Raw genomic sequence first — 230686 nt, 5'->3', positions numbered from 1 at the left:
TGAAGGTCGAGGCGCACATCGAGGACGCGCTCGCGAAGGGCGCCACCGTCGTGACGGGCGGCAAGCGCCATGCGCTCGGCCACGGCTTCTTCGAGCCGACCGTGCTGACGGGCGTCACGCCGGCGATGAAGGTTGCGAAGGACGAGACGTTCGGCCCGCTCGCGCCGCTGTTCAAGTTCAGCAGCGACGACGAGGTGATCCAGCTCGCGAACGACACCGAGTTCGGCCTGGCCGCTTACTTCTACAGCCGCGACATCGGCCGCGTGTGGAAGGTCGCCGAAGCGCTCGAATACGGGATGGTCGGCGTGAACACGGGCCTGATCTCGAACGAAGTCGCGCCGTTCGGCGGCGTGAAGCAGTCCGGCCTCGGCCGCGAAGGCTCGCACTACGGCATCGACGACTACGTCGTGATCAAGTACCTCTGCCTGGCCGTCTGACGGTTCGGGGCCTGCCGCTTCGGCGACAGGCCCTGGCCGCCCGGCCGGAACCGGGCGGCCCGACGCGGGCCGGCGCCTCTCCGTTGCGCCCGCGTCACCTTGATACGCGCGATGTCTCCCGGCTCCGCGGACGCGATTTCGATCGCGGCATCCGCCGAACGAATACTGTCCAAAACGGCCAGCGCATCCAGATCAACGTCGGTATAACGCCACGCAAGGCGTTCGAAGGCGCGCCTTTGGGCCGAACCAGCTTCTCGCGGGTCAGCCGGCGCCGCGCCAGCCGATTCGCGGGCGCGCGGCTGAAACCGCTGAAGCGGCGCAGGTAGCGCAACACCAGCCCGCGACTGGCGCGCTTGAGTCGGCGATGGTGCCGCCGGCCAGCACCGATGCGATCCATGTGCAGCGCGCTACGGGCATCGATTGCGGGCACAAATTCCAGCGTCTCGGTTCCGTCGAGTATGGCGCGTACCTATTCGATGGTGCGAATTCTTGTTTCATTCAAATCGATGATCATCCACAGATCATCAACCATCCCGACTAGCCTACAGCCCATCGGCAGTCGATCCCTTGCCGCGTCCGCTTCAGCCCAGGCTCATCGTCCCGTTGAAATGCGGAGGAAATGCTCCGTCCAGGCTCATCTTCCGCTGGACAGCGCTTTGGATTGCTAACATAAATCATACTCGTCCAATATACGAATCAATCGCTACCGGCGACCCTCCATAGCTCGTCCATACGACTGAGGAAACGACCAAGAGCCGACGAGCAGTCAGGAACGGCGACACGACGACAACGGGCGGCATCGTCATCGCCGTTACGTCTACGATGTCCAATCACGGCAAAAAGGTCGCCCTGGATGGCGACAAGGCGACATGCGGAAATTGCGAGGGGACGTTCCTGATAGCGGGCAGTGCGCAGCGCATGATTCACCGCGGGCGATGTGTTGCGCTGGAGGGTGACGCCGTACTCTGTCCATGCGGGCAAAACCGACTCATCGCGGGTAGCGACAGCTCGATTTTCTATGGCGGCGGCCACCATGCGGCGAACCCGTTCGTCACCCGTTCGACATACTCTCCCGCAAGACACGCGCCCGGGTCGGGCATCCATGACGATCAGTTCGTGATCCGCGACGTGCGGACAAAACAACTGTTAAGCAACGTGCGCTATTGGATCAAGGATCAATCCGGGAACGTGCTGGCGTCAGGCGTGAGTGACCGGAACGGATGTACCGTGCGCGTGCAGACCGAAGGCGCGCAGACATTGAAGCTTGTAATCGAGGATTGAGACGATGGGAAACCAAACTACCGTCGCCGAGACGACAACAAACACCATCGCTGGATCGCAGACATTCGCGGATGTTGACTTGCGACCGATTTGCGAAAACATGACCAACTCAGAATTCCGCAAGGTCTTTGCAGTGGCTCAAGGGCGAGCGGTTGACCGATTGACGATCCGCATTGCTGATTTGCAAAAGTGGTCGAAGGTCGATAAGGGTCGAGTATTCAGGTGGTTCTGTCGAAACGACGAGCGCACGCGTATGCACCTACTCACCGGCCTAACGAAAGTGCTTGCCGTGGTTCGAGCATTCAACGAAACCAATGTGGTTCGAAGCGGCAGCACTGACGATCTTGCGACGGGTTGCACGCCTCACCCACGAGGAATGACGAACGAAGCCGCCCACGTATGCGCGCCGGACACGGCAACACATACGATCGCGATCAGTGGGCGATTCTGCACGATGCGCCCGTGGACAGCGAACGCTGATTCGCACGTGTCAACCATCATTCACGAAGCCACCCATTTTCACGACACCATGTCGTCGACCGATGACCAATACACGATTACGCCCTTGCTCCCCGGTTGGGGACGATCAAACCCGGACTTGGCAATCAACAACGCCGACAGCATCGCGGGGTACGTCGTTGACATTGAATAAGTTCGTCACTGCCATCACGCTCGTGTTGAGCTGCGCACATACGGCGTTCGCGTGCGACGGTCCGTCGAACATGCCCGGTTGGGATTTTGATGTTCGATTCGACAACAATTCAAGCGACCTATCTACCTCCGAACTGGCGAAGCTTTCCGTATGGTCGAACGACATGCGCAATCGCTTCCCCATTATCGATGTGGTGTCAGTTGTCGGATTAGCCGAACCGACGGAACGAAGCGCGCAGAAGCTTGCGCATCGACGTGCAGCGAACGTTAAAGGCGCGTTAGATCAATTTTTGATTCGGGGCGAACGAAATTCGATGATCGCGCGAATCTACAAATTGCCGTTTCCCGCGAGCGAGTTTGACGACAACGGGCGGCGCGTCGAGATCACATTCGGCCCGGGATGCCCTAACCACTGTTGCCCGAACCTGAATCCCATCCCCAGGGCGCAATGACGTAGCACGACACCCCAACGCCGGCCCACGCAAAGCGGGCCGCCGTCCTCCTACCTCGAGCGTTCACTCCATCACCGAAACACGTTCACCGCCGCCACCAGCCGCGTCGCCTACTGCTTCAGGCTCTCCGACGGCCACCGTGCTCTGCTCGACCAGTGCCGCGTTCTGCTGCGTGATGTTGCACGGGTGCACGACCGCTTGGTCGACCTGCGCAACACCCGTGCTCTGCTCGGCCGCCGACGAGCCGATCTTCGCGATCAGGTCCGACACGCGCCTCACCTACGTGACGATGTCCTCCATCGTCTTGCCCGCGCCGTCGACGATCCGCGCGCCCGATTCGACTCGCTCGACGCACGCCCCGATCAGCGTCTTGATCTCCTTCGCCACGTTCGCGCTGCGCGAGCGCCCGCACCTCGCCCGCGAACAGTACGTGTTGCGCGATGCAGAGAGCGGGCGACCGCTCGCGAATGTCCGCTATCGGATTCGCCTATCGTCCGGAAAGATATTCACCGGCGTGACAGACGCGACAGGCCATACGCAACGCGTCACATCGGCGTATGTGGAATCGCTCAAGTTCGAGATTGCAAGGAGCGGAAATGCCGCATCCTGAAGATGACTACGTACTGGTACACGACACGGCCATGACGAACACAAGGCCCGGTTCCAAGGTGTATGTCGATATCAACACGAAGCCGATATGCCCGAACATGAGCAATGAAGAGTTCATAAAGATCGTGATGCGCGCTCGCGATGAAGCCGTCCGTCTGATTAATGCCCGCATTGCAGCACTAGTAAGATGGGACGCGAGCGAACAAGCGCGCGTCACCACCTATTTTGGACGTGCTAACGCGCAGATTCGCAACACGTTATCGGCCGGTCTTCCACGATTGTGCTCCACGATGCAAGAGTTAGTGCCGGAAAAAATTGTTCGATGGGACAGCGAAACCAGCAGGAATCTATCTTGCGCAGCCGTACCTGACAGCGGCCAAAATCGTGCCGCCGTTTGCAAGCCCGACTCCGATAAACGAATCATTGCCATCTACTCGTCATTTTGCAGCGACCCGTTTGGCGAGTTGTAGCATGAGGCACAGATAAAGGTGTTAATCCACGAATGCACCCACTTCACCGACACATTCGATTCAGATGACGCCATGTATGGAAACAGCGAATCTGGAATGAAAATTTTTGCAACGAACAACCCGGACCTTGCCATTAGTAATGCAGACAGCATTACCGGATACATAGCAACCCTTGACAAGACAATCGAATAATGAACAAAAATCCCCTCAAATCCAGCGTTGCTGTCTGCACGCTCACGCTGTCGTCTATGCTATCGAACGTAGCGATGGCATGCACGATAGGCGAGGAAGCGCGGTTGCAACTTCCATTCAATACAACCACACTTTCTAATGCAGACAGAGTGACGATAGCCGATAGCGTTATCGAGGCAAAAAAATGGCCGAATGTAAAAATTCAAGCAGTCGTAATTGCGGGCGCCTTCGTTTATGAGAAAAACATCGAAAAACTGAAGGATATACGCGGAGAAAACGTAAAAGAGTATTTGCAACAACTCGGCATCAGTGCCGATCAGATCCTTATCGACAAAAAGACATTTACCGATGAAATGATTACGCGACAACCGGACGGCACAATAAAAACCAATCAGATAATCGTGGAATTTACGCCAATTTGCAAAGGTAGCTGCGCATGGATGTGTGACGACCCTCGCGTAACGCCACACAGCAAACTCATCAATCGGTGACCACGGAACGCTCGCGCATATGGGTGTTCTCGTTCCAAAACGCCAACAGTGCCGCGCGTACGATATCGATGGCGACTAAATTCCTAACCGCCGCCGCGCTCGCGTTGTGCTGCGCACATGCAGCATTCGCGTGTGACGGTGCGTCGAACATGCCCGCTCATTACATCGATATTGTTTTCGATGCTGATTCGAGCGCGATTTCTCCGGCCGAACTGTCGAGGTTGTCGGCATGGTCGAGCGACATGCACAAGCGCTTTCCGATCATTGATACGGTATGGCTGATCGGACTGGCCGAGCAATCCGAACGTGACGCGCAACAGCTTGCAACGCGACGAGCGAAAAACGTGATGGCGGTCCTAGATCAGTTTTCGATCCGTGGCGAGAAAAGCGCCTTGGCAGGGAAAATTTTCAAGCCGGACGAGTTCGGTCAATCCGGGCGACGCGTCGAAGTGAACGTTAGTCCGGGATGCCCTAACCACTGTTGCCCGAACCTGAATCCCATACCCAGGGCGCAATGACGTAGCACGACGCACCCAAGCCGGCCCGCGCAATGCGGGCCGCCTTCCTCCTGCCTCGCACGTTTCCGCCATCACCGAAACGCATTCACCGCATCGACGAGCCGCGTCGCCTGCTGCTGCAGGCTCTCCGACGCAGCCGCGCTCTGCTCGACCAGCGCCGCGTTCTGCTGCGTGATGCTGTCGAGATGCACCACCGCCTGATCGACCTGCGTGACGCCCGAGCTCTGCTCGGCGGTCGACGCGCTGATCTCCGCGATCAGGTCCGACACGCGCTTCACCTGCGCGACGATGTCCTCCATCGTCCGGCCCGCGCCGTCGACCAACTGCGCGCCCGATGCAATGCGTCCGACGCTGTTCTCGATCAGCGTCTTGATCTCCTTCGCCGCATTCGCGCTGCGCTGCGCGAGCGCGCGCACCTCGCCCGCGACCACCGCGAAACCGCGCCCCTGGTCGCCCGCGCGCGCCGCCTCCACCGCCGCGTTCAGCGCGAGGATGTTGGTCTGGAACGCGATCCCGTCGATCACGCCGATGATGTCCGAGATCCGCCGCGAGCTCGCGCTGATGTCGTTCATCGTATTGACGACTTCGGACACCGCCTGCCCGCCCCGCACGGCCGCCTCGCTGGCCGAAACGGACAACTGGTTCGCCTGCTGCGCCGTCTGCGCGTTGCTGTCGACGGTCGCCGTCATCTGCGCCATCGACGCCGCCGTTTCCTGCACGCTCGACGCAGCCTGCTCGGTGCGCGCGCTCAGGTCGTTGTTGCCCTGCGCGATCTCGCTGCTCGCGCGCTGCACGTTGTGCACCTGCTCGCTGACGTCGTCCACCAGCCAGCGGAACATCAGCCCGAGCTGGTTGATCGTGCGCAGCGTCATGCCGATCTCGTCGATGCGGTTCATCCGCACGCCGCTCCGGCTTTCGCCGGTCGCGACGTTCAGCGCCTGGTCGCGCAACTGCTTCAGCGGGCGCACGATCTGCGCATCGAGCCACACGCCCGCCGCGGTAGCCAGCCCGGCCGTCACCGCCGCGAACGCCGCGAGCGGGACGCCCGTCAGGCCGCAGGCCCAGCCGGTGCCGACCACGGCCGGCGCCATCACGAGCAGCGCCGAATGGATCCGCCCGCGCACCGACATCGTCTGCAGCAGCGACGCGGCGCGGAAGATCCCCGTGCGAACCACCAGCCCCTTGAAGAAGCGCCGGCTGCCGGCCTTGCCTTCGCGGAACGCGCGATACAGCGCGTCGGCGGCCGCGACCTCGTCGCGCGGCGCCTTGGTACGCACCGACAAGTAGCCGTGCGGCCGGCCGTTGCGCATCACCGGCACCGCGTTCGCGCGCACCCAGTAGTGGTCGCCGTTCTTGCGGCGGTTCTTCACGAGCGCAGACCACGCCTCGCCGCCCTTGAGCGTCGCCCACATGTCGGCGAACGCCTCCTTCGGCATGTCCGGGTGGCGCACGAGGTTGTGCGGCTGGCCTTCGAGCTCTTCGCCCGCGTAGCCGCTGATCTGGATGAAAGTCGCGTTCGCGTACGTGATGATGCTGTCGGTGTCGGTGGTCGACATCAGCGTCGCGTCATCGGGGAATTCGAATTCGTGTTGGGTAATGGGCTGGTTATTGCGCATCAGCAGGGCTCCGAATGGCGGGTCTCGCGCCCGCTTCAGGATTGACGACTCGGGACCGTTCGCGTCCGGCTTCATCGCATGCGAATGGTCATGCCTCTGCTATTCGGCAAACTCTTCTAAAACCTTACCCCTTGCGTGTAAAAAATATGTCAAAAAAGAGTGCGCACTGATTTACGTCAACAAAATTGCTTTTCCGAGAAATGATCGACCCATTAATGAACAGTAAAAATCAAATAAATAGCAATACGATTATTTCTGTTTTCAAAACATGAAATTTCCCGGAATAGACGCGCAGGCATTTTCCGGCATCGAATGCCGGCATTCACGCGGCGGAGCGTGCCGGCGCCCCGCCGCGCCCGCCTCACTGGAACACGTTTACCGCATCGACGAGCCGCGTCGCCTGCTGCTTCAGGCTCTCCGACGCCGCCGCGCTCTGCTCGACCAGCGCCGCGTTCTGCTGCGTGATGTTGTCGAGATGGACGACGGCCTGGTCCACCTGCGCGACGCCCGTGCTCTGCTCGGCCGTCGACGAGCTGATTTCCGCGATCAGGTCCGACACGCGCTTCACCTGCGTGACGATGTCCTCCATCGTGCTGCCCGCGTCATCGACACGCCGCGCGCCGGACTCGACCCGCTCGACGCTCGCGTCGATCAGCGCCTTGATCTCCTTCGCCGCATTCGCGCTGCGCTGCGCGAGCGCGCGCACCTCGCCCGCGACCACCGCGAACCCGCGCCCCTGGTCGCCCGCGCGCGCCGCCTCCACTGCCGCGTTCAGCGCGAGGATGTTGGTCTGGAACGCAATCCCGTCGATCACGCCGATAATGTCGGCGATCTTGCGCGAGCTCTCGGTGATGTCGCTCATCGTCGTGACCACCTCGGACACCGCCTGCCCGCCCCGCACGGCCGCCTCGCTGGCCGAAACGGACAACTGGTTCGCCTGCTGCGCCGTCTGCGCGTTGCTGTCGACGGTCGCCGTCATCTGCGCCATCGATGCCGCCGTCTCCTGCACGCTCGACGCGGCCTGCTCCGTGCGCGCGCTCAGGTCGTTGTTGCCCTGCGCGATCTCGTTGCTCGCGCGCTGCACGTTGTGCACCTGTTCGCTGACGTCGTCCACCAGCCAGCGGAACATCAGCCCGAGCTGGTTGATCGTGCGCAGCGTCATGCCGATCTCGTCGACGCGGTTCATTCGCACGCCGCTCCGGCTTTCGCCGGTCGCGACGTTCAGCGCCTGGTCGCGCAACTGCCGCAGCGGGCGCGCGATCTGCATGTCGAGCCAGACGCCCGCGGCGACCGCCCCGCCCGCCGCGCCGACGGCGAATGCGGCCAGGCCGCCCCCCGTCAGGCCGCATGCCCAGCCCGCGGCGATCACCGCTGGCGCGAGCGTAAGCAGCGGCAAATGCAGCCGCCAGCTCACCGACAGCGTCTGGAACAGCGACGTGACGCGCGCGACGCCCGTGCGCACGATCAGCCCCTTGTAGAAGCGTCGATTGCCGGCCTTGCCTTCGCGGAAATCGCGATACAGCGCCTCGGCGGCCGCGATCTCGTCGCGCGTCGCCTTCGTGCGCACCGACATGTAGCCCTTCGGCTGGCCGTTGCGCATCACCGGCACCGCATTCGCGCGCACCCAGTAGTGGTCGCCGTTCTTGCGGCGGTTCTTCACGAGCGCCGTCCACGGCTCCCCGCCCTTGAGGGTCGCCCACATGTCGGCGAACGCCTCCTGCGGCATGTCCGGGTGCCGTACGAGATTGTGCGGCTGGCCTTCTATTTCGTCGCTGGAGAATCCGCTGACCTGGATAAAGGCCGCGTTCGCATAGGTGATGTAGCTGTTCGTGTCGGTGGTCGACATCAACGTCGCGTTATCGGGAAACTCGAATTCGCGTTGGGTGACGGGCTGGTTGTTGCGCATGGGTTAGGGCTCCGGTGGTCGGGTCTTGCGCCCGCTTCTGGATTGACGGATTTCGACCGGCGCCTCCCGGAATTCCGCAAGCCACCGATTCGATCCCTACGCTTTCGGCATCTTTTTCGAAAACATGATCCGTCTAAGGGTAAAACATGTACATCTAATGCGACTTCTTATCTCCATCAAACAAATCGTTCATGGATAAACGCCAGACCCAATCCGGACAAGGTTTCCAGCGCGGTCCGACGATGAATCCCGCAGCGTGTCCATGCATCGATTGATTCAATGAGAGTGCATCGATCGCAGTGTGAATATGTCTCGTTTCAGATCGGCGCATCGAATCAAATCCATGCGGCCCAAAACAAAACCGCCCGGCCTCGCGCGACAGGCGCGCGAGCCGGGCGGACGGGATGCGTGCGGCCGCGCCGCACGCGCGGCATCAGATGCGTTCGATCGCGAGCGCGATGCCCTGGCCGACGCCGATGCACATCGTGCACAGCGCATAGCGGCCCTTCGTGCGATGCAACTGGTACATCGCGGTGGTGACGAGCCGCGCGCCCGACGCGCCGAGCGGGTGGCCGAGCGCGATCGCGCCGCCGTTCGGGTTCACGCGCGGATCGTCGTCGGCGACGCCGAGCATCCGCAGCACCGCGAGCCCCTGCGACGCGAACGCCTCGTTCAGCTCGATCACGTCGAACTGGTCGATCGTCATGCCGAGCCGGGCGAGCAGCTTCTGCGTGGCCGGTGCCGGGCCGATGCCCATCACGCGCGGCGCGACGCCCGCCGTCGCCACGCCGAGCACGCGCGCGCGCGGCGTCAGGCCGAAGCGCTTCGCGCTCGCCTCGTTCGCGAGCAGCAGCGCACATGCGCCGTCGTTGACGCCCGACGCGTTGCCGGCCGTGACCGTGCCGTCCGGACGCACGACGCCCTTGAGCTTCGCGAGCGCCTCGAGCGACGTCTCGCGCGGATGCTCGTCGCGCGATACGACGAGCGGGTCGCCCTTCTTCTGCGGAATCGTGACGGGCACGATTTCCTGCGCCAGCGTGCCGTCCTGCTGCGCACGCGCGGCCTTCTGCTGGCTGCGCAGCGCGAACAGATCCTGGTCCGCGCGGCTGACGTTGTAGTCGGTCGCGACGTTCTCGCCCGTCTCCGGCATCGAGTCGACGCCGTGCAGCTGTTTCATCAGCGGATTGACGAAGCGCCAGCCGATCGTCGTATCGAAGATGTCGGCCTGGCGCGCGAACGCGGTGGCCGACTTGCCCATCACGAACGGCGCGCGGGTCATGCTCTCGACGCCGCCCGCGATCATCAGCCGCGCTTCACCGGACTTGATCGCGCGGGCGGCGGAGCCGACGGCGTCCATCCCGGAGCCGCACAGCCGGTTGATCGTCGAGCCCGGCACGTCGGTCGGCAGGCCGGCCAGCAGCGCGGACATGCGCGCGACGTTGCGGTTGTCCTCGCCGGCCTGGTTTGCGCAGCCGTAGATCACGTCGTCGATCGCGGCCCAGTCGACGTCGCGGTTGCGCTCGACCAGCGCCTTGAGCGGCACCGCGCCGAGATCGTCGGCGCGCACGCCGGACAATGCACCGCCGTAACGCCCGATCGGGGTGCGGATGGCATCACACAGGAAAGCTTCGGTCATCAAGTGTCTCCAGGAATCCAGGAAATGGAACGGGCACCCCCATTGCATTGCCCGCCGGGATGCGCTCTAATGTTCTATATACGAACATAAGATCGTGTATCGAACGTTCGAAGCATCATAGGGAGCGCGGGGACGACCTGTCAAGCGCCGGCGGCGGCCGCGTGGTTGGCGTGTCAGGCCCCATGCGCTATCTTCTCGGCTGCACGACATTCCGACAGCTCATGACTACCGAAGACATCCAGGCCAAACCCGGCGACTCCTACGTCCAGTCGTTCGCGCGCGGGCTCGCGGTGATCCGCGCGTTCGACGCGAACCGTCCCGAGCAGACCCTCACCGAGGTTGCGTCGGCGACCGGCCTCACGCGCGCGGGCGCGCGCCGGATTCTCCTCACGCTGCAGACGCTCGGCTACGTCGAGGCGGACGGCCGGCTGTTCCGGCTCACGCCGAAGATTCTCGAGCTCGGCTTCGCGTACCTGACGTCGATGCCGTTCTGGAATCTCGCGGAACCGGTGATGGAGCAGCTGTCCGCGCAGATCCACGAAAGCTGCTCGGCCGCGGTGCTCGACCGCACCGAGATCGTCTACGTGCTGCGCGTGCCGACGCACAAGATCATGACGATCAACCTGTCGATCGGCAGCCGGCTGCCCGCGTACTGCACGTCGATGGGCCGCGTGCTGCTGTCCGCGCTCGACGATGCGGCGCTCGACGCGACGCTCGCGCAAAGCGGCATCCGCGCGCACACGCAGCGCACCATCACGGATCTCGGCGAACTGAAGGCGACCATCGCGCAGGTGCGCCAGCAGGGCTGGGCCGTGGTCGACCAGGAACTCGAAGTGGGCCTGATGTCGATCTCCGCGCCGATCCGCAACCGGCGCGGGCAGATCATCGCGGCGATGAACGTGAGCGGCAATGCGCAGCGGCATACCGCAAAGCAGATGGTGAAGGAGTTTCTCGGGCCGCTGCAGCAGGCCGCGCAGACGGTGTCGGAGCTGGTGGCGCGGCGCGGGTGACGCGCGCGCGGGCGGCGGATGCCGGGCCCATCAGGCGGATGCCGGGGCCCCGTTCGGCGCCGGCGCCCACCGCGCACGAGCCGTCAATCGCCCGTGTCCCCCGCCGTCTCCCGCAGCATTGCGACCGCCGCCAGCGACACCAGCACGCACACCGCGACATACCCGGCCGGCGCGAACTTGCTGCCGGTGGTCTGCACGAGCCACGTCGCGACGAGCTGCGACGTGCCGCCGAAGATCGTCACCGCAAGCGCATACGCGATCGAGATCCCGGTCGCCCGCACGCGGCGCGGGAACGATTCGCACATCAGCGCGAATTCCGACGCGGACCCCATCGAGTAGAACAGCAGCATCAGCGCGGTCAGCGGCATGATGACCGACAGCGACGGGTGACGGTTCATCAGCCAGAACGCGGGGAACAGCAGCGCGACGAGCACGCCGCGGCCGACGAAGATCGGCAGGCGCCGGCTGCCGATCCTGTCCGACAGCCAGCCGAACAGCGGGCACGTGACCAGCATCACGCACCCCGACGCGACGCCGACGAACATCGACAGCTTCATCGGCAGCCCGAGCGTGTGGATCGCATAGGTCGGCATGTAGAAGGTCAGGATGTAGGTCGACACCGTGCCGCCCATCACCGTGAGCGTCAGCAGCAGCACCGTGCGCGCGTGCTGCGAGAACAGCTCGCGCAGCACGCCGCCGTCGATGCCGTGATGGCTGTCGCCGGGCGCATCGTCCGCGAGCCGCCGGCGCAGGAACATGCCGACCGGCGCGATCAGCACGCCGACGAAAAACGGAATCCGCCAGCCCCAGCTTTCGAGCGCGCCCTTCGCGAGCGTGTTCGACAGCAGCGCCGCGAAGCCCGAGCCCATCAGCGCGGCGCCGCCCTGCGTCGCGAGCTGCCAGCTCGCGCGGAACCCGCGCCGCGACACGCCGCCCTGTTCGAGCAGCGTCGAGGTCGCCGCGCCGAATTCGCCGCCCTGCGAGAAGCCCTGCATCAGCCGCGCGCAGACGACGATCAGCGGCGCGGCCACACCGATCTGCGCATACGTCGGCGCGATCGCGATCAGGCCCGTGCCGAGCGCCATCAGCATGATCGTCAGGTTCAGCGCGGCCTTGCGGCCGTGGCGATCCGCGTAGACGCCGAGCACGATGCTGCCGAGCGGCCGCGTGAAGAACCCGGCCGCGAACGTCGCGACCGACAGCAGCAGCGACGTCGTCGGGTCGCTCGACGGGAAATACAGCTTGCCGATCAGCACCGCGAAGAAGCCGTACACGGTGAAATCGAAAAACTCCAGCCAGTTGCCGATCACCGCCGCCGCGATCGCGCCGCGCCGGGTGACCGAAGGGGCGGCGGGTCGGGCGTCGGCCGCGATGGCGACGGACGCGGCGGCAGGCAATGCGAGAGGATCTTTCTGCATCGTTCAGGTTTCCGATCGAATCGGCCGGAAGCGCCGGCCGCGTGCTGCCGGCTTCAGCGGCCCAGATAACGCTCCACGAGGCGCGTCCAGAACGCCGCGCCGATCGGCAGGTTGCGATCGTTGAAGTCGTATTTCGGGTTGTGCACCATGCAGCCGTCCTCGCCCGCGCCGTTGCCGAGGCGCACGAACGAGCCCGGGCGCTGCTGCAGCATGAACGCGAAATCCTCGCTGCCCATCAGCAGGTCGGTCTGCTCGACGACGTTCGCGTCGCCCACCAGTTCGCGCGCGACCTGCGCGGCGAAATCGGTTTCCGTATCGGAATTGACGACGACCGGATAGCCTTCGATGTAGTCGACCTGCGCGGTGGCGCCATAGCTCGCGGCCTGCGATTCGGCGAGCTCGACGATGCGGCGCTTCAGCAGCGCGCGCACGTCGGGGCTGAACGATCGCACGCTCAGCTCGAGCCGCGCGCCGTGCGGGATCACGTTGTTCGCGGTGCCCGCGTGCATCGAGCCGACCGTGACGACCGCCGGCTGCGCGGGGTCGACGTTGCGCGCGACGATCGTCTGCAGCGCCATCACGATGCTCGCGGCGACGACCACCGGATCGACCGTGAGATGCGGCCGCGCCGCGTGCCCGCCGACGCCGTCGATCGAGATGATCGCCTTGTCGCCGGCCGACATGAACGGGCCGCGCCGCGTGAGAAACACGCCGGGAGCCGCGCCCGGATGGTTGTGCATGCCGAACACCGCGTCGCACGGAAAGCGCTCGAACAGGCCGTCGTCGATCATCTTCTTCGCGCCGCTGTCGACGCCATGCTCCTCGGCCGGCTGGAAATACAGCTGCACGGTGCCGGAGAAGTTGCGGGTTTTCGCGAGATGCTGCGCGGCGCCGAGCAGCATCGTCGTGTGGCCGTCGTGGCCGCATGCGTGCATCTTGCCGTGCGTCGCGCTCGCGTAAGGCAGGCCGGTCGCCTCGACGATCGGCAGCGCGTCCATGTCCGCGCGGATGCCGATGCTGCGCGCGGCGTCGCCCACCCGCAGCGTGCCGACCACGCCGGTCCGGCCGACGCCGCGCGTGACCTGCCAGCCCCATTGCGCGAGCTTGTCGGCGACGAGCGCGGCAGTCTCGACTTCCTCGTACGCGAGTTCCGGATGATGGTGGATGTGATGACGGATCTCGCGCAGCCCGGCGGCGGCGGGCAGCAGATCCTCGACTTCGGTGTAGCGGGTGTCGGTCATGAAGGGGCTCCGGCTCGTGTTCTGGTGTGGCGTCCGCGTCGGCGGGGCGACGAAAGCGAGCCACTATATCGAGCCAAATCCCGTTCAATAAGATGCTAAATTTTTCACCGCGATAAGAAATTTTAATCAGGGTTTTCCCGGCGAAGCGGCTCGATGCACGCGCTCCGGCGCCTGCGCTATCGCCCGTCCCAGCGCGCCTTGGCCCGCTTCAGCGCATACGTCGAGCCATAGCCCAGCTCCCGCGCCAGCGCCTTCGCGGACGAGCCCGCATGGCCGTGATATTCCAGCGCCCGCGCGCGCCGCACCTCGTCGCGCAACCGGCGATAGCTGACGCCCGCGCGCTCGAACTCTCGTTGCATGCCGCGATGCGACACGCCGATCAGGCCGGCCAGCTCCTCGGATTTCAGCACGCCGCCATACTCGTGCAGGCACTGCAATGCGCGGGTGACGATCCGGTCGGGCTTCCATGCGCGCAACTCGCGCTCCCGCTGCTCGCACAGGTTCCGCGCCACTTCGTATTCGATCTCGTGGTGGTAGAACAGCGGCGACGACAGATAGCGCCGGGGCATCACGATCGACGTGCTGGGCATGTCGAACAGCACCTCGCATCCGAGCAGCGCCTCATACCGTTCCGGGTGGCTCGGGCGCGGGAAATCGAAGGTGATCCGCTTGAACGCCGGCAGCGGCTGCACGAGGTCCGACACTTCCCGCACGGAGGCCCCGACGCACATCGCCGTGTTCAGGATCCGCAGGTCGGACCGATACGCATAGCCGCCGATCGTGATGACCGCATCGTCGTCGTACTCGTGCAGCACCGACTTGAAGTACGTGATGGCCAGCAGCGGATACGCGTAAGCGAGATTCAACGCGTCGCGCAAGGTCGGGCTCACGAGCATCGCGTGCCCGCGCGCGCCGTATGCGGTCACGGGAATGGCCTTCCCGATCGTGAGGCCGATCGACTCGTCCTCGGTGACGCGCAGCGCATTGGCGAGCACGATCAGCTCCTGCGCATGCGAGACGATCAGGTCCGGCTTGGTCAGGTCCGCGGTCGTGATGCCGGAGCCGTCCAGCAGCGCGTCGACCGAATGGCCGAGCTTCTCGAGCACGCGGACGGTGATGATGATGGTATGCAGGGGCGCCGGGCTTCGGCTCGCAAGGTCGGCCGCCAGCGGAGTCGCGCGCTGCATGGCTCAGCGCCGCAGGGCTTTCGTGAAGATCACTTGCACGCCGTACGCGTCGAGGTTGCCGCGCTGCCACCCGAGCCCCTGGTAGAAGCGATCCGCATTCGACCCGGGGTCCGTCACGAGCGTCACGGTCTGCACGCCCTGCGCCGCGAGCCAGTCGAGCGACTTCGTCAGCAGCGCCGCGCCGATGCCTCGGCGATGATAGTCGGGGCGCACGAACAGCCCGCTGATCATCGGCGTTTCCGCGACGATCGGCAGGCACACGCCCGCCGCGACGCCGCTGGCTTCGTCGACGCAGATCCACCCGCCGCCCTGGTTGATCTGCTCGACGAGCAGGCTCCGATCCAGCAAATGCACCTGATGCGGATGGATGCGGTTCTCCTTGACCGAAAAGCGGATGTCGTAGAAATCGCCGATATCCTGTTCCGTCAACGGGCGAATGGAAAGATCGTTCAGTTCGCGGCTTTTCAATTTATCTCCAAGCAGAGGCAGCAATTCACACACCGGCAATCAACAAAATCATTCACAATTCCAATATTTAAAACTGACCGAACCGGACTATATGGCAACTCGATCGGAATGCGCCGCGCATGGCGCATAAGGTGGTCATATTGGCGCAAAAGGTGCAAATCCGCCATCTCGATTCATTGCGCTTCCGGTAAGCTTTCGTTTGTCAACGTATACCAAAGAAGGTCGGATGCCATGGGGGAGGCGCGCATGCGCGAACATCGGATTACGCCGCCTGCACGGCATGCCGGTTGCTGGCCCGCGGCCATCCTGCTGATCGCCGGCATGCTCGCGCCGATTGCCGTGGTGCTGTATGTCTCCCTTTGCCGGCCGCTGGATTTCGGCGGCGTGGCGTGGGCGTCGCATTCGCTCGATGCCTATGTCGGCCTGATATTCGAACATGATTTCGACGGAAATACGGTATTTAGATCGGCCTATCCTGCGATCTTTTTACGCTCGTTTTTATTCGCATCGGCCACCACGCTCCTTTGCGTCCTGACCGGATTGCCGACCGCATTATTCATCGCCACCCAGAAAGCGTCCCGGCGCACGACTTTCCTGTTGCTGGTGATTGCGCCCTTCGCGATCAGCCTCGTCGTGCGTGCATATGGCTGGGTCATCCTGCTCGCGGACGGCGGCCTCGTGAACCAGGGGTTGAACGCGCTGCTCGATCGGCCGGGCGCGTCGGGCATCCTGTATTCGAACACCGCCACGATGATCGGGCTGGTGTCCATTTTCTTCCCCTTCATGGTGTTGCCGATCTACGCGACGCTGCGCGAGTTCGACTGGGAGATCGCCGAAGCGGCCGCCACGCTCGGCGCATCGCCCGCCGCCGTGCTGCGCCGGGTCGTGATCCCCGCCTGCATGCCGGGCGTCCGGGCCGGCATCGCGCTGGTGTTCGTGCCCGCGCTGGGCGCGTACGTCGTCCCGGACCTGCTCGGCGGCGCGAAGTCGATGATGGTCGGCAATCTCGTGCAACTGGCGTTCACGTCCGACCGCAACTGGCCGCTGGGCGCCGCCCTTTCCGTCGCATTGATCGGCCTCGTCGGGCTCGTCGCATGGTTCGCGCGCCGCGCGCCGCTGATCCCCGGGCGCGGCGCCGGCGGCCGCGACAGCCACGCCACTTACCCGGGCGTCGCATGGATCGCGCTGCCGATGCTGGCGTTTCTCTATGCGCCGATCCTCGCGCTCGTCGTCACCAGCTTTTATGCGGGGCCGTCCGCGCTGGTCTGGCAGGGATTCGCGATGGACGGCTACGCGCAGGTGCTGGCCGACGAGAACCTGCTGCGCGCCGCGTCGACGTCGTTCTGCCTCGCCGGCTTGACCGTCGCCATCGTGACCGTGGTGGCGGTGCCGGCCGCCATCGGCATCGGCGACGGCAGCGCGGGAATCGCGCGGCTGTTCGAGCAGGTGCTGAAGATCCCGCTCATCGTCCCGGAGATCGTGCTGGCCATCGCGACGCTGCTCGGGTTCGCCGCGCTGTCGATCGAGCTGAATTTCCTGACCGTGCTGTTCGCGCATGCGGTGTTCTGCCTGCCGGTCGCCTATCTGCCGATCAGGGCCAGCGTGCAGAAGATCGACCGGGATCTGCTCGATGCGGCCGCGACGCTGTCGGCCACGCCGTTCCAGACGTTCCGGAGCGTGACCTTGCCGCTCATCTGGCCGGGAATCATGACCGGCGCGATCCTGAGCTTCGTCACGTCGCTCGACGATTTCGTCACCACCTATTTCGTTGCCGGGGCCGGCGTGATCACGCTGCCGACCTACCTCTACGGCGCGCTGAAGGTCGGCGTGTCGCCGAAGATCAGCGCGATCTCCACGATCGTCATCGTCGCGTCCGCGCTGCTCGTGATCGCCGGCGCGGTGCTGAACCGGCGCCGGCAGCACCGCGACGGGAAGCGTGAGGCGATCGCGCCCGCCTTGATGACCACACCTGTACGACTAGCAAGGGGTATTGAGTGAAGAAACTGATTCTCGCCGCGGCCTGTTCGCTGTCCGTTGCCGCCCATGGTGCCGAACTGCATTTCGCGAACTGGCCGGACTATTTCCCGTCGTCGCTGCTGGCCAAGTTCCAGAAGGAGACGGGCATCAAGGCCACGCTCGACACCTACGACAGCGACGCCACCCTGCTGACCAAGCTCCAGGCGGGCGGCGGCAGCTACGACGTGGTGGTGGCCGGCGACTACTACGTGCCGGTGCTCGCGAACGGCGGCCTGCTGACGAAGCTCGACAAGTCGAAGCTGCCGAACCTCGCGAACGTCAAGCCGGAGTACCGGCACCCGACGTTCGACCCCGGCCGCGACTACGCGATGCCGTACACCATCGTGCTCACCGGGATTTCGTACGACAGCGCGCGTGTGCCCGGCGGCAAGCTCGACGACTCGTGGAAGTCGTTCTTCGAGCCCGCCGAGGCGCTGCGCGGCCAGGTTGCCGACCTCGATGTGCAGGAAGAACTCTACATGGCCGCGAGCTGGTATCTCGGCCAGAACGAATGCACCGAGAGCGCCGCCGATGCGAAGCGGGTGCTCGGCGTGCTGATGAAGCAGAAGCCGTACGTCAAGGTTTACAGCAACGACGGCACGGTCGACCGGATCGCGTCCCGGCAGGTGATCGTCGAGCAGAACTGGAACGGCGCGAGCGTGCGCGCGCAGAAGATCCTGCCGAGCGTCCGTTTCGCGTATCCGCGCGAAGGCGTGCGGCTGTTCATGGACAGCCTGCTGATACCGGCCAGGGCGAAAAACGTTTCGGAAGCCTATACGTTCATCAACTGGATGATGAAGCCGGAGAACATCGCGGTGGTGTCGAACGCGCTGAAGTACGACAACGCGATCTCGGGCGCCGAAAAGTTCATGGAGCCCGCGCTGCTCGCCAATCCCGCCGTCGTGACGCCCGCGGCGCTGAAAGGCCGCCTGAAGCCCTTCCAGATGTGTTCGGCGGCGGCCGTCACGCTGCGCAACAAGGTCTGGGCGAAGCTCAAGGAATGAGCGGCACGCGCTTCGCCCTGCAACAGCGGTCCGTTTTCATCTCGAGATTCCTCGGAGTCAGTCACCATGAAACATGATCACCAAGAATCCTATGGCGCGCTGAAGAACAAGCTTGGCGAACTCCAGGCGGCCATCGAAGAGGCGCGCAAGCGGGAAATCGAGTCGGTCCTCGCGTCGATACGAAAGACCATGATCGAATACGGCATCACGGAGCGCGACCTCTTTGGCGAACGCAGGCGGGCCGCCGGCCGCAACGGCCGGCTCGGCCGCCTCAAGCCCAAGTACCGGAATCCGGAGACGGGCGAGACCTGGGCCGGGCGCGGACGCCCGCCGCGATGGATTTCGGGCAAGCGCTACGACGCGTTCCTGATTCGACCCGACGCATAGTCCGGCGCGGCTCGCGCCGCCGCGCCGTCACGCCGCCTTGAGCGCCTCGGCGATGCGCTGCGGCGCCTTCGGCCGCGCATACAGGCGTTCGAGATACGCGCGCAATTGCGGGAACCCGTCGATCAGCTTCAGTTCGTTGGCCCAGTCGATCAGATAGGCCGTCACGCAGTCGGCGATCGTCAGCGCGTCGCCGACGATGAACCGGCGCCCTTCGAGATGGGCGTCGAGGATCGCGGCCATTGCGATGAAATCGTCCCGCGCCAGCGCGATATCGGCCGGCAGGCGCTTCTCCGGCGGGTAGAGCATCGTATGCCGCGTGATCCTCCATAGCGGCTGCTCGAGCTCCGTGACCGCGAACATCACCCAGCGATAGACCTGCGCCCGCCCGGCCAGGTCGACCGGCAGCAGCGCCTTCTCCGGGTACTTGTCCGCGAGATACAGCACGATCGCGGCCGACTCGGGAATCACGAGGTCGCCGTCCACCAGCACGGGCACCTTGCCTGCGGGGTTGAGGCGAAGGAATTCGGGCCGCTTGTGCTCGCCCTGGAGCAGGTTGACCGAGATGAACTCGAAATTCGCGTCGAGCTCCTTGAGCCCCCATAGCGCGCGCTGCGTGCGCGTTCCGGGGAATCCGTACAGTTTCATGGCGCACCCCCAATGTGTCGAACGCTCATGCGCCGGGAATCGGCAGCACCGGCATCACGTCGATCGACTCGCCCGGGAAGATCGTGAAATGCGGGTGGTTTTCGAACAGCCGGGCCGCGTCTTCGTGCGACGCGGCGCGCACGACCGTGAAGGCCGTCAGCGCATTGGACGCATCGACGATGCCTTGCTCGCCGATCGTCTTGGTCTTGCCGAGCGGCCCGCCGATCTCGAGGATCGACGCCCGATGCCGTTCGACCCACGCCTTCCATGCGGCGATGCCCTCCTGCTCCCGCGCATGCCGCTCCTGGTCCGTCATCGCGAGCCACGCCTTCATGCGCGGGCTGTTCTTGCTGCCGAGGAAAACGGCGAGAAACACCTGTCGATCGCTCATGACCCCTCCGTCCGGTGAAGGGCGCAACGGGGCGTCGCGCCCTGCCCTTGACACGATAGGTTGATATCAACACAATTGCAACATGTCACGAAAAGAAACCCTCCCTTTCGAATCGACGCTGATGGTGCGCGATTGCTGCCTGTGCCTGCACATGCAGCGGGCGGCACGCAATCTCGCACGCGTGTTCGACGACGCGCTGCGCCCGCTGGACCTGACGAACGGGCAGTTTTCGCTGCTGATGTCGCTGAACCGCCCCCACCCGCCGGCGATGAAGGACGTGTCGGCACTGCTGGCGATGGATCGCACCACGCTGACCGCGGCGCTCAAGCCGCTCGAACGGCGCGATCTGGTCGCCATCACGCAGGATCCCGACGACAGACGCAGCCGCCTGCTCAGCCTGACGCCGGCCGGCCATCGCCTGTTGGCCAAGGCGTTCCCGGTATGGCAGCAAGCGCACGCGGAGATCGAGAAGCCGTTTTCCACGGAGGAGGTCGACCGGCTGCGCGACCAGTTGCGCGCGCTTTCGTAACGCTTGCGACACAAAAGGCAGCCTGCCGGCGCCGATGCTACGATCGGGCTTTACGTCACGGAGCCGCCATGAACGCACTGGGCATCATCCCGGAATCGTCGAGCCGGACGGCCGGCAACCGGCCGCCGTTCATCCCGTCGTTCGGCTTCCATGAATGCCATCAATCGCGGCCGATCGACGCGCCGCCCGACCGCATCATCGACACCGTCGCGTCGCTGGACATGCGCACCGACCCGATCGTCAACACGCTGCTGACCGTGCGCGAATTCCCGTCGGCCGTGATCGGCGCGCTGCGCAACGAAGCCGCACGCCGCGAACGCGAGCCCTTCGGCCTCGACACGTTCACGCTGCTGCAGCGCGACGACCGCTCGCTGTCGCTCGGCCTCGTCGGCCGCTTCTGGCGCCCGGATTTCGACCTTCGAACCATCGCCGATGCCGACGCCTTCGTGCGCCACGCCGACCCGCGCGATGCGAAGCTCGTGCTGCGTTTCCAGGTGGCGGACTGCGGTCACGGCGCACATGCGTTGCGCACCGAAACCTTCGTGCATTGTCCGACCGCACGCACGCGGCTTCTATTCATGCCGTACTGGCTCGCGATCCGGCTGGCGAGCGGCTGGATCCGCCGCCGCACGCTGACGGCCGTGGAAGCGGCGCTCGCGTGACGGGAGAAACGCCGCGCGGGCCCGCGCGCCATGTCACCCCGCATCAGAACGGCTTGATCACGACCAGCCCGACGACGATACCCGTCGCGACAACGACTGCGCCCGCAGCCTGCCCAAGCCACGGTTTCGGCACGACGACGAGATCGTCGCGCGTCATGCGCCGCAGCGTGCCGGCCAGGATGCCGTGCAACGCCGACAGCGCGACCACGACGACGAGCTTCAACGACAGCCACGCATCGCCGAACCAGTGCCCGTGCAGCGCGAGCGCGATGCCGGTGATCCAGACGAGCGCAAGCGCCGGCGCCGTCACGACGCGATCCCAGCGCCGCACCGCGCGATGAACCGCGAGATTGACGATGCGCACGCACACGGACAGCATCAGCAGCCCGCCTGCGAACGTAACGACGGCCAGCACATGAGCGGCCTTGAGCAGCAGGTAGCTCATTGCGCCTCCCGCCTGCGCGCGATCCACCCGGCGCTCGCCAGCCCCGCGAACGGCACGAGCGCCGACAGTACGAGCCGCGCAACCTCCGCCCTGCGCCACAGCCCGCTCGACGCCGTGCCGACCACCGCCCACACGTACGTCACGAACGCGATGCCGTGGATCGGGCCCATGATCGACACCGCGGCTGGATAGCCGGCCAGATGCTTGAGCGGCACGGCGACGCACACCAGCGCGACGAGCGTGGCCGCCTCCAGCAACGACAGGTATTGCAGGTTCCGCAGCGCCGTGCGGTCGTCTTCTTTCATTGCGAGCCTCCATGTGGGTGCCGCCATTGTCGCGTGTGGAGCGGGCGCGAGCCATTGGCTAAAATGCCAGCTTCCAACGAATTCCGGCCACGGCCTCGAAGCCCATGCACACGCTCGCCGTTCTCGCGCTGCCCGACGTCGTCCCGTTCGATCTTGGCGTCGCGTGCGACACGTTCGCGCGCGCGCGCGTGCCCGACACGGCGGGCGCGTACCGTGTGCAGGTGTGCAGCGAGCAGGCGCGCGTCGCCGGCGACCTGTTCGAACTGCGGCCCGCGTTCCGCCTCGACGGGCTGGACGATGCCGATACGATCGTCGTCCCCGGCACGTCCACGCCGCTGGCGCCCACGTCGCGCCGCGTGCTCGCGGCGCTGCGCGCAGCAGCCGAGCGCGGCTGCCGGATCGCGTCGATCTGCACCGGCGCGTTCGTGCTCGCGGAGGCGGGGCTGCTCGACGGACTGCGCGCCACGACGCACTGGCTCGCGGCCGCGGAACTCGCGCGCCGCTATCCTCGCGTGTCGGTCGATCCGAACGTGCTGTTCGTTGACAACGGCCAGGTGCTGACGTCGGCCGGCGCGGCGGCGGGCATCGATCTGTGCCTGCACATGATCCAGGCCGACTATGGCGCAGCGGTCGCCGCCGACGCCGCCCGCTGCGCGGTGACGCCGCGCATGCGCGAAGGCGGGCAGGCGCAGTTCATCGCCCCTGAGCGTCGAACCGGCGGTTCGACCGGCGGCCCGGCCGGCGCCGAAGGGCTGCACGACCTGATCGACTGGCTGCACGCGAACCTGCACCGCCCGCTCACGCTCGACGCGATGGCGCGCCAGGCGTCGATGAGCGTGCGCACGCTGACGCGGCGCTTTCACGCGCAAACGGGCACGTCGCCGCTGCAATGGCTTCAGACCGCGCGCGTCCGGCATGCGCAGCAGCTGCTGGAAATCACCGAACGGTCGATCGAACATGTCGCGACGGAGGCCGGCTTCGGCTCGGTCACCGCCTTCCGCGAGCGCTTCGCGCGCATCGTCGGCACCTCGCCGCAGCGGTATCGGCAGGCGTTCCGGGCCCGGTCGGGCACGTAGCGCGCAATGAACATCCCGCTTGCGCGCGCACGCCGCCGCGCAACCTTCCCGCCCGATGCCGCACCCGGGCCTTCACGCGTTTCCGGACCCGACTCATGACCCGCATCCGCAGCCCCCTGAATATCGCGCAGCTCCAGGCCTTCGTGTCGGCCGCGCACCACCGGAGCCTGCGCGCCGCCGCGCGCGAGCTCGGCGTCACGCAGCCCGCGATCACGCACACCATCCGCGAGCTCGAAACGGCGCTCAGCGCGGAGCTGCTGGTGCGCAGCGTGCGCGGCGTCGAGCTGACCGCCTGCGGCCACGCGCTGCTGCCGCGCGCCGAGCAGCTGCTCGGCGACATGCGCCGCACCGTCGAGGCGGTCGAGCAGGTGAAGGGCGAAATGTCGGGGCGCGTCGCGCTCGGCACGATGCCGTCGATTGCGCTGACGGCGCTGCCGCACGCGGTGACGGCGTTCCGCCGGTCGATGCCGAACGTGAGCCTGCATCTGGAAGAAGTGACCGTGCCGGACGCGCTCGCGCAATTGCGCAACGGCACGCTCGACATCGCTGCAATGCACCATGTCCCGACGCTCGACCGCGAATTCACGCAGCGGCCGCTGTTCTCGACCGAATTCACCGTCGTGATGCGCGAAGGCCACCCGCTCGCACACGCGCGCCGGCTGGAGGAGTTGCTCGATGCCGAATGGATCGTCACGGTCGGCGCCGACCAGTTTCCGCACAGCGTGATGCTGACGATGTTCGACGCGCGCGGCCTGCCGCGGCCGAAACGCCTGCTGCGCTCGCCGATGTCGTTCGCGGTGACGCTCGGGCTCGTCGCGCGCTCGGACGTGATCGGCTGCTTCACGCGCCCGCTCGCGGCAATGGTCGCGCCGCTCGGCATCCGCACCGCCGAGCTCGACGAAACCCTGCCGCGCTTCGACCTGTCGATCCTCGCGCGGCGCGACCTGCTGCCGACGCCCGCCGTCAGCGAGTTCGTCGCGTGCCTGCAGCGGGCGGTCAACGAAACGCTGGGCTGAATCGTTCCTTTCCTTGAAACGGTCGCGCAAGCTTTACCGCGCCGCCGTCCGGCCCGTCCGGCGACTATCGGGGCATGTCCTAGGCGCACCGGCGGTATTTTGTCTTGATAATCTCCGCACGTCGCGCGCCCCTATCGGGCGGGCGAAACGGACTGTCCGACGCGAAGCCGCGCCGGGCCGAACGCTTACGGCGCGGCACAACCGCGCACCCATCGAACAAAACGAGGAGTCACCGAGTGAAAAAAATTCTTGCGGCTGTGACGGTTGCCCTGCTCGCCGTATCGGCCGGCAGCGCATACGCAAAGGACTGGACCACCGTGCGTTTCGGCGTCGACGCAAGCTACCCGCCTTTCGAATCGAAAGGCCCGGACGGCAAGGTCGTCGGCTTCGACGTGGACCTCGGCAACGAAATCTGCGCGCGCCTGAAGGCGAAGTGCGTGTGGATCGAAAATGACTTCGACGGCATGATTCCGGCGCTGAAGGCACGCAAGTTCGACGGCGTGCTGTCGTCGATGTCGATGACGCCGGCGCGCCAGGAGCAGATCGCGTTCTCGGCGAAGCTGTTCAACACGCCGACGCGCCTCGTCGCGAAGAAGGGTTCGTCGCTGATGCCGGACGCGAAGTCGGTGAAGGGCCACCGCATCGGCGTCGAGCAGGGCACGATCCAGGAAACGTACGCGAAGACCTACTGGGCGCCGGCCGGCGCGACGGTGGTGCCGTACCAGAACCAGGACCAGGTCTACGCCGACCTGATCGCGGGCCGCCTCGACGGCGCGCTGCAGGACGCGGTGCAGGCCGACATCGGCTTCCTGAAGACCGCGCGCGGCAAGGACTTCCAGTTCGCCGGCGGCGACATCGACGATCCGAAGACGCTCGGCAACGGCGCGGGCATCGGCCTGCGCAAGGAAGACACCGACCTGAAGGCGAAGATCGACAAGGCGATCGGCGACATGCGCAAGGACGGCACGTACGACAAGATCGCGAAGAAGTACTTCGATTTCGACGTCTACGGCAAGTAAGCCGCGCGCAATTTCCGCGCACGCAGACGGGCTCCGCGAGGAGCCCGTTTTTTTATGCACGCGCGCTGGGGGATGTGTTTTTTTTCCGCACCAAGCGGATGATTCGAAAGGAAAAAGCCGTCGATCCGGCACCGGTTTGATGGGTTCGCGACAGGCAACGTACAATCGATCTTCCACGCACACCGGATCATTCGCGGCTGCGCCGCACTCCCTCATCATGCAAACGCAGACCCATCCGCTGATTTCCCCCGCCGTCGGCACCGAACGCCAGATCACGAGCTTTCACTACGGCCCGCGCGGCGGCCAGAAGATCTACATCCAGTCGTCGCTGCACGCCGACGAGCTGCCCGGCATGCTGGTCGCCACGCTGCTGCGCCGCAAGATCGCCGCGCTCGAGAGCGCCGGCAAGCTGCGCGGCGAAATCGTGATCGTGCCGGTGCCGAACCCGATCGGCCTCGCGCAGCACGTGTTCGGCGATCACCTCGGCCGCTTCGAGCTCGGCTCGATGCAGAACTTCAACCGCAATTTCTACGATCTCGCGGCGCTCGTGCTGCCGCGCGTCGAATCGCGCCTGACGGGCGACGCGCAGCGCAACGTCGCGGTCGTGCGCGCCGCGATGCGCGAAGCGCTCGACGAGCAGGCGCCGCGCACCGAGCTCGAATCGCAGCGCCTCGCGCTGCAGAAGCTGTCGCACGACGCCGACATCGTGCTCGACCTGCACTGCGACAACGACGCGGTGATGCACCTGTATACGAACCCCGATCTGTGGCAGGACGTCGAGCCGCTCGCACGTTATCTCGATTCGCAGGCGTCGCTGCTCGCGCTAAACTCGGTCGGCAACCCGTTCGACGAGATCCACAGCTTCTGCTGGTCGGATCTGCGCGCGCGCTTCGGCGACCGCTTCCCGATTCCGAACGGCGCGATCTCGGTCACCGTCGAGCTGCGCAGCGAGCGCGACGTGTCGTACGAATTCGCGGAAAAGGATGCGCAGGCGATCGTCGAATACCTGACCGGGCGCGGCGTGATCGACGGCACGCCCGCGCCGCTGCCGCCGCTCGCGTATCCGGCGACGCCGCTCGCGGGCACCGATCCGCTCGTCGCGCCGGTGTCGGGCGTGATCGTGTTCCGCACGCCGGTCGGCGCGTGGATCGAGGCGGGGCAGGAAGTGGCCGACATCGTCGATCCGCTGACCGATCGCGTCGTCACGCTGAAGAGCAGCGTGTCGGGCGTGCTGTATGCGCGCCAGGTCGTGCGCTTCGCAACGGCCGGCATGGAAGTCGCGCGCATCGCCGGCGCGACGCCGATCCGCACCGGCTCGCTGCTGTCGGCCTGATCGGTTGGCCTGATCGGTCGGCCTGATCGGTTGGCCTGATCGGTCGGCCTGATCGGTTGGCCTGATCGGTCGGCCTGATCGGTCGGCCTGATCGGTCGGCCTGATCGGTTGGCCTGAACCGCGGCGCCGGCCGCCGGCTTTCCTGTCGACAAAAGCACATCGCCCGCTTGCGCGGGCGATGTCGTTTTCGCGGGAAGGCAGGTACGGTCAGAACGCCGGGATGATCGCGCCGCCAAACTTCGCGTCGATGAACTTGCGCACGTCGTTCGATTCATATGCCGCGACGAGCTTCTTCACCCACGGCTTGTCCTTGTCCTGCGCGCGCACCGCGATCAGGTTCGCATACGGCCCCTTCAGATCCTCGACCGCGATGGCATCCTTCTTCGGCGTCAGCCCCGCCTTCACCGCGTAGTCGGTGTTGATCGATGCGGCGTCGAGGTCCGGCAGCGCGCGCGGCAGCTGCGCGGCATCGAGCTCGACGAGCTTGATCTTCTTCGGGTTCTCGGCAACGTCGAGGGGCGTCGCGTTCACGCCGTTCGTGCCGGCGCCCGGCTTCAGCTTGATCACGCCGTATTTCTGCAGCAGCAGCAGCGCGCGGTTGCCGTTCGACGGGTCGTTCTGGATGCCGACCTTCGCCCCTACCGGCAAGTCCTTGAGCGACTTGAGCTTTTTCGAGTAGAAGCCCATCGGCATCGTGTACGTCAGCCCGGCGTTGACGATCTTGTAGCCGCGCTGCTTGATCTGGCTGTCGAGGAACGGCTGGTGCTGGAACCCGTTCGCGTCGAGATCGCCGGCGTCGAGCGCGGCGTTCGGCTGCACGTAGTCGTTGAATTCGACGATCTTGAGCGCGAGGCCGTCGCGCGCGGCCACTTTCGTCACTTCGGCCCAGATATCGGCGTCGGGGCCGCTCATCGTGCCGACCTTCAGTGTCTGCGGTTCCGCGTGCGCGCCGGGCGCCGCGAGCATCAGGGCCGCACCGAGGGCGGCAAGGCCGGTCAACCAGTTCGAGCGTCGCATGGGGGGTGTCCTCTGTCCCGTGTCGTTGTATGAACGCGCATCGTCGCATGGGGCCGGATCGCCTCCAACGAAGCTTATTTCATGACCATATTCCCGCACGGAATCAAACGTCAGCCGAAATCGGCATAACCGCCGCACGGGATTCGGGCATGATTTGGTGTCGCATCGGCGCCACACTCATTAAATATGACAAGAGCTGTCACATACATTACGTGACGTCCCGATAAAGTTGCGGCCGGTCCGTAAGAGCGCCGCCAGAGCGCCGGAACCGCAACTGGACACGCCATTTACTCGCTCGGAGAATCCTTTGAACAAGAAACTGTTGACCGCCGCCATCCTCGCAGCAACGGCCAGCGCGGCACACGCACAAAGCAGCGTCACGCTGTATGGCCTTATCGATGCAGGTGTCAGCTACGTGAACCACAGCGCCAAGACCGGGACGGTCCCGGGCAGCAAGCTGTTCAAGTTCGATGACGGCATTGCGCAAGGCAGCCGTTGGGGCCTGCGCGGCACGGAAGACCTCGGCGGTGGCCTGAAGGCGATCTTCGTGCTCGAAAACGGCTTCAACGTCGGCACCGGCGCAGCTGGCCAGGGCGGCGCGATGTTCGGCCGTCAGGCATACGTCGGCCTGAGCCAGGCTCAGTACGGCACGCTGACGTTCGGTCGCCAGTACTCGTTCTCGACCGACGTGCTCGGCGCGAACTACTCGACCGGCGGCAACACGGTTGCAGGCAACTACGCTTACCACGCCAACGACGTCGACCAGCTGACGTCGAGCCGCATCAACAACGCAGTGAAGTTCCAGAGCGCGAACTACGCAGGCTTCACGTTCGGCGCGTTGTACGGCTTCTCGAACTCGACGAATTTCGCCGGCGCAGCAGGCACGGGCGCCACGAACTCGGGCGGTTCGTCGCGTGCATACAGCTTCGGCCTGAACTACGCGAACGGCCCGTTCTCGGTCGGCGCCGCCTACACGGACATCCGCTTCCCGAGCCAGTCGGCCCCGGCAATCTCGACGACGATTGCGAACGTCAGCACGGGCAACGTCCGCGACCTGCGCACGTATGGCGTTGGCGGCCGCTACGTCTGGGGCCCGGCGACGGCATGGGCGCTGTGGACGCGCACGCAATTCTCCACGGTCTCGGGCACGGGCGGCACGTTCTACAACGCATATGAAGCCGGCCTGAAGTACGCACTCACGCCGGCCCTGTCGGCTGCTGCGGGCTACACGTACACGAACGCGACGCAAAACGGCGGTTCGGCTCACTGGAACCAGGGCAACCTCGCGCTCGACTACGCACTCAGCAAGCGTACCGACGTGTACGGCCTCGTGATCTACCAGAAGGCATCGGGCGACGGCGTGCAGGCACAGATCGGTTCCAACTCGTCGAGCTACTTCGGCACGTCGGGCACGAACTCGTCGAACCAAATCGCCGCTCGCGTCGGTATCCGCCACAAGTTCTAAAGCATCCGCTTAACACGCGGATCACGACGGCAAGAACGCCCCGCTCTCCGGCGGGGCGTTTTTTTATGGGCTTTTAAGTTTCGCTTAATTCTGGGTTGAGAGGATGCTCTCACCCCCCCTGTTGGCCGCCTGAGCATCGGCGGCTTTTTTTTTACACCGGCAACACGGCCGGCCACCACGAGACAGGATCGGAGGCTACGATGATCGAAGATACCGTTTTCAGCCATCTGCATGCGATTCTGACGCGCGAGCACTCGCTGCCCGTCCAGAGCTGCCGCGTGTCGGTCGAGATGCAGCGCCCGTGGGGGCGCCCGTACCGGCTCGTCGAATGGACGATGCATCTCGACGCGCCTGCACGACGCCAGATCGTGCCCGCCGAATGCACCGACGCGGAAATCGCCGAGCTGGTCGCGTCGCACGTGCCGGGCCGCCTGTACGGCGACGGCCGGCTGCAATTCTGATGCCATGCCGCCCCGTGCGGCACTCCGTCCCGTGCATCGCGGCCATGAAGTCTGCTACGCTGCGCGTTTTCGTCCACGCCACACACGATGGAAAACGCATTCAACGAACGCGGCGTGATGGTCACGCGCAACGGCCTGTCGGCCGCCGGGCAAGTCTTCCCGCTGCGTGACATTCGCCACGTCGACGTCGTCACCATTCCCAAGAACAAACTCGTCCCGTCGCTCATCTCGGTGATCGGCGCCGTGTCGGCTGCCGCGGGCGGCCTTTACGGTTCGAGCGCCGCGCTCGTCGTCGGCGTGATGCTGGCGGTGGTCGGCTACCTCGCGTGGCTGACGCAGGACGTGACCTACCGGCTCATCGTCGACATGCCCGACGGCAAGCGCGAGGCGCTGTCGAGCGTCGACGTCGAATTCGTCGAACGGGTCGCGCAAGTCGTGCGCAGCGCCCAGGCGGCCACCGCCGCGAGCTGATCTCCCCGGTTCCTTCCGCATCCCGGCGCGCGCGCTTTTCCGCAGTGCCGGCGACCGCCTAGTATGGAAAGATCGGCGCCCGGCGCCGCATCGACCGAGGAGGTCGGCATGAACGTTCAATCGCTGTCCGGCATGCTCCGCGCGCAGGAATTGCTGATCGTCTCGATGATTCGCGCGCTTCCCCTCGACGAACGCCGCGCGCTCGCCGAGATCTTCGCCGAGCAGATCGCGTTCGCCGAAGAAGCTCATCTCGAAGCCCGCGGCGACCGCGACACGCACGACGCATTCATCGCGCACGCGCGCAGCCTGCTGATCCGCGTCGAATCGCTGTCGTAGCGCGGCGTCGTTGCCTGCGGCGCGCGCGGGCGGCGGCATCGCACGCCTGACCGGCCCGGCATGCCCGATGCGCCGGGCCGTCGATCGCGCGCGCCGCAGGCCCCGCTCGCCGGTCGCCCCATCCAATCGTTCGCGTCACCCCGCCTCCCGCCGAAGCGCGTCGCCGCCATTGCGCGCATTCCAGCCTGCTCGTCGAATCTTGTATTGATAATAATTCTCATTTACACTTCGACAAGTTTCATCGCTTTCCTTTCATCAACCAGCCGTCCGCCCCATCGCGCGGACGGGCCAGCCAGGTGAACGCGTCACCCAGCCAGCCTCCGGGCTTGTTTCATCACTGGGAGACCACCTGTGCATTGCTCTACGTTGGCGCGGCGGCCGATTTGCGCCGCGTTGTTCGGCGCCGTCGGCCTGTCCGTCGCGCCGGCTTTCGCCGAATCCTTGCCGCAAGGCGCCACGCCGCCCCCTGCCGCCATTCTCGCCGCGTCGACGCGCGGCAATCCCGCGCTGCTCGACCCCGTCTCCGTCACGGCCACCCGCACCGCGACCGCGGCGAGCCGCACGGCCGCCTCCGTGTCGGTGATCACTGACGAGGACCTCGAGGAACAGCAGGCCGCGAACATCAAGGACGCGCTGCGCTACGAGCCGGGCGTCACCGTGCGCCGCACCGCCTATCGGCCCGGCGGCGCCGCGCAAGGCGGCGGCCGCGACGGCGATTCGAGCATCAACATCCGCGGCCTCGAAGGCAACCGCGTGCTGCTGATGGAAGACGGCATCCGCCTGCCGAACGCGTTCTCGTTCGGCCCGCTCGAAGCGGGCCGCGGCGACTACGCCGACCTCGACACGCTGAAGCGCATCGAGATCCTGCGCGGGCCCGCATCGGCGCTGTACGGCAGTGACGGCCTCACCGGCGCGGTGAACTTCATCACGAAGGATCCGCAAGACCTGCTGTCGATCTATCGGAAACCTTACTATTTCTCGTTCCGGCCGAGCTACGACTCGGCCGACCGCAGCATCGGCGCGACGGTGTCGGCCGCGGCCGGCAATGATCGCGTGCAGGGCATGATCATCGCCGATGGCCGGCGCGGCCACGAGATCGACACGCGCGGCGGCAACAACAGCGCGAGCACGCTGCGCACGACGTCGAATCCGCAGGACGTGTACTCGGAATCGCTGCTCGGCAAGCTGGTGCTGACGCCGACCTCGCGCGACACGATCAGGCTCACCGCGGAAACCGTGCAGCGGCGCATCAACACGAACGTGCTGTCCGCGATCAACCCGCCCCAGACGCTCGGCCTCACGACGCAGGACCGCCTCGAACGCAACCGCTTCAGCGTCGACTACGACTTCCGCGACGACACGCTCCGCTGGTTCCAGACCGCGCATGCGCAGTTCTACTACCAGGAAGCGACGCAGGATCAGTTCGCGTTCGAGACGCGCGGCGGCACGCTGCGCTCGCGCTCGCGCAACAACCGCTACGCGGAGCGCACGTTCGGCGGCTCCGCATTCGCGGAAAGCGCGTTCTCGACCGGCCCGTTCGCGCACAAGCTGCTGTACGGCGTCGACGGCAGCCTGTCGCGCGTGAAGAACTTCCGCGACGGCACGGTGCCGGGCGTCGGCGAGGCATTCCCGAACAAGGCGTTCCCGGACACCGACTACACGCTGCTCGGCGCGTTCGTGCAGGACCAGATCGGCTACGGGCGGCTGCTCGTCACGCCGGGGCTGCGCTTCGACGCGTACCGGCTGAGCCCGAGCGCGAACGATCCGCTGTTCACCGGCAAGGCCGTGTCGTCGAGCGCGCGCGAACTGTCGCCGCGCGTCGCGGTGCTGTACGAGATCACGCCCGCGCTGATTCCGTACGTGCAGTACGCGCACGGCTTCCGCACGCCGACGCCGGACCAGGTCAACAGCAGCTTCTCGAACCCGGTGTTCGGCTATACGTCGATCGGCAATCCGGACCTGAAGCCCGAGACGAGCGACACGTTCGAAGCGGGCCTGCGCGGCAAGGCCGGCACCGGCTACGGCGTGGTGCGCTACAGCGCCGCCGCGTTCACGGGCCGCTACCGCAACTTCATCTCGCGCACCACGATCGCCGGCGCCGGCCGGCCGAACGATCCGTTCGTGTTCCAGTACGTGAACTTCGCCGACGCCCGCATCCACGGCCTCGAAGGCCGCGCGGAATGGATCATGCCGAACGGCATCACGCTGAAGACCGCGCTGGCCTTCACGAAGGGCTCGACGCAGAACAACGGCGCGGCCAGCCAGCCGCTCGACACGGTCAACCCGTTCTCGGCCGTGTTCGGCGTGCGCTACGAGCCGGGCGAGCGCTGGTTCGTGCAGACCGACCTGCTGTTCCAGGCCGCGAAGCGCGACAAGGACATCCCGGCCGGCGCGTGCTCGCAGACGAACAAGCCGTGCTTCGCGCCGCCGTCGTCGCTCGTCGTCGACGTGCGTGGCGGCTACCGCTTCAACAAGCACGTGAGCGCCACGATCGGCATTCGCAACCTGTTCGACCGCAAGTACTGGAACTGGTCGGACGTGCGCGGCATCGCCGCCGATTCGCAGGTGCTCGACGCGTATTCCGCCCCCGGGCGCACCGTCGCCGTCAGCATGAAGGTCGATTTCTGATGCGCGCCGCCTGCCTGCCTTCCCCATCCGTCACCCGAAGGAGTCCGACATGATGCAATCCGCCCTTCCCGCCCAACCGGCCCCGCATACGCGTTCGGCCGCCGCGCTGCGCGACGCGTTCGTCCAGCTCAAGCGCGAGCGCCAGCTGCGCAACCGCGACGCCGCGCAGGCGCTCGGCGTCAGCGAAGGCGAAGCGCTCGCCGCGTTCGTCGGCGAGCACGTCGTGCGGCTCGACGCGCGCTTCCCGACGATGTTCGAGGACATGCCGCGGCTCGGCCGCGTGATGGCGCTCACGCGCAACGAAGCGGCCGTCCACGAGAAGGACGGCGAGTATGCGCAGATGAGCCACGACGGGCCGGTCGGCCTCGCGCTCGGCGACATCGACCTGCGCATCTTCTACCGTCACTGGGCATCGGCGTTCGCGGTGCGCGACGAGACCGCGCACGGCACGCTGAAGAGCCTGCAGTTCTTCGATGCGCACGGCGACGCGATCCACAAGGTCTATCTGCGCGCGCACAGCGATCACGCGGCCTTCGACGCGTTCGTCGAGCGCTGGCGCGCGCCGCGGCAGGAACCGGGGCTCGCGGTCACGCCGGCCGTGCCGAAAGCGCCCGAGCGCGCCGACACCGAGATCGACGTCGCCGGCTTCCGCGCGGCGTGGAACGCGATGACCGACACGCACCAGTTCTTCGGCATCACGCAGCGCTTCGGCGTGAGCCGCCTGCAGGCGCTGCGGCTCGCCGAGCCGCAGTACGCGTACCCGGTCGACACGCGCGCGCTGCGGCACGCGCTCGAACACGCGGCCGGCAGCGGGCAGCCGATCATGGTGTTCGTCGGCAACGCGGGGATGATCCAGATTCATACGGGGCCGGTCGCGAACGTGCGCGAGATGGGTACGTGGATCAACGTGCTCGATCCGAGCTTCAACCTGCACGTGCGCGAGGACATGATCGCCGCCGCGTGGGTCGTGAAGAAGCCGACGAGCGACGGCATCGTCACGTCGGTCGAGCTGTTCGACCGGCAGGGCGAGCACGTCGCGCTGCTGTTCGGCGAACGCAAGCCGGGCCGGCCGGAACGCGACGACTGGCGCGCGCTCGTCGCGGGCCTGCCGCACACGTCGCGCGGAGACGCGCAATGAGCCGTGCCCCGTTCAACCGGCAGCGCCGCATCGTGCTCGCGAGCGCGGCGGCCGGCGCGCTCGCGGGCGTGCTGCCTGGCCGCGGGCACGCGCAGGCGCCGGCGAAGCGCGTCGTCGTGATCGGCGGCGCGCTCGCGGAGACGGCGTTCGCGCTCGGCGGCGCGGATACGCCAGGCTTCCGGCTCGTCGGCGCGGACACGACCTGCACCTATCCGGACGCCGCGCGCCGCCTGCCGAAGGTCGGCTATCAACGCGCCCTGTCGGCCGAAGGCCTGCTGTCGCTGCGCCCGGACCTCGTGCTCGCGTCGGCCGAGGCCGGGCCGCCCGCCGCGCTCGCGCAGGTGAAGCGCGCCGGCGTCACGGTGACGGCCTTCGACGAGCGCCACGACGTCGATTCAGTGCGTACGAAGATCACAGGCGTCGCGCAGGCGCTCGACGTGCGCGACGCGGGCGCGGCGCTGCTGCAGCGCTTCGACCGCGACTGGCAGGCCGCGCGCGATGCGGTTGCCGCGCGGCCGCCCGGCGGCGCGGCGGCGCCGCGCGTGCTGTTCGTGCTCAATCACACCGGCAACCAGGCGCTCGCCGCCGGCCAGCGCACCGCCGCCGACGCGATGATCCGCTATGCGGGCGCACGCAACGCGATGCAGGGCTTCGACCACTACAAGCCGCTGACGACCGAGGCGCTCGCCGCCGCAGCGCCGGACGTCGTGCTGATTTCCGACGAAGGGCTCGCCGCGGTGGGCGGCCGCGCGGCGCTGCTCGCGGCGCCCGGGTTCGCCGCGACGCCGGCCGGCCGCGCGCAGCGCGTCGTGTCACTCGACGCGCTGCTGCTGCTCGGTTTCGGCCCGCGCCTGCCGCTTGCCGTCACGACGCTGCACCGACGCCTGTCGGATGCGCTCGCCTGATTCCGGATCGATCCGATGCCCGCACATGCTTCGCCCCTTTCCGCGTCATCGCACGCACCGTCGTCCGGCGCCCTGCGCATCGGCGCGTCGCGCCGCCTCGCGCCCTACGCGCTGGCGGCGCTCGCCGTCCTGGTTCTCATTGCCGCGCTCGTCGCGCTGTGCGTGGGCGCGTATCGCATTCCGCCTGCGCAAGCCTGGGCCGCGCTGACCGGCGACGCCGCCGCGCAACAGGCACGCGCGGTGCTGTTCGAGATCCGCGCGCCGCGCGTCGTGCTCGCGCTGCTGGTCGGCGGCGGCTTCGGCGCGGCGGGCGCGGCGATGCAAGCGCTGTTCCGCAATCCGCTCGCGGATCCGGGGCTCGTCGGCGTGTCGAGCGGCGCGGCGCTCGGCGCGACCACGACGATCGTGCTCGGCCCCGCGCTGTTCGCCGCGCATGCGAGCGCCGCCGCGCTTCCCGTCGCGGCATTCGCGGGCGCGCTCGCGGTCGCGGCGCTCGTCTACCGGCTCGCCGCGTCGCGCGGCCGGCTCGCGCTGCCGCTGCTGCTGCTCGCCGGCATCGCGATCAACGCGCTCGTCGGCGCGGCGATCGGGCTGCTCACGTTCGTCGCCGACGATGCGCAGCTGCGCTCGCTGACCTTCTGGAGCCTCGGCAGCCTCGGCGGCGCGCAATGGCCGGCGCTCGCGGCGGTCGCGCCCTGCGTCGCGATCGGCTGTGCGCTGCTCGCGCGCGAACGCGATGCGCTGAACGCGCTGCAGCTCGGCGAAACCGAGGCGCTGCATCTCGGCGTGCCGGTGCAGCGGCTCAAGCGGCGCGTGCTCGTCGCGGTCGCGCTGGCCGTCGGCGCGCTCGTGTCGTGCGCGGGGATCATCGGCTTCATCGGGCTCGTCGCGCCGCACTGCGTGCGGCTCGCGTGCGGCCCCGACCAGCGCGTCGTGCTGCCCGGCGCCGCGTTGCTCGGCGCGCTGCTGACGCTCGTCGCCGATCTCGCCGCGCGCACCGTGGCCGCGCCGGCCGAGATTCCGCTCGGCGTGCTGACCGCGTTGCTCGGCGCGCCGTTCTTTCTCGCGCTGCTGTGGAAAAGCCGCGGCGCGCTGGGGGGATGAGCGCGCCGGAGATCATGTCGCCGCCCATCCCCGATGAACCGATCCACCTCGCCGGAGACTCACTTGTCATCGCTTGCCTCGACGATCAACGCACTGCGCCCGTTCGTCCCGTCCCGGGATTTCGACACGAGCAAGCGCTTCTATCTCGAACTCGGTTTCACGCTGGCCTACGACGGCGAAGGCATCGCCGAGCTGCTGTTCGGCCGGCACAGCATCCTGCTGCAGGATTTCTACGAACCTGCGCATGCGAACAACACCATGCTGCAGATGGTCGTCGGCGATCTCGATGCATGGTGGCGGCACATCGATTCGCTGTGGCTGACCGAACGCTATGCGCTCAACGCGCCGATCGCGCCGGCGATGCAGCCGTGGGGACGACGCGTCGCGTTCCTGTTCGATCCGTCCGGCGTGCTCTGGCACATTTCCGAGGCGGCGCCCGCCGCGTCCTGACGCGCTCCATCCGTTCCCGACCATGCTCATCGCCCATCAACTCGACGTCTCCCGGCGCCGCGCCGCCATCCTTCGCGACGTGTCGCTGTCGATCGAACCCGGCCGCGTCACCGCGCTGCTCGGCCGCAATGGCGCCGGCAAAAGCACGCTGCTGAAAGCCCTGGCCGGCGAGCTGACGGGCAGCGGATCGCCGGCCGGCGCGCGCGTGTCCGGCGCCGTCACGCTGAACGGCGAACCGCTGGCGCGCATCGACGCGCCCCGGCTCGCCCGCCTGCGCGCCGTGCTGCCGCAGGCGGCCCAGCCGGCGTTCCCGTTCAGCGTCGACGAAGTCGTGCTGCTCGGCCGCTATCCGCATGCGCGCCGCAGCGGCGCGGCGTCCCGGCGGGACCGCGAGATCGCGTGGTGTGCGCTCGAACGCGCGGGCGCCGATGCGCTCGTCGGCCGCGACGTCACGACGCTGTCCGGCGGCGAACTCGCGCGCGTGCAGTTCGCGCGCGTGCTGGCGCAGTTGTGGCCCGACGACGATGGCGGCACGGCGCCGCCCCGCTATCTGCTGCTCGACGAACCGACCGCCGCGCTCGATCTCGCGCACCAGCACCGGCTGCTCGACACCGTGCGCACGGTCGCGCGCGAATGGCGGCTCGGCGTGCTCGCGATCGTCCACGATCCGAACCTCGCCGCCCGTCATGCGGACTGCATCGCGATGCTCGCCGGCGGCACCATCGTCGCGCACGGCGCGCCGCGCGACGTGATGACGCCCGCGCACATCGCGCGCTGCTATGGATTCTCCGTGAAGATGGTCGATGCCGGCGACGGTGCGCCGCCGGTGATGGTGCCGGCGTGAGGGCGCCGGTACTCGGCTCGGCAATCGATACGCACGATATCCGCGACGTCATGAGCCAGCGTCGTGCAACCCGAGCGGATCGCATTCGAAAGACCCACCGTAACGCCAACCACGACAGGAGACTGACATGCCGATTCCCATGACCCGCGTGATGCTCTACGTCCACGACGTCGCGCGGCTCAAATCGTTCTACCGGCAATACTTCGACTTGCCGATCGTCGAGGAAATCGAGAACGAATGGATCGTGTTCGACGCGGGCAAGGTTGAACTGGCGCTGCATCTCGCGGGCCCGGCCTTCCGCGGCGCAGCGTCCGTCGATCGACCTCGCCACACGAACGTCAAGCTCGTCTTCTCGATCGCGTCGGGCCTCGATGCGCACCGCGCGCGGCTGGCCGGCGACGGCATCACCGTGCGGGATCTCAAGCGCTTCGACGGCTTCGCGTACCGGATGTACGACGGCGTCGATCCGGAGGGCAACGTGTTTCAGGTCATGCAGGCCGACTGAGCGCCGGCACGTCCGCCCTCAACGCTCGACGTCGGCCACGCCGAACGTCCGCATCTTCCAGCCCTGGCGCACCGCGAGCATCCGCATCGCGAAGCCGGCGGCCAGCGCAATCACCGTCGCCGCATCGGCATCGATGCCCAGGTGCTGCATCCCGACATACAGCGCGCCCGTGCAGAACGCGACGCTCGCATACAGCTCCTCCCGCAGGATCAGCGGCATCTCGTTGCACAGCAGGTCGCGCAGCATCCCGCCGCACACGCCGGTGATCGCGCCGGCCAGCACGACGATGATCGGCGCGTGGCCGGTCGCCGCGCCGATGTCGCAGCCGATGATCGTGAACGCCGCGAGGCCGACCGCATCGACGGTGACGAACTGCGTCTTCATCCGCGCGAGGTGCCGCGCCGCCCACGACGCGAACGTCGCCGCGGCGAGCGTGATGACGAGATATTCGGGATGCGCGATCCAGCCGAGCGGATAGTGGCCGAGCAGCACGTCGCGCACCGTGCCGCCGCCGAGCGCGGTGGCCGCGCCGACGAACGCGAGCCCGAAGCGGTCCATCCCGCGCCGCATCCCCATCAGCGCGCCCGACATCGCCTCGGCGACGATCGCAATCAGGTACAGCGTATGCATGTCGCGCCGCCTCAGTCGTCGGTCCGGAACAGGTCGAGCACGCGCTCGCGCTCGGCGGCGTCGACCGCCGCGGGCGTCGCGTCGAGATCCGCCGCAGGTGCGTCCGCGGCCGCGGCGGACGCGCTCGCCGCACGCACGGCCCCGCATGCGAAATCGCTGCGCACGAACGGCGGCACGTCGGACGTGCAGGCGCCGCGCGTGTATTCCGCATAGACGAAATCGCCGTCGACGAGCGCGACGTCGGACGGCGGCGCGCGATCCACCGGCGCACGGCCGTCGACCGCCGTCTTCATATAGTCGAGCCACACCGGCAACGCGAGCGTCGCGCCGGTTGCGCGCCCCATGCTGCGCGGCGTGTCGTAGCCGAGCCACGCCACCGCGGCGACGCCGGACGAGTAGCCGGCGAACCATACGTCCTTCGAGCCGTTCGAGGTGCCCGTCTTGCCGGCCGCATCGTCGCGACGCAATGCGAGCGCGCCGCGCGCGGTGCCCGCGCGCACGACATCGCGCAGCATGCTGTCCATCACGAACGCGTTGCGCGCGGAGACGACACGCGCGCCGGCGGCAGCCGGTGCGTCGTACAGCACGCCGCCGTGCCGCTGCTTCACCGACGCGATCAGGCGCGGCTCCATCCGCATCCCGCCGTTCGCGAACACCGCGTACGCGCTCGCCAGCGCGAGCGGCGTGACGGCGCCTGCGCCGAGCGCAAGCGGCAGCGATGCCGGGTTGCGCGGCCCGTCGAACCCGAAGCGCAGCGCATGCTGCTGCACGTACCGCGCGTCGGCCGCCTGCATCAGGCTCACCGCGACGAGGTTCTTCGATCGCACGAGGCCGCGCCGCACCGCGATGAAGCCCTCGTAGCGGTTGCCGAAATTGCGCGGCCGCCACGGCATCGCGCCGGTTTCCTCGCGCGTCAGCGTGCGCTGCGTGTCGTCGACGAGCACGCCCGGGAAATAGCCCTTCTCCAGCGCGGCCGAATAGACGAACGGCTTGAAGCTCGAACCGGGCTGACGGTAGGCCTGCAGCGCATGATCGAACACGTTGCGGTTGAAATCCGCGCCGCCGACGAGCGCGAGCATGTCGCCGGTTGCCGCATCGACCGACACGAGCGCGCCTTCGAGCGGGTTCTTCGCATCGGCCTTCGCGGGCGGCCGCCGCAGCGCGCGCGCGAGCGCCGCCTCGGCCGCGCGCTGGTCGCGCATCGAGATCGTGGTCGTCACGTCGAGGCCGAGCGTGTATGCGTCGTCGTGAAAACGTTCGACCATCATGCGCCGCGCGCGCTCGGCGACGTACGGCGCGGCGAGGATGCCGGGCGGCCGCGTCGCCGCCAGCGCGATCGGCGCATCGACGGCTGCGCGGTACGTCGCGTCGTCGAGCTGGCCGAGCGCATGCATGCGGCCGAGCACGTAGTTGCGCCGTGCGGTCGCGCGCGGCGGATTGACGACCGGGTTGAACGCCGACGGCGCCTTCGGCAGGCCGGCGAGCACCGCCGCTTCTCCCGCGCTCAACGCGTCGAGCGGCTTGCCGAAATACACCGACGCGGCCGCCGCGAAACCGTACGCGCGCTCGCCGAGGTAGATCTCGTTCATGTACAGCTCGAGCAGCTTGTCCTTGCTGTATTCGCGTTCGAGCTTGACCGCCATCAGGATCTCGGCGAGCTTGCGGCTCAGCACCTTGTCGCGGGTCAGGTAGAAGTTGCGCGCGACCTGCATCGAGATCGTGCTGCCGCCCTGGCCCGGCTGCCCGGTGACGAGGTTCGCGAACGTCGCACGCGCGAGCCCGCCGACGTCGACGGCGCCGTGCCGGTAGAACTGCGCATCCTCGGCCGCGAGCAGCGCATGCCGCATCAGCGGCGGAATGCGTTCGAGCGGCACGAACTCGCGGCGCTCGACGCCGTATTCGGCGAGCAGGTCGCCGTCGCGGGAAAAGATCCGCAACGGCAGCGCGGGGCGATAGACGGCCAGATGCTCGACGGACGGCAACTGCGTCCAGATGCGGTGGATCGTCCACGCGCCGATGCCGGCGCACGCGAGCGCCAGGCCGAGCAGCGCGCCCGCGAGCGTGCGCCAGTAGCGGCGGCGGCGCGGCGGCGCGGATTCCGGTGGCGTGGGAGCGGTGTGGTCGGTCATGTCGGGTTCCTTCTTCGATGCCGCGGCGGCATGGCGCGCGACACGCCGCCATCCGTCGCTGAAGGCGCGCATTGTCGAAGGGTTGCCCCGAAACCGGAACAATCTTTAGCCAAAGTTGGGCTGGCTGAATTTTATTTAGGAAAGGGGCGGCAGCCGGTGGCAGGTGGTCAACCGCCGGCGGCGGCCCGCGAGCGTGATGGCGTCCATGCCGGTCGCGCCGCTCGACAGGCCATACCCGAGCAGCCCGTAGGCCGACAGGTGGTACGACAGCCCGAGCTTCAGGCCCAGGTCGGCTTCGTCCCCGGACAGCCGCAACAGGTTCGACGCGACCGCCCGCTCCTGCGCGGCCGGCACCGTGACGCCGGGGCGCTCGCAGACGGTCGACGCGATCGACGCGTTCAATCGCGATGTCGCGCGCCGGATCTAGGCCAGTTGCCTGTGAAAGAACGTCGTCCCGCAGTACGTGCCGTCGGGCATCAACGCATAGTTGGGCACGTCCCCGACGCGCTGCCAGCCGGCCCGCTCGTACAGCCGCGCGGCATCGCTGCCGGTCACGGTGTCGAGCACCAGCACCGACTTGCCGGCCGTGCGCGCGGCGTCGTCCGCCGCGGCCAACAGGCGCGCGCCCACGCCCTGCCTGCGCGCCGTTCGGCAGACCAGCATCTTCGCGACGTCGGCGCGATGCGGCTGGTTCTCGGGCTGCGCGGTGATCAGCTGCACGGTGCCGACGACGCGGCCGCCGGCATCTTCGGCAACGAGCAGGATCCGCTCGTCGCGCATCACGCTTTCGGCGACCTGCGTCCAGAACCGCACGGCGGTGTGCCGCGCGATCGGCAGCATGAAGCTGACGGATGCGCCGCCTTCGACGCAGTCGATCAGGATGTCCGACAAGGCTTCGATGTAAGCCATTACGCTGTCGGGGCCCGCGCGCCGGACGGTGATCGATTCGCTCATTTCTTGCTCCGTGGCGCATCGGCGGACAGGTTGCACAGTGCGACGAGATAACGCGCCGGCCGGCGCGACGGGTTTTGATAGCTGATCGGCTGGTCCAGCTTCATCGCGAGGCAGTCGCCCGTGTCGAGCTGCCATTGCCGATCGCCGACGGTCACTTCCATCGTGCCTTCGACGACCCAGACCTGCTGGTGGATGTCGGCATCACGAATGCCCGTTTCGTACGCGACCTGCTTCCCCGGCGGAAACTCGACCTCGACCAGTTGAATCGGCGACCGCGCAGGCGGCGACAGGTTGCGCCGCACGTAGCCCGACCCGGGATCGGTCCAGCGCGCCTGCTCGCGCGCAGACGCGTGCGGCGACAGCTCGGCGGACGCGGCGGCCTCCGTCGGTTCGAACAGCGACGCGACGGACACGCCAAGCGCGGTGGACAGCTTGTCGAGGACAACGGCGGTCGGGCTGCTTTGCCCGCGCTCGATCAGCGAGATGTTCGAGCGGCTGACTGCGCTGCGCTCCGCGAGGGTGTCGAGCGACCAGCCCCTGGCGTCGCGAAGCTCGCGGACGCGTTGGGCGATTCGGGTGTGGATGTCCATGTAATCCAGCTTAATGGATGGAATTTCCAGTAAACTAGATCAGGCGATTTTCCCTGTCAATGCACGAAGCACCCAGAAAAAAACCGCCGGCTTGCACCGGCGGGTTTTTCATTCCGCGAATGCGCGATGCGTTCAGCGCGGCGCGTTCAGCGTCAGGTTCATGTGACGGTTCACGTCCTTGTACAGCAGGTAGCGGAAGCGGCCGGGGCCGCCCGAGTAACACGCCTGCGGGCAGAACGCGCGCAGCCACATGAAGTCGCCGGCCTCGACCTCGACCCAGTCCTGGTTCAGGCGATACACGGCCTTGCCTTCGAGCACATAAAGCCCGTGCTCCATCACGTGCGTTTCCGCGAACGGGATCACGCCGCCCGGCTGGAACGTCACGATGTTCACGTGCATGTCGTGGCGCATGTCGCTCATGTCGACGAAGCGCGTCGTCACCCACGCGCCGTCGGTGCCCGGCATCGGGATCGGCTCGACGTCCTGCTCGTTGGTCACGAACGCTTCCGGCAGCGGAATGCCGTCGACGGCCTGGTAGCGCTTGCGGATCCAGTGGAAACGCGCGGCGGCGTCGCTGACGTTGTGCAGCGTCCACGCGGCGCCCGGCGGAATGAACGCGTAGCCGCCCGGCTTCAGCACGTGCTTCGTGCCCTGCAGCGTCAGCGCGACTTCGCCTTCGACGACGAACAGCACGCCTTCGGCTTCCTTGTCCTGCTCGGGCTTGTCGCTGCCGCCGCCCGGGCCGACTTCGACGATGTACTGCGAGAACGTCTCGGCGAATCCCGACAGCGGACGCGCGAGCACCCACAGGCGCGTGTTGGTCCAGAACGGCAGCCAGCTCGTCACGATGTCGCGCAGCACGCCCTTCGGAATGACCGCGTACGCCTCGGTGAACATCGCGCGATCGGTCAGCAGGTCCGTCTGCGGCGGGTGGCCGCCATGCGGCGCGTAATACGTTGTCTTAGACATAAGGCATCCAGGCAATGGGTTGGTCCGGTCCCCGGCGGCGACGGTGTCCTGCGATGCATCTGCGAGCGGGGCGCGCAGGCGGCAGGACGCCGTTGCCGGGGAAACGTGAAAGCGGGTCGGCTTCCGGTCGGTCGGCCAGGTTCGCGATGGCCCGCCCGGTTCGGCGAGTGGTCGCGGCTGCGCTCGGCGGCCCGTGCCGTCCTGCCGCGACGCAGCGGCGTCGATCGGCCTGGCGTGGCAACGGGCGTGGTCTGATTCCGTGCGCGGGCAGCGTTGACGATAGCGAAGTCGTTCGCGATTCACCAATTAAATGTCGCGATGGGTTCCATTCGATTTCGCACTACTGTGGCGCGGGTGTCGGCGGGTGTCGGCGGGTGTCGGCGCGTGTCGGCGGGTGTCGGCGCGTGTCGGCGGGTGTCGGCGCGTGTCGGCGGGTGTCGGCGCGTGTCGGCGGGTGTCGGCGCGTGTCGGCGGGTGTCGGCGCGTGTCGGCGGGTGCCGGCGGGTGCCGGCGCATGTCGGCGCATGCGCGCAGCGTCGATGCGCAGCAGACGGCAATGCACGGTTTGAAAACGTAGAGAAGGATTCAGTGTGCTGCGCACATCGCATTATCGATGGCGGATTCGGTGCGCACGCGCATGGCGCGACGTGGCGTGGGGAGAATCTGCGGAGGGGGTGCTGCGCGATGCCTGGCGCGTGAAACGCGGCGGGCATCGCATGGGCGTGGCGGTGGTTCGCGCCCGGTGTGCGTGTCGCACGCCGGACGGGTCAGCCCGCTACGCCGGCATCACGATCAGTCGTCGTGATGGTGACGGCGATGCTTGTGGCGACGATAGCCGCGATCGTAGTCGCGGTCATACGAGTTGCGCTGGAGGTTGCCGCCGAGCGCCGCGCCGGCGCCGCCGCCGACTGCCGCGCCGAGCAGGCCGCCGGTGCGGCCGCCCATCGCGTTGCCCGCCGCGGTGCCTGCACCGCCGCCGAGCGCGCCGCCGATGATCGCGCCCGTGCGCTCGTGACGGTTCGCCGTCACCGCGCCGCCGGCGCCGCCGCCGATCGCGCCGCCGATCACCGAGCCGGTGCGGCCGCCGACCGCGCCGCCGACCGCCGCGCCGGCAACCCCGCCGAGCGCGCCGCCAAGGGCGTTGTTCAAATCGTTAGCTGCTGCCGGCAGCGCAGTCGCGCCAGCAAGAGCGGCGACGACGAGGGTGGAGGCGATCTTCTTCCACATGCCCGTATTGTTCCTTGTTCGCAATCTGATTATCGAGGGTTCGCTCTGTACGTCGATCTGATCCCGCCGGCATCGCTGCGCACATTGTGCAGGGGGCCGGACGAATGCATTTCAAAGAGCTTGCGGCGAAGAATAGCATCGCTCCCCGACGCTTGCCGCGAAGATTCTGGTAACAAGTTGTGTGAGCTGCGGAAAGAGTTACCGAATGCGTTACAACCGGCGCTCAAACCCGCCGTGGCGCGGGTTTGCGGCTGTTACAGATGCGCTCCGGCCCCGTGAAATCACCCCGCGCGGCGTCGCGCGGATGCAACCGGCGGTCGGTCGTACCGCCTCCCGGAAAACGGCAAAGGGTCAGTAGACGCCGGGAATCAGGCGCCAGGTGCGCGCGCAGTACGCGTCGTACTCGGCCCCGAAATGCGCGCGCAGCAGCGCTTCCTCGGCGCGGATGCGCGCGACGAGCGGCGGAATCGTCAGCACGGTCAGCAGCACGCCGGCGCCGGCGCGAAACGCCAGCGCCCAGCCGAGCGAATTGACGAGCAGGCCGAGATAGCTCGGGTTGCGGATCACGCGGTAGAGGCCGTCCGTCACGAGCGCATGGCCGGGCTGGATCGCGACCAGCCCGCTGAAACGGCGGCCCAGCACGAACACGGGCCAGATACGCAACGCGCCGCCGGCGATGAACAGCGCCACGCCGGCCCAGCGCAGCGTTTCGCCGTCGAGGGTCCACACGTCCATGCGGTCCGTCCACGCGGGCACGTATGCAGCGAGGAAGCCGAGCGCGCCGAACGCGGCGAGCACCCAGCGATTGCCGCGATCCTCCTGCTCGCCGGGGCTCAGGTTGGCGCTGCTGAACAAGGCGACGACGGTCATCACGAGTGTCGCGATCGCGACCACCGTCAGCGCGGGATGGGCGAAGAATGCGGCGAACCCGCCGATGCCGAGCACCGCGAGCCCGAGATAGGCGAGCGTGGCCGCGACCGACAAGGCCGCGACGCCTGGCGTGAGCGACATGGGTGCCTCGCTTGGACGAGCCCTTTCCGCTGAAGTATAGGAGGACGGCGGCGCGGCGCCTCGTGCAAGGTCAGCGAATGCGGAACGAGCCGCCGATGCCGACGCTGACCGGCGGCGCGTAATAGGCCGGCGCGTAGCCGTAGTAAGCCGGTGCCGGCGCATAGCCGTAAGGCGGTGCGACGACGCAGCCGCACAGGCCGCTGATCAATGCGAAGGTGACGAGTAGTCTGGTCATGAACGGTTTCCCGGCGTGCAGGACGATGGACGCGTGCCCGATTCGAGCGGGTCGATCCACCTCCCTGTCGCTCGATCAAGCAATGAATCGAGTCTAGCGCCCGCGCTTCGACGGCGCGTTTCGCGCGCCGTTACACGTGTTACCCGACATGACCGCCGCAACCTCCTGCTGCGGCAGGCGCGCGATTACACGAAGCGTTCGCGAATGCGCTTTGCGATCGATTCGAGGGCCGCCGCGTCGGCGACGTCGCGCGCGTGCATGCGCAGCGCGACGTCCTCCCAGCGCGGGATCACGTGGAAGTGCACGTGCGCGACCGTCTGGCCGGCCGCGCGGCCGTTGAACTGGCCGATGAACATGCCGTCCGGCTGCAGCGCGTCGCGCACCGCGGCGGCCACGCGCTGCGTCATGCGGATGGACGCGGCGGCCGCGTCGCCGGACAGGCCGAAGAGGTCCACCGCGGGCTCCTTCGGGATCACGAGCACGTGGCCGTCGGCCTGCGGCATCAGGTCCATGATCGCGATCGTCGCGTCGTCTTCCGCGACCTTGACGCACGGCAGGTCGCCGCGAAGGATCCTGGCGAACGGGTTGTTGTTGTCGTAGGGCATGGCAATTTCCGGTTGGCGTGAATTCGGTTGGTCGATCGATGCCGGACGATTATCGGCCGACCGCGGGACGGATTTCAACTCGTCAGGCGCCGCCCCCGTGGCGAACAACAGTGCGTGACAGTTCGCATGCAGTGCGCGAAAACACCCGGAATAATCGCCTGCCGCAAACCGTTTACTCCCAGCGTCGGTTCACGCCGCAACGCCGCGAGCCGGCGCCGGACACCCGTCGACTGCGCTGGCTTGCAGCCCGGATGCTTTCACGTGATCGCCAACCGGAGTCTTGCCATGAACCCTCTCCCCGCCTGCGGCTCCCCCGACCCGCCCGTGAGCCGGCCGGCCGTGACCCGAAGCACGTGCGCGATGGCGCGCATGTTGCGCCGCGCGGCCTGCGGCGCCGGCCTGGTCGCGCTGTCGTCTGCCTTCTCGTGGGCCGGCGGCGAGACGATCCTGCCGCCTACCGCGGTGATCTCGTCGACGGTGCCCGCGAACGGCGACGTCAATCCGTACGGCATCGCGTTCGTGCCGCCCGGCGTGCCCGCATGGAGCACGCTGAAACCGGGCGACGTCGTCGTGTCGAACTTCAACGCGTCGTCCGGCCTGCAGGGCACCGGCACGACCATCGTGAAGCTGACGCCCGGCGACACGCCGACAACCTTCTTCGGAGGCGCGAACGTCGGGCTCACCACCGCGCTCGCGGTGCTGCGCAGCGGCTTCGTGCTGGTCGGCAACGTGCCCGCGCCGGACGGCAAGAACGTCGTCCCGCCGGGCTCGCTGCTCGTGATCAATCCGCAAGGCCATCTCGTCACGCAACTCGTGAACGCCACGCTGCTCGACGGGCCGTGGGACATGACCGTGATCGATCGCAGCCCGCGCGTGACCGCGTTCGTGTCGAACGTGCTGAACGGCACGGTCGCCCGCATCGACCTGATGATCGACCACAATGGCGTCACGATGCTGCCGAGCTCGCGCATCATCGCGTCGGGCTACACGCACCATACCGATCCCGCCGCGCTCGTCGTCGGCCCGACCGGGCTCGCGTATGACGCGAACCGCGACGTCCTTTATGTCGCGGCCACCGGCGACAACGCGATCTTCGCGATCCAGGGCGCCGCATCGGCGAAGGGCAATGCCGGCGTCGGACGGCTGATCTATTTCGACCGGGTTCATCTGCACGGCCCGCTCGCACTCGCGCTCGCGCCGAACGGCCATCTCGTGACCGCCAACGGCGACGCGGTGAACGCCGATCCGCAGCAGCCGAGCGAGATCGTCGAATTCACGGTGGAAGGGCGCTTCATCGCGCAAATGCAGGTCGATATCGTCGAAGGCGCGGCCTTCGGCCTCGCGTTCGGGCGCAACAGCACTGGCCAGATTCAGTTCGCGGCCGTCAACGACAACACGAATACCGCCACCGTCTGGACGCTGCGCCTGGACAACAACGAAAACAACAACAATCAATGACGTCGTGAACGAGCGCGTCGCGAGTCCCGCATCGCCGCGCGCGCCGCGCGAACGTCAGCGCTGCGCTTCGATGCGACGTGCAGTGCTTGCGGGCCGGCTGCGGCATCTGCCGCACGCCGGCCTTCTTGTTGCCGCGCTCGCCATGCGGGCGCGATTGCCACCCGGCGCCCGAACCTGCGACACTGCCGGTTCGTGACTCGCCGGCCCACCACCGAGGACGCTCGCGCATGACCCTCCCCTTCAAGCCGCTGATTCGACGCGGCGCCGTGCTCGCGCTGCTGGCCGTGCTCGGCTATGCAGGCTACATGCTGTGCCGGCTCGCGCCGATCGCCACCGGCTATGCGGCGAAGGCGCTGTGTTCGGGCGTGTTCGTCTCCGGGCGCCCGGCCGCGTCGGTGATCGACGTCGACATCATGGCCGGCGTGCATCCGCTGCTCAAGCTGGTGCGCCCGTCGATCGACCCCGGCCGTCATCTCGCGCGCGCCACCTTCGCCGGTTTCGCCGAACGCGAGGCCGTCTTCCGGCCCGGGCTCGGCTGCACGCTGGCGCTCGGGCCGTCGACCCACGCACTGCCCGCCGCGGTGGCCGACCCGGACCCGCCCGCGCCTGCCGCTCCGCCGCCCGTGCTGCCCGCCGGCGTGGACGCGCGCAAGCTGCAGGACGCGCTCGCGCACGCATTCGACGAACCCGATCCCGTTCACCCGCGGCGCACCCGTGCGATCGTCGTGCTCCATCGCGGCACGGTGATCGCCGAGCGCTATGCGCCCGGCTTCTCGGCGGACATGCCGTTGCCCGGCTGGTCGATGACCAAGACCGTCACCGCCGCGCTGGTCGGCATGCTCGTCGCGCAGCACCGGCTGTCGCCGGACACATCGGCGCTGCTGCCCGAATGGCGCGGCGACGGCGATCCGCGTGCGCGCATCACGCTCGACGAACTGCTGCGGATGACGAGCGGCCTGCAATTCAACGAGGACTACGACGACCCGCTGTCGGACGTCGCCGTGATGCTGTTCACGCAGCCGGACACCGCGCGCTTTGCGGCCGCCAAGCCGCTCGCGTCGCCGCCGAGCGCGCGCTGGCAGTATTCGAGCGGCACGAGCGCGATTCTCGCGCGCGTGATGCGCGACGCGATGGGCGGCACGGACGCCGACTATCTGGCGTTTCCGCGCCGCGCGCTGTTCGCGCCGCTCGGCATGCGCCATGCGGTGTTCGAGCCGGATGCGTCGGGCACGCTCGCGAGCGCGTCGTTCATGTACGCGAGCGCGCGCGACTGGGCACAGTTCGGCCAGTTGCTGCTGCAGGACGGAATGTGGGATGGCAAGCGCCTGCTGCCGGCAGGCTGGGTGCGCTACATGACGCGCGCGACGCCGCAGGCGCCGCGCCGGGAGTACGGCGCGCAGCTGTGGGTGGCCGTGCCGGAGCCGTTCAACGACAGCGATCCGCACGCGCGGGCGCTGCCGGCCGACGCATTCCATGCGGTCGGCCACGAAGGCCAGTTCGTCAGCGTGGTGCCGAGCCGGCAGCTCGTCGTCGTGCGGCTCGGGTTGTCGCGGCCGGAATCCGCGTGGAATCACGAAGCGTTCCTGACGCGCGTGCTCGACGCGGTTCCGGCGCGCAGCGAGTAGGCACGGTCAGATCAGGGCCACTTGCTGCCGCCGTAGGCCTCGAAGCCCGGACGCGCGGCGAGACGCTCGATATAGCGCGACAGCGCCGGGAATGACGGATGCGCGAACGGCGTGCCGAACCAGCGGTTCACCGACAGCCCGATCGGAATGTCCGCGAGCGTGAAATGCTCGCCCGCGACGAATGCGCCGGTCGCCTCGAGCTGCGCGTTCAGCACCTGCGTATGCTTCGTCCAGTTCGCGATCGACTGCGCGATGGCGTCGGGATTCTGGTGATCGGGCGACTTTCGCACGAGGCCGAGAAACGCGGGAACCCATGAACGGTTGAGATCCGACGCCTGCCAGTCGATCCATTGATCGACCCGCGCACGCGCCTGCGGCTCGGCCGGGTACAGCCCCTCGCTGCCGTAGCGGTTCGCGAGATAGCGAATGATCGCGTTCGACTCCCAGAGCACGAAATCGCCGTCCTTGATCACCGGCACGAGGCCGTTCGGATTCAGCGCGAGGTAGGCCGGATCGTCGGTCGAACGGAAGCCGGCGCCCCAGTCTTCGCGTTCGAACGGGAGGTTCAGTTCGGTGCACGCCCACAGCACCTTGCGTACGTTGATGGACGGAATCTTGCCGAGAATTTGCAGCATGCTGGCTCCTTGCGAGGTCGGGTAGCGCGAATCCGGAATCGTCTGATTATCCCGGATTCCGCGGGCTGCATGATCGTCGCGCGGTGATCCGCGGCACGTCGTCCCCGGTGAATCCGGCTCATCGATTTTCGAGGCGCCGCATTTGCGCGCGCGCCGCTCACATCGGCTTCAGCACCATCAGGAAATAGACGAGCAGCATCGCGAGAAACGCCGGGTAGCCGAGCAGCTCCCAGGTCTTCGCGTAGCGCCAGTAGCGATCCGGCAGGTCGGCAGCGCCGTTCGCATGCGCGACCTTCGCCATCGCGGCCAGCTCGATCTGCAGCCACACGACCGGCAGCCAGCACGCGCCCGCGAGCAGGTACAGGCCGAGCGACGCGACGAGCCACGGCGTATGCCACGGCCAGCCGGCCGCGTGCGCGAGCCACAGCCCGGACGCGGGCTGGAAGATCACGGCCGGCGTCGTGAACCACCAGTCGGCGCGCACCACGAGCCGCGACACGGCGGCGATCGCCGGCACCGAGCGCGTGCGGTTCGCGAAGAACAGGTAGAACGCGGTGCCGAGGCCCGTGCCGACCATCAGCACCGACGACAGGATGTGCAGCGCCTTGACGACGAGATAGGTATTCATGAACGGTTCTCTTCACTGAACAGGATCAGCAGGATCGCGAGTATCGGCAGGTTCTTGACGATCGGCCCGAACGGCTCGAACAACTGGTCGGGCATCGCGACGGCGATGATCGTCGAATAGGCGGCGACCAGCGCGATCTGCGCGGCCCACAACCGCCGGCCCGGTGCGGCGACGGTCGCGACGCCGAACGCGAAATCGAGCGCGCATGCCGCGTAGAGCGCGACCAGCGCCGGCACGCCGGTCAGGTGAACCCGCGCGAGCAGCGCGAGGCTGCCGGACAGCGGGTAGACGAATGCGCTCGCCACCGCCGTCCAGAGCCAGACGATCGCGAGCGCCCACGTCAGCAGCGGGCGCCGCCACGCGGCGAGCGCTTCGCGGCGCAGCGCCATGGCCTCCGTGCCGATGAACGCGCGCAGGCCGCGCGGCGGCCGGCCGAGCGCAGCGGTCGACGCGGCGACGTCGCCGGTATTGCCGGCTTGCAGCATCGACCACGTGTCGCGCGTCAGCATCGCGCCCGGCATCCAGCCGGACAGCGCCGCCGCCGCCGCGACCAGCACGCCCGGCGCACGGACGCGCAGCGCGGGCGGAAACCCCATCGCGTGCCGGTACGCCGCCAGCATCTCGCGGTAGTCGACTTCGTCCGCGCCAACCAGATCGACGATCCGCCCGCACGTGGCGGACCGGTCGATCAGCCGCGCGACGAGCTCGGCCAGGTCGTCGACATGCACGGGCCGCAGCCGTTGCCGGCCGCCGGCGGGCAGCACATGCACCGGCAGGCTCGCGAGCGCACGGAACAGGCGCGCAGACGTGCCCGACGTGCCGTACACGAGCGCCGGCCGCACGATCCGGCCATCGACCGGCAGCGTCTGCAGATAGGCATCGGCAGCGAGCTTGCTCGCGAAGTACGCGGTGTCGGCGCGCTCGACGCCCAGCGCCGAAATCTGCACGACCTGCCGCACGCCGGCGCGGCAGCACGCGTCGAACAACGCGCATGGCGCCGCGCGATGCACGGCGTCGAACGTCGCGCCGCGCCGCTCGCGGAGGATGCCGACCGCGTTGATCACCGCATCGATGCCGTCGAGCCGCGCGTGCCAGTGTTCGGGCCGCACGTCGTGCGCGTAGTCGATTGCGATCTCGCCGGGCCCCGTCGCGCGCCGTACGCCGCGCACGACGCGATGGCCGCCGGCCTCGAGCCGCGCGCAAAGCGCACGGCCGATGAAGCCGTTCGCGCCGCAGACCAGGATGTTCATGACGTGGCCTCCGGTGTGCGCGACGGACGGCATGCGATAGGCGCCGTGAACCGGAACATCCGACACGCGATTGCATTCATTTTCATCCTCTATTTACAGTTATTTCTGTATAAACAGAAATTCATGCCCCTAAAAAAGCGGGCTGCACGCCCGCTTCGACTGATCCTCGATTTACTTCGGCGACTTGCGCCTGACGGTCTGGCTGATCTTCGCGCCGATGCCGAGCGCCTTCATCAGCGTGTCCGGCTTCAGCCGCAGCATCTCGTCCGACCACGTCGTGAGCGTCTCGACGAACTGCAGCGTGTCGCGGATGCGCTGCTCGGTCTCGCGGCTCTCGTCGGCGATCTCCGGGCTCGCCAGGCAATCGCGCAGCACGTCGAGCGTCGGCTCGATCTCGCGCTGGCGGCGCCCTTCGACAATCAGCTTGAACAGCTCCCAGATATCCGTCGACGTCTCGAAGTGATCGCGCCGGTCGCCCATCACGTGCACCACCTTCGCGAGCCGCCACGCCTGCAGTTCCTTCAGGCTCGTGCTGACGTTCGAACGCGCGACGTTGAGCGTCTCCGCGATCTCGTCGGCGGCGACCGGCCGCCCGAGCAGGTAGAGCAGCGCGTGAATCTGCGCGACGGTGCGGTTGACCCCCCAGCGGGAGCCCATTTCGCCCCAGTGGAGGATGAATCGTTCGGCAATCGGTGTGAGTTCCATGGCCGGAAATTTAGGCGTTTCAGTTATTTCTGTCAAGACAGAAATAAAATCCGGCCGGCTGACAGCGAGCGGGCCGCCGCATCCATTACAATGCGCGGAAATTTTTTCTATTTCCTGGCCGTTTCCGCCTTTCTCACAAGAGGTTTTCATGATCATCAAACCGCGCGTGCGTGGCTTCATCTGCGTGACGACTCATCCCGTCGGCTGCGAGGCCAATGTCAAGGAACAGATCGACTACGTGACTTCGCACGGCCCGATCGCCAATGGTCCGAAGAAAGTGCTCGTGATCGGCGCGTCGACCGGCTACGGCCTCGCCGCCCGGATCACGGCCGCGTTCGGCTCGGGCGCGGACACGCTCGGCGTGTTCTTCGAGCGTGCCGGCAGCGAGACGAAGCCGGGCACCGCCGGCTGGTACAACAGCGCCGCGTTCGAGAAGTTCGCGGCCGCCAAGGGCCTGTATGCGCGCAGCATCAACGGCGACGCATTCTCCGACGCCGTCAAGCAGGTCACGATCGACACCATCAAGCAAGATCTCGGCAAGGTCGACCTCGTCGTCTACAGCCTCGCCGCGCCGCGCCGCACGCACCCGCGCACCGGCGAAGTGATCAGCTCGACGCTGAAGCCGATCGGCAAGTCGGTCAGCTTCCGCGGCCTCGACACCGACAAGGAAGTGATCCGCGAAACCGTGCTCGAGCCGGCGACGCAGGAAGAGATCGACGGCACCGTCGCGGTGATGGGCGGCGAGGACTGGCAGATGTGGATCGACGCGCTGCACGCAGCCGGCGTGCTGGCTGACGGCGCGAAGACCACCGCGTTCACGTATCTCGGCGAGCAGATCACGCACGACATCTACTGGAACGGCTCGATCGGCGCCGCGAAAAAGGATCTCGACAAGAAGGTGCTCGCGATCCGCGACACGCTCGCCCCGGCCGGCGGCGATGCACGCGTGTCGGTGCTGAAGGCGGTCGTCACGCAGGCGAGCTCGGCGATCCCGATGATGCCGCTGTACCTGTCGCTGCTGTTCAAGGTCATGAAGGAAAAGGGCACGCACGAAGGCTGCATCGAGCAGGTCTACGGCCTGCTCAAGGACAGCCTGTACGGCGCCGCGCCGCACGTCGACGACGAAGGCCGCCTGCGCGCGGACTACAAGGAGCTCGACCCGGACGTGCAGGCGAAAGTCGTCGCGCTGTGGGACCAGGTCACCAACGAGAATCTGTACGAGCTGACCGACTTCGCCGGCTACAAGACCGAGTTCCTGCGCCTGTTCGGCTTCGCGATCGCCGGCGTCGACTACGACGCGGACGTGAATCCGGACGTGCCGATGCCCGGCATCATCGACACGACGGCCTGAGCGACGCCAGCCGCTCGGGGCCCGTCGCGCGCACGCTCGCGCGACGGGCCCCGGGCCGCACTCGCCACTGCGCGGCCGGCCCCGGCTGCGCATCAGAGCGGCGCCGCTTCCTGCACGCATTTCGTCGTGCGCGTGCAGAACGTGCACGTATCAAGGAAATGCACGCCCATGAAGTGGCGATGGACGGATACAAAATGAGCGCGATCGAGACGAAGGCCAATGAAATCGGGCCGCCGCAAAAAGCGCCATGCAGCTCGCATCCCGCTTCCCTTTCGCCCGCACCACGCTTGATTGGATTGGACCGGCACCAGGCCATCGCGCCCTGGGCCGCCTATCCACCCCGCCACGCTTCCACCGCGCTGCGCGTACCTGGATCGAAACGCTCCGAGCAGGGGTCAATCACGATGCACCGACTACGACCGGCGTAGGTCGCAAAGCGCACTCAGCGGCAAGTTCCTGTTGACCGCATGGCGGAGCCGGGTGAAATCACACCTCTCGTCGAGCAACTGGAAAGTGCGTACGGCACGCATGAGCGAGATGAACTTGCCCCGACTTCACGGGCAGCAAGAAGCTTAGCAATTCTACATTCCGCCGCTCGACGGATTTTCCCGATGATGCGCCGCATGCGCGCCCGGTTCCGACGGCGCCTCGACGACCGGCGCCCGTGCTGCATCACGCCTACGCTCCCGCATGCAGCTTGCGGCATCGCATCACGCCAAGCGTCGAACATTTCGCAACTCAAAAAAAAGGGCAGCGAATCGCTGCCCTCAAGATACCTCTATCTGTTTATTTTAATTCCAGGTTCAACGCCCTCGAATCAGAACTTGAAAAACGAGCTGTTGAACTTCGAAGCGCCGAACCACGAGCGCCCAATGCCCACGCCAACGCCGTTCTTGCTCGAGCTCGTGGGAGGAACGGGCCGACCGTCGATCGTCACGTTGGCGCCCTGGCCGATCCCGATGGAAACGCCGACACCGTTATTCCCCGACGTACCAGCGTTGCCGCTGATGCCGCCGGCGATCACCAGGCCGGCACCCGAAATCCGCTTTGCTTCAAAAACAGTCAATTCACGCATGTTATGCAATCCTCTAAATAATGATACGTGCGAACCTCGTCGACTCCGGTATCGTCCGTACGTCGACTGCCGCACCATTGCAATGTAATGAGCCGCCGAAGCAAGCGTCAATTTGACTTGTCTGAATCTGACTGCGCAGTGTGCAACCTTGCCCCGGGGGACGGAACTGGGTTGGCGGTCTGGTCTACGCTCGATCGCGATGGTCGAGGCCATTTGGGAAATCGGTAATACCAAGGCGACCGAGCGGCGTTACTACGCGTCAAGCCGGCCTTCCGACGCGACACGACTGGCACGGGCCGTGCGGGCTCACGGGTATCGAGAACAGCGCGCTGAACATGGCCTTCGGTAAAGGTCCATACCACGTTCGCGTGAATCGTGCCGCGAGGAACTGTGCGATCCCGCGTCGCATCCGCATGAACCTGCTCGAGCTTGCGATAGTTCATGCGGCTGCCCTGCCATAAGCCACCGGCTGCCTTGACTTTCATACATATCAGAAACACCAGGCAGCCCGTTTCAGACCAATCCCATTTAAATGCTTTCCCCAGTTTCCGATAATTGACCGCGTCGGGTTAATCAGCATGTCTCGTGAACGTTCATGGCGTGACGTTCAATTTAAAGCACCGGCGCGATGCGTTCGCCCGACCGGCAGATCAAGCCGCACACCGTCCATCGATTCCCATCCGACGCAACGACAACAGCCTCGTCCTGTTCCGCCTGGGCGCGTTGCGTTGCGTCGAGATCGGTCGACGGCAACGCAAAGTCAAACAAAACCGTAGCAACAGCTCAAATGGATATGTCATTCGAAGCGCGGCGCTGGAACGCGTCGCAAACCACCGGAGGATCGATTGCGCGAGTGTCTGATGTCGTGCTGATCTCGGCTGGCGCACTTGTGGCGGCATTGGTCTTGCCCGCCACGGGAAGCGATCAGTCATCCGAACTTGCGATCGTCGCGCTTTCAGCAACTTTCGCGCTGGTGTTGTTTCCCGCATTCGGCGTCTGTCAGGCGCCGCTGGGCCGGTCGAAATTCCGCACCGCCGTACTCACCGTGCTCGCGTGGCTGCTCGCCCAGGCCGGTGCGGCACTCGTGACGCACGTGCTGGCTGCCACGCCGGCACCGCTGCACTGGTACCTGCTCTGGGCAGCAACGAGCGGAGTCGCGCTCGTCGCGTCGCGGCTCGTTGCCGGCAGGACACTCGACCGGATCGGCCGTTCGCGCGAGTGCGACCGCCCGGTCGCCATCGTGGGTGCGGGCGCGCACCGAGACATGGTGCTCGACCGGATCGCCCAGGCGCCATCGACCGGATTCCGCGCCGCGGCCGCGCTCGATCTCGATGGCACGCTCCGCGACAGCGACGCCGGCCTGCCGTGCTTTCGCACCCTTGACGCATTCGTGCAGCACGTGCGAGCGCATGCGATACCCGAAATCTGGCTTGCCTTGCCGATCGACGAGGCACGCGCCGTCATGACCGTGCTCGACGCGTTCCGCAACGATCTCGTCGACATCCGGTTCGTGCCCGATGTCGGCAAGCTCGCGATGTTCGATGGCGAAATGATCGACCTGGTCGGCGCGCCTGCGATCAATCTCGTCGCATCGCCGCTGTCGTCGCGTGCGCTGCTCCAGAAGGCGATCTTCGACCGCCTGTTCGCGGCCGCCGTCCTTGTCGGTGCCGCCCCGTTGTTGTTCGCGATCGCGGTCGCGGTCCGGCTGTCGTCGAAAGGCCCGGTGCTGTTCCGGCAGCAGCGCAAGGGCGCGAATGGCAAGGCGTTCACGATCCTCAAGTTCCGCACGATGCAGCTTCACGACGAAGGCGGCGCGATCCGGCAGGCAACGCGCGGCGACCCGCGCGTCACGCGAATCGGTGCGCTCCTGCGCCGCACGAGCCTCGACGAGCTGCCGCAGTTCATCAACGTGCTGCGCGGCGAGATGTCGGTCGTCGGGCCGCGCCCGCATGCGCTCGAACACGATCATCTGTACCAGCGGATCGTCGACGGCTACATCCACCGCTACCGCGTCAAGCCCGGCATCACCGGCTGGGCGCAAATCAACGGGCTACGCGGCGAAACCGATCGCCTCGAGAAGATGGAGCGTCGCGTCGAAGCCGATCTCTTCTACCTGCGCAACTGGTCGTTCGCACTCGACATGCGCATCGTCGCGGCCACCGTTCTGCACGGCTGGACGCACCGCAACGCGTACTGATACGCACGCGGCGTCTTCGATCGATTTCGCCGCCACATGACAAGGATGACTGATGAAAACCGCCATGAACGCGCGGAATGGATCCGCATGTCCATACGGCGCGCGTGCGCTGCTGAGCGCGACGCTTTGCATCGCATTGTCGGCCTGCGCCGTCGCGCCCGGCATGCGGATGGGCACGCCGCCCGTTGCGACCGATGGCCGGGCGGCCGACGACGCGCCGTCGTTCCGGCTGACGAAGATCGACACCGCCCTGATCCGCCAGCTCGATGCGCAGGCGACGCGCCGGCAGGACGTGCAGTCCGACCTGCTCGCCGCGCCGGCCGGCCAGTACCGGATCGGCGCCGGCGACGTGCTGCAAATCACCGTGTGGGATCACCCCGAACTGGCGGCCGCGCAGGGCGCCGCGCCGCAAGGCACGCCGCGCGCGGCCGATCCCGTCGCCGGCTTCGTCGTCGATCCACGCGGCAACCTGTCGTTTCCGTTCGCGGGCGAACTGCACGTCGCCGGGCTGACCGTCGACGCTGCACAAGCCGAGATCGTCCAGGCGCTGTCGCGCGTCTACCGCGATCCGCAAGTGACGCTGCGCATCGCGTCGTTCCGCTCGCAGCAGGTCTACGTCGACGGCGAAGTCCGCACGCCCGGCGTCCAGCCCGTCAATGACGTGCCGATGACGCTCTACGAGGCCCTCGGCCGTGCGGGAGGCCTCAGCCAGAGCGCCGACCAGAGCCGCATGACGCTCGTACGCGGCGGCGTAACCTATCCGCTCGACCTGAGCCGGATGCTGCGTCATGGCCGCAACCCGGCCGACGTCACGCTCGCGGCCGGCGATCTCCTGCATGTGCCGGCCCGTAACGACTATGGCGTCTACGTAATGGGCGAGGTCAACAAGCCGGCGCTCGCCGTGCCGCTGCGCGACGGGCGGCTCACGCTCTCCGACGCGCTGTCGCAGGCAGGCAGCATCAACGCCGGCACGGCCGACGCGGCCCAGATGTTCGTGATCCGCGGCTCGGGCACGGATCACCCGCAGGTATTCCATCTCGATGCGCGCTCGCCGGTATCGATGGTGCTCGCGAACGAGTTCGAGCTGCAGCCGAAGGACATCGTCTACGTCGACGGCAACGGTCTCGTGCGTTTCAGCCGCGTGCTCAGCCTGCTGCTGCCGGGCGTCAACACCAGCGCCGCCGCGGCGCTCGCCGTCAAATGAGGCCCGTCACCACCCTGCTCGTCGTGTGCATCGGCAACGTCTGTCGCAGTCCGATGGCCGAGGCGCTCTTTCGTGCACGCCTGCCGGGCATCGACGTGCAGTCGGCCGGCATCGGCGCTCGCGACGGCCAGGCGGCCGATCCGCACGCGGTCGACCTGATGCGCGCGCGCGGCTTCGACATCACCCCCCACCGCGCGCGCCGCCTGCTGCCGTCGCTCGGCGCACGCGCCGACCTGATCCTGGCAATGGATCTCGATCAGAAGCGCTGGCTCGAGCACTACCTGCCGGCACTTCGCGGCCGCGTATTCCGGCTCGGCATGCCCGTCGCGTCGACCGGCCAGCCCGACGGCTTCGACGTGCCGGATCCGTATCTCGGCCCGCGCGCGTCGTTCGAGCACAGCCTGCGACTCATCGAGCGCGGCGTCGACGCATGGTGCGCGCGCCTCGCGCCGTCGCTCCCTTCCACTCCCCAGCCTCCTGAATCGAACCGATGACATCCCACCCCTCCCACGAGCGCCCGCATGATCGCGACGCCGAGCTCGATCTCGCCGGCGCGATCGATGTCCTCGTTTCCCAGCGCTGGCTGATCGCCCTCGTCACCGCAATCTGTGTCGGCGCCGGCACGCTGTACGCGTTCCTCGCTCACCGGCAGTACCAGGCCGACATCATGGTGCAGGTCGAGGACAGCGGCGACACGTCCGCCGCGAAGAGCGTGCTCGGCGACGTCTCGTCGCTGTTCGACATCAAGTCGAGTGCCGCTGCCGAAGCGCAGATTCTCGCGTCGCGACTCGTGGTCACACGTGCGGTCGACGAACTGCGCAGCTACATCGTCGCGCAGCCGAAGCGTTTCCCCGTCGTCGGCGAATTCGTGTCGCGCTTCAACACGGGAATCACGCGCCCCGGCGTGTTCGGCCTGGGCGGCTACGCATGGGGCGGCGAATCCGTCGAACTCGCGCGCTTCGACGTGCCGCGCTCCGTCGAAGGCGAACGCTTCGAACTGTCGATGCTCGACGGCGGCCAATACCGGCTGACCGGCGCGGCACTGTCCGCCCCCGTCACCGGCACGATCGGCCGCCCGGAGACATTCCAGAGCGCGGACGGCCCGATCGCGATCGACGTCGTGCGCGTCGACGCCCGTTCGGGCGCCCGCTTCACGGTCGTGCGCGAATCGCGCGCCGAAACGATCGACGCGCTGCGTCGCGGGCTCGACGTCCAGGAGAAGATCAAGCAGTCGGGCGTCATCGTCGCGACGCTGCGCGGCCCCGACCCGCAGCGCGTGCAGGCGCAGCTGCAGGCCGTCGCGAACCACTACATTCGCCAGCATATCGAACGCAAGTCCGCCGATGCCGCGCAATCGCTCACCTTCCTCAACGCACAATTGCCGGTGCTCAAAAAGCAGCTGCAGGATGCCGAGCAGCGCTACACGAACCTGCGCAACGCAAACGGCACGATCGACCTGGACGAGGAAGCGAAGCTGCTTCTGCAGCAATCGGCGGATGCGACGACGCGCCGGCTCGAACTGCAACAAAAGCGCGACGAGATGGCGTCGCGCTTCGCGCCAGGCCACCCCGACATGGTCGCGCTCGATGCGCAGATCGCAACGCTCGCGCGCGAACAGCAGGCATTCGAACACCGGGTCCGGCGCTTGCCCAATCTGCAGCAGGATGCCGTGCGACTGATGCTCGACGTGAAGGTCGATACCGATCTTTATACGGCACTGCTCGCCAACACCCAGCAGCTCGAACTGGTCAAGGCCGGCAAGACGGGGAGCGTGCGACTCGTCGACACGCCGATCGTCCCTGAGGACGCCGTCCGCCCGAACCGCCCGGTCGTCATCGTCGCGGCCGCGCTGCTCGGCCTCACGCTCGGCGTCGCGCTCGCGTTCGTCCGCGATTACCTGTTCGGCGGCGTGCGCAACGCCGACGAGGTCGAGCGGCATCTCGGCCTCGACGTCTACGCGACCATTCCCGATTCCGCGGGTCAGCGGCAGATCGCCCGGCGTATCGCCCGGCGCCTGACCGGGCCGCATCTGCTGAGCGCGCTCCATCCTCACGATCCGGCGGCCGAAAGCCTGCGGAGCCTGCACACCGCGCTTCGCTTCACGATACAGGACGCGCGCAACAACATCCTGCTGCTGACAGGGCCCGTCCCCGGCGCAGGCAAGTCGTTCGTCGCGGCGAATTTCGCGGCGCTGCTGGCTGCCGGCGGGGAACGCGTGCTGCTCGTCGACGGCGACCTCCGCAAGGGCTATCTGCACGAATCGCTGGGCGTCCCGCGCGAACCGGGCCTCGCCGAACTGCTATCCGGCACCGCTGCGCCGGAGGACGCAACCCATCGGAACGTGCTCCCGAATCTCGACTTCCTCGCGACCGGCGCGATGCCCGAACATCCGGCGCAATCGCTCGCCGACCATCGCGTCGCGGCGTTGCTCGACACGCTCTCGGCCCGCTACGACCGCGTTGTGATCGACTCTGCACCGATCCTCGCGGTCGCCGACGCCGTCGTGCTCGGCCGCCACGCAGGTATCGTGCTGCTGGCCGCGCGCGCAGGATCGACGCGCATCGCCGAACTGGGCGAAGCCGTTCGACGGCTTGCGCACAATGGCGTCGAAGTGAGCGGCGTCCTGCTCAACGGCGTCGACCCGCGCGCGGGCGGCTATGGTTCGCGCTACGGCGCTTACCGCTATACGCATTACCGCTACGCGCCGCCGCGCGGCGGCGTCGCCGCGTCCGTCGGGCAGTCGCTGCGCGGGCTAGTCTCCCGGTTCCGGCGCGGAGGCCCGCGATGAGCGATACCCGTCACCTCGAACGCGCGGCGCCCGGCAAGGCTCCCCCTACCCCCGCCCTGCTCGCCGACGAAACCCGTGCGCCGTCGCACGCAGCCCGCGCACAGCGCCTGCGCATCGCGCTCGTCGTCGAAGCGGCGGGCGGCGGCGTGGCCGTGCATCTCGCCGACCTGATCGAAGGACTCAGCGCGACCGACGGAGTCGAGCTGCACCTGATCGCGCCTGACGGCCCGCGCTTCGACGACCGGATTCTCGATGCCCGCGTGCTGTCGCGCTGCACCAGCGTCCATCGCGTGCCACTGCAGCGTGCCGTCGGTTGGCGTGACGCACTGGCAGTCGCACACGTGCATCGATGCCTGCGGCGCATCCGCCCGGATATCGTGCACAGCCACAGTTCGAAGGCCGGCGCGATCGCCCGGCTGTGCATCGGCCCGTGGCGTCAGGTCTATACGCCCCATGCGGTCTACACGCTCAATCCGTCGCTGACCGATGCGCAGCGCCGCTTCTACGGCACGATCGAGCGATGGCTCGGCCGGCTGTGCACGCACGGCGTCGTGGCCGTGTCGCAGGACGAAGCGCAGCATCTTCAACACGCACTCGGAATCCCGTCGCATCGCGTCCGGACGATCGTCAACGGCGTCCCGCCACCCGATACGCTGCCGCGTCGCGACGCACGGCGGGCGCTCGGCCTGCCGGACGACGCGATCGTCGTCGGCTTCGTCGGGCGCTTCGATCACCAGAAGGGCGTCGATCGGCTCGTACGGATCGCACGCGGCGTGTATCGCCGGTGCGGCCGCGCCGTGCAGTTCGTCGCGATTGGCCCCGGCAATTTCAGCGCCGCGGCCGGCCCCGACGCGGACGACCTGCCGCCGACGCTTCGCGTCGCGGGCGCGGTCGAGCGCGCGAGCCGCTACTTTTCCGCATTCGACCTGTTTGCGCTGCCGAGCCGCTACGAAGGCTTTCCGTACGTCTGCCTCGAAGCGATGGCCGCGCGCGTGCCGATCGTCGCATCGCGGGTCGCCGGCGCGGCCGAACTGGTCGATGCGCACGGCATCGGCGTCATCGTCCCGAACGACGACGACACGACGCAGTTCGCGCACACCGTCGTCGCGCTCGCCGACGATCCGGCGCAGCGCGATCGCATGCGGGCGAACTGCGTGACGGCACTCGACCGATTCTCGGCCGCGACGATGGTCCGGCACACGCTCGATTTTTATCGCGCACTCGTTCCACAAGGAAAGACCGCATGACTTCGCCCTCCCATATCGCGCTGCTCCATGCATACAGCACCTGCAACTCGGGTGACGGCCTGCTCGTCGACCTGTCGGTCGGGCTACTTCGGGAGGCTTTCGGCGACGCGACCCGCGTGTCGATCGTCGCGGCCGATCCTGCATCGTTCACCGCCTACGACGACGTCCGCGGGGCCCCCGTGCTCGCGGACCGCGGCTGGCGCCGGCTGGCCGCCGCGGCCGGCGCCGCGCTGCACGTGCGCTCGAACCGGCTACTGCGCCCGCTGGGCGAACTGCTCGACGACGCCGACCTGATCGTAGGCGTCGGCGGCGGCTACCTGCGTGCGCGCAATACCATCGAAGCGCTCAAGCTCGAAGCCGGGCATCTGCTGCAGATGCGCGCTGCGCACGCATCGGGCAAGCCAACCGTCTATCTGCCGCAAAGCATCGGGCCGGCGCTGTCGGCGTACCCGGTGGGCGCCCATCTGCGCTCGCTGCTTGCCGCCTTCGATTCGGTATTCGTCCGCGACGACCGCTCCGCGGCCTTTCTCGCCGCGAACCCGAATACGCGGCGCGCGCCCGATCTCGCAGTGCTCGATTTCGCGCATCGCGGCGACGCGATCCCGCCGCAAGCGGAACATGCCGTGCGGCACGTCGCGTTCGTGCTGCGCCGCGCGCCCGCATGGTCACCCGCACGACGCACCCGATACGATGCGTCGATCCGGCAGCTCGTCGAACGGATGCGCACGTCGTGCCGGGTCAGCTTCGCGGTGCAGAGCACCGGTCGCGGCAACGACGATCTCGCCTACTACCACAGCCTCGGCATTCGCGATGCGCTGGTGCCGCTCAGGACGCTGCTCGAGCACGACCGCCCGGACATCGTCGTGTCGGTCCGGCTGCATGGTGCGCTCGAATCGATCCTGAACGGCGTTCCGGCATTCCACGTCAGCTACGAGCGCAAGGGCTTCGGTGCGTACTCGGACATGCGGCTCGACGACTGGGTCGTCAACGGCGCGAACTTCGATCCCGCGTACGTCGCCGATACGATTCTTGCCCCCGGTGCGACGGCCGCGTTCTGGGATGCCGCACAAACCGGCTTCGCGGGCATCCGTGCGGCCCGCGCGCGCGTGATCGACGCGCTACGCGCCGCGCGTGACATCGCCGGAGGCGAACGATGCTGACGCGCCTTTTCCTCCGGTTCTCGGCGCTCGGTCTGAAGTTCGCGCTGACGATCGTCATCGCGCGCACGCTGGGCTTCAACGCGGTCGCCGCCTACGGGCTCGCGGTCGCCGCGTCCGTCATCGCTTCCAAAGCGCTGGGGCTCGGCTTCGGCCCCGAACTCAACCGCCGGCTGAGCGAAACCCACCCGCTGGCCGCGATCGGCGAAGCCCGCACGGTAGGCGCCACCTATGGGGGGATGTACCTGCTGATCGTCGCGGCATTCGCCGTCTCGACGACGAACGATGCCGTTGTCGGGCTGCTCGACCGGTTCTCGCTGTCGACGCCGCTGGCGTGGTGCGTGCTGCTCGTCGCCCTGTCCGAGCATGCGGCGTTCGAGGTCAACGGCTGGCTGTTCTCGCTACATCGGCCTCGCATCGGCTCGATGCTGCTGTTCGTGCGCACCGGCGCCTGGGCCGGCCTCGCGTGCGCCGGCCTGCTCGCCGGCGTCCTGCAATCGATCGAGGTCATATTCGCACTGTGGATCATGACCAATGCGGTCGTCGTCGTCGCGGCGTGGCACAAGATCGCCGCCTTCGACCGGCGCGCGCGCGGCATCGGGCTGCCCGGCGCAGCACGCTCCCCGCACCCCGTGCTCGCGGTCTGGCGACACGGACTGCCGTTCTATGTGGCCGGCGTGATCCTGTCGTCGCTGCAATACGCGGAGCGCTTCATCGCGGGCGGCCGGATCGGCGCCGACGTGCTCGGCCAGTATGTGTTCGCGTGGTCGATCGCAAACGCCGTGCAGACCGTCGCGTTTGCGACGGTGGTGGTCACGGCCGGCCCGCGCCTCGTCCGCACGCTGACCGACGCGCCAGATGCGTTCTCCCGTCGCACGATGCATGCGGTAGCGGCAAGCGCCACCGTGACGCTGCTCGCGTCGGCCATCATCCTTGCCGCGCATCGCACGCTGTTCGCGCTCGCGCACGAACCGACCGATTCGGGACATGTCACGCTGCTCGCGGTGCTGCTCGTCTCGTTCGTGCTGCGTGCGGTCACGGACGTGCTCTGGACCGCCGCGATCGCGCTGCGCGCCGGCGGCATCGTGCTGGCGGCGATTGCCGCGCTCGCGCTGCTCTACGTACCGGCAGCCCGCTATCTGATCGACCAGGCGGGCGTCGAAGGCGCGGCGCTCGCACACCTTGCGGCAAGCATCGCGGTCACCGCCACGCTCGCGCTGATCGTCGCGCGCCGTGCGGATGCAAGACGCGTCGCACGCCCAATGGAGCATCCGTCGCATGCTGGATAACCTGCTCCGCGCCGGCCCACGACTCAGCCGCGGCATGACACGCGCCATCGCAACGCTGGCCGTGCTCGCGTACTGGATCATCTACGCGAAGGCCGGCGCGTTCCTGCCTGAATTCGTTTTCCGCGACGCGGAGAAAATCCAGAGCCAGATCGGCGGTGCAAGCACCTACGAGGGCACGTCGTTCGACGCCGTCGCGAAGTTCTACGCTGCGCTCGGCGCAACCGGTACGCACCTGTTCGTGGCTGCCGTCGGCGCACTGTGCATCTGGCGCGTGATCGGCCACGGCAGGCGCGTCGGCTCACTGGCGGCGTGCATCGTCCTGCTCGCGCCCTGCGTGTTCTTCAACCTGTTCGTCGCGAGCAAGGACACGATCGTCGTGCTGATGGCGATCGTGCTCGCCGGCGTCGCGCAACGCCGCTCGACGGCGGTCACGCTCGTCGCGGCCGTTGTGCTGTACGGCGGTTACGCGATGCTCGTACGCAGCTATTTCGCGCTGATCCTCGCGCTCGCGATCGGCGCGCTGCTGTTCCGGCGCGCATCGTGGCGCGGCAAGGCATGGCTGGCGATCGCCGTGCCGGTCGCGCTGTTCCTGTTGCCCGACGACGCGTATTACCTGCTGCAACATCCGCGCGACATGGCGGCCGACTACCTGGCCCACGGCTCGCCGTTCGGTGCACGCACGAGCTTTCACAACCTGTTGCCGCCGGATTCATTCATGGCGTTCTGTGCGAACTACGCCTACGGCACGTTGCGCCTGAACCTGCCGGCGCTCTTCATGCCTGGGCCGAAGGAAATCGCGATGCAAGTGTTCGTGTGGATCGCGCTGGCCGCAGTGTGGCGGCGCGAGCGCACCGGCGCACGCTCCACTGTCGATCTGCTCGCATGTCTCGTCATCGGGCACGTCGCCGTGTCGATGCTGTTCGAGCCCGATCTCGGCAGCTATATGCGCCATCTTTCGAGCGTTGCGCTGTTCTGCACGATGCAATTCGCCGCTCGCTTGCCGACCGGTGCATACAAGCATCATGCGACGCCCAATGTATCCGCGCCCGATCACTCGCGGGCGGATGGCACGCCGAGCCCGGGTCATACCGCATTCCGCCAACCGCCGCACTTTCCCGGCCCCCGCACATGAACATGCTCACCCGGCCCGGCGCCTACTTTCCGAACATCCAGTGCGCGCGCGCCTGCGCAGCGCTCGCGGTCGTCGGCTATCACATGGGTGTTCTGCCGGCCGGACAGGCCGGCGTCGACGTCTTCTTCGTAATCAGCGGTTTCATCATGTCGCAGGTCGCGCCACGCGAAGGCCATGCGTTCTTTCGCAAACGGCTGATCCGGATCGTTCCGCTGTACTGGCTGACGACGCTCGGCGTCTATGCGATCGCGACATGGCAGCCGCAGTGGCTCAATTCGACGACCGCGCGCGCCGACTATCTCGTCAAGTCGCTGCTGTTCATTCCGTACCTGAAGGAAAACGGTCATTGGGGGCCGCTGAACTTGAACGGTTGGACGCTCGAATACGAAATGCTGTTCTATGTCGTCGTCGCGCTCGCGCTCTTGCTGGTGCGCGGCCGCCATGCGACGGCGTTCGCGGCGCTCCTGCTCGCCATGTTCTGCGCTTACGTCGCCGTACGCGGCACACGCAGCGCAGTAGTCGATCATTTCGGGCAGCCGCTCGTGCTCGAGTTTGGTCTTGGCGTGCTCGTCCACCGCGCGCTGGAAACCGGAATCGCGGGCCGGGCCTCTCCGCGAGTCTGGATCGGGCTCGTTGCCGCGAGCGTGACGGTGATCACGCTGTTTCAGCTCCATTGCGGCACACCGGCCGGCTTTGCCCGCGTAGCGGGATGGGGCGCACCGGCCAGCGTGCTGATCATCGCGCTCATCGCGCTCGACCTGAACGGCCGCTCGGTAACGAGCCCGTCAGCCGCGGCACTCGGCGCCGCCAGCTATTCGATCTACCTGCTCCATCCTTACGTGATCGGTCTCGCGACCAAAGTCGCGGGCGTGCACGCCGATCTCGACACGCCGCGCGGCGTGCTGGCAACGATCGCCGTCATGACAGCCGTCTGCGCGTGCGGATATGCCTGCCACGCGTGGATCGAGCGGCCGATCGTCACTGCGCTGCATCGGTCGTTGCCGCGCCGTCGCAAAGCGTAAACATCCCCGAACCTGGCTGGGCGGTTTTCCCGATTCAACATGTTCGACGCATGGTCGCGGCATCAGGCGCACGCAAAACTCATCGAGGACGCCGAGCACAATCAATTTATTCTCGTGAGTATGCTCATCGATCCGAACAGCACCTTGTTCAAGGAAACGATGAGTCTAGTCGGCAAGCGCTGAACGTAGAGGACCGCTGTACTGCGATCGGGCAACACGCGAATTTAACCGGTCGCAGGACACGGCCCGCTCGGCCAACTTATTGGCGCGTCCCGCTAACCGATAGGCCTCGCGATCTTCGTCGGCATAGCGGATCAAATTCGCGTCGCGGGCCGGGCGATCTTTGCATCGCAAGCGGGCGGGCTGCTAAATAACCCGCGGCCCGGTATGACCGGTTTGCGTTTATTCGTCGTGCAACACCTTTTCGGGGCCAAGTCGTTCTGCCGGTTGGTTGTCCCGGTGCAAACGATGGTCCCCAGTACCCCGCCGCCGCTTCGCAAGCGCGCCGTGCAGATGCGCGAGCGTCACCGGCTTCGTCAAAACGCGGCGCACGCCGGCTTGCACGCAGCGGTGCTTGTCTTCCGGCAACAGATGCGACGTCACAACCAGCACGTCGCAGGCGAACTCGCGATCGCGAACGGCCTCGGCAAGCGCAAGCGCCGACATGTCGGGAAGGTCGGCGCCGATCAGCAGCACGTCCCAACTTTCAGCGGCCAATAGGTCGAGCGCAGCCTGCGCCGAGCCAACTTCGGCAACGATGCAACCAAGCGCGTGCAATTGTTCGCTCAGCAGGGCGCCGTTGACGATCTGATCGTCCGCCACGAGCACCCGCAATTTACCGCCGATCGCATAATGCGCCGAGGCTTCTGGGCTGCGGGAGGGACTTTTCACCGGGAAGTCTCTCCCCAACTCACGGCCCCCTTCATCGCTTTGCATCAGCGTCAAGTACAAACCACTCAGTGAATAGCATGACACGCGAACCATGTCGCCAATGCAATACGGCTCGAGCGGGCCATCGCGCGTCGCCAGGATAGTTCGCGTGCCGCTGCACACACCGTCGAGGTCGGCATGCGGCCACATGTCGGGATCGCCGAACAGGATCACAGTGCCAAGCCGATCGACGTCGTGGTCCTGACCATCGTGCGGAACGTCCTGGATGCGGACGTCGAAGCCCCATGACGTCAGATGCGGCAATACGAAATCGCGCCACTCAGGATGTGAGGGAACGAGTGTCAGAATTCGACCATTCGACGCGCGTCGCGCGTCGAACGCCAAAACGTCCATTCCGAGTGGAAGCCGCACCGTGAAGCAGCTTCCGGCGCCCGGCTCGCTCGTCACCGAGATTCGTCCGCCCATCGCCGTGACGAGCCGGCCGCACAGCGCGAGTCCAAGGCCTGTTCCACCGAAGCGCCGCGTGATGGACATGTCAACTTGTGAGAACGGTTTGAACAGATTGCGCATATGCTCGGCGGAGATGCCGATCCCCGTATCCTCGATCTCGATCACGATTTCCGACGCCTCGCGGCCATCAGCGATCACGCTGACTCGCGCAGTAACACTGCCCGCGTGAGTAAACTTGATCGCGTTGCTCAGCAAGTTGCCGAATACCTGCGCCAGACGTGTCGGATCGCCGCGCATTCGCAGTCCGACGGATGCATTGATCTCACAAAACAACTGCAGCCCCTTCTCCTTTGCGACCAGCGAGAACGCATCCAGCTCACGCTCGATCATTGCGATCACATCGAATTCGATCGATTCGACCGACATCGAGCCGGCTTCGATCTTCGAGAAGTCCAATATGTCGCTGACGACGGCGAGCAGGTTCGTTGCAGACGTACGCAGCGCGCGCAGACGGCCCTGCTGGGACGCATCGAGCGCCGAGCGCTCGAGAAGCTCCAGGTTCCCGAGGACTACGTTCAGCGGCGTGCGGATCTCATGGCTCATTGCCGCAAGGAACGACGATTTCGCGGCATTGGCCGAATCGGCCGCGCGAACGGCCTCTTCAAGTTTTTGCAACAGCTGCCGCTTTGCAGTCACGTCGACGAACGCGGCGATCAGCACCTCCCTGCCCTGATAGCGTCCGCCGCACGCCATGAACTCGAGGTGAGGATTGGTCGCTTCCGCACCGGGCAGCAGAATGTCGCCGGCAAGCACTTTGGAATCCGCATCGCCTACCCGCCACGCACCGACCACCTGGCTCGACAGCACGTGATATTCACCGCCGATCCGTCCGACCATTTCTGTCAGGGCAGGACTCACGAGCATGAAGTGCTCGTCATCGCGCGCAATCAGACCAAGTCCGATCGGCGCCATCTCTATGACGCTGCGGCACAGCGCCTCGCTATCGAATACGCGCTGCGACCGGGAATAAAGCGGCACGAACTCGCGCCTGTGAAAGCGCAGCAGCAGCGTCCACATCACCGCCAGCGCCACCAGTGTCGCCGCCGCGACCGTTCCGGCAGGCCATGCCACGCCATGCACGATGCCGACCCATGACAGCGCGTACGTGAGCGTCCAGCCTGTCGAGCCGAGCTGATCGCGAAACAGCAAAAAGCCGTCACTGAACATGGGAGCGCCAGGCGATACCCGACTATGCACCCGGTTCAGCTGCAGCAGGCGCTGCACCCGCTCGGTGTCGCCCATAACCGTCGGATCCATCGCGACCAGCCCACCGTTGGACGTCGTAATATAGAAGGCGCCTGCGGGACGGTAATCGTCGAGCCACGACAGCAGATAGTCGGGGGAATATTCGGTTACCAGTACCGCAAATGGCTTGCCGTGATCATGCGCCTCGGCCGCGATCCTGATCTTCGACTGCCTCGACACGGGGTTGATGAAGGGCGGCAGCCAGTGCACCTGCGGGCGGGCGCCATCGACGCTCCGAGACGGCTCGTCGAAATGGATGCGCAACGCATCGAGCACGTGAGCGCGACCTTCCGGTGAATCCAGGGCCGGGTAATCGTGCTTCAGGTTCGGCACCAACGCGAATGCGCCCGTGCGCGTGCTGTAGTGATAGCCCTCCAGCGTGTATCCTCGATTGATCGAACTGGCCGCGCAGATGCGTGCCAACAGCACCGACATCGAGAGATATCGCGCGACCTCGCTACGATTGGTGGTTTGCTCCGGCACGCCGAGTACGAGCGACGAATAGGGCTTGGTCGCAAGTTGTTGACCGCTGTTGAAGAATTCGTTGAGCATGGACTCCGGCGCATTGCCCACCTCCCGCCAGATGAGCTGCACGTTCGTGACGCTGTTGCGGAACGACGTCTCGCTCACCTGGATCGCGTTCAGTGTCTGCTCCAGCCCGCTCAAATAGGTGCGTCGCTCCCCTTCGGCATAGGTGTAGACGATCCACGCCATGCCGAGCCCGCTGGCGAGCAAAATCAGCAATGTGACGATGATCCCACCACCGAACACGGAGATGCTCTGGTAGCGGCGTAAAGTTTGGAGAGGACTGTTTGGCATGATGCGTCATGACGGAGGCCGCGAGCGCAGTGAAACAATGGTGAGCTGATATGGCGTCCGGCGTGTTGTCGACCTATTGAAAGACGTGATTGCCAATATGCCAAATATCCGGCCGATCGTTCGTGTCCCACAAAGCATTTCATACACGTCAAATTCGCCGACACAGCGATTTCGAACTTGACCGATATTTCGGTCGTTACGCACGCTCGTGTTCCGTTGTTAACTGATCTCACGAAGCATGTAGATGCCGGCAGAATAGGAGATACGGCAGCCGGCGGGCCGACAGCGGAGGCGGCGCCGAGCCGGGACGAGCTCACACGCCTTGGCTGTGCTCGCCTGATCTTCGTCACTTGCTGACGCTGGAAACGTTTTGGGTGCTTGATCGCGCCAAGGCGATTCAACTCAGATGGTCAACGTGATGGCTGATTCGCAGCCCCATCGCGAATTCTGGCCTCTTGTTCCCACTCGTAGATTGCGTGTCGCCTTTGTACGTGCGACATCATCAGGTACTCGTTCACTCCCATAAGAAAACTCTTTCTTGATTTCTCAGGAAGTGACGCAAATTCCAACAGTAAATTCAGTACCTTCTTTTTGTTGCGCATGGAAATATCTCCACCGGGGCTGATCCGCCATGAGGGGAGTCAACCCCGTCCTATTACCTGCGCTACCGAACCACCACTTCTTGCGGATCCGGATTCCTGACCCGGTCGATTGCAGCCAAGTACGACGTGCGTTCACAGATCCATTTTCGATCTACTGTTCGAGTCGCCCCTTGCACACTCGGCTTCCGGGGGGCACCACTCGACGCGCGCACGATGACCCAATGCAGGCTTGACTCTCAACAGAGTCCCCATCTTAGGATTGTTAGTGCATCAGTACCATTGGACGAATTCGAAATTTCGGAACTTATAGGCACGAGTAAACTCGCGAACTCAGTTTCATACGTGTCATATTTTCCGCCACGAAGGTTGTTGTTCTAATGGCAGCCCACACGTCGGTCGGTTGCCATGTCGTCGCATCGAAGCTCCCGATCGGAGTACAAACGGCCATACGCACACTACCGCGCGGTCAATGACACATCCGCGAAACTGCTCATGACGAAGAAGATCCTGATTGTCGCTGCCATTCCGTTCATCCTGCCCGTCAGCTCTCAAGCGATCGCGAGCAAGCTCAATTGCGCGGAGCGGATCCAGGCGATCCAGGCGCAGATCGACAATGCGAAGCGATACGGCAATACGCATCAGGCGATCGGCAAGCGTGCTGCACTTGCGCATGTCGAAGCGAGTTGCGCGGGCGCAGGCGAATTTTCCAGCACCGAACGAAAGCTCAGGGACAAGCGACGTAACGTGCGCAGCGCACAGGATGACGTACGTCACGCAGAGGAACGCCTGCGTGAAGCCCAAGCGTCAGCGGATGCAAAGGAGATCGCGAAGAAACAGCGGAAACTCGCCAGGAAGCAGGATAAGCTACGTGACAAAACTCGCGACTTGCGCGAAGTGGAAGCCGACCTCGGCACGCTGAGGCGCTGATACGACCCGATCCCGCTGGCGAAGCGCGTACCCGCACCAGCAGCGCCGGCAGAGACGCGACCGGCCCGCGCGTCGCCCACTGCATCACGCACGGCTTCATGTACGCTTCACGCTCGTAGATCTTCGCGAACGCGCAAGGACTCGATCCGGCTGGAAACGCGGTGACGACATGCGCGAACATCGACACGGTCCGTCGATATCTCACAGCACGCCCGGCCTGCGTGCCGCCGTATGTCGACCAACCGTTTCGCAGCTTGGCACCTCCCGTATCGGACGATTCGGTATATTGTCCCTTGAACACCGATTTCTCCACCGCGATCCACTCGGTTCTTTTACGGAGAATCGACTTGCGCATCTCCACGCGCAAGACGTCTTAACCCTAGGGAAATCGCTTCTTCGATTGAAGGCCAGATTCGCTTGAGCGCATCCGGTCCATTGTCACGCATGGTCGATTCAGCACGCGCGCACGCATCCCGCGCAATGACGTCGCGGACCAACGCGAAGCCACCCCGCATCGAATGGAGCTCGATCTGGATCGCGTCCATGTCGCCGCTCGTCAGCGCTGCGTTGATTACCACGAGCGAGTGCAGTGTCGACGTGTGCAGTGTCTGGCGAATCTCGTCGGTAACTTCCAGGCGGCGTACCGAGCTCTCCTGCAGCGTCGGCGCAGCGACATCGCGCCGCGCATGCCGCCGCAACGCCGCATCGAGTACACCGATCGATAGCGGCTTCAGCACAACCTCCGCGACGCCAACCTTCTCGCAACGCTGGCGGTCTTCGTCGGTCGCATGGGCGGTCATCGCGATCACCGGGACGCCTGCGCCCTGCTCGCGGAGAAAATTCGAGAGCGCGAAGCCGTCGAGTTCCGGCATCCCGAGATCGGTCAATACGATATCGTACGGCCGTTCAAAGTACGCTCGCATCGCCTCGATGCCGTTGGTGACGATCGTCGCATCGTAACCCAGTGTGTCAAGCTGGTCGCGCAGCAGCGCGCGGCTCGCCGGATGATCCTCGGCGACCAGCACACGTAACGGCTCATCGCCGTCGCCTCCCTCCTCGCCGGCTTCGTCCGCCGTCGGTTCGGCGCCGATATCGAATACGGACGCCGGATCCGAGCACGCGTCGAGATCCAGCAACTCACTGCGCCAGCCGCGCGGCGCATCCGGCAGCGGTAGTGTGACAACGAAATTCGAGCCTTCGCCGCAACGACTGTCGACGGACAGCTCTCCATCCATCAGATCGACGATACGCCTACATAGCGGCAGCCCGAGCCCTGTGCCCCCGAAACGTCGATATGTCGTCGCATCGGCCTGAATATAGACATCAAACAGCGTCGACATACTCTCCTTCGGAATGCCGACCCCCGTATCGCTGACGACGATCTCGACACGCGGGTTCCCTGCCGCGATCGGCGAGAGCCGCGCGCCTACCGTCACCGTGCCGTGCTTCGTAAACTTGATCGCGTTGCTGACGAGGTTCGTGACGATCTGCCGTAGCCGCACGGGATCGCCGACATAGCCATCGGCCAACTCCGGGGACAGACGACACATCAGCATCAGATGTTTCGCATCGGCGAGCGGCTGGAAGATCGCGGTGACGTCGCGCAATAACACGCGCAAATCGAACGCAATGTGCTCGAGGACCATCTGGTTGGATTCGGCCTTCGACAGGTCGAGCACGTCGTTGATCACGCGCAGCAATGCGTCCGACGACGACATGATCGTCCCGAGCCGGCGCCGCATCGGCGCGGACATCTGAGCCCGCTCCATTAACTCAAGGTTGCCGACGATCGCGTTGAGCGGCGTGCGGATCTCGTGGCTCATCGTTGCAAGGAACGTCGATTTCGCCTTGTTTGCATACTCGGCCGCCTCACGCGCCTCGCGCAGTTTCTCCTCCATCTGCTTTCGGGCGGTGATATCGACCAACGTGCAAAGCAGTACGTCGACGCCACGATATCGCGTTCGCACGATGTTCACGGCAAAATAGACCGCCCGTTGGCCGACCACGTCGATGGCCAACTCTCGCATCATGAAGCGCGGTGCGTCCGGCGCCCGCGTTCCGTCCTGATACGCACGCCAAATTCGCTTGCCAAGCGACATACCCGAATTGCTGTCTTCGTATTGGAGAACGGCATCGTTGCGCACCATCGTCTCGCCGTCGGCCATCGACAGCAAAATGATTCCTGCCGGAGCCGCACGAATCAACGTGCGGTTGAGTGCCTCGCTTTCGATCAATCGAATCGCCCGGCGGTTCGCGGGACGCAGTGCCCGCCGATCGAAGCCGACGATTCCGATCCAGAGAATCGAAATGGCAATCAACGCAAGTCCGGCCGTCAGGCCGAGTGGCTCGAGGACTGCAGCCGCGACGCTCCGCCATGAGAAAGTCGCCATCAACATGAGATCGGAGCTTGGCAAGTAGTCCCCGATGACGAAACGCGTGCCGACGCGGCGTACGGCCACACGATCTCCATACGGAATGCGCGCATGGTCGATCGCACTGGCTATCATCTCGCGGCTCGGCTCTGCACCGGCCAGAAAATTGGCACGCGCATCGATCAGCGCATATTTGTCGTCGTCGGACTGCGATGCGAGAATTTCGCCGATACGCGCGCGACAGTTCATGATTGCCCAGGCGAACTGCTGCCCCTTGCCATCGTATAGGCGCTGGGCAAAGCGCAGTACACGACGCCCCAACAGCGGATCAATGCGGCTTTCGATCAGGATCGCGTTCTTGTCCGCACTATCCTGATGTTCCGAAGTGAAATCCACGTTCGACGGCGCGACTTGTCGCATCAGCGACGTCAACGAGAACCCGTCAGGCAGGTCGAGCGCACGCTCGACGAGTTCGGAATCGAAAATGCCGAGGAATTCTTCGTTCGTCGCGACCATATAGCCGGATAGGCCTTTGTCGACCGGAATCTGCGTCGCCGCGACATTGAAATGCGGCAGAGCCACCGAAAGATAACGCGCATACCGACTCGCAGGATGCTCCGGCGTGATATCGGCCATTCCGACGAACCAGGCATGGCCGAGCCGGTATCCGATCAAGCGACCGTGGTCGTCGGCGAACTTCTGCAATACCTCGTGCGGGACCGGCTCCGCGGCTATCCAACGCCCCTGTGCAGTGTTGACGAATTGACCGAACAACGATCGTGTCGACATCAGCTCGGCATGCAGCCGAGCCTCTCGCTTCAGAAAATCCCCCCGCACCTGCGTGAAGTGGCCGAGTACTTCGAGCCGCGCGATGAGTACCATACACGCCAGGATGAACACGGTGATTGCCACGCCGCTGCCGTACAGCAGGAATTGCTGCTGACGCCGGACCCGGTCCGGTTCGAACGGTTTGCGACCTGCGGCTGCAATCCTGGCTCCATGCCGCTTCGGCTTTTCCTGCATGCGTATCATCCGAGGGTATTCATCACCTATTGCAAAGGGATCATTCGCGCCGATCCGATTTCATCCGCAATGCGTCGATCTGCGACAGGTGAGCAAGTCAGTGGCCGCGTGAACGCCGGGTAATCGCGCCGGTTCCGCATGCGCTATTACCCTGTCTGGAGCGCGCTCGACGCGGGCGAATTGGTAAATATTACTGCATCGGCATAGCGGAGCAGATCGATATCGCGAGTAATGCCGAGCTTCTTCATTGCGCTCGCCTTTTGCGAACTGATGGTCTGCTTGCTGCGATGAAGCTGTTCGGCAATTGCGTTCACCGTATTCCCGGCACAAAAAAGACGAATGACTTCGATCTCGCGCGGAGACAGTCGCCGGACAACAGGTTTGGCGTCCGCGTCGTCCTGAAGCAGGCTCTTGATGAACGGAGACAGGTAATGCGCACCCACGTAGGCGGCATGCACGGCCCCGACGATGTGCGATATCGCATCCGACTTGCTCAGGATACCATTCACCCCCTGGCTTCGAATCGCGCGCAGGATAGTGGGTTCGTCGAGCATCGTGATCGTCACGATGCGCAGTGCCGGATAGCGGCGCTGCAGAAATGACAGCAGCGCGAGACCGTCGCCGTACTTGCCGCCCGGCATCACGTAGTCGAGCACCAGCACGTCGCTTGGATGGCCATCGAGGGCCGCGACCAGCTCTGTCGAGTTGGAAACGGTCTGCACGACCTTGATCGTGCTGTTACCCTCGAACGCTTGTGCAATCCCAAGGGCCACGGCCGGATGATCGTCCGCCACCATCACGCGTACAAAGAATTCCTTCATGATTCTGTTTCCTTGATGATGTCGGGCACGTAAGCCGTTCGCCTGCTTAGCACACGATAGGGCTTGTGCCATCATGTTGAAGGACAGCTATATTCGATCTGCCTGGCGGTATGCGGTCGGTTGCAGGGTCAAGCAGAGTCGATTTCGCTGACTGCGTCATGCCTCAAGCATTACTGGCCTGCAACGCACGTCGAATAGAGCTGGCGCACGCCACGCGTGGCCGAGCTGTGTTTTGCATTCGGCAGCGTGTACCGAATCGAGCAGATCTGGTCGCCCGCGTCGTTCCATCGCACCGTCAACGTGCCCTTGTCATCGAGCCCGCGCGCGAAGATCCGACTTCCCTGGCCAACAACGCCGACTTCGTTGCCCTGCGCATCGACGACAGCCGCGCCGAACGGCAGTGCGCTGCCATCGCCGAGCCGCGCGTCGATCACCGCCGACTTGCCCGACGCCGTTGAGAATTCGATCAGCGGCACCGCGCCCGCGCGGGGCGCGATCTGCTGCGTGGTCGCCTTCAACTCGACGTCGGTAGACAGTCCTTCCGGGTCGAGCTCGACCGAATTGAGCGAATACGGCGACAGGAACGGCACGATCGCGTAACCACGCCCGTCGACGCGCGCGCCCGGCGAGTTCATCACGCGCGCGCCGGCCGCGTCGTCGGCCTTGACGATCGCGAAGGTTTCCGACAGCGGCTGCGACAGCGTCAGCCCGCCGCGGTGGGCGACCATTCCGCCACGGATACCAATCGAACCCTGCTGGTAGCCCGATCCCGCGCCGGCCGTCGCCGACAGCTCGCCGAACGCGCCGCGATAGACGACGCTGCCGCTGCCGTCGTTGCTCGTGTTGCCGTTGCCCGACGCCCGGTTCGCGGAGACGCTGTATGAGAGGTTGTCGTCGCGGCCCGCGGAACCCGAGATCGTCGCGAGCGCCTGGTTCTGGCCGCTCGTGTTGTGCGAGAAGCTCGTCGTGGCCGTCACCGGCGACGTGCGGCCGAGCGGGATCGTCGCACTCACGTAGTACTGCGTGTCGCTGCGTCCCATGCTGTTCTGCTGGCGCAGCACCGACACGCCATAGGTGATGCGCTTGAACGTGTTCGAATACGTCGCCGAATAGGTGACGTCGGTGCCGCCGCGGTTCCAGTAATTCGTCGCGGATGCACTGAGCCCGAGTCGCCCCCCGCGTTCGCCGAGCGCCTGGTTGATCGTCAGCGACGTACGGCTGCGCTGCCGCGCGACCGAATCGACGAGCCCGCCGTTCGCGGCGCGCTCGCGCGCGAGCATCGCGTCGTTCAGCCCGAAGAAGCCGCTCGTCGAGTAGCGGTACGCTGCAAGCGCGATGTCGGTCTGCGTCTGCGTGATCGATTTCGCATAGCTGATGCGCGCGCTGGTGCCGCTGAGGCGCTTCATACCTGGCACCGACGTGCTCGCCTGCGTGACGTCGAAACCGAACGCGCCGTATCGCGTGTTGAGCGCCGCGCCGATCATGCCCGACAGGTAGCCTTGCGCGACGGTCGCACCGGTATACGCCGTCACCATGTTCGTCAGGCCCTGCTGCCACGTCGCCTGCATGAACAGCGGATTGCGGTCGCTCTGCGTGTCTCGCACCGTACCCGCGACGAAACTGTAGCGGTGAATGCCCGGCCGCAACGACATCGGCACGGCCGCATACGGCACGCTGAATTGATGGACCGAGCCGTCTGCTTCGGTCACTTGCACGATCAGGTCGCCGCCATAGCCGGTCGGATACAGGTCGTCGATTTCGAACGCACCCGGGGCAACCGTCGTTTCGTAGATCGTCATCCCGTTCTGACTGATCTTCACCCTCGCGTTGCTGTTCGCCACGCCCCGCACGACAGGCGCAAAGCCGCGCACCGAGTCCGGCAGCATCCGGTCGTCCGACGCGATCTGCACGCCGCGAAACTGCGTCGAATCGAACAGCTCGCCCGACGTGTACGATTCGCCGACGGTAAGCTGCGACTTCAGCGCGGTGAGGTCGCGCTGCGCATAGGTCGCGATGTCCTGATAGCGTGCGCCGCCGCCCGTCGACCAGTTATACGAGCCCTCGTGACGAAAACGCCACGCGCCGATGTTGACGCCGCTCGTCAGCCCGACGTAGCCCTGCGTGAGCGTCGGGCCGCCGCTGCTGCGGCGGCTGTACACGTTCGCGTTGTAGTTCAGCATGCCAGCCGTCACGCCGTCGTCCCATCGCTCGGGACCGACGTAGCCGCGCGGGCTGCGGCGCAGCGCCGTCTGCGGGATACTGAGGCGCAGACGCTGATCGCCGAATTCGAACACCGCACGCGCGTCGGGGATCGCGCTATCCACTTCGATACACGCGCGATCGTCGCGCAGTTGCGACACCACGCCCGGCGCGAGTCGCTCCACATCGACACCGATCGCTTCCAATTGCGCTTCGTCGAAGCACGGCTGTGCGTCGACCGATTGCGCCGATGCACGGAATGTGACCTGCATCGTCGTGGCAAGGTTTTCGTTCACGTATACGTCGACGCCATACGTGCCGGGTGTCGTCGTATTCCCTCTTTCAAACCGTGACACGTCGACCTGCCCGCGGGCATCGCGAGACAAGAATCCACTGTCGAACTCCACGCTGGCCACCTGCGTGGCCACCGTTTGCGATTCGGCATGCATGTCGGAATGTACGGGTGCGCTATCCGCGTGGGCCGTCCAGCCCGCAAGAGCGGACAGCACCATCGAATAGAGTACATTTTGACGAGGCATGCGGAATGCGCTTTCGTTCGTTTTGACATGTAGATTCATGGTCGATTCTTTTATTTATTTCGCTCTACGAATTTATCGGTGGATTTCTCCGAGAAAAAATTCCCCAATATCGATCAACGTTAGGGAACGACCTCTGAACGAGTCACGGGAATTCGGCGTCAATTTGCCGCGCCAGCTACTGCCAACCCGGACACCGCGGCCAATCAGTCGTGCGCCGCGCCGCCAACCGTGATCTGTTTAGTCGGTTTGATGGTGCCCCAGTCATCGATATAGCCGTAATCGACGACGGCACTTGCAGGCGCAGCCACACCTGCTGGCAGCGGAAACTCCGCCGTTTCACCCGGCCGCACGAAACTCGGTTTCAGCTCGTGCTTTTTCCCGTTCACGTTGATATCGATCACGCCGAGGTTCACAACGTACGGCGACGGATTGGAAGCCTTCAGCGCATATCCATTGCCGTCCGCCTGGCGCGCAAACGTCCATTTCAATTGATCCGCTGCCGCCTCGGGGTGCCCGGCCAGACCGCTCGGGCGATACATCACCTTGATTCTCGATCGGAACGCGAGTTGAACCTTGTTCGCGGAATCCCCCGCACTCGCTTTCGGCGGAATCTCCAGCACGTTGAGCCAGAACAGCGATTCGCGATCCGCGGGCAGCGATTCCTGCGTCTGAATCAGGCGCAGCGATTGTCCTTTACCCGCTTCGAGCCGAAACATTGCAGGCGTCAGCACGAACGGCACCGAAATCTTCTCCGGCGCTTCCTTCTCGTTGCCGGTATCGATCCATGCCTGAACCAGCGCAGGCGCATCGCCATCGTTCATCAGGCGCACGGTCACTTCACGGCTGTCGCCAGGAAAGATCACGCGGGTTCCGGTAATCACGACGCTGGCTTGCGCACTCCCCATCCATAACGTCGCCAATAAAGCGAACGCGGCCGTCGCCTTCGGTAGCTTCCAGTTCATAGGTCTCCCGTTGGAATTTGGTGCCGACGATCACTCCGCATGGAGGCGGCCGACATGAGGATTGGATGAATGCCGCCCGGCGCTGCGCCAGGCGGCCGATTGACGAGTTACTGGTAATCGAGCGAGTACTGGATGCGCGAGTTTGCCGAACCGGCGGTCGACTTGCCGGTGGCGTAGTATTCCGCGAAGTAATTCAGCGTTGCGCCGCCGTCGGTCAGCGTCACGACCTGCGAGTTCTGCTGCCCCGACGCGAAGCCCGCAGCGATCGGCTTCTGCTTGTCGTTCAGCAGACTGATCTGGACATTCGTCGCCACCGTATCGGCCTCACCGGCCGATACGAGATTCAGGCGGCCGCTACCCGCGTCGACCGTATCGCCGGCCTCGAACACGGTCGAGACCTTCGTCGAATCGCCCGTGCAACCGCTCAGCACGATCGAGAACGGCGTGCGCCCGGCCACATTGCCTGCGCTCGCCAGTGCGCCTGCGGATACGCTGGGCAGTTTTACGGTCATGTTCTTGTTGCCCGTCGCGCCGCCACCCGCACCGATCGAACAGGTGGTCGACAGCACCTTGCCGGTGAACGCAATTTCGCCGTCGGCCGCCATTGCCGGGGCCATCGACGCGAGGATACCCGCTGCCGTCACGCCCTGAATAATACGTGCGATGCTGATTTTCTTTTGCATGTGATTACCTCAAATATGATTAAACAACCCAAGCCGAATGATTTTTTTGGAAATTCAATCCGGAACTCGAAAATTACGGATCACATTTCACATACAATTATCCGGATCTGACAAAGTTTCGACTATTTGACAAGAACGAATTCGCCCACTCATCATCTCGTACTAGTACGAATTCTTTCGGAAACGTAACGCCGCGACGCAGATACGCCCCAGGCCACGCCTGCTCCAGGCGCGGACATGTGTACGGCATGAGTGATGTGGAAAGGCACGATGCATGCGCTTTCGAAGCCGCGATGAGCTTGGTGCGCGAGGTCCGAATGGAATGAAGTTGTCGCAATCGAGCGGCGATTGACGATGCCTGTTATCGACAATCAAATCCGGATCAACACAAACGGTAACGGGTAAAAATTCCAACCCGACCGAAGGGCACCTTGACAACCACCACACTCGTGACAATCAAAATAAATGACACGCTTGAACTTATTTTTCAGCCCCGTATATTTGATTGACGAGGCGGCAACCAATAGACGCAGCTGTCACGATCACCGTCGATCAGGCCGAGCGATGGTCTCGTTCGGCGCAGATGGCGACGCATGGTGCCCATGCCGATCGAACACGAAACATCGCCATGTCGACGCGGATACGGCCGCTACTGGTAGTCAAGCAGCACGAGTGCGCCCGCCTGCACGGTTCCGCCGGTGATCTTTTCCTCGGTCTGTACGTACTCCGCATTCAACGGGATGTCGATCTGCGCCGCCGCGCTACCGTTGTAAGGGGTCGCGATCGAACGATCGAACACGAGCGGTAGTTGGGTCTTGGCGTCGCTCAGCTTGATTCCGACCCCGCTCGCGGTCGAGTCGGGCCGCAGATTCAGTGCACCCGGGATGCCGCTTACGGGACCATTCAGTGGTGATACCTGATAGCCGACTCGGTTATAACCTGCCGGACAGTTGGTTAATCGAAGCGAAAAAGATCGGCCTCCGACCGTCGAGCCGATACCCCGAAAACTCGTTCGAGAAACATCGGGCAAGTTGACGGTTTGATTCGGAACGGAGCATGTTCCATTGATAAAATTGACATCAGCTGCAAGGTTAATGCCGGTAGAACTTCCCAATAGACCGCCGTAATTTATTATGAAATATCGGCTCACAGTGCCTGGCTTGAGTGTTCCATTTTTCGGAGTCTTATTGTCTCGAAATAACTGAACCTCAACCATGTTTCGCACCGTCTGCCGCGCCCCCCTCTTCATCGGCACTCCATCTAACAAAACACGCACCGACAATCCACTTACCGACGTTTCGACATCTGGTCCATCCGCCGTATTCCATGGAACCGCTTTATTATAAAGAGTAGCGCCAGTTACTTCACAAACGTCTTTCTCGCAAAGCTGCTGTGTCGTAAAGTAATTCCGGGCAAGCACAACACCAATTGCCGTATTCGACGGCGCGGCTATTCTTTCCGCATCGAATGCCGTAATCGCAGTAGCACATTGCGCAACCAATGGCCAAAATGCACTTACCGCCAACAAAAGCGTTGGTGCGTGCATCATGCTCATGCCATGACGGGATTTCGAATTGGTGTTTCCAGACAATTGAATGCACCAAGTGCTCGCCATCGCACGCGATGACATTTTCGGCAATCTCGCGGACAGGTCATTTTTAACTCTTAACAAGGCAGATCTCCGGCGAAAGACGTTCGGCGCGTGTGCTTGTACCGCGGCACACATACGATCGTGAACAGGATATGGCGCCATCGATGACTTGCGAATATGACATGTACTAAATGACGATAAAGTGAAGTAGTACAAGTACGATTTCGCTGCCTACATTCACCACGACGACAAAAATGAATGCATAGTTCGCCGCGCGGCGCGGACGCCAACACGGCGCTGGTTCCGATGAATGCAGATACGCCACGCACGAACCACCGGTCGATTGCCGCTACCGCGTTAGTGCGATCACTTTAAAACAACCGGAAATTTAATAATCTCGGCCTCTCGAACAGGTCAATGCCAATTCCGGCATTTACCCCGTGAATCCGGTGCAGCAACTGATGATGCTGCACCTGCGGGCTAACGCGATCGACGCGAAAGTAACCGCAACGAACAAATACGCATCTCGGTCAAAGCGCACGCAGATAGAATGATCCTCAAATTTCTAATTCACCTGACGGTCGCGCTCGTGCCGCTTTCCGTCGCATGTCCGACGCAAGCCGCGGATCTTCTCGACGCGGTCGATGCCGCACGAGGGTTCGACGCAGGCATCGCGGCCGCGGGCAACGCGCGGCTCGCGGGCCGTGAAAAGCGCTGGCAAGGGCTCGCGGGATTGCTGCCGCGCGCGCAGATCGACGGCAACTACACGAAGCAGGATCAACCGAGCGCGCCATATGCGGCCGCCGTTCGCCGGCATAGCGTGTCGGCCACGATCACGCAGCCGATTTTCGACGTATCCCGGGTCGCCGAATTCAAGCGCGGCGGTACGCTCGCCGACCAGGCCGACATCGAATTCGAGAAGGCGCGGCAAACGCTTATCACGGACGTGTCGGACGCGTATTTCGACGTGCTGTACGGCGGTGAAGTGCTGCAAGCCGCCGAATCCGCGCGGCAAGCGTTCCAGCGGCAGCTCGACCAGGCACAGGCCGCGCTGCGGATCGGCGACGGCACGCGCACCGACGTCGACGAGGCACGCGCGAATCTCGACGACGCGCTCGCGCGCAAGGTCAGCGCGCAGAACGATCTCGAAATCGCGAGCGGCGCGCTGAGGCGGCTAACGGGCCTGGCGGCCGACACGATCGCGCCGATCGCGTGGCAGTGCGCGCCGCAGGCGCCGCCCGTCGATCTCGCGGCCGCGATGGACGAAGCCGCGCGTTACAACGTCGACGTGCGCATTGCCGCGAAGCAGGCCGAGCAGGCACAGGCCGATGTGGTCGCGGCGGCCGGCGCGAACCTGCCGGTCGTCAACCTGCAGGCGAGCTACGGCACCAACTGGAGCCGCGGGTCCGGCGAAAACGACTGGGATCAGGTGTTCGGCACGACGTCGAAGACGCGTTCGTCGATGATCGGCGTGACGGTCACGATTCCGCTGTTCGCGGGTGGCGGCCAGTTGTCGGCGAGCCGCGAAGCCTACCGCCTGCGCGCGCAGTCGCGCGACGCGCTCGAGGATGCGCGCCGCAAGGCGCGCGAACGCGCGCGCACCGCCTATCTCGGCATCACCAACGGCGTCGCGCTCATGCGCGCGCGCGAACGTGCGCTCGCGTCGGCCGACAGCAAGGTGAAATCGACTCATCTCGGCCGCGAAGTCGGGTTGCGTACGCAGATCGACGAGCTGAACGCCCAGCAACGCTACTTCGAGGCGATCCGCGACCTCGCGGACGCGCGCTACCGCTATCTGCGCGCGCGGCTGCAACTGTCGGCCGCGCTCGGCTCGCTCGGCGACGCAGACGTCGCCGCGATTGCATGTCGCGCCGGAGGCTGACCATGCACGCCTCCTCTTCCTCCCTCTCGCCGCTTCGGGCAACCGCACATGACTGATTCGCTGTTTCGACAGGAAGCGCTCGACGCGACCAGGCACAAGCTGATGGGCACCGTCAGCCTGTATTCGCCCCCGTGGCGCTGGCTGATGATCGCCGTTGCGACGGCGACGACGCTCGCGGTCGTCGCGTTCCTGGTGTTCGGTACGTATACGAAGCGCGAGCGCGTAGCCGGCCAGCTTCTGCCCGCGAAGGGGCTGCTGACGGTCGCACCGCCGCTGATGGGCACCGTGACGGACACGCGCGTGCGCGAAGGGCAAATCGTCGCGGCCGGCGCCGAGCTGATGGCCGTATCGGCGGAGGTTGCGACCGAGCTCGGCAGTACGCGCGAGCGCGTCGGCGAGCAATTGAGGCTCCAGCGCACGCGCCTGGAGGCAGATCTCGCCAGCCAGTCGCAACTACGCGACGAGGCGAATCGCGGCCTGCGGGCACGCGCGGCGGCGCTCAACGATCAGCTTGCACAGATCGCCTTGCAGAAAACTCAGCGCGCACGCCAGATCGAGCTCGCGCAGCGGCAGCTCGGCAAGCTGCAATCGATGCGCGAGCAGGGCTATGCATCGAACAGCCAGGTCGAGCAGCAGGAAGCCGCGTTGCTCGACGCCCAGGCGCGCTTGCAGGATCTCGCACGCCAGCGGCTCGACGTCGAGCAGCAGCTCGACCAGCTCCGCCAGCAATTGCGCGAGCTGCCGCTCAACACGCGCAATCAGCAGAACGACATCGAACGCAAGCTTGCAGACGTCGACCAATCGATCGCGGAGAACGAGGCACGCCGCGCGGTGATCCTGCGCGCGCCACAGGCGAGCGTCGTCGCGGCACTGCTCGCGAAGCCGGGCCAAGTCGTCAACGCGGGCCAGTCGGTCGTGTCGCTGCTGCCGCAGGGCGCGCAGCTCGAAGCGCAACTGATGGTGCCGAGCCGCGCGATCGGCTTCGTGCGTCCGGGCGCGCGCGTCGTGCTGCGCTACCAGGCCTACCCGTTCCAGAAATTCGGCCAGCAGTTCGGGCGTGTGGCCGAGGTGTCGCGCACCGCGCTGTCGCCGCAGGAGGTCACGAACCTGACCGGGCAGACCAATGTGCCCGAGCAACTTTACCGCGTGGTCGTCGCGCTCGATCGCCAGGACATCGACGCGTATGGAAAACGCGAAGCGCTGCGTCCCGGCATGGCGCTCGAGGCCGACGTGCTGATCGACAAGCGCCGGCTGATCGAGTGGGTGCTCGAGCCGCTGTACGCGCTCGGCCGCCGCGCGTCGGCATGAGCGCGCCCCACGCATTCGCTATGGAGCCCGTTGAAAGATGAAATGGATGGATGCCCTGCAATTCGGCTGGCGCCGCCGCCTGCCCGTCATGCTGCAGACGCAGGCGGCCGAGTGCGGGCTCGCGTGCGTCGGGATGATCGCGAGCTATCACGGCCACGATCTTGACCTCGTCAGCCTGCGCCGACGCTTCAGCCCGTCGCTGAAAGGCGCGACACTCAACGACGTGATGCTGATCGCCTCCCGTCTGGACCTCACGTCGCGCGCGCTGCGGCTCGAACTCGGCGAGCTCGGCAAGCTGAAGCTCCCCTGCATCCTGCACTGGGACATGAACCACTTCGTCGTGCTGAAGTCGGTGTCGCGCGGCAGGATCACGATTCACGACCCCGCGCGCGGCCTGCGCGACGTTCCGCTCGCCGAGGTGTCGGACCACTTCACCGGCATCGCGCTCGAATTGATGCCGTCGCCGTCCTTCACGCGCACGAAGGCGCGCGAATCGATCTCGATGGCGAAGCTCGTCGGCAGCGTCACGGGCATCCGTGCGGCCTTCGCGCAGGTGCTGCTGCTGTCGGTTGCGCTCGAGGTGTTCGGCATCGTCACTCCGTTCTACATGCAGTGGGTGATGGACCAGGTGCTCGTATCGGCCGACGCCGACCTGCTGACGCTGCTCGCCGTCGGATTCCTGCTCGTCGTGCTGTTCCAGCACGCGGTGTCGGCCCTGCGCGCGTGGGCCGTCACGTGGTTCTCGAGCCTGCTCGGCGTGCAGTGGACGGCGAATGTCTGCGCACACCTGTTCCGGCTGCCGATGACTTACTTCGAACAGCGCCATATCGGCGACGTGGTGTCGCGCTTCGGCGCGATCAACACGATCCAGAGCGCGCTCACGACGCAGTTCGTCGGTGCGTTGCTCGACGGCGTGATGGCGGTCGTGACGCTCGCGATGCTGTTCGTCTACAGCCCGACGCTGACGTGGCTCGTGCTCGGCCTGTTCGCCGCTTACGGCGCGATCCGCTGGGTCGCGTACCGGCCGTTCCGGCAGGCGAACGAGGAACAGATCGTGTATGCGGCTCGCGCGGAGTCGAACCTGCTCGAATCGATCCGCGGCGTGCAGGCGATCAAGCTCGCGAACAAGCAGGAGGCCCGCGTCGCCACCTATGCGAATGCCGTGGTCGAGACCACCAACAAGCACGTCGCGATCGAGCGATTGTCGATCGGCTTCTCGACGCTGCAGGGCGTGATTTCCGGCGCGGGGCGTGTAATGCTCGTCTGGCTCGCGGCGAAGCAGGTGCTCGACGGCCAGTTCTCGGCCGGGATGCTGGTCGCGTTCATCAGCTTCGCCGACCAGTTCATCGCGCGCGGCTCCGGCCTTGTCGGCACGCTGATCGATTTCAGGATGCTGCGCCTGCACGGCGAGCGTCTCGCCGACATCGTGCTGACCGACGTCGAGGCCGACATGGAAGCGAAGACCGCCCGGCCGGCGGACGCGCGCCGCGCACAGCCGCCCGCCATCGACGTGCGCGATGTGCGCTTCCGCTACGCCGAAACGGAGCCGTGGGTGCTCGACGGCTGCTCGTTGTCGATTGCGCCCGGCGAATCGGTCGCGCTCGTCGGCCCGTCGGGCCAGGGCAAGACCACGATGGCGAAGCTGCTGCTCGGCCTGCTGACGCCCGAGCACGGCAGCGTGCGCGTGGATGGCGTCGACATCCGCAAGCTGGGGCTGCATCAGCATCGCGAGTTGATCGGCTGCGTGATGCAGGACGACATCCTGTTCGCCGGCTCGATCGCCGACAACATCTGTTTCTTCGATCCGCAGCCGGATCAGACACGCATCGAGGAAGCCGCGCGACTCGCGCAGATCCACGACGACATCGCCGCGATGCCGATGGGCTACCAGAGCCTCGTCGGCGACATGGGGTCGTCGCTGTCGGGGGGGCAGCGCCAGCGTGTGCTGCTCGCGCGCGCGTTCTATCGCAAGCCCGCGATTCTCGTGCTCGACGAGGCGACGAGCCACCTCGACGTCGAGCGCGAGCGCCTGATCAACGACGCGGTGCGGGCCATGAATGTCACGCGGATCATCGTCGCGCACCGGCCCGAAACGATCCGGAGCGCAGATCGGGTGATCGTGCTGGCGCACGGATGCGTGCGCGAACAGGATCACGATGCGTCGGCGCTCTCGCTCAGCTAGCGCCTGCAACAGTTAGAAAGGTTCCGCAGCCGGGATTCGCACCGAATGGACCACGCGCATCCGTGATGTTGCAGCATTGGCACGGATCCTTCACCCGCACCGCCCTGCTCTCGGATTCCCGCAGTGCGGATGGCAACCTGCTGGGCCACCTGACGCGTTGGGCACCAGGAGCCGACATATGTGGGCGCTCTCGCACGGCACTGGCTTGCAAATATATATGTTACGTTCTCAGTAACACATTCATCGTTCCTTCAACCCAACAAGGAGTATTCCATGGTCAACGTTGCCGTTGTCTTTCACAGTGGTTATGGTCACACGTCGGTTATAGCCGAAGCCGTCGCTCGTGGCGTCGAGAAAATCGACGGCTCCGTCGTCAGGCTGATCCCGGTCGACGCAATCGATCAGCATTGGTCATATCTCGAGAATGACGCTGACGCGATGATCTTCGGCTCACCGACTTACGTCGGCAGTGTATCCGCGCAGTTCAAGGCCTTCATGGACGGGTCGACAAAGCATTGGGGCAGGTGGCGCGACAAGCTCGCGGCCGGCTTCACCGTATCTGCATCGCAAAGCGGCGACAAGCTCGCGACGCTGCAGCAACTTGCTCTCTTCGCGGCGCAACATCATATGGTGTGGGTCAGTCTCGGTCTCATGCCCGGAAACAACAGCAGCACCGGGTCGGTCGACGACCTCAACCGGCTGGGCTCGTTCCTGGGCGCGATGACTCAGGCAAACGCCGATCAGGGAGGCGACACCATCCTGGAAAGCGACCGGAAGACGGCGGAAGCGCTCGGCGAGCGTGTCGCTGAGGCAGCGAAGCGCTGGAATCGCGCATAACGCCGCCGCTGAAAATTCAGAGGGGTAGCCCGAAGGTCGCCATTTCATGTCGAAGCGCGGCGACAGTTCGGGCAGGCGGTCGCCAAGGATTCGTCGAATCTCACGGGAGTGCGGCGGTCGACATCGCGTAAATTCGAACGGCCGCATCAATCGATTGGCCCGGAAATCATGCTCGTGTCGCTGGCCGGTGCATTGGAGTGATGCCTGGAAGATCCCGATTCTTTGTCGTTGCGGACCAAGTGCAAGTGTCCATACGGCCACTTGCACTCGGACCTTCAGCCGCTCACCGGAAGCGCATCTTCAATTGACGAATTGCGGCGAGGACAATCCCCGGTTACTGATAACTCATCGTGAAGGTCGCAAGACCATTAGCCGTTCCGGGCGTTATCTTCGGCGCTGTCTGGACGTACCGGGCGGTCAGCGGAATGGTGAATGTGCCGTTTCCGGCAGCACCCGCCTTCCACTGGTTCTTGTTGCCTATCGCACTGGAATCCGGGCCATATTTGACTACCGTACTCCCGTTCAGCACCTGAATGCCAATACCGGTGGCCGTGGAGTCCTTTGCAAGCGTCAGGGTGCCAGACACATTGCCCGGATTGGTATGGTCCGTCAGCGTGGTATACACGTTGAGATTTTTGCCAGTCTCGATGCCTGAGCACTCCAACTCGATATTGAATGGCTTGCTCGGCGAAGGTGTGCCGACCCCGGTAAATGTACTCGCTCGCATGCTCCCGAGAGGGACCGTAATCGCCGGAGTAGTTACACGGCATGTAGGCACCTGCGGATTGATCACGATATTCCCGAGATGCCATTCAACAAGGGCGCCTACCCCAAGATCTTTCGGCCACATACTCCCCACCCGGCCAGAGAATACTCCCCCTTCTGTGATCGGGCCTGTCTTGATCAAAAAAATATAGAGTTGGCGCCAGACATCAGGAGGATCCCATTCCTCTGCGGAGGTGCCCCAATAGCCCACCGTTGCCCATGGGGCGCCAGACATGCTAACACCCATATTCACACCAGGTATCCCCGTCGGAAAAAAATACTGAGATTGGGTCGAGGGCACTTTTCCCGCAAGATAATATATGCGTCCAAACCCCCCGGTGCAGTTTAGCTTCCCCTCCCGTACATTATTAAAATCAATACGCTTACTAAAAATATACGTACCGTCCGGGACGTTTGGATTGAACGACACCTCAAATGCGGGCGCGACGAACAAAACGGGCTTTTTTACTTCCGCAGGATTCCATGTGTTCCACACCGTCCCGTCTGGATACTTCACCCAGCATTGCGCCCAGGCCCAGCCCGGCATCACAAGCATCACAGCGAGCAGGCCGGCATAAATAAATCTTTTCATCGTTCTCTCTCAAAGACGAATATATAAGAGTTCAGGCATCTTTTACGGGGCACACACCGAGTCCACCACCGTCCAAGGCGAACCATCGTTTTCATTCGCCTCTGGCAGCACGATGGACATCCTGCATTGCTTATTGGCGCCGTCACCCCACTTCACGCTGAACTCGCCTGAATCGCCCTTCATGCTGCGCACGATGATCCGGCCGGCTTGCGCAACCGTGCCGACCTCCTGATTCGACGCGTCGAATACCTGAGCACCAAACGGCAGCGGCTGACCGTCGGCCGTTTTCGCCCGAATGATCGCGGAACGCCCTCCGTCTTTGGTCTCGAATTTGAACCGCACGACGGCATCAGCCGAATGCACTGCGAATTGATGGCTACGGTCCCCGATTACTGATAACTCATCGTGAAGGTCGCAAGACCATTAGCCGTTCCGGGCGTTATCTTCGGTGCTGTCTGGACATACCGGGCGGTCAGCGGAATGGTGAATGTGCCGTTTCCGGCTTCACCCGCTTTCCACTGGTTCGTGTTGCCTGCCGCGCTGGAATCCGGGCCATATTTGATCACCGTGCTCCCGTTCAGCACCTGAATGCCAAGACCGGTTGCGGTGGAGTCCGTGGCAAGCGATAGGGTGTCGGACACGTTACCCGGATTGGTATGATCCGTCAGCGTTGTATAAACGTTTGTAAATGTGCCGGTGTTGCCGCCTGAGCACTCCAGCACGATATTAACTGGCTTACCGGTTGAAACTGAGCCGACCCCGGTAAATGTACTAGCCGGCACGTTCCCGAGTGGGACCGTAATCGCCGGAGTAGTTACACGGCATGTAGGCACCTGCGGATCGACCACAATACCCCCACCGATCCGCCATGAAACAAGGGGCAGCGAGTAACCATCCTCCGCTCTCATATGACCCACCTCGCCCGAGATTACCCCCCCTGCTGTGATCGGGCCTGTCTTGACAAATTGGAGCGTGAGCCCGCCGAACCCCCCGGGATGTAAGCCTTCGGGAAACTTCATGTCCGTAGCCGTGTAATAGTTGATAACCCGGCCCCATTTTCCGGCCAATGCCCCGCCAGCTGAAGTGAACCACATAGCCATACCCACACCAGGTATCCCCGTCGGGTAAACGCCAGGATTGGAGGACCCATTTCGCGGAAGAAAAAATGTCCACCTAAGCCCGACCTGGCATCTAACCACCGAACTGCGAGCATTAAGAAAACTAAGGTTCTTGGTAAGAAGAACCGTACCGTCCGGGACGTTTGGATCGAACGACAGATTAAATCCAGGCGCGGTAAGCACAGCGGGCCCTGCTTCACCAGACTGTATCACATAGCACGTCGCCCAGGCCCGGCCGGGCATCACAAACATCACAGCGAGCAGACCGGCGCAAATAAATGTTTTCATTGTTTTTCCTTGGACGAAAAATTATAAGAACAATACATCAGCAGAGCAGTCGTCTCTTGAACTGAATTGGCCATATAAAACATCCCTTATATTTTTTTGACACGAACTGCCGCCGTAAAATAGATACGGAAGCGAGATAGACGAACCACCGCTCTGAAACAGTCAGTTTAAAACTTCCGAAAAAGATGGCAGTCGTGCAGGAGCCTGTTACCGAGTACACACCGAATCCACCACCGTCCAAGGCGAACGATCGTTTTCATTCGCTTTTGGCAGCACGATGGACATCCTGCATTGCTTATTGGCGCCGTCACCCCACTTCACGCTGAACTCCCCTGAATCGCCCTTCATGCTGCGCACGATGATCCGGCCGGCTTGCGCAACCGTACCGATCTCCTGATTCGATGCGTCGAATACCTGAGCACCAAACGGCAGCGGCTGACCGTCGGCAGTCTTCGCTCGAATGATCGCGGAACGCCCGCCGTCTTTGGTCTCGAATTTGAACCGCACGACGGCATCAGCCGAATGCACTGCGAATTGATGGCTACGGTCCCCGGTTACTGATAACTCATCGTGAAGGTCGCAAGACCATTAGCCGTTCCGGGCGTTATCTTCGGTGCTGTCTGGACATACCGGGCGGTCAGCGGAATGGTGAATGTGCCGTTTCCGGCAGCACCCGCCTTCCACTGGTTCTTGTTGCCTATCGCACTGGAATCCGGGCCATATTTGACTACCGTACTCCCGTTCAGCACCTGAATACCAATACCTGTGGCCGTGGAGTCCTTTGCAAGCGTCAGGGTGTCAGACACATTGCCCGGATTGGTATGGTCCGTCAGCGTGGTATACACGTTGAGATTTTTGCCAGTCTCGATGCCTGAGCACTCCAACTCGATATTGAATGGCTTGCTCGGCGAAGGTGTGCCGACCCCGGTAAATGTACTCGCTGGCATGTTCCCGAGAGGGACCGTAATCGCCGGAGTAGTCACACGGCATGTAGGCACCTGCGGATCGATCACGATATTCCCATCGAGCCGCCATTCAACAAAGACGCCTACCGCCCTACCTTTCGGTTCCATAGCACCCAGCAGGCCTGAGATTGTTCCCCCTTCTGTGATCGGGCCTGACTTGCGAAAAAAAATCCTGAGTTGGTTCCAGGAACCAGGAGGAGTTTTTATGAACCCCACGGAGCCCCATAGGGTAGTAATCGCCCATCTGTTGCTATCGGCGAAGGCAACACTCATCTCCACACCAGGTATCGATGTCGGAAACCAATTGAAAGTTTTGCTCGTGCGCGGTCGCGGCACATAAGCTACGTATCCCAACCCCCCGGTGCAGCCTATCTCCCCCCACCGTACATTATAAAAATCAACAACCTTATCAAATAAAATCGTACCGTTCGGGACGTTTGGATTGAACGACACATTAAATCCGGGCGTGTTGAACAAAATGGGCTCTTTTACTCCCAAAGTATTCTGTGATTCCCACACCGTCCCGTCTGGATACTTCACCCAGCATTGCGCCCAGGCCCAGCCCGGCATCACAAGCATCACAGCGAGCAGACCGGCATAAATAAATCTTTTCATCGTTCTCTCTCAAAAACGAATATATAAGAGTTCAGGCATCTTTTACGGGGCGCACACCGAGTCCACGACCGTCCAAGGTGCGCGATCATTTTCATTCGCCTTTGGCAGCACGATGGACATCCTGCATTGCTTATTGGCGCCGTCACCCCACTTCACGCTGAACTCGCCTGAATCGCCCTTCATGCTGCGCACGATGATCCGCCCGGCTTGCGCAACCGTGCCGACCTCCTGATTCGACGCGTCGAATACCTGAGCACCAAACGGCAACGGCTGACCGTCGGCCGTTTTCGCCCGAATGATCGCGGAACGCCCGCCGCCCTCCGCCTCGAACTTGAGCCGCACCACGGCGCCTGCCGTCGGCACCGCGTATTGCGAAGTCGACTTGAGCTCGACGCTCAACGGCAAACCCTTCGGGTCGATCTCCACGTCGTTCTTCGCGAACGGCCTCAGGCTGGACACAACCGCATGCCCCCACGGATCGATGCGCAACCCTGCACCGCTTGCCACGCGAGCGCCGCTTGCCCCCTTGGCCTCGACGATCGCCATTGTTTCGCCCAGTTGCGGCGAGAATGCGATGCCGCCGCCATACGCGACGATGCCGCCCGACGCCCCCGCGCCATACTGTTTGTAGCCCGAGCCGGCCGACGCGCTGCCCTTCACCGATGCAACCGGCGACATATACGCCACGTTGCCGGCCACATTGGTCGTGGTGCGCGTGGAACCACCGCCCGTGCCGCTGATATTGACGCCGTACGTCAGCGCGCTGTCCTCACCCAGCGCACCGGACAGCGATTGCTGGACCTGCGCGACGCCCCGCGAGTCGCGCTGCATATTGGTCGACGAATAGGGCGCGTGGATTCCGCGCCCGAGCGGCATGCTGACGGTCAGCATTACGGTGTTGTTCCACTTGCGCTGCGACAGATCGAACTGACGTGACATCGACACGCCGTAGTTGATCCGCTTGAAGTTGTTGTTGTATCCCCCCTGGAATTGCGTGTCCCGCCCGTCGCGATTCCAGTAATCCTGCGTCGAGCCCGACAGATAGAACGAGCCGTACCCTTGCGGCAAAGTCTGGTTGACCGTGAGTTGCAACCGGCCGCGCTGCACGCCGCTCGACAACATATGGTCGGTCATGCCGCGCCCGGCGAGATCACGCAATGCGGCTGCATCCTGCAGGCTCAGGAAGCCGCTGCTCGAATAGCGATAAGCGGCCACCGTAATATTCGTGTTCGTCGGGGCAAGCAGCTTGCTGTATGTGATCCGCACACTTTGCCCGCTGCGATTCGGCTGGTTCGGCAGGCGCGTATTCGACTGCGTGATGTCCAGACCGACCGCGCCAAGCTCGGTGTTCAGCGACGCGCCCAACGCGCCGGCAAGATAACCGGTGGCGGCCTGAAAGCCGCCGTAGGCCGTGATGGCGTTCGAGAAGCCATGCGTCACCGTGCCCTCGAACATCAGCGGCGACTCGTTCAATTGCTGGTTGCGGTACTTGCCCACGGTGAAGCTATAGCGGGTACTGCCCGGGCGCAACGCATTGACAGGCGCCGCGTAAGGCACGTGCGATACGTGCTTGCTGCCGTCGGCTTCGGTCACCTCGACCTCGAGATCCCCGCCGTAACCGGTCGGGTACAGGTCGTCGATCACGAACGCGCCGGCGGCGACGTTGGTTTCGTAAATGACGTTGCCGTTCTGGCGAATCTTGACCAGCGCATTGCTGTTCGCCATCCCGTGAACCGTCGGCGCATAGCCGCGCTGGGATTCCGGGTACATGCGATCGTCCGACACCAACTGTGCGCCGCGAAAGCCGACGCTATCGAATACCGTTCCGTTGGTGTACGCGTCGCCGGCGATGAACTGGCCTTTCAGCCGCGCGATCGAACGCGCAACGTTGGTTTGGACACTCTGATAATGCGTACCGTTGGTCGAGTTGTATGAGAGGCTGCCGGTATGCCGAAACCGCCACGGCCCCAGATTGGCGCCCAGGGTCAGCCCCGTGTAGACCTGCGTCGACGACATCCCCGCCGTGTCGGTGCGGTAGACGTTTGCGTCGTACTTCAGCAGCGCGGCCGGTACGCCTTCGTCCCAATAGCGCGGATCGACATATTCCCGGGCGTTGCGGATCATCGATGCCTGAGGCACGCTGATATCGAGCCGTTGCTCGCCGTTGTCAAACTGCGCCGTTGCGTCCGGCACCAGTTCCGGCAAGGTCAGGCATGCGCCGGCGCCCTCCGCCGCGATGCTATCGACCGACGCCTGCGCCTCTTTCGACAGTTTCGAAAGATCGACACCGATACGATCGAGCAGTGCGCGATCGAAGCACGGCTGGGCGCCGTCGCTATCGGCGCCCCGCTGCTTGAGCGTGACGTCCATGCGGCCCAACCACGATTGGTTGACGTAGATATCCGCACGGTACGTGCCCGGCGACGCCACGTTGCCCTTGTTGTAACGACTGACGTCGACACGCGTCGCGCCCGGCTGCTGCAGGAACAAATCGTTAAACTCGACCTCGCCGCTCTTCGTCGCACCTGTGGTGCCGCTTGCGGATGCTTCCGTGCAAGCAAACAACGCACATGCGAGCAGCGCACAGGGGCGCAGGGAGAGAGAAACGGGAGCTTGATTTCTTCGTTGCATGGATTACCTCGGCTGACTATCCGCGACAAGGCCAACCCATGCAGCCAATTTGCTACGGAAAACTAATATCGTTTATCAAGATGGAACACACGGATGGCGTCGTGCAGCACTCAATCGCGCGGAGGCGTGTGCGCAGATTCTTCACCTTGCCTTAACGCCGAATCGCCCTCGACAGCGCCGCCAAAGTCATTCAGTGTCGTGTAGTGCACTTTCAGATCTGCCGTTGCGGGCACATCACCCTTCAACGGAAAGATTCGGCTGTCTTGCGGATTGACCATGTCGGCGACGGCCGTTGCAGTCTTGCCACCGGCGCTTGCGCTGATCTCGGTAAACGAAACGTGGTAAGGCGTCGGATTGCGCGCCTCGAGCGCCGGATGGCCGTCTTTCTTCGTCAAACGCCATTCGATCTTTGCCGGTGCGTCCTCGGCGGCCGCCTTGAGGTCTGCCGGGCGATAAAACACCTTGATGCGCGTACGCAGGACCAACTGCAGCTTGTTGGCGTCTTCCGCCGCTGCCTTGGGCGGCGCCTCGAGCACGTTGAGCCAGAACAGCGACTCCTTTTGCTTAGGCAGCGGCTCCCCCATGTAAACAACGCGCAGCGTCTGGCCTTTGCCGGGATCGATACGCGACATTGGCGGCGTGACCGTGAACGGCGCATCGATATCCGACGGCGCTGCCTTGATATCCCCGCTGTCGATCCAGGCCTCCACCAATGCCGGCGATTGACCTTCGTTCGACAGCTTGATCGTGACTTCGGCATCTTTTGCGTTGTAGATCAGGCGGGTGCCCGCCACGACGACAGACGCCTGCGCATCCAGAGCCCCGGCCAGCCCCAGCAAGACACATCCACCCGCAATACATTTCTTGTAGGATTGCTTAATATTCATGCAGATTCCCTATGCCAAAGGAGACAGAATGAACTGGGGAGGCAGCGACATGCCTGCCTCCCCCCGCAATGGGCGGGCTGCGCCCGCCCTCTCGCTTTACTGGTACACGAGCGAATACATGACCGACGAGTTTGCCGCACCGGCCGTTGCGGCGCCGGTCGCGACGTAGCGCGCGTAGTACTGCAGCGTTGCGGCGTTGTCGACGATCGACACCGACTTCGAGTTCTGCGACGCATCAGCAGCACCAGCCTTGATCGGCGAAAGATCAGCGTTCGCCAGGCCGATCTGGACGTTGGTCGCGCCGCCGCTGGCGACGATCAGGTTGCCCGTCGTCAGATCGGTCGTTGCACCCGGTTCGAAGAAGGTGTGGACGCTACCCGTCGGCGACGAGCACTTCGTCAGCGCGATGCTGAACGGCGTTTGACCGGCAGTTTGCCCCGCAGCGGACAGCGCGCTGGTGGAAACCGACGGCAGCGCGACCGTGAAGTCCTTCGAGCCTGCCCCGTTGCCGTTGATCGTGCACGTTTGCGACGTCACGGCGCCGGTGAAGGTGATGGTGCCGTCGACTGCTTGCGCCATCGCCGGAATTCCGGCCATGACTGCAAATGCTGCTGCGATACCGGCTTTCTGAAAGTTCATAACTGACCTCTATAAAGATTGATTTTCGTAACGAAATAGCCACGGCACGTTAATTCCAAGCGTGTTCTTGGTGATCAGTCTCGTTGCGTATTTCGGTTCCCATTATCGAAATCTGCAGCTTCCGTGGCTATTTGACGGAGTACGATTTGTGCGCCGCCAATCCCATGACTTGTACGAAAATCACTGATCGATCTGGCTGGGCTCGCGTGAAGTGTCACAAACGTAAAACGACAGCGCGGCAGGGGCCCCCTGGGTGCCCTCATTGAGCCATCGATGCTTATGCCAGCCCTGGTCGTCGCATCTGCTTTGAGCAGGTTCATACAGATGTCGCTCAGGATCGCAAAGTTCTGCGCGGCATGATTTACGCGAACCAGGCATCGGTCTTAATCGAAGGCCACGTTCAGCACCCGGTGCATGATGTTCTCGATGCGCCAACGCGCCCGCACGGCGCGCGCAATCCTTGCGGCGTCGGGAGGCCTGCTCGATACGTTGTCATGCCGCCCGGTCATTCTGGCGTCGCCGATTTCGCCAAGTGGCCGCCATCATCACGATCGAACGGGGCTCGGGCCATAAGTCCGGACCCGATTCCCGGCACGCAAGGACGTCGCTGGCGATACACCGGCGCGTTTCGATTCAGCCGTGATCCTTGTCGATTTCCCGATATTCGTCGGTTTGGTCTCGACACGCGTTCGATTGAACCATGCGCGTTTCAGGCGGACGCGGCATCACAGCGCCACGTCATGCTTCGGCGACCCCGCGCCCCCATTCGGCATTCGGCTGCAGCGCACGCCGAACCACAGCACGAGCACGGCGCACGCGACCAGCATCCCCTCGATCAACACGGTGCCCACGTTCCAGTAACGCGCCAGGAACACGACCAGCAGGTCGAGCACGAAGTGGAGTGCGATCGCCACCGCAAGCCAGCGCTTCCCGCCGACGACGAACGACCGCAGGACGATCAGCGACAGGCCGATGTGCACCGCCATCGCACTCGCGCGCTCCACCAGTGCGAGCAAGGGTGACGCAATCGTCATGGTCCCGAACTGTGCGTCGATCAGCATGTGCGACGCGCCAGCAGCGCCGCGTCACGCCGAAACAGCGCGGCCGTTGCTCGATTTCCGATCACGCTCAATAAGTCGGGATTTCCGCGATGTACGAGATATGGAGGTTCTGCCCCCAGCCGGCGCCCGAATACTCCGGGCGCGAATAATCTTCCCGGGTGATGTTGACGTTGAACCCAGTGGTGGTCACGTGGGTCACCGTCACCGAGAACGTGTCCGGATAGGTGGATGACACGCTGGGATCCTGGAGTGCCGTCACGATGACAACGGGCGTGCTCGAGAACCCGACCGGGAAGTTGATTTTCCGGTTGAGCGGCAGGTTATACCCGGACTTCCGAGTGCCGCCCGGATAAGGGCCGATCGCCTGCTTCGCTACGATTCTTTCGCCCATTTCAAGCTCCTTGTGAACACGGCACGTTCTCGTCGTGAATGAGCCTCGCGAGAAAGCACGCCGCTCGGACACCAAGCTAGGTCGAGCGCACGGCAAAAGCGATTACGCGCAATTACGCGATTGAAGCGGGTATCCGGGTTCGTCGAAACAGAGACGCAAGCTCCGCGAGCCGTAATCACATGTAATCGCTTCGCGCGCCGGTCCTCCCTATGCTGCAAGCACTCTTCCGCAAGCCTTGATTTCTTCGAAGGTGCCGCCTTGCAAGCCGGAAGAGACGCAGACGCCATTGGCGTCGCTACTCGGCAGGTCATTTTTTCAATATATCAACGCGAAAGGAATTGCCATGGGTACCAGCAAGATCATCGATGTCCTGATCGCCCTCGACGTCGAGGAAATCCTGAAAAACCATCCGTCGCTCAGTCAGTCAAAGGAACAGCCGACTGCGCTTATCAATCCCACGGACAGCATCTACATGCTGACTACTCGTGCGAATGCCGTCTATGGCTATGGCCCGAACCAGGGCGGCGCACAGGGCGAAGGCGGCAATGATTTGAATGTCAAGGCGAGCGTCAACGACAGCATCCGCTGGCGCACCGTTTCGCTGACCGACACGGCCGAGTACACGTGTTTTCTGTACGAGTACAAGCTGCTCTCCAGCTCCATCGGCAAGGATCTGCTGGGCAAGAAGACGTACGAAACCGCCAACGTGTCCGAGCCTTACCCCGTCGAGGGCTGGCCCGAAGTCATGCAGGTGCAAAGAGAGCCGCGAGCAGATTTCAAAGCGCGCGCCACCGTCCTGAACGCCGGCAGCGAAATCTATTATTTCTACGTGGCCATTTACGACAACCTCGGGCATCTGAAGGGCTACATCCGCTGGGATCCGCGCCTCACCGTCAGCGGCTGAACCCGAACCGGCGCCACGGGGCAAGGCGGGCCGAGCCCGCCCGCCCCGTCCACCTGACGGGCCCTTGCTTCCGCAGACGGACCAGCCATCAAGTCAGAGAAACAGCAGCGCCGGATTCAACGCCGATTCGTCACATGGCGCGTCGCGCCAACCCAGCACCACTGGAACCGAGTAAAGCCGCCGCGCACCCAACCGCGGCCAGAAATGACACAGCCCCGGCGCGATGACCTGCGCCACGGACAACCCGATATCGGGCCGCGTCTTGTCGACGACGAGCACATCCATGCCGGCCGCCGCGATTTTCCCGACGCAATGCGCGATCGCCGCCGGCAACGTGTCGGCGTCGACCGGCGGCCACGTCGAGCCTGTCGTGCGGCGCACATCGTTCGCCGGATACAGGAAGCCGGTTTCCGAAAGCTTCTCCCTATCCCAAGGATGCGGGGCATCCGCTGCAATATCGAGCAACTGGTTGACTTCGGTCAGCGCGCGCTGCACGGCGATACGGGCGTCGAGATGGCAGCCGAAGCCGATCGAGAAGCGTCCGTCGGCCGGATTTTCGGCCAACGCGGCCACGGCCGGCACGCCGAGATCGTGCGTGATGTCGAGCGCCCACAGACGCCACCCGAACGTTTCGTATTCCCGCACGAGCGCATCGAAATACGGCTCTTCGAAACTCACGAGATCGATCCCGGGGCGCGGGATCCGGTTGTACCACCAGATCGCGACCGCATCGCGCTCGATCAATTCGAGCATGCCTTGCAGAATCGCCTCGTCGAGGGTCGATCCCGCCGCGCAGCCGTTGGGGTTGTGCACGCATGCGACATCGGCCTGCGCGCTGTCGGGCGTCTCCGCATAACAGTAGCTCAGCGGCACGAGGCGGCGCTTCCCGGAAACGAGCGACCACGCGGGCGTCCAGTCGATGACGTCGCGCGCCGTGAAGCGCGGCGGCACTTGCTTTCGGATATCGCGCGTCAGTGCGTTGATGGCCTCGCGCGCGTCGAATTGCCGTTCGCTGAACTGCTGAAGCGCGTTGACGTGAACCGGTTCGGCATCGCATCCCGGATCGGCGAGCAGCGCTTCCATGCTGCCGGTCACCGTCGCTTCATCCCCCTGATAAACGCTGCTGAACCGTTCGAGCGCTTCGCACAGCGCGCTCGCGCGCGCCTGCTCGTCGGTGCGGCCCTTGCCGGAGCAGATCCGGTCGAAGCGGTTGCTGGCCGGCACGGCGGCCGGACACACGAGGAAGCCGGACGCATACACCTTGCGCATGCCGGCGTGCCGCTTCGGCATCGGGTGCAGATACGCGATCGCGCCGCTGATCGGCGAGATCAAAGACGCATGGCGTTCGAACACCTGTTGCGGATCGGCGGTGCGGTAGCCGCCGTCGGCACGCGCCAGCCGCGCGTGATCGGCGAGCCGCGGCGCATGCGCCGCCTGCTCGCGCATCCACGCGGGATTGCCGCAGCGCGGGCATTGAGGCCGCCTGCGCACAGGGTGCGGCTCGGCGGCCAGCGTGTCGATGCGCTGCGCGACGATCCGCGTGCGCGCGCGCTCCGCCGCGGCGGGGTTGACCGCGATCTGCTCGACCGTCGCCGCGACGAGCGCCGCAGCGGCGGCGGCGGCGGCGCGCGAAGCAGCCGGCGGCGGACACGTCGCACCGGTGCCGTGATGGCGTGCGAGCAGCGCCTCGACGGGCCGGTTGAGGCGGATCCAGTAGCGCACGCATTCGATGCACGGCGCGTCGGCGCGCGCGCCGTCGCCGGCCAGCAGCGGCCCGATCAGCGTCTGCACGCCGTTGCCCGCCACGACGAGCAGCGCCCCGCCGCGCGCCGCCACGCGGGCCGCGCACGCGGCGAGATCGTCGCGGTCGTGCGTGTCGGCGATCGCGACGGTCAGTTCGGCGTCCGGCGCGACGTCGATGCCTGCGGCCGCGAACGCCAACCTGAATGCGGCATCGTCGGCACCGAACGCCTCGACCGCGACGCGCAGTTGCGCGCTGCGTGCGCACGCGGCGTCGCCGTCGAGTCCGGCGCGCTCGAAGAAGCCGCGCGCCGCATCGTCGCCGTGCGGCGCGTCGGCGCGCACGTATGCGCGACGCACCAGATGATCGAGCCCGGCGAGCACGTTCCATTCTCCGAACTCGCCCGCGAGCGAGGTCACGATTTCGGCGATCGTCATCCGCGCCCGCAAGCAGGCGGCGATCCGCACGAAGATCGCGCCGGACAGCATCGCGCGCTTGAATTCGTCGACGACGAACAGCGTGTCGGGCCCCGCGTCGAGCACGCGCAAATGCGGCTTGAAGCGCAATACGCGCGAAAAATCGTCGAGCATCGTGTGGCTCCGTGCAACGGGTGAACGCGGCGCGACCCGTGCCGCCTGCACGGGCCGCCCCGCGGTGCGCGGCTCGGCCGCGCGGGGTCAGCAGCAGGTGAACAGGTAGCTCGGCCCGGCGTCGCAGTAGGCCGCGAGCGCGACGGCCTCCTCATCCAGGTTCGTCGGCTGCTCCGGTATGCCGACCGTCATCGCGTTGCGCGGCAGGTTCCAGCTCCCGCCCCCTTTGCCGTCGCTCGTCCAGCCGCGGCCGGCTTCCGGCTTGACGACCTCGATGTCGATGATCCACGGGCACTGATAGCCGAAGTATTTCGCGAGCGCCTCGAGCGGATTCGCCAGCAGTTCGCCCTTGAATTCCGGGTTACGCCAGGAAAGCGCGATCGCGCGCAGATAGACCTTCTGAAACTCCAGCATCGATTCGAGCGTCGGATTGGCGTTGTTGTTTGCCATGTCGGTTTCCCCTGGGGTCGTCAATCCATGATGGTGATGTGGTTCGCGTTGTAGGCGGCCAGCGCCTGCGCGAATTGCGTCTCGTCCGCCGGCGCGGGAGGCAGGACCAGCGTGAGCTTGTTCTTATGGCCGGCGGTCCAGTCGCCGTTGACGCTCGGCGTCCAGGCCGACGATTTGGTCTGCACCTTCAGATCGAGCCGAAACGGAAAGTGGTAGTCGAAATGCTCGCGCAGCGCCTTGACCGGATCGGCCTCGAGTTCGTCGAGAAACGCCGGGGAATGCCACGTGAGGGCGATCGCCCGGATGATGACGGCCCGGTATTCGAGAAACTGCTCGTACGTCGGTAATCGAAGATCCTTGCTCATCGGTCTGCTCTCCTGATGGATGAATGGAACCACTTACGACAACGCATGCAACATCGCTTCGGCGCGCGTGACGATGCCGGTCATGCCCGCCGCCGTTGCAATTCCGAATGCGCGCCGGCACGCGGCCAGCGCGGCCTCGCCGCCGCGTCGCGGATCGGCCTGGCGCACGTACTCGCACCGCTTCAGCAGCAGTTGGGCTTCGTAATACCGTTCGCCGGTCGACTCGCACCATGCGAGGCATTGCCCGATCTGCGCGAGCGCCGCGGCGAAATCGCCGCGCCCGGCATCCAGCTCGGCGAGCAGCGATGCGTAGTAGGTCAGGCCGAGCAGCCCGCCCGATTGCCGCTGCGCATCGAGGTGCGCGACGATGCCCGCGCGATCCCCTTGCGTCCACGCGTGAATGATCGCGGCGTAATGCTCGACCGCGCGCAGCCGGTGCGCATCCGACAGGCGCAGAATCGCCTCCGACGTGGCGGCGGCCGCGTCGCGGTCGCCGGCCAGCTGGTGCATGCGCGCGAGGTACATCATCGTGACGCCGAGCGTCGGCAGATGATCGAGGCAGGTCGCGCAGTGCACGGCCTCGTGCGCGATCGCGAGCGACGCCCGCGGATCGTCGTCGATGCACCAGCGCACGCTCGCGAGCGACGCCATCGTCCACGCGCGCGTATCGAGCCCGAGGATGCGCCGATGGCCCGCGTCGCGTCGCACGTCGTAGCCGGCCAGCACGGCGTCGAACGCCGCCCGCGCGCGCGCATAGTGCCCGTCGACCCACAGGCTCATGCCGCGCATCGCGTCCGCCGCGACCTGCACGCCGGCATCGCCGCGCTCGGCGGCGAGCGCGTCGAGCCGCGTGCAGATCCCGCGCACGGTGGGGCGGTCGCCGGCGACGTGGTAGCAGGTCGACAGCGTCCAGAGCGCGCTGATCGCAAGCTCCTGGTCGTCGAGCGTCTGCACTTGCCGCAGGAGCTGCTCCGCATGCTCGCGCACCTGCGGATCGGCCCAGCCGAAGCGCGCCATCGTCGCGTGCGTCAGCGTGGCGCGGATGCGCGCGCTGTCGTGCTCGCGTTGCGCGTAGTCGGCGTTGGCGAGCCAGTCGAACACGGCCTGCCCGTAGCGGATCGCATCGTCGTACCGGGAACGTTCGAGTGCGCGGCGCGCCGCGTCGATGCCGTGGGCGATCGCGTCGGCGAAAGCACCCGCGCGCGCGAAGTGCCCGGCAACGCCGAACGCATGCGCACCGCTCCCGCGATCGGCTTCCGCGGCCAGCGCTCCGCCGACGCGCGCATGATTGCCGCGCCGCACGGCGGGCGGCATCGATTCATAGGCCGCGTCGCGAATCAACGCGTGGCGGAACGAATAGAACACGCGATCGCGCCGGTGCTGCGCATACACGATCCGCTCTTCGAGCAGGAGCCGCAGATGCGCGTCGAGCGTGGCCCGATCGTGCGGCGACGCGTCGGCCAGCAGTTGCGCATCCACCTCGAGCCCGATCGTCGCGGCGAGCTGCGCGGTATCGCGCGCGCCGTCGATCCGGTCGAACGCGAGGCCGAGCATGCCGCCGAGGCTGACCGGAAGCGGATCAGGGTCCGTTGCGCGCGGCCCCGCCGGCGAACCGTCCGCGCCCGTCGCCGTACCGCTCGTGACGAGCTCGCGCGCAACGGCCTCGATGAACAGCGGGATGCCTGCCGTGCGGTGCGCGAGCTGGCCGAGCCAGGCCGGATCGAGCGCCCGTTCGCCGAGAAACGCCGACACGAGGTGCTGCGCATCGTCGCGCGACAGGCGGCGCAGCGCGAGGCGCTCGGCCGCACCGCGCCAGCGATCGAGCTTGTCGGGCCGCGACGTGAGCACGATGCCGATGGCCGCCGCGCGCGGCGAGCGCCGCAGGTACGCAAGAAAATCCTCCGTCGAGCGGTCGATCCACTGGACGTCGTCGACGACCAGCAGCACCGGCGCGCCGTTGCCGAGCGACACGATCAGCTGCTCGAGGACATCGAACAACGCGTGCTGTTCGCGCGCGCTCGACCACAGGAACCCCTTCGCATCGCAAGGCAACCCGAGCCACGTCGCGAGCGCGACGCGGGCCGCCGCATGATCGCATTCGAGCGGCGCGATCATCGCGTCGATCGCCGCGAGCGCGAGACCGGCCGGGCGATCGGCGTCGATGTGCCAATGCGCGCCGATGAACCGCAGGATCGGGAACAGCGCATGGTTCTCCCGCTCGGGCAGGCACCCGCAATGCGCGAACGCATGGCCCTGGGTGCGGACCGCCTCGCACAGCTCGTGCACGAGGCGCGACTTGCCGATGCCCGCCTCGCCGACGACGAGCCGCGGCATGCCGCGCGGCGCCCGCTCGCCGCGCGCGTCGCGACGATGTCGTGCAAGCACGTCCTGCCACGCGCGCAGCAGCGCATCGAGTTCGCGGGCGCGGCCCACCATCGGCGCGGTCATGCTGGCGTCGAGCGAATCGAACGGCGTATCGGCGCGGCGCTCGCCGAGCAGTTCGTGGACGGGCTGCGGCACGAGGCCCGCGCGCGCCAGCCGCAGCGAGGTCGGCCGAGTGTCGGCATGCCGTTCGAGCGCGAGCCGCGCATCGTCGCTGATCAGAATCTGCCCCGGCCCGGCAAGACGCATCAGCCGCGACGCCGCGGCGGGCATCGACACGCCAGTCAGGTCCGACATGCGCGACGCGTGCGCGAGAACCTGCCCGACGTGAATCGCGGCGGCCACTTCGACGCGCCAGCCTTCGTCACGCGCGTGGCTGCCGACAGCCGTCGGCGCCGGCAGCCGCGCCCGCTCGGCGACCCGCACCATGTCGAGCGCCGCGCGCGCCGCCCGGCGCGCGGGCCGGTCGATGTCGCCTTGCAGGCCGAAGTGGAACAGCAGCGTATCGCCGAGCCGGCCCCCGACCTGCGCGCCATAACCGACGGCGATGTCGGCGCACTTCGTCAGCCATTGCGCCTCGTAGCCGTCGAGCAGGTCGCCGTGATCGGTTCCGGCATGCCGCTGCGTGCCCGCTCCGGCGAGCGTGACGGAACAGCACAGCGTGGTGATCTGCCGATACTCGCCAGCCGTTGCGGCCGTCCCGGCCATTCCAGCCATTCCAGCCATTCCAGCCATTTCGCCGCGCGGCGCGAACGGGTGCGGGCGCGCCGGCCGGCTGGCGCGGCTGGCATCGAACTGGCCGACCAGCGCGGCGAAGTTGAGCGCGCGAAACTGCACCGCGAGTTCGTCGGCCGACGCGGCGCGCTGCGCCGGATTCTTGTTCAACGCACGCCGCAGTACCGAGCCGAGCGGATGCGACGCGATCGACGGCGGCAGCGCGATATCCACCGGGCTCAGGTGCTGATGGAGAATGTCGGCCACGCTTGCGCCGTGCATCACGACATCGCCCGTCAGGCATTCGATCACGACCAGGCCCCACGCATACAGGTCGCTTCTGGGCGTCGGCGCCTCGTTGCGCAACTGCTCGGGCGCGCAATATTGCGGCGAGCCGAGCACTTCGGTTGCCTGCGTCGACGCCTGCCGTGCAAGGTCTTCCGTACCCGGCAGCAACTCGCCGATGCCGAAATCGAGCAGCTTCGCGTGCGGCTCGCCATCGGCCATCGCGATCATGATGTTCTGCGGCTTCAGATCCCGATGCACGATGCCGCGCCGATGCGCGGCCGCGAGCGCGTCGAGCACCTCCGTCATCAGCCGGCCCGTGTCGACGGCCGACAGCGGCCCCTGCGCCGCGAGCCAGTCGCGCAAGGTCCGGCCCTCCACGAACTCGAATACGGCGAACAGCCGCCCGTCGGGCGCTTCGCCCTTGTCCAGCAAGGCCACGATGTTGGGGTGCCGCAGCGCTTCGCACAGATGCGTCTCATGCTGAAAGCGCGCACGCCGGCGCGCGCGTTCCGCCGTGGCCCGCGCGGCATCGTCCCGCATCAGCTTGATGGCGACGTCCCGCCCCGTGTCGCCGCAGGTGGCGCGAAACACCACGCCGTTGCCGCCTTCGCCGAGCAGCGGGCCGAGGCGGTAGCGCCGCTTGCCGACGAGCTCCGCGAACGGCGCGGCGGCGGCGACGGGCGGCGCAGCGGGCGGCGCGACGGGCAGCACGGCGGGCGGCCGCGATTCGGGCATCTGCGGCACGACGGGCGCGCGCAACGCGGTCGGCAACACGGCCGTTTCTCCCGCGTTCATGATGAGTATTGGACGACCGGGCCCGGCGCCCGACGCTGCACGCCGCCGATACGCGGTTCGACGCGCGGCACCGACTGGCATTCGAGGTGCTCGCCGCGCATGACGCGGAACGGAAAATCGCCGAAGCGGACGCTGCCGCGCCGGCGTTCGACGAGCTGGCTCGCGTCGAGCCCCGGCAGGGCCGCGAACTGGGCCCGCGCGCGGTGGATCTGCACGTTGACGTGGGAGGCGTCGATGCCGAGCATGCGCGCCAGCCGGTCGAGCTCGACCCAGCCTTGCGTGGCGGCGTCGTAGCCGGCCTGCATGTCGGCGGAGCGCGCCCGGGCAAGCGTGACGAGGCTGTAGTGATGCGCGCGCTCGCCGAGGTCGACCACGCCGCCGCGTATATGCAGCAGCATGCGTACGTGCTCTTCGTTCTGGCTGACGCGGAATTCGAGCAATTGCGCCGGCGCGGCGGGATCGGCGGGCGACGCGAGCATCATCGTCGAGCCGCTGCGCACGAGCGCCAGGCGCCAGGTGAGCTCGCCGGTCGACACTTCATCGCCGTCACGCAGCGTGCGCGGCGGCAGCGTGTCGTCGCACAACCATTCGCCGGCCGGCGACCGGACGATCGTGACCGGCCGCGCGGCGTGCGCGGGCAGGATCTGGCGCGGCGCGAGCACGATCGGATGCGCGGCGCCGCGGATCGGCCACAGCGTATCGGCCGGATCGTCGAGCGTGTCGACGCGCCACGGCGCGACGCCCGCCCGGCCGAACCGGATCACGTCGCCTCGTTGCAGCACCGCATGTTCGCCGTCGCGCAACGGCGTGCCCGATACCGTCGTGCCGTTGCTGCTGTGATCGTGCAGTTCCCACCGCCCGCCGATCCAGCGGATATGGGCATGGACGCGGGACACCGACGCATCCCGGATGACCGTGTCGCAGCGCGCGGGATCGCGGCCGAACACGTGATACGCGCGGAGCAGACACGCTTCTCCAGAAGAATCGTTCCTGAGTATCGCCATGGCCGCCCCGTTTCGGTTCCGCCCGGATCGCTCGAGTGACGCATCGACGCAGCCGGGCAAGCGATTGATTCACTGATCGCGAACAATGTCGCCTGTTCGCCGCCTCGTTACCTGTTTTCGTCAGCTATCTGTTGAATCGTTGCCCATCCGGCGCGCTATTTCAGCCAATTGAATGGTTCACCGTTTTGTTGTTTTTAAACCTAGCAACTTGATGAAAATCCTGCCAAATAAACTCATGCATCGCAACCGGAATGCGCAATCCGAAACCGGATATTGCAATGCTTTACATTTGCAGCCGATTTTCCGGTGATAAATAAAGGGTCGAAGAATCTTCTCCAGGCGCGACGCTGGACAGCCTCCCGCAGCCACGCTGGCTGGCAATAATGACAGGCCCGATATGAGAAACAATTTCCGCCACAGCAATCCGTCATGCACGCGCAAATTGAATTAAATAATTTCGGCAATTCATATAATCATCGCCGTCATTTTGTCGGACGGCATTACCCCACTCATTGCGGCATACCGAAACCTGGCGATCCGCCCGTCCGCGACCTATATTTAGCCGCATGGCTAACTTTAACCCCGGCATCAGCGACGTATTCCATGCGCTGTCCGACCCGACGCGCTGCGCGATCGTCAGCGCGCTCGGCCGCGGCGAGCAGACCGTTTCCGTGCTGGCGGCGCCGTTCTCGATGGCGCTGCCGTCCTTCATGAAGCACGTCGCGGTGCTCGAGCGCAGCGGCCTCGTCCGGACCCGCAAGACCGGGCGCGCGCGCACCTGTGCGCTGGTCGGCGGCCGGCTGTCGGAAGCGGAGCAGTGGCTCGCCGCGCAGCGCGCGACGTGGGAAGCCCGGTCCGACCGCATGGTCGAATTCGTCGAACGCCGTCATGCAGAGGAGCACGCCGATGTCAGCCCACCCCGCCGAACCCGCTGAAGCCAGCGACCTCGTCATTTCCCGCTTGCTGCGCGCGCCGCGCGGCGCGTTGTGGCTGGCGTGGACCGCCCCCGAACTGCTGAAGCAATGGTGGTGCCCGAAGCCGTGGACCACCGAAGTGCGCGCGTTCGAGCTGCGGCCCGGCGGCGCGTTCCACACGTTCATGCGCGGCCCCGAAGGCGGCACCAGCGACAACCCGGGCTGCTTCCTCGAGATCGTGCCCGAGTCGCGCATCGTGTTCACGTCGATGCTCACCGGCGGCTGGCGGCCGCACACGCCGTGGCTCGGGTTCACGGCCGTGATCACGATGCGCGACGATGACGCAGGCTGCCGCTACGAAGCCCGCGTGATGCATCCGGACGTCGCGACGCGCGAGCGCCACGAACAACTCGGCTTCTTCGACGGCTGGAATACCTGCATCACGCAACTCGACGAGCTGGCCGGCACGCTCGACTGACCGCGCACGCCCGGGGCGCGACGCCGGGCGTCGCGATGCGCCGCACGACTTGTGCTGCGCAAAACGCGCACGCATGCGACACTGCCCCGCATTCGCGCCGCCATGGGCGGCGCCTGCCCCGGACATGCACCAGAGGACCCTCGCGATGAGCACCGCGACCACCGCCACGTGGTATTTCGATTTCGTTTCGCCGTTTGCCTACCTGCAGCAGGAACAGTTCGACGCGCTGCCGCCGACGCTCGCGCTCGAACCGCGCCCGGTCGTGCTCGGCGCGCTGCTCGCGCACTGGGGACAAAAGGCGCCGGCCGAGATCGCGGCCAAGCGCGTGTTCATCTATCGCCACGCGCAGTACCGCGCCGACAAGCTCGGCATCCCGTTCCGGATGCCGCCCGCGCATCCGTTCAATCCGATCCGGCCGCTGCGCCTCGCGATCGCGATGGGCGGCTCACTCGACGTGATCCGGCGCATCTTCCGGCACATCTGGCGCGACGGACACGACGTCGCGTCGCCGGAAGGCTTCGCCGCGCTCTGCGATGCCGTCGGCTTTCCGGACGGCGTGAACGCCGTCGATGCGCCGGCCGTGAAGGACACGCTGCGCGCCTACACCGACCAGGCGATCGCGCACGGCGTGTTCGGCGTGCCGACGTTCGAATGGAGCGGCGAGCTGTTCTGGGGCGAGGATGCGACCGCGATGTTCGTCGACTGCGTCGCCTCGCGCGCGTGGCTCGACTCGCCCGAAGTCCAGCGCATCAGCGCGCTGCCGGAAGGAATCTGGCGCGGCTGATCCCGCCGGCCGGGCGGTTGCCGGTTGCCGGTTGCCGGTTGCCGGTTGCCGGTTGCCGGTTGCCGGTTGCCGGTTGCCGGTTGCCGGTTGCCGGTCGCCGGTCGCCGGTCGCCGGTCGCCGGTCGCCGGTCGCCGGTCGCCGGTCGCCGGTCGCCGATTGCCGGTTGCCGGTTGCCGGTTGCCGGTTGCCGGTTGCCGGTTGCCGGTTGCCGGTTGCCGGTCGCCGGTCGCCGATTGCCGATTGCCGATTGCCGATTGCCGGTCGCCGATTGCCGGTCGCCGATTGCCGATTGCCGGTTGCCGGTCGCCGGTCGCCGGTCGCCGATTGCCGGTCGCCACGCGCCGGCATCAGAGCGCGTGCCCGTCGACCAGCCCCGGCACCGCCTCCCGCATCATCGCGATGAACCGCACGAGCCGCGACGGATAGAACTGCGCGTGCGGATAGGTCAGGTAGACGGGCAGCGGCGCGGCCTCCCACTGCGGCGCGAGATGGACGAGACGCCCTTGCGCCAGCGCGTCCGCGAGCATCCACGACGAGCCGACGCAGGCGCCGACGCCCAGCAGCGCCGCGCTGCGCAGCGCATACAGGTTCGCGGTGCTGATGCGCGGGCGAATCGCGATGCGGCGCGTCTCGCCGGTCACCGCATGGCGCAGCGCCAGCTCGTTGCGGTAATACGTGCGCAGCGACAGCCACGGCAACGCGGCCAGCGCGTCGGGCTCGGCGGGCACCGGCGCACCGTTCAGCACCGACGGCGCGGCCACCACGAAGCGCGGCACCTTCGACAGCCGGATCGCGACCACGCCGGGATCGGTCGGCTCGCCGACCTGGATCGCGCAATCGATGCCGCTGCCGATGAAATCCCGCACTTCGTCCTGCAGCAGCCATTCGACCGACACGCGCGGGTAGTCGGCGAGAAAGCGCGCGAGCGGCCCGACGAAACGCTCCTGCCCGAATGCGTGCGGCACCGCCACCCGCAGCAGCCCTTCGGGCTCCTCCTGCGCGCCGCGCAGGTCGGCTTCGAACGCCGCCCAGCTCGCCAGCAGCTCCTTCGCGCGCTTGAAGCAGCGCTCGCCGTCGACGGTGAGCCGCATCGTGTGCGTCGTCCGCTGCAGCAGCCGCACGCCGAGCGAGCGCTCGAGCGCCTGCAGCCGGCGGCTGATCGTCGGCTGGGTCGTGTTCAACTGCGCGGCCGCCGCGGACAGGCTGCCCGATTCGACTATGCGCACGAAGGTTTCCATCAGCTCGAAACGATACCCGGCGCCCTCCACCGGATCGGTGCGATGGCGCTCAAGGCCTTGAGCAGCGGTATTTTCTGGGCTTTTTTCGTTCATACGTCTAGCGTATAACAAATCTGCACGGCACGGTACTACCGTCGCATCCAGCCTGTCGGCACACTCGCGTCCATCTCCTCACCTGACGAAGGACCCGATCATGTCCACCCCGACGAACCTCGATACCGCGGCCCGCCCGCCGCTTACCCCGCACCACGCCGCACCGCTCGGCCGCGGACTCGTGCTGCTGCTCGCCGCGGCGGCCGGCCTCGCGGTCGCCCCGCTCTACTACAGCCAGCCGATGCTCGGCGTGCTCGGCCCGGATCTCGGCGCGGGCGCCCGCGCGGTCGGCTTCGTGCCGACGCTCACGCAGCTCGGCTACGCGCTCGGCATCCTGCTGCTCGCGCCGCTCGGCGACCGCTTCGACCGCCGCCGCGTGATCCTGATCAAGGCCGCCGCGCTGGTCGGCGCGCTGCTGCTCGCCGCCGCCGCGCCGTCGATCGGCCTGCTGCTGGCCGCGAGCTTCGCGATCGGCCTGTCCGCGACGATGGCGCAGGACGTCGTGCCGGCCGCGGCGACGCTCGCGCACGACGCGCATCGCGGCCGGATGGTCGGCACGGTGATGACGGGCCTGCTGATGGGCATCCTGCTGTCGCGGGTGGTCGCCGGCTTCATCGCCGAGAACGTCGGCTGGCGCGCGATGTTCGTGATCGCCGCCGCGAGCGTCGCCGCGATCGGCGCCGTCGCCGCGCGCGGCCTGCCGCGCTTCGAACCGACCACGCGCCTGTCGTATCGCGCGCTGATCGGCTCGCTCGGCGAACTGTGGCGCCGTCATCCGGCGCTGCGGCGCGCGGCGCTCGCGCAAGGCGTGCTGTCGGTCGGCTTCAGCGCTTTCTGGTCGACGCTCGCGCTGATGCTGCATGGCGCGCCGTTCCATCTCGGCAGCGCCGCCGCCGGCGCGTTCGGCCTCGCCGGTGCGGCCGGCGCGCTCGCCGCGCCGATCGCGGGCCGCCTGGCCGACCGTCATGGGCCGGAATGGGTCACGCGGCTCGGCATCGGCATCGCGACGCTGTCGTTCGCGGCGATGGCATTCGCGCCGCTGCTGTCGACGCATGCGCAGCTCGGCCTGCTCGCGGCGGGCACGATCGGCTTCGACCTCGGCGTGCAGGCGACGCTGATCGCGCACCAGTCGATCGTGTACCGGATCGATCCGGCGTCGCGCAGCCGCCTGAATGCAGTGCTGTTCGTCGGCATGTTCATCGGCATGGCGGCCGGCGCCGCGATCGGCAGCCAGCTGCTCGCGCAACTGGGCTGGACCGCGGTGCTCGGGCTCGCCGTCACGACGTCGCTCGCCGCGCTCGCCGTGCGGATCTGGCGGCGCTGATCGGTCGACGCACGACGCGTCGATAAAATGCGCCCGGACGGGCAAGCGCCTCGCGCTTGCCCGTCTTTTCTTTTCATTTTCGATCGGTACGAGCGCAAACACGAGCGCGCGCGCCGCGCGCCAGGTTCACGCGCCCCGCTTGCCGCATGCGTTCATCCGATGCAATGCGCAGACCAATCGATCCGATTGTCCAGTTCACCCAAATATTTTTGGCATTTCCACGGCTGCGGTAGCGCCGCACACCGCCTTATCCGCGAACACCACGCCGGACGGCCCGCACGCATCCGGCCCCATGTCGCGCGACCCGTTTTATCAGGGGATTCCCGGTATTTTTTCCCATTTTCTTTGAAATTCCGGGTGGACATACTTGCCCCCCGTTGCGCTGCAGCCCGAGCGCGCCTTGAGTCCCGCCGGCCGCCATGTCATGCGCTGCACGTCCGCCGGGGCCGCAGACCATGAACGACTTCGACACCACGATCCAGCTCCACCTCACCCAGATCACGCTCAGCCCGCTGCTGAACCATGCGATCCGCGTCATCGCGGGCCTGTATACGTTCAAGGGCTTCGTGCTCGTTCCGATACTGTGCTGGCTCTGGTTCCAGCCCGGCCCGCATCGCGAACGGCAGCGCGAGATGATCGTCGCGACCGTCGCGAGCGGCCTGCTCGCGCTCGCCACGGGCCGGCTGCTCGCGAAGACCCTGCCGTTCCGCCTGCGCCCGATCTACAACCCCGATCTGCACCTGCACTTTCCGTCGGCGGAATTGCGCGAGGCGACCCTGCGGACCTGGAGTTCGTTTCCGAGCGACCACGCGATGCTGTGGATGGCGGTCGCGACCGGCATCTTCCTGATGTCGCGCCGCCTCGGCGTGCTTGCGCTGCTGTACACGGCCGTGTTCATCTGCCTGCCGCGCGCGTATCTCGGCTTTCACTATCCGACCGACCTGCTCGGCGGCGCCGCGATCGGCATCGCGATCACCTGGCTGATGACGCGCGATGCGATCCGCACGCGCTTCGCGCCGGCCGTGATGCACGGCATCCAGCGCTTTCCCGCGCCCGCCTATACGCTCGCGTTCCTGCTGTGCTTCGAGCTGATCACGCAGTTCGACGAACTGCTGACGCTCGCGCGCTCGGCATCGCACGCGCTGTGACCGGCATGCTGCCGCTGCTGCTGTCACGCCGAACCCGCGCGCGCTGCCGGGCGTGCGCGCCGGCATCCCGCCGCGCGGACGCCGGCCTGCCCGTCAATCGCGATCGGGTGCGCCGAGCGGAAAGAACGCGCGATACGGCCGCGCCTCGTCCACCGCGCGCGCAAACGACGGCCGCGCCAGCAGGCGCTGCCGGTACGCGATCACATGCGAGAACGACGGATCGATGCGATGGGTCCAGTCCGCATAGAACAGGAACGGCGCCGCGCCGCAATCGGCGAGGCTGAAGCGCGCGCCGGCCGCCCATTCGCGCTCCGCCATCCGGGCGTCGAGCCACGCATATGCGGTGTCGAGCATCGCGCGCGCATCGGCGACGCCGCGCGCGTCGCGTTCCGCCTGCGGGCGCAGCGCGTCGAGCACGATCTTCTGCTGCGGCGTCGACACGTAGTTGTCGAAGAAGCGATCCATCATCCGGACCTCCAGCGCCGCGTGCGGATCGTCGGGCAGCAGCCGGACGGGCCCCGGATGGTTCAGCCCGAGATACTCGATGATGATCGTCGCCTCGATGATCGTGCGGCCCGCATCGACCAGCACCGGAAAGCGCTTCATCGGCCACAGCGCGGCGAGTTCGCGCATCGGCGCCGGGTCGTCGTGCGCCAACAGGCGATAGTCGAACGGCGTGCCGTTTTCGTACAGCGCGGTCAGCACCTTCTGGCAATACGACGAGAAAGGATGGGCATACAGGGTCGGCAGCATCGGCGCTCCTCTTTCAGGTAGGGTCATACCGGCCGCGCCTGCGCGCCGCGACATGCGGCGCACATCGGCCGGTCAATACGACGACGAACGACACAGGCCGGAATCGACATCCGGCGATCAGGATTTCCGGCGCACGCGCGTACCCGGCTACAGCCGCCCGTTCACGACCGTGCGCCCGTCGGCCCGCCAGCGCAGCATGCCGCCGCCGAGATTCGCGACCGCGTCGAAGCCCGCCTGACGCAGGATCACGGTCGCCTGCGCGGACCGTCCGCCGGCCCGGCACACGGTCACGATCGGCCGCTCGCGCGCGAGTTCACCCGCGCGCGCGGCGAGTTCGCCGAGCGGGATCAGCGTCGCGTCCGGAATGTGCCCGAGCGGCCCGGTGAATTCGGCGCTCTCGCGCACGTCGACGACCTGCACCGCGTGCAGGTGATCCTCGAGCCATTGCGGATCGATTTCCCAGAAACCCGCGAACGTATAGACGAGCGGCGCCCAGCCGGGCTCGGCCTGCTGCTCGGGCGCGCTCGCCGCGAAACCGCACTGCAGGTTCGCCGGCACCGCGACGTCGATCTGGCGCGGGTGCGGCAGCCCGAGGTTCGTCATGTAGCCGGCGAAATCGTCCTCGCTGAGATCGCCGCCGAGGCGCGGGTTGAAGCGCCGCTCCTCGCCGACGCTCGTCACGGTCAGCCCGCGATAGTCGTGCGCCGGATACAGCAGGCACGCCTGCGGCAGCGTGAAGATCCGGCCGTGCACCGCGCGATACATCGCGCGCGGGTCGCCCTGCTGGAAATCGGTGCGCCCGGTGCCGCGGATCAGCAGGCAGTCGCCGGTGAACGCCATCGATTCGTCGTCGAGCACGAGGCTGATGCAGCCGTTGGTGTGGCCCGGCGTCGCGCGCACGGTCAGGTAGCGGCCGCCGAACGCGCACTGGTCGCCGTCGCGCAGATAGCGGTCCGCCCCTTGCGCGCCGCTCGCCGCGGAAAAGCCGATCGCGCTGCCGGTGCGCTGCTTCAGCAGCCACGCGCCCGTCACGTGGTCGGCGTGCACGTGCGTATCGATGGTCATGACCAGCCGCAGGTCGAGTTCGTCGAGCAGCGCCGCGTCGCGCCGCACCTGCTCGAACACCGGATCGATCAGCAGCGCTTCGCGCGATGCGCGATCGGCGAGCAGATACGTATAGGTAGACGATTGTGGATCGAAGAGTTGCCTGAAGATCATCACGATGCCGCTCCGCCGCCTGTCCATGCCCGGCGCGCGCGCCTCGCGCCGCCCCGCCTATCCTCGCCCGCGCGAATCGGCCGCCGCCTTGCCGGCCCGGCCGATTCGCGCCCCCGTCATGCCGTCGCGCGCCGCGTCAGCGCGGCTGCGTGACGTACCGCAGGTACGGCTTCAGCGTCCTGAAGCCCTGCGGATACTTCTTCTTCGCATCGTCGTCGGACACCGACGTCGGAATGATGACATCGTCGCCCGGCCGCCAGTTCACCGGCGTCGCCACCGTGTGCTGCGCGTTCAACTGCAGCGAATCGAGCAGGCGCATCACCTCGTCGAAATTGCGGCCCGCGCTCATCGGGTACACCAGCATCGCCTTGACCTTCTTGTCCGGCCCGATGATGAACACCGAGCGCACCGTCGCGTTGTCGACCGCGGTGCGCGGCCCGCCGCCCGCGTTCGGATGGATCATGTCGTACAGCTTCGCGACCACCAGGTTGTCGTCGCCGATCATCGGATAGTTGATCGCGTGCCCCTGCGTCTCCTCGATGTCCTTCACCCACCGCTGGTGATCGCTGACGGGGTCGACGGAGAGCCCGATGATCTTCGTATTGCGCTTGTCGAATTCCGGCTTGAGCCCGGCCATGTAGCCGAGTTCGGTCGTGCACACCGGCGTGAAGTCCTTCGGATGCGAGAACAGGATCGCCCAGTGGTCGCCGATCCACTCGTGAAAGCGGATCGTGCCCTCGGTCGTCTCCGCGGTGAAATCGGGGGCTTCTTCTCCTAGTCGAATCGACATTTCGTCCTCCATGACATGGAACCCTCATGACGCCCGCGCCGCGGTCGGCGCGGCCGCGCCCTGATTCGTCGAACGTGGGTGTGACGATCGCCGCGAGGCCCGCCCCGTGGCCACGGGGCGGATCGGCGCGCCGGCGGGCGGGCACGCGGCCCGCGCGCGGCGCGCCGCGCAATCGTCCTGACACGGGACACCGGCCGGCACGCGCCGTGCCCCGCGCGCTTATAGCGTAGGTCAAATTGCGCGCGCCACGGCCGGCAGTTCGCCGCGGGCATGGCGCGCGGCGGGCGTGGGACGGCCGCATCGCACCGCCTATACTTTTTGCATCGACACCCCGGCGCGCGCCGCGCGTCCGGCCGTTTCCTTTCCTGTGAGGAGACCATCATGGCCCGCCGCTACATCGATTGCCGCGAGTTTCCCAGCGACATGAACTGTTCGGTCGCGATTTCGGCCGATTCCGACGGCGAACTGCTGGAGGCCGCCGTCCAGCATGCGGTCACGGTGCACCAGCACACCGACTCGCCCGAATTGCGCACGCAACTGAAGGCGCTGTTCCGCGACGGCACGCCGCCCGCCGACGCGCCCCGCAGCGCGTGAGCAGGCATCCGCGCCGCGCCGGCTGACTGTCCGCCGCAGATCTCCCCTTTCCGCCTTCCGATCGCTCCCCGCCGCGCCGGCATCCCCCGCCGGCCGGCGACTGTCGCGCGCAATGCCGACGCGCACCGTCCCGAACCGATGCGCGCGCAACGATACGCCCATGTAACGCGCACGTTCGCGCGCGGCCCGGCGACGCCCGCCGCGCCCGCCGCATACGGCGCGTGAGCGATGCCACAGGCCCTCGCTTTCGCGCGTGGATCACGCGTGAAACGTTTTTTCCGCGTTGTGCCGCAGCAGCCGTCGCGAGAAATGAAATTCCCCAATTGAATCATCATGTTATCGCATTTGGCACGTTGCTCGCTTACCTCCTGGAACAGGTTCGCACGCAGGTGACGCCGGCATAAACACGCCGTCCCGGTCACGCTGGCTGCAACCGGGCGGCATCGCGTATGCCGCGTCAGAACAGGCCGCAGGCCTGCAAGGGAGATCCGTTTCGCCGAACCCGACGAATCCGGGGGCCGCTGCCGGCGCGATGCGCCGGGCAGGCCACCTGGCGGATGGTCGTTTTTGCAACGCGTCGAACAACGCGAGTCGTTTCAGGAGGAAGCCATGAAAGTGCGAGGAACCCATGGGTCGCTGCGCGTATGGAGCGCCGTGCTGACCGGTCTTTGTGCAGCCGTCGTCACAGTCGCCGCACTCGGTTCGCAGGCGGCCTTCGCCGGCCCGAAACGTCAAACGGGCCACGGCTCGCTGCCCTCCAAAGGGAACATACCGGCCAAGTTCGAGACGCTGCCGTCCGGCCCGCATCCGAGCGAAGTGAAGAACGCAGGCAAGTTCAAGCCGCAACAACTATAGGCATCACGCGGAAGTCATTGTCGGGGAAGGATTCAGTCATTTCGATTACCGATGCGTGAGGTTTGCCATGAGTGCAATGCGAACGTTATTCCGCTCCCCCGGGCCATTGGCGCGCGGGCTGGCCGCCGCCGGACTCTGTGCCGCGGCGCAGGTCGCGCAGGCCGTCCCGCTGGATGCGCTGATCGACCTGAAGGTGCTGGTGCTCGCCAGCCAGCAGGCCGGCAACACCCCTGAACTGCAGGCGACGCAGACGATCCTCGACCGCCTGGGCGTGCCGTACACCATCTACAGCTACGACACGAACAACCCGACGCTGCCGCCGCTCGAAACCGGCAACCATGCGATGTATCAAGGCATCATCATGCCGGTCAGCGACGCGCGCTACATGAACCCGTTCGGCGCGAACGCGCTGGCCACGACGCTCGCGCGCTACCAGTTCAAGTACAACGTGCGGCTCGCGAGCGTCTACACGTGGCCGGGCGACACGGGCTGCATGCAGTACGTCGGCTACCGCGATACGACCGCGTCGCCGCTCAACACGACGCTGACGACGACCGGCAAGACGCTGTTCCCGTACATGAACGCCGGCTCGACCACCGCCAATCCGCTGGTCGTGCAGAACGCGTGGACCTACTTCATGTCGCCGGCGAGCCCGCTGCCGGCCGGCACGACCACGACGACGCAGATCCAGGGCACGGCGTCGACCGGCGTCACCTATTCGGTCGCGTCGACCTGCCTGTTCGGCAATACCACGCCGCTCGCGGGCGACAGCACGTCGCGCGAGATCATGGCGGTGTCGTTCGACAACAACCCGTTCCTGATGCACTCGCTGACGCTGTCGTACGGCATCGTCAACTGGGTCACGCGCGGGCTGTTCGTCGGCGTCCGGCACACGTACATGGATCCGCAATTCGACGACCTCGGCATTCCGGACGAAATCTACCCGTATGCGCAGTCCGACCTGACCGGCCTGTGGTACGACGTGCGGACCGGCAAGACGACCAACACGAGCCCTCCCGGCCAGTGCCCGCTCGGCAGCCCGCCCGGATCGGTCAACCCGAGCACCGGCACGACCGCATGCGAATACCGGATGGTCGGCACCGACTTCGACAACGCGATGAACTGGCAGGACACCGTCAACGCCAATACGGCGAACGCGGGCGCGCTGAAGTTCACGATGGCGTTCAACGGTTCGGGCTTCAGCACGGATTTCGGCGGTCTCGGCAACTACCCGGCCACCGGCACCGATACGCTGACCACCGAGACCAACGCGAACGAGTTCGAGTTCAAGTGGATCACGCACACGTACGACCATGCGCTGCTCGATCCGCCGTTCACGACGACGGCCGCGCAGGTCACGACCGAGTTGCAGAGCAACCACGCCGTCGCCCAGTCGTTCGGGTTCGAGAAGTACAACAAGACCGTCATCGTCACGCCGGAGATTTCCGGGCTGTACAACGCGACGACGCTCGGTGCGCTCCGGTCGTTCGGCGTGACGACACTCGTGTCCGATTCGTCGAAGCCGACGCCGCCGGTCGGCACGCCGAATTGCCCGACCAACAACAACGGCGTCATATGGCCGCTGCCGCCGTTCAACGCGGGCAAGTTCAACTGCGTGAACCAGAACATCTTCGAGATCCCGCGCTACGCGACCGCGCTGTTCTACAACGTGTCGCAGCCGGCGGAATGGGTCGCCGAGTACAACTACTTCTATGGCGCGAACGGCATCGACCCGACACGCTGGGGCTTCGACCTGAACTACACGCAGGTGCTGGACAAGGTGTCCGATACGCTGGTGAGCTACCTGCTCACGTACGACGTCCGGCCGCTGATGTTCCATCAGTCGAACCTGCGCAGTTACAGCGGGACGAGTTCGCTGGCCGGTGACCTGCTGAACGCGGTGCTCACGAAGTACAACAAGTTCTACAAGGGCCTGCCGATCCGCAGTCCGTACCTGTCCGACTCGGGCACGCTCGGCCGGCAGCGGCTGGTGTTCAACTCGTCGAACGTGGCGGCCACGCTGAAGCCCGGCGTGTCGATCACGCTCAGCGCGTCGCGCACCGACGGGCAGTCGGTCGTGGTGCCGATCACCGGCGTGACGTTCGGCACCGTGCATGAGACGTATGGCGGCCAGAGCAACTCCACGATCACGCTGCTTCCGGCCACCGCCTATACGACGTTGATTACGCCGGCACCGGTCTGGCAATAGCTTGCCGAAAGGCATGACCGCGCTCGGAGGCGCGAGTTGACGACGCCCGCCGCAAGGCGGGCGTTTTTTTGTCTGCGGATCGCGGATCGCGGGCTGGGGCTGGGGCTGGGGCCGGGCAGCGTCGTTGGGCCATGCGCGAATCTGTGAAACAATCGCGCTTCGCTTTCAGCCGGAATCCGGCGCCCCAGCCAAGGAGCCTGTCGATGATCACCTCGGGAAGCTGTCACTGCGGCAACCTTTCTTTCGCGCTCGACTGGCGCGAGGCCGCGCCGCGCATCGCGGCGCGTTCCTGCACCTGTTCGTTTTGCCGCAAGCATGGCGGCACCTGGACGTCCTGCCCGTCCGGCGCGCTGGAAATCACCGTGAAAGACCCGGCGCGGGTCGGCACGTATGCGTTCGGCACGGGCACCGCGCAGTTCCACGTGTGCGCGACGTGCGGCGTCGTGCCGGTCGTGACGAGCGAAGTGGACGGCCGGCTCTACGGGGTCGTCAACGTCAACGCATTCGACGGGGTCGACGCGTCGCTCATCGATCCGCCCACGGCGGGTTCGTTCGACGGGGAAAGCACGGATGAACGCCTCGCGCGCCGCAAGCGCAACTGGATACCGGATGTCGTGTTCCGCCACGTCTCATCCGCGTGAACACCTGAACAGGGCCCGGCCGACATGTCGATGACGATCGATCCGAAGCAGGCCGCCGCGCTGCTGGCCGTCGCCGACACCGGCAGCTTCGAGCAGGCCGCGGTGCGCCTGCACGTGACCGCGTCCGCCGTCACCCAGCGCGTGCGCGCGCTGGAAGCGAGCCTCGGCACGCCGCTCGTGCTGCGCACGCGGCCGTGCCGGCCGACCGTTGCGGGGCAGCGCGTGCTGCAGCACCTGCGCCGCGTCGCGCTGCTGCAGGCCGACCTGCAGAGCGCGCTCGCGGTCGAGCGCGAATCGCCGATCTCCGTCACGATCGCGCTCAATTCCGACAGCCTCGGCACCTGGTTCCTGCCCGCGCTGACGTCGGTGCTCGCCGGCGAACGCATCCTGTTCGAGCTGATCGTCGAAGACCAGGATCACACGTTCGCGTTGCTCGAAAGCGGGATGGCGGTGGGCTGCGTGACGACCGAACCGAAGCCGATGCGCGGCTGCGTCGCGACGCCGCTCGGCACGATGCGCTACCGGCTGCTGGCCGCGTCGGCGTTCGCCGCGCGCTGGTTCCCGCGCGGGCTCAGCCGCGCCAGCGCGCGCCGTGCGCCGGTCGTCGCCTATTCGCGGCGCGACACGCTGCAGTCGTCGTTCCTGGAAGAGAAATTCGGGTTGCCCGTCGGCGCATACCCGTGCCACTACGTGCCCGGCACGCACGCGCATTTCGCCGCCGTGCAGCACGGGCTCGGCTACGCGATGGTGCCGGCGCCGCTGCTCGGCGACGCGCCGCTCGACGCGCAGGGCCTCGTCGATCTCGCGCCCGCGCATCCGACCGACGTCACGCTGTACTGGCACGCGTGGACGGTGCAGTCGCCGGCGATGGCGTCGCTGTCCGCGCGCGTCGTCGAGGCGGCGCGGCGGCTGCTCGCGCCGCTTGCGCGCTGAAGCCGCCGCTTTGCGCTTGCGCGCGCCGCGTTCCCGCGTTGTTCCCGCGTTGTTCCCGCGTTGTTCCCGCGTTGTTCCCGCGTTGTTCCCGCGTTGTTCCCGCGTTGTTCCCGCGTTGTTCCCGCGTTGTTCCCGCGTTGTTCCCGCGGTGTTCTCCGTGGTGCTCCCGCTACGCGCGGCGCTGCGCGAAATACCCGCCGACCGCGCTGACGAACGTATCGATGTCGGCGCGCGACACATCGCAGTGCGTGACGAAACGCGATGCATAGAGCATCTGCGTGAGGATCCCGCGTTCCTTCAACCACGCCTCGAGCGACACGCAGTCAGCTTCCGGGAATTGCGCGAACACCATGTTCGTCGCATGCGACAGCACCTTCACCTCGTCGATGCGTGCCAGCCCTTCGGCCAGATGCGCGGCGTTCGCGTGATCGTCCGCGAGCCGTTCGACGTTGTGCTCGAGCGCATACAGGCACGCGGCGGCGAGAATCCCCGCCTGCCGCATCCCGCCGCCGAGCACCTTGCGCCAGCGGTGCGCGCGCTCGAGCAGCGGCCGGCTGCCGACCAGCACCGAACCGACCGGCGCGCCGAGCCCTTTCGAGAAGCAGATCGACACCGTGTCGAACGGCGCACACACGTCCGCGATCGTGCGGCGCGACGCGACCGCCGCATTGCACACGCGCGCGCCGTCGAGATGCGTGGCGAGCCCGCGGTCGCGCGCGACCGCGACGGCCGCCTCCGCATAGCCCGTCGGCAGCACCCGGCCGCCGATCGTGTTCTCCAGCGCAAGCAGGCGCGTGCGCGCGAAATGGTTGTCGATCGGCTTGATCGCCGCGACGATCTTGTCGATCGGCAGCGAGCCGTCGAGCGCGTTCTCGATCGGCTGCGGCTGGATGCTGCCGAGCACCGCCGCGCCGCCGCCTTCGTACTTGTAGGTGTGCGCGAGCTGGCCGACGATGTATTCGTCGCCGCGCTCGCAATGCGCCATCAGCGCAGCCAGGTTGCTCTGCGTGCCGCTCGGAAAGAACAGGCCGGCCTCCTTGCCGGCGCGCTCGGCGACTGCCGCCTGCAGGCGCAGCACGGTCGGGTCGTCGCCCCACACGTCGTCGCCGACTTCGGCGGCAGTCATGGCGGCAAGCATTGCGGGGCTCGGACGTGTAACGGTATCGCTGCGTAGATCGATCATCGCTGTTCCCTGAGTAAACGCGGGCCGGCACGGGCCCCGCCAAAGCAAGACCCAGAGTGTACGCAATTCACCGCGCGCACGCCGGCCCCGGCGGCGCGCGCATGCGTGACGGACGAATGTGCGGAAATGGACGGCCGGCCGGGACGATCGCGCGGCCCGCCGGCCGTTCCCGATGATGCGACGCGCCATATTGACGCAGGTGCGGCGGCCCGCCGCGCCCCGCGCGCCACGGCGCATTTCGCGATCTTGATACGAATCAACGATTTAACGCGACAGCGCCGCGCGGGGGCTGGACATCTGCGACGAGTTGGCGCATTTCGCGCCGCAACATCGCGTTCCATACTCCAGCCAACCCTGCCACCGTCATCGGCCAGGGTCCGCCGGCAGCCCCGCCGGCGGGTATCGACAGCTTCGGTCAACTGGTATGGATACCGCATTTTCGGCCCTCGATCTGGCCCGCCTGCAATTCGCGTTCACCGTCTCCTTTCACATCGTCTTCCCGGCGCTCAGCATCGGCCTCGCGAGCTTCATCGCCGTGCTCGAATACCGCTGGCTCAAGACGGGCAAGCAGTACTACAAAACCCTCTGCCTCTTCTGGTCGAAGATCTTCGCCGTCGCGTTCGGGATGGGCGTCGTCTCCGGCGTGGTGATGAGCTATCAGTTCGGCACCAACTGGTCCGGCTTCTCGAGCTTCGCCGGCTCGGTCACCGGGCCGCTGCTGATGTACGAGGTCATGACCGCCTTCTTCCTCGAAGCCGGCTTCCTCGGCATCATGCTGTTCGGCTGGAACCGCGTGAGCCCGCGCGCGCACTTCGGCGCGACGCTGATGGTCGCGATCGGCACGCTGATCTCGACCTTCTGGATCCTCGCGTCGAACAGCTGGATGCAGACGCCGCAGGGCTTCGAGATCGTCGACGGCCGCATCGTGCCGACCGACTGGTTCGCGATCATCTTCAACCCGTCGTTCCCGTACCGCCTGCTGCACATGGCGATCGCCGCGTTCATCGTGGCCGCGCTGGTGGTTGCCGCGACCGGCGCGTGGCACCTGCTGAAGGGCCGCCGCGACAAGGGCGTGAAGAAGATGTTCTCGATGGCGCTGTGGCTGCTGCTGGTGCTCGCGCCGGTGCAGGCGCTGATCGGCGACCAGCACGGCATCAACACGCTGAACCACCAGCCGGCGAAGATCGCCGCGATCGAAGGGCTGTGGGAAACCGAGAAGGGCGGCACGCCGCTGAACCTGTTCGGCATCCCGGACATGGAAGCCGAGACGACCCGCTACGCGGTGAAGGTGCCGCACCTCGGCAGCCTGATCCTCACGCACAGCTGGGACGGCGAGATCCGCGGCCTGAAGGAATTCGCGCCGGAAGACCGGCCGAACTCGACGGTCGTGTTCTGGAGCTTCCGGATCATGGTCGGCCTCGGCATCGCGATGATCGGCCTCGCCGCGCTCGCATGGCTGCTGCGCCGCCGCGGCCGCCTGTATGAATCGAAATGGTTCCAGCGCTTCGCGCTCGTGATGGGCCCGACCGGCTTCGTGTCGCTGCTCGCCGGCTGGGTGACGACCGAAGCGGGCCGCCAGCCGTGGGTCGTGTACGGCGTGATGCGCACCGCGCATGCGGTGTCGCCGCTCACCGCGCAGCAGGTCAGCATCTCGATGATGACGTTCGTGGTCGTGTACTTCCTCGTGTTCGGCACCGGCGTCTACTACATGCTCAAGCTGATGAAGGCCGGCCCCGCGCTGCCCGACGTCAAGCATGACGACACGCCCGACACGCGCCCCGACCACACCGCGCGCCGCCCGATGTCGGCCGTCGACGAGCTGATCGAGACCGTCTGAACGGCCCACCCCCTACGCATACGAGGATATTCATGGACGTCACCGTAATCTGGGCCGCGATCATCGCATTGGGGCTCTTCATGTACGTCGTGCTCGACGGTTTCGACCTCGGCATCGGCATCGTCTTCCCGTTCTTCCCGGACGAGAAGGAACGCGACCTGATGATGAACACCGTCGCCCCCGTGTGGGACGGCAACGAAACGTGGCTCGTGCTCGGCGGCGCGGGCCTGTTCGCGGTGTTCCCGGTCGTCTACTCGACCGTGCTGTCCGCGCTGTACCTGCCGCTGATCTTCATGCTGGTCTGCCTGATCTTCCGCGGCGTGTCGTTCGAGATCCGCGCGAAGGCGCGCCGCACCAAGCAGCTGTGGGATCTCGCGTTCATCGGCGGCTCGGCCGGCGCGACGCTGTTCCAGGGGATCGCGCTCGGCGCGTTCCTGCAGGGCATTCCGGTGAAGGACGGCGTGTTCGCGGGCGACGCGTTCGGCTGGCTCACGCCGTTCAGCCTGCTCACCGGGCTCGGCCTGGTCGTCACCTACGCGCTGCTCGGCTGCTGCTGGCTCGTCGCGAAGACCGAAGGCGACCTGCAGCGCCGCCTGCATCGCGTCGTGTGGCCGCTGACCGTCGTGCTGCTCGGCTTCATCGCGATCGTCAGCCTGTGGACCCCGCTGCAGGATGCGGCGATCGCCCAGCGCTGGTTCGATTCGGGGCTGTTCTGGCGCCTGCTGCCGGTGCCGTTCATGGTGGCGGCCTGCGCGGTGTGGATGCACCGCGCGGTGCGCAACCGGCATGACATGACGCCGTTCGTGCTCGCGCTGGCGCTCGTGCTGCTCGGCTACGTCGGCCTGCTCGTCAGCCTGTTCCCGTACGCGATTCCGCAGAGCATGACGATCTGGGAAGCGGCCGCGCCGCGTTCCAGCCAGACCTTCACACTGGTCGGCGCAGCGGTTATCCTGCCGATCATCATCGCCTACACGACGATGGGTTACTGGGTATTCCGAGGCAAGGTGCGCCATGAAGACCAGCATTACTACCACCACTGACACCGGGCAACAGCCCGCGCCGCGCCAGCGGCTGCGCGGCTGGATGTGGTTCGTCCTGCTGTGGGCAGGCGGCGTCGCCGGGGCGGTCACGCTCGGCTATGCGTTCAAGATCTTCATGAACCTGACGCTGTTCGCGGTCAAATGACCTGAACATCCGACATGAAGGCGCCCGGCGGCGATGGCTGCCGGGCGCTTTGTCGTTGGCGCCGCGCTCGCGTGCCCCGCATGCACGCTACTGTACCTGCCTCACCACGCCGAGCTTCAACCCGAGCACGCCGAGGATGCGATTCATCGTCTGCACGGTGCCTTCGCTGCGCCCCTGCTCGATGTCCTGGATCGTTTTGGTCGACACGCCGGCCAGCTTCGCCATCTCCGTGCTGGTCAGTCGCATCGTGCGCTTGAGATGGCGCACTGCGTCGCGCAGCGTCCACTCCGGATGCGCAAGCACGTCCTCGACCGCCTGCCGGCGCAGCGCCAGTTGATCAGGCAGCGACAGCGTGTTGTAGCGCTTGTCCATGGCTTGATCCGTTGAGTCAGTGCAGTTCGGCCAATGCGTCGGCGAGCCGCGCGAGCCCCGGCCGAAGGTGCGCATGCACGCCGAGGATGCCGACATCATGCCAGGCGCTGCCGGCGTGGAGCTGGATCGTGCATGCTTCGTTCATTTCGGTAGAAATCCATACAATTCATACGACTTATCGTGCATGAATTGTATAGATTTCCTCCGAAATAAAGAGATGCGGCGGTGCGACGGGCAATCAGGCGCCACGCATACGCAAACGCGGCGCCGTCGACCACCGGCGCCGCGCATCCCCGCCTTGCCCGTCAGCGCGCGATGTTCAGCCCCGGCAGCACCCGCGTATGCTCGACGACCACCGCATGCAGCCGCTCCGGTTCGACACCGAGCAGCCCGAGGATCGTCGGCGCGACCTGCTTCGTGCCGACATAGTCGTCGACCGTACGCGCGCGATGCAGCCCCGGATACGACACGAGCAGGCCGAGGTGGTTGTCGTCCGGCGCGTTGCCGCCGTGCTCCTCGTCCTTCTTCTTGCTCGACGTATAGATCACGCCCGGGTTCGGCTGCACGATGATGTCCGGCGTGCGGCCGTTGGCCGGATCGCCGAACCGCTCGGCGAGCGCGGCGCCGTACAGGATGGCCGCCTGCGGGCCGTCCGCGCAGATCCCCGGCGCGTTGCAGCCGAGGTTCGCCTTCAGCGTCTCGACCGCGGCCGTGCGCTGGCCTCGGTCGCGCAGCCAGATCAGGCCGACGTCGTCGGTCTGCACGAAGCCGGTGCCGGCGAGGCCCGTGCCGTCGTTCAGGTTGCCCGACGCCGTGTTGTTCTGGCCGAAGTTGCCGTTCTGGTCGAGGTAGTTGTTCTGTTCGAGCAGCGCCGTCAGCGTGTCGCCGTTCTTCACGAGCTTCGTGTGATCGGTCGGCGACTGGCCGTGCTTCGCCGTCACGATCACGGCCGTCGAGCTATAGAGGTTGCGCTGCTTCAGCTCGGCGACGATCCGGCCGATCGCGTGGTCGACATACGTGATCGCGTTCGCGACTTGCCCGTTCGGCGTGAAGTTCGCGTCGAGATAGCCGCCGCCCTTCGTCACCAGCGCCTTCTGCGCGACGCTCAGGGTCTGGAAGTTCGCGCCGAACAGCGTCGGCACCGGCGCGGCCGTCTTGCCGGTCGAGTCCAGGCCGTCGATCTGGTTGATCAGCGCCTGCACGTGCAGGTTGTCGAACTGCGCGGTGTGCGAATAGACGTCGGTGTAGTCCGTCTTCGTCGCCGGATCGATCGAGTTGATCTCGGTGCGGGCGAGATCGTCGACGCCCTTGCCCGACGGGCCGTTCAGCCAATCGTAGCCCCATGCGTGCTTGTCGGCCCATGCGGTGCGCGCGCTCGGCAGCGCCGCCTTCACGGCCTCGAACACGGTGTTCGTCTTCACGTAGTCGTGCGGATAGACCGGCACGCACCGGCCGCCGACGCGCGCGTTCGGGATCGCCTGCGGATTGAACGCGCCGCCGCCGTCGAGGTGCACGAGCGGGCCGCCGTTCATCGCGTCGATGCCCGTCGTTTCGTCGAACACGACGTTCCATCCCTGCTTGCCCGAACAGGTCGTGTCGGCCGGCGCGTACAGGTTGCGGTCGTACGACACGTCGTAGAACAGGCCGGCCGTCTTCGGCGAGCCGCCCGTCACGAGCGCCGCGAGGCCCGGAAACGAATCCGACAGGCCCGGCGTGTGCGCATTCGTGTACGTCACGCCGCTTTGCGCGAGCGCCGCCACGTTCGGGCACGTGTTCGCGCCGATGCAGCGCGCGAGATCCTGCTCGTGCAGGCCGTCGACGCTGAGCAGCAGCACATGCTTCACGACGCGCCGGCCGTGCTCGCCGTGGTTCCCTTGATCCCCCTGGCTGCCTTCGCCTTGCTGCGCATATGCACCCGCGCTCGCGAGCGCCAGCGCGCCCGCCACCACCCTTGCCATGTTCCGCTGCTTACCGAAGAACGAAATCATCACCCCACCTCATCGATTGACGTTGAACCGCTGGGCCTGCATGCAGGCGCGTCACTATCGCCGAGCCATGCGGCGGTCCCATGAAGCGGGGCTTTCTGTTTTCTATCAAACGTAACCAATCGCAAATGACACAAGGCGGTCGCAATGCGCTGTCCCGCCCGAGCCGCGTAGCGCGGGCGCGCGCGGGCGGGCGCCGGTCATGCGCAGGCGCGGCGATTCGTCGGAATTTTGTCCGCTTGGCACCCGACTATTGGCGTGTGATAAAGGGTTTTCCCTGACCCGGAGCACGAGAATGTCGACCCTGGAAGCCCTCCGGTTCGTGCTGGACGACGCACGCACCCCCGAGATCATTCGTCACCACGTCGTCGACGCGTTGCAGTACGCGCTGCGCAACTACGGACAGGTGTTCACGGCGAAGGAGGTGCAGTGGCTGACACAATGGGACGATCCGCGCCTGCCGTTGGCGGCGAGGCGGGAACTCGACAAGCGCGACCTGCCCGAGGCCGTGCGCTGAACGCGCCGCCGCTGCCGCGCCCGGACGGGCAGGCAGCGGCGCGCGGCGGGGTTACTTGAGACCGAAGTCGACGCGCGTCGTCGCGCCCTTGTCGTCGATGCCCTTCGCATCGAGCTTCGGCGCCACGATGAACATCCGGCTCGCGTCGATCTTCCCTTCGAGGTACTGACGCACCGCCTGCGCGCGGTTCTGCGCGAGCGTGCGCAGGCCGCCTTCGTCCACCGGCGCGTGCTCGGCGAGCGCCTGCTTCATGTCGGCGTCCGGCAGCGTCTTCTGCAGGCCGATCACGTTGCGCGGCTTCTTGAAGTCGGCGGCCTTGTACGCGCGCGTCAGGTACGTGTGGTATTCGGCCGGCTCGATCTTCACCGTCCGCGGATCGATGCTCTCGCCCTGGCCGACGACATCCTTCAGCTTCTGCTGCCGCACGAGGCGCTCGACGTACGCGTCGCGCAGCCCCGGCGTGTCCTTGTCCGGATCGACGCGGCCGATCAGGTCGAGGCGGATCGACGACTTCTCGTTCAGCATCTTCACGACCGTGTCGAGCTTCTTCTGCTGCGCATCGTTCAGGTCGTATGAGCCCGGCGCGAACTCGACGTAACCGAGCTCCTCGCCGCCGCTGCCGAACGCGTGCGCGAGCAGCGTGAACGGCGACGTGACGGCCTTCGCGATCAGGTTCAGCACCGCGCGCCAGATCAGCCCGCCGACGCTGAACTCCGGGTTCGACAGCGAGCCCGACACCGGCAGGTTCACGTCGATCTCGCCGCGCGAATTCTTCAGCAGCGAGATCGCGAGCTTCACCGGCAGCCGGGTCGCCGTATCGTTCTCGACGCGGTCGCCGAACGTCAGCTGGTCGATGAAGATGTGGTTGTTCGCCGACAGCTGGTCGTTCGCGAGCTGGTAGTGCAGGTCGACGTTCAGCTTGCCCTTCGTGATCGGATAGCCCGCGTACTTCGCCGAATACGGCGTCAGGTTGGTCAGCTCGATGTCGTGCGCGGTCGCGGTGAGGTCGAGCGCCGGCTTGTCGATCAGCGGGTTGACCGTGCCCTTGATCGAGATCGGCCCGTTGCCGGCGAGGTTCGCATTGACGTCGACCGGCGCGGACGTCGTCGAATCCGTGCCGAACGCGCCCACCGTGCCCTTGATCGCGACGAGGTTCGCCGTGTAGTTCGGCTTGATGAAGTTGTCCGTGTAGGTCACGCGGCCGTTCTGCAGCACCAGCTGGCCGAAGTGCATCCGCACCGGGTTCTGCGGCGGCGGCGCGGCCTTCACGACCACCGGCGCGGATGCCGCGGCAGGCGCCGAGGCCTGCTGCGCGGCCGCGGCCGACGCCGCCTGCGGCGACAGCGGCACCGGCTCGCCCTTGCTCGCATCGCGCGTGAGCGACTGCGCGGGGCCGCTTTCCTTCGCGACGAGGTCCTTCAGGTTCAGGCGCCCCTGCGCGTCGAGCAGCACGCGGCCGTAGAAGTTCGCGAACGTCACGCGCGCGGCATCGACGTCGGTGCCCTTCTCGTCGTAGGTCGCCTTCAGGTTCGACAGCGCGAGCGAGCGCCAGCCCGCGAACGGATCGGAGGTCACCTTGTCGAGCATCCGCACGTCGACGAGCGCCGCGTCGCCGCGATACGACGCGCGCGTCGCGTCGTTCGCCTGCGCGAACGTCAGGTTGCCCTGCGCGTTGAGCAGCGCGCTCGCGACGGTCGCGTTCAGCACGCTGCCGAAGTACGGCTCGAACGCCGCCGCGTCGAGGCGGTTGCCGTTGATCTTCAGGCCGAGCTTCAGCGGCTGCGCGGTGACGTCGCCGGACACGTTCAGCGTGCCCTTGCGGTTCAGCGTCGCCTGCAGCGTCACGGGCAGCGGCTTCGACAGGTCGTCGCTGATCTTCTGCACCGACAGCTGCAGCGGCTTGATCGCGAGTTTCACCGGGCGCGGCGTCGACAGGTCGGTGTAGTTGGCCGCCGCATCCTTCAGGTTCAGCGCGTCGATCTGGTAGTGCCACGACGGCGCGGCGGCTTGCGCCTTGCGTGCGACCGTGCGCGCGGGCACGGCAGCCTGCGCGGGGCTCGCGAGCGCCGCGAGGTCGATCTTGCCGTCCTTCAGGCGCGTCACGTCGAGCGCGAGCCCGCTCGCGTCGACGCTCGCGATCTGCGCGTTGCGCGCGGCGACATCGATCTTCGCGATCTTCGCGCGCGCGTCGGGCAGCACGATCGCCAGCGCCTTCGCGTCCGGCGTGGCGATCTTCAGCGACTTCAGGCTCACTTCGCTGTCGGCCACCTGCGCGTCGAGCGGCGTCTTCGCCCAGTCGGCTTTCGCGTTGACCGTCGCGCCGAGCGTGCCGTCGAGCACCCGCGCACGCGTCGCCTCGCCGAGATACGGCTGCAACGCGGGCAACGCGAGCGCATCGACCGAGAGCTTCGCGTCGGCCTGCTTCGCCGCGAGGCTGAACGCGCCTTCGGCCTTCACGTCGCCGCCGCGCGACAGCGAGGTCGACAACGTGTATTTCGCCGGCGTCTTGCCCTGCAGCGTGAAGCCGTCGAGCGTCGCGGCAATGCGCGTGAGCGACAGCGCGGTCGGCGTCGCCGGCACGCGATCGTCGAGGTTGATCGTGCCGCCGTCGATCGCGACATGGCGGATCGTCAGGTCGAGCGGCGGCGTGTCGGCCGCCGCTTCAGGCACGGCCACGCCCGATGCCGCCGGCGCGCCCGACGCGGCCTTCGGTGCGGATGCGGCCTTCGCCGCCGCGGCAGGATGCGCGGCGAGCTTCTCGACGTTCAGCACGCCCTGCCGGTCGCGCGCGAGGTCGACGACCGGCTGGTCGACGCGGATCTCGTCGAAATGCAGCGCGTTGCGCAGCGGCTCGAGGCTGGCCGCCGCGACGTGCACGCCGCGCGCGGCGAACAGCGGCTCGGATGCGGCGCTCGTCACCTTCGCGTCGTTCAGGTCGACGGTGCCGGACACGCGCAGCGCCGGCGTCTCGCCGCTCATCACGAAATTGAGCTTGAGATTGCTGCTGAGCAGGCCGCTCGCGACCTTGACCGGCAGCTTCGCCGGCACGTACGCCATCAGTTGCGGCACGTCGAGCTTGTCGAACTTCAGCTCGATCTCGGATTCGCGCGAGTGCGCGAACGGCTTGGCGCGGCCGTCGATCGCGATCGGGCTGCCGTCGAACCGCAGGCGCAGCTTCGGCTCGACGAAGATGTCGGTCTTCGACGGCAGCGTCGCGATGTACGGAATGCCGAGCGTCCAGTTGTCGACCACGTGCTTCTCGTCGAGCAGGCGGTCGTCGAAGTCGATCCGGCCGTCGTTGACCTGGATGTTCGACACCGAGAAATGCGTCGGCTTGCTTTCCGGCTTCGACGGCGTCGAGAACTTGTCGATCAGGTCGGTGAAGTTGAAGCGCTGCGCGTCGTAGCGAACGATGCGAAAGCGCGGCGAATCGATGCGCACTTCGTTGACGATCGGCGCGCCGCGAAACAGCGACGTCCACGACGGCCGCACGACGAGCTTGCCGATGTCGATGAAATCGCCCTGCCCGCCGCGCTCGCCGAGATGGATGCCGTCGGCTTCGAGATTCAGCGTGTACGGGTTCAGCGCGATGCGCCGGATCGTGGCCGGGCGGTCGAGCTGCTTGCTCAACTGCTGTTCGGCGATATGGCGGATCAGCGGCGGCGCCGCAAAGAACCCGAGCAGTCCGAACAGCACCAGGAAGATCAGCACGCCGACGCCGATGCGGCGGGTCCGGGGCGCGCGCGCGGCGTCGCGCAGCGCAGTCAGCTTGGAGGGAGCGGTTTCTTTGTTGGGACTTGCCATGCTGGATTGCCTAGGGAACGGCTGTCAGGGAATCCGGGGAATCGGAGCGATCCGGCCCGTTTCCCGAAAGTATAGGCGCACTGAATGACCGGACGCAGCTCCGGCGGCCGCCGCGCCCGTCGGCCGGACGGGCGCGGCGGCGGCGCGATCACTTGCGCACGACGACGGGCGGCATCCAGGAACCGTCGCTCGCCTGCGGCTTCGGCGCGTAGAGCCGCAGCGCCAGCGCGAAATCCGCGCGCGGCGCGGGCAGCCAGTTCGCCGCATTCGCGCCGCCCGGCGACGCGGCCGATACGACGATGTCGACCGAGCCGTCATGGTTGCGCCGCAGCCGGTCGCGATCGCCGAGCGAGCGGCGCGCGCCGCCGACGTCGGGCAGCGCGCCGCTCGTCGTGTAGGGCGTGAGCGTCCAGAACGCGCGCGCCGGCGGCAGCGCGCCCGGCGCGAAATGCAGCGTGTAGCGGTTCGCGCCGTTCAGCGCATGGCCGTCGCTGTCGATGCGCACGACCGCGAGGGTTTCGTCGTCGCGCGTCGCGGTGCCGAACTGCGTGTACGCCGCGTACGCACGCAGCGCGTAGTCCTGGCCGTACTTGCCGGCGGTGTCGCCGATCCAGCTCCAGCCGTTCGCGGAGAGCAGGTTCGGCGGCGGCGCCGCGAGCCGCCCGCGCGCTTCGGCAACGCCAGCCGTGGCCGCGGCGAGGCGGTCGCCCGTCCACAGCACGGGGTAGCCGGCCGACACGCCGATGTCGTCGAGCTGCTGCCGCGCGTGCGCGTCGTCGGCGGGCACCGGGTTGTCCTGCAGCGCCTGCGCGAAGCGCGCGAAGTACGCCTTCGGGTCGAGCGCGGCGACCTGCTCGGCCGGCGTGCCGCCGCTCGCCGCCTCGGCGGGCGCGCTGCCGGCGTGGACCGCGACCGATGCGCCGCGCACCGCGCCGGTGTGAACCGACAGCGGCACCACGCGAATCGCGCGCTGCAGTTTCTTCACCGCGGTCAGGTCTCGGCCGCCGCTCGTCTGCAGGCGGACTTCGAGCCACGCATTGCGCGACGGCACGTCGACACGGGTCACGCCCTTCGGCAGCGTGCCCTGCCAGTCCTTCGCGGCGAAGGCAATCGTTTGCTGTCGGGCGCCACCGCGCGGGCCTCGGGCCGCCGCGTTCGACGACCACAGCACGTTGGTCCACATGTCGAGCACGCGGGCGTCCCAGTAACGGCCGCGGGTGTCGGGCAAGGTCACGATCACCGGTTCGGCGGCGACGTCGAGCCAGCCGGTCGAGTCGAGCGTGTCGACGCCGGGCAGCGGCGGGTTGACCGCGCCGACGGGCGGCAGCGCCTGCGCGTGGCGCAGCGTGTTGAGCGGCGCCTGGCCCGGCTGCGCGCCGTCGCCGCCGGTGGCGGCGTCCTTCGCGACGTCCATCAGCACGAGCGGATACGCATAGATATAGGAATCGGCCACTTCGGCGCGCATCCAGCCGGTCTTTCGCTGGATCACGTCCGGTTGCGACGCGCATCCGGCCAGGAGCGCTGCAATAGTCAGCGACGCGCACGCGCGCCGCACGGAGACGGGTTCTCGTCGGGTTTTTATCATTGATGGCTGGCCGTATGTATTTCTTTAAAAATCAGCGCATTGCGCATCGCGCACGTGGTAATGCCGACGCAAGGCGAGGTCAGTCCTGGGGCTTCCCCGGCCTGCCCCGGCGCGGTCTCACGGCGATGGGCGCTGATATCAGGCCGGTATCATAGCGCCTTGGGGCAATCCCCAATATGGCGAATAGCTTGCATGTTTGCGGCTGGCGAAACGGCGGCGGCGGGAAACGGCGAGCGTGTTCGGAAATCGCTTCCGCTTGTCGAGCGACAAACCCGCCCCGCGATCGAAAACCTCCATATGGATCCGCGCGTCAGAATGGGCATCGTGAATGCCTGTTCGAATCCTGCGCGTACCCGACACTTGCAACCAGGGCTTGACCTTCCCACTATTGGAATGTTGATACTGGGCTCGTCTGCGGCTCAGACCGCGCTTTTGGGAACCCGACATGACAGAACCTCTCGCCTCGGCGGCGCTGAACACGATCGTGCTGACGGTAGAAGGCATGCATTGCGGCGGCTGCACCGGGCGCGTACAGCGCGCGCTGGCCGATGTGCCGGGCGTGGTCGACGCGACCGTCGACCTCGACGGCGGTAAGGCCACGGTCAACGCGCAAGACACCGTCGATCCGGCCCTGCTGATCGCGGCGGTCGGCGAGGCCGGGTATCGCGCGGCGTTGCGCGAACCGGCTGGAACGGGCAGCTATCGCGCTGCCGAACCGGCGTCGCCGACACCCATCCGCCCGGCCTCCGCCGCGCCCGCACCGATCGAACTCGATATCGACGGCATGACCTGTGCGTCATGCGTCGCGCGCGTCGAGAAGGCGCTGGCCAACGTGCCCGGTGTCACACGGGCGTCGGTCAATCTCGCGACCGAACGCGCGACCGTCGAGACGGAAGCCGGCGTTACCGCATCCCGTCTCGCGGACGCGGTGAAGCAGGCCGGCTATGGCGCGACGCCGGTCGCGGCACCGGATGCCGACGTTGCACCGCCGCCCGCTTCGCGCCATACCGAACTCGACATCGGCGGCATGACCTGCGCATCCTGCGTTGGCCGTGTCGAAAAGGCGCTCGCGGGCGTGCCGGGCGTCACGCGGGCGTCGGTCAATCTCGCGACCGAACGCGCGACCGTCGACGCGGAAGCCGGCGTCACGACCGCCCGGCTGGTCGACGCGGTCAAGCAGGCCGGCTACCTCGCGACACCGCTCGCCGAGCCGGACGCCGCCGGCGCACCGCCCGCCCCGTCCGACGCAATCGAGCTCGACATCGGCGGGATGACCTGCGCGTCCTGCGTTGGCCGCGTCGAAAAAGCGCTCGCGAACGTACCGGGCGTCGCCCACGCATCGGTCAACCTCGCGACGGAACGGGCCTCGGTGCATGGTGTCGCGGCCCTCGATCCCGCCGCGCTGATCGCGGCGGTCACGGCCGCCGGCTATCGGGCGTCGCCCGTCGCCGCGCCTGTGGGCGGCGCGACCGGCGGGGCCGCCGCCACTGCACCGGCCAGTGCAACGCCGAGCGCCGACGATCGCAAGCGCCGCGAAGCGATCCGTGACCGCAACCTCGTGATCGCCGCCGCCGTGCTGAGCGCGCCGCTCATGGCGCCGATGGTCGCCGCGCCGTTCGGCGTCGATGCGATGCTGCCCGGCTGGCTCCAGCTCGTGCTCGCGTCGATCGTCCAGTTCGGCTTCGGCGCGCGCTTCTACCGCGCGGCCTGGCACGCGATCAAGGCGCGCGCCGGCAACATGGACCTGCTCGTCGCGCTCGGTACGTCGGCCGCCTACGGGCTGAGCCTGTGGATGCTGCTGCGCGACCCCGCGCACCCCGGCCATCTGTACTTCGAGGCATCGGCGGTCATCATCACGCTGGTGCGCTTCGGCAAATGGCTCGAGGCGCGCGCGAAGCGCCAGACCACCGACGCGATCCGTGCGCTGAACGCGCTGCGGCCCGATCGCGCGCGCGTCGTCGAGCACGGCGTCGAGCGCGACGTGCCGCTCGCGCAGGTGCGGGTCGGCACGCGCGTCGGCATCCGGCCCGGCGAACGGGTGCCGGTGGACGGCCGGGTCGTCTCGGGCCGTTCGCACGTCGACGAATCGCTGATCACCGGCGAGAGCCTGCCGGTCGCGAAGGACGGCGGCGATCCGGTGACGGCCGGCTCGATCAACGGCGAAGGCGCGCTCGTCGTCGAAACCACCGCGATCGGCGCGGAGACGACGCTCGCCCGCATCATCCGGCTCGTCGAATCCGCGCAGGCGGAAAAAGCCCCGATCCAGCGGCTCGTCGACCGCGTGAGCGCGGTGTTCGTGCCGGCGATCCTCGGCATCGCCGCGCTGACGCTGGTCGGCTGGCTGATCGCCGGCGCGGGCGCGGAAACCGCGATCCTCAACGCGGTCGCGGTGCTCGTGATCGCGTGCCCGTGCGCGCTCGGCCTCGCGACGCCCGCCGCGATCATGGCCGGCACCGGCGTCGCCGCCCGCCACGGCGTGCTGATCAAGGACGCGCAAGCGCTCGAACTGGCGCAGCGCGCAACCGTGATCGCATTCGACAAGACCGGCACGCTGACCGAAGGCAAGCCGTCGGTAACGGCGTTCGACGCGATCGGCATGCCGCGCGACGAAGCGCTCGCGCTCGCCGCGGCGGTGCAGCGCCACAGCGATCACCCGCTCGCGCGCGCGGTCGTCGCCGCGCACGATGCGGATGTCGCGGCCCGCGGCGGCGCGGCCGCCGCGCGTGTCGGCGCCGATGCGCGCGCGGTTGCCGGGCGCGGCGTCGAAGCGCGCGTCGACGGCCAGTTGCTGGCGCTCGGCAGCACGCGCTGGCGCGACGAGCTGGGCATCGTCGTGCCGCCCGCGCTCGATGCGCGCGCGGCCGAACTCGAACGCGCCGGCAACACGATCTCGTGGCTGATGCGCGCCGACGCGCCGCGCGCGGCGCTCGCGCTGATCGCGTTCGGCGACACCGTGAAGGCCAGCGCGCGCGATGCGATCGCGGCGCTCGCTGCGCGCGGCGTCGCGAGCGTGCTGGTGACGGGCGACAACCGCGGCAGCGCGGCGGCCGTCGCGGCGTCGCTCGGCATCGGCGAGGTGCACGCGCAGGTGCTGCCGGACGACAAGGCGCGCGTGGTCGCAGAGCTGAAGCGCACGCACGGCGGCATCGTCGCGATGGTCGGCGACGGCATCAACGACGCGCCCGCGCTCGCCGCGGCGGATGTCGGCATCGCGATGGCGACCGGCACCGACGTCGCGATGCACACGGCCGGCATCACGCTGATGCGCGGCGATCCGGCGCTCGTCGCCGATGCGATCGACATCTCGAAGCGCACGTACCGCAAGATCCAGCAGAACCTGTTCTGGGCGTTCGTCTACAACCTGGTCGGCGTGCCGCTCGCGGCGCTCGGCTGGCTGAACCCGGTGATCGCGGGCGCGGCGATGGCGTTTTCCAGCGTGAGCGTGGTGACGAATGCGCTGCTGTTGCGGCGGTGGAAGGGGCAGGCGAGGTGAGGTGGACGGGGCGGAATATCCGCCTCTTCCTCCATGCTCAGGCCAATATGTGAGACATTCGTCAATATTCTCGATCCGACGGGGATCGTCTCTGACGCGTCAATGGAATACGTGCCGTCCGTATTCTCGGCAATTGCAAGCTGCGTATTCAGTGACGTTTTTTCGTACTTCCACACTCTTGCTTCAAGCACTGTGAGTACTTGTCCTCACGCGATCTCACGATCTCACTGACGCAGCCCCTTCACCAGGCTACAAAAAACGTTTACGGTCGAAAGCTTTCAATGTCCTTTCTCGATCAAACGTCATGCGTCACGAATCGCTCGACAGAAACGAATTCGAGAAGCGGCCGACCGCTTTTCAAATACGGCTTTCGCAACATCATTCCCCGCATCAGCTCAAGTCGCGAACGCAATCCCGAATCGCGCGCCGCCGCAATCGCGCCGAGCTCAGGCGCTGTACGGCAGCGTGATGCACGCCCACCCTGTCGGGCGATCCATCATCGAGGAAGTCTCGATTTCCGAATTGCCGCTCTCGCTCGACAGCGGCTTCCTTCTGCTTGACCCTGGCGCCCTTCAGCGCGAGGCGCCGTTGTCGGCAATCGGCGCGATGCGTTGCACGCCGCTCAACTGGGGCGCCGATCCGACCGGCCTGCCGATGCTGGTGGATTTGTCGCGATGCAAACCGATTCATCGCGCATGGCTGAGCGCCGTTCTGCAAGACGAGCACAGCCGGCGACGCGCCCGGCCATTGGTGCGTCCCGCGATTTTCGCGCATCTGCAGGCGTTCGCCTCGCAAGCCGACATTGCCGCGCACATCGCCAGCCAATTGCTCGTGCTGCCGCTCGACAGACGACGCAATCGCGGCGCCCTCCCCGCGCTCTGGCGCTTCTTCGACCCCCGCGTCTTTGCCAACCTGTGCTGGCTGCTCCAACCTCACGAGAAAGCAGCCTTGCTCGCGCCGATCTCGATATGGTCGTTCCCTTGGTTCGATCAATGGTACGCACTGACGATACGCGACGAATGGTTCACGGCTGCCGACGCTGACGCTGACACGAACGAAGCGCCGGGCCTCTCGATCGATACCTTCAAACCCGTCGATCTGGGCATGTGGAAGCGCGCCGAGCGCATCGCACAGATCAACCAGGTGCTGGCGCGCATCCCGTTGCCGAACGGCAGTTCATGGCAACAGCGCGCCGCCGTCGCTGCGCGGATCGAATCCGCGTTGATCCACGCGAAGGACAGCCTGCACTGGCATCACATCGACGATCAGTCCTGCTACGCGGAATTCGTCGTGCGATACGGCGATGCGTTCGTCAACCATCCCAAGCTGAATGCGTACTGGGCGTTGCGGGAAACACGCATGGCATCCGGCGCCTGGAACGAACTCATCGCGCTGCTGGGCCCGGACGACCTTCCCGAATCCGCGTTCGGCTGATCGCACCACCCATTTCCGATCCGGATCCAGACAAGGAATCGATTCACATGGCTTCTTCTGAACGCAAGTGCGGTCTTTGCGACAAACACGGCCTTCTGATCATGCCGGTACGCTACGCGATCGCTCCCGACACATTCGGCCTGCCCAGGCTACCCGCGTCGATGACGGTCGAGGACGCGCCGCACGGCGCCGGCAAGGCCGCTCCAGGCAGCGCTGGCAAGGAAGCAAAGCAGGATCTCACGCTGGGCGGCGGCGCCCACTACACAGCACGCCTGCTGCGCAGCGGTTATCTCTACGTCTACGACGAGAAGCGTGATCGCATGGAGGCCTATTGGGTTACCCAGGACGGCTACTACTTCCGCTTCCCGTCCGAAACCCTCGTCCCGGACGAAGCCAGGCATGCGAAACCTTGCAACGACAACGGCCATCCGGAATTGTCCGGCTGCATCGGCATCGACAATGCGACCGATGCTGGCCTGGTGTGGTTGGGGTTATCCGATGTGCAGTGGACATCCGCCGTCATTCGCGCCCATCGTGGACGGGCTGGCAAGGCACAGCGCGAGCGCCACATGCGGGCATTCGATGCCGGCGCCTGGGCCCGGCGTCATCCAACGCCGCAAAGGAACGGCGCATCGCCTCAACCCGGCACTGCGCCCCCAAACGCGGCCCATACCGTCCCCCTGACCGCACTCGCCGGTACAGTCGCCGAGTATGCGCCGACATCCGCCGCCGGCAAGCACCCAAAGCGCTTTCAGCCACCTTTGGCGCCCGAATTCCATTTGCGCTCGGGCCTTGCCGACAAGATGCTGGCCGCCTGCCACCGCCGCAGCCCGGGCATGACGGGCGCAATCGTCGCACTCGACGACCCGGCGGGCATTGCCCAAGATATCGCCGCCCTCCTCGAATGGCATCAGGAACGCCTGCTCGACACCCACGTTCCGCAGGACAAATACGGCAAGGGTTACGGTTACGTCACAACATATCGCGATCTCGTCGAGCTGAGCAGCGCAATCGGCGTGCTGCAAGAGGCCGACGCACAGAAGACGGCGATGGAGGTCGTTCAGGCAGCGCCGCAATTCGCGGATCACATGAAGGCCGCCGATCCGGTTGCGCGCGAATACGACGCGATGCTCGCCCGCACGCCAGCCCTCGCCAATCTGCCGCCGATGCCGGGCAAGTTCTCGAAGCCGCCCACCCCGGCCGAGAAAGCCGCCGCCGCGGCACGCGACGATGCGCGGCGTCACCCTTCGGGCGAAACCATTCTCGCGGCTCAAAAGCGCTCATGGGACAACTATCTGGCCAGGACAGTCATTCCCGATCCCCAAGGCCCGTTTCAACGCTGGCTCGGCGAACTCAAGGCCGCGGAGAAAATCCTGCACGAACGGCATCTCGATCCGCTCGCCCGCGCGCATGCCGCATGGATGCGCAGCAACCTGCTCGCCAACAAGCTCGAATTCACGCACGACGGCGCCGATCCCGAATCCGGAGACGTCTATACGTACACCATGCATCTCTGCATGGCCGCCACCCATCGGTTCGGCGCGTGCCGCGACGTCTACGTGAACTGGCTCAAAGGCGACGTCAACGACAGGTCGAATGTGTTGCTGCGCGCCCTCGCGCTCCGGCAGGACACGCTGATCCACGCGATCGCCTCGGCCCCGCTCGATTCCGCTGCCATTCCCTGGCAACAACTGATCGACCAGTTCAAGACCCACGTCCAGCCGCTGCTCAAGCCCACCACCGATGCGCCGCTCAAGGCCGTCGCCGCGCAACAGGCAGCCGATCAGGCGAAGAGGGAAGCCGACGCCGAGTTTGCGCTTTACGTCAAGACAGTTGCCGGATCGCGTTTCCAATTCCTCGAAAACCATCCGCTCAAACTGCGCGCCGATCGTGCCAGAGCCGCCGCCCGCGCCGCGCAGGAACAGGCCGACGAGGCCAAACGGAACACCGCCGAGAAACCGCTCACCGACGCGTTGGCGGCACTGATCAGCACGTGCTCCGCCGCCTTCTTCACCGTGCTGCGCGAATTCAACGACAACGCCGCCGAGACGACCCTCATGCGCTGGATGGTGATGCTCGGGGTCGTGCTTCGCCGTCCGCCCACCGTGCTCAATGTCACCGGCCTCGCTCGCGACACCGTCAAGTTCGTGTCCGACATCATCATCGACAACGTCGCGAAGGCCGCCGAAAAGGACGGCAAGCCGTTCTCCGCCGAACAAACCCGCCAGCTCAGACGGCACGCGAAGACCCAGGTGCGCGCCAGTTTTGCGACCGGCAACATCGGCTCGTTTGAAACCGCATTGGGCCAGACCAACGTCGTCAGCAAGCTCACCGTGTTCATCACCGACGAGATGCACAAGGATCTTTCCAATATCCCCGATCCGACCAGGAAAGTGATTTATCTCGCCGAGAAGGTGCGATCGCCGAAATCCCTGCACGAGTATGGCGTGCTGAAGGTCAACACGCTTTTGCCCAAATATGGGGCCGTCGCCGAAGGTGCGCTGACCGCGATCGACGCGATGTTCAAGGGGTTGGCGCTCGAGCAAATCCTCCGCAACGAAGCCAAGGCGCTGTCGTTTCAGAAAAACTGGAAGCTCGATTTCCGCAAGACGGTGAATACGGCCTTGTTCTTCGGATCGGTCGCGACTGGGTTGGCGAATGCCGTCAAGATTTATGGGACGTGGCGGAATGGTTATGCCACGGGACTAGGGGTCGATAACAAGACCGTCAATTTCGCTAACGTTGCAACACGGCGAATCGGCTATATGGTGGCGGGATTGTATGCCGCACTGGCATTAATTGACCTCTTTGACGGCATCGAAAATTACAACAAACACCGCCCACTCTCATACTCACAACTAGCATCTTCCGCAATCGGAATAACCGGCGCAACCGTAACGGCCTACTCCTCGCTTGTTGGGTCAAATTACATGATTGGATGGCTCAGCCTCTCTCAACTGGCCCTATATTTAATTATCGCCGGCATCGCCATCGGATTTATTACAAGCAAAATTCAAGGTGACAACGTTGCGCAATGGCTGGATCGCTGTTACTGGGGAATTCACCCAGACTATCCAGACCCTCACTCACAAAAAATAGATTTCGAAAAACTAATACAAGGCGCATAAAGAAGTGGCACACAAAAGAACCGTAAAAACACTCCGAAAAGAACGTCGACTGAGTCAAAATGACCGCGAATGGCGTCTGTTAAGTGATAAGCCCGCAGGGGCGCCTCATGCATCGGGCACCGTGATCCGCATGAATTCAACCTATTTAGAAATGGTCGACGGCAATTATGAGGGGCGAGGATTTTTAAGCTTCCTCGGAACACTCTCATTCTGCATGGGCGCAATCGGAATATCTACGATCATATATTTTGAATTTTTAAAACACAGCCAATCAACAGACATAAATTACGCAAGCTTTTTATCAAAAATATTAATCATATCATTCCCAACAACCATATTTATATCAATGATAATTGGGCCATCCTTATTAAATCGCAGCATTGGGGAGTGGTTCCGCTACACACATTACCCGATTCGCTTCAATCGCCATAACCGTATGGTTTACGTATTCCGTGGCGATGGCACCGTACTCGAAGCCCCTTGGGACGAGACCTACTTCACCCTGCACATCGTCAAAAAGATCGCCGGCATCACCTGGTATGGCATCAGTGGACTCGTGCTTAAAGACGAGAAGACCGTCAAGGAGCAGTTCACGTTCGGCTTCTGCTCACCAGACCAAGCCCAATGCCACAGCCACTGGGAATTCATCCGCCGCTACATGGAGGACGGTCCGCGCGCCGTGATGCACGCAGATGGCGCCGCACTGTATATCCCGATCGCCGACAAGAAGGAAACGCCCCGCCACGCCTGGACCGAGGTGGTCGCTTTCACCAGTGGGAAGTCCGACTTCTGGTTCGTCGTCATGCTGCCTTTCTCCATCGCGACGTACATCGGACGCCTGATCGCCAACGCCACCTGCAAGGTGCCACTATGGCCTGCCGATGTGGAAGCCGTCTGCCGCATTGCCCCCAATGATCCCTACGTCTGCGATTCCCGCCTGAATCCGCCGGGATATGTGTGATGTATGAATACGTGAACTGGCTCAAAGGCGACGTCGACGACAAGTCGAATGTGTTGCTGTGCGCCCTCGCGCTCCGGCAGGACACGCTGATCCACTCGATCGCCTCGGCCCCGCTCGATTCCGCTGCCCTTCCCTGGCAACAACTGATCGATCAGTTCAAGACCCACGTCCAGCCGCCGCTCAAGGCCGCCGCCGCGCAACAGGCCATAGATCAGGTGACGAGAGAGACTTGACGACCCGTAACCGACAACCTCGCCAAGACTCCCCCAAGCCGTCACGACACGACCGGCTTGATCAGCGTCGTCGTGATCGGCACGAAACCGCACGCGCGATACAGCGCCCGCGCGGCCGCATTGTGATTGAAGACCGACAGCCCGATTTCGGTGACGCCGTGCCGGCGCGCGTCGGCCTCGAGCGCATCCAGCACGCGCGTGGCCCAGCCCTGACGGCGCCGGGGCGGTGCGATGTCGAGGTCGTAGATGAACAGCGTGCGATTCGGCCCTTCGGTCACGATCGCGAACCAGAGATCGCCGATCGCGTCGCCGGTGGCATCGTCGACGAGCGACACGATCGTCTGGCCGGCGGTCAGCAGGCCGTCTGGAAGCAGCGTATCGAAGCAGGCCCGGGCGCGCGCGGCCGCCTCGTCGGCGGGGTTCTGCCCGGATAGCACGAGATCGCGCGCGTAGCCGTCGATGGCCCGCGCGCGGTAGGCGCGGAATTCGCCGGCCGTCATCGGCCGCATCTGCAACATGGCCCGGTCGCCGTGTGAGGGAACGGATTTCCAGTGTAGCGGGACAGCCGCGCAGTGTGCGCGGCGCGGGAGCGGAAAGGCCTGCGCGTGCGCATTGCACGCCGCGCGGGGCGAATCAGCGAATCAGCGAATCAGCGACGATACAGGCACAGCGGCACGAGGTGCGAGCGGCGCAGGCGCTCGGCTTCGGCGCGACGCGCGGCGTACGAATATTCCGCATCGAGCGGCAGGTGCGGCGAAACGAACAGGTCGTCGATCTTTTGCAGCAGGGCGAGGATGAAGCTCATGTGCGACTCCGACAGGGATGACTAGGGTTTTCCCTTAGATGGATGCCATTCTAAGGGTTTTCCCTAAACTCTGCCAGCGCACCGCTGCGATTTGCCGCAACCGGCCGATAGGGTCGGATTACTTGATGCCGCGACGGCCATGCTTCACGGCCACCGGCTTCTGGGCCGGCGCCGGGCGGCTCACGCTGCGCTCCAGGCGGTTGACCTGCGTCATCAGCATGTCGTTGTGCTGCTCCAGCGTCATCACGCTGGCCTGCTGCGTCGTCAGGTCGGCCTTCAGGCGGTCGATCCGCTGCTGCTGGGCGGCAGCCTCCTGCTTCAGCCGGGACACCTGGATCGTCTGCAGCACCAGCGCGGCGAGCCCGGCCAGCACGACGACGGCCAGCGCGAGCAGCAGGCGGTTCACCCGGCGCATTTCGCGATCGGCCGCGCGGTGCAGCGTGGTCGTTTCCGCTTGCAGCGCGGCAAGGCGCTCGGAAAGCGGACGCAGGTGCGCATCGAGATCGAATGCAGGGGTGGCGGCGGATGCATCGTCCGATTGCGCCGCGAGGGACGGCTCGACGCGGTCGGACGAAGGCTTCGTGACGATCGACGCCACGGAGGCGGCCGGGCGCGATGCCGGTGACGTCGCCGCAACGGCAGACGCGGCGAGGATGGCCGTTGAGGCCTCCGCCGGGGTATCGGGTTGACTCGGCGCGGGCGCCGCGTCGTCCGCTGCCGGCGCGGACGGCGCCACCGCTTCGCGCGCGGGTGCCGTCAATGCGCGGCGCTTCGCCCCCGCCGACGAACGGGCGCCGGCCGCGCGTGGAGCGGCCGCCTTCGTTGCCAGGCCGGCGGCGGCGATTTCCTCGGCGTCGTTTGGCGGTTCGCGGTCCTGCGTGGACGACGTGACAGCGGCGGTGGTGTCATCGGCGCCAGTCGGCGCATCCTTCATCGAAATGTCGGACGTCGCTTCCGTCGCAATGTCGGCAGTCGAATGGCCATTCACGCCGATCGGCACATCCTTCGCCAACCCATCGGACGCCGCTTTCGACTCGACATCGGCAGCAGCGCCGATCCCGGCGCCATGCGAAGCGCCCTCTGCGATCGCGCCGCCCGAAGCAACTTCACCGGACGCGGCCGCCCGGCCGTCAGCCTCCGCAACCGCGCTGCCGACAACGGCAACTGCGTCGCCCCCGCCCATCGCAACATGCACGTCCGCTGCCAACGTCTGCGGCGCGTCGAACCCGTCGAGCATCGCCTGCTGATGCGCGTGCGCATCGTCGACGACGACCTCCGTATCAGCGGCCACCGCCTGGCGCGCCGCCATCTGCACCCGCTCGCCCGCGTCGAGCACGGGATCGCCGAACAGGTCGAGCGTGCGCTCGTCGCGGTGCGTGTCGGCGGCCTGCGCATCGCGGCCGGGCTGCAGCGCCGCGCGGGCAGGCGCACGGCCCGCCGCTGCTGCTGCAGCGCGTCGGCGCGGCTTCGCGGAGGACGAGCGGTTGGAACGGGAACGGGGCGTAGCGACGGGTTCGGTCATGGAGATCGGGTGCGTGGCCCCGCGAACGCGGGACCGGAACGTCGAACGGAATCGGTGACCGGGCATTGTCGCATGGCCGGTCACCAATCAATATGACCTGTCGCCTATTCGCCACCGGACAAACCGTTCCCCTCTTCGCAGCGCGTCACGCCGGGCAGCGCGCGCAGCGTGTCGCGAATCGCCTGGTATTCGACGTCGGACACCCGTGCGAGCGCGATGCGCACGTCGTCGTGCTCGTCGCTGTCCTCGGCCTGCTGGACGATGAACTGCTTCACGCGCGCACTGTTGGGCCCGAGCGCCGCGTGCAGCGAGTCGAACGTCAGCGTGCCGCGCTCGACGGTAAGCACGAGCTGGCGCCGCTGCCGCACCGTGAAGTAGCGCCGCTCCAGCGGCTTCACGCCCGCCAGGATGACAAGGATGATGAACGTCGCCGAAATCGACGCGACGTAGAGCCCGCCGCCCACCGCGAGGCCGATCGCCGCGACCGACCACAGGCTCGCGGCCGTCGTCAGCCCGCGCACGATCTCGCCGCGCAGCAGGATCGACCCCGCGCCGAGAAAGCCGATGCCCGACACGACCTGCGCGGCGACCCGCGACGGATCGAGCACGACGTGCGGGCTGCCGAGCGCGTCGGCGAAGCCGAACGCCGACACGATCATGATCAGCGCCGAGCCGACGCACACGAGCATGTGGGTTCGCAGGCCGGCCGCCCACGAAAGACGCTCCCGCTCGAAGCCGATGACGCTGCCCAGCACCGCCGCCAGGATGAGCCGCATCACGAGTTCAACGTTGCCGAGCATAGGATTTCCCTCCTTTTTCTGGTGCCGGTCGCGCGGAATGCTTTATCCTTGGCCGCGGCCGCGCGCTTCCGGGCCGCGCCGACACGTTTCGATTCACGCGTTCAACCCCGCCATGTCCGACTCCGCTTCCACCCAAGCCGCCCAACTGCGCCACCATTTCGCGCACGTCATCCTGCCGATCTGGCAGGGTTCGGGGTTCGACCGCACGATGCAGCTGCCGTTCGAGGCCGTCGATCCGGCCACCCATGCGCCGCTGCCCGTCACGCGCTATCGCGCGATGGCCTGCGCACGGCAGCTGTTCGTATTCGCGCAGGCGGGCGAGGCCGGCCACGCGGCAACCCTGTTCGATGCATTGTGCCGGCGCTTCCGCGACACTCGCCACGGCGGCTGGCACTTCAGCATCGACGCGGCCGGCGCGCCGCTCGACACGACCAAGGACCTGTACACGCATGCGTTCATCGTGTTCGCGTGCGCCGCCCATTACGCGGCGTCGGGCGAGCGCGCCGCGCGCACGGCCGCCGAGGACACCGCCGCGCTGATCCAGGACCGCTTCGCGCCGCAGCGCGGCAGCGCATTGCTCGACGCCGCGCGTCACGACGATTTCTCGTCGTCGGGCAACGGCCCGCTGCAGAACCCGCTGATGCATCTGACGGAAGCGTGGCTCGCCGCGGCCGACGCGTTCGGCGACACGGCGTTCGACGACGCGCTCGGCCGGACCGCGCAGGCGGTGGAGCACGCGTTCGTCGACACGGCAACCGGCTGCATCGCCGAGCTGCCGCTCGGCGCGGCGGACAACCGCTTCGAGCCGGGACATCAATTCGAATGGTTCTATCTGGCCGACGCGGCCGGCGCGCGCGTCGCGCACACCGGCCTGCGCGATGCGCTCGCGCGGGCCTTCGTGTTTGCCGAGCGGCACGGCGTCGATCCGCTGACGGGCGGCGTCAGCGCCGCGCTCGACGCGCAGGGCGCGTGCCTCGACGGCACGCAGCGGATCTGGGCGCAGACCGAATACCTGCGCGCGCTTGCGACGCACGGCGGCACGCCGGCGTCCGCGCCGCTCGCGACGCAGGCCGCGCGCTTCGCCGCGCGCTTCCTGCATCCGCGCGGCTGGTTCGAGTGCAAGACGGCCGACGGGCAGGTGTCGCGCGCCGACATGCCGTCGACGACGCCCTACCACCTCGCGACCGCTTACGCGGCGCTGCCTTCCGGCGCGTAAGCCGGCGCGGCATATGACGGCGCGGCGCGCTCGCCGCGCGCGCCGCCCACCTCGAACACCGACACGGCCTGCATCAGGTGCGTGGTCTGGTCGTTCAGCGATGCCGCCGCCGCCGCGACCTGCTCGACCAGCGCCGCGTTCTGCTGGGTCAGCTGGTCCATCTGCGTGACGGCCTGGTTCACCTGCTCGATCCCGACGCTCTGCTCGACCGATGCCGACGTGATCTCGGTCATCGTCTGCGCGACGCGCGAGATCGACGTCGACACCGTGCGCATCGCTTCACCCGCGCGCTCGACGAGCGCCGCGCCGCCGTTGATCTGCGCGACCGAATCCTCGATCAGCGACTTGATTTCCTTCGCCGACTGCGCGCTGCGCTGCGCGAGCGAGCGCACCTCGCCCGCGACCACCGCGAAGCCGCGGCCCTGCTCGCCCGCGCGCGCGGCCTCCACCGCCGCGTTCAGCGCGAGGATGTTGGTCTGGAACGCGATCCCGTCGATCACCGAGATGATTTCCGCGATGCGGCCCGAGCTCTGCGCGATGCCGCGCATCTTGTCGATCACGCTGTCGACCACGCCGCCGCCGTGGCTGGTCGCCTTGAGCGCCTCGTCGGCCAGCTGGCTCGCGGCGCGCGCGCTGTCGGTGTTCTGCCGCACGGTCGCGGTCAGCTCCTCCATGCTCGCGGCGGTTTCCTCGAGCGACGCGGCCTGCGTGCCGGTGCGCGCCGACAGGTCGGCATTGCCGCCGGCGATCTCGCCCGCGCCGAGGTGGATCGCATCCGACGCCTGGCGCACGGTCCGCACGGTGTCCGCGAGGCTCGCCTGCATCGTCGCGAGGCCGCGCAGCATCCGGTCGATCTCGTACACGCCGCCCGCGTGGACCGTCTCGTCGAGGCGGCCCTGCGCGATCCGTTCGAAATGGAGGCCGGCCTCGTCGAGCGGCGCGACGACCGCGCGCCGCGCGGCCGCGTAGATCGCCACGCTGCTCGCCAGCATCGCGACCAGCAGCACGATGCTCACCCACTTGAACCACGCCATGCCGCCGTCGATCGTGTCGAGCGCCGAGCGGCTCGATGCGCTGCCGTAGTCGACGAAACGGTGCAGCTCGGTCAGGTATGTGTCCTGGAAGCCCTGGGTCGGCTGGTCGAGGAACGCCTGGATGTTGTCCGCCTGGAGGAACTGCACGAGTTCCGCGAGCGCCGCGTGGAACTTCTGGTAGCGCTCGCCGAGCGCCGCGACGCGCGCGCGGTTCTCGTCGTCGATCGCCGGCACGGCGTTCAGCCGCGCGAACGCCTTGTCCGCTTCGGCCAGCGATTCGCTCGCGTGGCGCAGGATGTCTTCCGGCTTCGGGCCGCCGCGCACCATCCGCGTGCCGGCGCGCGACAGGTTGACGCGCGCGTCGAGCAGGCGCTCGGCCGCCTGGTTCGCCGCGCCGACCTGCGCGATCGCGACGTTCGACAGATCGTCGACGCCGGCGCGCGTGGACGCGAGCGACCAGAAGCCGAGCCCCTCGACGGCGATCAGAAAGAGGCAGAACACGGCCAACACGCCGAGCAGGCCCGACGCGAGCTTGATTTTGCTGAACATGGAGATTCCTGAAACACCGACGATGCGGCAAACCCCGGCGTTAGCGGCATTTCCGGGGCGGACTTTAGGTGTCGGCGAAGAAATCGCGCAAATGACGGGGAATGCCGGCATTCGGCGCAATAATCGCGCCCGCACGACATCGCCATTTGCAAGAAACGCGGACGAATCTCCTTGCTTATCCACGCCCCCCTTCCTAGAGTTCAGCGCAAGCGGCCACTCATTGCGAGGAATGTCGATGACCGACATCGTGGATCACGCCCGCGGCGCATTGCGGGCGCAACCGTTCAGCATGCTGCTCGGCACGGAGCTGATGCACATCGGCGAGCACGAAGTGTCGCTGTGCCTGCCCGTGCGCGACGAGTTGCGGCAGCAGCACGGCTACGTGCACGGCGGCGTCATCAGCTATCTCGCCGACAACGCGCTGACGTTCGCCGGCGCGCTCGCGCTCGGGCCGCGCGTGATCACGGCCGAATACAAGATCAACTACCTGCGCCCGGCGGTGAACGGCACGCTCGTCGCGCGCGCGAAGCTCGTCTACGCCGGGCGGCAGCAGGCCACCTGCCAGTGCCACGTGTTCGTGATCGACGGCGATCACGAGCGGCTCGTCGCGATCGCACAGGGCACCATCAATCGCGTGGGCGACGGGAAGGTGCCGGGGGCGCCGGAGGAAACGGCCTGAGCGATCAAGGATGCGAACAAGCGGCCGCGGCGAATGCGCGGCGCATTTCGTTCTAACGTTTCATCGCGGCGAGATGGACTGCATCGCGCTCGCGCCGACCGACCGCGACGACCAGCACGATGACCTCCGTGTCGCGCACTTCGTACACAAGTCGGTAGCCGGCACTGCGCAGCTTGATCTTGTAGCGATCCGGGTGGCCGTGCAGCTTTGCCGAGGGGATGCGAGGATTTTCGAGCCGCTCGGCGAGTTTGGATTTGAACTGGTCGCGAACGGTGCGATCAAGCTTCTTCCACTCTCTCAATGCAGGTTCGAGAAAGGCGAGTTCAAAGGTCATTCAGCTTGACCTTGACAGCCTTCTCCTTGACACGCGTATCAGCCAGCGCGTTGTCTTCGATATCCTCCAGACGTTCGAGCATCGCCTCCCAAGTCTTCGCCGGGATGCAATAGAACGCCGGTTCGTTGTGGTTCAGGATCGCCACCGGGAAACCCTCTCCCGCCGCGACAGTTCCCATCGGGTTCCGCTTCAGTTCGGAAACGCTCGCCGTGACGTTTGCCAGGATGGTGTGGGGCATTTCGGCTCCTTCTTCAATTGAGGGTCGATTGCACCTCTTTTAGCACCAAATTTAGCACCAAAATTGGACCCATGGCTTACGCTCACCCCGTGAACCACCGACGTATGGACGCGCCTACTCCGTCCCACCATCCGTCAACGGCAGGAAGCGCGGCGCAACGCGCGCCCGCACGACGCCTTGCGCGTCGGTCTCGTAAATCCCGCGCGCCACGTTATGCGGATGCTTCGCCGCCTCCGCCACACTCAACACCGGCGCGAAGCACGCATCGGTGCCTTCCAGCAGCGCGCGCCAGTGCGTTGACGGCTGCCGCGCGAACACCTCCGCGAAACGCGCCTTCAGCGCCGGCCAGCGCGCGCGGTCGTACTGCGACGCCGGATCGACGTCCGTCAGCCCCAGCCGTTCGACCAGCAACGCGTAGAACGGCGGCTCGAGCGCGCCGATCGTCACGCATTCGCCGTCCGCGCAGCGGTACACGTCGTAGAACGGCGCGTCGTGGAACAAGCTCGGCTGCGCGCCGTCGAGCTGGCCGTTCGCGCGCGCCCACAGCGCGAGCGTGCCGAGCATCGCAACGATGTCGACGATCGCGCCGTCGACCACCCGCCCCGGGCCGCCCGCGCGCACGTCGAACAGCGCGCAGACGATGCCGAACGCCAGCCCGAGCGCGCCGCCCGCATCGCCGACGACGGTCGGCGGCAGGCCCGGCCGGCCGTCGCACGGCGCAGCGAGCGACAGCAGGCCCGTCAGCGCGACGTAGTTCAGGTCGTGCCCGGCAGCCGCGGCCAGCGGGCCCGTCTGGCCCCAGCCGGTCATCCGGCCGTACACGAGCCGCGGGTTGTGACGCGCGCAATCGGCCGGGCCGAGGCCGAGCCGCTCCATCACGCCGGGCCGCAGCCCTTCGATCAGCGCGTCGGCGCGGGCAATCAGCACGAATGCTTCGTCGCGCCCGGCCGGCGATTTCAGGTCGAGCGGCACGATCGTCTTGCCTTCGCGCAGCACGTCGCCGTCGCGGGCCTGCAGCGCGTCCGGCGCGCTCGTGCGGCCCGCCGGGCGCGCGATCAGCGTGACCTGCGCACCCATCCCGGCGAGGATCCGGCCCGCGAGCGGGCCGGGGCCGAGGCCTTCGAATTCGACGACGTGGACGCCTTTCAACGGCGCATCGAGCGGCATGCGGTTCTCCATGCTTGGCGGTCGGATGGCGTTCGCGACGCCCCCTCAAATGAAAAATCCCTGCTCGGCGGGGCTCGCTTCGCAGGGATCGGTCAGCCGTCGTACGGACGGGCGGACGGGCTAACGCGCCGGAACCGGCACGCGTCAGAACGCATCCCCCGGCACACGCACCCAGCCTTCCATCAGCACGCGCGCGCTGCGGCTCATGATCGCCTTGGTGACGGTCCATTCGCCGTTGGCCTGCTGCGCCTCGGCGCCGACGCGCAGCGTGCCCGACGGATGGCCGAAGCGCACCGCCTGGCGTTCGCCGCCGCCCGCCGCGAGGTTGACGAGCGTGCCCGGAATCGCGGCGGCCGTGCCGATCGCCACCGCCGCCGTGCCCATCATCGCGTGATGCAGCTTGCCCATCGACAGCGCGCGCACCAGCAGGTCGACGTCGCCCGCCCGCACCCGCTTGCCGCTCGATGCGACGTAGTCGGCCGGCTTCGCGACGAAGGCGATCTTCGGCGTGTGCTGCCGCGTCGCGATCTCGTCGAGCGTGTCGATCAGGCCCATGCGCAGCGCGCCGTGCGCGCGAATCGTCTCGAACATCTCGAGTGCCGTCGCATCGCCGTTGATCGCGTCCTGCAGCTCGGTGCCCGTGTAGCCGATCGCGTCGGCATCGACGAAGATCGTCGGAATCCCGGCGTTGATCATCGTCGCCTTCAGCGTGCCGACGCCCGGCACCGCGAGATCGTCGACGAGGTTGCCGGTCGGGAACATCGAGCCGCCCGCGCCTTCCTCCTCGGCGGCCGGATCCATGAACTCGAGCTGCACTTCCGCGGCCGGGAACGTGACGCCGTCGAGCTCGAAGTCGCCCGTCTCCTGCACCGCGCCGTTCGTGATCGGCACATGGGCAATGATCGTCTTGCCGATGTTCGCCTGCCAGATCCGCACGGTCGCGATGCCGTCGCGCGGCACGCGCGCCGGATCGACGAGGCCGCCGCCGATCGCGAACGGGCCGACCGCCGCCGACAGGTTGCCGCAGTTGCCGCTCCAGTCGACGAACGCCTTGTCGATCGACACCTGGCCGAACAGGTAGTCGACGTCGTGGCCGGGCCGCGTGCTCTTCGACACGATCACCGTCTTGCTGGTGCTCGACGTCGCGCCGCCCATCCCGTCGATCTGCTTGCCGTACGGATCGGGGCTGCCGATCACGCGCAGCAGCAGCGCGTCGCGCGCGGCGCCGGGCGCCTGCGCGGCCTCGGGCAGGTCCTGCAGGCGAAAGAACACGCCCTTGCTGGTGCCGCCGCGAATGTAGGTCGCGGGAATCCTGATTTGAGGGATGTGTGCCATGTCCGTGTTGTCGTAATGTGACTCGGGGCGGGGCGTCGCCGCCCCGCCGCGTGGCGCGCGTCAGCGCGCCGTCATGCCGCCTGCGACGATTCGAGGAAGTCCTGCGCGAAGCGCTGCAGCACGCCGCCCGCGTCGTAGATCGACACTTCCTCGGCCGTATCGAGCCGGCACGTGACCGGCACCGTGACGCGCTCGCCGTTCCTGCGGTGAATCACGAGCGTCAGGTCCGCGCGCGGCGTGCGCGCGCCGACCACGTCGAACGTCTCGGTGCCGTCGATGCCGAGCGTCGTCCGGTTGGTGCCCGGCTTGAACTCGAGCGGCAGCACGCCCATCCCGATCAGGTTCGTGCGGTGGATCCGCTCGAAGCCCTCGGCGACGATCACCTCGACGCCCGCGAGCCGCACGCCCTTCGCGGCCCAGTCGCGCGACGAGCCCTGGCCGTAGTCGGCGCCCGCGATCACGATCAACGGCTGCTTGCGATTCATGTACGTCTCGATCGCTTCCCACATCCGCATCACCGTGCCGTCCGGCTCGACGCGTGCGAGCGAGCCCTTCTTCACCGCGCCGTCGACCACCGCCATCTCGTTGACGAGCGTCGGGTTCGCGAAGGTCGCACGCTGCGCGGTCAGGTGGTCTCCCCGGTGCGTCGCGTACGAGTTGAAGTCTTCTTCCGGCAGGCCCATCTTCGCGAGGTATTCGCCGGCCGCGCTGTTCGCGAGGATCGCGTTCGACGGCGACAGGTGGTCGGTCGTGATGTTGTCGCCGAGCACCGCGAGCGGGCGCATCCCCTTGAGCGTACGCTCGCCGGCGAGCGCCCCTTCCCAGTACGGCGGCCGGCGAATGTACGTGCTCTGCGCGCGCCAGTCGTACAGCGGCGCCGCGCGCTCGCCCGCATCGGCCACGCGCGCGAACATCGGCTCGTAGACCTTGCGGAACTGCTCGGGCTTCACGCTCGACGCGACGATCGCATCGATCTCCTCGTCGGTCGGCCAGATGTCCTTCAGCGTGACGGGCTTGCCGTCCTGGTCGTGGCCGAGCACGTCCTTCTCGATGTCGAAGCGGATCGTGCCTGCGATCGCATACGCGACGACGAGCGGCGGCGACGCGAGGAACGCCTGCTTCGCATACGGATGGATGCGGCCGTCGAAGTTGCGGTTGCCGGACAGCACGGCGGTCGCGTACAGGTCGCGATCGACGATCTCCTGCTGGATCTTCGGATCGAGCGCGCCCGACATCCCGTTGCAGGTCGTGCACGCGAACGCGACGATGCCGAAGCCGAGCTTCTCGAGTTCCGGCAGCAGGTTCGCTTCTTCCAGATACAGTTCGACCGCCTTGGAACCCGGCGCGAGCGAGCTCTTCACCCACGGCTTGCGCGTGAGGCCGCGCGCGTTCGCGTTGCGCGCGAGCAAGGCCGCTGCGATCACGTTGCGCGGGTTGCTGGTGTTCGTGCAGCTCGTGATCGCGGCGATGATCACCGCGCCGTCGGGCATCTCGCCCGCCTTCTCTTCCCATTGGCCGGCAATGCCGCGCGCGGCGAGGTCCGACGTCGGCAGCCGCTTGTGCGGGTTCGACGGGCCGGCCATGTTGCGCACCACCGACGACAGGTCGAACGTCAGCGTGCGCTCGTACTGCGCGTGGTCCAGCGTGTCGGCCCACAGGCCGGCTTCCTTCGCGTACGTCTCGACCAGCTTCACCTGCTCGTCGCTGCGGCCGGTCAGGCGCAGGTAGTCGGTCGTCTGGCCGTCGATGAAGAACATCGCGGCCGTCGCGCCGTATTCGGGCGCCATGTTCGAGATCGTCGCGCGATCGCCGAGCGTGAGGCTCGCCGCGCCCGCGCCGCGGAATTCGAGGTACGCGCCGACCACCTTTTCCTTGCGCAGGAATTCGGTCAGCGCGAGCACCACGTCGGTCGCGGTGATGCCGGGCTGGCGCTTGCCGGTCAGCTCGACGCCGACGATGTCCGGCAGCCGCATCCACGACGCGCGGCCGAGCATCACGTTCTCGGCTTCCAGCCCGCCGACGCCGATCGCGATCACGCCGAGCGCGTCGACGTGCGGCGTGTGGCTGTCGGTGCCGACGCAGGTGTCCGGATACGCGACGCCGTCCTGCGCCTGGATCACCGGCGACATCTTCTCCAGGTTGATCTGGTGCATGATGCCGTTGCCCGGCGGGATCACGTCGACGTTCTCGAACGACTGCTTCGTCCACTCGATGAAGTGGAAGCGGTCCTCGTTACGGCGATCCTCGATCGCGCGGTTCTTCGCGAACGCGTCCGGATCGAAGCCGCCGCACTCGACGGCGAGCGAGTGGTCGACGATCAGCTGCACCGGCACGACCGGGTTCACCTTCGCCGGGTCGCCGCCGCGCTCGGCGATCGCGTCGCGCAGGCCCGCGAGATCGACGAGCGCCGTCTGGCCGAGGATGTCATGGCACACGACGCGCGCCGGGAACCACGGGAAATCGCGTTCGCGCTTGCGCTCGATGATCTGTTTCAGCGAATCGGCGAGGATCGCCGGATCGCAGCGGCGCACGAGATTCTCGGCGAGCACGCGCGACGTGTACGGCAGCGTGTCGTAGGCGCCGGGCGCGATCGCGTCGACCGCGGCGCGCGCGTCGAAATAATCCAGCGACGTGCCGGGCAGGGGTTTGCGGTAGGCGGTATTCATGATATGGGGGAAAGCTGGGAATTCATGAGCGGGGGAAGCCGACCGGCCTCCCCCGGCGCCCGATCAGCGCTTCTCGATCGGCACGAACTGCAGGTCTTCCGGACCGGTGTAGTTCGCGCTCGGGCGGATGATCTTGTTGTCGACGCGCTGCTCGATGATGTGCGCGGCCCAGCCGGACGTGCGCGAGATCACGAACAGCGGCGTGAACATCGCGGTCGGCACGCCCATCATGTGATACGACACGGCGCTGAACCAGTCGAGGTTCGGGAACATCTTCTTCGCGTCCCACATCACCGATTCGAGGCGCTCGGCGATGCTGTACAGCTTCAGGTCGCCCGCTTCCTTCGACAGCTTGTGCGCGACGCCCTTGATCACCTTGTTGCGCGGATCCGAGATCGTGTAGACCGGGTGGCCGAAGCCGATCACGACTTCCTTGTTCTCGACGCGGCGGCGGATGTCGGCTTCCGCTTCGTCCGGCGAGCGGTAGCGGCTCTGCACCTCGTACGCGACCTCGTTCGCGCCGCCGTGCTTCGGCCCGCGCAGCGCGCCGATCGCGCCGGTGATGGCCGAGTAGATGTCCGAGCCCGTGCCCGCGATCACGCGGCCCGTGAACGTCGACGCGTTGAACTCGTGCTCCGCGTACAGGATCAGCGACGTGTGCATCGCGTCGACCCACGACTTCGACGGCGCCTTGCCGTGCAGCAGGTGCAGGAAGTGGCCGCCGATCGAGTCGTCGTCGGTTTCGGTCTCGATGCGCTTGCCGTTGTGCGAGAAGTGATACCAGTACAGCAGGATCGAACCGAGCGATGCCATCAGGCGGTCGGCGATGTCGCGCGCGCCCGGCAGGTTGTGGTCGTCCTTCTCCGGCAGCACCGTGCCGAGCACCGACACGCCCGTGCGCATCACGTCCATCGGGTGCGCGGACGCCGGGATCTGCTCGAGCGCCGCCTTCAGCGCGTTCGGCAGGCCGCGCAGCGCGCGCAGCTTGGCCTTGTAGGCGGCCAGCTCGGTCAGGTTCGGCAGCGTTTCGTGCACGAGCAGGTGGGCGATTTCCTCGAACTCGCACGACTCCGCGACGTCGAGGATGTCGTAGCCGCGATAGTGCAGGTCGTTGCCGGTCTTCCCGACCGTGCAGAGAGCCGTGTTGCCGGCCGTCACGCCCGACAGCGCGACCGACTTCTTCGGCTTGAAGGCGCCTGCGGCGGCCGGTGCTGCTGCGTCTTTCGTCTCGCTCATGCTTTCATTCTCCATTTTGTCGGCCAGTGCTGGCGCTTCAGCGCCTGCTTTGGCCCCATGCAATGCTCAGATTCGTGTCTCGTGGGGAGGGGGCGCGGGTTACTTCTTGCCCTGCGCGAACAGCTCGTCGAGCTTCTGCTCGTAGGCGTGATAGCCGAGATAGTCGTACAGCTCGGCGCGCGTTTGCATCGTCGGCACGGCAGCCTTCTGCGTGCCGTCGCGGCGCAGCGTCTCGTAGAAATTCAGCGCGGCCTTGTTCATCGCGCGATACGCGCCGCAGCAATACAGCGCGATGTCGACGTTCGCCTCGCGCAGTTCGTCGAGCGTGAACAGCGGCGTCGAGCCGAATTCGGTCAGGTTCGCGAGGATCGGCACCTTCACCGCGGCCTTGAAGCGGCGATAGTCGTCGAGCGTCTTCATCGCTTCCGGGAAGATCATGTCCGCGCCGGCCTCGACATAGGCCACCGCGCGCTCGATCGCCGAGTCGATCCCTTCGGCGGCGGCCGCATCGGTGCGCGCCATGATCACGAACTGATCGTCGGTACGCGCATCGACCGCGGCCTTGACGCGATCGACCATCTCTTCGATCGGCACGACTTCCTTGCCCGGACGGTGGCCGCAGCGCTTCTGGCCGACCTGGTCCTCGAGGTGCACGGCGGCGACGCCGGCCTTGATGAACGAGCGGACCGTGCGCGCGATGTTGAACGCGCCGCCCCAGCCCGTATCGATATCGACGAGCAGCGGCAGGTCGGTCGCGTTGGTGATCCGGTTCGCGTCGATCAGCACGTCTTCCATCGTGCTGATGCCGAGATCGGGGATGCCGAGCGAATTCGCGGCGACGCCGCCGCCCGACAGGTAGACGGCCTTGAAGCCGACGGCCTGGGCCATCTTGGCCGCGTAGGCGGTGATCGCGCCGACCACCTGCAGCGGCTGCTCGGCCGCGACTGCCGCACGGAATTTCGCGCCGGCGCTTTGAAGATGCGTATTGCTCATGAACGGCCTCCTGATGGAACGTCCGTTGAAACAGCAAATACCGGGCCAGCTCGCGTGCCGGCGCTAACTCACTGATTCTTAAGCAACCGACCGGTGGCCTGGCTGGCCCGGTGATTTCAAATCAGAAACCCGTGGTTCCAAAACTGAAATCCAACGCGCATAATCGGCCGTCATGGACATCTCCGCGATCAAGCTCGGCGGCCCGGCCGAGCGCACCGTGCGGCCACGCGTGTGGGCCATGGGCATCAGCCGCCTGCGGGATCTCTTTCGCGAGATCGCCGGCGAATTCGACGAGCGCGCCGACGTGCGGATCGTGTCGCGCGCGTACGAGGAAGCGCTCAACGCGATCGCCGAGGCCGGCGCCGCGCGGCCCGACGTGATCGTCGCGGCCGGCTCGAACGGCGGCTTCCTGAAGACCCGCGCGCAGGTGCCGGTCGTGGTCGTCACGCCCACCGGCTTCGACGTGATGCAGGCACTCGCCCGCGCCCGGCGCGACGCGTCGCGGATCGCGCTCGTCAGCGCAGGCGAGACGCCGCCCGAAGTGCGCCGCTTCGTCGCCGCGTACGGCCTCGACGTGGAGTTTGCGTCATATCAGTCCGCGCAGGAAGCGGAATCGTGCGTGCACGAATTGCGCGACCGCGGCATCGAGACGATCGTCGGCCCGGGGCTCGTCACCGATCTCGCGGCGAGCGTCGGCATGGGCGCCGTGTTCCTGTATTCGCACGCCTCGGTGCGCAAGGCGATCGACACCGCACTCGAAGTCGCGTACGCGACGCATGCCGAGGCGCTGCGCCGCCAGCGCCTCGACAACCTGCTCCAGCACCTGCGCGACGGCGTCGTCGCGCTCGATGCGCGCGGCCGCGTCGAGGCGATCAACGAGCGGCTCGCGCTCGCGCTCGGGGTCGAACCCGCGGCGGCCGTCGGCCGCGCGCTCATCGACCTGACGCCGGAGCTGCGCACGCTGCGCGGCGACGACGGCGATGCGCTCGCGACCGTGCGCGGCGTGCGCTACGTCGTGCATCGCGGGCCGCTCGTCGATCGCGGCGTCACGTCGGGCAGTGTGCTGACGTTCCAGGAATCGCGCGCGGTCGAACGGCTCGACCGTGCGCTGCGTTCGCAGCCGAACACGCAGCAGTTCGCGGCGCGCTACACGCTCGACGACGTGGTCGGCGCGTCCGCGCCGATGGCGCGCGTGCGCGACCTCGTGCGCCGCTACGCGAAATCCGATGCGACCGTGCTCGTGCTCGGCGAAAGCGGCACCGGCAAGGAGATGATCGCGCAGAGCCTGCACGCGCTGTCCGCGCGGCGCAGCTACCCGTTCGTCGCGATCAACTGCGGCGCGTTTCCGGAGGCGTTGCTCGAAAGCGAGCTGTTCGGCTACGAGGAAGGCGCGTTCACCGGCGCGCGGCGCGGCGGCAAGACGGGCCTGTTCGAGGCCGCGCACCGCGGCACGCTGTTCCTCGACGAGATCGGCGAGATGCCGCCGTCGCTGCAGAGCCGGCTGCTGCGCGTGCTGCAGGAGCGCGAGGTGATCCGCCTCGGGTCGACCGAGCCGATCCGCATCGACGTGCGCGTGATCGCCGCGACGCACCGCCCGCTGCTCGCGGCCGTCGAGGACGGCACGTTCCGCGCGGATCTCTATTACCGGCTCAACATCCTGAACGTCGGCCTGCCGCCGCTGCGCGAGCGCCCGGCCGACATTCCCGCGCTCGCGGCCGCGCTGCTGGTGCAGGCCGCGCGGCGCGAAGCGCGGCTCGCGGACAGCCTGCGCGATGCCGGCGACGCGGCGCGCGTGCTCGACGCGACGCAGCCGATCCTGATGCGCTACCGGTGGCCCGGCAACGTGCGAGAACTGCAGAACGTGATCGAGCGGATCGCGGTGGAGCTGGCGGAGGAAGCGGACGCCGACGCCGGCCGGACGGGTGCGGCCGGCATGCTCGCGCCGGACGCGCTGCGGGTCATCGCGCCGGAACTGTTCGCGGTGCCGGCCGACGCCGCCGCGGACGACGCACCGACGCTGCAGGCGCGCCGCCGCCGCGCGGAAGCCGACGAAATCCGCGCGGCGCTCGACGCATGCGGCGGCGATCGCGACCGCGCATGCGCGATGCTCGGCATCAGCAAGACGACGATGTGGCGGAAATTGTCGGGCAGGTAGGCGCGGGACTGCCCGGCATGCGCCGCGTCACTGCGCGGCGCGCGTGCGCTGCAGCTGCTCGCCGAGCCCTTCGACGCCGAGCCGCACCGTCTGCCCCGGCTTCAGGTACACCGGCGCCGGCTTGATGCCCATCCCGACGCCCGGCGGCGTGCCGGTCGTGATCACGTCGCCCGGCTGCAGGCTCGTGCAGCGCGACAGGTACGCGATCAGCTGCGCGACCGTGAACACCATCGTGCGCGTGTTGCCCTTCTGGTAGCGATGGCCGTCGACCTCGAGCCACAGGTCGAGCTGCTGCGGATCGGGCACGTCGTCGCGCGTGACGAGCCACGGGCCGATCGGGCCGAACGTGTCGAAGCCCTTGCCCTTGTCCCACTGGCCGCCGCGCTCGATCTGCCATTCGCGTTCGGACACGTCGTTGACGACGCAATAGCCCGCGACGCAGTCGAGCGCGCGCGCCTCGTCGACGTCCTTGCACGCGGTGCCGATCACCACACCCAGCTCGACTTCCCAATCGGTCTTCACCGAGCCTTTCGGAATGTCGATGCCGTCGTTCGGGCCGCACACCGAGCTCGTCCACTTGCCGAACACGACCGGCTCCTTCGGCACGGGCATCCCTGCTTCGGCCGCGTGATCGGCATAGTTCAGGCCGATGCCGATGAACTTGCCGATCCGTCCGACGCACGGGCCGATGCGCGGCTCGCCGGATACGAGCGGCAGCGTCGCCGGATCGATGGCGCGCAGCCGCGCGAGGCCGGCATCGGACAGCACGTCGCCGGCGAGATCCGCCACGTGTGCCGACAGATCGCGAATCCGGCCGTCCGCGTCGAGCATGCCGGGTTTTTCCTGGCCGAGGGGGCCATAGCGAAGCAGTTTCATCGAACTCAACCTCTCTTATCGGATGGGACAGGATACCGACGCACGCGGCAGCGTGCCGCGAAGCGCCGGAGTCACGCGTCGATCGCCGATCTTTGTACCACCTGCGGCCGGCCGCGAAATGACGCGCGACGCATACCGACTATTGCAGCGCGCGCTGGCGTTGCGACGCAGCATCGCGGCCGTCGCTTCCGGCCCCATCTCATTGATTCATCATACGAAACAAATGTGCATTTTATTTCCATATTTGTCATCGAGATGGCCTATCATCCTTTCCTGTTTAGTAACGATCGGTAAAAAGACGCCGCATTAATTCCAAATTGTTTGTTGTTATGCTCGACCGAAGTGCGCTCACCGACAGCCGCGAGCTTTGCATATGGGCGTTGCAAAGCCGTCATGCGTGTTCTGTCAACCGATCGTGAGCATTTCACCGACCCACGATACCAACGCAATGCAGATCATCAATGACCGCCTCCCCGTTGACGACGCCCACGGAGACGGCGGGGGACTTGAACGCTATCGCGCCCCCGCGCTCGACAAGGGGCTCGACATCCTCGAGTTGCTGTCCGAGCAGAAGGAAGGGCTCACCCGCACGGAAATCACGAAGGAACTCGGCCGCAACGCGAGCGAGATCTACCGGATGCTTGAACGCCTGGTCGCGCGCCGCTACGTGATGCGCTCCACGGGCGGCGACCGCTACACGCTCAGCCTCAAGCTGTTCGCGCTCGCGCATCGCCATCCGCCGATGAACCGCCTGATTGCCGAAGCGCTGCCGCCGATGCAGCGGTTCGCCGATCTGGCCGAGCAATCCTGCCACCTGTCCGTCTACGATCGCGGCAACCTGCTCGTGATCGCGCAGGTGGACGCGCCCGGCCAGTGGGGCGTGTCGGTGCGGCTCGGCTCGCGCATCGGGCTGGCCGATTCCACGTCGGGCCGCGTGCTGCTGGCGTTCCAGTCGTCCGAGCACCGCGCGACTATGCTGACCGAGCATCGCAAGGGCAGGGGCGACGCGCCGCTGAACGAGCAGGAACTCGCGCAGGCATGCCAGACGATCCGCCAGGACGGCTTCGTGTGCCAGGACAATCAACAGGCGTTCGGCATCACGGACCTCGGCGCGCCGATTCTCGGCCCGTCCGGCCACGCGATCGCCGCGCTGACCTGCCCGTACATGCGCCGCATCGATACGAGCACGGCCCCCTCCATCGACGAGGCGCTCGAGCGGCTGCGCGCCGCCGCCGCGACACTGTCGATGGGCCGCGCCGGCGCGAACTGACGGGCGGCCGCGCGTACCACTGCGACGCCGGTGCGATGCCGGCGCCGCGGTGGCATCGCGCGCGCCGCTTCCGGCATGGCGGCTACGCTAAAATAGCGGCCCTCTCCAAAACTACGGCGGCCGGCCATGCCGGCGGCCGTGTCTGATGAATGTCATGGCCAAACTTCTGAGCGATCTCGAATTCCAGCGTTTCTCCGAACTCCAGCAGAAGCAGGCAAGCTTCACGATCACGCCCGAAGAGGCGGACGAACTGCGCGACATCGTCGCGCGCGCGCAAAAGAAGCGCGACGACCGCGCTGCCGCGATGCAGGCGATCGAAAACTACATCGAGCAGTTCGACATCACGCCGGACGAGCTTTTCTCGCCCGAGCAGATCGGCGACGCCGCCCGCACCTACGGGCTCATCACCGCAGCCAAGAAAGAGCGCACGCTGCCGCCGTCGATCACGTTCAACGGCAAGCCGTATCAATGGACCAAGACGCTCCCGGACGACGTGCGCGGCGCGCTGTTCGACGCGTTCACGGCCGGCGAATCCGTCAAGCGCTTCATCGCGATGCCGAAGGACGGCGCGCGCTGTGCGCTGACGATCGCGCGTCTCGAGCGCGAAACGGGCGCTGTCTACGCCGACCTGCACCTTGAAGAACTCGCGATTTCGCGCGAGCAGGTGAACGACGCGGCGACGAAACTGGCCGCCTGACCCCGCGGCCGCACATGGCCGACACCGGCGCGCCGTGCTGCAATGGCCGGCGCCGCACCCATGGGAGCCCGGCGTGCGCCGGCTCCCGAAAAGCCTCACTTCATGCTCCCGCAAGCGCTCACCTGCGCATCCCGAAAGGGCTCACCTCAGCTTCCCGCAGACGCTCACCTCAGCTTCCCGAAAAGGCTCACTGTCGTCTCCTGAAAAGGCTCACCGAGGTCTCCCGAAAAGACTCACCTTGGCCTCCCGGAACGGCTCACCCAGGGCTCCCGGAGAGGCTCACCGGCCTATCCCGAAAGGGCTCACCGATGTCTCCCGAAAGCGCTCACCAGGCGTTCCCGGAAAGGCTCACTACGGCTTCCCGAAAAAGCTCACCTTTGATATTCCGGCGACGCAAAGGCATCGCGAAGCTTGCGTTGCTGCCGCTTCGCCACGCTTCAATGTCGCGGCCGGATCGTTGCCAGCGCATCGATTCAGCGTGCGGCCGATGGCGGGGCGACACCGCAGACGTCACGCGTCGGCCTGCAGCTTCATCCTGAAGCCCACGACGCCGGGTTCCTCCGTCGACGTGACCGCGAACCCGCATGCTCGCGCCAGCGAGATCATCGGCGTGTTCTCGCGCAGCGCCTCGCCGACCATCCACGGGGTGCCGCGCGACCGCGCATATTCGATGATGCGCGCCATCAGCAGACGCCCAAGCCCCTTGCCCTTCTGATCGGGCCGGATCGCGATCGCGAACTCGGTCGTCTCGTTGTCCGGATCGGTCACCGCGCGCACGGCGCCCAGCGTGTGCGACTGGCCGGCGCCGTCGTCGACCGACGCGATGAATGCCATCTCGCGGTCGTAGTCGATCTGCGTCATGCGCGCGAGCTGCGAGTGATCGAAGCTGCGCACCGCGCCGAAGAAGCGCATCCGCAGATCTTCCGGCGTCATCGCGCCGAGCAGTTCGTTGTGCGCGGCCTCGTCCTCCGGGCGGATCGGCCGGATCGTCATCGTCCCGCCCTCCCACGCGAGCGTTCGCTCGAGATGGCGCGGATACGGCATGATCGCGAGCCGGCTGCGGCCCGTCGCCAGCGTGATGCGCGGCGCCACCACCCGCACGCGATCGGGCAATACGCGCAGCGTGACCGTCATCGCGACCACTTCGCGCACGTCGCACACCACCTGCGACAGCGCGGTGAACGCGCCGAGCGCGGGTTCGACCGGCGTGCGGCGCGCGTACGGCGAGCGCTCCATCACCGCGCGTGCGAGCACGGTGTTTAGCGGCGGCAGCCCGTAGACGACGAACGGCGCCGACGCGCCGTCCGGCGGCGGCACCGCATAGCGGAAGACCGGGCCGAAGTTCGGGTCGTCGTGCATGTCGACCGTCACGTCGACGATCGCCGCATCCGGCGCGTCGCCCGGCGCCGCACCTTGCAGGCCGAAATGGGACAACCACTGCGCCGCGGCCTCGCCCGCGAGTTCGTGCTGCCCCGCTTCCACCATCCGGCGCGCCGCATCCTGCGCGGACGCGACGCACGCCGCCGGCTGCGGCGGCGTGGCCTCCGGCGTCTGCATCAACAGCTCGCGGCCGAGGTTGTAGTCGACGAGACGCGCGTACGCACGCGCGAGCCGCTGCGGCGTCGTATGCACGGGAATGCCGTTCGCATGCAGCGCGTCGCGCGTCGCCGCGTCGACCGCGCCGAAGAAACACGCGAGGATGCCGCGATGCGCATGCTGGCGCGTGTCGATCAGCATGCGCGCGACGGCGTCGGCCGGCGCGCTGTGCGACGTCGAATGCACGACGAACAGCGTGCCGGTTTGCGGAAACGGCGCAAGCGCGCGCACCACCGCGCCGAAATGCTCGGGGCGTGCGTCGTCGCCGAGCGTCAGTGGATTGGCGGGCGCGTCGAGGTGCGGCAGCGCGGCGGAGACGGCCGCCGTGGCCGCCTCAGGCCATTCGGCCAGCACGTCGCGCACCTCCGCGACGGCATCGACCGCGAGCTTCGCGACGCCCGCGTCGCTCGTCACGAGGGTCGCCGCACCACGCGCCGTGACACGGCCGACGCCGAGCGTCTCGATCTCGTCGAGCAGATCGTCGAGCGCGTCGACCCGCACCATCCCCGCGCGCTGAAACGCCGCCGTATACAGCGCATCGCCCGGATCCGCCCGGCCGGTGCGCAACGCGAGCACGGGCTTGTTGCGCGCGGCCGCACGCGCGGCCGACATGAACTTGCGCGCCGCCTGCACGGTGTCGAGCTCGAGCAGGATCGCCCGCGTGCCGGGATCGCTCGCCAGGTAGTCGAGCACGTCGCCCGCGTCGACATCGGCCTCGCCGCCCAGCGCGACGACGTGCGAAAAGCCGAGGCCGCGCGCCTGCGCCCAGCCGAGCACGGCGTTCGTCAGCGCGTTCGACTGCGACACCCAGGCGACGCCGCCGGGGCGCACCGTATAGGCCGGCGCGCCGAAATGCGCATGCCGCGCCGGCGACAGCACGCCGAGGCTGCCCGGCCCGACGATACGGAGGACGAACGGCCGCGCCGCCTTGAGCGTGCGCTCGAGCGCCGCGCGATCCGCGGCAGTGCGCACCTCGCCGACGATCACCGCGACCCGTGTGCCGAGGGCACCAAGCTTCTGCACGATGCCGGGCCAGGTCGCGGGCGGCGTGCAGATCACGGCGACCGACGGCGGCGCCGGCAGCCGGCCGACGTCCGCGACGACGGGGTAGCCGTTCAACTCGCGGTGCTTCGGGTTGACCGGCCACACGGCCCCCTGGAACGCGCCGTCGAGCACGCGCGCCCACACCATCGCGCCGATACTGCCCGCGCGCGGCGACGCACCGATGACCGCAACGGACCTGGGCTGGAACAGCGCATCGAGATGGCGAACAGTCACATCGGCTCCATACGGTAAGGAAAGACGGCCGGCCCCGGCTCGGCGAGCCGCGCGCCCGGTCGACGCGAGTTCAAGCATAGGCGAACCGCCCGCGGCTGCCTATATGCCGAACGGCCAGCTACCTGCCCGCGATCAAGCCGCGCATCATGCATTCATGCAGCACCTCGGCAACGGCAACGCGGCCGACCTGGCAAAGGTGAGGATTTACAGGAGCGAAGGTGAGAATGTTCGGGAATTGCGCGCCGGAATGCGCGAAAACGCCAAAGGTGATGAAAACATGCGCGGCACATGCACCACGCGCATCGCGCGCGGGAGCACATGGGCGACATGCGATTACCGCGCTGTTTACCGGAAATCGGCGCGACATGCGGATAAATCGCGGCGCTTTAACGGATTGGCGTACGGCAATCGCACCGCGCGCCGTCGCGATTCGGCGAATCGCCCTGCTTCGCGCCGCCCCAAAAACAAAACGGTGCGATGGCCATTCGGCCATGCGCACCGTCAGTCAGCGCGGGAAAGGTGAGGCTTTTCGGGAGTCAGTCCTTGATCAGGAAACGCGCCCGGTTCTTGCCGAGCCAGGCCGGCGCACGGCCGCGGCCACTCCAGGTTTCGCCGGTCTTCGGATTGAGATACTTCGGCGGCAGCGGACGCTTGGCCTTGACAGGCGCGGCCGTGGAACGGAAGCCGAGTTCCTCCGGCGTAATGTCGAATTCCTCGATCTTCGCGCGGATCGACGCGATGGCGTCGGTAATCGCCTTTTCGCGTTCCTTATCGATCTTCTGCTGAAGCTTTTCGAGTTGCGCTGTCAGTTGCCTGTAGGTCGCCATATGGATGGAGTTCCCTGAGTGTTATTTATGAAAAATAGGTGACTCGAAGCAAATAGAAAAGGCCCCGGCGCGATCGGGAAACTCCTCGGCCTGAGAAAACGGGATCAATAACCGCTTTTCTTCTTGCATGCGAAGAGAAGGCTCCTTACGCCGCCGTCGACCGACTGCTGCAGCACGTCGAATTCGCCATTGCAGGTGGCGCGTGCGTTGTCCGTGCAATTGCTCCACGAATCGCCGCTCGTGCATTGCACCAGCGTGGTCGGACGCCCATCCGAAGTAAACAGCGGGGCACTTCCGCCGCATCCCCCGAGCGCCGCCATGAGAGCCATCGCCCCGGCCTGTCGCATCAGCGCTCCAGGCCGTCGACAGACCGACGCAAGCATGTGTTTCATTGTTCTTTCCGTCAACCTTTTTTTAAATGTCGCGAGTATGCCATGTCATTCCGCACACGCGTCAATTCGGCACCCGGTCGGGCCGCGCGCGCGTCTTGTACGGCACCGACCGGTGCGGATCGTCGGTGATGCGAACGAAAACCTGCTCGACGTCGGGCAGCGCCTCCAGCTCCCGCTGCAGCGCCGCACGATCGAACGACGCGCTCGCGCATCCTTCCACGTAGATGAACCGCCGCTGCACGGTGATCCACAGACTCGTGCCGCCCAGGCTTGCCGAGCCGGCGAAGTGCGCCTTCGCCGCGTCCGCGATCGGCGCGTCGTACATATACGAGTTCGGCTTCGTGCAGCGATGCGCGAGCCAGCAGGTCGTGCCGCGCTCGGCGCGGTAATGCGCGTCGTCCGCCATCTCCGCCTTGGTCATCCACGGCCCGAGCGGCACCGGGCATCCGGCGACGTCCTGCGACAGCGCGACGAACGGATCGTTGTACCAGTTGCGCCGCGCGGCCTGCTCGCCGGCCGCGTCCTGTTGCGCACGCGCGGATGCCGCCAGCACGGACGCCGCCAGCGTCACGGCCAGCCACCGCGCGATGCAGGTTCGCTTCATTGCCGCCTCCTCGTTCGGGCCGCGCCGGCACGCGCGGCACTACCAGTCGATGCCCAGCGCCGCCAGCTTCTTGTAGAACGTCGCGCGCCCGATGCCGACACGCGCGGCCGCGTCCACCACCCTGCCGTTGCAGGCGGCGAGCGCATCGGTCAGGAACTGGCGCTCCCAAGCGGCCAGCGCGTCGGCATACGAGACGGACGGCGCCGCGCCCGCGTCCGGCTCAGCCGGCGGCAACGCGGCCGCGCCCGGCGCGTGCGGCATGCCGTCGGGCTGCGCACGCGCGGGCCCGAGGAACGGCGCAAGCGCGCGCGCATCGATCACCGAACGATCGGACAGCATCAGCGCGCGCTCGAGCGTATTGCGCAGCTCGCGCACGTTGCCCGGCCACGGATACGCGCACAGCATCCGCAGCGCATCGTCGGTCAGTTCGCAGTGCGCAGCGCGCCCGTGCTGCGCGGCAAGCTCCTCGAGCGTCGCATAGACGAGCGCCGCGATGTCGGACGCACGCTCGCGCAGCGGCGGCGCATGAATCGTCAGCACATTGAGCCGGTAATAGAGATCCGCGCGGAAGCGGCCGGCGGCGACGAGTGCCGGCAGGTCGGCCGAGGTCGCCGCGATGATCCGCACGTCGGCGCGCACGATGCGGTTCGAGCCGACCGGTTCGAATTCCTTGTCCTGCAGCACGCGCAGCAGCTTGCCCTGCAGCGGCAGCGGCATGTCGCCGATCTCGTCGAGAAACAGCGTGCCGCGATCGGCCAGCTCGAACTTGCCGACGCGCCCCTTGCGGTCGGCGCCCGTATACGCGCCGGGCGCCGCACCGAAGAACTCGGTTTCGAGCAGCGTGTCGGGAATCGCGGCGACGTTCACGGTCACGAGCGGCTGGAGCGCGCGCGCGGACGCCGCATGGATCGCATGCGCGAGCAGCTCCTTGCCGGTGCCGGTCTCGCCGAGCAGCAGCACCGGCGAATCGACCTGCGCGGCGCGGCGCGCCTGGCGCTTGGTCTCGAGGCTCGCCGCGCTGGTGCCGACGAAGCTCGCGAACGTGTACTTCGCGCGGCGCGCCTGCGCGAGCGAGCGCTGCGTCGCGATCAGCTGCTGCTGCAGCTGCACGTAGCGGGAAAAGATCGGCGTCAGGGTCTTCAGCTGGTCGAACAGCGCGAAGCCGATCGCGCCGACCGTCTCGCCCGCCTCGTTCTTCAGCGGCAGGCGGGTCACGACGAGCGGCTCGCGGCCCGTCTCCATGATGTCGAGCAGGATCGGCTGCCCGGTCGACACGACCTCGCGCATCAGGCTGTGCGGAATCACGGCCTCGCAGTCGAGCCCGACCGCCTGCTGTGGATCGGCGAAACCGAAACGCGCCGCATAGCGCTCGTTCATCCATACGATGCGCGCGTCGTGATCGACGATCAGCGTGCCGGCGCTCGAATCCTCGAACGTCCTGAACAGCGATTCGGCGGCGCGCCGCAGCACGTCGCCGTAATCGACGGGCAAGCGCGCCCAGTCGTTCATCATCGTGTCGTCGTCTCCACGTATTTTTGTTGTCGAATGTCTCCGGAACGAGACGGATTATCTCATTCCGGAGACATCCCGCAATGCCTTGCCGGATCGCATTCCGTACGGTTTCCGGGGTCGTCCGTGCGGCCAACCTGTCTCCAGATCAAGACGATTTATGTAGAATCGCCTGAAGATTGGCCGGCACGGGCCCGCCGGCCACCTCCGGATCCGCGTCCGGCGGCGCACGGCGGCCGGTGGCACGAAACCTGCACGAACCTGAGCCGGTCCACCGCGGCGGCTCGCCGCACGACCGAACAACAACCAAAGCCATTAGGAGACTCTCTTGTCTTTCGTGATCGTCCTCGCCGCGTTGGCGTTCCTGATGTTCGCCGCGTATCGCGGCTACAGCGTGATCCTGTTCGCGCCGATCGCCGCGCTCGGCGCGGTGCTCATGACCGATCCGGCCGCCGTCGCGCCGGTGTTCTCCGGCATCTTCATGGAGAAGATGGTCGGCTTCGTCAAACTGTATTTCCCGGTGTTCATGCTCGGTGCGGTGTTCGGCAAGGTGATCGAACTGTCCGGCTTCTCCGAGTCGATCGTCCACGCGGCGATCCGCTACATCGGCCGCTCGCGCGCGAATGCGGTGATCGTCGCGGTGTGCGCGCTGCTCACCTATGGCGGCGTGTCGCTGTTCGTCGTCGTGTTCGCGGTGTATCCGTTCGCGGCCGAACTCTACCGCCAGAGCAACATTCCGAAGCGGCTGATGCCCGGCGCGATCGCGCTCGGCGCGTTCTCGTTCACGATGGATTCGCTGCCCGGCACGCCGCAGATCCAGAACATCATCCCGACCACGTTCTTCAAGACGACCGCCTGGGCCGCCCCGGCACTCGGCACGATCGGTTCGGTGTTCATCATCGTCGTCGGCCTGTCGTATCTCGAATGGCGCCGCCGCGTCGCGATGGCGAAGGGCGAAGGCTACGGCACGTCGCTCGTCAACGAGCCGGAGCGCGTCGTGACCGATTCGCTGCCGAACCCTGTTCTCGCGATCCTGCCGCTGATCCTCGTCGGCGTGTCGAACTTCGCGCTCACGAAGCTGATTCCCGTCTGGTACGGCAGCACGTCGTACACGGTCACGCCCGACGTGCTGCCCGGCGTGCATACGCCGGTCACGACGTCGATCAAGACCGTCGTCGCGATCTGGTCGGTCGAGGCCGCGCTGCTGCTCGGCATCCTGCTCGTGATCGCCACGTCGTTCCGGCGCGTCAGCGAGCGCTTCGCGGCCGGCTCGAAAGCGGCGGTCGGCGGTGCGCTGCTCGCCGCGATGAACACCGCGTCGGAGTATGGCTTCGGCGGCGTGATCGCCGCGCTGCCGGGCTTCCTCGTCGTCGGCGATGCGCTGAAGAGCATTCCGAACCCGCTCGTCAACGCGGCCGTGTCGGTCAGCTCGCTCGCCGGCATCACCGGCTCGGCGTCCGGCGGCATGAGCATTGCGCTCGCCGCGATGTCGGACCTGTTCGTCAAGGGCGCGCAGGCGGCGAACATCCCGCTGGACGTGCTGCACCGGGTCGTCGCGATGGCGAGCGGCGGCATGGACACGCTGCCGCACAACGGCGCGGTGATCACGCTGCTCGCGGTCACGGGCCTCACGCACCGCGAGTCGTACCGCGACATCTTCGCGGTGACGCTCATCAAGACGCTGGCGGTGTTCTTCGTGATCGCGGTGTATTACGCGACGGGGCTCGTGTAAGCGCGACACCGCAACGCGCAGCCCTCCATCGCGCGAGGGCCGCTTCCCCGGGGGCAGGCAAACCGATGCGTTTGGCCTGCCCCGTTCTTCATTCGGCGCGGAGACTGCCGGTGCGTGCGCCGTCGATCCCGGAAACCGGGCTACCTGCTCAACGCGGCTCGACCGCCGCCTTCGCGTACGACTCGCGCTCGATCTCCAGTATTTCCGCACACAGCTGCAAATGGGTTCCGGACGGCGCGCGGCAGCATTGCGCCAATACCGACAGCACCTGTTCCGACAACGCACGCTTCACGTCGGCGGACCGTCCGCCGAGAATCGCGAGCTTCGCGTGGGCGAACGCGCGCGGCGCGTGCGCGGTGCCGACGGCGAACGTGTCGAAGCACGATGCGCGGCTCTTGATGTCGAGTTCGTCGAAATGGCCGGATGCGGCGAGCGCCTCGTTGAGCGCGACGAGCGTCGCGCGGGCGTCGAATCCGTCGAGGTTGCCGGAATATTCAAGCGTCAGATGGGGCATGGCGTCGTAGTGATGAGTGAAGTCGCCGCGCGCCGGAGCATCGATGCCGGGCCGGCGCGCGGAAGACGCCCATAGTACCTGCTGATGCGCCGCCGCCGCGCGCCGGCGGCGCATCCTTTCCGCTAGGTCTTCACCGGCTGGAGCAGCCGCTCGCACGCGGCCGCCTGCGGATCACCGGCCGGCAGCTTCCCGCACACATCGTCGAATTGCTTCACGACGGTCCGGACCGACGCATCGTGCGCGCCGCCGTTACGCCAGCGCGTCAGTTGCGTGACCACCTTCGTCAGCGCCCGCAGGTTCGCACCGTAGAACGCGTCGCGGGTCTGCCCGGCCTGCGCCAGCACGCTGCCCGCGATCCCTTCGATCCGCGCCGCATCGTCCGGCCCGAGCTCGACCGCGTTCGCGAAATAGGTCGCGCCCCAGCGCAGCCGCGTCGCGGTGCCCGTCGCGCTCTCGTACGCCTTGCGGTACCAGTCGAGCGCCGCGGCCTTGTCGCCGCGCGCCTTCGCATTCGCCGCGAGCCCGGACATGAAGTAATACGGCGTTGCCGAATGCCCCAGTTCGGCCTTCAGCAACGTGTCGGACGCATCGAGCAGCCCGGCATCCGTCAGCGTATCGGCCGCCTCGCTGACGAGCGCCTGGCGCTCGTACACATTCGCCGCGCCCTGGATCGCCGCGGCCGTGCGCTGGCGCACCGCGCCGACGAGCGCCGGCGCATCGAGCGGCGTGCCCTTGCGGGCATCGCCGCGCGCAAGCAGCACGCGGCCGTGCAGCGCCATCAGGCGATCGATCGACGACAGCGTGCGATCGTCCGACAGCCGTGCGAGCGCCGCGTCATACGCATCGCGCAACTGCACGCGCCGGGCCGCATCCGTGCCGAGATACGCGACGACGCCCGCGGGCGCCGCGATCAGCACGTCGGCGTCGGCACGCGAGGTCGCGGCATCGCGCAGCACCGTGCGCAACGCATCGGCGCCGGCCGCCTTGTCGAGCGCACCGGCCTGCGCGGGCTCTCCGTTCGCGGCGACCACCACCGATTTCAGCTCGAGCCGCAGCGCATCGCCCTTCGCACCGGCGGCCTGCGCGCGTCGCGCGAGCGTCTGCAGCGTCTCGGCGACGCGATCGCCGGGCACCGGCAGCGCGCCGTCGGTATCCCACGAATAGTCAGCCAGCATGCGCCACTCGTCGCGCGTCACCGTCGCGCCGCCGGACGCATCGCCCTTCAGCGCGTTCGCGAGCGTCTGCCGCACCGGATGCGCGGCGTTCATGCCGAGCGACAGCGCGCGCATGTAGCGGTCGAGATCGGCCTCGCCCGGCAGCCGCGTGACCTCGGTGCCGTCCGGGCGGAACAGGATCATCGTCGGATAGCCGCGCACCTTGAAGCGCTCGCCGAGCTTCTGCGCGCTCTCGGTGTCACCGTCGAGATACACCGGCACGAAGAACGACGAGCGCGAGCGGAATGCCTGCTGGCTGAACACCGTCGACTTCACCTGGTTGCAAGACGGGCACCACACCGCGCCCCAGTAGAGCAGCAGCGGTTTGCCGGTCCGTTTCGCCAGCGCGAACGCGGCGTCGACGTCGCCTTGCTGCCAGGCGATGCCGGGCGGCACATGCACGGGCTCGCGCGGCGTCTCGGCCGCGAATGCCGCGCTTGCCGCCGCAAGCAGCCATGCGGCGGTCAGGGTCCGGATAGAGGTTTGCATCGATGCGGTCTCCATGGATCGTTAAGGCCGCGCAACGCACGCTGCATGCGCCGCGGCCGTGAAACGCGAATCGCGCGCACGCAGCGCACGGCTCGCCGCAAACATTTGCGAATGCGTCCGGACAGCGAAATACGCGCCGTTTTCGCTCGACACCGTTCGCGGCACTCGCGAACGCGCGCGTATTCCGGCCGGCATTCGGCCAATCGTAGAACGATACGGATCGTGCATCCAGATGAAAACGAATCAATTTTCAATTAGATATGAAATGGAATTTCCTGACGCATTTCCACCCCGCCCCGCATTGCGCGACAACGCGATCGAATCTGGAACAATTACCGACTTTCATCCGCTTTTTATTGCCATTCAGGCCGAATTTCCGCGTTGCGCGCCGACCTGTGCACGAATTGGAAATTTGCAATATTCGCATTCACCGAAGCGTGTATAGTTGCGCCGTCGAAAATTCGCGCGCGCTTCTTCCGCCGGAATCGTTCCGGCCATGTCTGTCCATTCGCCGTATTCGCGTGCGCTTTAAAAAATCACCGAATCCAGGGCCAGGACTGTCATGACGCAGCCAGAGATCATCATTTCCACCGACGCGGTCGAACCCGGGCTGCGCAATGATTTCTGGCGCGAGGTCACGCTGCCCGTGTTTGAAACGACACCGCTCGGCGACGGCGCGAACGCCACGCTGGCGGGCACCATCCAGAGCCGGCCGGTCGGCGGCCTGCTGATGGGCGAGACGACCTTCAACGCGCAGCAATACCGGCGTGACCGGCGCGTGATTGCGCAGGGCGGACTCGATGACTACGTGATCCAGGTCATCACCGCCGGATCGCTGCGCGGCGTGTTCGGCCTGCGCAATGTCGCGGTCGAGCCCGGCGACATCTGCGTGATGGATCTCACGCGGACCTTCGACAGCCGCGTCGAGGCCGGCGCGACGCTGACGACGGCCGTGCCGCGCAAAGCGCTGGAGCGTGCGCTGGGGCGGCACGACCTGCACGGCGTCGTGCTGAAGGCCGGCCGGCCGCTGACGCAGCTGCTCGTCGATTTCCTGCACGGCTTGATGGCGGCATCGGCACGCCTGTCGGCGCGCGAATCGTTTGCCGCGCAGGACGCGATGACCGCGCTGCTGGCCGCGGGCCTCGCCGGAGAAGACGTCGCGGCGCGCGAAACCGCATCGGTGCTGGCGGACGTGCTGCGCGAGCGCATCATGGAATTCATCGACGCGAACCTGACGCGGCCGGAACTGAATCCCGACCTGCTGATGCGCCGGTTCCGGATCTCGCGCGCCCATCTGTACCGGACCTTCGCCGACGACGGCGGCGTGAGCCGCGTCATTCGCAACAAGCGCCTCGACGCGGCTTACGTCGCGCTGCGGCATCCGCGCGGCCGCGAACGGTCGATTGCGGAAATCGCCGCCGAATGCGGATTCACCAGCAACGCGCAGTTCCTGCGCGCATTCCGCGCGCACTTCGGCGTCACGCCCAGCGACGCGAAGCGGGCGCGCATGGAATCGGTATCAGCGCGCAGCGGCATGCTCACGTTGCACGATCATTTCGCGAACTATCACGTGACGCCGGACGCCGCTTCGCGGGCATCGGCCTGAATCGCACCGACGCGGCGCCGTCATGCCGGCAACCGGCGGCGTGACGCCCCATGTAAAACGATTGCCGTGCGGATTTGGGACGTCACCCGGGTAAAAACGAGACAATTAGAGTCCTGCTGTTATTCAATTGAACCGGAAAGAATGCAACAATTTCGCACCGGATACACCCCGTGTTCGGTAATATTTGTGCCATTCTTGAGCCACCTCCGTGTGGCTTCTTTTTTTCCGTGTCCATTAGCCGCGTTTCCCCGAATCGCGTACGCCCCGGCGCCGTTCGCCTCACTCGCGCCTGCAATCCCGGCCGCCCGGCACGGCATGGCGCGCGAAGTGAATGTGCAGGCTCGACAGGTCATGGCCGGCCGCGAAGTGCGCCCGATGCTCGGTGCGGATCTCGCGCGCCGTGACGCCGAAGCGCTGACGCATCGCGCGCACCAGCATGTCGCTGCTCGAGAAGCCGTAGCGGAACGCGACTTCCTTGATCGTCTGCCCGGTCGAGCGCGGATCGACGAGCGCCCGATACGCAAGATCGAGACGCCGGTCGCGAATGAACCGTGCGACGCCGCCGTCCGCCTCGAACACCCGGTACAGGTGCGCGCGCGAAATGCGGAAATGCGCGATCAGCGCGTCGGGGCCGAGGTTGCGATCGGTGACATGCTGCGCGATGTACTGCACGATCCGCGTGCGCAGCGCGGCGCCATGCGCGCCGGGCCGCTTGCCGGCAGGCGACTCCGCCCCGGAGAGCGCGGCCGCGAGCAACGCCATCATCGCGTCCTGCACGGCGACGGACTGCGCCTGCGACACCTGCTCGTTCAGCGCATACATGCCCACCAGGTAATCGGCGAGCAAGCCCGTGATCGCCCGTTTCGCGCTCAGCACGACGCCGTGCAGGTCGCGCCCGCCCGACGCCTTCTCGAGCCCTTCGCGCGGCACGAAGACGGCGACGGCCTCGCCCGCATCCACGCGGCCGACCATCGGCTGGCCGAGATCGATGATGTAGATGTCGCCCGGCCCCGCGTCCACGTCGACGCCGTTGAAGTTGCCGGCGAACGAGCCCGAGCGCACCAGTTGCACGAGGTACTGGTCGAACCCGCTTTGCTGGATGGTCCGGCGATCGCGCCGGTATTGCTGCGCATTGAACGACGTCCGCCACATCAGCAGCTCGCCGAGCATCCGCGATGCCAGCGTGCCGGCCAGCCGCGCGTCCGCGTGCCCGGCGATCGGCGCCGTGTCGACGATGGGCCGCGTGACCTGGCGCCAGTATTCGTCGCGCAGCGCCGGCTCGACACTGTCGGTCGATAAGAAGACTTCCCCGGAAGCCATGATCCCCTCGCATTCTTGATGGCTGTTGCGATGCTTGTTCTGATCATTCGTGAGCCGCGCCGTCGTCGACAGGCCAGCTTGCATGCGTCGCGCCCGGTTACCGCTGCCCTCCGCGAGACGATCCGCGGCGGGATTGTGCAGGCAAACCGGTGTCGATGCCCACTCGAAAGTCATGTCTGGATACGACATGCCCGGGTGGGCATGTCGTATCGTCGAGCCGCGCACTCAACGCAAGTGCGGCGTCACGAAACGGCTTGCGTCAGAACTGGTAGCCAGCGCCGACGACCGCGCCGAAGTCCGAGCGGGTGTTGCCCGTGACGGACGCCTTGACGACCCACTTGTCGTTCTGCGTCACGTACGAGTAACCCGCCGCGAAACCTTGCTGGCCGCGGTAGTTCGCCGTTGCCGCCGACACCATCGAACGCCCCGGCCCGGTCGGCTGCGGAAGGCCGGCAACCGCCAATGCCGACGCCACGCCGCCGAACATGTCCTTCTTGACGGTGTTCAGGTCGTTGTAAACCTGGCCGACGCGTTGATCCGTGTAGCTGCGCGCTGCCGCGACGTTGTCGTTCAACTGCTGCACGTTCACCGCATCGGTCGGCGCGGTGCCGGCCGCGACGTTGGTGACCTGCCGCTCGCTGCCCTTCGCGCCGACCGAGAACGAGTTGTCGCGATCCGCCACCGAGCCCTGGCCGACCGCGACGGCGTTCTTGCCGGTCGCGGTTGCCGTCGACCCGAACGAGCCCGCCTCCGCACGCGTGATCCAGGTCGTATTCGCATCGGTGGCAGCCGCCCGAATCGCCTGATTGGCCGACACGTCACGCAGCGCGCTGTTGAGCTGGCCGACGTTCACCGCGTCGTTGCTGTTGACGCCCGCCCCGACACCGGTCAGCACGCGATTCCCGCCGGCGCTGTTGGCGATGTTCACCGACGTGCCGCCCGTCCCCGCGCCGACCGTGATCTGGCCGTTCGGATCCTGCTGCTGCACCAGGCCCGCCTTGCCGTTGGTCACGTTGGTCACGTTCTCCTGCAGGTTCGTGATGTCGGTCGTGTTCTTCGCGACCTGCTGGTTCGTCGCGTAGAGCTGCGAGCCGTTCACGGCGTCCGTGCTGGCTGCGCTGAGCGTGCCGGCCTGCACGTTGGTGATCTTCGTGCCGCCCGCGCCGCCGCCGAGCGTGATGATGCTCTTCGAGCTGTCGTCGTAGGTCACGGCCATCGCGCCGAGCTGGTTGATGCCGGACTGCACCGCCTTCAGCTGCTTCACGTTCACCGCGTCGGTATCGTCCACGCCGGCCGCCAGGTTCTTCAGCACGACCGGCGACGCCGCGTCGCCGCCGACGAGCGACACGGAATTCAGACGGCTGCCGTTCGCGTCCACGTCGTATTTCACGACGTTCTTCACGGCTTCACCGGCCTGGTTCGACACGTTCGTGATCTGCTGCTGGAGGTCGGACTTCACGCCGAACAGCTGGCCGCCGTTCACCGCGTCCTTGCTGCCCGCGGCCACGTTGCCGTCCGCGACGCCGGTGATCTTCGTGGCCACGCCGTCGCGCGCCGCGTTGTAGGCACCGGCGGCCGGATCGAATTGCAGCGCGTCCCGCTGCAGGCCCGAGATGATCGTCGTGTTGTTGGCGATGTTCGTTTCCGCGTTGCCGAGGCGCGTTTCGTGGTTCTGGATCGTCGTCGCATTGCTCGACACGCGGCCGTCGAGATTGCCGAGCGCATCACCGACGTTGTTGAACGACGTGCCGCCGATGTCGTACTTCGGCGCATTGATCGAACCGTTCGTGTTCGCGGACGCGCCGCCGCCGAGCGCGGCCGCCGTGCTGTCGGTCGCATAGCGCAGTTGCGAGCCGTTCACCGCGTCGAGGCTGCCGGCCTGGACCCCGCCTTCCGCGACGTTCGTCACGCGCACCGGCACGCCGCCGTTGCCGGCGCCGAGCGACACCTGGCGCTTGCTGCTGTCGTCGTACAGCACCGCGTTCGTCGCGCCGTTGTTCACGCCCGACGACACCGAATCCTTCAGCTGCTTGACGTTCACCGCGTCGGTGTCGGCCTGGCCGGCCTTCACGTTGGCGATCGTCTGCGGAGAGGCCGTGCCGTGGCTCGCGTCGTACGCGCCGATGCCCGCGTTCCATTGCAGCGCGTCCTGCTTGAGCGCCGCGATGTCGGTCGTGTTCTGGCCGATGTTCGTCGTGTTCGTCGTCACGCGCTGGTCGACGTTGGTGATCTTGTCGCCCTGCACGTCGATTTGCGATTGCAGGCCGCCCGTCGCCTTCGACAGCTGGCCGACGTTCACCGCATCGTTCGCATTCACGCCGTCGGCGACGTTCGACAGCGCAACCGGCGCATGACCCGCGCCGCCGAGCGTCACCGAATTCTTGCCCGCCGCGTCGTACTTCACGTTCAGCTTGTCCGCGGCCTGAAGGTTCGACACGTTCGCGTTCGTGACCGACAGATTGCTCGTCAGCGACGACACGTTCGCCGTCAGATTGTCGACGCGCGACGTTTGCGTGGCGACGTTCCGGTTGGTCGCATACAGCTGCGCGCCGTTGACTGCTTGCGTGCTGTTCGCCGACAGGTCGCCCGCCGCAACGTTGTTGATCGTCACCGGGCCCGATGCGCCGCCGACCAGCGAGACGGAATTCGTGCGATTGCCCTGTGCATCCGTGTCGTACTGCACCGCGTTCTTCGTCACGCCGCCGATGTTGCCGTTGATCTGGTCCTGCACCGACTTCAGCTGCGCGCCGTTGATCGCGTCCGTGCTCGTTGCGGAAACGTCGCCGGCCGCCACGTTCGTGATCTTCTGCGCGCTGCCCGAGTTGTGCGACGCGTCGTACGCACCGGCCAACTTCGACCATTGCAGCGCGTCCTGCTGCAGCGCGCCGATGTGGGTCGCGTTCTGCGTGACGCGGCCGTCGATCGACGTGATCGCGTCGCCTTGCTGCTTCACGTTCTGGTTCGTCGCGAACAGTTGCGAGCCGTTGACGGCATCGGTCGAATCCGCCGCCAGCGCACCGGCCTTGACGTTCGTGAGCGTCGTGCCGTTCGCGCCGGCCAGCGTCACCGAGTCGAAGCCTTGCGCACCGTCGTACTTCACGTTGCGCGTGTCCGCCTGCTGCAGCGCCGTGATGTTCTGCGTGTGGGTCGTGACGATGTTGTTCGTCGTGTCGATCTGCGATTGCAGGCCGCCCGTCGCTTTCGACAGTTGACCGACGTTCACGGCATCGTTTTTCGCGACGCCGTCTGCGACGTTCGACAACGTGACCGGCGCGACCGCGTTCGCACCGCCGAGCGTCACCGAGTTTTTCGCCGTCGTATCGTATTTCACCGACAGCGCATCGGAGGCCTGCAGGTTCGAAATGTCGGTCGTGTTCTGCACGACGCCACCCTCGACCTTCGTCACCCGGCCATCGATGTTCGTGATGGCCGCCGCGTTCGTGCCGACTTGCTGGTTCGTTGCATACAGCTGCGAGCCATTGACGGCGTCGGTCGAATCCGCCGCCAGCGCACCGGCCTTGACGTTCGTGAGCGTCGTGCCGTTCGCGCCCGCCAGCGTCACCGAGTCGAAGCCTTGCGCACCGTCGTACTTCACGTTGCGCGTGTCCGCCTGCTGCAGCGCCGTGATGTTCTGCGTGTGGGTCGTGACGATGTTGTTCGTCGTGTCGATCTGCGATTGCAGGCCGCCCGTCGCTTTCGACAGTTGACCGACGTTCACGGCATCGTTTTTCGCGACGCCGTCTGCGACGTTCGCCAGCGCAACCGGTGCGCTCGCATTCGTACCGCCGAGGGTGACGCGCGTGTGAGCATCGCCGTCGTATTGCACCGCGTTTTTCGTTGCGCTGCCGATCTGGTTCGTGATCGACGTGCTGAGCGTGCTGATCTGCGTGCTGACGTTGTTGCTGATGCTCGTGCTGACCGACGACAGGCCGCCGCTCAGTTGCTTCACGTTCACGGCGTCCGTGTCGGCCGTGCCGGCCGCGACATTGTGCAGGCCGACCGCCGAGCTCGCGCCCTTGCCGCCGAACGTCACTTGATCGTGTGCGCTGCTGTCGTACTGCACGGCGTCCTTCGTCGCCTGGCCGACCTGGTTCGTGATCGACGTGCTCAGCTGGCTGATCTGGTTGTTGACCGTGTTCGTCACGTTCGACAGGCCGGTATTCAGCTGGCCGACGTTCGCCGCGTCCGTGTTTTGCACACCTGCCGCGACGCCGCTGATCGTCGTGCCGTTCTTGCCGTCGAGCGCGATCGCCGCGTGCGAATCGTCCGTGAACTTCACGGCGTTCTTCGTCTTCGCGTCGATCGTCTGGTTCAGCGTGTTCGTCGCGTTCGTGATCGACGTGCTCAGCGTATTGTTGACGTTCGTCACGCGCGCGTCGACGTTGCCGATCGACGTGCTCAGGCCGCTGTTCACGTTTTTCAGTTGCTGCACGTTGACGGCGTCGGTGTCGGCCGCGCCCGCTGCAACGTTCTTCAGCTGGCGTTCCTTGCCGGTCGAACCGAACGACACCGCACCGCCCACCGGCGCAGCCGTGCCGCCGAACACCGGCGTGCCGCCGTTGTTCGCGCCGATGCTGTTCGAACCGATCGCGAGCTGATCGTCGCCGCTCGTCACCGCGCCCGCGCCGATCGCGACCGCGCGCTTGCCGGCCGCGCGGGTTTGCGTCTTGCTGTCGAAGGTTGCGCCGCCCGATACGCCGTCGGTCCCGCCGCCTTTTGCCGAGCCGATCGCCACCGCTTGGGAATCGACGGCATAGGCGGAGTGGCCAAGCGCGATCGAACGATCGCCGTGCGCGTCGGCAACGTTGCCGAGTGCGGTTGCGTAATCGCCGACCGCCGCCGATTGACGGCCGATCGCGACTGCGCTGTTGCCCGCCGCCATCGCGCTCGGCGCGATCGCGATGGCCGAATTGTTCAGCGCGCGCGCGTTGACGCCGACCGCGACCGAACCGCCCGTGCCGTCTCCGCTCGCATTCCTGTTCGCGTTCGCGCCGTCGCCGAGGGCGATGCCGGTGCAGTTTGCGCTGCCGCCGTTTTGCGCCCATCCCGGCTGGCTGCTGTTGTACGTGCCGGAATTGTCCGGATTGCCGCGATCCACGAAATTCGCGTCGCCGCAGCCAGTCGCATGCGCGGCACCCGCCCCCATGATGCCGATACCCGCAAACATCGCCGTCACAAGCATCGAAATTTGCTTCTTCTCCATTCTGCGTTTCCTCTTTTCAAGTTGTGTTGCATTGAACAGAAATCAGTACTGCGAATCGTCTTGAACTCTTGAACTGCACGACGGCGATCGCGGATCGCCTGGCGCGAGAAAATTCGCCGGAATGTCCGGGCGCGACGACGCATCCGCGCGACTGCGCAGACGATCGCCGGCCCACGGGCCGATTGCCGTGTTGTCAGCGCCGCTTGCGCGGCCTTACGGATTCACATTCGAGGGAGTCGCCAGGCGATGACGAATTGCTGGCAACGTCGCGGCACGACCGGCTATTTCACCGGACCGCTGCGTTACGTGAAGTCGTTCACACAAACGACGGATTCGGGTTCCGGCGCGGCTGAAACCGCGTTGACGACCTGCGCCACCCCGATGGCTTGCGGTCGAGCGCCGGATACGGACAGGATATTCCGCGGCATTTTGATGCTTTCCCGTAGCAAATTGGCTCTGTTTTCGCGAGCACGGCCACGGGGTCGATTGCGATTGCAATCGCCCGCTCGATGCGAACCGGCTCCGAATTATTTAGGGATCGAACCAGCCGGATGATCGGCCTGGCGTCGTCACCAACGTTCCATGCGATTCATGACGCTTGGTCGTTCCCGGAGCCCACCCGCTTCGTGGATTTGCCGGAATTAAATCCGCTTACCCCGTCAAAAATCTGGAGCGGATTATATCCATCAATTTCGAGAAAAACCCTTCAGAAACCGCCAACTTGTGCCGATAAATTGTAAATCATCGTCAATTTAGCCGTTAATTTCGGCTATTTTCAGAAAAATCTTTCATTAGACAAATACGGGATAAATGACGCAATATCTCGTTATTCGATTTGTCTCATTTGATGCTTCAAAACGTCTCATTTAGCGTATTAAGCAAAAAATGTGATTTGAAAATTCGATTCAATCGAAAACAACTGCTTTCGAGAGCGCGTGGATACGCAGTACCCGCTCCGATTGAAGCCGGCACCGCGCAGCAGAAAGAGGCGGGGGAAGGAGAAAGGCGGGGGATCAGGTCAGGGGCGGTTCGATCGGGTACCGTCAGACGGCCGGGTCGTGCGCCTGAGCCGCGCCATGTGGCAAGCACTGACGTACGCGCCGTCGCGCAGCGCGAAGTCCGGCGAGGTTCCCTCGATCCGGAATCCGTGCTTCTCGTACAGTGCGATCGCAGGCTGGTTGTCGGCGAACACCGTCAATTCGATCCGCGTGACGTTCAGCCAGTTTTCCGCCAGGTCGATCGCGGCGGCAAGCAGCCGGCTGCCGATGCCACGCCCGTGATGCGATGCCTTGACCATCATCCCGAACCCCGCGACGTGGCTGCGGCGCGGATTCTGTTCCGGATGAAGCCCGAGGTGGCCGACCACTTCGCCGTCGAGTTCGGCGACGAGGCTGAAGCCCCGCTCGCGAGCCGCCTCGAGGCGCTTCTGCCATTTCTCCAGCGACGGAAACGGCGCCTGCAGCGTGTTCCTGTATACGTCGGGGTGCGCGACGATCTGCCGAATCGCGTCGATGTCGTGCGTCTCGCTGTGTCGGATCGTGATGTTATTCATATCGTGGCGAAGTGGCATGCGGACGCGCCCGCGTCGGGCGTCGCCCGGCATGCGAGGGAAAAACGTCGAGATTATCCGAATTGGCCGATCCGGACAGGGTCGCGCGCGGCCATTTCTGACGCAGTGCGTCATCGGCCGCCGGCAACACCTCGGCAGGCCGTCCGGGCCGCCCGGCCGGCGCCCAACCATCAGACGGATCGCCGGTACCGCCCTCATTTCGCAGCGCACGAAAATGTCCGTGTTTGTCGCCGGTTCGCGTTAAACTCCGTCAAGCTGTTTGCTAAAACGACATCTTCGCCTTAATGGCACATACGACACGAGGATAGGTTCGATGCGCACTTCCGGCTCATCCGGGGCAATGACCCTGCTCACCGAACACGACCCGGCCGACGGCCGCGAACTGCGTTCGTTGCGACTCGAGGCGACGGGCGACGGCAAAAGCGTGCTGCTGATCGAAATCGACGAGCGTAAGCCCGGCATTCATCGCGAGATCCGCTACGAGATCACGCCCGCCGAGCTGATCGCCGCAATCCGCTCGCACGGCGCCGAACTGCCCGGCGAGAACCACGGCGCGGCGTCGCTCGCGCGCAGCTCCTCCTGATCCCGTCCGACCGGTGAGCCGCGCACGCCGCGCCGGCTCACCCTCGCATCCACGTCCCGCCGCTGTCTTGAAAATGGCCGATAATCGGCCCATCCAGCGCTTTCCGCGCGTTCCCCTTTTCGGACAGCCGTCATGCTCCGTGACCTCGTCGCCCAGTACGGGCCGCTTCTCGTCTTCGCCAACGTGCTGGCCGCCGCGGTCGGGTTGCCCGTGCCGGCGATGCCGACGCTCGTGCTGTTCGGCGCGATGGCGATGCTGCATCCGGAGATGATCGGCTCGCAGCTCGTCACGGTGCTCGCGCTGTCGGTGCTCGGCGCGCTGATCGGCGATACGGTCTGGTACGTCGCCGGGCGCCGCTACGGCGGCACGACGCTTAAGACGATCTGCCGACTGTCGCTATCGCGCGACAGTTGCGTGCGGAAAACCGAGCGGTTCTTCGGCCGCTACGGCGTGCGCGTGCTCGCCGTCGCGCGCTTCATTCCGGGGTTGTCGCTCGTGTCGGTGCCGATGGCGGGCGCGCTCGGCACGCGCTACCGCACGTTCGCCGGCTACGATGCGCTCGGCGCCGCGCTGTGGACGATCTGCGGGCTGCTCGTGGGGCTCGTGTTCTACCGGCAGATCGACTGGCTGTTCGCCGGCGCGAGCCGGCTCGGCCATGCGGTGCTGTTCGTGATCGCCGTGCTGCTCGGCATGTATGCGGCCGTGCGCTGGATGCGCCGCCGCGCGCTGATCCGCCAGCTCGCGAATGCGCGGATCGGCGTCGACGAGCTCGAAGCGCTGCTGCGCGACCCGATCGCGCCGGTGATCCTCGACGTGCGTTCCGAAGAACACCGCAAGCTCGACCCGTTCGCGATTCCCGGCGCGCAGTTCGCCGACGATCGTCACGTCGGCGACATCGTTGCGCGCTACCCGCTCACGCAGAAGTTCGTCGTGTATTGCTCGTGCCCGAACGAGGTGTCGGCCGCGCTGATGGCGAAGCGCCTGACCGACGCGGGCTTCCCCCATGCGCTCGCGCTGCGCGGCGGCCTCGACGCGTGGCGCGACACGGGCCGCCAGCTGACGTCGCTCGCCGGCGACACGCCCGCCGCGAACGACCCGGTCGGCGGGCTGCACAAGCCGGCCTGAGCGCCGGCTTCGCGCTGCGCGCCGCAACCGGCGCGCGTCGCTTCGTCGAACCTTCCGCTCAGAACGCCTTCACCGGCACGTTCACGACCAGTCGGTATTCGCGGTTCGTCGCATCCGAAGAGTGCGTCGAGCCGACGTGCCACATCGCGATGAAGGTGACCTTCGTGTCCTTCAGCTTGCCGCTCTGGAACGTGTACGACGGGATGAAGCCGAACTCGTGGTGACGGCCCTGCACCGGTGCGCCGTTGACCCAGTAGATGCTCGACTTGGTCGGATCCTGCGACGCCATCTTGCCGCCGTCCGCCCCCCAGCCCGTCACGCCCCACACCATCGCCTTGAAGCCCGGCAGGCCCGCGTCCTTGCCGTAGAACGTGTAGCGCAGCTGCAGCGACTTTTCGTGCGGCGCGTTGTAGTCGACGTCCATCGAGTTCGCGAGGAAGATGCCGTTCGTCTCGTTCAGGTAGTCGAAGAACTGGTCGCCGAGCACCTCCTGGTAGCCGAGCAGCAGCTCGTGCGGGCCGTGCTGCGCGGCCAGCGACAGGCTGTACGCGTTGCTGTTGATCTCGCCCTGGCGCTTGTCGCCCGTGTCGTGCGTCGAGTAGATGTTCGCGAAGCCCGTCCACTTGACCGTCTTCGGGCTGCCGATGCTGTGCTTGATCGACGCGTAGTACTGGCGCCACACGTCGTCCGCCTGGTTCGCGTACAGCGCGACCTCGCCGTCCGGCGAGTAGTCCCACGTGCCGCCGGCGTAGGTCAACCGGTCGATGCGCGTGCCGCCGTACTGGCTCGTCAGGTTGGTCAGCGTCGTGTGGCCGCGCGCGTCGGTCTTCGTGAAGCTGCCCGCCTCGAGCATCACGTTCTTGAATTCGTTGCTGACGAGCGTCGCGCCCAGGAACGTCGGCGGCAGTGCACGGTTGTCGTGCTGTTCCATGAACGGGTTGTCGACGGCCTGCAGACCGTACTTGACCACCGTGTTCGAGATCCGCGCCTTCACGTCGTAGATGCCCGGATACGCCCACGCGAGCTGGTTCGAGCCGCCGCCGCCCTTCGCGATGTGCACCATGTTGCCGCCGCCCTTGCCGCCGTCGAGCTTCAACGCCGCATACACCGATGCATCGACGCCGAAGCCGATCAGGCCTTGCGTGAAGCCCGACTCGTAGTTCGCCATCGCGCCCTGGACCCACGCATGGCGGTGCGGCCCGCCCTTGTTGTCGAGCACGTCCGCGTAGTTGCGGAACAGGAAGTTCAGATGGCTGTCGGCGATGAAGCCGTTCGACTTCGACTGCGCCGACGGCTCGTCCGGCGGCGTGACGGCCTGCGTGGCCTCGGCGTTGATGATCGCGTTCGGCGTCGAGGCCTGCGCGACCGTCGCACCCGGTGCGGCTTGCGCCACCGTCAGCGGCGCGGGAGCCGCGTCGTCCGCGTAAGCCATGCCCGTCAGCGAGACGCCGGCCAGTGCCGGGAGTCCCCACGCAAGCAGCATCTTCGATGTCGTTCCGATCGTCCTGTATTTAGTCATCGTGGTTCTCTTCTTGTGTTGATGTCGTCTGCGCCGGTCGCGATCCGCTCCCGGTCCCACCCCGGCGCGCCCGGCTAAGGACGCGCCTGTACCCGCGGCGCGAAGATCTTTCGCGCCGCACCTGCCCCTGTCGACCTGCCTGCTTGTTTATCCGGGTATGTCAGCCCGCGCCCGCGCGGATGCACGCGACGCGCGCGGGCGAGCCGTGCCGCACTTCCGGCCGCGGGATGTCCTGCGCGCACGCGTCGATCGCCTCCGGGCAGCGCGTGCGGAACGCGCAGCCCGACGGCGGATTGAGCGGCGACGGCATCTCGCCCGCCAGCAGCATCGGCCGCCGCGCGCGCTCGCGCGCCGGCTCCGGCGTCGGCGCCGCGTCGAGCAGCGCGCGCGTATACGGGTGCTGCGGCGCGCCGTACACGTCGTGCCGCGCGCCGAACTCCATCACGCGGCCGAGGTACATCACCAGCACGCGCTGGCTGATCGCCTTCACCACCGCGAGATCGTGCGCGACGAACAGATAGGACAACGACAGTTCGCGCTGCAGGTCGCGCAGCAGGTTGACGATCTGCGCCTGGATCGACACGTCGAGCGCCGACACCGGTTCGTCGCAGATCACGAGCTTCGGCTCGCCGATCAGCGCGCGCGCAATACCGACGCGCTGGCACTGCCCGCCGGAAAATTCATGGGGATAGCGCAGCAGATGATGCGCATTGAGGCCCACCCGCTCGAGCATCGACACCACGCGGCGCCGCACCTCGGTGCGGCCGATGCCCGGCTGGTGCGTGACGAGCGGCTCGGCGACGATCTGCTCGATCGTCATGCGCGGGTCGAGCGACGCGAGCGGATCCTGGAAGATCATCTGCACTTCGCGCCGCATCGCGGTGCCGCGCAAATGGTTCGGCGCGACCGTCTGGCCGCGCCAGCTCACGCTGCCGGCCGTCATCGGCACGAGGCCGATCAGCGCGCGCGCGAGCGTCGACTTGCCGCAGCCGGATTCGCCGACGAGCCCGACCGTCTCGCCGCGCTTCACGTCGAACGACACGCCGTCGACCGCGCGCAGCGTTCCCTTCGGCGACCACGGATAGCCGCCGAGCGGCACGCGGAAATGCACTTTCAGATCCTGGACGGACAGCAGCGCGTCCGCCGATCCGCGTTGCGCCAGATCGATGTCGCTCATCGCAGCCCTCCGGTCAGTTCCGCCACCGGCCGGTGGCATGCGCGCACCGCGCCGCCGGCGCCGTACGCTTCGAGCGCGGGACGCGCGTTGCCGCAGCGGCCCTCCGCATACGCGCAGCGTTTCGCGAACGCGCAGCCGGCTGGCGCGGTGCCCGGCATCGGCGGGTTGCCCGGAATCGCGACGAGCGGCGCATCGGCGGCGTCGGTCAGGCGCGGCAGCGCGTTGAGCAGGCCGATCGTGTACGGATGCGACGGCGCCGCGAAGATCGAATCGGCCGGCGCGTATTCGACGGTGCGGCCCGCATACATGACCATCACGTCGTCGGCGAGGCCTGCGACCACGCCCATGTCGTGCGTGATCAGCACGATCGCGGTGCCGCGCTCGCGGTTCAGCTCGCGCAGCAGGTCGATGATCTGCGCCTGCACGGTCACGTCGAGCGCGGTGGTCGGCTCGTCGGCGATCAGGATTTCCGGCTCGGACAGCAGCGCCATCGCGATCATCACGCGCTGCCGCATGCCGCCCGAGAACTCGTGCGGATACATGCGGATGCGGCGGGCTGCGTCGGGAATGCGCACCGATTCGAGCGCCTCGATCGCGCGCCTGGTCGCCTCCTTGCGCGACAGCTTGCGATGCAGCTGCAGCGTTTCGGTCATCTGCCGCTCGATCGTCAGGAACGGGTTGAGCGACGTCATCGGATCCTGGAAGATCATCGCGATCCGGTCGCCGCGCACCGCGTTCAGCGCGCGCGTATTCATCGCGAGCAGGTTCTCGCCGCGATAGCGCGCCGCGCCGCTCGTCGTGCCGTTGCCGGCGAGCAGGCCGAGCAGCGCCATCACGGTCTGGCTCTTGCCCGAGCCCGATTCGCCGACGATGCCGAGCGTCTTGCCGGCCTCGAGGGAGAACGACACGCCGCTCACGGCGTCGATCGGCGGCGCATCCTTGCGCGTGAAGCGCACGCCGAGGTTGTCGACTTCGAGTAGTGCAGTCATGTCAGCCTCCGCCGGGCCGCTACGCACTTCGATGGAAGCGCCTGGGGGAGACGGGGGGGCTGCGCCCTCCCGAGCGAACGAAGCGAGTGTGGGGGTCGTTTCATCTCAGCGATCCTTCGGGTCGAGCGCGTCACGCAGGCCGTCGCCGACGAAGTTCACGCAGTAGAGCGTCACGCACAGCATGACGGCCGGGGCCAGCAGCAGCCACGGCATCGATTCGAGTTTCTGCGCGCCGTCCTGGATCAGCACGCCCCAGCTCGTCATCGGCTCCTGCACGCCGAGGCCGAGGAACGACAGCACCGATTCGGTCAGCACGATGTTCGGCACCGACACGGTCGCGTACACGACGACCACGCCGAGCAGGTTCGGCACGACGTGGCGCAGCACGATCGATGCCGGCGACACGCCGATCGCGCGTGCCGCATCGACGAATTCGCGGTTGCGCAGCGACAGCGTCTGGCCGCGCACGACGCGCGCCATGTCGATCCACGAAAACGCGCTGATGGTCAGCACGACGAGCATGAACGAGCGGCCGAACAGGGTCATCATCAGGATCGCGATCAGCAGGTATGGAATCGCGTACATCATGTCGACGATGCGCATCATCACGGCGTCCACGCGGCCGCCCGCGAAGCCCGCGGTCGCGCCCCACGCGACGCCGAACAGGCCCGACACGAGCGTGCCGAGCAGGCCGACCTCGATCGACACGCGGCCGCCGATCAGCGTGCGCACGAGCAGGTCGCGGCCGAGCTCGTCGGTGCCGAACCAGTGCTGGTTCGCCCAGGTCGGCGCGAGGCTGATCGAGCCCCAGTCGCTGGCGGACGGATCGGCCGCGAGCAGCCACGGGCCGACGAAGCACGCGAGCGTGATCAGCACGAGCAGCACGAGGCTCAGCACCGCCGCGCGGTTATGCAGGAAACGGGAGAGGGCCAGCGCGAGCGGCGAGCGCGAGCGCGGCGGCGCGTCGGCCTGCGCGGGCAGGCTGACGACGGGAGTAGTCGGAGTCATCGCTGTGCCTCGCTCAATAACGGATCCGCGGATCGAGCCACGCATACGCGAGGTCGACCAGCAGGTTGAACAGCACCGCGCAGACGGTCGTCAGCACGACGAGGCCGAGCACCAGCGTGTAGTCGCGGTTGATCGCGCCGTTCACGACGAGCTGCCCGAGCCCCGGCAGCGCGAACACCGATTCGGTGACGACCGCCGCCGTGATCGACGTGATGCAGACCGTGCCGAACAGCGACACGACCGGCATCAGCGCGGGCTTGAGCGCGTGGCGCAGCACGATCGTCGAGCCCGGCAGGCCCTTCGCGCGCGCGGTGCGGATGAAGTTGCTCGACAGCGTCTCGATCATCGAGCCGCGCATCACGCGGGCGAGCAGCGACACGTTGATGAAGGTGAGCAGCACGATCGGCAGCAGCCGGTACTGCCAGCCGCCGTCGCCCCAGCCGCCCGCCGGCAGCCAGCCGTTGCCGGCCGACGTCTTCAGCAGGATCGCGAAGATCCATACGAGCACCGGGCCGAGCACGAACGGCGGCACGACGTTGCCGAAGTTGCCGAGCAGCATCACGAAACGGTCGACGAAGCTGTCGCGGCGCACCGCCGCGACGGTGCCGAGCAGCACGCCGAGCCCGATCGAGATCGGAATCGAGATGCCGCCCACGCCGATGCTCACCGGGAGCGCCTTCTTCACGAGATCGTTCACCGACCAGTCGACGTAGCGGAACGACGGGCCGAGATCGCCGTGCACCAGCGCGTCCAGGTAGAGCAGGTACTGCTTCCACAGCGGCTCGTCGAGGTGGTACTTCGCGTTCAGGTTCGCGAGCGTCGCGGCGGACAACTGCTTTTCCGTATCGAACGGTCCGCCCGGCGTGAAATGCAGCAGCAGGTAGCAGACGGTGACGACCGCGAGGATCGTCGGCACCGCCCACAACGTGCGTCTCAAAGCGTAGGCCAGCATGATCGCTCCGCTCAGTGCTTGATCAGGTACATGTCCTGCGAAGCACGCATGTCGATCACGTTCTTCAGCGAGTAGCCGCCGACGTAAGGCTTGACGAGGCGGTCGGCCGAGTACTGGAACAGCGGCACCATCGGCGTGTCGTTCAGCGCGAGGTCGTGCGCCTGCGTGAGCAGCGCGGCGCGCGCCTTGTCGTCGAGCTTCTGGTTGCCTTCGTCGACGAGCGCGTCGGCCTGCTTGTTGCAGTAGCCGACAGTGTTCTGCGAGCTGCCGCAGCGCAGCAGGTCGAAGAACGTCATCGCGTCGTTGTAGTCGGCGAACCAGCCGTCGCGCGCGATCTGCACCTTGCCGTCATGCCGGTCCTTCATCAGCACCTTGAACTCGACGTTCTCGAGCTTCGTGTCGACGCCGAGCTTCGTGCGCCATTCCGACGCGGTGAACAGCGCGACCTTCTTGTGCAGATCGTTGGTGTTGTACGTCAGCGTGAACGACAGCGGCTTCGCGTCCGAGTAGCCGGCCTGCTTCAGCAGGTTCTTCGCGTAGTCGACGCGCTTGGCCATCGGCCACGATGCCCATTCCGGCGTGAACGACTGCACGCCCTTCGTGCCGTTCGGCATCAGCCCGTACATCGGCTTCTCGCCTGCCTGCGTGAGCTTCGTGGTCAGCACGTCGCGATCGACGACCATCGACAGGGCCTGGCGCACGCGCTTGTCCTTCAGCGCCGGATCGCTGTTGTTCAGGTAGTAGTAGTACGTCGCGAGCTGCAGGCCCTGGCGCAGTTCGCCGCCGAACTGCTTGCTGACCTGCTGGAAGATGCCCGACGGAATCGAGTAGCTGTAGTCGATCTGGCCGGCCTGGTACATGCGCATCGCCGTTTCGTCGCTCTCGATCGGCAGGTACGTCACCTTGTTGATCACGACCTTCGGCGCGTTCCAGTACTTCGCGTCCTTCGTGATCACGATGCGGTTGTTCGGCTGCCAGTCGACGAGCTGGTACGCGCCGTTGCTGACGATGTTGCCCGGGCGCGTCCATGCGTCGCCGAACTTCGCCACCGTGTCCTTGTTCACCGGCGCGAGCGGCGCCATCGCGGTCAGTTCCGGGAAGAACGCGACCGGCACGTCGGTCGACACCTCGAGCGTGTACGGATCGACCGCGCGCACGCCGAGCGTCGACGGCGCGGCCTTGCCGGCGATGATCTGCTTCGAGTTCTTCACGAACTCGACCAGGATCGTGTACTTCGAGCCCGTCTTCGGATCGACGAGGCGCTGCCACGCATAGACGAAATCGGCTGCGGTCACCGGCTGGCCGTTGCTCCACTTCGCATCGCGGCGCAGCTTGAAGAGCCACGTTTGCGGCGTCTTGCGCTCCCACGACTGCGCGACGCCCGGCACGACCTGGCCGGCCGCGTCGATGCGCGCGAGCCCTTCGAACAGGTCGAGGCCGATCGTGTTGCCCGTCCACGACTCGATGTGCGCGGGATCGAGCGATTCGACTTCGGCGGGCACCTGACGCGTCAGGTCCTGCTGCGCGGCGAGCGCGACGTTCGACGGGACGGTAACGGCGGATGCGGTTTGCGTCGACAGGGCGAGCGCGGCCAGCACGGCCGACATGGCATGCAAGGATTTCATCGTGACAGTTCAGTGTGGTTGTGCGGTGCGTGTGGCGCGGCGGGACGCCGCGGTTACGCGAGGAACGCTGCAGAACGCAGCGATCGGGGAGGCCCGTGAATCTCGTATCTCATCTTAGTATTCCTTACGTTCCTTTCGACAGATAATCCGTCGCTGGAACGAAGGAATATCCGTGCGTTAGAACAGCCTCGGCGTACCGACCCAGACCACCACCGACTCCACCTTCGCGGTGTTGACCCAGCTGTGCGGGACCGTCGACTGATAGTGCGCGCTGTCGCCGGCCGGCAGGACGAATGTCTTGCCTTCCAGTGTCAGCGACACTTCCCCTTCGATCACATACAGGAATTCCTCTCCTGCATGCGTCGTCACTTCAGACCGCTTCTGACCGGGCGGCATCCGCACGAGGATCGCCTCGAGCTGACGCCCTTCGGTCACGTTCGTCAGCCGCGCGAACAGGTTGGCCGAATCGGCAAACCCGAAGAAGCGCAGCTGCTCACCGCGGCACACCGAGCGCTCCTCGCTCGGCGTGTCGACGAAATACTGCACCGTCACGCCGAGCGCCTGCGCGATGCCGGCCAGCGACGTCAGCGATGGCGACGCGAGTCCGCGCTCGACTTGCGACAGAAACGGTTTCGAAATACCCGCGGCTGTCGCCGTTTCATCGAGCGTGCGTTTCAGTCGTTGTCGCAACGCGCGGATCTTGCTGCCCAGGGCGGCGGCAGCGTCGGCGGGCCGTGTGTTTTCAGTGGGGGGAACCATAGCAGGCCGAAAAGGGGTCGTCAAAAAATGTTTGATGGAAAATAACTAAGTTAGATCGATATAGCTTAGTCTTCGGGTTTACGGACATCCTGGGCGTTGCGCGTATAGGGCTAAACACCCCCCGGCCGAGGCCGGGAAACGCGCTATCTTGCCAGACTCGCCGCCTCCACAGGCAAGCTGCACGCGGCTCTCCGGGATTCTTCGGAGTCGCTTGACAAGAGCTTACAAAGACATGAAGAGACGAATGTTCCTGAAAGCTCCTGACACATCAGGGATTTCCCGGTGTGGCACGGACCTGACGCGTCGACCCTGTAAACGTTACCAGTCGCGCGCCGGCCGCGGCCCTTCGCCGCCCGGCGCGCGCGACGCCTGACCCCGGCAAGGGCCAGCCCGCCCGACTGCCGCCGCCGCCTTCGCGCGCCTACCCGGCCAATGCGTACTGGCGCCAGACCGACCCTCGGCGACGCGTGATCCGCGCCGCCCGCACTCACCGAGATTGATCATGCATTCACCTGTTTCACAAACCCGATCGTTTACGACGGTCTTCCTCATCGAGATGTGGGAGCGCTTCGGCTACTACGGGATGGCCGCGCTCCTCGTCCTCTTCATGGTCGACAAGCTCGGCTTCACCGACAGCCACGCGAACCTGACCTGGGGCGCGTTTACCGCGCTCGTCTACGCGTCGCCGTCGATCGGCGGCTGGATCGGCGACAAGGTGCTCGGCGCGCGCCGCACGATGATCATCGGCGCGGCCGTGCTGTGCGCCGGCTACCTGATGCTCGCGGTGCCGAACGACCAGCTCGCCTACATGTACACGTCGCTCGGCGTGATCGTGGTCGGCAACGGCCTGTTCAAGGCGAACGCCGCGAACCTCGTGCGCCGCATCTACGAAGGCGACGACGCGCGCATCGACAGCGCGTTCACGATCTACTACATGGCGGTCAACATCGGCTCGACCGTGTCGATGCTCGCGACGCCGTGGATCAAGGACCACTGGGGCTGGCACACCGCGTTCGCGGTCTGCTGCGGCGGCATGCTGCTCGCGATCCTCAACTTCGTGCTGATGCACCGCACGCTCGCGCACATCGGCTCGCAGCCCGACGACGAGCCGATCCGCTGGAAGCGCCTCGGCGCGGTCGCGGCCGGCGGCGCGGCGCTCGCGCTCGTCACGCTGTACGTGCTGCAGCACAAGCAGCTCGCGGTCGCGAGCGTGTGGACCGCGGCGTTCGCGATCCTCGCGATCTTCGCGTACATGATCGCGAAGTCGGAGCGCTCGGAGCGCGCGGGCCTGATCGCGGCGCTCGTGCTGATCGGCCAGGTGATCCTGTTCTTCATCTTCTACGTGCAGATGTCGACGTCGCTCACGCTGTTCGCGCTGCGCAACGTCGATCCGCGCTTCATCGTGTTCGGCACGACGCTGTTCACGTGGAGCGCCGCGCAGTTCCAGGCGCTCAACCCGATCTGGATCATGCTGCTGAGCCCGCTGCTCGTGCTCGTCTACAACCAGATCTCGAAGCGCGGCCACGATTTCCCGGTCGCCGCGAAATACGCGCTCGGCTTCGCCGTGGTCGCGCTCGGCTACCTCGTGTTCACGATCAGCGGCCGCTACGCGGTGGACGGCCGCGTGTCGTCGTGGTTCATGGTGTGGGGCTACGGCCTCTACTCGCTCGGCGAGCTGCTGGTGAGCGGCCTCGGCCTCGCGATGATCGCCCGCTACGTGCCGGCACGCATGAGCGGCTTCATGATGGGCGCGTACTTCGTCGCGACCGGCGTGTCGCAGTACCTGGGCAGCGTGGTCGCGAACTTCGCGCAGATGCCGTCGCACGACCTGCCGGCGACCGAATCGCTGCCGCTCTACCTGTCGCTGTTCGAGAAGCTCGGCTGGCTCGCGGCGATCGGCATGCTGCTCGCGCTGCTGCTGCTGCCGATGATGAACCGCCTGTCGCGCCAGCATCAGCGCTGCGTGGAAGAGCGCCGCGAAGAGGCGGCGCAGGCGCCGGTGGCCGCCGCGGCTCAGTAATATCCCTTGGCGTGCGGCATGCACGCCACATTCTCCTGCCGCGCGCGGATGCGCGTCCTACACTGGATTCAGGGAGCGCATCCGACGAGACGCGCGACAGGCAGGAGAAACAGATGAAAAGCAAGACGACGCGGCTCTTGAGGGTGCTGTCGGATATCCGGCATGCGCAGCGCTGCCGGGCGCTGCGCGCCGCGAAGGCGGCCGCCGAGGCGGACGCGGTGCTCGCGGAACGGGCCGACGACGCCGACGACGCGCGCAGCGAAGCGGACACGGACGACGCGCCGCACCCGCCCCGCTCCCGTATCGGCTCACCTCACTAGGCGCGCACCCGCGCCGCACAGGCCGGGATTTCCGCGACACCGCGCGGCTCAGGCAGCCGCACTGCGCCCTCGCGCCATCCGCATTCCCGCACTCGCCAGCGCCATCATCAGGCCGAGCGCGCATGCGTCCGCGGCCAGCCCGACGCCGACCGCGTGCGGCAGGCGCACGCCCTGCGCCGCCGGATGCAGCAGCGAAGCGTGCGCGACGCTCAGCGCGCGGGCAGCCGCCGCATCAGCATCGCGCTGTGCCACGCGGTGAGCGCGACCGCGACCCAGATCGGCCCGTAGGTCGCGAGCTTCGCGACGGTGAGCGTCTCGCCGAGCAGCAGCAGCGACACGGCGACGAGCAGCACCGGCTCGACGTAGCCGAGGATGCCGAACAGCACCATCGGCAGCATCCGGCTCGCCTTCAGGTAGCTCGCGAGCGCGAGCGTGCTGAGCGCGCCGAGCCCCGGCAGCAGCACCGCCCACAGCACCGGGCGGCTCGCCACCGGCGTCGCGCTCGCGGCGACCGTCGCGAGCGCGACCGGGCACAGCAGCGCCACCTCGAGCGCGAACGCGGCCAGCGAATCGGCGTTGATCCGGCGGCGCAGCACGAAATACGGCGGATAGCCGAGCGCGACGACGAGCGTCGGCCACGCGAACGCGCGCGTCGCCCACACCTCGTGCGCGACGCCGAGCGCGGCGCACGCGATCGCCGCCCATTGCAGCGGATCGAGCCGTTCGCGATAGTAGAAGCGGCCGACGAGCACCATCGTCAGCGGCAGCAGGAAATAGCCGAGCGACACTTCGAGCATCCGCCCGTGCAGCGGCGCCCACAGGAACAGCCACAGCTGCAGGCCGAGCAGCGCGGCGCTCGCGGGCAGCGCGATCCACAGGCGCCAGTCGCGCACGAGCCGCCCGAGCAGCGCGACGAACACGGGCCAGCGGCCGCGCAGCGCGATCAGCGCGAGCGCGCCCGGCGCGGTCCACAGGATCCGCCACGCGAAGATGTCGAGCCCCGTGAGCGGCGCGAGCAGCTTCGCATACGCGGACAGCAGCGCGAACAGCATCGACGCCGCCACCGACAGCGCGATGCCGCGCCCGGCCTCCGGATACCCCGTCATCGCGCGCTCACTGCTGCTGGAAGCGTTCGTAGCGCTTGTCGGTATGCCGTTCCTCGAACGTCACTTCGGTCACGCGCGCCGCCGGCGGCCCGTGCCGCAGCCACGCGAGCATCCGGTCGATCTGCGGGCCGGGGCCCTGGATCATCGCCTCGACGCTGCCGTCCTCGAGGTTCGACACCCAGCCGCGCAGCTTCAGCGCGTGCGCCTCGCGCACCGTCGCATGGCGGAACCCGACGCCCTGCACGACGCCGCGCACCCGTACGTAGTAGGTCTCGATCCGTTCGTCATGTTCGTCGCGGCTCATCGTCGTCGCCCTCCAGTTGCTTCCGGTTGCATCCAAGCCCGGCATTGTAGTCGGGTCGGCGGCGGGCTGTCAGTGCCGGCGGGCGCGCCGCTCCGCCGTCGCCGCGCGCGCCGAACACGTACAATCTCGCACGACGCACAACTGCCGCGCGGCCCGCGCGCGGCCACAAGGACTTGCATGACTGATACCTCCCGCGATCTCGTTCTGGTCACCGGCGCATCCGGTTTCGTCGGCTCGGCCGTCGCGCGCATCGCGCAGCAGAAGGGCTATGCGGTGCGCGTGCTCGTGCGCCCGACCAGCCCGCGCACGAACGTCGCGGGCCTCGACGCCGAGATCGTCACCGGCGACATGCGCGACGAGGCGTCGATGCGCAGCGCGCTGCGCGGCGTGCGCTACCTGCTGCACGTTGCGGCGGACTACCGCCTGTGGGCACCCGACCCGCTCGAGATCGAGCGCGCGAACCTCGAAGGCGCGGTCGCTACGATGCGCGCGGCGCGCGCCGAAGGCGTCGAGCGGATCGTCTACACGAGCAGCGTCGCGACGCTGAAGGTCACGAGCGCGGGCGACCCGTCCGACGAGAACCGGCCGCTCACGCCCGAGCAGGCGATCGGCGTGTACAAGCGCAGCAAGGTGCTCGCCGAGCGCGCGGTCGAGCGGATGATCGCCGACGAGGGGCTGCCCGCGGTGATCGTCAACCCGTCGACGCCGATCGGCCCGCGCGACGTGAAGCCGACGCCCACCGGCCGCATCATCGTCGAGGCGGCGCTCGGCAAGATGCCCGCGTTCGTCGACACGGGCCTGAACCTCGTGCACGTCGACGACGTCGCGCACGGCCACTTCCTCGCGCTCGAGCACGGCCGGATCGGCGAGCGCTACATCCTCGGCGGCGAGAACCTGCCGCTGCAGCAGATGCTGGCCGACATCGCGCAGATGACGGGCCGCAAGGCGCCGACGCTCGCGCTGCCGCGCTGGCCGCTCTACCCGCTCGCGCTCGGCGCGGAAGCGGTCGCGAAGTTCACGAAGAAGGAGCCGTTCGTCACCGTGGATGCGCTGCGGATGTCGAAGAACAAGATGTACTTCACGTCCGCGAAGGCCGAGCGCGAACTCGGCTACCGCGCCCGGCCGTATCGCGACGGGCTGCGCGACGCGCTCGACTGGTTCCGCTCGGCGGGCTACCTGAAGTGACGTGACGCGGGCGGGAGGCGGCGGAATGCTGCGCTGCCGACGCCCGCGCGTTGTTCCCGCGCCACGCGCTGCGCCGCGTGCGTCGCCCCCCTTTTTCCCCCGAAATTCAGGCGCGGCGCCTCCACAGGCGCGCGCGCCCAGACGCTGTGCCTGCACTTTGTTACACGTCGCGCGCGGACCGGCATCGGCGCAGCGGGTAAAATCGCGGGTCTTACGTAGAGAAAGCACGCATGAACCTGAACGATCAGATCGATGCGCTCATCGCCGGCGTCGATCAGCTCCTCCATGATCACCGCGCCGCCCAGCAGGCGGCACGCAGCGCCGACGCGTTCGCGCGCGCAGCCGCGGCCGAGGCTGAAACGGCCGCCCAACGTCATGCCGCAGCCGAGACCGAAGCGCAGGCTGCCGCCCAGCGCCATGCGCAGGCCGCCGCCGAGGCCGAGGCCGCGCTGAAGCGCCACACCGAAGCCACCGCCGAGGCGCAAGCCGCCGCGCAGCGCCACACCGAGGCCGCCGCGCAGGCCGACGCCGCCGTGCAGCGTCACGCGGAAGCGACCGCGCTGACGGAAGCCCTCGCGCAGCGCCACGCGGATGCCGAAGCCGCGTCGCAACGCCATGCGGCCGCGATCGCCGAGGCCGAGGCCGCCGCGCAACGCCACCACGCCGCCGCCACCGAGGCGGACGCCGCCGCGCAGCGCCATGCCGCCGCGACCGCGGAAGCCGAAGCGGCCGCGCAGCGTCACGCAGCCGCGATCGCCGAAGCGCAAGCCGCGTCGCAGCGCCACGCCGACGCAGCCGCGCAGGCGGAGGCCGTCGCGCAGCGCCACACCGAAGCCGTCGCCGAAGCCGAAGCCGCCGCGCAGCGCCATGCCGAAGCAACCGCGCAGGCGGAGGCCGTCACGCTGCGCCACACCCAGGCCGTCGCCGAAGCCGAAGCCGCCGCGCAACGCCACGCGGAAGCAACCGCGCAGGCGGAGGCCGTCACGCAGCGCCACACCGAAGCGATCGCGCAGGCCCAGGCTGCCGCGCAGCGGCACGCCGAGGCCACCGCGCAAGCCGAAGCGATCACGCAGCGCCACACCGAGGCACTCGCGGAAGCGGAAGCCGCCGCGCAGCGTCATGAGAAGGCCATCGCCGACGCCGAGGCGCTCGTCGAAGCCGTCGTCAACGGTGCGGTGTCGGTGGATACCGTGGAAGCCGGCGAAACGGTGGAAACGGTGGAAGCCGTCGAAGCCGTCGAAGCCGCGGACGCGCCGGAAGCCGTCGCCGCGCCGGCCGCTCACGGCCCCGCGGCAACCGAAGCGGCAACCGAAGCGGCAGCCGAAACCGCAGCCGCAGCCGCGCAGCCGGAATCCGCGCCGGCGGCCGAGGTAGCGGCCGACGCGCCCGCCGTGCCCGCCGCGTCAGCGAACAAACCGACGCTGCACGTCGCGCGCCCGTCGCAGAACGAGATCACGCTGACCGTCAACGGCGAATCGATCACGCTCCAGCCCGAGCAACTGGGCCAGCTGATCGAGGAACTCGCGCACGCGCGCGCGTCGATGGAGCCGGAGCCGCCGCCGGGCATCCCGGCCGGCTGGCGGTTCGTGTCGACGAAGAATCCGATGATGGCGGTGCAGAAGCAGGCAAACGGCGACCGCTTGCTGGTCGCGCGCCACACCGGCTACGGCTGGGTGCCGTTCACGTTCTCGCCGGACGTGGTGATCCAGATGTACATGATGCTCACCCAGCGATAAGCGCGGGGCTGGGCCATCGAGGGGCGGCATTGCGCCGCCCCTTTTAGTTTCCGGCCGGCCCGCGTCGCGGCCCCGGCTCGAATCCTCAGCGGTCGACCGGCGCCTGCACGCGCGCCTTCCACTGCCCGCCCTTGCCGCGCCAATAGCGCCACGCGGACGCGAAGGTCGCGCCCACATAGAACGCCGCGATGAGCGGCAGCGCGGGCGCCCACCACGGCGAGCGCCGGTAGTAGCGCAGCATCGGCGCATACGCGGTGCACATCGACGCCCACGCGAGCCACGCCGGCCATGCGCGCGCGCCGTACGCGAGCGCCGCGACGGGCGGCACGAGATAGATGATCGTCATGCCGAGCAGCGTGCCGGCCAGCAGCACCGGCGAATAGTGGAGCTGCGTGAACGCGGTGCGCGCGATCATGTTCCAGATGTCGCGCCAGCTGTCGTACGGGCGCAGCGACACGCTGCGATCGGCGAGGTCGAGCCGGATCGGGTGGCGGCCGTCGCCGCGATGCTTGATCTGCGCGGCGAGGCTGCAGTCGTCGATCAGCGCGTTGCGGATCGACTCGATGCCGCCGGCCTCCTCGAGCGCCGTGCGCTTCACGAGCATGCAGCCGCCCGCCGCGCCGGCCGTCTTGTTGCGCGGATTGTTGATCCACGAGAACGGGTAGAGCTTCGCGAAGAAGAACACGAACGCCGGGATCAGCGCCTTTTCCCAGAACGAATCGCAGCGCAGCCGCACCATCAGCGATACCAGGTCGCGCTGCTCGGCCTGCGCGCGCGTGACGAGCTGGGCGACGGCATCCGGCGGATGGCCGATGTCGGCGTCGGTCAGCAGCAGGTAGTCGGCCGGCAGGCCGAGCGTGTGCACCGCCGCGATCCCCTGCGACTGTGCCCACACCTTGCCCGACCAGCCCGCCGGCAGCGGTTTCGCGGCGAGCACGGTCAGGCGGTCGGCGCGGTTGATCGCGAGCGCCGCCGCGCGGGCCGCGTCGGCGGTGCCGTCGTCGCTGTGGTCGTCGACGATGATCAAGTGAAATGGGCCGTCGTATGCCTGTTCGAGCAGCGACGTCGCCGCGCGGGCGATCACGTCGGCCTCGTTGCGGGCCGGCACGACCGCGACGACGGCCGGCCAGCCGGCCTCCGCCGCCGCGCCGCGGGCTTCAGGCGGCAGCGGCCGCGCCGGCTGCGCGCGCCAGAAGCCGCCGCGCGCGGCCAGCAGGACGATCCAGATCACGAGCGACAGGCAGGACAGCAGGAAAGCGATCACCAGCATCATCGGCACGCCCCCCATCGTGCGCCGCCCAGGCGGGCGCGCCGGCCGGCCGCGGCGGGCGCCGAAACGGCAATCGGGGTCGGATTGAAAACGCCGGGAACGGCGCGGAACGGGTCGTGGGAGTCGACGGTCATCGCGAGGCCTTGAAAAATGCTCGACGTCAGGCAACCGAAAGGTTGCCGGCGAAACCGCCTAGTTTACTGGGTTCCGCGCGCGCGGGCGCCGACGCGCCCGTCCCGCGATTGCAACACGATTGAAACGGCACCGAAGCAAGGACTGGCCGATAGGGTTAAAATGCGCGATTAATTCGGGGTGCCGGGTCGTTCCTTCCTGCATTCATAACATCAAGTCGGGGCGATCGAGCTGGCATGCCGGCTCCCTCGAACCCCGCGTCTGTCGTCGGAGTTCGCTCAATATGCGAGTCATCCTTGCCCAGCCCCGCGGCTTTTGTGCGGGGGTTGTCCGTGCGATCGAGATTGTCGATCGCGCGCTGCAACAGCACGGCGCGCCGGTTTATGTGCGTCATGAGATTGTCCATAACCGGCACGTCGTCGAAAATCTGCGTAATAAAGGGGCGCGATTCGTTGAGGAACTCGACGAGGTGCCCCACGGCGCTGTCGCGATCTTCAGCGCGCACGGTGTCGCCCAGACGGTCGAGCGCGACGCGCAAGCGCGCGGGCTCGACGTGCTCGACGCCACCTGCCCGCTCGTCACGAAAGTGCACGTGCAGGGCCGCCAGTACGTCGCGGCGGGCCGCCGGCTGATCCTGATCGGCCACGCGGGCCATCCGGAAGTCGAGGGCACGATCGGCCAGATTCCGGGCGAGGTGACGCTCGTCCAGAGCGAGGCCGAGGTCGACACGCTGACGCTGCCGGTCGATACGCCGGTGGCCTACGTCACGCAGACGACGCTGTCGGTCGACGACACGCGCGGCATCATCGAGGCGTTGCAGCGCCGGTTCACCGACATCGTCGGGCCGGACACGCGCGACATCTGCTACGCGACGCAGAACCGCCAGGCGGCGGTGCGCGAGCTGAGCGCGGAGGTCGACGTGCTGCTCGTCGTCGGCGCGACCAACAGTTCGAACTCGAACCGCCTACGCGAGATCGGCACCGAAAGCGGCGTGCCGAGCTACCTCGTCGCCGACGGCTCGGAAGTGAAGGCCGAATGGTTCGCGAACGCGACCACCGTCGGGCTGACCGCCGGGGCGTCCGCGCCCGAGGAGATGGTCGAAGATGTAATCGGCGCGCTGCGCGCGCTGGGGCCCGTCGAGGTCACGACGATGGCGGGCCGTGAGGAAAAAGTCGAATTCAAGCTGCCGGCGAAGCTCACGCAAGCTGTCGCCCGCGAAGTTTAAGGAGGACAACTCTTGTCTATTCCGCTGCTCCAACAAGCCCGTGTCGGCGCATACATCATGCGCCAGCACCTGTCCGGCAACAAACGCTATCCGCTCGCGCTGATGCTCGAGCCGCTGTTCCGCTGCAACCTCGCGTGCAACGGCTGCGGCAAGATCGACTATCCGGATCCGATCCTGAACCAGCGCCTGTCCGTCGAGGAATGCCTCGAGGCCGTCGACGAGTGCGGCGCGCCGATCGTGTCGATCGCCGGCGGCGAGCCGCTGCTCCACAAGGAGATGCCGGAAATCGTCAAGGGCATCATGAAGCGCAAGCGTTTCGTGTACCTCTGCACGAACGCGCTGCTGATGGAAAAGAAGATGGACGACTACGAGCCGAGCCCGTACTTCGTCTGGTCGGTCCACCTCGACGGCGACAAGGAGATGCACGATCACTCCGTGTCGCAGGACGGCGTCTATGACAAGGCCGTCGCGGCGATCAAGGAAGCGAAACGCCGCGGCTTCCGCGTGAACATCAACTGCACGCTGTTCAACGATGCGATCCCCGAGCGCGTCGCGAAGTTCTTCGATACGCTCAAGCCGATCGGCGTCGACGGCATCACGGTGTCGCCGGGCTACGCATACGAGCGCGCGCCGGATCAGCAGCACTTCCTGAACCGCGACAAGACGAAGAACCTGTTCCGCGAGATCCTGAAGCGCGGCGAAGGCGGCAAGCGCTGGTCGTTCAGCCAGTCGTCGCTGTTCCTCGACTTCCTGGCCGGCAACCAGACCTACAAGTGCACGCCGTGGGGCAACCCGGCGCGCACGGTGTTCGGCTGGCAGAAGCCGTGCTACCTGGTCGGCGAAGGTTACGTGAAGACCTTCAAGGAACTGATGGAAGACACGAACTGGGACAACTACGGCGTCGGCAACTACGAGAAGTGCGCGGACTGCATGGTCCACTGCGGCTTCGAGGCGACCGCCGTGCTCGACACGATCGCGCATCCGCTGAAGGCGTTCTCGGTGAACCGCAAGGGCATCAAGACCGACGGCCCGTTCGCGCCGGACATTCCGATCGACAAGCAGCGCCCGGCCGAGTACGTGTTCTCGCGCCACGTCGAGATCAAGCTCGATGAAATCCAGCGCGCCGGCAAGGGCAAGCTGCAAAAGCCGGCGAAACCGGCCGCAGCGGCTTAAGCCCGCGACACGACGCGATGCGCACGGCGGCCCCCGCCGCGCGCATCGGCCCCGCCAGCGGGCCATGTGAAAAGGGTGCGACGGAACGAATCCGTCGCACCCTTTTCTCTTTTGCGGCGTCGGGCGCTCAGGCCGCTGCCATCGCGATGCCGCGTGCTTCGTGCTCGCGCATCCTCGCAACGGCCAGCGCCAGCGGCGCGCGCACGCCGCTCGCCGCGAACGCGCAGACATGGCGCCACAGGTCGGCAAGCCGCACGCGCGGCAGCGTCGCGACACAGGTGTCGTGTGCGGTCAGCACCCGTTCGAGCGCCGCGCATTCGTCGTCGCGCAGCGCCCACGCCGCGCCGTCGGCCGCGCGCTGCGCACAGGCATCGAGCACGCGTTCGGCCTCGAGGCACAGCTCGACGCTCGCGGCCTGCTTGCGGACATCGTCGAGCGACACGAACAGCAGATACACGCTCGTGCGCAGGCGCAGCAGCAGTTCCTCGTGTCCGCAATTGCCGCGCAGCGCGACGAGCGCCATGTGGCATTTCAGCGAAATGTCGCGCACGTGCGCAGGCGGCAACGGCAGCAGCCACTCGCGGGTCAGCGGCCGGCGACCTTTGGTCTTCTTCGCAGGCTTCATCATTCAGGCTCGGCAGGAAGGTAGGCGGCCCGCGCGGCGCGCGGGCGCGGTGAGCGTCGCGCCATGCCGACGCGGCGCGGGCATGCGCATCAGAACGTGTTCTCGCCCTTCAAGTAGTACGCGGTCTTCACGAAGAACGCCTTGACCGGGTGTCCGCCCTGCGCGTCGCTTGCCGCCTGACGACGGGCGGCGGCCCGGCCGGCGCGCCGTGCGCGATGACGGCCAGCTCGTTTACGTCGGTGTCGCTCGATCCGCCGACGGTGCTCGTCTGCATCAACCGGCAGGCCAGCATCCACGCATCGATCACCGGCCGCCGGCGCTTCTGCGTCAACGCGCTGCAGAGCTGCCACGCGCCGCTCGCGCTCGCGTGCAGCGTGTCTGGCTCCGACGCGCGCTTCGCGCACGGCGCGTGGCGCATCGACGCGGCGACGGGCCTGCCGTACCTGGAGAACGCGCAGACGTCGTTCTTCTGCGACACGCTCGAACAGTTCGAGGTGGGCTCGCATTCGATCCTGGTCGGCGAAGTGACGCGCGTCGCGATGTCGGACGACATCAACCCGCTGATGTACGTGAACGGTGCGTTCGCCGGCATTCGCGCGCTGGCGCCCGACGCGGCGCGTACGCCGTCGCATGCCGGCGCGCACGAATGAGCGCGCCGCCGCGCGTGTCGCATGCACCCGTGCGCCGCGCATGATGCGGCGCGCAATCGATGCGTGCGCCGCACTGACGCCAGGCGGTCGTGCCGTGCACTACCATTGCCCGGCATGCACTTGGAGAACTCGATGGCACCCGACCTGAATCTGCTGATTTCACTGGACGCGCTGCTCGAGGAAGGCAGCGTCGTCGGCGCGGCGCGGCGCATGAACCTCAGCCCGCCCGCGATGAGCCGCACGCTCGCGCGCATTCGCGAGACGGTCGGCGATCCGATCTTCGTGCAGGCCGGCCGCAAGATGGTGCCGACGCCGCGCGCGCTCGCGCTGCGCGGCGTCGTGCGCGAGGCGGTCGAGCGCGCGTCGCAGCTGCTCGCGCCGAGCGCCGAAGTCGACCTGCGCACGCTCGACAAGCAGTTCAGCGTGCGCGCGAACGACATCTTCGTCGGCATGCACAGCAGCCAGCTCCTCGAGGAAATGGCGCGCTGCATGCCGCGCGCGATGATGCGCTTCATGCCCGAGGAAGACGACCTCGACGACGACGCGCTGCGCAGCGGCAGCATCGACCTGTTCATCAGCGCGTCGCGCCGCCTGGGGCCGGAGATTCGCGTGCAGCCGCTGTTTACGACGACGTTCGTCGGGCTCGCGCGCAACCGTCACCCGATCTTCAACGACGACATCACGCCCGAGCGGTTCGCGCGCTGGCCGCACATCGGCGTGTCGCGGCGCGGCAAGACGTCCGGCCCGATCGACGCCGCGCTGGCCGAACGCGGGCTGCAGCGGCACGTGCTGCTCGTCGTGCCGACGCCGTACGCGGCGGTGTTCGCGTTGCAGGAGTCGGACCTGATCCTGCCGCTGCCCGAGCATCTCGCGCGCGGCGCCGTGCGGGCGGGGCTCGGCGTGCGCACCTTCGAGCTGCCGGTGCCGCTCGAAACCGTGCTGATCACCCAGGCGTGGCATCCGCGCTTCCAGAGCGACCCGGCGCATCAATGGCTGCGCCGGGTCGTGCGCGGGCTGTGCACGGGCCCGTCGGCGTTGCAGCCGGCGCAGGCATGACGCGCGCCCGATGCGTGCGCCGCACGCACGCATCGAATGCAAAGACATCACTGTTCTGAACGCAGGCGGCAACCGTAGACTGCCTCCGTCCTTCATCGTGGAGTGCCGGCAGTGCGTGACGCAGCAGACCAGACGGCGGCCGTTTCAATGTCGCCTGCGCGCCTGGGCCGGGCGGCGGCCGCCCTGCTCGCGCGCATCGACATCTTCACGCCGCGCGGCGCGTACGTCGCGCGCTCGATCGCCGCCGCGGCGCTCGCACTCGGCGTCGCCTACCTGCTGGAGCTGGAGACGCCGTACTCGGCCGCGTCCACCGTGCTGCTCGTGATCAACCCCGTGCAGGGCGCGGTGATCGGCAAGGGCGTGTGGCGCGTGGTCGGCACGCTCGCCGGGATGCTCGTCGCGTTCGTGCTGATGGGCTGCTTCGCGCAGCAGCCGGTGCTGTTCATCCTCGGCTTCGGCTTCTGGCTCGGCCTGTGCGTCGCCGGCATGACGCTGCTGCGGCACTTCCGCGCGTCGGGCACGGTAGTGGCCGGCTACACGATCGGCCTCGCGACCTACGGCGCGATGCAGCGCCCCGCGCTGACCTTCGAGCACGTGGTCGGACGCGGCTCGACGGTCGTGATCGGCGTGCTGTGCCTGAGCCTCGTGTCGATGCTGTTCGCGACGCGCGATGTGCGCGCGCGGCTCGAAGCGCTGGTCGCGCGGCTCGCCGCCGCCGCCGCGCGCGCGATCGCGCGCCAGCGCGGCGGCATCGCGGCCGCGCCCGGCGACGACCAGCGGCTCGCGCTGCTGGCCGGCGTCTACGGCATCGACGATCTGCTCGCGCTCGGCAAGGCCGAATCGGAAGACCTCGCGCAGCGCGCGCGCGCGGTGCGGCACGGGATGGCGTCGCTGTTCGGCGCGCTCGCGGGCGGCACGCCGCCGCTGCCCGCCGACAGCCCCGGCGCGCGCGCGATCGCGCTGCTGCAGCCGCGCCTCGAAGCCGCGTGGCAGGCCGCCGCCGACGCGCTCGAGAGCGGCCCGGGCGGCACCGTGCGCGCGCACGCGCTGCTCGGCGACGCGCGCCGGCACTTCAAGGCGGCGCTCGATGCGATCGCGCTCGACGATCCGCGCGACGAAGCGGCGCGCCTGATCGCGGGCGAGCGCCTGCTCGAACAGATCGACGACTTCCGCGCCGCGCTCGAAGGCCTTGCCGAGCTGCAGCGGCCACGGCCGCGCCACCGGCCCGCGCCCGTGCGCTTTCATCGCGACGTGCGCTCGGCCGTGGAGAACGGCGTGCGCTCGATGTGCGCGATCGTGATCACCGGCGCGTTCTGGATCGCGACCGCGTGGAACCAGGGCGACATGATGCTGCTCGTGGTGGCGCCGTACTGCGCGCTGCTCGCGACGGCCGGCAACCCGGCCGCCGGCGCGAAGGCGTTCATCCAGGGCACGGTCGCGGCGGTGCCCGCCGCGTTCGTCTGCGCGTTCGGCATCCTGCCGCGCATCGACGGCTTCCCGCTGCTCGTCGTCACGCTCGCGCTGTTCTGGCTGCCCGGCATCTACGCGACGAGCGTGCCGAAGACGGCGCTCGCGGGCCTCGCGTACCTCGTCGCGTTCAACACGCTGAACGCGGCGACCAATCCGTTCCGGCCCGACCTCGGCCTGTTCCTCAACCAGTCGGTCGCGTGGGTGCTCGCGACGTTCATCACGCTGCTCACGTTCCAGCTGATCCTGCCGCGCAACCTCGCCGCCGACACCGCACGGCTGCGCCGCACGATCCGCGACGACGCGCTCGCGCTGCTCGCGGGCCATCGGCCGGCGGCGCCCGCGTGGCAGCAGCGCCAGCAGCACCGGATCGCGCAGCTCGGCGCGCTGCTCGCGAGCCAGCCGGCCGCGATGACGCAGGCCACCGTCGAAGGCCTCGCCGCGCTGCACGTCGGCAAGGAGCTGCTGCGGATCCGCCGCTTCGTCGCGCACGACGGCCTGCCCGATGCGGCGCGGCGGTGCGCGCGCACCGCGCTCGCGCGGCTCGCCGGCCGCGCGGCGCAGCCCGGGCGCGCGGCGTTGCATGCGCGCCGGGCCGCACGCGCGCTCGCCCGCCTCGCGGCCGCGCAGCCCGGCCGCGACGCCGAGCTGAAACGGCTGATGGCCGCGTTCGCCGACGTGTACGTGCTGCTGCATACGCACGCCGCGTATTTCACCCCCGCTCCGGAGGCCCTTCGCCGTGCTCAGTGAATTCGCCGTGGCGGGCATCTACCTGCCGCCGTTCTTCGTGTATGCGTGCGCAACCGTGCCGCTCTACATGGCCGTGCGCGCCGCGCTCGCCCGCGCGGGCCTGCTGCGCCGGGTCTGGCACCCGGCGCTGTTCGAGTTCGCGGTGTCGCTCGTGCTCGTCTCCGCGCTGATCCTTTTTCTTTAGTTCTTCGAATCGCGTCATGTCGCTCAAACCCCTGACCCGTTCCCTGCTGACGCTCGCCACCGTCGGCCTCGCGATCGCGCTGGTCGCCGCGCTGTGGCGCGCGTACGTGCTCGCCCCCTGGACCCGCGACGGCCGCGTCAGCGCGCACGTCGTGCGCATCGCGCCGGAAGTGTCGGGCACCGTGATCGACGTCGCGGTGATCGACAACCAGCGCGTATCGAAAGGCGACGTGCTGTACCGGATCGACCCGCAGCGCTTCGCGCTCGCGGTCGAGCAGGCCGAGGCGCAGGTCGCGTCGACCGCCGAGACGGTGCGCCAGAAGCAGGACGAGGCGCGCCGCCGCACCGGCCTCGACGAACTCGTGCCGAAGGAGGACATCCAGCGCTCGGGCCGCGCGGTGTCGATCGCGCAGGCCGACTACCGGAAGGCGCTGGCCGCGCTCGACGTCGCGAAGCTCGACCTCGCGCGCGCGACGCTGCGCGCGCCGGTCGACGGCTACGTCACGCAATTGCGCTTGCGGCACGGCGACTACGCGGTCGCGGGCCGGCCCGACATCTCGGTGCTCGATGCGCACAGCTTCTGGATCACCGGTTTCTTCGAGGAGACCAAGCTGCGCCGCATCGCGTCGGGCGCGCCCGCGCAAATCAAGCTGATGGGCTTCGATCCGCTGCTGCGCGGCCACGTGACGAGCATCGGCCGCGGCATCGCCGACGAGAACGGCGCGCTCGACGAAACCGGCCTGCCGACCGTCAACCCGAACTTCACCTGGGTGCGGCTCGCGCAGCGCATTCCGGTGCGCATCGAGCTCGATCACGTGCCGGCGGGCGTGCTGCTCGCGGCCGGCATGACGTGCAGCGTCGAGATCGGCGAGCCGGGCCGCGCAACGACGCCGCGCGGCCGGCTCGCGTCGTGGCTGCATGCGTGGATGTGAGGCGGCTTCGATGCGACGTTTCTCCTTCCGCCCGCAACGTTTATCCGCCGCGCTCGGTTCCGCCGCGTGCGCGGCCGCCCTCACCGCGTGCACGATGGTCGGCCCCGACTATCGGCCGCCGCAGCCCGTGCATCCGCCCGGCTGGATCGAGCGCGGCGACGCCGCCGTGCAGGCCGATCCCGCGCAATTGCAGGACTGGTGGCGCGGGTTCGGCGATCCGCTGCTCGACCGCCTGGTCGCGCAGGCGATCGACGGCAACCAGGATCTCGCGATCGCGCGCCAGCGGCTGCTGCAGGCGCGTGCCGAGCGCGACCAGGTGGCAAGCCGGCTCGGCCCGACGGTCTCCGCGGGCGGCACCGCGAACGCGCTGCGCTCGTCGCGCGCGCTCGACTGGCCGCCGGGCATCGGCCAGTCGCGCACCTACCGGCTCGGCGTCGACGCATCGTGGGAACTCGACATCTTCGGCGGCACGCGGCGCGCGATCGAATCCGCGGACGCGCAGGTCGACGCGATCGACGACGATCGTCACGCGATCCTCGTGAGCCTGCTCGCCGAGCTCGCCTCCGATTACGCGGCGCTGCGCGCGACGCAGGCGCGGCTGCGGATCGCGACCGACAACGTCGCGAGCCTCGACGCGACGCGGCGGCTGACCGAGCGTTCGGAGCGGCACGGCCTCGGCACGTCGTTCGAGGTCGCGCAGGCGCACGCGGAGCTCGAACTCGCGCAGGCCGCGCTGCCGCCGCTGCAGGCGAACGCCGCGCAGCTCATGCATGCGATCGGCGTGCTGACGGGCGGCTTTCCGGGCACGCTGCGCGACGCGCTGGCCGCGCCCGGCGCGACCTTGCCCGTCGCGCCGCAATTGCCGGTCACGCTGCCGTCGGACGTGATCCGCGAGCGGCCCGACATCCGCGCGGCCGAGCGGCGCTTCGCGGCCGCCACCGCGCAGATCGGCGTCGCGCGCGCCGAGCAGTTCCCGCATTTCGCGATTCCGCTGAGCGTCGGTACCACCGCGAGCCTCGTGCAGGACCTGTTCACGAGCGCGAGCGTCGCATGGTCGGTCGCGCTCGAAGGCACGCAGCTGCTGTACGACGGCGGCCGTGCGCAAGCCGGCGTCAGCGCCGCGCGGGCCGCGGCCGAAGCTGCGCGGCTCGCGTACGAGCAGCGCATCCGCGTCGCGTTTCGCGAAGTCGAGGACGCGCTGACCGACATCTACGCGGAGCGCGACCGGCAGACGGCGCTCGTCGCGGCGGTCGGCAGCAGCCAGGACGCGCAGTCGCGCGCGACGCGGCTCTACCGCAACGGCCTCAGCGAATACCTGTCGGTGCTGATCGCGCAGCGCGCGACCTACCGCGCCCGCGACGCGCTCGCGCTCAGCCAGCTCGCGCAGGTGCAGGGCGTAATCGCGCTGTACAAGGCGCTCGGCGCCGGCTGGCGCCACGATGCGCCGGTCGCGCAGGCCGACGGCCCGCCACCGCCGTCGGCGCGGTGATGCGCATCGCGCCGGCCTTCCTTTCGTCACGCTTCATCGGAGCATTGCCATGACACTCGATCCGCAGGCATTCATCGTCCACGACATCAGCCGGTTTCCGTTCTGCGTGTTTCGCGCACAGGCCGCGACGCCCGGCTACGCGCCGCAGTGGGAGAAGGAGATCGACGCGCTGATGCGCGACGGCGCGCCGTTCGTCGTCGTGTACGTGTCGCTCGACGCCGACGAGACGCACGAGGACCGCAAGCATCGCGCGGTCTGGCTCAAGCAGAACAAGGCGGCGCTGGGCGCGGTGTGCAAGGCGCTGATCAGCGTCGAGCCCGATCCCGAGCGGCGCGCGTGGGTCGCCGCGCAGGGCGAGACGGCCGTGAAGGCGTTCGGGATTCCGCATGAAGCGGTGGCGTCGCTCGACGAAGCCGTCGCGCTCGCCGCGCGGCTGACCGGCACGGGCGACGCGGCGCCGCAGGCTCGCCCCGCATGATGCGCGCGGCCGCCCTGCGCGCGGACGCGGCGACGCCCGGCCACCGGCGGCGGCGCGAACGGACGCCCGCCGTGCGCCGCCGGCACCTGCCCGCGGCAGCCATGCGCCGGCGCATGCCCGCCGCGCGCGCGACGTTCATCATCTTCGCGCCGCAATCGTGGATGCACTGACGCGCCGGCGTCGGCGCAGCCGCGATGCATGACATGCGTCACTGCAGGCCGCGCCGCGGGGCGCGATAATGGCGCTCCGGCCGTCGCCGACGCGACGGCGCACCTCGTCATCGTCCAGCATGCAAGCACACGCCACTCCCCTCGACGTCGCCGCCATCGACAGCTGGCACGCACACGTCTACTTCGACGCCGCGAGCCGCGATGCGGCCTGGGCATTCCGGCAGATCGTCGAGCAGCGGTTCGGCGCGATCATCGAGCTCGGCCGCTTCCACGAGCGCCTGGTCGGGCCGCATCCGGCGTGGTCGTACCAGATCGCGTTCGATGCGAGCCGCTTCGACGAGATCGTGCCGTGGCTCGTGCTGAACCACGGCGCGCTCGACCTGTTCCTGCATCCGAACACCGGCGACGACCTGCGCGATCATCGCGATTCGGCGGTGTGGATCGGGAAGTCGTACGAACTGAACCTGGCGGCGCTGGCTGGCTGACGCTCGGACCGCGTTGAAACGTCGTCGAGCGGCCGCCCGCGTCACGCGACATACAGCGCAACGCTGACGAACTGGCACAGGCTGCCCGCCAGCACGAACAGGTGCCAGATGCCGTGCCCGTGGCGGATGCGCTCGTCGTTGATGAAGAAATAGATGCCGGCGCTGTAGATGATGCCACCCGCCACGAGCCACGCGGTGCCCACGGGCGGCAGCGCATGGATCAACGGGCCGACGGCAACGAGCGCAAGCCAGCCCATCAGCACGTACAGCGTCATCGACACGACGCGGGTGCGCCGCCCGAGCGTGAGTTCCTGCGCGATGCCGAACGCGGCGAGCCCCCAGCTCACGCCGAACAGCGACCAGCCCCACGGCCCGCGCAACGTGACGAGCGTGAACGGCGTGTAGCTGCCGGCAATCAGCAGGTAGATCGCCGAATGGTCGCACTTCTGCAGAATGGCTTTCAGGCGCGGATTGCGCACGCTGTGGTAAAGCGTCGAGATCGCGTAGAGCACGCAGAGCATCGCGCCATAGACGCTGAAACTCACCACCTTGTAAGCGTCGCCCGCGAGCGCCCCCCTCGTCACCAGGGTTGCCAGCCCCACCACCGACAGCACCGCGCCGACGAGATGGGTAATGCTGTTGAAACGCTCTCCGGCATGCACGACGTCGTCCTCCTGCGCGGGTTCATCGGGGCCAATAGTCCATATGATAGCGGCAGGAAAACGATGCCGAGCAGCGGGCAGATCAAGCGATCGAGATCCAGGCGCAGGCGATCAACCGCCGGGACGGCAAGCTGCCGACCTACATGTCGCCGCAGACGCCGCTGCCGTTCCCGGATTGTCCGCGCAAGGCGGCACGTCGAAGTAAGCACGCACGGCCGTCACAATGAAAAAAAAACGCCATGACTCGCGTCATGGCGCTTTTGCATCGACCGGGCGCTTCAGGCCGTCAACAGCACTTCCCGGCCCCCGACCCATACCTTGCATTCTGACGTTCGCGGAAAAACGCCTCGTACGTCATCGGCTCGCGGTCCGGATGGGTCTCGCGCATGTGCGCGACGTAGGTGTCGTAGTCGGGCACGCCGACCATCAGCCGCAACGCCTGCCCGAGGTAGCGGCCCGCGCTGCGCAGATCACTGCCGAGATCGGAAAACATCGCGGCGTCTCCTTAGCGTCCGCTGCCGAGCGCCTGCGCGGCCGGAATCGCCTCGTACGGCGTCTCGCGCACGGTCGGCTTCGCCTCGCGGCGGGCGCGCTGGATCGCGAGCACGCCGTACACCGCGATGCTGATCACCACGAAGATGAACAGCCCGGCCAGCGCCGCGTCGATGTAGTCGTTGAAGATGATCCGCTTCATCTGCGCGATCGACTTCGCCGGCGCGAGCACCTTGCCTTCGTCCACGGCCGCTTGCAGCTTCGCCGCGTGCGCGAGGAAGCTCACCTTCGGGTTCGCGTCGAACACCTTCTGCCAGCCGGCCGTCAGCGTGCAGATCAGCAGCCATGCCGTCGGCACGAGCGTGACCCATGCATAGCGCTCGCGCTTCATCTTGAACAGCACCACGGTGCCGAGCACCAGCGCGATCGCCGCGAGCATCTGGTTCGAGATGCCGAACAGCGGCCACAGCGTGTTGATGCCGCCGAGCGGATCGACCACGCCCTGGTGCAGGAAGTAACCCCACGCGGCCACGCACAGCGCGGTGGCGACCAGGTTCGCCGGCAGCGACTCGGTGCGCTTGAGCGCCGGGTGGAACGTGCCGAGCAGGTCCTGCAGCATGAAGCGGCCCGCGCGCGTGCCCGCATCGACGGCCGTCAGGATGAACAGCGCCTCGAACAGGATCGCGAAGTGATACCAGAACGCCATCATCGCCTCACCGCCGATCACCTGGTGCAGGATGTGCGCCATGCCGACCGCCAGCGTCGGCGCGCCGCCCGCGCGCGCGATGATCGTCGTCTCGCCGACGGCCTTCGCGGTTTGCGTCAGCATGTCCGGCGTCAGCATGAAGCCCCACTGCGTGACGGTGTTCGCGACCGCTTCCGGCGTGGTGCCGAGCACGGCGGCCGGCGCGTTCATCGCGAAGTAGATGCCCGGCTCGATCACGCACGCGGCCACCAGCGCCATGATCGCGACGAACGATTCCATCAGCATCGCGCCGTAGCCGATGAAGCGCGCGTTGGTTTCGTTATCGAGCAGCTTCGGCGTCGTGCCCGACGAGATCAGCGCGTGGAAGCCCGACACCGCGCCGCACGCGATCGTGATGAACAGGAACGGGAACAGGTTGCCCGACCACACGGGGCCCGTGCCGTCGACGAACTTCGTCAGCGAAGGCATCTTCAGTTCCGGCGCGACGATCAGGATGCCGATCGCGAGGCCGAGGATCGTGCCGATCTTCAGGAACGTCGACAGGTAGTCGCGCGGCGCGAGCAGCAGCCACACCGGCAGCACCGATGCGACGAAGCCGTAGCCGATCAGGATCCACGTGAGCTGCGTGCCGCTGAACGTGAACCACGCGGCGAGCGTCGGCGACGCGCTGACGTTCTGGCCGAACGCGATCGCCGCCATCAGCCCGACGAAGCCGATGATCGACACTTCGCCGATGCGGCCCGGGCGGATGTAGCGCGTGTAGACGCCCATGAACAGCGCGATCGGAATCGTCGCGGCGACGGTGAACGTGCCCCACGGCGAGTTGGTCAGCGCCTTCACGACGATCAGCGCGAGCACCGCGAGGATGATCACCATGATCAGGAACGCGCCGAACAGCGCGATCACGCCGGGCACGGTGCCGAGCTCCATCTTGACGAGATCGCCGAGCGAGCGGCCGTCGCGGCGCGTCGAGATGAACAGCACCATGAAATCCTGCACCGCGCCGGCGAACACGACGCCCGCGAGGATCCACAGCATGCCGGGCGTGTAGCCCATTTGCGCGGCGAGCACCGGCCCGACGAGCGGGCCGGCGCCGGCGATCGCGGCGAAGTGATGGCCGAACAGCACGTACTTGTTGGTCGGCACGTAGTCGAGGCCGTCGTTGTGGCGCACGGCAGGCGTCATTCGCAGCCCGTCGAGCTGCATGACCTTGCTGGCGATGAAACGGCTGTAGAAGCGATACGCGATCAGATATACGCAGACGGCGGCGATCACGATCCAGAGGGCGCTGACGCGCTCGCCATGCGCGAGTGCGATCGTGCCGAATGCGAACGCGCCCAATAGCGCGACCGCAATCCAGATCAGGGTGCTGGAAGCCCGATTCATGTTGTCTCCTTTGTCGACCGGAGTTAGCGCTTCAGCGCTTACTCCGGTCCCATGCTTTGCGGTCGACCGGAGCCGGTGCATCCGCACTTACTCCGGTCCCGTGCTTGGCGGTTGACCGGAGTCGGCACATCAGCGCTTGCTGCGGTCCCACGCGACGAGGTTTAGTTGTCGACATCGCGCGGCTGGTCGACCGCGCGCCCAACGCGGCATTGCGCCGCGCACCGGCCTCGCAAAGGCAGGTGTGGTGGGTTCGTAGTATTCGGGTTCGGGGCCGGGCTTACAAGCGGATAACTACGTATGCGGGGCTACGTAGAATTACGTAGAGCGGTGTAAATGCGGCGTGGCTGACGGCGCTCGGCGACAATGGCACCGACGAGCAACGACTGAATGCATGAGCCGAGCGTCGTCGACGGCCGACGCCATCCAACCTGGAAGACCATGTCACGACTCACGCCGGACCGAGGAGCCGCCATGCCCATCCCGTTTCACAAGATGCACGCGAACGGCGACGACTTCGCGATCGTCGACCTGCGCGGCCAGGCCGACATCGTCGATCGAAATCTCGCCCGCGCGATGGGCGACCGGCATCGCGGGATCGGCTTCAACCAGCTTGCCGTGATGACGGACTGCGACGATGCCGCCGCCCGCGTCACCTTCTGGAACCCGGACGGTTCGACGCTCGACGCGTGCGGCAGCGCGACGCGAGGCGTCGCCTGGCGCGTGCTGCGCGAGACCGGCGCGGCGTCCGCCGTGCTCAGGACCGCACGCGGGCTGCTGACGTGCTCGGCGGCAGCGAACGGGCTGATCACGGTCGACATGGGCCATCCGCTCGTCGACTGGCGGCAGGTGCCGCTCGCCTGCGAGGCGGACACGCTGGCGCTCCCGCTGCCCGGCGCGCCGGCCGCATGCAACATGGGCAATCCGCATTGCACGTTCTTCGTCGACGACGTGCGCGCGATCGACGTGGCGGCGCTCGGGCCGGCCATCGAATCGCATCCGCTGTTTCCGCTGAAGACCAACGTTCACTTCGTGCAGGTGATCGACCCGGCGCGGATCCGTCTTCGCATTTGGGAGCGCGGCGGCGGCGTGCCGCTCGGCTCGGGATCGTGTTCGTGCGGCGCCGTGGTCAACGGCATCCGGCGCGGCCTGTTGCGTGCGAGCGTCGCGGTCGAATGCGACGGCGGGATCGTGACGGTCGGCTGGGACGGCCACGCGGGCGTGTTGCTGACGGGGCCGGTTGAAGCCGTCTACAGCGGCGTCTGGTCCGCCGAACCCACGAGCGATTTCGGGGAATAGAACCTAGAATTGAGCCATGCGCCGGCGCGCCCGGCGCGAAACCGCTTCGTCTTCCCCTTTCATCGAAAGCAGCGGCCATGAACACTCACGATGCGTGCTTCATCCGCCCCGCGCTGGGCGCACTTTGCGTGGCTTCGCTGGCGGCGCTGTCCGCGTGCGGCGGCGAAGCCTGCTTCGGCTTCAATGACGGGTGCTTCAACCGCAACGGCCCCACGCAGACCATCTCCTTGTCGGGCACGGCCGCCACGGGCCCCGCGCTCGCCAGCGCGACGCTCGCCGTCAACTGCGCGCAGGGTTCGGGGTCCACGCTGACCGACGGCGGCGGGCACTACAGCCTGACGCTCAACGCGACGCTGCCCTGCACGATCACCGTGACGTCCGGCGGCGCGACGCTGCATTCGGTCGCGTTCGCCGGCGGCACCTTCAATACGACGCCGGAAACCGAGCTGATGCTCGTCTACCTCGCCGCGCAGCTCGGCACGAGCACGGCCCGCGTGATCGCGGACCTGCCGAACAACGCGCACTTCCAGCAGGTGCTGGAGAACCAGTCCAACGTGCAGGCCGCGCAGGCGGCGGTCGTCGCGAACCTGCAGCAGCGCTACGCGCTCACGCTGGCGGCGCCGGCGTTCCTGACGACGCCGTTCGTGGTCAGCCAGCCGGGCGTCGACAGCGACCTCGTCGCGCTCGCGGCGGCCGGCGCGATCGACGCCAACGGCATGCCCGCCCCGGCCGCCGTGTCGCTGCTGGCGCAGGCCGGCGCCGCCCATCCGTTGTGAGCGGCGCGGCCCGAGACGAAGCGCGCTACGGCTGAGCGCGGCGCCGCATGAGGCCGCAGCCGCGTCGCGTCAGGCCTGCGTCGAGACCAGGCCGCCCGTCGCGGCGCCCGACTTGCTGCGCATCAGTTCCGCCATCTTCGTGACCGCGGCTTGCAGCGCGGCGGATATCTGGCCGGCCTGCGAATTCAGCGCCTGCATTTCGGCCTGGGCCGCGGGGTCCTTCTGCGCGCGCTGCGACACCTGCCCGATCTGCTTTTGCAGCTCCGCGAGCTGCCGCTGCAGCTTCTCGATCAGCTCCTTCAGCACCTTGGCCGCCGGGTCTTCGCCCGACGCGCCCGGTCCGCCCACCTTTTCCCCGCTGTCGGCCTGGCCGGCCTTGTCCGTCTTGCCGGCCTTGTCCGCCGCTGCGGCCGAACCGTCGGCGGACGCGGGACGCGCGGCGTTCGCCGCCGTGCCGGCGGCGGCCGGCTGACTGGCCGATGCACCGGCGGTCTGGTTCGCCGTGGCTTGCGTCGTATTCGCGGCCAGCGAAGCATCGATCTGCATGATTTCTCCCGTAAATTTCGTGAACGAATGGTGATAGCGGAACGCGAGATTCCCTACAGTCTTATTACGGCATTCTTCACACAAAACTTGAAGCGTGCCCTGCAGCTCGACGCCGGACTGCGCCGCGCACATGGACCTGGATGACGGCGAAGCGGTGAAGACGGCCATCGACAAGCCCGCACCGTTGTTCACGACCAGCCCATAAGCAGCACGAAACATACTGCGACAGCCGCAGCCCGAACCGTTGCCGCGGCCTGTTCGCGTTCGCGCGGCGTGCTTCGATGGGAAAAGGTGAGAGGATTCGGGAGTGCGAAGACGGTGCGTCGCGATGCGGTCGACAGCTCACGTTACGTGGCACATCGCTCGCGGCGGCCCTGCGGGATTTCGCGCGGCATGGACCGGCGAGGGTATGGCGCGAAGAATAAGCGGCCCGGTGCATCGCGCACCGGGCTCCCGCGTCACACGCGGATCAATGCTTTTCTTCGATCTGCTTCGGCTTCGGCGGCGACGGCACCTTCGCATACTGGAACGCCGGCGTCGCTTTCAGCGCGTCCTTCGTCGCGCCCGGCAGATAGATGTTGCCGCTACGCACGTCGAGCGACGCGATCGGCACCGCGACGTCGTGCGCCGCAACACCGAGGAAGCCGCCCGCCGACACGATCGCCGCCGACACCGAGCCGTCCGGTGCGACGATCAGGTCGCGAATCGTGCCGACCTTCTGGTTCTGGTCGTTGTACACGGGCTTGCCGAGCACGCTCTTCTTCACGCTCCAGCCTTCGAGCAGCGCCTGCGATTGTTCGACGGTGACGCTGAGCGGCTGCGCGCCCGCGATCTGCGCATGCGCGCTGATGCTCGACGCCAGGATGGCGGCTGCGACGAGGGTCTTGTGGAAAGTCATGCTGATGAACTCCGGTTCGTTTGTGTTTGGTTCCGGGAGCGAAGCGGCGCGCGCTTCGTCGAGGGCAGCAGCGGCCGGCCGCGCCGCCGCTGCGTGTGCGCGACGCGAGCGGGACTGACCTCGGGGAGTCGCGCGACACTGGCGCCATGTTAGCGCCGCTCGCGCGGCGCTGCATCGGACACCATGCCGCAGCGGCACCGCGCGACGCACGAACCGGGCTGCGTTCAGCTTTCCTCGAGCAGCTTGCGGGATGCGAACAGTTCGGCATCGCTACGGATGCCGAGCTTGCGAAACGCCGATTGCTTCTGCGCGCTGATCGTCTTGCGGCTGCGGGAGAATTTCGACGCGATGTCGGACACGGACATGCCCGCGAGATAGCAGCGCAGCACCTCGTGCTCGCGCGGGCTGAGCCGCAGGTCGGCGGACGGGCCCGCATCGGCCGGCGCGGCGGCGTCGCCGTTCGCGGGCTTCGGCTCCGCCACGCGCGGGTCGGGCGTCTCGCTCGACGTGATCCGCTCGGCCAGTTCGGTGCTGATGTACGGGCGGCCGTTCGCGACGACGCGGATCGCATGCGCGAGCTCGCCCAGGTCCTCGCTCTTGCCGACGAAGCCGAGCGCACCCGCGCGCATCGTCATGTTGACGGTCGCCGGCGTATCGCTGCTCGACATCATCAGGATCCTGCACGCCGGAAAGCGCGTGTTGACCAGCTTGACGAGATTGAGCCCGTCGATCTCGTCGGGCCCCAGCGTGTAGTCGAGCAGCACGACATCCGCGCGATTCGCTTCGAGCCAGCGGATCAGGTCGCGCGACTTTGCAAAGCTCGCCGCCACCGCGATGCCGGGCCTGTCGTTCAGATAACTGGTGATCCCGAGCTGGACGACGGCATGGTCGTCCAAGATCACGACGCGGATCGGCTGGTGCTCTGGCCTCATTGCTAACCCTTTGTTTATCGTGGTGCGGCTGTCGATGGTCGATTCCCGTTCTTGTCGCCGCACGCCATCAACGCTGCTGATTATCGGGATTAGCTTACCGGCTTTCTGGCTAATTTTTAACCCCACCGGCTAAATGCGGCGGGCGGCCGCGTTCGTCGGCGTCGCCGTTCCGCGTTGCATTGCGTGGCTTCACATGGCATCGTGTCGCGCTTACGCAACGTGCGACCGATAACACGGTGGAAGGACGCAAGCATGACGAGTTCGAAGCGTTGCGCCGTCCTGATCGGCCTGATCGTCGGGTTGATGCCGGCGATCGACTGGGCAGCCGGCGCGCCCGAATTCACGCCGGAGGAAAAGGCGTGGATCGCCGAGCACCCCGTGGTGCGAACCCGCGCCGATCCGAACTGGCGGCCGTTCGAATTTCGCGAACACGGCAAGGCCGTCGGCGTCGTGCCGTCGTTTCTCGACGCCGTCTCGCGAATCAGCGGGCTGCGCTTCGAATACGTCGACGGCATATCGTGGCGCGGCTCGCCCGACGCATTGGCGTCCGGCAGGATCGACGTCGTCCCCGACGTGACGTGGCGCAGCAGGTTCGACGCACCGTGGCTCCGTCACCTCGACATCGCGTCCGATGCGGCGAAGCACGACGATTGGGCCTGGTCCCGTGACCACATCATCGTCAGCCGGCCCTACTTCGTCGGCACGGTTTTCGTCGTGGCGCCCGAGCACCCGAACCTGCTCGTCGACGCCCAGAACCTCGCCGGCCGACGCGTCGCGATCAAGGGCGGCGGCGCGCTGGAAGCCGCGATCCGCCACGGCGACATACCCGTGACCCTGCTGACCTACGACGACGAGAGCCAGGCGCTCGCGGCCGTCGCGAACGGCGAGGCCGATGCCGCCGTGGGCACCGACATGTCGATCCTGCCGCTGATGCGCAGGCAATTCCACGACAAGCTCTTCGTGGCGGGCGGTTTGCCGGACGGCCAGTATGCGCTGGCGATGGCGACGCGCCGCGACATGCCGGTGCTCGCGTCGATACTCGAGAAGTCGCTCGCGGCAATCCCTGCGCGCGAGGTCGATGAGATCACGCGTCAATGGATCGAGACGGCCGACTACGGCAAGCCGTCGCTGCGCTCGATCCTCTACTACCGGCGCTGGCAGGTCACGGCGGCCGGAGCAGGCCTGCTCGCGCTGGCGGCGATCGCATTCGTTTCGTGGCGCTCGCGCGTCGCGGCGGTGCGCAGCGAGCGCGACAAGGCGATGTTCCTCGCATTCATCAGCCACGAGATCCGCACGCCGATGCACACGATCCTGTCGTCGGTGGAGCTGCTGCAGCGCTCGAACCTGGCGCCCAGGCAGGCGAGCCGCGCCGACGCGGCGATGGCCGCGTCGGAATCGCTGCTGACGCTGCTCGACGACATCCTCGAATACTCGCGCCTCGAATCGCACAACGTGACGCTCGCGCCCGAGCCGACGCATGTCCAGCCCTGGGTGCAGCGCAGCGCCGACATGGTGCGCTGGCGGGTCGACGAGAAGAAGCTGAGCTTCGCACTCGAACTCGCGTGCCCACCCGACCTGTGCGTGCTGATCGACCCGGTGCGCACGCGGCAGATCGTGCTGAACCTGCTCGTCAACGCGATCAAGTTCACGTCGGCCGGCTCGGTTGCACTGCGCGTCGATTATCTCGAAGGCAAACCGGGCCGCGCCGGCTCGCTCGTGATCGAAGTTCGCGATACCGGAATCGGCATTCCGCCCGAACGCCAGCGCACCATATTCGAGCCGTACCAGCGCGTCGAGCAGTCGCAAAACCGCCGCGTGAGCGGCAGCGGATTGGGGCTGTCGATCTGTCGCGAACTGGTCGGCCTGATGAAAGGCGTGGTGACCGTCAGCAGCAGCCCGGACAAGGGCACGATCTTCACGGTGCTCCTGCCGGTGCAACGCGCCGCGCAGGCGCCGGCGCAGGCGCCCCAACCGTCGCTGCCCGCGCAGCTGCCGGAGCCTGTCGAAGCCGACAGCTCGCAGCCGAGCGCGAACGGCCCGACGATCCTGATCGTCGACGACCACGCAGCGGTTCAGCATGCGATCCAGCATCAACTCGACGCGCTCGCGTGCAACTCGGCCATTGCCGACACCGGCGAACAGGCGCTCGCGCTGTTCGAGCACACGGCGTTCGACATGGTGCTGCTGGATTGCGATCTGCCCGACATCGACGGCTACACGGTCGCGCGGCGCATGCGCGATGGCGAGCGGCTGCGAAAGGGGGCGCGCACGCCCATCATCGCGATCTCGGCGTCGACGGGCGATGCGCATCGCGAGCGGTGTTTCGACAGCGGGATGGATGGCGTGCTCGGCAAACCGCTGCGGCTCGACGCGCTGCGCCAGATGATCGACCTGTGGTGTCCGGCCCGTGACGACGACGATACAGCGCGGCCGACGCAGGGCGCGCAACCGGCGCAATCCGACTTCCGCGCGATCTACCGGCAAAGCGTCGATGCCGATCTGGCGGCGCTCGGCGAGGCGTTGTCGAACGGCGATGTCGATCGCGCGCGTCACGCGGCGCACCGGATCAAGGGCGCCGCCGCGGTGGCCGGCCATGCGACGACGAGTGAACTGGCGGCCGAGCTCGAGCGCCGGCTGCAGTTCGCGTCGGGCGCAATCGCACCCGGCATCGGCATGCTCGGCGACGAACTGCTGCGCCTGCATCGCGCCGACACGGCCGGGCCCGGCACGCCGCGATCCTAGCGATCGTTCGACGTATCCGCCGTGCCGTCCGCCGTCGTATACGTCGGGCACCATCGCACGACCGCCTGCCGGAGCGCTTCGAACCTCAGCGGCTTGCCGAGCACGCCGTCCATCCCGCTTTCCAGGCAACGCACCCGGTGCGCATCGCCGGACACCGCCGATATCGCGATGATCGGAACACGTCCCGCCTTCCGCGTGGCTTCTTCCTGCCGGATCATCCGCGCGAGCGCATAACCGTCGATATCGGGCAGATTGCAATCCAGCAGCACCATATCGACCTGCTCATGCGCGAGTTGCCGCAACGCCTGCTCGCCCGAGCCGGCGACGAGGCCGGCGCAGCCGAGTTCGTCGCATTGGTGCCGCAATGCGGCCCGCACGGCCTCGTGATCGTCGACGATCAGGATGCGCGGCGCATCGCGGCGCGCGTGCGGCACTGCCGTACAGGCCGTCACGGGCGCCGTGGCAGCGCGCCGTGCTGGCGGCGCGGCCTCCGCCGCGGTCACCGGCAGTTGCACCGTAAACACCGTTTCGACATGCGGCGTGCTGTCGACCGTGATCGTGCCATGCATCAACTCGACGAGTTCGCGGCAGATCGCGAGCCCCAGCCCGCTGCCGCCCGCCCCCTGTCGCGAACGACAGTCCGCCTGCCAGTACGCGTCGAAGAGGTGCCTGAAGCGGTCGGGCGCGATGCCGACGCCGGTGTCGCGCACCTCGATGAGCAGCGTACCGTTTCGTCCCTGGGGGGCGGCAAAAAAATGGACACGCAGTGTGACGGCCCCGGCCGCCGTGAAATTGATCGCATTGACGAGCAGGTTCAGCACGATCTGGCGCACGCGCACGGGATCGATCACGACACGCGTCCCCCGCGGGCCCGCGACGTCGAGCGTCAGCGCGAGCGCCTTTCGTTCGGCCCGCCAGCGCACCATGTCGACGGTCTGCCGGGCCCATGACTCGAGCTCGACCGCGTGCGGCGACAGCGTGACCTTGCGCGACTCGAGGCGCGAGTGTTCGAGGATGTCGTCGAGCAGTGTCAGCAGCGTATCGGACGCGAACGCGGCCGCTTCCGCACGCTCGGCCTGCTGCCCGGACAGCCCCGAGCGCTGCAGGAATTCGAGCGACGACAGGATCGTCTGCATCGGCGTGCGGATTTCGTGGCTGACGAACGCGAGAAACATCGCCTTCTCGCGCCTGCTGCGAATGGCGGCCGCGCGGGACTTCCACGACAGGTACGTGAGCATCGCGAACGTCACCAGCGTCACGACGATCGCGAGCACCACCGGCGCACGATAGTGCAGGATCGAGCGGATCGTCGGCTTGCCGTAGTCGCCCAGTTCCACCCAATCCCGTGTAATCGCGGCCGTCTCCTTCACCGGGATCGCCGCCAGCGACTTGTCGATGATCGACGCGAGAATCGGCAGGTCGGTGCGCGTGAGCATCGCCAGCGATACCGGGCGGTCCGCCAGCATGCCCGACATGTAGAGCTGGCCGAAAAACTGCCGACGGACGATCGGCAGGATCGTGACGTCCACGCCGAGCGCGGCGTCGGCTTCGCCGTTGGCGACCGCGGCGAGCGCGAGCGCCTCGGTGTCGTACGTCAGCACGTCGAGCGGCACGCCGCTGTGCCGCGTGAAGTATTCGACCGCGCCGCGCCCCTTGATCGCGACGCGCCGGCCCTTGAGCCGCTGCAGGCTGAAAATCATCGCGGAATTGTTGCGCGTCACGGCGGTCAGTCGCCCGACAAGGTACGGCGAACTGATCAGCGCACCGGCGCCGATGCGTTCCGGGGCCAGTTCCCGCCATACGCCCGGCAGCAGGTCGACCTTGCCGCTGGCGAGCGCCGCGTACGCATGCCCCCACTCCGTGCCCGGCACGGTCTCGAACGTGAGCCCGGTCATCTTCGAAATCGCGTTCAGATAGCCCGCGACGAGCCCGCCGTGCTGGCGATTGCGCATGTACTCGATCGGATACCAGTTCGCCTCGACCGCGATGTGCACGACCGGGTGCGCCTTGATCCACCGCAGTTCCTCGTCGGTGAAGACCGGCTTCCAGCAGACGGTCGCGGCGCTCGCGCCCAGCGATGCGCCGAGCAGCACGGCCACCAGTGCCCGACCAAGCCTGACCCGGATCGGGCCATGCGCCGAGAACCTTGCTTCCATGATCGACTTCACGGGCTGCCGCGCGCTACAGGCTCGCCGACGACGGCGTAAACGTGATCGTCAGCTTGTTGCTGTATTTGCCCGGACGCTTGAAGGCCGACTGGACTTCCGGCGTGACCAGCGTCAGCGGCGTCGGCGTGCAGATGACCGGCACCGAAATGCCCGGCAGCGATACCGAGCGGCCCGTGCTGTTGTTCACGCCCTGAAGCCGCACGGTCTCGCCGTTCGGCAGCGCGATCTTCTTGCCCGCATACGTGAGGCTCGCGTTGTAGTCGATGCGCGATGCGTAGGCGCCGCTCTTGTCCTTGTCGAGCAGCACCGAATAGCTGCCTTTGTCGCGCCGGTCGATCAACAGGCCGTCGCTCGCCGACACGTCGAACCACGTACTCTGCGCGTTGTAGCCGTCGTACAGGCACATGTCGACGTTCGACGTGCCCGACATCCGGCTGCCGTTCGGCAGCATCTTCAGCTTGAGGTCGACCGTGGGCGTCGCGCTCGTGAATTCCGGCAGATAAACCTGGATGTTGTTCTTGTCGGTGACATCCAGCTTGATTGACGCCATGAAAGTGGCGATCTTCGGGTTGGTTCCCCCGACGTCCCATTGCCTCAGGTTCAGCCGCAGATTCGCCTTCCAGGTTCCGCCCGACGGGAGATTCTTCAGCTCCGTGGCGGGGATCTTGACGAAGAGATTTCGCCCATCCCAGCCTACGGTGCTGCAATTTGCCACGGTAGCGGACTGCGCCATCTCGATTGGCGTTCGCCCGGCCGATAAGCCTTCCGAAATGGCGTTGCCGTCGCAATCGAGGTGGCGACTGTATGCACTTTCTCCTTGAAGATTCAGCACGGCCGTGGCGCCGGTCTTTTCCTCCTTGAACGAAAGCGCGATCTTGGTCGAATTGCCCGACGCGATCCATACCGGCTCGGTCGGGCACGCACCTGTCGTCGTGGAGGTGGCCGATTCGCACGTCCACGAATTTCGCCCCCATTTCTTGAAATCCGCCGTGTCATAGCCGCCCGACGCGCTGTTGAATACCATGACGTCCGCCGTCGGCGCGCCACGATCCAGCGTGGCTTCCACGGTATCGTTGCGGTTGGCCGGCTGCTGGGAGGCCGCCGACGCATCAAGCGCGATCGCGCTCAACGCGACCGCCAGGACGATTGCCCGACGGCGAATTCGACTGATCTGAAGCATATGAATGGCTTTTCCTTGTGTACTCGAAATGACGAGCGGCACCTCGCGGCGCCCGTGCGTGCGCGTCATTGCGCCGTCTTGGTCACGTCCGTTGCCTGCTGCCGCATCGACATCACGTACCGCTGCTGCAGCAGTTTCTGCACGCGCGCGTGCTTGCGCAGCGCCTCCGGCAGCGCGTCCGGCCCGGCCACGTCGCAACGCACCTTGCCGACCACCATGAGCACGTCCTGCCGGCGCTTGACGTGCAGCGGGCAACGCATCAGCGACGGGCCATCCACGACGAACAGTTCGCTTTCCTTGTTGTCCAGCTCGGCAATGAAGCCGCCTTCGGCGTCGAGCGACGGCATCGAGCCGTTGAGGATCACGCTGTCCGACAGCGGCATGCCGCTCGCCGTGAAAGCCTGCCCGACATAGGTGTACGTCACCTTCGCATCGACGTTGCGCAGCGCGAGCTGCCCCGGCACCATGAACAGCGTGTGCTTGCCGAGCCCCTCGGTCACGCTCGTCGCGCCCACGGACGCGCGCGCGCCCGCGTCGCTCACTTCGGTCGTCACTGGCGTGAACGCGGTGACCGGCAGCAGCGCGCGCTGTCCGAATCCGACCTTGATCCGCGTGCTCGATGCGCTGCTCACCTCGGCCGCCATGCCGCTCGCATCGCCGCGCTTGCCGACCCGCACCGCGAAGCCCGCGAGCGGATCCGACTGCGATGCGGACGCGCCGAGGAACACGCCCTGCCGCGCCACGGCGAACGACGACGAGTAACTCGCCGTCACCGACGGATTGTTGCCGCCGCTGTCGCGGCTGTAGCTGTTTGCCACCGACGTGGTGACGTCACCGTAGCGCCCGTTCCAGCGGCCCTGCACGGTGCCCGTCAGGCTGTCGGTGCCGTAGCCCGACAACCCGAGCGCGAGTTCCCGGTAGGTGTCGCCCTGCCAGTTCCAGTTGCGGTCGAGCGTGTAGTTCGTCGTCGTGCTGCTGCGATCGGTGCGGACGTCGACGCCCGCCGACGTGTAGGCGGATGCGTGCCCGGCGCGCACCGCGGGTTCGGCCATCGACAGCGTCACGCCGACGTAGCCGCCATACTCGTTGCCGGCGCCAACGTCGGCGCTGCGATTCGCGTACGCGCCGACGCGCAGGTTCGCGCTGACCTTGCGCCACGTCACGGAGCGCGACAGCGACACCTGAAACGCGCGCGACACCTGGTCGCGCTGACGCGCGACGGGCGGCGCCCAGGGGCGGTCGGGCGCGTTGTCGCGCCAGTCCCGCGAGCGGCCGACGCTCTTGTTGTACGTGTACCCGAGCATCGCCGACCAGTTCCCGATCGGGAACGACACGGTCGCGTTCAGCATGTCGTAGCAGCCGATGTCGCGATACGACACCGCCGGAGCGCTGCACGCGCCGCCGCGCATCTGGTAGCGATAGACGCTCCACGACACGCCGTCGGCGAACGAGATCTGTTGCGTATTGCCGCGAGAACCGTCGTTGCCGATGAAAAACGCCCCGCCGGCAGACAGCACGCCCAGCGGAAATGCATGGCGCCATTCGAGCGCCGTCTCGTTGAAGACATGCCGGCCCACGCTCGCGACGCCGCTCGTCAGCGCCATCTCGCGCAACAGCGGAATGCGCACGCCGGCCGCCGCGGCCACCCCGTCCGGCGCGCCCTGGTCGGCCGCGCGGCCGGCCTGCGCGAACCATTGCCGCGTGCGCGAATTGACGCCGCCGCCTGTCTTCGTGAACGGCGTCGTCTGCGTGCGCACCTGGACGCCGTTCTCGAAAATGCGCAGCAACAGCGGATACGTGCCTTCGGGAAAGCGCGACGTATCGAGCGAATTGACGCCGGCCTTCATGTAGAACGTGCCCAGCAGCTCGCTGCCGCGATACGCGTCGATACGCGAATCGCGCGGCAACAGCAGCGTGACCGGCGTGCCTTGCGTCGCGACTTCGGGATTCACATAGGCCAGCGTCGTGCCGACGCGCACGCCATCGAGCGTGCCGACCGGCAGCATCGAGAACCCGAAGTTGCCGCCGAGCGCGCTCGCGAGGTTGCGGTTGTCCATGCGGCCGGCCTGCGCGTAATGCTGCGAGCCGATGTCGTGGCGGTAATAGAGGTCCTGAAGCTGGACGTGGCTGTCCGCTGCCCGCGAATAGCTCGTGTGGGTAAAGCTCCAGTTACCGCCGATGAAGCTGCTTGGCGTGATGCCGAGTGCGCCCGTGCCCGACACGGCCAGGCTCTTGTAGCCTCGGCCGCCCGACAGGTTGATCGTCTGCTGGTGAATCAGCGCGTTTTCCGTCATCGACGACGGCTCGCGAAAACGCTGGTCGCGCTTCTCCGTGCTCAGCCAGTCGTGCGACAGGAACAGCTCGATGCTGCCTTCGCTTTCATCGTAGATCACGGCCGCACTGTCGGTCTCGACATATCCGCAGCCGTTCACGCCAGCCTGCCCGGCGCAGGCAAGGTTGCCGTTGCGCGCCATCGGCTTCGACAGCGCGTCGCCGATCGCCGACACGTCCGCCGCCGGAGCGATTTGCTCGGCGAGCGCCCGCAGCAGGCGCGCGGGATCCTCGAAACGCACGGCTTCCGGCGTCACGAAGACGCGAAACAACCCGAGCGACTTGCCGAGAAACGTGATGTCGACACGCTCGTCGTGCCCCGCCACGATGTCCTCGAAACCCGGCGGTACGGCCGAAGCGGCGTGTGCGACGGACGCGAGATCCATCACACACACAGCGCTCAGGCACGCGACGACGGTCTTCTTGAGATCGAATGGAATCATGCGGGAACGGAAGAAGTGACACGAAAAAGCCGGGCGCGCCCTTCAAGGCGCGCCCGTCGATGCAGCGGTGGGCGTTAGCTGCCCGATGCCGCGCTCTGCGTGACGATCACGCTGACGAGACCTTGATAGCTGCCGGCAGCCGTGATGGCTCCAGCCGTCTTCTGTGCGATCGACAGCGGCAGCACGTTCGAGCCCTGCGCCAGTTCGCCGGTGAAGATCTCCGACGCCTTCAGCGTCGTCGCCGTCGTGCTCAGCGCGGTGGTGCCCAGCTTGACCGCCAGCGGAATCTCCTTGGCGCCCGGGCTCGTCTGGTTCTTCAGCGCCGGCTCGGCCGCAAGGCGGACCTGCAGATCCTTCGCCTTGTCGTTCGTGAAGATCTTCGTGTTCACTTCAGTCGCCTGGAGACCCGAGCCCGGCAGATACTGCATCTGCATGGTCGTCGGCAGCGCCGAGCCGTCGGCCGACAGCATCTCGAGCGTCGTGTCGACGTTGGCGGTGACGGTGATGTCCTTCTGCACGGCATACGCCGACATCGACATCAGGGCCGCGGCAGCGATCGGAACGTATTTCAGCATCGTTAATCCTTCTGGTTGGTTGAGACAAAGGTGTGACCCGATCGGGTCTCGTTATGCGCGCTCGGCGCGTTCATCGCGGCGGTGGAATGCGCGGGCACGACCTTCTGCTGCACATCCGCCATTCCCTCCACGCGATATCGAATCCGCACGTAACGCGCGGGAGTCAGGCCCTCCAGCTTGAATGGCTGGTCCGGGTAGACACTGCGTTCAAATTTCATCCACCGGCATGACGACTCGTCCCGCTCGGACTCGCATGCGCCGGCCTCGAGCAAGCCGATCCGGACGTTGCCGGTGTTGGTCAGCGTGCCGTCCGACACGTCGAGATCGGCCATGGCCGCTTTCGGCAGCACACGGACGAGCGGCGCCCAGACGAGGCTGAACTTGACCTGGCCGGCTACGCCGTCCTTCGTGCCGGGTTCGTCGTCGGACGGCGGCGCCGCGGGCTGCAGGTAGACGCGATAGAGCACCTCCTTTTGCGGCGCGCTCAGCGGAATCACGCGCACGAGGCGCGTGCCGCCGGCCGGCAACGCGAACTTGGCCGGAGAGATCACGACCGCGTCGTCGCCGGAGCGCATGCCGCTCTCCTCGCGCTCGTGATCCGTCGCCGGATCGATCACGCGCTTCACGATCGCCCTCACGTATTGCGTCGCTTCGGATTTCGAGTAGACGCGCAGCTGCGCGGCCGATTCGCCGCCGGAGCCGATCGAGACGGCCATCGGATAGACGATCATGTTCGCGTGGACGATCGACGAGACGAGAGACAGCGCGATGGCGGCAAGCAACGTCATCCCCGGATGGTTGTTTTTTGGCAAGACGATTTGCATGACTTATTAATCAGAAATCCAATTCACATATCGATGGGCAGCCCGGTCCACGTTCAAGCCGTGTTCCGACGATCCTCCGAATGAACGGCGGGGATGCCCGAAAAGGCTCGGTCGGCTATACCGGCAATACCGCTCGATGCAGTTTCTGGAGAACGCCTTCATAGGCGGCCACCCGTTCATTCAGGCGACGGCGGAAGCGCTCGGCAATGGTTGCGAATCGGGTGCCGCGTGTGGCACACCGACTATTGCGACGCAACGCGGAAATAGGATTCTGTCCTATTGATGGGAGGTGAAATATAAGACTTGGCCTAAAAATGGCGACTTCTGCGTCGATCCGTCACGCTACTGCCGGCAAAGGCCTGAACGCCCGTCAGTCACGACACGATGCAGTCGCCGAAACGCATGCACATCGTGCAGAGTGCAAGGCCGTGCGGCATGTGGCGCGAAATCCCGTGCGGATTCGTAGGACGCGTCCTGTAGTTGTGTGTATTGTCGCTCGGCATCGGCCGCGCGCGACGCAGCCGTTGTTTCAAGTATTGCCGGCCGGAGATGTCCGGCATTTCGCCCGGGAAGCGAACGGGGACGAGCCAGCGCCGACCGGCGGTCGAGTCCGACCATCGGCCAGGGCGCGAGCTTCAAGGGTCTTGCCGCACGAGAAAGCGGCAACCTGTCGTTCGGCAACGGGCCCGGCCTCCCGGCCCCGCCGCCATCGGGTTACGCGTTGCGCGAATACACCCGTCGATGCCGCACCGCCTCCGCCAACACGTCGAGCACCGGCTCCGTCTGCGTCCAGCTCAGGCACGCATCGGTGATCGACACGCCGTACTTCAGCGGCACGCCCGGCTTGAGATCCTGGCGGCCCGCCTCGAGATGGCTCTCGACCATCACGCCGACGATCCGGTGCTCGCCTTGCGACAGTTGCCGCGCGAGATCCTGCGCAACATCGATCTGCCGCTCGTGCGACTTGTTCGAGTTCGCGTGCGAGCAGTCGACCATCACCTGCTCGCGCAAGCCGGCCGCGCGCAGCACCGCGCAGCTCGCCTCGACGTGCGCGGCGTCGTAGTTCGGGCCGGTCTTGCCGCCGCGCAGGATCACGTGCGCGTCGTCGTTGCCGCGCGTCTCGAAGATCGCGGCCATGCCCATCTTCGTCATCCCCATGAACGCATGGCTCGCGCGCGCGGCGACGATCGCGTCGGAGGCAACCTGCACGCCGCCGTCGGTGCCGTTCTTGAAGCCGATCGGGCAGCTCAGGCCCGACGCGAGCTGCCGGTGGCTCTGGCTCTCGGTCGTGCGCGCGCCGATCGCGCCCCATGCGATCAGGTCGGCGATGTACTGCGGGCTCAGCAGGTCGAGGAATTCGGTCGCGGCCGGCAGGCCGAGCGCGTTGACGTCCAGCAGCAGTTGCCGCGCGGCGCGCAACCCCTCGTTGATGCGGAAGCTGCCGTCGAGCCGCGGATCGTTGATGTAGCCTTTCCAGCCCACCGTCGTGCGCGGCTTCTCGAAATAGACGCGCATCGTGATCAGCAGGTCGTCCTTCAGCGCGTCGGCGGCGGCCTTCAGGCGGTGCGCGTACTCGATCGCCTGGCCGTGATCGTGAATCGAGCACGGGCCGACGACGATCAGCAGCCGGTCGTCGCGGCCATGCAGGATGTCGCCGATCGCCTTGCGGGTGTCCTCGACGAGCGTCTGCGTGG

Annotated in this window: 204 protein-coding genes and 1 pseudogene (2 of these 205 only partly in view); 97 read left to right on the top strand and 108 right to left on the bottom strand. The window is 66.7% G+C overall.

The genetic code is table 11. The annotated features are described in order from the left end of the window. From gabD to ABFO07_RS30465, 4 genes are all read left to right on the top strand, one after another. On the top strand, positions 1 to 437 hold the 3' portion of the coding sequence (gabD, locus tag ABFO07_RS30480) for an NADP-dependent succinate-semialdehyde dehydrogenase (protein ID WP_059957954.1). The gene continues 1033 nt to the left of window position 1, outside the view; 437 of the gene's 1470 nt are visible here — the last part of the coding sequence; its start codon lies off the left edge, out of view; its stop codon occupies positions 435 to 437. A gap of 822 nt (positions 438 to 1259) precedes the next feature. Further along, on the top strand, positions 1260 to 1718 hold the full coding sequence (locus tag ABFO07_RS30475) for a PAAR domain-containing protein (protein ID WP_347469303.1): 459 nt from the start codon (positions 1260 to 1262) through the stop codon (positions 1716 to 1718). Between the two features lie 4 nt (positions 1719 to 1722). Next, on the top strand, positions 1723 to 2370 hold the full coding sequence (locus tag ABFO07_RS30470) for a M35 family metallo-endopeptidase (RefSeq protein ID WP_347469302.1): 648 nt from the start codon (positions 1723 to 1725) through the stop codon (positions 2368 to 2370). Further along, on the top strand, positions 2363 to 2821 hold the full coding sequence (locus ABFO07_RS30465; protein WP_230942564.1) for a hypothetical protein: 459 nt from the start codon (positions 2363 to 2365) through the stop codon (positions 2819 to 2821). The genes ABFO07_RS30470 and ABFO07_RS30465 overlap by 8 nt, the downstream gene beginning before the upstream one ends. 110 nt (positions 2822 to 2931) lie before the next feature. On the opposite strand, the pseudogene ABFO07_RS30460 reads toward ABFO07_RS30465, so the two are convergent. Next, a pseudogene (locus ABFO07_RS30460) lies at positions 2932 to 3220 on the bottom strand (methyl-accepting chemotaxis protein); the annotation flags it as partial. Between ABFO07_RS30460 and ABFO07_RS30455 the strand changes: the two are divergent. The 5 genes from ABFO07_RS30455 (at position 3192) to ABFO07_RS30435 (ending at position 5101) form a co-directional block, all read left to right on the top strand. Further along, positions 3192 to 3431 carry a hypothetical protein gene (locus tag ABFO07_RS30455; protein WP_124481866.1) on the top strand — a complete coding sequence of 80 codons (240 nt, stop codon included), beginning with the start codon at positions 3192 to 3194 and terminating at the stop codon, positions 3429 to 3431. The pseudogene ABFO07_RS30460 and the gene ABFO07_RS30455 sit on opposite strands and share 29 nt — an antisense overlap. Further along, positions 3418 to 3900 carry a hypothetical protein gene (locus tag ABFO07_RS30450; RefSeq protein WP_347469301.1) on the top strand — a complete coding sequence of 161 codons (483 nt, stop codon included), beginning with the start codon at positions 3418 to 3420 and terminating at the stop codon, positions 3898 to 3900. Before ABFO07_RS30455 ends, ABFO07_RS30450 begins: the two co-directional genes overlap by 14 nt. A gap of 18 nt (positions 3901 to 3918) precedes the next feature. Continuing rightward, entirely contained in the window at positions 3919 to 4092 is a 174-nt protein-coding gene (locus ABFO07_RS30445) for a M35 family metallo-endopeptidase (protein WP_347469300.1), read from the top strand. Further along, positions 4092 to 4583 carry a hypothetical protein gene (locus ABFO07_RS30440; RefSeq protein WP_230941810.1) on the top strand — a complete coding sequence of 164 codons (492 nt, stop codon included), beginning with the start codon at positions 4092 to 4094 and terminating at the stop codon, positions 4581 to 4583. Before ABFO07_RS30445 ends, ABFO07_RS30440 begins: the two co-directional genes overlap by 1 nt. Positions 4584 to 4651: 68 nt before the next feature. After that, positions 4652 to 5101 (top strand): OmpA family protein, encoded by a 450-nt coding sequence (locus tag ABFO07_RS30435; RefSeq protein WP_081059608.1) that lies wholly within the window; start codon positions 4652 to 4654, stop codon positions 5099 to 5101. Between the two features lie 71 nt (positions 5102 to 5172). On the opposite strand, the gene ABFO07_RS30430 is transcribed toward ABFO07_RS30435, so the two are convergent. From ABFO07_RS30430 to pcaF, 3 genes are all read right to left on the bottom strand, one after another. Beyond that, positions 5173 to 6717: a methyl-accepting chemotaxis protein gene (locus ABFO07_RS30430; RefSeq protein ID WP_059920334.1), complete on the bottom strand. Its 1545-nt coding sequence runs from the start codon at positions 6715 to 6717 to the stop codon at positions 5173 to 5175. Between the two features lie 361 nt (positions 6718 to 7078). Next, positions 7079 to 8623, bottom strand: a complete 1545-nt coding sequence (locus ABFO07_RS30425; RefSeq protein ID WP_059957957.1) for a methyl-accepting chemotaxis protein — start codon at positions 8621 to 8623, stop codon at positions 7079 to 7081. A 433-nt stretch (positions 8624 to 9056) separates the two neighbouring features. Then, the gene (gene pcaF / locus ABFO07_RS30420) at positions 9057 to 10259 is read right to left on the bottom strand and encodes a 3-oxoadipyl-CoA thiolase (protein WP_059990964.1); all 1203 of its coding nucleotides are present in this window, start codon (positions 10257 to 10259) and stop codon (positions 9057 to 9059) included. A 221-nt stretch (positions 10260 to 10480) separates the two neighbouring features. On the opposite strand from pcaF, the gene ABFO07_RS30415 reads away from it, so the two are divergent. Continuing rightward, positions 10481 to 11269, top strand: coding sequence for an IclR family transcriptional regulator (locus tag ABFO07_RS30415; RefSeq protein ID WP_059565773.1), 789 nt, complete (start codon positions 10481 to 10483; stop codon positions 11267 to 11269). Between the two features lie 83 nt (positions 11270 to 11352). Here the strand turns inward: ABFO07_RS30415 and ABFO07_RS30410 are convergent, their stop codons facing one another. The 4 genes from ABFO07_RS30410 to ABFO07_RS30395 form a co-directional block, all read right to left on the bottom strand. Next, positions 11353 to 12687 (bottom strand): MFS transporter, encoded by a 1335-nt coding sequence (locus ABFO07_RS30410; RefSeq protein WP_059801383.1) that lies wholly within the window; start codon positions 12685 to 12687, stop codon positions 11353 to 11355. 53 nt (positions 12688 to 12740) lie between these two features. Further along, positions 12741 to 13928, bottom strand: a complete 1188-nt coding sequence (locus tag ABFO07_RS30405) for a M20 aminoacylase family protein (RefSeq protein WP_347469299.1) — start codon at positions 13926 to 13928, stop codon at positions 12741 to 12743. A 176-nt stretch (positions 13929 to 14104) separates the two neighbouring features. After that, positions 14105 to 15115, bottom strand: coding sequence for an AraC family transcriptional regulator (locus tag ABFO07_RS30400; RefSeq protein ID WP_059565776.1), 1011 nt, complete (start codon positions 15113 to 15115; stop codon positions 14105 to 14107). A gap of 3 nt (positions 15116 to 15118) precedes the next feature. Further along, entirely contained in the window at positions 15119 to 15544 is a 426-nt protein-coding gene (locus tag ABFO07_RS30395; RefSeq protein ID WP_059879561.1) for a GNAT family N-acetyltransferase, read from the bottom strand. Here ABFO07_RS30395 and ABFO07_RS30390 point away from each other — a divergent pair. The 3 genes from ABFO07_RS30390 to ABFO07_RS30380 all read left to right on the top strand — a co-directional run bounded on the left by ABFO07_RS30390 (position 15464) and on the right by ABFO07_RS30380 (position 18990). Further along, positions 15464 to 17581: an ABC transporter permease subunit gene (locus ABFO07_RS30390; protein WP_347469298.1), complete on the top strand. Its 2118-nt coding sequence runs from the start codon at positions 15464 to 15466 to the stop codon at positions 17579 to 17581. The genes ABFO07_RS30395 and ABFO07_RS30390 overlap by 81 nt on opposite strands. After that, entirely contained in the window at positions 17578 to 18603 is a 1026-nt protein-coding gene (locus ABFO07_RS30385; RefSeq protein WP_059565777.1) for an extracellular solute-binding protein, read from the top strand. The genes ABFO07_RS30390 and ABFO07_RS30385 overlap by 4 nt, the downstream gene beginning before the upstream one ends. A gap of 66 nt (positions 18604 to 18669) precedes the next feature. Next, positions 18670 to 18990: an H-NS histone family protein gene (locus ABFO07_RS30380; RefSeq protein ID WP_059920252.1), complete on the top strand. Its 321-nt coding sequence runs from the start codon at positions 18670 to 18672 to the stop codon at positions 18988 to 18990. A gap of 27 nt (positions 18991 to 19017) precedes the next feature. Here ABFO07_RS30380 and ABFO07_RS30375 read toward each other — a convergent pair whose 3' ends face one another. Then, positions 19018 to 19635, bottom strand: a complete 618-nt coding sequence (locus ABFO07_RS30375; RefSeq protein ID WP_347469297.1) for a glutathione S-transferase family protein — start codon at positions 19633 to 19635, stop codon at positions 19018 to 19020. A 25-nt stretch (positions 19636 to 19660) separates the two neighbouring features. After that, a complete protein-coding gene (locus ABFO07_RS30370; protein WP_060018531.1) occupies positions 19661 to 20026 on the bottom strand; it encodes a hypothetical protein in 366 nt (121 codons plus the stop codon). An 82-nt stretch (positions 20027 to 20108) separates the two neighbouring features. On the opposite strand from ABFO07_RS30370, the gene ABFO07_RS30365 reads away from it, so the two are divergent. Together ABFO07_RS30365 and ABFO07_RS30360 are read left to right on the top strand one after the other, a co-directional pair. Next, positions 20109 to 20555, top strand: coding sequence for a MarR family winged helix-turn-helix transcriptional regulator (locus tag ABFO07_RS30365; RefSeq protein ID WP_060018529.1), 447 nt, complete (start codon positions 20109 to 20111; stop codon positions 20553 to 20555). Positions 20556 to 20623: 68 nt separating this feature from the next. Next, complete coding sequence (locus ABFO07_RS30360) at positions 20624 to 21217, top strand: hypothetical protein (protein WP_059565782.1); 594 nt, start codon at positions 20624 to 20626, stop codon at positions 21215 to 21217. Positions 21218 to 21260: 43 nt separating this feature from the next. Here the strand turns inward: ABFO07_RS30360 and ABFO07_RS30355 are convergent, their stop codons facing one another. Both ABFO07_RS30355 and ABFO07_RS30350 read right to left on the bottom strand, forming a co-directional pair. Beyond that, complete coding sequence (locus ABFO07_RS30355) at positions 21261 to 21662, bottom strand: CopD family protein (protein WP_322235162.1); 402 nt, start codon at positions 21660 to 21662, stop codon at positions 21261 to 21263. Next, positions 21659 to 21967, bottom strand: coding sequence for a DUF3817 domain-containing protein (locus tag ABFO07_RS30350; protein ID WP_060159909.1), 309 nt, complete (start codon positions 21965 to 21967; stop codon positions 21659 to 21661). Before ABFO07_RS30350 ends, ABFO07_RS30355 begins: the two co-directional genes overlap by 4 nt. Before the next feature lie 104 nt (positions 21968 to 22071). On the opposite strand from ABFO07_RS30350, the gene ABFO07_RS30345 reads away from it, so the two are divergent. From ABFO07_RS30345 to ABFO07_RS30330, 4 genes are all read left to right on the top strand, one after another. After that, positions 22072 to 23043, top strand: coding sequence for a GlxA family transcriptional regulator (locus ABFO07_RS30345; protein WP_347469296.1), 972 nt, complete (start codon positions 22072 to 22074; stop codon positions 23041 to 23043). Between the two features lie 95 nt (positions 23044 to 23138). Continuing rightward, entirely contained in the window at positions 23139 to 24059 is a 921-nt protein-coding gene (locus ABFO07_RS30340) for a LysR substrate-binding domain-containing protein (protein WP_059565785.1), read from the top strand. Between the two features lie 236 nt (positions 24060 to 24295). Continuing rightward, complete coding sequence (locus tag ABFO07_RS30335) at positions 24296 to 25078, top strand: ABC transporter substrate-binding protein (RefSeq protein WP_059565786.1); 783 nt, start codon at positions 24296 to 24298, stop codon at positions 25076 to 25078. Between the two features lie 217 nt (positions 25079 to 25295). Next, complete coding sequence (locus tag ABFO07_RS30330; protein ID WP_059565787.1) at positions 25296 to 26411, top strand: succinylglutamate desuccinylase/aspartoacylase family protein; 1116 nt, start codon at positions 25296 to 25298, stop codon at positions 26409 to 26411. A 207-nt stretch (positions 26412 to 26618) separates the two neighbouring features. On the opposite strand, the gene ABFO07_RS30325 is transcribed toward ABFO07_RS30330, so the two are convergent. Continuing rightward, positions 26619 to 27428 carry a MetQ/NlpA family ABC transporter substrate-binding protein gene (locus tag ABFO07_RS30325; protein WP_059565788.1) on the bottom strand — a complete coding sequence of 270 codons (810 nt, stop codon included), beginning with the start codon at positions 27426 to 27428 and terminating at the stop codon, positions 26619 to 26621. A 307-nt stretch (positions 27429 to 27735) separates the two neighbouring features. Here ABFO07_RS30325 and ABFO07_RS30320 point away from each other — a divergent pair, with 307 nt between their 5' ends. The 11 genes from ABFO07_RS30320 (at position 27736) to ABFO07_RS30270 (ending at position 37735) form a co-directional block, all read left to right on the top strand. Then, the gene (locus tag ABFO07_RS30320; RefSeq protein ID WP_059565789.1) at positions 27736 to 28893 is read left to right on the top strand and encodes a porin; all 1158 of its coding nucleotides are present in this window, start codon (positions 27736 to 27738) and stop codon (positions 28891 to 28893) included. 200 nt (positions 28894 to 29093) lie between these two features. Further along, on the top strand, positions 29094 to 29354 hold the full coding sequence (locus tag ABFO07_RS30315; RefSeq protein WP_017331139.1) for a DUF2866 domain-containing protein: 261 nt from the start codon (positions 29094 to 29096) through the stop codon (positions 29352 to 29354). 87 nt (positions 29355 to 29441) lie between these two features. Continuing rightward, the gene (locus ABFO07_RS30310; protein ID WP_059889605.1) at positions 29442 to 29825 is read left to right on the top strand and encodes a DUF6232 family protein; all 384 of its coding nucleotides are present in this window, start codon (positions 29442 to 29444) and stop codon (positions 29823 to 29825) included. A gap of 108 nt (positions 29826 to 29933) precedes the next feature. Further along, positions 29934 to 30161, top strand: coding sequence for a hypothetical protein (locus ABFO07_RS30305; protein WP_026044430.1), 228 nt, complete (start codon positions 29934 to 29936; stop codon positions 30159 to 30161). 351 nt (positions 30162 to 30512) lie between these two features. Continuing rightward, complete coding sequence (locus ABFO07_RS30300) at positions 30513 to 32789, top strand: TonB-dependent hemoglobin/transferrin/lactoferrin family receptor (protein WP_059909285.1); 2277 nt, start codon at positions 30513 to 30515, stop codon at positions 32787 to 32789. A gap of 49 nt (positions 32790 to 32838) precedes the next feature. Next, the gene (locus ABFO07_RS30295) at positions 32839 to 33927 is read left to right on the top strand and encodes a hemin-degrading factor (RefSeq protein ID WP_347469295.1); all 1089 of its coding nucleotides are present in this window, start codon (positions 32839 to 32841) and stop codon (positions 33925 to 33927) included. Further along, positions 33924 to 34832 carry a heme/hemin ABC transporter substrate-binding protein gene (locus ABFO07_RS30290; RefSeq protein ID WP_059889599.1) on the top strand — a complete coding sequence of 303 codons (909 nt, stop codon included), beginning with the start codon at positions 33924 to 33926 and terminating at the stop codon, positions 34830 to 34832. Before ABFO07_RS30295 ends, ABFO07_RS30290 begins: the two co-directional genes overlap by 4 nt. A gap of 15 nt (positions 34833 to 34847) precedes the next feature. Continuing rightward, positions 34848 to 35936 (top strand): FecCD family ABC transporter permease, encoded by a 1089-nt coding sequence (locus ABFO07_RS30285; protein WP_059879529.1) that lies wholly within the window; start codon positions 34848 to 34850, stop codon positions 35934 to 35936. A gap of 63 nt (positions 35937 to 35999) precedes the next feature. Continuing rightward, the gene (locus ABFO07_RS30280) at positions 36000 to 36386 is read left to right on the top strand and encodes a VOC family protein (RefSeq protein WP_081064267.1); all 387 of its coding nucleotides are present in this window, start codon (positions 36000 to 36002) and stop codon (positions 36384 to 36386) included. 22 nt (positions 36387 to 36408) lie between these two features. Next, positions 36409 to 37230, top strand: coding sequence for a heme ABC transporter ATP-binding protein (locus tag ABFO07_RS30275; protein WP_059889593.1), 822 nt, complete (start codon positions 36409 to 36411; stop codon positions 37228 to 37230). Between the two features lie 127 nt (positions 37231 to 37357). Next, on the top strand, positions 37358 to 37735 hold the full coding sequence (locus ABFO07_RS30270) for a VOC family protein (protein ID WP_060270249.1): 378 nt from the start codon (positions 37358 to 37360) through the stop codon (positions 37733 to 37735). An 18-nt stretch (positions 37736 to 37753) separates the two neighbouring features. Here ABFO07_RS30270 and ABFO07_RS30265 read toward each other — a convergent pair whose 3' ends face one another. The 10 genes from ABFO07_RS30265 to ABFO07_RS30220 all read right to left on the bottom strand — a co-directional run bounded on the left by ABFO07_RS30265 (position 37754) and on the right by ABFO07_RS30220 (position 46085). Then, on the bottom strand, positions 37754 to 38365 hold the full coding sequence (locus tag ABFO07_RS30265) for a trimeric intracellular cation channel family protein (protein ID WP_060361988.1): 612 nt from the start codon (positions 38363 to 38365) through the stop codon (positions 37754 to 37756). Positions 38366 to 38376: 11 nt separating this feature from the next. Then, positions 38377 to 40494 (bottom strand): penicillin-binding protein 1A, encoded by a 2118-nt coding sequence (locus ABFO07_RS30260; RefSeq protein ID WP_347469294.1) that lies wholly within the window; start codon positions 40492 to 40494, stop codon positions 38377 to 38379. Positions 40495 to 40629: 135 nt separating this feature from the next. Beyond that, on the bottom strand, positions 40630 to 40896 hold the full coding sequence (locus ABFO07_RS30255) for an AraC family transcriptional regulator ligand-binding domain-containing protein (RefSeq protein ID WP_060148875.1): 267 nt from the start codon (positions 40894 to 40896) through the stop codon (positions 40630 to 40632). Between the two features lie 21 nt (positions 40897 to 40917). Beyond that, the gene (locus tag ABFO07_RS30250; RefSeq protein ID WP_347469293.1) at positions 40918 to 41448 is read right to left on the bottom strand and encodes a GNAT family N-acetyltransferase; all 531 of its coding nucleotides are present in this window, start codon (positions 41446 to 41448) and stop codon (positions 40918 to 40920) included. Then, positions 41445 to 42038, bottom strand: coding sequence for a helix-turn-helix domain-containing protein (locus ABFO07_RS30245; RefSeq protein ID WP_347469292.1), 594 nt, complete (start codon positions 42036 to 42038; stop codon positions 41445 to 41447). The genes ABFO07_RS30250 and ABFO07_RS30245 overlap by 4 nt, the downstream gene beginning before the upstream one ends. A gap of 132 nt (positions 42039 to 42170) precedes the next feature. Next, positions 42171 to 43007 (bottom strand): bifunctional allantoicase/(S)-ureidoglycine aminohydrolase, encoded by an 837-nt coding sequence (locus tag ABFO07_RS30240; RefSeq protein ID WP_347469291.1) that lies wholly within the window; start codon positions 43005 to 43007, stop codon positions 42171 to 42173. A gap of 792 nt (positions 43008 to 43799) precedes the next feature. Then, positions 43800 to 44234 (bottom strand): hypothetical protein, encoded by a 435-nt coding sequence (locus tag ABFO07_RS30235; RefSeq protein ID WP_059565803.1) that lies wholly within the window; start codon positions 44232 to 44234, stop codon positions 43800 to 43802. A gap of 351 nt (positions 44235 to 44585) precedes the next feature. Beyond that, positions 44586 to 45245: a methyltransferase family protein gene (locus ABFO07_RS30230; RefSeq protein ID WP_059565804.1), complete on the bottom strand. Its 660-nt coding sequence runs from the start codon at positions 45243 to 45245 to the stop codon at positions 44586 to 44588. Between the two features lie 70 nt (positions 45246 to 45315). Next, positions 45316 to 45480, bottom strand: a complete 165-nt coding sequence (locus ABFO07_RS30225) for a hypothetical protein (RefSeq protein ID WP_170304049.1) — start codon at positions 45478 to 45480, stop codon at positions 45316 to 45318. A 185-nt stretch (positions 45481 to 45665) separates the two neighbouring features. Next, positions 45666 to 46085, bottom strand: coding sequence for an HIT family protein (locus ABFO07_RS30220; protein WP_059958023.1), 420 nt, complete (start codon positions 46083 to 46085; stop codon positions 45666 to 45668). A 285-nt stretch (positions 46086 to 46370) separates the two neighbouring features. On the opposite strand from ABFO07_RS30220, the gene ABFO07_RS30215 reads away from it, so the two are divergent. Together ABFO07_RS30215 and ABFO07_RS30210 are read left to right on the top strand one after the other, a co-directional pair. After that, positions 46371 to 47543, top strand: coding sequence for a hypothetical protein (locus tag ABFO07_RS30215; RefSeq protein ID WP_347469290.1), 1173 nt, complete (start codon positions 46371 to 46373; stop codon positions 47541 to 47543). Positions 47544 to 47770: 227 nt separating this feature from the next. Continuing rightward, positions 47771 to 49168 carry a serine hydrolase domain-containing protein gene (locus ABFO07_RS30210; RefSeq protein WP_347469289.1) on the top strand — a complete coding sequence of 466 codons (1398 nt, stop codon included), beginning with the start codon at positions 47771 to 47773 and terminating at the stop codon, positions 49166 to 49168. Between the two features lie 11 nt (positions 49169 to 49179). Here ABFO07_RS30210 and ABFO07_RS30205 read toward each other — a convergent pair whose 3' ends face one another. The 4 genes from ABFO07_RS30205 to ABFO07_RS30190 form a co-directional block, all read right to left on the bottom strand. Next, a complete protein-coding gene (locus ABFO07_RS30205) occupies positions 49180 to 49803 on the bottom strand; it encodes a glutathione S-transferase family protein (RefSeq protein WP_059879489.1) in 624 nt (207 codons plus the stop codon). Between the two features lie 157 nt (positions 49804 to 49960). Beyond that, complete coding sequence (locus ABFO07_RS30200; protein ID WP_059565808.1) at positions 49961 to 50431, bottom strand: DUF2269 family protein; 471 nt, start codon at positions 50429 to 50431, stop codon at positions 49961 to 49963. After that, positions 50428 to 51681, bottom strand: a complete 1254-nt coding sequence (locus ABFO07_RS30195) for an SDR family oxidoreductase (RefSeq protein WP_347469288.1) — start codon at positions 51679 to 51681, stop codon at positions 50428 to 50430. Before ABFO07_RS30195 ends, ABFO07_RS30200 begins: the two co-directional genes overlap by 4 nt. A 171-nt stretch (positions 51682 to 51852) precedes the next feature. Then, entirely contained in the window at positions 51853 to 52386 is a 534-nt protein-coding gene (locus tag ABFO07_RS30190; RefSeq protein WP_059565809.1) for a GbsR/MarR family transcriptional regulator, read from the bottom strand. A 148-nt stretch (positions 52387 to 52534) separates the two neighbouring features. On the opposite strand from ABFO07_RS30190, the gene fabV reads away from it, so the two are divergent. Beyond that, entirely contained in the window at positions 52535 to 53737 is a 1203-nt protein-coding gene (fabV, locus tag ABFO07_RS30185) for an enoyl-ACP reductase FabV (protein ID WP_060026775.1), read from the top strand. 817 nt (positions 53738 to 54554) lie between these two features. On the opposite strand, the gene ABFO07_RS30180 is transcribed toward fabV, so the two are convergent. Continuing rightward, the gene (locus tag ABFO07_RS30180; protein ID WP_124491377.1) at positions 54555 to 54812 is read right to left on the bottom strand and encodes a hypothetical protein; all 258 of its coding nucleotides are present in this window, start codon (positions 54810 to 54812) and stop codon (positions 54555 to 54557) included. 787 nt (positions 54813 to 55599) lie between these two features. Here ABFO07_RS30180 and ABFO07_RS30175 point away from each other — a divergent pair. The 10 genes from ABFO07_RS30175 to ABFO07_RS30130 are packed head-to-tail and all read left to right on the top strand — an operon-like array spanning position 55600 to position 67031. Further along, positions 55600 to 57009, top strand: coding sequence for an undecaprenyl-phosphate glucose phosphotransferase (locus tag ABFO07_RS30175; protein WP_347469715.1), 1410 nt, complete (start codon positions 55600 to 55602; stop codon positions 57007 to 57009). Positions 57010 to 57061: 52 nt separating this feature from the next. Then, complete coding sequence (locus ABFO07_RS30170; RefSeq protein WP_059909269.1) at positions 57062 to 58213, top strand: polysaccharide biosynthesis/export family protein; 1152 nt, start codon at positions 57062 to 57064, stop codon at positions 58211 to 58213. After that, a complete protein-coding gene (locus tag ABFO07_RS30165; protein ID WP_347469287.1) occupies positions 58210 to 58707 on the top strand; it encodes a low molecular weight protein-tyrosine-phosphatase in 498 nt (165 codons plus the stop codon). The genes ABFO07_RS30170 and ABFO07_RS30165 overlap by 4 nt, the downstream gene beginning before the upstream one ends. After that, positions 58704 to 61001: a polysaccharide biosynthesis tyrosine autokinase gene (locus ABFO07_RS30160; RefSeq protein ID WP_347469286.1), complete on the top strand. Its 2298-nt coding sequence runs from the start codon at positions 58704 to 58706 to the stop codon at positions 60999 to 61001. The genes ABFO07_RS30165 and ABFO07_RS30160 overlap by 4 nt, the downstream gene beginning before the upstream one ends. After that, complete coding sequence (locus ABFO07_RS30155; protein WP_347469285.1) at positions 60998 to 62248, top strand: glycosyltransferase family 4 protein; 1251 nt, start codon at positions 60998 to 61000, stop codon at positions 62246 to 62248. Before ABFO07_RS30160 ends, ABFO07_RS30155 begins: the two co-directional genes overlap by 4 nt. Next, entirely contained in the window at positions 62245 to 63408 is a 1164-nt protein-coding gene (locus ABFO07_RS30150) for a polysaccharide pyruvyl transferase family protein (protein ID WP_347469284.1), read from the top strand. The genes ABFO07_RS30155 and ABFO07_RS30150 overlap by 4 nt, the downstream gene beginning before the upstream one ends. Continuing rightward, a complete protein-coding gene (locus ABFO07_RS30145) occupies positions 63402 to 64694 on the top strand; it encodes a lipopolysaccharide biosynthesis protein (RefSeq protein WP_347469283.1) in 1293 nt (430 codons plus the stop codon). Before ABFO07_RS30150 ends, ABFO07_RS30145 begins: the two co-directional genes overlap by 7 nt. Beyond that, positions 64684 to 65826 (top strand): hypothetical protein, encoded by a 1143-nt coding sequence (locus ABFO07_RS30140; RefSeq protein WP_430733069.1) that lies wholly within the window; start codon positions 64684 to 64686, stop codon positions 65824 to 65826. The genes ABFO07_RS30145 and ABFO07_RS30140 overlap by 11 nt, the downstream gene beginning before the upstream one ends. Then, complete coding sequence (locus ABFO07_RS30135) at positions 65823 to 66848, top strand: acyltransferase family protein (protein ID WP_347469281.1); 1026 nt, start codon at positions 65823 to 65825, stop codon at positions 66846 to 66848. The genes ABFO07_RS30140 and ABFO07_RS30135 overlap by 4 nt, the downstream gene beginning before the upstream one ends. Before the next feature lie 39 nt (positions 66849 to 66887). Then, a complete protein-coding gene (locus tag ABFO07_RS30130; protein WP_155631179.1) occupies positions 66888 to 67031 on the top strand; it encodes a hypothetical protein in 144 nt (47 codons plus the stop codon). 219 nt (positions 67032 to 67250) lie between these two features. On the opposite strand, the gene ABFO07_RS30125 is transcribed toward ABFO07_RS30130, so the two are convergent. Both ABFO07_RS30125 and ABFO07_RS30120 read right to left on the bottom strand, forming a co-directional pair. Then, positions 67251 to 70313, bottom strand: coding sequence for an ATP-binding protein (locus tag ABFO07_RS30125; RefSeq protein ID WP_347469280.1), 3063 nt, complete (start codon positions 70311 to 70313; stop codon positions 67251 to 67253). Positions 70314 to 70723: 410 nt separating this feature from the next. Continuing rightward, complete coding sequence (locus ABFO07_RS30120) at positions 70724 to 70915, bottom strand: hypothetical protein (RefSeq protein ID WP_081059604.1); 192 nt, start codon at positions 70913 to 70915, stop codon at positions 70724 to 70726. A gap of 492 nt (positions 70916 to 71407) precedes the next feature. Between ABFO07_RS30120 and ABFO07_RS30115 the strand changes: the two genes are divergently transcribed. After that, positions 71408 to 71842 carry a DUF1090 family protein gene (locus tag ABFO07_RS30115; protein ID WP_059565821.1) on the top strand — a complete coding sequence of 145 codons (435 nt, stop codon included), beginning with the start codon at positions 71408 to 71410 and terminating at the stop codon, positions 71840 to 71842. A gap of 332 nt (positions 71843 to 72174) precedes the next feature. On the opposite strand, the gene ABFO07_RS30110 is transcribed toward ABFO07_RS30115, so the two are convergent. From ABFO07_RS30110 to ABFO07_RS30085, 6 genes are all read right to left on the bottom strand, one after another. Further along, entirely contained in the window at positions 72175 to 75237 is a 3063-nt protein-coding gene (locus ABFO07_RS30110) for an ATP-binding protein (RefSeq protein ID WP_347469279.1), read from the bottom strand. A gap of 146 nt (positions 75238 to 75383) precedes the next feature. Further along, positions 75384 to 76058 (bottom strand): response regulator, encoded by a 675-nt coding sequence (locus ABFO07_RS30105; RefSeq protein ID WP_059958064.1) that lies wholly within the window; start codon positions 76056 to 76058, stop codon positions 75384 to 75386. 170 nt (positions 76059 to 76228) lie between these two features. Next, complete coding sequence (locus ABFO07_RS30100; protein ID WP_347469714.1) at positions 76229 to 78769, bottom strand: fimbria/pilus outer membrane usher protein; 2541 nt, start codon at positions 78767 to 78769, stop codon at positions 76229 to 76231. Positions 78770 to 78999: 230 nt separating this feature from the next. After that, positions 79000 to 79758 (bottom strand): fimbrial biogenesis chaperone, encoded by a 759-nt coding sequence (locus ABFO07_RS30095; protein WP_059565824.1) that lies wholly within the window; start codon positions 79756 to 79758, stop codon positions 79000 to 79002. 107 nt (positions 79759 to 79865) lie between these two features. Next, positions 79866 to 80375 (bottom strand): fimbrial protein, encoded by a 510-nt coding sequence (locus ABFO07_RS30090; RefSeq protein WP_430733084.1) that lies wholly within the window; start codon positions 80373 to 80375, stop codon positions 79866 to 79868. Between the two features lie 715 nt (positions 80376 to 81090). After that, a complete protein-coding gene (locus ABFO07_RS30085; RefSeq protein ID WP_155713714.1) occupies positions 81091 to 82248 on the bottom strand; it encodes a fimbrial protein in 1158 nt (385 codons plus the stop codon). A 334-nt stretch (positions 82249 to 82582) separates the two neighbouring features. Here ABFO07_RS30085 and ABFO07_RS30080 point away from each other — a divergent pair, with 334 nt between their 5' ends. The 4 genes from ABFO07_RS30080 (at position 82583) to ABFO07_RS30065 (ending at position 88241) form a co-directional block, all read left to right on the top strand. After that, positions 82583 to 83914, top strand: a complete 1332-nt coding sequence (locus ABFO07_RS30080; RefSeq protein ID WP_347469278.1) for a TolC family outer membrane protein — start codon at positions 82583 to 82585, stop codon at positions 83912 to 83914. 48 nt (positions 83915 to 83962) lie between these two features. Continuing rightward, positions 83963 to 85222 carry an HlyD family secretion protein gene (locus tag ABFO07_RS30075; RefSeq protein WP_347469276.1) on the top strand — a complete coding sequence of 420 codons (1260 nt, stop codon included), beginning with the start codon at positions 83963 to 83965 and terminating at the stop codon, positions 85220 to 85222. A gap of 37 nt (positions 85223 to 85259) precedes the next feature. Next, a complete protein-coding gene (locus ABFO07_RS30070) occupies positions 85260 to 87404 on the top strand; it encodes a peptidase domain-containing ABC transporter (RefSeq protein WP_347469275.1) in 2145 nt (714 codons plus the stop codon). A 273-nt stretch (positions 87405 to 87677) separates the two neighbouring features. Then, positions 87678 to 88241: a flavodoxin family protein gene (locus tag ABFO07_RS30065; RefSeq protein WP_347469274.1), complete on the top strand. Its 564-nt coding sequence runs from the start codon at positions 87678 to 87680 to the stop codon at positions 88239 to 88241. Between the two features lie 334 nt (positions 88242 to 88575). On the opposite strand, the gene ABFO07_RS30060 is transcribed toward ABFO07_RS30065, so the two are convergent. The 10 genes from ABFO07_RS30060 to ABFO07_RS30015 all read right to left on the bottom strand — a co-directional run bounded on the left by ABFO07_RS30060 (position 88576) and on the right by ABFO07_RS30015 (position 98193). Next, positions 88576 to 89598: a fimbrial protein gene (locus tag ABFO07_RS30060; RefSeq protein WP_347469272.1), complete on the bottom strand. Its 1023-nt coding sequence runs from the start codon at positions 89596 to 89598 to the stop codon at positions 88576 to 88578. Positions 89599 to 89640: 42 nt separating this feature from the next. Next, positions 89641 to 89940 carry a FimD/PapC C-terminal domain-containing protein gene (locus ABFO07_RS30055; protein ID WP_060018466.1) on the bottom strand — a complete coding sequence of 100 codons (300 nt, stop codon included), beginning with the start codon at positions 89938 to 89940 and terminating at the stop codon, positions 89641 to 89643. Positions 89941 to 89987: 47 nt separating this feature from the next. Then, positions 89988 to 91004 (bottom strand): fimbrial protein, encoded by a 1017-nt coding sequence (locus ABFO07_RS30050; RefSeq protein WP_347469271.1) that lies wholly within the window; start codon positions 91002 to 91004, stop codon positions 89988 to 89990. A gap of 207 nt (positions 91005 to 91211) precedes the next feature. Beyond that, the gene (locus ABFO07_RS30045; protein WP_347469269.1) at positions 91212 to 91511 is read right to left on the bottom strand and encodes a FimD/PapC C-terminal domain-containing protein; all 300 of its coding nucleotides are present in this window, start codon (positions 91509 to 91511) and stop codon (positions 91212 to 91214) included. Positions 91512 to 91558: 47 nt separating this feature from the next. After that, on the bottom strand, positions 91559 to 92584 hold the full coding sequence (locus ABFO07_RS30040) for a fimbrial protein (RefSeq protein ID WP_347469267.1): 1026 nt from the start codon (positions 92582 to 92584) through the stop codon (positions 91559 to 91561). Positions 92585 to 92626: 42 nt separating this feature from the next. Continuing rightward, entirely contained in the window at positions 92627 to 95215 is a 2589-nt protein-coding gene (locus ABFO07_RS30035) for a fimbria/pilus outer membrane usher protein (RefSeq protein WP_347469266.1), read from the bottom strand. A 110-nt stretch (positions 95216 to 95325) separates the two neighbouring features. Next, positions 95326 to 96102 carry a fimbria/pilus periplasmic chaperone gene (locus ABFO07_RS30030; protein ID WP_347469264.1) on the bottom strand — a complete coding sequence of 259 codons (777 nt, stop codon included), beginning with the start codon at positions 96100 to 96102 and terminating at the stop codon, positions 95326 to 95328. 96 nt (positions 96103 to 96198) lie between these two features. Then, positions 96199 to 96681, bottom strand: a complete 483-nt coding sequence (locus tag ABFO07_RS30025; protein WP_322235082.1) for a fimbrial protein — start codon at positions 96679 to 96681, stop codon at positions 96199 to 96201. Positions 96682 to 97466: 785 nt separating this feature from the next. After that, positions 97467 to 97802: a YhfC family glutamic-type intramembrane protease gene (locus tag ABFO07_RS30020; RefSeq protein WP_230961601.1), complete on the bottom strand. Its 336-nt coding sequence runs from the start codon at positions 97800 to 97802 to the stop codon at positions 97467 to 97469. A gap of 67 nt (positions 97803 to 97869) precedes the next feature. Next, complete coding sequence (locus ABFO07_RS30015; protein WP_347469262.1) at positions 97870 to 98193, bottom strand: H-type lectin domain-containing protein; 324 nt, start codon at positions 98191 to 98193, stop codon at positions 97870 to 97872. 343 nt (positions 98194 to 98536) lie between these two features. Here ABFO07_RS30015 and ABFO07_RS30010 point away from each other — a divergent pair, with 343 nt between their 5' ends. Next, positions 98537 to 99097: an AidA/PixA family protein gene (locus ABFO07_RS30010; RefSeq protein ID WP_347469260.1), complete on the top strand. Its 561-nt coding sequence runs from the start codon at positions 98537 to 98539 to the stop codon at positions 99095 to 99097. A gap of 93 nt (positions 99098 to 99190) precedes the next feature. On the opposite strand, the gene ABFO07_RS30005 is transcribed toward ABFO07_RS30010, so the two are convergent. The 5 genes from ABFO07_RS30005 to ABFO07_RS29985 all read right to left on the bottom strand — a co-directional run bounded on the left by ABFO07_RS30005 (position 99191) and on the right by ABFO07_RS29985 (position 107426). Then, positions 99191 to 101428 (bottom strand): TOMM precursor leader peptide-binding protein, encoded by a 2238-nt coding sequence (locus ABFO07_RS30005; RefSeq protein ID WP_347469258.1) that lies wholly within the window; start codon positions 101426 to 101428, stop codon positions 99191 to 99193. Between the two features lie 87 nt (positions 101429 to 101515). Then, on the bottom strand, positions 101516 to 101878 hold the full coding sequence (locus tag ABFO07_RS30000; RefSeq protein WP_059958084.1) for a BMA_0021/BMA_0022 family TOMM bacteriocin: 363 nt from the start codon (positions 101876 to 101878) through the stop codon (positions 101516 to 101518). Positions 101879 to 101898: 20 nt separating this feature from the next. Beyond that, positions 101899 to 102243, bottom strand: a complete 345-nt coding sequence (locus ABFO07_RS29995) for a BMA_0021/BMA_0022 family TOMM bacteriocin (RefSeq protein ID WP_059920288.1) — start codon at positions 102241 to 102243, stop codon at positions 101899 to 101901. A 33-nt stretch (positions 102244 to 102276) separates the two neighbouring features. Further along, positions 102277 to 106422, bottom strand: coding sequence for a TOMM system kinase/cyclase fusion protein (locus ABFO07_RS29990; RefSeq protein ID WP_347469255.1), 4146 nt, complete (start codon positions 106420 to 106422; stop codon positions 102277 to 102279). Next, a complete protein-coding gene (locus ABFO07_RS29985) occupies positions 106419 to 107426 on the bottom strand; it encodes an FHA domain-containing protein (RefSeq protein ID WP_060270227.1) in 1008 nt (335 codons plus the stop codon). Before ABFO07_RS29985 ends, ABFO07_RS29990 begins: the two co-directional genes overlap by 4 nt. A 566-nt stretch (positions 107427 to 107992) precedes the next feature. Here ABFO07_RS29985 and ABFO07_RS29980 point away from each other — a divergent pair. The 3 genes from ABFO07_RS29980 (at position 107993) to ABFO07_RS29970 (ending at position 109602) form a co-directional block, all read left to right on the top strand. Further along, positions 107993 to 108361: an ArsR/SmtB family transcription factor gene (locus tag ABFO07_RS29980; protein ID WP_347469253.1), complete on the top strand. Its 369-nt coding sequence runs from the start codon at positions 107993 to 107995 to the stop codon at positions 108359 to 108361. Further along, complete coding sequence (locus ABFO07_RS29975) at positions 108333 to 108818, top strand: SRPBCC family protein (protein WP_347469251.1); 486 nt, start codon at positions 108333 to 108335, stop codon at positions 108816 to 108818. Before ABFO07_RS29980 ends, ABFO07_RS29975 begins: the two co-directional genes overlap by 29 nt. Positions 108819 to 108963: 145 nt before the next feature. Next, on the top strand, positions 108964 to 109602 hold the full coding sequence (locus tag ABFO07_RS29970; protein ID WP_059565162.1) for a 2-hydroxychromene-2-carboxylate isomerase: 639 nt from the start codon (positions 108964 to 108966) through the stop codon (positions 109600 to 109602). Between the two features lie 348 nt (positions 109603 to 109950). Here the strand turns inward: ABFO07_RS29970 and ABFO07_RS29965 are convergent, their stop codons facing one another. Then, on the bottom strand, positions 109951 to 110934 hold the full coding sequence (locus ABFO07_RS29965; RefSeq protein WP_347469249.1) for a LysR family transcriptional regulator: 984 nt from the start codon (positions 110932 to 110934) through the stop codon (positions 109951 to 109953). A gap of 100 nt (positions 110935 to 111034) precedes the next feature. Between ABFO07_RS29965 and ABFO07_RS29960 the strand changes: the two genes are divergently transcribed. Next, positions 111035 to 112258 (top strand): MFS transporter, encoded by a 1224-nt coding sequence (locus ABFO07_RS29960; protein WP_059801285.1) that lies wholly within the window; start codon positions 111035 to 111037, stop codon positions 112256 to 112258. A gap of 455 nt (positions 112259 to 112713) precedes the next feature. Then, the gene (locus tag ABFO07_RS29955) at positions 112714 to 113406 is read left to right on the top strand and encodes a phosphatase PAP2 family protein (RefSeq protein WP_059879409.1); all 693 of its coding nucleotides are present in this window, start codon (positions 112714 to 112716) and stop codon (positions 113404 to 113406) included. 93 nt (positions 113407 to 113499) lie between these two features. Here the strand turns inward: ABFO07_RS29955 and ABFO07_RS29950 are convergent, their stop codons facing one another. From ABFO07_RS29950 to ABFO07_RS29940, 3 genes are all read right to left on the bottom strand, one after another. Further along, positions 113500 to 114159 carry a glutathione S-transferase family protein gene (locus ABFO07_RS29950; protein ID WP_347469246.1) on the bottom strand — a complete coding sequence of 220 codons (660 nt, stop codon included), beginning with the start codon at positions 114157 to 114159 and terminating at the stop codon, positions 113500 to 113502. 147 nt (positions 114160 to 114306) lie between these two features. Then, complete coding sequence (locus ABFO07_RS29945; protein WP_059801281.1) at positions 114307 to 115377, bottom strand: rhodanese-like domain-containing protein; 1071 nt, start codon at positions 115375 to 115377, stop codon at positions 114307 to 114309. Between the two features lie 136 nt (positions 115378 to 115513). After that, positions 115514 to 116167: a peroxiredoxin gene (locus ABFO07_RS29940; RefSeq protein WP_059801392.1), complete on the bottom strand. Its 654-nt coding sequence runs from the start codon at positions 116165 to 116167 to the stop codon at positions 115514 to 115516. Positions 116168 to 116548: 381 nt separating this feature from the next. On the opposite strand from ABFO07_RS29940, the gene ABFO07_RS29935 reads away from it, so the two are divergent. The 5 genes from ABFO07_RS29935 (at position 116549) to ABFO07_RS29915 (ending at position 121399) form a co-directional block, all read left to right on the top strand. Continuing rightward, positions 116549 to 116761 (top strand): DUF1059 domain-containing protein, encoded by a 213-nt coding sequence (locus tag ABFO07_RS29935; RefSeq protein ID WP_059958103.1) that lies wholly within the window; start codon positions 116549 to 116551, stop codon positions 116759 to 116761. Positions 116762 to 117328: 567 nt separating this feature from the next. Continuing rightward, entirely contained in the window at positions 117329 to 117616 is a 288-nt protein-coding gene (locus ABFO07_RS29930; RefSeq protein WP_230942221.1) for a hypothetical protein, read from the top strand. Positions 117617 to 117692: 76 nt separating this feature from the next. Continuing rightward, a complete protein-coding gene (locus ABFO07_RS29925; RefSeq protein WP_230942220.1) occupies positions 117693 to 119825 on the top strand; it encodes a hypothetical protein in 2133 nt (710 codons plus the stop codon). 203 nt (positions 119826 to 120028) lie between these two features. Continuing rightward, complete coding sequence (locus tag ABFO07_RS29920) at positions 120029 to 120466, top strand: GFA family protein (protein WP_059565139.1); 438 nt, start codon at positions 120029 to 120031, stop codon at positions 120464 to 120466. Between the two features lie 24 nt (positions 120467 to 120490). Beyond that, on the top strand, positions 120491 to 121399 hold the full coding sequence (locus tag ABFO07_RS29915; RefSeq protein WP_060148852.1) for an HTH-type transcriptional regulator ArgP: 909 nt from the start codon (positions 120491 to 120493) through the stop codon (positions 121397 to 121399). 169 nt (positions 121400 to 121568) lie between these two features. Here the strand turns inward: ABFO07_RS29915 and ltaE are convergent, their stop codons facing one another. Then, positions 121569 to 122582: a low-specificity L-threonine aldolase gene (gene ltaE / locus ABFO07_RS29910; protein ID WP_060148851.1), complete on the bottom strand. Its 1014-nt coding sequence runs from the start codon at positions 122580 to 122582 to the stop codon at positions 121569 to 121571. Positions 122583 to 123006: 424 nt separating this feature from the next. Between ltaE and ABFO07_RS29905 the strand changes: the two genes are divergently transcribed. Genes ABFO07_RS29905 through ABFO07_RS29895 form a run of 3 tightly spaced genes read left to right on the top strand, consistent with a single transcriptional unit; the run spans position 123007 to position 125604 of the window. After that, on the top strand, positions 123007 to 124419 hold the full coding sequence (locus tag ABFO07_RS29905; RefSeq protein ID WP_347469243.1) for a cytochrome ubiquinol oxidase subunit I: 1413 nt from the start codon (positions 123007 to 123009) through the stop codon (positions 124417 to 124419). Positions 124420 to 124451: 32 nt separating this feature from the next. Further along, positions 124452 to 125459 (top strand): cytochrome d ubiquinol oxidase subunit II, encoded by a 1008-nt coding sequence (cydB, locus tag ABFO07_RS29900; protein WP_059565135.1) that lies wholly within the window; start codon positions 124452 to 124454, stop codon positions 125457 to 125459. Then, a complete protein-coding gene (locus ABFO07_RS29895; RefSeq protein WP_167361416.1) occupies positions 125431 to 125604 on the top strand; it encodes a hypothetical protein in 174 nt (57 codons plus the stop codon). Before cydB ends, ABFO07_RS29895 begins: the two co-directional genes overlap by 29 nt. Before the next feature lie 87 nt (positions 125605 to 125691). On the opposite strand, the gene ABFO07_RS29890 is transcribed toward ABFO07_RS29895, so the two are convergent. From ABFO07_RS29890 to ABFO07_RS29880, 3 genes are all read right to left on the bottom strand, one after another. After that, positions 125692 to 125976, bottom strand: coding sequence for a helix-turn-helix domain-containing protein (locus ABFO07_RS29890; protein ID WP_059565134.1), 285 nt, complete (start codon positions 125974 to 125976; stop codon positions 125692 to 125694). Positions 125977 to 125992: 16 nt separating this feature from the next. After that, a complete protein-coding gene (locus ABFO07_RS29885; protein ID WP_322246756.1) occupies positions 125993 to 126121 on the bottom strand; it encodes a hypothetical protein in 129 nt (42 codons plus the stop codon). A gap of 160 nt (positions 126122 to 126281) precedes the next feature. After that, the gene (locus ABFO07_RS29880) at positions 126282 to 127964 is read right to left on the bottom strand and encodes an alkaline phosphatase family protein (RefSeq protein WP_347469240.1); all 1683 of its coding nucleotides are present in this window, start codon (positions 127962 to 127964) and stop codon (positions 126282 to 126284) included. Positions 127965 to 128256: 292 nt separating this feature from the next. Between ABFO07_RS29880 and ABFO07_RS29875 the strand changes: the two genes are divergently transcribed. Then, a complete protein-coding gene (locus ABFO07_RS29875; protein ID WP_060017785.1) occupies positions 128257 to 128478 on the top strand; it encodes a hypothetical protein in 222 nt (73 codons plus the stop codon). Positions 128479 to 128529: 51 nt separating this feature from the next. Here the strand turns inward: ABFO07_RS29875 and ABFO07_RS29870 are convergent, their stop codons facing one another. Next, positions 128530 to 132282: a DUF748 domain-containing protein gene (locus ABFO07_RS29870; RefSeq protein ID WP_347469237.1), complete on the bottom strand. Its 3753-nt coding sequence runs from the start codon at positions 132280 to 132282 to the stop codon at positions 128530 to 128532. Between the two features lie 148 nt (positions 132283 to 132430). Further along, on the bottom strand, positions 132431 to 133867 hold the full coding sequence (locus tag ABFO07_RS29865; protein WP_060017789.1) for a DUF1254 domain-containing protein: 1437 nt from the start codon (positions 133865 to 133867) through the stop codon (positions 132431 to 132433). A gap of 445 nt (positions 133868 to 134312) precedes the next feature. On the opposite strand from ABFO07_RS29865, the gene ABFO07_RS29860 reads away from it, so the two are divergent. From ABFO07_RS29860 to ABFO07_RS29840, 5 genes are all read left to right on the top strand, one after another. After that, on the top strand, positions 134313 to 137360 hold the full coding sequence (locus ABFO07_RS29860) for a heavy metal translocating P-type ATPase (protein WP_347469234.1): 3048 nt from the start codon (positions 134313 to 134315) through the stop codon (positions 137358 to 137360). A 465-nt stretch (positions 137361 to 137825) separates the two neighbouring features. Continuing rightward, positions 137826 to 138794, top strand: coding sequence for a hypothetical protein (locus tag ABFO07_RS29855; protein ID WP_347469233.1), 969 nt, complete (start codon positions 137826 to 137828; stop codon positions 138792 to 138794). A gap of 47 nt (positions 138795 to 138841) precedes the next feature. Next, positions 138842 to 141922: a T6SS effector BTH_I2691 family protein gene (locus ABFO07_RS29850; RefSeq protein WP_347469231.1), complete on the top strand. Its 3081-nt coding sequence runs from the start codon at positions 138842 to 138844 to the stop codon at positions 141920 to 141922. A gap of 130 nt (positions 141923 to 142052) precedes the next feature. Next, on the top strand, positions 142053 to 142883 hold the full coding sequence (locus tag ABFO07_RS29845) for a DUF6708 domain-containing protein (protein WP_347469230.1): 831 nt from the start codon (positions 142053 to 142055) through the stop codon (positions 142881 to 142883). Then, positions 142883 to 143116, top strand: coding sequence for a hypothetical protein (locus ABFO07_RS29840; protein WP_347469229.1), 234 nt, complete (start codon positions 142883 to 142885; stop codon positions 143114 to 143116). Before ABFO07_RS29845 ends, ABFO07_RS29840 begins: the two co-directional genes overlap by 1 nt. A gap of 41 nt (positions 143117 to 143157) precedes the next feature. On the opposite strand, the gene ABFO07_RS29835 is transcribed toward ABFO07_RS29840, so the two are convergent. The 4 genes from ABFO07_RS29835 to ABFO07_RS29820 all read right to left on the bottom strand — a co-directional run bounded on the left by ABFO07_RS29835 (position 143158) and on the right by ABFO07_RS29820 (position 146243). Beyond that, complete coding sequence (locus tag ABFO07_RS29835; protein ID WP_347469227.1) at positions 143158 to 143634, bottom strand: GNAT family N-acetyltransferase; 477 nt, start codon at positions 143632 to 143634, stop codon at positions 143158 to 143160. 131 nt (positions 143635 to 143765) lie between these two features. Beyond that, the gene (locus ABFO07_RS29830) at positions 143766 to 143921 is read right to left on the bottom strand and encodes a hypothetical protein (RefSeq protein ID WP_165940515.1); all 156 of its coding nucleotides are present in this window, start codon (positions 143919 to 143921) and stop codon (positions 143766 to 143768) included. Positions 143922 to 144039: 118 nt separating this feature from the next. Then, positions 144040 to 145527, bottom strand: a complete 1488-nt coding sequence (locus ABFO07_RS29825) for a flagellar hook-length control protein FliK (RefSeq protein WP_347469713.1) — start codon at positions 145525 to 145527, stop codon at positions 144040 to 144042. Positions 145528 to 145547: 20 nt separating this feature from the next. Continuing rightward, positions 145548 to 146243, bottom strand: coding sequence for an MgtC/SapB family protein (locus tag ABFO07_RS29820; protein WP_347469224.1), 696 nt, complete (start codon positions 146241 to 146243; stop codon positions 145548 to 145550). 112 nt (positions 146244 to 146355) lie between these two features. On the opposite strand from ABFO07_RS29820, the gene ABFO07_RS29815 reads away from it, so the two are divergent. Further along, a complete protein-coding gene (locus tag ABFO07_RS29815; RefSeq protein WP_347469222.1) occupies positions 146356 to 147459 on the top strand; it encodes an AGE family epimerase/isomerase in 1104 nt (367 codons plus the stop codon). Here the strand turns inward: ABFO07_RS29815 and ABFO07_RS29810 are convergent. Further along, positions 147432 to 149042 carry a methyl-accepting chemotaxis protein gene (locus ABFO07_RS29810; protein ID WP_347469220.1) on the bottom strand — a complete coding sequence of 537 codons (1611 nt, stop codon included), beginning with the start codon at positions 149040 to 149042 and terminating at the stop codon, positions 147432 to 147434. The genes ABFO07_RS29815 and ABFO07_RS29810 overlap by 28 nt on opposite strands. Positions 149043 to 149277: 235 nt before the next feature. On the opposite strand from ABFO07_RS29810, the gene ABFO07_RS29805 reads away from it, so the two are divergent. Next, positions 149278 to 149721, top strand: a complete 444-nt coding sequence (locus tag ABFO07_RS29805; protein ID WP_017331055.1) for a PaaI family thioesterase — start codon at positions 149278 to 149280, stop codon at positions 149719 to 149721. 52 nt (positions 149722 to 149773) lie between these two features. On the opposite strand, the gene ABFO07_RS29800 is transcribed toward ABFO07_RS29805, so the two are convergent. The 7 genes from ABFO07_RS29800 to prpB all read right to left on the bottom strand — a co-directional run bounded on the left by ABFO07_RS29800 (position 149774) and on the right by prpB (position 157690). Beyond that, entirely contained in the window at positions 149774 to 150055 is a 282-nt protein-coding gene (locus ABFO07_RS29800; protein ID WP_059959708.1) for a type II toxin-antitoxin system RelE family toxin, read from the bottom strand. Beyond that, positions 150045 to 150293 (bottom strand): type II toxin-antitoxin system Phd/YefM family antitoxin, encoded by a 249-nt coding sequence (locus ABFO07_RS29795; protein ID WP_059565119.1) that lies wholly within the window; start codon positions 150291 to 150293, stop codon positions 150045 to 150047. Before ABFO07_RS29795 ends, ABFO07_RS29800 begins: the two co-directional genes overlap by 11 nt. A gap of 114 nt (positions 150294 to 150407) precedes the next feature. Beyond that, positions 150408 to 151460, bottom strand: a complete 1053-nt coding sequence (locus ABFO07_RS29790; RefSeq protein WP_347469712.1) for a CaiB/BaiF CoA transferase family protein — start codon at positions 151458 to 151460, stop codon at positions 150408 to 150410. Between the two features lie 144 nt (positions 151461 to 151604). Next, positions 151605 to 152795 carry a 2-methylaconitate cis-trans isomerase PrpF gene (gene prpF, locus ABFO07_RS29785; RefSeq protein ID WP_059801255.1) on the bottom strand — a complete coding sequence of 397 codons (1191 nt, stop codon included), beginning with the start codon at positions 152793 to 152795 and terminating at the stop codon, positions 151605 to 151607. Between the two features lie 71 nt (positions 152796 to 152866). Then, positions 152867 to 155461, bottom strand: a complete 2595-nt coding sequence (acnD, locus tag ABFO07_RS29780; RefSeq protein ID WP_060352445.1) for a Fe/S-dependent 2-methylisocitrate dehydratase AcnD — start codon at positions 155459 to 155461, stop codon at positions 152867 to 152869. Positions 155462 to 155524: 63 nt separating this feature from the next. Beyond that, positions 155525 to 156697, bottom strand: a complete 1173-nt coding sequence (gene prpC, locus ABFO07_RS29775; RefSeq protein WP_059801251.1) for a bifunctional 2-methylcitrate synthase/citrate synthase — start codon at positions 156695 to 156697, stop codon at positions 155525 to 155527. Positions 156698 to 156796: 99 nt separating this feature from the next. After that, positions 156797 to 157690, bottom strand: a complete 894-nt coding sequence (gene prpB / locus ABFO07_RS29770; protein ID WP_059801248.1) for a methylisocitrate lyase — start codon at positions 157688 to 157690, stop codon at positions 156797 to 156799. A gap of 172 nt (positions 157691 to 157862) precedes the next feature. On the opposite strand from prpB, the gene prpR reads away from it, so the two are divergent. Further along, positions 157863 to 159845, top strand: a complete 1983-nt coding sequence (gene prpR / locus ABFO07_RS29765; protein WP_060017801.1) for a propionate catabolism operon regulatory protein PrpR — start codon at positions 157863 to 157865, stop codon at positions 159843 to 159845. Between the two features lie 27 nt (positions 159846 to 159872). Here prpR and ABFO07_RS29760 read toward each other — a convergent pair whose 3' ends face one another. After that, on the bottom strand, positions 159873 to 160721 hold the full coding sequence (locus ABFO07_RS29760; RefSeq protein ID WP_059879352.1) for an ureidoglycolate lyase: 849 nt from the start codon (positions 160719 to 160721) through the stop codon (positions 159873 to 159875). Positions 160722 to 161169: 448 nt separating this feature from the next. Between ABFO07_RS29760 and ABFO07_RS29755 the strand changes: the two genes are divergently transcribed. Beyond that, positions 161170 to 161991 carry an IclR family transcriptional regulator gene (locus ABFO07_RS29755; RefSeq protein ID WP_059879349.1) on the top strand — a complete coding sequence of 274 codons (822 nt, stop codon included), beginning with the start codon at positions 161170 to 161172 and terminating at the stop codon, positions 161989 to 161991. 145 nt (positions 161992 to 162136) lie between these two features. Further along, on the top strand, positions 162137 to 162688 hold the full coding sequence (locus ABFO07_RS29750) for a hypothetical protein (RefSeq protein ID WP_059801245.1): 552 nt from the start codon (positions 162137 to 162139) through the stop codon (positions 162686 to 162688). A gap of 510 nt (positions 162689 to 163198) precedes the next feature. On the opposite strand, the gene ABFO07_RS29745 is transcribed toward ABFO07_RS29750, so the two are convergent. After that, a complete protein-coding gene (locus tag ABFO07_RS29745) occupies positions 163199 to 165562 on the bottom strand; it encodes a GNAT family N-acetyltransferase (protein ID WP_059920307.1) in 2364 nt (787 codons plus the stop codon). A 103-nt stretch (positions 165563 to 165665) separates the two neighbouring features. Here ABFO07_RS29745 and ABFO07_RS29740 point away from each other — a divergent pair, with 103 nt between their 5' ends. Then, on the top strand, positions 165666 to 166085 hold the full coding sequence (locus ABFO07_RS29740; RefSeq protein ID WP_150999072.1) for a hypothetical protein: 420 nt from the start codon (positions 165666 to 165668) through the stop codon (positions 166083 to 166085). 13 nt (positions 166086 to 166098) lie between these two features. On the opposite strand, the gene ABFO07_RS29735 is transcribed toward ABFO07_RS29740, so the two are convergent. The 4 genes from ABFO07_RS29735 to ABFO07_RS29720 all read right to left on the bottom strand — a co-directional run bounded on the left by ABFO07_RS29735 (position 166099) and on the right by ABFO07_RS29720 (position 168897). Continuing rightward, positions 166099 to 166389, bottom strand: a complete 291-nt coding sequence (locus ABFO07_RS29735; RefSeq protein ID WP_017331042.1) for an H-NS family nucleoid-associated regulatory protein — start codon at positions 166387 to 166389, stop codon at positions 166099 to 166101. A 104-nt stretch (positions 166390 to 166493) separates the two neighbouring features. Then, complete coding sequence (locus tag ABFO07_RS29730) at positions 166494 to 166781, bottom strand: hypothetical protein (RefSeq protein WP_230942023.1); 288 nt, start codon at positions 166779 to 166781, stop codon at positions 166494 to 166496. 61 nt (positions 166782 to 166842) lie between these two features. Beyond that, on the bottom strand, positions 166843 to 167385 hold the full coding sequence (locus ABFO07_RS29725) for a BON domain-containing protein (protein ID WP_059565109.1): 543 nt from the start codon (positions 167383 to 167385) through the stop codon (positions 166843 to 166845). Positions 167386 to 167424: 39 nt separating this feature from the next. Further along, complete coding sequence (locus ABFO07_RS29720; protein ID WP_059565108.1) at positions 167425 to 168897, bottom strand: sigma-54 interaction domain-containing protein; 1473 nt, start codon at positions 168895 to 168897, stop codon at positions 167425 to 167427. 325 nt (positions 168898 to 169222) lie between these two features. Between ABFO07_RS29720 and ABFO07_RS29715 the strand changes: the two genes are divergently transcribed. After that, positions 169223 to 170626 (top strand): GntP family permease, encoded by a 1404-nt coding sequence (locus ABFO07_RS29715; RefSeq protein ID WP_059565107.1) that lies wholly within the window; start codon positions 169223 to 169225, stop codon positions 170624 to 170626. A gap of 148 nt (positions 170627 to 170774) precedes the next feature. Here the strand turns inward: ABFO07_RS29715 and ABFO07_RS29710 are convergent, their stop codons facing one another. Together ABFO07_RS29710 and ABFO07_RS29705 are read right to left on the bottom strand one after the other, a co-directional pair. Further along, positions 170775 to 171254, bottom strand: coding sequence for a 5-carboxymethyl-2-hydroxymuconate Delta-isomerase (locus ABFO07_RS29710; protein ID WP_230951454.1), 480 nt, complete (start codon positions 171252 to 171254; stop codon positions 170775 to 170777). An 8-nt stretch (positions 171255 to 171262) separates the two neighbouring features. After that, entirely contained in the window at positions 171263 to 172843 is a 1581-nt protein-coding gene (locus ABFO07_RS29705; protein WP_059907742.1) for a thioredoxin family protein, read from the bottom strand. 58 nt (positions 172844 to 172901) lie between these two features. Between ABFO07_RS29705 and ABFO07_RS29700 the strand changes: the two genes are divergently transcribed. Continuing rightward, positions 172902 to 173288 carry a hypothetical protein gene (locus ABFO07_RS29700; RefSeq protein WP_155634486.1) on the top strand — a complete coding sequence of 129 codons (387 nt, stop codon included), beginning with the start codon at positions 172902 to 172904 and terminating at the stop codon, positions 173286 to 173288. Between the two features lie 117 nt (positions 173289 to 173405). Further along, positions 173406 to 174449, top strand: a complete 1044-nt coding sequence (locus ABFO07_RS29695) for a helix-turn-helix domain-containing protein (RefSeq protein WP_060017806.1) — start codon at positions 173406 to 173408, stop codon at positions 174447 to 174449. Between the two features lie 279 nt (positions 174450 to 174728). Here ABFO07_RS29695 and ABFO07_RS29690 read toward each other — a convergent pair whose 3' ends face one another. From ABFO07_RS29690 to ABFO07_RS29680, 3 genes are all read right to left on the bottom strand, one after another. Then, positions 174729 to 175769 (bottom strand): helix-turn-helix domain-containing protein, encoded by a 1041-nt coding sequence (locus ABFO07_RS29690; protein ID WP_347469214.1) that lies wholly within the window; start codon positions 175767 to 175769, stop codon positions 174729 to 174731. Between the two features lie 259 nt (positions 175770 to 176028). Beyond that, entirely contained in the window at positions 176029 to 180972 is a 4944-nt protein-coding gene (locus ABFO07_RS29685) for a YadA-like family protein (RefSeq protein WP_347469212.1), read from the bottom strand. A gap of 1018 nt (positions 180973 to 181990) precedes the next feature. After that, on the bottom strand, positions 181991 to 182524 hold the full coding sequence (locus ABFO07_RS29680) for a GNAT family N-acetyltransferase (RefSeq protein ID WP_124491689.1): 534 nt from the start codon (positions 182522 to 182524) through the stop codon (positions 181991 to 181993). A 331-nt stretch (positions 182525 to 182855) separates the two neighbouring features. Here ABFO07_RS29680 and ABFO07_RS29675 point away from each other — a divergent pair, with 331 nt between their 5' ends. Together ABFO07_RS29675 and ABFO07_RS29670 are read left to right on the top strand one after the other, a co-directional pair. After that, a complete protein-coding gene (locus ABFO07_RS29675) occupies positions 182856 to 183125 on the top strand; it encodes a hypothetical protein (protein WP_059565102.1) in 270 nt (89 codons plus the stop codon). A gap of 132 nt (positions 183126 to 183257) precedes the next feature. Beyond that, positions 183258 to 184250 carry a DedA family protein/thiosulfate sulfurtransferase GlpE gene (locus tag ABFO07_RS29670; RefSeq protein WP_059565101.1) on the top strand — a complete coding sequence of 331 codons (993 nt, stop codon included), beginning with the start codon at positions 183258 to 183260 and terminating at the stop codon, positions 184248 to 184250. A gap of 58 nt (positions 184251 to 184308) precedes the next feature. On the opposite strand, the gene ABFO07_RS29665 is transcribed toward ABFO07_RS29670, so the two are convergent. The 7 genes from ABFO07_RS29665 to ABFO07_RS29635 form a co-directional block, all read right to left on the bottom strand. Next, the gene (locus ABFO07_RS29665) at positions 184309 to 185769 is read right to left on the bottom strand and encodes an OprD family porin (RefSeq protein WP_081059847.1); all 1461 of its coding nucleotides are present in this window, start codon (positions 185767 to 185769) and stop codon (positions 184309 to 184311) included. A 160-nt stretch (positions 185770 to 185929) separates the two neighbouring features. Next, positions 185930 to 186946, bottom strand: a complete 1017-nt coding sequence (locus ABFO07_RS29660; protein WP_059879330.1) for an ABC transporter ATP-binding protein — start codon at positions 186944 to 186946, stop codon at positions 185930 to 185932. Next, on the bottom strand, positions 186943 to 187935 hold the full coding sequence (locus ABFO07_RS29655; protein WP_059801227.1) for an ABC transporter ATP-binding protein: 993 nt from the start codon (positions 187933 to 187935) through the stop codon (positions 186943 to 186945). Before ABFO07_RS29655 ends, ABFO07_RS29660 begins: the two co-directional genes overlap by 4 nt. 105 nt (positions 187936 to 188040) lie before the next feature. Then, positions 188041 to 188943: an ABC transporter permease gene (locus ABFO07_RS29650; RefSeq protein ID WP_059801225.1), complete on the bottom strand. Its 903-nt coding sequence runs from the start codon at positions 188941 to 188943 to the stop codon at positions 188041 to 188043. A 13-nt stretch (positions 188944 to 188956) separates the two neighbouring features. Next, positions 188957 to 189895, bottom strand: a complete 939-nt coding sequence (locus ABFO07_RS29645) for an ABC transporter permease subunit (RefSeq protein WP_059565096.1) — start codon at positions 189893 to 189895, stop codon at positions 188957 to 188959. Positions 189896 to 189906: 11 nt separating this feature from the next. After that, complete coding sequence (locus tag ABFO07_RS29640; RefSeq protein ID WP_059907714.1) at positions 189907 to 191520, bottom strand: peptide ABC transporter substrate-binding protein; 1614 nt, start codon at positions 191518 to 191520, stop codon at positions 189907 to 189909. Between the two features lie 177 nt (positions 191521 to 191697). Further along, complete coding sequence (locus ABFO07_RS29635; protein ID WP_059565094.1) at positions 191698 to 192279, bottom strand: cupin domain-containing protein; 582 nt, start codon at positions 192277 to 192279, stop codon at positions 191698 to 191700. A 502-nt stretch (positions 192280 to 192781) separates the two neighbouring features. Here ABFO07_RS29635 and ABFO07_RS29630 point away from each other — a divergent pair. Beyond that, complete coding sequence (locus ABFO07_RS29630) at positions 192782 to 194299, top strand: peptide MFS transporter (protein WP_185633630.1); 1518 nt, start codon at positions 192782 to 192784, stop codon at positions 194297 to 194299. Between the two features lie 113 nt (positions 194300 to 194412). Next, positions 194413 to 194619, top strand: coding sequence for a hypothetical protein (locus ABFO07_RS29625; RefSeq protein WP_059801222.1), 207 nt, complete (start codon positions 194413 to 194415; stop codon positions 194617 to 194619). A gap of 48 nt (positions 194620 to 194667) precedes the next feature. Here the strand turns inward: ABFO07_RS29625 and ABFO07_RS29620 are convergent, their stop codons facing one another. From ABFO07_RS29620 to ABFO07_RS29610, 3 genes are read right to left on the bottom strand one after another with little or no spacing between them, the layout of a single operon-like run. Beyond that, positions 194668 to 194871 carry a hypothetical protein gene (locus tag ABFO07_RS29620; RefSeq protein ID WP_059889495.1) on the bottom strand — a complete coding sequence of 68 codons (204 nt, stop codon included), beginning with the start codon at positions 194869 to 194871 and terminating at the stop codon, positions 194668 to 194670. Further along, positions 194829 to 195725: an EamA family transporter RarD gene (gene rarD, locus ABFO07_RS29615; protein ID WP_059889493.1), complete on the bottom strand. Its 897-nt coding sequence runs from the start codon at positions 195723 to 195725 to the stop codon at positions 194829 to 194831. Before rarD ends, ABFO07_RS29620 begins: the two co-directional genes overlap by 43 nt. A gap of 7 nt (positions 195726 to 195732) precedes the next feature. Then, a complete protein-coding gene (locus tag ABFO07_RS29610) occupies positions 195733 to 196029 on the bottom strand; it encodes an acylphosphatase (protein ID WP_059879305.1) in 297 nt (98 codons plus the stop codon). Between the two features lie 177 nt (positions 196030 to 196206). Here ABFO07_RS29610 and hpnA point away from each other — a divergent pair, with 177 nt between their 5' ends. Both hpnA and ABFO07_RS29600 read left to right on the top strand, forming a co-directional pair. Then, a complete protein-coding gene (gene hpnA / locus ABFO07_RS29605) occupies positions 196207 to 197214 on the top strand; it encodes a hopanoid-associated sugar epimerase (protein WP_347469205.1) in 1008 nt (335 codons plus the stop codon). Positions 197215 to 197444: 230 nt separating this feature from the next. Continuing rightward, the gene (locus ABFO07_RS29600; RefSeq protein ID WP_347469203.1) at positions 197445 to 198950 is read left to right on the top strand and encodes a phage tail protein; all 1506 of its coding nucleotides are present in this window, start codon (positions 197445 to 197447) and stop codon (positions 198948 to 198950) included. 85 nt (positions 198951 to 199035) lie between these two features. On the opposite strand, the gene ABFO07_RS29595 is transcribed toward ABFO07_RS29600, so the two are convergent. Beyond that, on the bottom strand, positions 199036 to 200223 hold the full coding sequence (locus ABFO07_RS29595) for a glycosyltransferase (protein WP_059987160.1): 1188 nt from the start codon (positions 200221 to 200223) through the stop codon (positions 199036 to 199038). Between the two features lie 412 nt (positions 200224 to 200635). Here ABFO07_RS29595 and ispH point away from each other — a divergent pair, with 412 nt between their 5' ends. After that, positions 200636 to 201577 (top strand): 4-hydroxy-3-methylbut-2-enyl diphosphate reductase, encoded by a 942-nt coding sequence (ispH, locus tag ABFO07_RS29590; RefSeq protein ID WP_059565087.1) that lies wholly within the window; start codon positions 200636 to 200638, stop codon positions 201575 to 201577. Positions 201578 to 201589: 12 nt separating this feature from the next. Next, positions 201590 to 202750, top strand: coding sequence for an adenosyl-hopene transferase HpnH (gene hpnH / locus ABFO07_RS29585; RefSeq protein WP_059565086.1), 1161 nt, complete (start codon positions 201590 to 201592; stop codon positions 202748 to 202750). Between the two features lie 127 nt (positions 202751 to 202877). Here the strand turns inward: hpnH and ABFO07_RS29580 are convergent, their stop codons facing one another. Beyond that, positions 202878 to 203375, bottom strand: coding sequence for a hypothetical protein (locus ABFO07_RS29580; RefSeq protein WP_059889627.1), 498 nt, complete (start codon positions 203373 to 203375; stop codon positions 202878 to 202880). Positions 203376 to 203524: 149 nt separating this feature from the next. Between ABFO07_RS29580 and ABFO07_RS29575 the strand changes: the two genes are divergently transcribed. The 9 genes from ABFO07_RS29575 (at position 203525) to ABFO07_RS29535 (ending at position 211035) form a co-directional block, all read left to right on the top strand. Continuing rightward, positions 203525 to 204025 (top strand): flavin reductase family protein, encoded by a 501-nt coding sequence (locus tag ABFO07_RS29575; protein ID WP_347469201.1) that lies wholly within the window; start codon positions 203525 to 203527, stop codon positions 204023 to 204025. Positions 204026 to 204157: 132 nt separating this feature from the next. After that, positions 204158 to 205081: a LysR family transcriptional regulator gene (locus ABFO07_RS29570; RefSeq protein ID WP_059879271.1), complete on the top strand. Its 924-nt coding sequence runs from the start codon at positions 204158 to 204160 to the stop codon at positions 205079 to 205081. 111 nt (positions 205082 to 205192) lie between these two features. Then, on the top strand, positions 205193 to 207298 hold the full coding sequence (locus ABFO07_RS29565) for an FUSC family protein (RefSeq protein WP_347469199.1): 2106 nt from the start codon (positions 205193 to 205195) through the stop codon (positions 207296 to 207298). After that, positions 207288 to 207482: a DUF1656 domain-containing protein gene (locus tag ABFO07_RS29560; RefSeq protein ID WP_017330999.1), complete on the top strand. Its 195-nt coding sequence runs from the start codon at positions 207288 to 207290 to the stop codon at positions 207480 to 207482. The genes ABFO07_RS29565 and ABFO07_RS29560 overlap by 11 nt, the downstream gene beginning before the upstream one ends. A gap of 16 nt (positions 207483 to 207498) precedes the next feature. Continuing rightward, a complete protein-coding gene (locus ABFO07_RS29555; RefSeq protein ID WP_347469198.1) occupies positions 207499 to 208413 on the top strand; it encodes an HlyD family secretion protein in 915 nt (304 codons plus the stop codon). Between the two features lie 10 nt (positions 208414 to 208423). Beyond that, the gene (locus tag ABFO07_RS29550; RefSeq protein ID WP_124596447.1) at positions 208424 to 209902 is read left to right on the top strand and encodes an efflux transporter outer membrane subunit; all 1479 of its coding nucleotides are present in this window, start codon (positions 208424 to 208426) and stop codon (positions 209900 to 209902) included. A gap of 49 nt (positions 209903 to 209951) precedes the next feature. Then, positions 209952 to 210380, top strand: coding sequence for a hypothetical protein (locus ABFO07_RS29545; protein ID WP_059565080.1), 429 nt, complete (start codon positions 209952 to 209954; stop codon positions 210378 to 210380). Beyond that, positions 210377 to 210550, top strand: coding sequence for a hypothetical protein (locus tag ABFO07_RS29540; RefSeq protein ID WP_155628698.1), 174 nt, complete (start codon positions 210377 to 210379; stop codon positions 210548 to 210550). The genes ABFO07_RS29545 and ABFO07_RS29540 overlap by 4 nt, the downstream gene beginning before the upstream one ends. A 119-nt stretch (positions 210551 to 210669) precedes the next feature. Further along, on the top strand, positions 210670 to 211035 hold the full coding sequence (locus ABFO07_RS29535; RefSeq protein ID WP_059565079.1) for a DOPA 4,5-dioxygenase family protein: 366 nt from the start codon (positions 210670 to 210672) through the stop codon (positions 211033 to 211035). A 41-nt stretch (positions 211036 to 211076) separates the two neighbouring features. Here ABFO07_RS29535 and trhA read toward each other — a convergent pair whose 3' ends face one another. From trhA to ABFO07_RS29520, 3 genes are all read right to left on the bottom strand, one after another. After that, complete coding sequence (trhA, locus tag ABFO07_RS29530) at positions 211077 to 211697, bottom strand: PAQR family membrane homeostasis protein TrhA (RefSeq protein ID WP_059801203.1); 621 nt, start codon at positions 211695 to 211697, stop codon at positions 211077 to 211079. Between the two features lie 286 nt (positions 211698 to 211983). Further along, positions 211984 to 212190: a YbdD/YjiX family protein gene (locus ABFO07_RS29525; protein ID WP_059565077.1), complete on the bottom strand. Its 207-nt coding sequence runs from the start codon at positions 212188 to 212190 to the stop codon at positions 211984 to 211986. 12 nt (positions 212191 to 212202) lie between these two features. Continuing rightward, positions 212203 to 214281 (bottom strand): carbon starvation CstA family protein, encoded by a 2079-nt coding sequence (locus ABFO07_RS29520; RefSeq protein ID WP_347469195.1) that lies wholly within the window; start codon positions 214279 to 214281, stop codon positions 212203 to 212205. Positions 214282 to 214752: 471 nt separating this feature from the next. On the opposite strand from ABFO07_RS29520, the gene dapF reads away from it, so the two are divergent. After that, positions 214753 to 215577: a diaminopimelate epimerase gene (gene dapF, locus ABFO07_RS29515; RefSeq protein WP_347469193.1), complete on the top strand. Its 825-nt coding sequence runs from the start codon at positions 214753 to 214755 to the stop codon at positions 215575 to 215577. A 77-nt stretch (positions 215578 to 215654) separates the two neighbouring features. Continuing rightward, positions 215655 to 216353 (top strand): hypothetical protein, encoded by a 699-nt coding sequence (locus ABFO07_RS29510; RefSeq protein WP_347469191.1) that lies wholly within the window; start codon positions 215655 to 215657, stop codon positions 216351 to 216353. Positions 216354 to 216422: 69 nt separating this feature from the next. Here ABFO07_RS29510 and ABFO07_RS29505 read toward each other — a convergent pair whose 3' ends face one another. From ABFO07_RS29505 to cblR, 3 genes are all read right to left on the bottom strand, one after another. Further along, positions 216423 to 217067, bottom strand: a complete 645-nt coding sequence (locus ABFO07_RS29505; RefSeq protein WP_347469189.1) for a hypothetical protein — start codon at positions 217065 to 217067, stop codon at positions 216423 to 216425. Between the two features lie 301 nt (positions 217068 to 217368). Next, positions 217369 to 217797, bottom strand: a complete 429-nt coding sequence (locus ABFO07_RS29500; RefSeq protein WP_059879253.1) for a PRC-barrel domain-containing protein — start codon at positions 217795 to 217797, stop codon at positions 217369 to 217371. Positions 217798 to 218021: 224 nt separating this feature from the next. After that, positions 218022 to 218729: a cable pilus system response regulator transcription factor CblR gene (gene cblR, locus ABFO07_RS29495; RefSeq protein WP_347469187.1), complete on the bottom strand. Its 708-nt coding sequence runs from the start codon at positions 218727 to 218729 to the stop codon at positions 218022 to 218024. A gap of 252 nt (positions 218730 to 218981) precedes the next feature. On the opposite strand from cblR, the gene ABFO07_RS29490 reads away from it, so the two are divergent. Then, complete coding sequence (locus tag ABFO07_RS29490) at positions 218982 to 221471, top strand: ATP-binding protein (RefSeq protein ID WP_347469185.1); 2490 nt, start codon at positions 218982 to 218984, stop codon at positions 221469 to 221471. Here ABFO07_RS29490 and ABFO07_RS29485 read toward each other — a convergent pair. The 6 genes from ABFO07_RS29485 to ABFO07_RS29460 form a co-directional block, all read right to left on the bottom strand. Further along, positions 221468 to 223627 (bottom strand): ATP-binding protein, encoded by a 2160-nt coding sequence (locus tag ABFO07_RS29485; protein WP_347469183.1) that lies wholly within the window; start codon positions 223625 to 223627, stop codon positions 221468 to 221470. The genes ABFO07_RS29490 and ABFO07_RS29485 overlap by 4 nt on opposite strands. 25 nt (positions 223628 to 223652) lie before the next feature. Continuing rightward, complete coding sequence (locus ABFO07_RS29480; protein WP_330995004.1) at positions 223653 to 224888, bottom strand: CfaE/CblD family pilus tip adhesin; 1236 nt, start codon at positions 224886 to 224888, stop codon at positions 223653 to 223655. Beyond that, positions 224885 to 227593, bottom strand: coding sequence for a cable pilus usher protein CblC (cblC, locus tag ABFO07_RS29475; protein WP_347469180.1), 2709 nt, complete (start codon positions 227591 to 227593; stop codon positions 224885 to 224887). The genes ABFO07_RS29480 and cblC overlap by 4 nt, the downstream gene beginning before the upstream one ends. 74 nt (positions 227594 to 227667) lie before the next feature. After that, positions 227668 to 228168 (bottom strand): cable pilus major pilin CblA, encoded by a 501-nt coding sequence (gene cblA, locus ABFO07_RS29470; protein ID WP_059879233.1) that lies wholly within the window; start codon positions 228166 to 228168, stop codon positions 227668 to 227670. Positions 228169 to 228170: 2 nt separating this feature from the next. Then, complete coding sequence (locus ABFO07_RS29465; RefSeq protein ID WP_347469178.1) at positions 228171 to 228956, bottom strand: fimbrial protein; 786 nt, start codon at positions 228954 to 228956, stop codon at positions 228171 to 228173. Positions 228957 to 229706: 750 nt separating this feature from the next. Continuing rightward, a protein-coding gene (locus ABFO07_RS29460) for a 3-deoxy-7-phosphoheptulonate synthase (protein WP_059801196.1) crosses the window boundary here: on the bottom strand, positions 229707 to 230686 show its 3' portion. The gene runs 151 nt beyond the window's last position; 980 of the gene's 1131 nt are visible here — the last part of the coding sequence; its start codon lies beyond the right edge, outside the window — the gene reads right to left on this strand; it ends in the stop codon at positions 229707 to 229709.

The organism is Burkholderia stagnalis (assembly GCF_039848545.1).
Taxonomy (GTDB): domain Bacteria; phylum Pseudomonadota; class Gammaproteobacteria; order Burkholderiales; family Burkholderiaceae; genus Burkholderia; species Burkholderia stagnalis.
This window is presented reverse-complemented; position numbering and strand designations above follow the sequence as displayed.

Bases quoted from the DNA above. Each gene is read 5' to 3' on its own strand.
- ABFO07_RS30475 (WP_347469303.1), top strand. From the start codon at position 1,260: ATGTCCAATCACGGCAAAAAGGTCGCCCTGGATGGCGACAAGGCGACA.
- ABFO07_RS30470 (WP_347469302.1), top strand. From the start codon at position 1,723: ATGGGAAACCAAACTACCGTCGCCGAGACGACAACAAACACCATCGCT.
- ABFO07_RS30450 (WP_347469301.1), top strand. From the start codon at position 3,418: ATGCCGCATCCTGAAGATGACTACGTACTGGTACACGACACGGCCATG.
- ABFO07_RS30440 (WP_230941810.1), top strand. From the start codon at position 4,092: ATGAACAAAAATCCCCTCAAATCCAGCGTTGCTGTCTGCACGCTCACG.
- ABFO07_RS30435 (WP_081059608.1), top strand. From the start codon at position 4,652: ATGGCGACTAAATTCCTAACCGCCGCCGCGCTCGCGTTGTGCTGCGCA.
- ABFO07_RS30430 (WP_059920334.1), bottom strand. From the start codon at position 6,717: ATGCGCAATAACCAGCCCATTACCCAACACGAATTCGAATTCCCCGAT.
- ABFO07_RS30425 (WP_059957957.1), bottom strand. From the start codon at position 8,623: ATGCGCAACAACCAGCCCGTCACCCAACGCGAATTCGAGTTTCCCGAT.
- pcaF (WP_059990964.1), bottom strand. From the start codon at position 10,259: ATGACCGAAGCTTTCCTGTGTGATGCCATCCGCACCCCGATCGGGCGT.
- ABFO07_RS30415 (WP_059565773.1), top strand. From the start codon at position 10,481: ATGACTACCGAAGACATCCAGGCCAAACCCGGCGACTCCTACGTCCAG.
- ABFO07_RS30410 (WP_059801383.1), bottom strand. From the start codon at position 12,687: ATGCAGAAAGATCCTCTCGCATTGCCTGCCGCCGCGTCCGTCGCCATC.
- ABFO07_RS30405 (WP_347469299.1), bottom strand. From the start codon at position 13,928: ATGACCGACACCCGCTACACCGAAGTCGAGGATCTGCTGCCCGCCGCC.
- ABFO07_RS30400 (WP_059565776.1), bottom strand. From the start codon at position 15,115: ATGCAGCGCGCGACTCCGCTGGCGGCCGACCTTGCGAGCCGAAGCCCG.
- ABFO07_RS30390 (WP_347469298.1), top strand. From the start codon at position 15,464: ATGCACCTGATGCGGATGGATGCGGTTCTCCTTGACCGAAAAGCGGAT.
- ABFO07_RS30380 (WP_059920252.1), top strand. From the start codon at position 18,670: ATGAAACATGATCACCAAGAATCCTATGGCGCGCTGAAGAACAAGCTT.
- ABFO07_RS30375 (WP_347469297.1), bottom strand. From the start codon at position 19,635: ATGAAACTGTACGGATTCCCCGGAACGCGCACGCAGCGCGCGCTATGG.
- ABFO07_RS30370 (WP_060018531.1), bottom strand. From the start codon at position 20,026: ATGAGCGATCGACAGGTGTTTCTCGCCGTTTTCCTCGGCAGCAAGAAC.
- ABFO07_RS30365 (WP_060018529.1), top strand. From the start codon at position 20,109: ATGTCACGAAAAGAAACCCTCCCTTTCGAATCGACGCTGATGGTGCGC.
- ABFO07_RS30360 (WP_059565782.1), top strand. From the start codon at position 20,624: ATGAACGCACTGGGCATCATCCCGGAATCGTCGAGCCGGACGGCCGGC.
- ABFO07_RS30355 (WP_322235162.1), bottom strand. From the start codon at position 21,662: ATGAGCTACCTGCTGCTCAAGGCCGCTCATGTGCTGGCCGTCGTTACG.
- ABFO07_RS30350 (WP_060159909.1), bottom strand. From the start codon at position 21,967: ATGAAAGAAGACGACCGCACGGCGCTGCGGAACCTGCAATACCTGTCG.
- ABFO07_RS30345 (WP_347469296.1), top strand. From the start codon at position 22,072: ATGCACACGCTCGCCGTTCTCGCGCTGCCCGACGTCGTCCCGTTCGAT.
- ABFO07_RS30340 (WP_059565785.1), top strand. From the start codon at position 23,139: ATGACCCGCATCCGCAGCCCCCTGAATATCGCGCAGCTCCAGGCCTTC.
- ABFO07_RS30330 (WP_059565787.1), top strand. From the start codon at position 25,296: ATGCAAACGCAGACCCATCCGCTGATTTCCCCCGCCGTCGGCACCGAA.
- ABFO07_RS30325 (WP_059565788.1), bottom strand. From the start codon at position 27,428: ATGCGACGCTCGAACTGGTTGACCGGCCTTGCCGCCCTCGGTGCGGCC.
- ABFO07_RS30315 (WP_017331139.1), top strand. From the start codon at position 29,094: ATGATCGAAGATACCGTTTTCAGCCATCTGCATGCGATTCTGACGCGC.
- ABFO07_RS30310 (WP_059889605.1), top strand. From the start codon at position 29,442: ATGGAAAACGCATTCAACGAACGCGGCGTGATGGTCACGCGCAACGGC.
- ABFO07_RS30305 (WP_026044430.1), top strand. From the start codon at position 29,934: ATGAACGTTCAATCGCTGTCCGGCATGCTCCGCGCGCAGGAATTGCTG.
- ABFO07_RS30295 (WP_347469295.1), top strand. From the start codon at position 32,839: ATGATGCAATCCGCCCTTCCCGCCCAACCGGCCCCGCATACGCGTTCG.
- ABFO07_RS30290 (WP_059889599.1), top strand. From the start codon at position 33,924: ATGAGCCGTGCCCCGTTCAACCGGCAGCGCCGCATCGTGCTCGCGAGC.
- ABFO07_RS30285 (WP_059879529.1), top strand. From the start codon at position 34,848: ATGCCCGCACATGCTTCGCCCCTTTCCGCGTCATCGCACGCACCGTCG.
- ABFO07_RS30275 (WP_059889593.1), top strand. From the start codon at position 36,409: ATGCTCATCGCCCATCAACTCGACGTCTCCCGGCGCCGCGCCGCCATC.
- ABFO07_RS30270 (WP_060270249.1), top strand. From the start codon at position 37,358: ATGCCGATTCCCATGACCCGCGTGATGCTCTACGTCCACGACGTCGCG.
- ABFO07_RS30265 (WP_060361988.1), bottom strand. From the start codon at position 38,365: ATGCATACGCTGTACCTGATTGCGATCGTCGCCGAGGCGATGTCGGGC.
- ABFO07_RS30260 (WP_347469294.1), bottom strand. From the start codon at position 40,494: ATGACCGACCACACCGCTCCCACGCCACCGGAATCCGCGCCGCCGCGC.
- ABFO07_RS30250 (WP_347469293.1), bottom strand. From the start codon at position 41,448: ATGAGCGAATCGATCACCGTCCGGCGCGCGGGCCCCGACAGCGTAATG.
- ABFO07_RS30245 (WP_347469292.1), bottom strand. From the start codon at position 42,038: ATGGACATCCACACCCGAATCGCCCAACGCGTCCGCGAGCTTCGCGAC.
- ABFO07_RS30240 (WP_347469291.1), bottom strand. From the start codon at position 43,007: ATGTCTAAGACAACGTATTACGCGCCGCATGGCGGCCACCCGCCGCAG.
- ABFO07_RS30235 (WP_059565803.1), bottom strand. From the start codon at position 44,234: ATGTGGAAGAAGATCGCCTCCACCCTCGTCGTCGCCGCTCTTGCTGGC.
- ABFO07_RS30230 (WP_059565804.1), bottom strand. From the start codon at position 45,245: ATGTCGCTCACGCCAGGCGTCGCGGCCTTGTCGGTCGCGGCCACGCTC.
- ABFO07_RS30225 (WP_170304049.1), bottom strand. From the start codon at position 45,480: ATGACCAGACTACTCGTCACCTTCGCATTGATCAGCGGCCTGTGCGGC.
- ABFO07_RS30220 (WP_059958023.1), bottom strand. From the start codon at position 46,085: ATGCCCTACGACAACAACAACCCGTTCGCCAGGATCCTTCGCGGCGAC.
- ABFO07_RS30215 (WP_347469290.1), top strand. From the start codon at position 46,371: ATGAACCCTCTCCCCGCCTGCGGCTCCCCCGACCCGCCCGTGAGCCGG.
- ABFO07_RS30210 (WP_347469289.1), top strand. From the start codon at position 47,771: ATGACCCTCCCCTTCAAGCCGCTGATTCGACGCGGCGCCGTGCTCGCG.
- ABFO07_RS30205 (WP_059879489.1), bottom strand. From the start codon at position 49,803: ATGCTGCAAATTCTCGGCAAGATTCCGTCCATCAACGTACGCAAGGTG.
- ABFO07_RS30200 (WP_059565808.1), bottom strand. From the start codon at position 50,431: ATGAATACCTATCTCGTCGTCAAGGCGCTGCACATCCTGTCGTCGGTG.
- ABFO07_RS30195 (WP_347469288.1), bottom strand. From the start codon at position 51,681: ATGAACATCCTGGTCTGCGGCGCGAACGGCTTCATCGGCCGTGCGCTT.
- ABFO07_RS30190 (WP_059565809.1), bottom strand. From the start codon at position 52,386: ATGGAACTCACACCGATTGCCGAACGATTCATCCTCCACTGGGGCGAA.
- fabV (WP_060026775.1), top strand. From the start codon at position 52,535: ATGATCATCAAACCGCGCGTGCGTGGCTTCATCTGCGTGACGACTCAT.
- ABFO07_RS30180 (WP_124491377.1), bottom strand. From the start codon at position 54,812: ATGCGTGAATTGACTGTTTTTGAAGCAAAGCGGATTTCGGGTGCCGGC.
- ABFO07_RS30175 (WP_347469715.1), top strand. From the start codon at position 55,600: ATGGATATGTCATTCGAAGCGCGGCGCTGGAACGCGTCGCAAACCACC.
- ABFO07_RS30170 (WP_059909269.1), top strand. From the start codon at position 57,062: ATGAAAACCGCCATGAACGCGCGGAATGGATCCGCATGTCCATACGGC.
- ABFO07_RS30165 (WP_347469287.1), top strand. From the start codon at position 58,210: ATGAGGCCCGTCACCACCCTGCTCGTCGTGTGCATCGGCAACGTCTGT.
- ABFO07_RS30160 (WP_347469286.1), top strand. From the start codon at position 58,704: ATGACATCCCACCCCTCCCACGAGCGCCCGCATGATCGCGACGCCGAG.
- ABFO07_RS30155 (WP_347469285.1), top strand. From the start codon at position 60,998: ATGAGCGATACCCGTCACCTCGAACGCGCGGCGCCCGGCAAGGCTCCC.
- ABFO07_RS30150 (WP_347469284.1), top strand. From the start codon at position 62,245: ATGACTTCGCCCTCCCATATCGCGCTGCTCCATGCATACAGCACCTGC.
- ABFO07_RS30145 (WP_347469283.1), top strand. From the start codon at position 63,402: ATGCTGACGCGCCTTTTCCTCCGGTTCTCGGCGCTCGGTCTGAAGTTC.
- ABFO07_RS30140 (WP_430733069.1), top strand. From the start codon at position 64,684: ATGCTGGATAACCTGCTCCGCGCCGGCCCACGACTCAGCCGCGGCATG.
- ABFO07_RS30135 (WP_347469281.1), top strand. From the start codon at position 65,823: ATGAACATGCTCACCCGGCCCGGCGCCTACTTTCCGAACATCCAGTGC.
- ABFO07_RS30130 (WP_155631179.1), top strand. From the start codon at position 66,888: ATGTTCGACGCATGGTCGCGGCATCAGGCGCACGCAAAACTCATCGAG.
- ABFO07_RS30125 (WP_347469280.1), bottom strand. From the start codon at position 70,313: ATGCCAAACAGTCCTCTCCAAACTTTACGCCGCTACCAGAGCATCTCC.
- ABFO07_RS30120 (WP_081059604.1), bottom strand. From the start codon at position 70,915: ATGCGCAACAAAAAGAAGGTACTGAATTTACTGTTGGAATTTGCGTCA.
- ABFO07_RS30115 (WP_059565821.1), top strand. From the start codon at position 71,408: ATGACGAAGAAGATCCTGATTGTCGCTGCCATTCCGTTCATCCTGCCC.
- ABFO07_RS30110 (WP_347469279.1), bottom strand. From the start codon at position 75,237: ATGCAGGAAAAGCCGAAGCGGCATGGAGCCAGGATTGCAGCCGCAGGT.
- ABFO07_RS30105 (WP_059958064.1), bottom strand. From the start codon at position 76,058: ATGAAGGAATTCTTTGTACGCGTGATGGTGGCGGACGATCATCCGGCC.
- ABFO07_RS30100 (WP_347469714.1), bottom strand. From the start codon at position 78,769: ATGGTGCTGTCCGCTCTTGCGGGCTGGACGGCCCACGCGGATAGCGCA.
- ABFO07_RS30095 (WP_059565824.1), bottom strand. From the start codon at position 79,758: ATGAACTGGAAGCTACCGAAGGCGACGGCCGCGTTCGCTTTATTGGCG.
- ABFO07_RS30090 (WP_430733084.1), bottom strand. From the start codon at position 80,375: ATGGCCCCGGCAATGGCGGCCGACGGCGAAATTGCGTTCACCGGCAAG.
- ABFO07_RS30080 (WP_347469278.1), top strand. From the start codon at position 82,583: ATGATCCTCAAATTTCTAATTCACCTGACGGTCGCGCTCGTGCCGCTT.
- ABFO07_RS30075 (WP_347469276.1), top strand. From the start codon at position 83,963: ATGACTGATTCGCTGTTTCGACAGGAAGCGCTCGACGCGACCAGGCAC.
- ABFO07_RS30070 (WP_347469275.1), top strand. From the start codon at position 85,260: ATGAAATGGATGGATGCCCTGCAATTCGGCTGGCGCCGCCGCCTGCCC.
- ABFO07_RS30065 (WP_347469274.1), top strand. From the start codon at position 87,678: ATGGTCAACGTTGCCGTTGTCTTTCACAGTGGTTATGGTCACACGTCG.
- ABFO07_RS30060 (WP_347469272.1), bottom strand. From the start codon at position 89,598: ATGAAAAGATTTATTTATGCCGGCCTGCTCGCTGTGATGCTTGTGATG.
- ABFO07_RS30050 (WP_347469271.1), bottom strand. From the start codon at position 91,004: ATGAAAACATTTATTTGCGCCGGTCTGCTCGCTGTGATGTTTGTGATG.
- ABFO07_RS30040 (WP_347469267.1), bottom strand. From the start codon at position 92,584: ATGAAAAGATTTATTTATGCCGGTCTGCTCGCTGTGATGCTTGTGATG.
- ABFO07_RS30035 (WP_347469266.1), bottom strand. From the start codon at position 95,215: ATGCAACGAAGAAATCAAGCTCCCGTTTCTCTCTCCCTGCGCCCCTGT.
- ABFO07_RS30030 (WP_347469264.1), bottom strand. From the start codon at position 96,102: ATGAATATTAAGCAATCCTACAAGAAATGTATTGCGGGTGGATGTGTC.
- ABFO07_RS30025 (WP_322235082.1), bottom strand. From the start codon at position 96,681: ATGGCGCAAGCAGTCGACGGCACCATCACCTTCACCGGCGCCGTGACG.
- ABFO07_RS30020 (WP_230961601.1), bottom strand. From the start codon at position 97,802: ATGCTGATCGACGCACAGTTCGGGACCATGACGATTGCGTCACCCTTG.
- ABFO07_RS30015 (WP_347469262.1), bottom strand. From the start codon at position 98,193: ATGGGCGAAAGAATCGTAGCGAAGCAGGCGATCGGCCCTTATCCGGGC.
- ABFO07_RS30010 (WP_347469260.1), top strand. From the start codon at position 98,537: ATGGGTACCAGCAAGATCATCGATGTCCTGATCGCCCTCGACGTCGAG.
- ABFO07_RS30005 (WP_347469258.1), bottom strand. From the start codon at position 101,428: ATGCTCGACGATTTTTCGCGCGTATTGCGCTTCAAGCCGCATTTGCGC.
- ABFO07_RS30000 (WP_059958084.1), bottom strand. From the start codon at position 101,878: ATGGCAAACAACAACGCCAATCCGACGCTCGAATCGATGCTGGAGTTT.
- ABFO07_RS29995 (WP_059920288.1), bottom strand. From the start codon at position 102,243: ATGAGCAAGGATCTTCGATTACCGACGTACGAGCAGTTTCTCGAATAC.
- ABFO07_RS29990 (WP_347469255.1), bottom strand. From the start codon at position 106,422: ATGAACGCGGGAGAAACGGCCGTGTTGCCGACCGCGTTGCGCGCGCCC.
- ABFO07_RS29985 (WP_060270227.1), bottom strand. From the start codon at position 107,426: ATGGCGATACTCAGGAACGATTCTTCTGGAGAAGCGTGTCTGCTCCGC.
- ABFO07_RS29980 (WP_347469253.1), top strand. From the start codon at position 107,993: ATGGCTAACTTTAACCCCGGCATCAGCGACGTATTCCATGCGCTGTCC.
- ABFO07_RS29975 (WP_347469251.1), top strand. From the start codon at position 108,333: ATGTCAGCCCACCCCGCCGAACCCGCTGAAGCCAGCGACCTCGTCATT.
- ABFO07_RS29970 (WP_059565162.1), top strand. From the start codon at position 108,964: ATGAGCACCGCGACCACCGCCACGTGGTATTTCGATTTCGTTTCGCCG.
- ABFO07_RS29965 (WP_347469249.1), bottom strand. From the start codon at position 110,934: ATGAACGAAAAAAGCCCAGAAAATACCGCTGCTCAAGGCCTTGAGCGC.
- ABFO07_RS29960 (WP_059801285.1), top strand. From the start codon at position 111,035: ATGTCCACCCCGACGAACCTCGATACCGCGGCCCGCCCGCCGCTTACC.
- ABFO07_RS29955 (WP_059879409.1), top strand. From the start codon at position 112,714: ATGAACGACTTCGACACCACGATCCAGCTCCACCTCACCCAGATCACG.
- ABFO07_RS29950 (WP_347469246.1), bottom strand. From the start codon at position 114,159: ATGCTGCCGACCCTGTATGCCCATCCTTTCTCGTCGTATTGCCAGAAG.
- ABFO07_RS29945 (WP_059801281.1), bottom strand. From the start codon at position 115,377: ATGATCTTCAGGCAACTCTTCGATCCACAATCGTCTACCTATACGTAT.
- ABFO07_RS29940 (WP_059801392.1), bottom strand. From the start codon at position 116,167: ATGTCGATTCGACTAGGAGAAGAAGCCCCCGATTTCACCGCGGAGACG.
- ABFO07_RS29935 (WP_059958103.1), top strand. From the start codon at position 116,549: ATGGCCCGCCGCTACATCGATTGCCGCGAGTTTCCCAGCGACATGAAC.
- ABFO07_RS29925 (WP_230942220.1), top strand. From the start codon at position 117,693: ATGCGAACGTTATTCCGCTCCCCCGGGCCATTGGCGCGCGGGCTGGCC.
- ABFO07_RS29920 (WP_059565139.1), top strand. From the start codon at position 120,029: ATGATCACCTCGGGAAGCTGTCACTGCGGCAACCTTTCTTTCGCGCTC.
- ABFO07_RS29915 (WP_060148852.1), top strand. From the start codon at position 120,491: ATGTCGATGACGATCGATCCGAAGCAGGCCGCCGCGCTGCTGGCCGTC.
- ltaE (WP_060148851.1), bottom strand. From the start codon at position 122,582: ATGATCGATCTACGCAGCGATACCGTTACACGTCCGAGCCCCGCAATG.
- ABFO07_RS29905 (WP_347469243.1), top strand. From the start codon at position 123,007: ATGGATACCGCATTTTCGGCCCTCGATCTGGCCCGCCTGCAATTCGCG.
- cydB (WP_059565135.1), top strand. From the start codon at position 124,452: ATGGACGTCACCGTAATCTGGGCCGCGATCATCGCATTGGGGCTCTTC.
- ABFO07_RS29895 (WP_167361416.1), top strand. From the start codon at position 125,431: ATGAAGACCAGCATTACTACCACCACTGACACCGGGCAACAGCCCGCG.
- ABFO07_RS29890 (WP_059565134.1), bottom strand. From the start codon at position 125,976: ATGGACAAGCGCTACAACACGCTGTCGCTGCCTGATCAACTGGCGCTG.
- ABFO07_RS29885 (WP_322246756.1), bottom strand. From the start codon at position 126,121: ATGAACGAAGCATGCACGATCCAGCTCCACGCCGGCAGCGCCTGGCAT.
- ABFO07_RS29880 (WP_347469240.1), bottom strand. From the start codon at position 127,964: ATGATTTCGTTCTTCGGTAAGCAGCGGAACATGGCAAGGGTGGTGGCG.
- ABFO07_RS29875 (WP_060017785.1), top strand. From the start codon at position 128,257: ATGTCGACCCTGGAAGCCCTCCGGTTCGTGCTGGACGACGCACGCACC.
- ABFO07_RS29870 (WP_347469237.1), bottom strand. From the start codon at position 132,282: ATGGCAAGTCCCAACAAAGAAACCGCTCCCTCCAAGCTGACTGCGCTG.
- ABFO07_RS29865 (WP_060017789.1), bottom strand. From the start codon at position 133,867: ATGATAAAAACCCGACGAGAACCCGTCTCCGTGCGGCGCGCGTGCGCG.
- ABFO07_RS29860 (WP_347469234.1), top strand. From the start codon at position 134,313: ATGACAGAACCTCTCGCCTCGGCGGCGCTGAACACGATCGTGCTGACG.
- ABFO07_RS29850 (WP_347469231.1), top strand. From the start codon at position 138,842: ATGGCTTCTTCTGAACGCAAGTGCGGTCTTTGCGACAAACACGGCCTT.
- ABFO07_RS29845 (WP_347469230.1), top strand. From the start codon at position 142,053: ATGAATTCAACCTATTTAGAAATGGTCGACGGCAATTATGAGGGGCGA.
- ABFO07_RS29840 (WP_347469229.1), top strand. From the start codon at position 142,883: ATGTATGAATACGTGAACTGGCTCAAAGGCGACGTCGACGACAAGTCG.
- ABFO07_RS29835 (WP_347469227.1), bottom strand. From the start codon at position 143,634: ATGTTGCAGATGCGGCCGATGACGGCCGGCGAATTCCGCGCCTACCGC.
- ABFO07_RS29830 (WP_165940515.1), bottom strand. From the start codon at position 143,921: ATGAGCTTCATCCTCGCCCTGCTGCAAAAGATCGACGACCTGTTCGTT.
- ABFO07_RS29820 (WP_347469224.1), bottom strand. From the start codon at position 146,243: ATGCTCGGCAACGTTGAACTCGTGATGCGGCTCATCCTGGCGGCGGTG.
- ABFO07_RS29815 (WP_347469222.1), top strand. From the start codon at position 146,356: ATGTCCGACTCCGCTTCCACCCAAGCCGCCCAACTGCGCCACCATTTC.
- ABFO07_RS29810 (WP_347469220.1), bottom strand. From the start codon at position 149,042: ATGTTCAGCAAAATCAAGCTCGCGTCGGGCCTGCTCGGCGTGTTGGCC.
- ABFO07_RS29805 (WP_017331055.1), top strand. From the start codon at position 149,278: ATGACCGACATCGTGGATCACGCCCGCGGCGCATTGCGGGCGCAACCG.
- ABFO07_RS29800 (WP_059959708.1), bottom strand. From the start codon at position 150,055: ATGACCTTTGAACTCGCCTTTCTCGAACCTGCATTGAGAGAGTGGAAG.
- ABFO07_RS29795 (WP_059565119.1), bottom strand. From the start codon at position 150,293: ATGCCCCACACCATCCTGGCAAACGTCACGGCGAGCGTTTCCGAACTG.
- ABFO07_RS29790 (WP_347469712.1), bottom strand. From the start codon at position 151,460: ATGCCGCTCGATGCGCCGTTGAAAGGCGTCCACGTCGTCGAATTCGAA.
- prpF (WP_059801255.1), bottom strand. From the start codon at position 152,795: ATGGCACACATCCCTCAAATCAGGATTCCCGCGACCTACATTCGCGGC.
- acnD (WP_060352445.1), bottom strand. From the start codon at position 155,461: ATGAATACCGCCTACCGCAAACCCCTGCCCGGCACGTCGCTGGATTAT.
- prpC (WP_059801251.1), bottom strand. From the start codon at position 156,697: ATGAGCGAGACGAAAGACGCAGCAGCACCGGCCGCCGCAGGCGCCTTC.
- prpB (WP_059801248.1), bottom strand. From the start codon at position 157,690: ATGAGCAATACGCATCTTCAAAGCGCCGGCGCGAAATTCCGTGCGGCA.
- prpR (WP_060017801.1), top strand. From the start codon at position 157,863: ATGGACATCTCCGCGATCAAGCTCGGCGGCCCGGCCGAGCGCACCGTG.
- ABFO07_RS29760 (WP_059879352.1), bottom strand. From the start codon at position 160,721: ATGAAACTGCTTCGCTATGGCCCCCTCGGCCAGGAAAAACCCGGCATG.
- ABFO07_RS29755 (WP_059879349.1), top strand. From the start codon at position 161,170: ATGCAGATCATCAATGACCGCCTCCCCGTTGACGACGCCCACGGAGAC.
- ABFO07_RS29750 (WP_059801245.1), top strand. From the start codon at position 162,137: ATGAATGTCATGGCCAAACTTCTGAGCGATCTCGAATTCCAGCGTTTC.
- ABFO07_RS29740 (WP_150999072.1), top strand. From the start codon at position 165,666: ATGCCGAACGGCCAGCTACCTGCCCGCGATCAAGCCGCGCATCATGCA.
- ABFO07_RS29735 (WP_017331042.1), bottom strand. From the start codon at position 166,389: ATGGCGACCTACAGGCAACTGACAGCGCAACTCGAAAAGCTTCAGCAG.
- ABFO07_RS29730 (WP_230942023.1), bottom strand. From the start codon at position 166,781: ATGAAACACATGCTTGCGTCGGTCTGTCGACGGCCTGGAGCGCTGATG.
- ABFO07_RS29725 (WP_059565109.1), bottom strand. From the start codon at position 167,385: ATGAAGCGAACCTGCATCGCGCGGTGGCTGGCCGTGACGCTGGCGGCG.
- ABFO07_RS29720 (WP_059565108.1), bottom strand. From the start codon at position 168,897: ATGATGAACGACTGGGCGCGCTTGCCCGTCGATTACGGCGACGTGCTG.
- ABFO07_RS29710 (WP_230951454.1), bottom strand. From the start codon at position 171,254: ATGCGCCGCCGGCGCGCGGCGGCGGCGCATCAGCAGGTACTATGGGCG.
- ABFO07_RS29705 (WP_059907742.1), bottom strand. From the start codon at position 172,843: ATGCAAACCTCTATCCGGACCCTGACCGCCGCATGGCTGCTTGCGGCG.
- ABFO07_RS29695 (WP_060017806.1), top strand. From the start codon at position 173,406: ATGACGCAGCCAGAGATCATCATTTCCACCGACGCGGTCGAACCCGGG.
- ABFO07_RS29690 (WP_347469214.1), bottom strand. From the start codon at position 175,769: ATGGCTTCCGGGGAAGTCTTCTTATCGACCGACAGTGTCGAGCCGGCG.
- ABFO07_RS29685 (WP_347469212.1), bottom strand. From the start codon at position 180,972: ATGGAGAAGAAGCAAATTTCGATGCTTGTGACGGCGATGTTTGCGGGT.
- ABFO07_RS29680 (WP_124491689.1), bottom strand. From the start codon at position 182,524: ATGAATAACATCACGATCCGACACAGCGAGACGCACGACATCGACGCG.
- ABFO07_RS29675 (WP_059565102.1), top strand. From the start codon at position 182,856: ATGCGCACTTCCGGCTCATCCGGGGCAATGACCCTGCTCACCGAACAC.
- ABFO07_RS29670 (WP_059565101.1), top strand. From the start codon at position 183,258: ATGCTCCGTGACCTCGTCGCCCAGTACGGGCCGCTTCTCGTCTTCGCC.
- ABFO07_RS29665 (WP_081059847.1), bottom strand. From the start codon at position 185,769: ATGACTAAATACAGGACGATCGGAACGACATCGAAGATGCTGCTTGCG.
- ABFO07_RS29660 (WP_059879330.1), bottom strand. From the start codon at position 186,946: ATGAGCGACATCGATCTGGCGCAACGCGGATCGGCGGACGCGCTGCTG.
- ABFO07_RS29655 (WP_059801227.1), bottom strand. From the start codon at position 187,935: ATGACTGCACTACTCGAAGTCGACAACCTCGGCGTGCGCTTCACGCGC.
- ABFO07_RS29650 (WP_059801225.1), bottom strand. From the start codon at position 188,943: ATGACTCCGACTACTCCCGTCGTCAGCCTGCCCGCGCAGGCCGACGCG.
- ABFO07_RS29645 (WP_059565096.1), bottom strand. From the start codon at position 189,895: ATGCTGGCCTACGCTTTGAGACGCACGTTGTGGGCGGTGCCGACGATC.
- ABFO07_RS29640 (WP_059907714.1), bottom strand. From the start codon at position 191,520: ATGAAATCCTTGCATGCCATGTCGGCCGTGCTGGCCGCGCTCGCCCTG.
- ABFO07_RS29635 (WP_059565094.1), bottom strand. From the start codon at position 192,279: ATGGTTCCCCCCACTGAAAACACACGGCCCGCCGACGCTGCCGCCGCC.
- ABFO07_RS29630 (WP_185633630.1), top strand. From the start codon at position 192,782: ATGCATTCACCTGTTTCACAAACCCGATCGTTTACGACGGTCTTCCTC.
- ABFO07_RS29625 (WP_059801222.1), top strand. From the start codon at position 194,413: ATGAAAAGCAAGACGACGCGGCTCTTGAGGGTGCTGTCGGATATCCGG.
- rarD (WP_059889493.1), bottom strand. From the start codon at position 195,725: ATGACGGGGTATCCGGAGGCCGGGCGCGGCATCGCGCTGTCGGTGGCG.
- ABFO07_RS29610 (WP_059879305.1), bottom strand. From the start codon at position 196,029: ATGAGCCGCGACGAACATGACGAACGGATCGAGACCTACTACGTACGG.
- hpnA (WP_347469205.1), top strand. From the start codon at position 196,207: ATGACTGATACCTCCCGCGATCTCGTTCTGGTCACCGGCGCATCCGGT.
- ABFO07_RS29600 (WP_347469203.1), top strand. From the start codon at position 197,445: ATGAACCTGAACGATCAGATCGATGCGCTCATCGCCGGCGTCGATCAG.
- ABFO07_RS29595 (WP_059987160.1), bottom strand. From the start codon at position 200,223: ATGATGCTGGTGATCGCTTTCCTGCTGTCCTGCCTGTCGCTCGTGATC.
- ispH (WP_059565087.1), top strand. From the start codon at position 200,636: ATGCGAGTCATCCTTGCCCAGCCCCGCGGCTTTTGTGCGGGGGTTGTC.
- ABFO07_RS29580 (WP_059889627.1), bottom strand. From the start codon at position 203,375: ATGAAGCCTGCGAAGAAGACCAAAGGTCGCCGGCCGCTGACCCGCGAG.
- ABFO07_RS29570 (WP_059879271.1), top strand. From the start codon at position 204,158: ATGGCACCCGACCTGAATCTGCTGATTTCACTGGACGCGCTGCTCGAG.
- ABFO07_RS29555 (WP_347469198.1), top strand. From the start codon at position 207,499: ATGTCGCTCAAACCCCTGACCCGTTCCCTGCTGACGCTCGCCACCGTC.
- ABFO07_RS29550 (WP_124596447.1), top strand. From the start codon at position 208,424: ATGCGACGTTTCTCCTTCCGCCCGCAACGTTTATCCGCCGCGCTCGGT.
- ABFO07_RS29545 (WP_059565080.1), top strand. From the start codon at position 209,952: ATGACACTCGATCCGCAGGCATTCATCGTCCACGACATCAGCCGGTTT.
- ABFO07_RS29540 (WP_155628698.1), top strand. From the start codon at position 210,377: ATGATGCGCGCGGCCGCCCTGCGCGCGGACGCGGCGACGCCCGGCCAC.
- ABFO07_RS29535 (WP_059565079.1), top strand. From the start codon at position 210,670: ATGCAAGCACACGCCACTCCCCTCGACGTCGCCGCCATCGACAGCTGG.
- ABFO07_RS29525 (WP_059565077.1), bottom strand. From the start codon at position 212,190: ATGTTTTCCGATCTCGGCAGTGATCTGCGCAGCGCGGGCCGCTACCTC.
- ABFO07_RS29520 (WP_347469195.1), bottom strand. From the start codon at position 214,281: ATGAATCGGGCTTCCAGCACCCTGATCTGGATTGCGGTCGCGCTATTG.
- dapF (WP_347469193.1), top strand. From the start codon at position 214,753: ATGCCCATCCCGTTTCACAAGATGCACGCGAACGGCGACGACTTCGCG.
- ABFO07_RS29510 (WP_347469191.1), top strand. From the start codon at position 215,655: ATGAACACTCACGATGCGTGCTTCATCCGCCCCGCGCTGGGCGCACTT.
- ABFO07_RS29505 (WP_347469189.1), bottom strand. From the start codon at position 217,067: ATGGCCGTCTTCACCGCTTCGCCGTCATCCAGGTCCATGTGCGCGGCG.
- ABFO07_RS29500 (WP_059879253.1), bottom strand. From the start codon at position 217,797: ATGACTTTCCACAAGACCCTCGTCGCAGCCGCCATCCTGGCGTCGAGC.
- cblR (WP_347469187.1), bottom strand. From the start codon at position 218,729: ATGAGGCCAGAGCACCAGCCGATCCGCGTCGTGATCTTGGACGACCAT.
- ABFO07_RS29490 (WP_347469185.1), top strand. From the start codon at position 218,982: ATGACGAGTTCGAAGCGTTGCGCCGTCCTGATCGGCCTGATCGTCGGG.
- ABFO07_RS29485 (WP_347469183.1), bottom strand. From the start codon at position 223,627: ATGGAAGCAAGGTTCTCGGCGCATGGCCCGATCCGGGTCAGGCTTGGT.
- ABFO07_RS29480 (WP_330995004.1), bottom strand. From the start codon at position 224,888: ATGACGCGCACGCACGGGCGCCGCGAGGTGCCGCTCGTCATTTCGAGT.
- cblC (WP_347469180.1), bottom strand. From the start codon at position 227,593: ATGATTCCATTCGATCTCAAGAAGACCGTCGTCGCGTGCCTGAGCGCT.
- cblA (WP_059879233.1), bottom strand. From the start codon at position 228,168: ATGCTGAAATACGTTCCGATCGCTGCCGCGGCCCTGATGTCGATGTCG.
- ABFO07_RS29465 (WP_347469178.1), bottom strand. From the start codon at position 228,956: ATGACGTTGCTTGCCGCCATCGCGCTGTCTCTCGTCTCGTCGATCGTC.